This is a genomic window from Ferdinandcohnia salidurans, from assembly GCF_042680725.1.
Taxonomy (GTDB): Bacteria; Bacillota; Bacilli; order Bacillales; family Bacillaceae_L; genus Ferdinandcohnia; species Ferdinandcohnia salidurans.
The window spans coordinates 1-230,123 of the sequence record NZ_JBHUEK010000010.1 but is presented as its reverse complement, the minus strand read 5'-3'; the positions used below and the strand labels follow the sequence as shown (position 1 = coordinate 230,123).

259 protein-coding genes, 2 tRNA genes, 2 other RNA genes, 2 pseudogenes and 1 riboswitch (1 of these 266 running past the window's edge) are annotated in these 230,123 nt (G+C 38.5%); of the genes and pseudogenes, 43 read left to right on the top strand and 222 right to left on the bottom strand.

Going from position 1 to position 230,123, the window contains the following annotated elements:
- The 3 genes in view from ACFSFW_RS08430 to ACFSFW_RS08420 are tightly spaced (at most 34 nt apart) and all read right to left on the bottom strand, a layout consistent with a single transcriptional unit that may run on beyond the window.
- On the bottom strand, positions 1–574 hold the start of the coding sequence (locus ACFSFW_RS08430; protein ID WP_388037131.1) for a sensor histidine kinase. Its footprint begins 785 nt before the window's first position; only the first 574 of its 1,359 coding nucleotides appear in the window; the start codon lies at positions 572–574; its stop codon lies beyond the left edge, outside the window.
- Complete coding sequence (locus ACFSFW_RS08425; RefSeq protein WP_388037128.1) at positions 571–1,275, bottom strand: response regulator transcription factor; 705 nt, start codon at positions 1,273–1,275, stop codon at positions 571–573. The genes ACFSFW_RS08430 and ACFSFW_RS08425 overlap by 4 nt, the downstream gene beginning before the upstream one ends.
- A 34-nt stretch (positions 1,276–1,309) precedes the next feature.
- The gene (locus ACFSFW_RS08420) at positions 1,310–1,867 is read right to left on the bottom strand and encodes a TVP38/TMEM64 family protein (protein WP_304216092.1); all 558 of its coding nucleotides are present in this window, start codon (positions 1,865–1,867) and stop codon (positions 1,310–1,312) included.
- A gap of 388 nt (positions 1,868–2,255) precedes the next feature.
- Here ACFSFW_RS08420 and brfA point away from each other — a divergent pair, with 388 nt between their 5' ends.
- Positions 2,256–2,465, top strand: coding sequence for a ribosome rescue factor BrfA (gene brfA / locus ACFSFW_RS08415; protein WP_388037124.1), 210 nt, complete (start codon positions 2,256–2,258; stop codon positions 2,463–2,465).
- A gap of 87 nt (positions 2,466–2,552) precedes the next feature.
- On the opposite strand, the gene ACFSFW_RS08410 is transcribed toward brfA, so the two are convergent.
- The 10 genes from ACFSFW_RS08410 to ACFSFW_RS08365 all read right to left on the bottom strand — a co-directional run bounded on the left by ACFSFW_RS08410 (position 2,553) and on the right by ACFSFW_RS08365 (position 13,112).
- On the bottom strand, positions 2,553–3,776 hold the full coding sequence (locus tag ACFSFW_RS08410; protein WP_388037122.1) for a DUF438 domain-containing protein: 1,224 nt from the start codon (positions 3,774–3,776) through the stop codon (positions 2,553–2,555).
- 130 nt (positions 3,777–3,906) lie between these two features.
- Complete coding sequence (locus ACFSFW_RS08405) at positions 3,907–4,203, bottom strand: HesB/YadR/YfhF family protein (RefSeq protein ID WP_099352593.1); 297 nt, start codon at positions 4,201–4,203, stop codon at positions 3,907–3,909.
- Between the two features lie 167 nt (positions 4,204–4,370).
- Positions 4,371–4,523, bottom strand: coding sequence for a hypothetical protein (locus ACFSFW_RS08400; RefSeq protein ID WP_388037118.1), 153 nt, complete (start codon positions 4,521–4,523; stop codon positions 4,371–4,373).
- Positions 4,524–5,975, bottom strand: coding sequence for a carbon starvation CstA family protein (locus ACFSFW_RS08395; protein WP_388037115.1), 1,452 nt, complete (start codon positions 5,973–5,975; stop codon positions 4,524–4,526). It lies immediately after the preceding gene.
- A 158-nt stretch (positions 5,976–6,133) separates the two neighbouring features.
- Positions 6,134–6,865, bottom strand: a complete 732-nt coding sequence (locus tag ACFSFW_RS08390; RefSeq protein WP_388037112.1) for a LytR/AlgR family response regulator transcription factor — start codon at positions 6,863–6,865, stop codon at positions 6,134–6,136.
- A gap of 1 nt (position 6,866) precedes the next feature.
- Positions 6,867–8,603 carry a LytS/YhcK type 5TM receptor domain-containing protein gene (locus ACFSFW_RS08385; RefSeq protein WP_388037109.1) on the bottom strand — a complete coding sequence of 579 codons (1,737 nt, stop codon included), beginning with the start codon at positions 8,601–8,603 and terminating at the stop codon, positions 6,867–6,869.
- Positions 8,604–9,285: 682 nt separating this feature from the next.
- Positions 9,286–9,984, bottom strand: coding sequence for a LutC/YkgG family protein (locus ACFSFW_RS08380; RefSeq protein WP_388037106.1), 699 nt, complete (start codon positions 9,982–9,984; stop codon positions 9,286–9,288).
- Positions 9,984–11,411: a LutB/LldF family L-lactate oxidation iron-sulfur protein gene (locus ACFSFW_RS08375; protein WP_388037103.1), complete on the bottom strand. Its 1,428-nt coding sequence runs from the start codon at positions 11,409–11,411 to the stop codon at positions 9,984–9,986. The genes ACFSFW_RS08380 and ACFSFW_RS08375 overlap by 1 nt, the downstream gene beginning before the upstream one ends.
- A 14-nt stretch (positions 11,412–11,425) precedes the next feature.
- Entirely contained in the window at positions 11,426–12,145 is a 720-nt protein-coding gene (locus tag ACFSFW_RS08370; protein WP_388037100.1) for a lactate utilization iron-sulfur protein LutA, read from the bottom strand.
- Positions 12,146–12,392: 247 nt separating this feature from the next.
- The gene (locus ACFSFW_RS08365) at positions 12,393–13,112 is read right to left on the bottom strand and encodes a FadR/GntR family transcriptional regulator (protein ID WP_388037097.1); all 720 of its coding nucleotides are present in this window, start codon (positions 13,110–13,112) and stop codon (positions 12,393–12,395) included.
- Positions 13,113–13,340: 228 nt separating this feature from the next.
- Here ACFSFW_RS08365 and ACFSFW_RS08360 point away from each other — a divergent pair, with 228 nt between their 5' ends.
- Entirely contained in the window at positions 13,341–15,032 is a 1,692-nt protein-coding gene (locus tag ACFSFW_RS08360) for an L-lactate permease (RefSeq protein ID WP_388037094.1), read from the top strand.
- Positions 15,033–15,103: 71 nt separating this feature from the next.
- Here the strand turns inward: ACFSFW_RS08360 and ACFSFW_RS08355 are convergent, their stop codons facing one another.
- The 16 genes from ACFSFW_RS08355 to ACFSFW_RS08280 all read right to left on the bottom strand — a co-directional run bounded on the left by ACFSFW_RS08355 (position 15,104) and on the right by ACFSFW_RS08280 (position 31,611).
- Complete coding sequence (locus tag ACFSFW_RS08355; RefSeq protein ID WP_388037091.1) at positions 15,104–15,700, bottom strand: NADPH-dependent FMN reductase; 597 nt, start codon at positions 15,698–15,700, stop codon at positions 15,104–15,106.
- Between the two features lie 79 nt (positions 15,701–15,779).
- On the bottom strand, positions 15,780–16,529 hold the full coding sequence (locus ACFSFW_RS08350; RefSeq protein ID WP_388037089.1) for an amino acid ABC transporter ATP-binding protein: 750 nt from the start codon (positions 16,527–16,529) through the stop codon (positions 15,780–15,782).
- A 12-nt stretch (positions 16,530–16,541) separates the two neighbouring features.
- Positions 16,542–17,246 (bottom strand): amino acid ABC transporter permease, encoded by a 705-nt coding sequence (locus ACFSFW_RS08345; protein ID WP_388037431.1) that lies wholly within the window; start codon positions 17,244–17,246, stop codon positions 16,542–16,544.
- Entirely contained in the window at positions 17,230–18,066 is an 837-nt protein-coding gene (locus tag ACFSFW_RS08340; protein WP_388037086.1) for an amino acid ABC transporter substrate-binding protein, read from the bottom strand. Before ACFSFW_RS08340 ends, ACFSFW_RS08345 begins: the two co-directional genes overlap by 17 nt.
- 208 nt (positions 18,067–18,274) lie before the next feature.
- Positions 18,275–20,473, bottom strand: coding sequence for a helix-turn-helix domain-containing protein (locus ACFSFW_RS08335; RefSeq protein WP_388037084.1), 2,199 nt, complete (start codon positions 20,471–20,473; stop codon positions 18,275–18,277).
- A gap of 90 nt (positions 20,474–20,563) precedes the next feature.
- On the bottom strand, positions 20,564–21,688 hold the full coding sequence (locus ACFSFW_RS08330; RefSeq protein ID WP_388037081.1) for an acyl-CoA dehydrogenase family protein: 1,125 nt from the start codon (positions 21,686–21,688) through the stop codon (positions 20,564–20,566).
- 13 nt (positions 21,689–21,701) lie between these two features.
- Positions 21,702–22,433, bottom strand: coding sequence for an ABC transporter ATP-binding protein (locus ACFSFW_RS08325; protein ID WP_388037078.1), 732 nt, complete (start codon positions 22,431–22,433; stop codon positions 21,702–21,704).
- A complete protein-coding gene (locus ACFSFW_RS08320) occupies positions 22,430–23,200 on the bottom strand; it encodes an ABC transporter ATP-binding protein (RefSeq protein WP_388037075.1) in 771 nt (256 codons plus the stop codon). The genes ACFSFW_RS08325 and ACFSFW_RS08320 overlap by 4 nt, the downstream gene beginning before the upstream one ends.
- Complete coding sequence (locus ACFSFW_RS08315) at positions 23,175–24,209, bottom strand: branched-chain amino acid ABC transporter permease (RefSeq protein ID WP_388037073.1); 1,035 nt, start codon at positions 24,207–24,209, stop codon at positions 23,175–23,177. The genes ACFSFW_RS08320 and ACFSFW_RS08315 overlap by 26 nt, the downstream gene beginning before the upstream one ends.
- Before the next feature lie 12 nt (positions 24,210–24,221).
- Positions 24,222–25,094 (bottom strand): branched-chain amino acid ABC transporter permease, encoded by an 873-nt coding sequence (locus tag ACFSFW_RS08310; RefSeq protein WP_388037070.1) that lies wholly within the window; start codon positions 25,092–25,094, stop codon positions 24,222–24,224.
- 80 nt (positions 25,095–25,174) lie between these two features.
- Positions 25,175–26,362: an ABC transporter substrate-binding protein gene (locus ACFSFW_RS08305; protein WP_388037067.1), complete on the bottom strand. Its 1,188-nt coding sequence runs from the start codon at positions 26,360–26,362 to the stop codon at positions 25,175–25,177.
- Positions 26,359–27,942 carry an AMP-binding protein gene (locus tag ACFSFW_RS08300; protein WP_388037064.1) on the bottom strand — a complete coding sequence of 528 codons (1,584 nt, stop codon included), beginning with the start codon at positions 27,940–27,942 and terminating at the stop codon, positions 26,359–26,361. The genes ACFSFW_RS08305 and ACFSFW_RS08300 overlap by 4 nt, the downstream gene beginning before the upstream one ends.
- 64 nt (positions 27,943–28,006) lie before the next feature.
- Complete coding sequence (locus ACFSFW_RS08295; protein ID WP_388037062.1) at positions 28,007–29,185, bottom strand: acetyl-CoA C-acetyltransferase; 1,179 nt, start codon at positions 29,183–29,185, stop codon at positions 28,007–28,009.
- 11 nt (positions 29,186–29,196) lie between these two features.
- Positions 29,197–29,973 carry an enoyl-CoA hydratase/isomerase family protein gene (locus ACFSFW_RS08290; protein WP_388037060.1) on the bottom strand — a complete coding sequence of 259 codons (777 nt, stop codon included), beginning with the start codon at positions 29,971–29,973 and terminating at the stop codon, positions 29,197–29,199.
- A 25-nt stretch (positions 29,974–29,998) separates the two neighbouring features.
- Complete coding sequence (locus ACFSFW_RS08285) at positions 29,999–30,859, bottom strand: 3-hydroxyacyl-CoA dehydrogenase family protein (RefSeq protein WP_388037057.1); 861 nt, start codon at positions 30,857–30,859, stop codon at positions 29,999–30,001.
- A 221-nt stretch (positions 30,860–31,080) separates the two neighbouring features.
- On the bottom strand, positions 31,081–31,611 hold the full coding sequence (locus ACFSFW_RS08280; protein WP_388037055.1) for a Gmad2 immunoglobulin-like domain-containing protein: 531 nt from the start codon (positions 31,609–31,611) through the stop codon (positions 31,081–31,083).
- 220 nt (positions 31,612–31,831) lie between these two features.
- Here ACFSFW_RS08280 and ACFSFW_RS08275 point away from each other — a divergent pair, with 220 nt between their 5' ends.
- Both ACFSFW_RS08275 and ACFSFW_RS08270 read left to right on the top strand, forming a co-directional pair.
- Positions 31,832–32,431, top strand: coding sequence for a YitT family protein (locus tag ACFSFW_RS08275; RefSeq protein WP_388037053.1), 600 nt, complete (start codon positions 31,832–31,834; stop codon positions 32,429–32,431).
- A gap of 118 nt (positions 32,432–32,549) precedes the next feature.
- Positions 32,550–32,765, top strand: coding sequence for a hypothetical protein (locus tag ACFSFW_RS08270; protein ID WP_388037050.1), 216 nt, complete (start codon positions 32,550–32,552; stop codon positions 32,763–32,765).
- Positions 32,766–32,885: 120 nt separating this feature from the next.
- On the opposite strand, the gene ACFSFW_RS08265 is transcribed toward ACFSFW_RS08270, so the two are convergent.
- The 7 genes from ACFSFW_RS08265 to ACFSFW_RS08235 all read right to left on the bottom strand — a co-directional run bounded on the left by ACFSFW_RS08265 (position 32,886) and on the right by ACFSFW_RS08235 (position 41,447).
- The gene (locus tag ACFSFW_RS08265; protein WP_388037047.1) at positions 32,886–33,839 is read right to left on the bottom strand and encodes an N-acetylglucosamine kinase; all 954 of its coding nucleotides are present in this window, start codon (positions 33,837–33,839) and stop codon (positions 32,886–32,888) included.
- Positions 33,832–35,355, bottom strand: coding sequence for an argininosuccinate lyase (argH, locus tag ACFSFW_RS08260; RefSeq protein WP_388037044.1), 1,524 nt, complete (start codon positions 35,353–35,355; stop codon positions 33,832–33,834). The genes ACFSFW_RS08265 and argH overlap by 8 nt, the downstream gene beginning before the upstream one ends.
- A 1-nt stretch (position 35,356) precedes the next feature.
- The gene (locus tag ACFSFW_RS08255) at positions 35,357–36,109 is read right to left on the bottom strand and encodes a creatininase family protein (RefSeq protein ID WP_388037041.1); all 753 of its coding nucleotides are present in this window, start codon (positions 36,107–36,109) and stop codon (positions 35,357–35,359) included.
- Positions 36,110–36,128: 19 nt separating this feature from the next.
- Complete coding sequence (locus ACFSFW_RS08250) at positions 36,129–37,856, bottom strand: ABC transporter permease (protein ID WP_388037040.1); 1,728 nt, start codon at positions 37,854–37,856, stop codon at positions 36,129–36,131.
- Between the two features lie 11 nt (positions 37,857–37,867).
- On the bottom strand, positions 37,868–38,938 hold the full coding sequence (locus ACFSFW_RS08245; RefSeq protein ID WP_388037037.1) for an ABC transporter ATP-binding protein: 1,071 nt from the start codon (positions 38,936–38,938) through the stop codon (positions 37,868–37,870).
- 86 nt (positions 38,939–39,024) lie between these two features.
- Positions 39,025–40,116: an extracellular solute-binding protein gene (locus ACFSFW_RS08240; RefSeq protein ID WP_388037035.1), complete on the bottom strand. Its 1,092-nt coding sequence runs from the start codon at positions 40,114–40,116 to the stop codon at positions 39,025–39,027.
- Between the two features lie 125 nt (positions 40,117–40,241).
- On the bottom strand, positions 40,242–41,447 hold the full coding sequence (locus tag ACFSFW_RS08235) for an ROK family transcriptional regulator (RefSeq protein ID WP_388037032.1): 1,206 nt from the start codon (positions 41,445–41,447) through the stop codon (positions 40,242–40,244).
- A 352-nt stretch (positions 41,448–41,799) separates the two neighbouring features.
- On the opposite strand from ACFSFW_RS08235, the gene ACFSFW_RS08230 reads away from it, so the two are divergent.
- The gene (locus ACFSFW_RS08230) at positions 41,800–44,298 is read left to right on the top strand and encodes an NEW3 domain-containing protein (RefSeq protein ID WP_388037029.1); all 2,499 of its coding nucleotides are present in this window, start codon (positions 41,800–41,802) and stop codon (positions 44,296–44,298) included.
- A gap of 109 nt (positions 44,299–44,407) precedes the next feature.
- Here the strand turns inward: ACFSFW_RS08230 and ACFSFW_RS08225 are convergent, their stop codons facing one another.
- From ACFSFW_RS08225 to rpoN, 16 genes are all read right to left on the bottom strand, one after another.
- A complete protein-coding gene (locus ACFSFW_RS08225; RefSeq protein WP_388037027.1) occupies positions 44,408–45,925 on the bottom strand; it encodes a fatty acyl-CoA synthetase in 1,518 nt (505 codons plus the stop codon).
- 596 nt (positions 45,926–46,521) lie between these two features.
- Positions 46,522–46,860, bottom strand: a transfer-messenger RNA (tmRNA) gene (gene ssrA, locus ACFSFW_RS08220).
- Positions 46,861–47,208: 348 nt separating this feature from the next.
- On the bottom strand, positions 47,209–47,676 hold the full coding sequence (gene smpB / locus ACFSFW_RS08215) for an SsrA-binding protein SmpB (RefSeq protein ID WP_099361583.1): 468 nt from the start codon (positions 47,674–47,676) through the stop codon (positions 47,209–47,211).
- A gap of 114 nt (positions 47,677–47,790) precedes the next feature.
- Positions 47,791–48,567, bottom strand: a complete 777-nt coding sequence (locus ACFSFW_RS08210) for a formate/nitrite transporter family protein (RefSeq protein WP_388037024.1) — start codon at positions 48,565–48,567, stop codon at positions 47,791–47,793.
- A 21-nt stretch (positions 48,568–48,588) separates the two neighbouring features.
- Positions 48,589–49,563, bottom strand: coding sequence for an L-lactate dehydrogenase (locus ACFSFW_RS08205; protein ID WP_388037022.1), 975 nt, complete (start codon positions 49,561–49,563; stop codon positions 48,589–48,591).
- A 112-nt stretch (positions 49,564–49,675) separates the two neighbouring features.
- Entirely contained in the window at positions 49,676–52,018 is a 2,343-nt protein-coding gene (rnr, locus tag ACFSFW_RS08200; RefSeq protein WP_388037019.1) for a ribonuclease R, read from the bottom strand.
- Between the two features lie 17 nt (positions 52,019–52,035).
- Positions 52,036–52,776: an alpha/beta hydrolase gene (locus ACFSFW_RS08195; RefSeq protein ID WP_388037016.1), complete on the bottom strand. Its 741-nt coding sequence runs from the start codon at positions 52,774–52,776 to the stop codon at positions 52,036–52,038.
- Between the two features lie 139 nt (positions 52,777–52,915).
- Entirely contained in the window at positions 52,916–53,149 is a 234-nt protein-coding gene (secG, locus tag ACFSFW_RS08190) for a preprotein translocase subunit SecG (RefSeq protein WP_099361817.1), read from the bottom strand.
- A gap of 641 nt (positions 53,150–53,790) precedes the next feature.
- Entirely contained in the window at positions 53,791–55,083 is a 1,293-nt protein-coding gene (gene eno / locus ACFSFW_RS08185) for a phosphopyruvate hydratase (protein ID WP_304216189.1), read from the bottom strand.
- A gap of 69 nt (positions 55,084–55,152) precedes the next feature.
- Positions 55,153–56,688 carry a 2,3-bisphosphoglycerate-independent phosphoglycerate mutase gene (gpmI, locus tag ACFSFW_RS08180; RefSeq protein WP_388037012.1) on the bottom strand — a complete coding sequence of 512 codons (1,536 nt, stop codon included), beginning with the start codon at positions 56,686–56,688 and terminating at the stop codon, positions 55,153–55,155.
- Positions 56,681–57,448: a triose-phosphate isomerase gene (gene tpiA, locus ACFSFW_RS08175; protein ID WP_388037009.1), complete on the bottom strand. Its 768-nt coding sequence runs from the start codon at positions 57,446–57,448 to the stop codon at positions 56,681–56,683. Before tpiA ends, gpmI begins: the two co-directional genes overlap by 8 nt.
- A gap of 61 nt (positions 57,449–57,509) precedes the next feature.
- Positions 57,510–58,694, bottom strand: a complete 1,185-nt coding sequence (locus ACFSFW_RS08170) for a phosphoglycerate kinase (RefSeq protein ID WP_388037006.1) — start codon at positions 58,692–58,694, stop codon at positions 57,510–57,512.
- A gap of 168 nt (positions 58,695–58,862) precedes the next feature.
- Positions 58,863–59,870, bottom strand: a complete 1,008-nt coding sequence (gap, locus tag ACFSFW_RS08165; protein WP_099361574.1) for a type I glyceraldehyde-3-phosphate dehydrogenase — start codon at positions 59,868–59,870, stop codon at positions 58,863–58,865.
- Positions 59,871–59,918: 48 nt separating this feature from the next.
- On the bottom strand, positions 59,919–60,938 hold the full coding sequence (locus tag ACFSFW_RS08160; RefSeq protein WP_309100146.1) for a sugar-binding transcriptional regulator: 1,020 nt from the start codon (positions 60,936–60,938) through the stop codon (positions 59,919–59,921).
- Positions 60,939–61,234: 296 nt separating this feature from the next.
- Positions 61,235–61,477 (bottom strand): glutaredoxin family protein, encoded by a 243-nt coding sequence (locus ACFSFW_RS08155; RefSeq protein WP_388037427.1) that lies wholly within the window; start codon positions 61,475–61,477, stop codon positions 61,235–61,237.
- 25 nt (positions 61,478–61,502) lie between these two features.
- Positions 61,503–62,807, bottom strand: coding sequence for an RNA polymerase factor sigma-54 (gene rpoN / locus ACFSFW_RS08150; RefSeq protein ID WP_304216221.1), 1,305 nt, complete (start codon positions 62,805–62,807; stop codon positions 61,503–61,505).
- A gap of 201 nt (positions 62,808–63,008) precedes the next feature.
- Between rpoN and ACFSFW_RS08145 the strand changes: the two genes are divergently transcribed.
- A complete protein-coding gene (locus ACFSFW_RS08145) occupies positions 63,009–63,185 on the top strand; it encodes a hypothetical protein (protein WP_304216196.1) in 177 nt (58 codons plus the stop codon).
- A 348-nt stretch (positions 63,186–63,533) separates the two neighbouring features.
- Here ACFSFW_RS08145 and ACFSFW_RS08140 read toward each other — a convergent pair.
- Positions 63,534–63,605, bottom strand: a tRNA-Arg gene (locus ACFSFW_RS08140).
- 254 nt (positions 63,606–63,859) lie between these two features.
- Here ACFSFW_RS08140 and clpP point away from each other — a divergent pair.
- Positions 63,860–64,450, top strand: a complete 591-nt coding sequence (clpP, locus tag ACFSFW_RS08135) for an ATP-dependent Clp endopeptidase proteolytic subunit ClpP (RefSeq protein ID WP_099352513.1) — start codon at positions 63,860–63,862, stop codon at positions 64,448–64,450.
- Positions 64,451–64,492: 42 nt separating this feature from the next.
- Here clpP and ACFSFW_RS08130 read toward each other — a convergent pair whose 3' ends face one another.
- From ACFSFW_RS08130 to ACFSFW_RS08110, 5 genes are all read right to left on the bottom strand, one after another.
- On the bottom strand, positions 64,493–64,750 hold the full coding sequence (locus ACFSFW_RS08130; protein ID WP_099352512.1) for an HPr family phosphocarrier protein: 258 nt from the start codon (positions 64,748–64,750) through the stop codon (positions 64,493–64,495).
- A gap of 143 nt (positions 64,751–64,893) precedes the next feature.
- Positions 64,894–65,835 carry a DNA-binding protein WhiA gene (whiA, locus tag ACFSFW_RS08125; RefSeq protein WP_304216197.1) on the bottom strand — a complete coding sequence of 314 codons (942 nt, stop codon included), beginning with the start codon at positions 65,833–65,835 and terminating at the stop codon, positions 64,894–64,896.
- Between the two features lie 38 nt (positions 65,836–65,873).
- Positions 65,874–66,848, bottom strand: coding sequence for a gluconeogenesis morphogenetic factor MgfK (gene mgfK / locus ACFSFW_RS08120; RefSeq protein WP_388037000.1), 975 nt, complete (start codon positions 66,846–66,848; stop codon positions 65,874–65,876).
- The gene (rapZ, locus tag ACFSFW_RS08115; RefSeq protein WP_304216199.1) at positions 66,848–67,738 is read right to left on the bottom strand and encodes an RNase adapter RapZ; all 891 of its coding nucleotides are present in this window, start codon (positions 67,736–67,738) and stop codon (positions 66,848–66,850) included. Before rapZ ends, mgfK begins: the two co-directional genes overlap by 1 nt.
- A 19-nt stretch (positions 67,739–67,757) precedes the next feature.
- A complete protein-coding gene (locus ACFSFW_RS08110) occupies positions 67,758–68,216 on the bottom strand; it encodes an NUDIX hydrolase (RefSeq protein ID WP_099352509.1) in 459 nt (152 codons plus the stop codon).
- A 530-nt stretch (positions 68,217–68,746) separates the two neighbouring features.
- On the opposite strand from ACFSFW_RS08110, the gene ACFSFW_RS08105 reads away from it, so the two are divergent.
- Entirely contained in the window at positions 68,747–70,060 is a 1,314-nt protein-coding gene (locus ACFSFW_RS08105; protein ID WP_388036997.1) for an aminotransferase family protein, read from the top strand.
- A gap of 84 nt (positions 70,061–70,144) precedes the next feature.
- Here ACFSFW_RS08105 and ACFSFW_RS08100 read toward each other — a convergent pair whose 3' ends face one another.
- From ACFSFW_RS08100 to uvrB, 27 genes and pseudogenes are all read right to left on the bottom strand, one after another.
- Positions 70,145–71,713, bottom strand: coding sequence for a GNAT family N-acetyltransferase (locus ACFSFW_RS08100; RefSeq protein ID WP_388036994.1), 1,569 nt, complete (start codon positions 71,711–71,713; stop codon positions 70,145–70,147).
- A 138-nt stretch (positions 71,714–71,851) separates the two neighbouring features.
- Entirely contained in the window at positions 71,852–72,415 is a 564-nt protein-coding gene (locus ACFSFW_RS08095) for a GNAT family N-acetyltransferase (protein ID WP_388036991.1), read from the bottom strand.
- Positions 72,416–72,476: 61 nt separating this feature from the next.
- A complete protein-coding gene (gene trxB / locus ACFSFW_RS08090) occupies positions 72,477–73,421 on the bottom strand; it encodes a thioredoxin-disulfide reductase (protein WP_099361563.1) in 945 nt (314 codons plus the stop codon).
- A 101-nt stretch (positions 73,422–73,522) separates the two neighbouring features.
- Positions 73,523–75,013: a tetratricopeptide repeat protein gene (locus tag ACFSFW_RS08085; protein ID WP_388036988.1), complete on the bottom strand. Its 1,491-nt coding sequence runs from the start codon at positions 75,011–75,013 to the stop codon at positions 73,523–73,525.
- A 478-nt stretch (positions 75,014–75,491) separates the two neighbouring features.
- Positions 75,492–76,112: a bifunctional phosphoribosyl-AMP cyclohydrolase/phosphoribosyl-ATP diphosphatase HisIE gene (gene hisIE / locus ACFSFW_RS08080; RefSeq protein WP_388036985.1), complete on the bottom strand. Its 621-nt coding sequence runs from the start codon at positions 76,110–76,112 to the stop codon at positions 75,492–75,494.
- Entirely contained in the window at positions 76,109–76,867 is a 759-nt protein-coding gene (gene hisF / locus ACFSFW_RS08075; protein WP_388036982.1) for an imidazole glycerol phosphate synthase subunit HisF, read from the bottom strand. Before hisF ends, hisIE begins: the two co-directional genes overlap by 4 nt.
- Entirely contained in the window at positions 76,867–77,601 is a 735-nt protein-coding gene (hisA, locus tag ACFSFW_RS08070) for a 1-(5-phosphoribosyl)-5-[(5-phosphoribosylamino)methylideneamino]imidazole-4-carboxamide isomerase (RefSeq protein WP_388036979.1), read from the bottom strand. The genes hisF and hisA overlap by 1 nt, the downstream gene beginning before the upstream one ends.
- Positions 77,598–78,230 (bottom strand): imidazole glycerol phosphate synthase subunit HisH, encoded by a 633-nt coding sequence (hisH, locus tag ACFSFW_RS08065; RefSeq protein ID WP_388036976.1) that lies wholly within the window; start codon positions 78,228–78,230, stop codon positions 77,598–77,600. Before hisH ends, hisA begins: the two co-directional genes overlap by 4 nt.
- Positions 78,231–78,818 (bottom strand): imidazoleglycerol-phosphate dehydratase HisB, encoded by a 588-nt coding sequence (gene hisB / locus ACFSFW_RS08060; protein WP_388036973.1) that lies wholly within the window; start codon positions 78,816–78,818, stop codon positions 78,231–78,233.
- A gap of 118 nt (positions 78,819–78,936) precedes the next feature.
- Positions 78,937–80,202 (bottom strand): histidinol dehydrogenase, encoded by a 1,266-nt coding sequence (gene hisD / locus ACFSFW_RS08055; RefSeq protein WP_388036971.1) that lies wholly within the window; start codon positions 80,200–80,202, stop codon positions 78,937–78,939.
- A gap of 27 nt (positions 80,203–80,229) precedes the next feature.
- Positions 80,230–80,859 (bottom strand): ATP phosphoribosyltransferase, encoded by a 630-nt coding sequence (gene hisG, locus ACFSFW_RS08050; RefSeq protein WP_099361556.1) that lies wholly within the window; start codon positions 80,857–80,859, stop codon positions 80,230–80,232.
- Entirely contained in the window at positions 80,860–82,044 is a 1,185-nt protein-coding gene (locus ACFSFW_RS08045) for an ATP phosphoribosyltransferase regulatory subunit (RefSeq protein ID WP_304216636.1), read from the bottom strand.
- Between the two features lie 426 nt (positions 82,045–82,470).
- On the bottom strand, positions 82,471–82,995 hold the full coding sequence (locus tag ACFSFW_RS08040) for an acyltransferase (RefSeq protein WP_388036968.1): 525 nt from the start codon (positions 82,993–82,995) through the stop codon (positions 82,471–82,473).
- Positions 82,996–83,002: 7 nt separating this feature from the next.
- On the bottom strand, positions 83,003–83,650 hold the full coding sequence (ppaX, locus tag ACFSFW_RS08035) for a pyrophosphatase PpaX (RefSeq protein WP_304216596.1): 648 nt from the start codon (positions 83,648–83,650) through the stop codon (positions 83,003–83,005).
- Positions 83,640–84,584: a nucleoside recognition domain-containing protein gene (locus ACFSFW_RS08030; protein WP_388036964.1), complete on the bottom strand. Its 945-nt coding sequence runs from the start codon at positions 84,582–84,584 to the stop codon at positions 83,640–83,642. Before ACFSFW_RS08030 ends, ppaX begins: the two co-directional genes overlap by 11 nt.
- Positions 84,585–84,794: 210 nt before the next feature.
- Entirely contained in the window at positions 84,795–85,610 is an 816-nt protein-coding gene (lgt, locus tag ACFSFW_RS08025; protein ID WP_388036961.1) for a prolipoprotein diacylglyceryl transferase, read from the bottom strand.
- A 26-nt stretch (positions 85,611–85,636) separates the two neighbouring features.
- Positions 85,637–86,572 carry an HPr(Ser) kinase/phosphatase gene (gene hprK / locus ACFSFW_RS08020; protein WP_304216589.1) on the bottom strand — a complete coding sequence of 312 codons (936 nt, stop codon included), beginning with the start codon at positions 86,570–86,572 and terminating at the stop codon, positions 85,637–85,639.
- 456 nt (positions 86,573–87,028) lie between these two features.
- Positions 87,029–87,553 (bottom strand): GNAT family N-acetyltransferase, encoded by a 525-nt coding sequence (locus tag ACFSFW_RS08015; RefSeq protein ID WP_388036958.1) that lies wholly within the window; start codon positions 87,551–87,553, stop codon positions 87,029–87,031.
- An 82-nt stretch (positions 87,554–87,635) separates the two neighbouring features.
- Entirely contained in the window at positions 87,636–88,001 is a 366-nt protein-coding gene (locus ACFSFW_RS08010) for a phage holin family protein (RefSeq protein ID WP_388036955.1), read from the bottom strand.
- Entirely contained in the window at positions 88,001–88,201 is a 201-nt protein-coding gene (locus ACFSFW_RS08005) for a PspC domain-containing protein (protein WP_099352489.1), read from the bottom strand. Before ACFSFW_RS08005 ends, ACFSFW_RS08010 begins: the two co-directional genes overlap by 1 nt.
- Before the next feature lie 10 nt (positions 88,202–88,211).
- Positions 88,212–89,318 carry a DUF4097 family beta strand repeat-containing protein gene (locus tag ACFSFW_RS08000; RefSeq protein WP_388036951.1) on the bottom strand — a complete coding sequence of 369 codons (1,107 nt, stop codon included), beginning with the start codon at positions 89,316–89,318 and terminating at the stop codon, positions 88,212–88,214.
- Between the two features lie 14 nt (positions 89,319–89,332).
- Positions 89,333–89,647 (bottom strand): magnetosome magnetite crystal formation protein family, encoded by a 315-nt coding sequence (locus ACFSFW_RS07995; RefSeq protein WP_099352487.1) that lies wholly within the window; start codon positions 89,645–89,647, stop codon positions 89,333–89,335.
- Between the two features lie 228 nt (positions 89,648–89,875).
- Positions 89,876–90,259, bottom strand: a complete 384-nt coding sequence (locus tag ACFSFW_RS07990) for a hypothetical protein (protein WP_304216583.1) — start codon at positions 90,257–90,259, stop codon at positions 89,876–89,878.
- Between the two features lie 153 nt (positions 90,260–90,412).
- Positions 90,413–91,135, bottom strand: a pseudogene (locus ACFSFW_RS07985) (transposase); the annotation flags it as partial.
- Positions 91,136–91,492: 357 nt separating this feature from the next.
- Complete coding sequence (locus ACFSFW_RS07980; protein WP_388036946.1) at positions 91,493–92,431, bottom strand: aldolase catalytic domain-containing protein; 939 nt, start codon at positions 92,429–92,431, stop codon at positions 91,493–91,495.
- A gap of 396 nt (positions 92,432–92,827) precedes the next feature.
- The gene (gene uvrA, locus ACFSFW_RS07975) at positions 92,828–95,701 is read right to left on the bottom strand and encodes an excinuclease ABC subunit UvrA (protein WP_388036943.1); all 2,874 of its coding nucleotides are present in this window, start codon (positions 95,699–95,701) and stop codon (positions 92,828–92,830) included.
- A gap of 7 nt (positions 95,702–95,708) precedes the next feature.
- Positions 95,709–97,688 (bottom strand): excinuclease ABC subunit UvrB, encoded by a 1,980-nt coding sequence (gene uvrB, locus ACFSFW_RS07970; RefSeq protein WP_388036940.1) that lies wholly within the window; start codon positions 97,686–97,688, stop codon positions 95,709–95,711.
- Positions 97,689–97,899: 211 nt separating this feature from the next.
- Between uvrB and ACFSFW_RS07965 the strand changes: the two genes are divergently transcribed.
- A complete protein-coding gene (locus ACFSFW_RS07965; protein ID WP_388036937.1) occupies positions 97,900–98,694 on the top strand; it encodes a hypothetical protein in 795 nt (264 codons plus the stop codon).
- Positions 98,695–98,700: 6 nt separating this feature from the next.
- Here the strand turns inward: ACFSFW_RS07965 and ACFSFW_RS07960 are convergent, their stop codons facing one another.
- The 16 genes from ACFSFW_RS07960 to ACFSFW_RS07885 form a co-directional block, all read right to left on the bottom strand.
- Entirely contained in the window at positions 98,701–98,928 is a 228-nt protein-coding gene (locus ACFSFW_RS07960; RefSeq protein ID WP_388036934.1) for a DUF2198 family protein, read from the bottom strand.
- Between the two features lie 256 nt (positions 98,929–99,184).
- Entirely contained in the window at positions 99,185–100,135 is a 951-nt protein-coding gene (locus ACFSFW_RS07955) for an ABC transporter substrate-binding protein (protein ID WP_388036931.1), read from the bottom strand.
- Position 100,136: 1 nt separating this feature from the next.
- Positions 100,137–100,955 carry an ABC transporter ATP-binding protein gene (locus ACFSFW_RS07950; RefSeq protein WP_388036929.1) on the bottom strand — a complete coding sequence of 273 codons (819 nt, stop codon included), beginning with the start codon at positions 100,953–100,955 and terminating at the stop codon, positions 100,137–100,139.
- A complete protein-coding gene (locus ACFSFW_RS07945) occupies positions 100,931–101,986 on the bottom strand; it encodes a FecCD family ABC transporter permease (RefSeq protein WP_388036926.1) in 1,056 nt (351 codons plus the stop codon). Before ACFSFW_RS07945 ends, ACFSFW_RS07950 begins: the two co-directional genes overlap by 25 nt.
- A 65-nt stretch (positions 101,987–102,051) precedes the next feature.
- Positions 102,052–103,635, bottom strand: a complete 1,584-nt coding sequence (locus ACFSFW_RS07940) for a peptide chain release factor 3 (RefSeq protein WP_304216561.1) — start codon at positions 103,633–103,635, stop codon at positions 102,052–102,054.
- A gap of 677 nt (positions 103,636–104,312) precedes the next feature.
- A riboswitch (cyclic di-GMP riboswitch) is annotated at positions 104,313–104,398 on the bottom strand.
- A 23-nt stretch (positions 104,399–104,421) separates the two neighbouring features.
- The gene (locus ACFSFW_RS07935) at positions 104,422–104,991 is read right to left on the bottom strand and encodes a DNA-binding protein (RefSeq protein ID WP_388036922.1); all 570 of its coding nucleotides are present in this window, start codon (positions 104,989–104,991) and stop codon (positions 104,422–104,424) included.
- 183 nt (positions 104,992–105,174) lie between these two features.
- Entirely contained in the window at positions 105,175–105,630 is a 456-nt protein-coding gene (locus ACFSFW_RS07930; protein ID WP_388036919.1) for a DinB family protein, read from the bottom strand.
- A 322-nt stretch (positions 105,631–105,952) separates the two neighbouring features.
- Positions 105,953–107,404: a S1C family serine protease gene (locus tag ACFSFW_RS07925; RefSeq protein ID WP_388036917.1), complete on the bottom strand. Its 1,452-nt coding sequence runs from the start codon at positions 107,402–107,404 to the stop codon at positions 105,953–105,955.
- Between the two features lie 120 nt (positions 107,405–107,524).
- Positions 107,525–108,928, bottom strand: coding sequence for a sensor histidine kinase (locus ACFSFW_RS07920; protein ID WP_388036914.1), 1,404 nt, complete (start codon positions 108,926–108,928; stop codon positions 107,525–107,527).
- Positions 108,925–109,626: a winged helix-turn-helix domain-containing protein gene (locus ACFSFW_RS07915; protein WP_388036911.1), complete on the bottom strand. Its 702-nt coding sequence runs from the start codon at positions 109,624–109,626 to the stop codon at positions 108,925–108,927. The genes ACFSFW_RS07920 and ACFSFW_RS07915 overlap by 4 nt, the downstream gene beginning before the upstream one ends.
- A gap of 60 nt (positions 109,627–109,686) precedes the next feature.
- The gene (locus ACFSFW_RS07910; RefSeq protein WP_388036909.1) at positions 109,687–110,997 is read right to left on the bottom strand and encodes a serine hydrolase domain-containing protein; all 1,311 of its coding nucleotides are present in this window, start codon (positions 110,995–110,997) and stop codon (positions 109,687–109,689) included.
- 50 nt (positions 110,998–111,047) lie between these two features.
- Positions 111,048–111,995, bottom strand: a complete 948-nt coding sequence (locus tag ACFSFW_RS07905) for a cation diffusion facilitator family transporter (protein WP_388036906.1) — start codon at positions 111,993–111,995, stop codon at positions 111,048–111,050.
- A gap of 12 nt (positions 111,996–112,007) precedes the next feature.
- Positions 112,008–112,316, bottom strand: a complete 309-nt coding sequence (locus ACFSFW_RS07900; protein ID WP_304216544.1) for an ArsR/SmtB family transcription factor — start codon at positions 112,314–112,316, stop codon at positions 112,008–112,010.
- Between the two features lie 17 nt (positions 112,317–112,333).
- Complete coding sequence (locus ACFSFW_RS07895) at positions 112,334–113,380, bottom strand: flavin-containing monooxygenase (RefSeq protein ID WP_388036903.1); 1,047 nt, start codon at positions 113,378–113,380, stop codon at positions 112,334–112,336.
- A gap of 164 nt (positions 113,381–113,544) precedes the next feature.
- Positions 113,545–114,108, bottom strand: coding sequence for a GNAT family N-acetyltransferase (locus ACFSFW_RS07890; protein WP_388036900.1), 564 nt, complete (start codon positions 114,106–114,108; stop codon positions 113,545–113,547).
- A 184-nt stretch (positions 114,109–114,292) separates the two neighbouring features.
- A complete protein-coding gene (locus tag ACFSFW_RS07885; protein WP_388036898.1) occupies positions 114,293–115,390 on the bottom strand; it encodes an FAD-dependent monooxygenase in 1,098 nt (365 codons plus the stop codon).
- A 182-nt stretch (positions 115,391–115,572) separates the two neighbouring features.
- On the opposite strand from ACFSFW_RS07885, the gene ACFSFW_RS07880 reads away from it, so the two are divergent.
- Positions 115,573–116,367, top strand: coding sequence for a polysaccharide deacetylase family protein (locus ACFSFW_RS07880; RefSeq protein ID WP_388036895.1), 795 nt, complete (start codon positions 115,573–115,575; stop codon positions 116,365–116,367).
- Between the two features lie 73 nt (positions 116,368–116,440).
- Here the strand turns inward: ACFSFW_RS07880 and ACFSFW_RS07875 are convergent, their stop codons facing one another.
- The 8 genes from ACFSFW_RS07875 to ACFSFW_RS07840 form a co-directional block, all read right to left on the bottom strand.
- A complete protein-coding gene (locus ACFSFW_RS07875; RefSeq protein ID WP_388036893.1) occupies positions 116,441–117,901 on the bottom strand; it encodes a DHA2 family efflux MFS transporter permease subunit in 1,461 nt (486 codons plus the stop codon).
- A 148-nt stretch (positions 117,902–118,049) separates the two neighbouring features.
- Positions 118,050–118,607: a TetR/AcrR family transcriptional regulator gene (locus ACFSFW_RS07870; protein ID WP_388036891.1), complete on the bottom strand. Its 558-nt coding sequence runs from the start codon at positions 118,605–118,607 to the stop codon at positions 118,050–118,052.
- 217 nt (positions 118,608–118,824) lie between these two features.
- Positions 118,825–119,346 (bottom strand): GNAT family N-acetyltransferase, encoded by a 522-nt coding sequence (locus tag ACFSFW_RS07865; RefSeq protein ID WP_388036888.1) that lies wholly within the window; start codon positions 119,344–119,346, stop codon positions 118,825–118,827.
- Between the two features lie 52 nt (positions 119,347–119,398).
- Complete coding sequence (locus ACFSFW_RS07860; RefSeq protein ID WP_388036885.1) at positions 119,399–120,076, bottom strand: toxoflavin lyase-like VOC family protein; 678 nt, start codon at positions 120,074–120,076, stop codon at positions 119,399–119,401.
- A gap of 22 nt (positions 120,077–120,098) precedes the next feature.
- The gene (locus ACFSFW_RS07855) at positions 120,099–120,386 is read right to left on the bottom strand and encodes a hypothetical protein (RefSeq protein ID WP_388036882.1); all 288 of its coding nucleotides are present in this window, start codon (positions 120,384–120,386) and stop codon (positions 120,099–120,101) included.
- A 97-nt stretch (positions 120,387–120,483) separates the two neighbouring features.
- Positions 120,484–120,663 (bottom strand): hypothetical protein, encoded by a 180-nt coding sequence (locus ACFSFW_RS07850; RefSeq protein ID WP_133372279.1) that lies wholly within the window; start codon positions 120,661–120,663, stop codon positions 120,484–120,486.
- 732 nt (positions 120,664–121,395) lie between these two features.
- A complete protein-coding gene (locus tag ACFSFW_RS07845; protein WP_388036878.1) occupies positions 121,396–122,214 on the bottom strand; it encodes an SDR family oxidoreductase in 819 nt (272 codons plus the stop codon).
- 67 nt (positions 122,215–122,281) lie between these two features.
- Positions 122,282–122,443 (bottom strand): hypothetical protein, encoded by a 162-nt coding sequence (locus ACFSFW_RS07840; protein WP_388036875.1) that lies wholly within the window; start codon positions 122,441–122,443, stop codon positions 122,282–122,284.
- Positions 122,444–122,614: 171 nt separating this feature from the next.
- On the opposite strand from ACFSFW_RS07840, the gene ACFSFW_RS07835 reads away from it, so the two are divergent.
- Positions 122,615–123,580, top strand: a complete 966-nt coding sequence (locus ACFSFW_RS07835) for a hypothetical protein (RefSeq protein ID WP_388036872.1) — start codon at positions 122,615–122,617, stop codon at positions 123,578–123,580.
- Positions 123,581–123,605: 25 nt separating this feature from the next.
- On the opposite strand, the gene yiaA is transcribed toward ACFSFW_RS07835, so the two are convergent.
- Positions 123,606–124,070, bottom strand: a complete 465-nt coding sequence (yiaA, locus tag ACFSFW_RS07830; protein ID WP_388036869.1) for an inner membrane protein YiaA — start codon at positions 124,068–124,070, stop codon at positions 123,606–123,608.
- A gap of 134 nt (positions 124,071–124,204) precedes the next feature.
- The gene (locus ACFSFW_RS07825; protein ID WP_388036866.1) at positions 124,205–124,513 is read right to left on the bottom strand and encodes a hypothetical protein; all 309 of its coding nucleotides are present in this window, start codon (positions 124,511–124,513) and stop codon (positions 124,205–124,207) included.
- A gap of 263 nt (positions 124,514–124,776) precedes the next feature.
- Here ACFSFW_RS07825 and ACFSFW_RS07820 point away from each other — a divergent pair, with 263 nt between their 5' ends.
- Together ACFSFW_RS07820 and ACFSFW_RS07815 are read left to right on the top strand one after the other, a co-directional pair.
- Positions 124,777–124,986: a YjcZ family sporulation protein gene (locus tag ACFSFW_RS07820; RefSeq protein ID WP_281254472.1), complete on the top strand. Its 210-nt coding sequence runs from the start codon at positions 124,777–124,779 to the stop codon at positions 124,984–124,986.
- 344 nt (positions 124,987–125,330) lie between these two features.
- Positions 125,331–125,540 (top strand): hypothetical protein, encoded by a 210-nt coding sequence (locus ACFSFW_RS07815; RefSeq protein WP_388036863.1) that lies wholly within the window; start codon positions 125,331–125,333, stop codon positions 125,538–125,540.
- 14 nt (positions 125,541–125,554) lie between these two features.
- Here the strand turns inward: ACFSFW_RS07815 and ACFSFW_RS07810 are convergent, their stop codons facing one another.
- From ACFSFW_RS07810 to ACFSFW_RS07800, 3 genes are all read right to left on the bottom strand, one after another.
- Positions 125,555–125,890, bottom strand: coding sequence for a YnfA family protein (locus tag ACFSFW_RS07810; RefSeq protein ID WP_388036861.1), 336 nt, complete (start codon positions 125,888–125,890; stop codon positions 125,555–125,557).
- A gap of 92 nt (positions 125,891–125,982) precedes the next feature.
- Entirely contained in the window at positions 125,983–126,315 is a 333-nt protein-coding gene (locus tag ACFSFW_RS07805; protein WP_388037423.1) for a nuclear transport factor 2 family protein, read from the bottom strand.
- Positions 126,316–126,504: 189 nt separating this feature from the next.
- Positions 126,505–126,972: a GNAT family N-acetyltransferase gene (locus ACFSFW_RS07800; RefSeq protein WP_388036859.1), complete on the bottom strand. Its 468-nt coding sequence runs from the start codon at positions 126,970–126,972 to the stop codon at positions 126,505–126,507.
- Positions 126,973–127,163: 191 nt separating this feature from the next.
- On the opposite strand from ACFSFW_RS07800, the gene ACFSFW_RS07795 reads away from it, so the two are divergent.
- Together ACFSFW_RS07795 and ACFSFW_RS07790 are read left to right on the top strand one after the other, a co-directional pair.
- Positions 127,164–127,706: a sigma-70 family RNA polymerase sigma factor gene (locus ACFSFW_RS07795; protein ID WP_388036856.1), complete on the top strand. Its 543-nt coding sequence runs from the start codon at positions 127,164–127,166 to the stop codon at positions 127,704–127,706.
- A complete protein-coding gene (locus tag ACFSFW_RS07790) occupies positions 127,687–128,655 on the top strand; it encodes a DUF4179 domain-containing protein (protein WP_388036853.1) in 969 nt (322 codons plus the stop codon). The genes ACFSFW_RS07795 and ACFSFW_RS07790 overlap by 20 nt, the downstream gene beginning before the upstream one ends.
- Positions 128,656–128,758: 103 nt before the next feature.
- On the opposite strand, the gene ACFSFW_RS07785 is transcribed toward ACFSFW_RS07790, so the two are convergent.
- The 4 genes from ACFSFW_RS07785 to ACFSFW_RS07770 form a co-directional block, all read right to left on the bottom strand.
- Positions 128,759–130,288 (bottom strand): malate:quinone oxidoreductase, encoded by a 1,530-nt coding sequence (locus ACFSFW_RS07785; protein WP_388036851.1) that lies wholly within the window; start codon positions 130,286–130,288, stop codon positions 128,759–128,761.
- 543 nt (positions 130,289–130,831) lie between these two features.
- Positions 130,832–131,224 carry a YkvA family protein gene (locus ACFSFW_RS07780; protein ID WP_388036849.1) on the bottom strand — a complete coding sequence of 131 codons (393 nt, stop codon included), beginning with the start codon at positions 131,222–131,224 and terminating at the stop codon, positions 130,832–130,834.
- 92 nt (positions 131,225–131,316) lie between these two features.
- Complete coding sequence (locus tag ACFSFW_RS07775; protein ID WP_388036847.1) at positions 131,317–131,559, bottom strand: glutaredoxin family protein; 243 nt, start codon at positions 131,557–131,559, stop codon at positions 131,317–131,319.
- Positions 131,560–131,573: 14 nt separating this feature from the next.
- Positions 131,574–132,428: a pirin family protein gene (locus tag ACFSFW_RS07770; protein ID WP_388036845.1), complete on the bottom strand. Its 855-nt coding sequence runs from the start codon at positions 132,426–132,428 to the stop codon at positions 131,574–131,576.
- A gap of 159 nt (positions 132,429–132,587) precedes the next feature.
- Here ACFSFW_RS07770 and ACFSFW_RS07765 point away from each other — a divergent pair, with 159 nt between their 5' ends.
- Complete coding sequence (locus ACFSFW_RS07765; protein ID WP_388036842.1) at positions 132,588–133,301, top strand: DUF4181 domain-containing protein; 714 nt, start codon at positions 132,588–132,590, stop codon at positions 133,299–133,301.
- Between the two features lie 30 nt (positions 133,302–133,331).
- Here ACFSFW_RS07765 and ACFSFW_RS07760 read toward each other — a convergent pair whose 3' ends face one another.
- Positions 133,332–133,469, bottom strand: a complete 138-nt coding sequence (locus ACFSFW_RS07760) for a hypothetical protein (RefSeq protein ID WP_180271154.1) — start codon at positions 133,467–133,469, stop codon at positions 133,332–133,334.
- Between the two features lie 89 nt (positions 133,470–133,558).
- Between ACFSFW_RS07760 and ACFSFW_RS07755 the strand changes: the two genes are divergently transcribed.
- Positions 133,559–134,578 (top strand): DUF2332 domain-containing protein, encoded by a 1,020-nt coding sequence (locus ACFSFW_RS07755; protein ID WP_304216495.1) that lies wholly within the window; start codon positions 133,559–133,561, stop codon positions 134,576–134,578.
- Positions 134,579–134,634: 56 nt separating this feature from the next.
- Here the strand turns inward: ACFSFW_RS07755 and ACFSFW_RS07750 are convergent, their stop codons facing one another.
- Positions 134,635–134,823 carry a hypothetical protein gene (locus ACFSFW_RS07750; RefSeq protein WP_304216494.1) on the bottom strand — a complete coding sequence of 63 codons (189 nt, stop codon included), beginning with the start codon at positions 134,821–134,823 and terminating at the stop codon, positions 134,635–134,637.
- Positions 134,824–134,964: 141 nt separating this feature from the next.
- Between ACFSFW_RS07750 and ACFSFW_RS07745 the strand changes: the two genes are divergently transcribed.
- The gene (locus ACFSFW_RS07745; RefSeq protein ID WP_388036837.1) at positions 134,965–135,897 is read left to right on the top strand and encodes a hypothetical protein; all 933 of its coding nucleotides are present in this window, start codon (positions 134,965–134,967) and stop codon (positions 135,895–135,897) included.
- A complete protein-coding gene (locus ACFSFW_RS07740) occupies positions 135,894–136,520 on the top strand; it encodes a hypothetical protein (RefSeq protein ID WP_304216490.1) in 627 nt (208 codons plus the stop codon). The genes ACFSFW_RS07745 and ACFSFW_RS07740 overlap by 4 nt, the downstream gene beginning before the upstream one ends.
- 78 nt (positions 136,521–136,598) lie before the next feature.
- On the opposite strand, the gene ACFSFW_RS07735 is transcribed toward ACFSFW_RS07740, so the two are convergent.
- The 3 genes from ACFSFW_RS07735 to ACFSFW_RS07725 form a co-directional block, all read right to left on the bottom strand.
- A complete protein-coding gene (locus ACFSFW_RS07735; protein ID WP_304216489.1) occupies positions 136,599–136,943 on the bottom strand; it encodes a VOC family protein in 345 nt (114 codons plus the stop codon).
- Positions 136,944–136,956: 13 nt separating this feature from the next.
- Positions 136,957–137,760 (bottom strand): GNAT family N-acetyltransferase, encoded by an 804-nt coding sequence (locus ACFSFW_RS07730; RefSeq protein ID WP_388036834.1) that lies wholly within the window; start codon positions 137,758–137,760, stop codon positions 136,957–136,959.
- 73 nt (positions 137,761–137,833) lie between these two features.
- Complete coding sequence (locus tag ACFSFW_RS07725; protein WP_388036831.1) at positions 137,834–138,607, bottom strand: class I SAM-dependent methyltransferase; 774 nt, start codon at positions 138,605–138,607, stop codon at positions 137,834–137,836.
- 143 nt (positions 138,608–138,750) lie between these two features.
- Between ACFSFW_RS07725 and ACFSFW_RS07720 the strand changes: the two genes are divergently transcribed.
- From ACFSFW_RS07720 to spoIIP, 3 genes are all read left to right on the top strand, one after another.
- Entirely contained in the window at positions 138,751–139,617 is an 867-nt protein-coding gene (locus ACFSFW_RS07720; RefSeq protein ID WP_304216486.1) for a YitT family protein, read from the top strand.
- Between the two features lie 114 nt (positions 139,618–139,731).
- Positions 139,732–140,109, top strand: a complete 378-nt coding sequence (locus ACFSFW_RS07715) for a VOC family protein (protein ID WP_099361497.1) — start codon at positions 139,732–139,734, stop codon at positions 140,107–140,109.
- 132 nt (positions 140,110–140,241) lie between these two features.
- Positions 140,242–141,393: a stage II sporulation protein P gene (gene spoIIP, locus ACFSFW_RS07710; RefSeq protein WP_304216482.1), complete on the top strand. Its 1,152-nt coding sequence runs from the start codon at positions 140,242–140,244 to the stop codon at positions 141,391–141,393.
- Between the two features lie 280 nt (positions 141,394–141,673).
- Here the strand turns inward: spoIIP and ACFSFW_RS07705 are convergent, their stop codons facing one another.
- From ACFSFW_RS07705 to ACFSFW_RS07685, 5 genes are all read right to left on the bottom strand, one after another.
- Entirely contained in the window at positions 141,674–142,312 is a 639-nt protein-coding gene (locus ACFSFW_RS07705) for a pyridoxamine 5'-phosphate oxidase family protein (RefSeq protein WP_304216480.1), read from the bottom strand.
- Between the two features lie 51 nt (positions 142,313–142,363).
- Positions 142,364–143,626 (bottom strand): MFS transporter, encoded by a 1,263-nt coding sequence (locus ACFSFW_RS07700; RefSeq protein WP_304216478.1) that lies wholly within the window; start codon positions 143,624–143,626, stop codon positions 142,364–142,366.
- Between the two features lie 34 nt (positions 143,627–143,660).
- On the bottom strand, positions 143,661–144,044 hold the full coding sequence (locus ACFSFW_RS07695; protein WP_304216475.1) for a VOC family protein: 384 nt from the start codon (positions 144,042–144,044) through the stop codon (positions 143,661–143,663).
- A gap of 439 nt (positions 144,045–144,483) precedes the next feature.
- On the bottom strand, positions 144,484–145,338 hold the full coding sequence (locus ACFSFW_RS07690; protein WP_388036824.1) for an AraC family transcriptional regulator: 855 nt from the start codon (positions 145,336–145,338) through the stop codon (positions 144,484–144,486).
- 50 nt (positions 145,339–145,388) lie between these two features.
- Complete coding sequence (locus ACFSFW_RS07685) at positions 145,389–145,874, bottom strand: NUDIX domain-containing protein (protein WP_388036821.1); 486 nt, start codon at positions 145,872–145,874, stop codon at positions 145,389–145,391.
- Between the two features lie 134 nt (positions 145,875–146,008).
- Here ACFSFW_RS07685 and ACFSFW_RS07680 point away from each other — a divergent pair, with 134 nt between their 5' ends.
- Both ACFSFW_RS07680 and ACFSFW_RS07675 read left to right on the top strand, forming a co-directional pair.
- Positions 146,009–146,533, top strand: coding sequence for a sigma-70 family RNA polymerase sigma factor (locus ACFSFW_RS07680; protein ID WP_388036818.1), 525 nt, complete (start codon positions 146,009–146,011; stop codon positions 146,531–146,533).
- On the top strand, positions 146,526–147,836 hold the full coding sequence (locus tag ACFSFW_RS07675; RefSeq protein WP_388036816.1) for a DUF4179 domain-containing protein: 1,311 nt from the start codon (positions 146,526–146,528) through the stop codon (positions 147,834–147,836). The genes ACFSFW_RS07680 and ACFSFW_RS07675 overlap by 8 nt, the downstream gene beginning before the upstream one ends.
- 41 nt (positions 147,837–147,877) lie before the next feature.
- Here ACFSFW_RS07675 and ACFSFW_RS07670 read toward each other — a convergent pair whose 3' ends face one another.
- Entirely contained in the window at positions 147,878–148,885 is a 1,008-nt protein-coding gene (locus tag ACFSFW_RS07670; protein WP_388036815.1) for a DUF3231 family protein, read from the bottom strand.
- 237 nt (positions 148,886–149,122) lie between these two features.
- Between ACFSFW_RS07670 and ssrS the strand changes: the two genes are divergently transcribed.
- Positions 149,123–149,317, top strand: a non-coding RNA gene (ssrS, locus tag ACFSFW_RS07665) — 6S RNA.
- 120 nt (positions 149,318–149,437) lie between these two features.
- Positions 149,438–149,511, top strand: a tRNA-Arg gene (locus ACFSFW_RS07660).
- Positions 149,512–149,667: 156 nt separating this feature from the next.
- Here the strand turns inward: ACFSFW_RS07660 and ACFSFW_RS07655 are convergent.
- The 5 genes from ACFSFW_RS07655 to ACFSFW_RS07635 all read right to left on the bottom strand — a co-directional run bounded on the left by ACFSFW_RS07655 (position 149,668) and on the right by ACFSFW_RS07635 (position 152,857).
- On the bottom strand, positions 149,668–149,811 hold the full coding sequence (locus ACFSFW_RS07655) for a hypothetical protein (protein ID WP_304216463.1): 144 nt from the start codon (positions 149,809–149,811) through the stop codon (positions 149,668–149,670).
- Between the two features lie 171 nt (positions 149,812–149,982).
- A complete protein-coding gene (locus tag ACFSFW_RS07650; protein WP_304216461.1) occupies positions 149,983–150,357 on the bottom strand; it encodes a VOC family protein in 375 nt (124 codons plus the stop codon).
- Between the two features lie 94 nt (positions 150,358–150,451).
- A complete protein-coding gene (locus tag ACFSFW_RS07645; protein ID WP_304216459.1) occupies positions 150,452–150,874 on the bottom strand; it encodes a DUF1801 domain-containing protein in 423 nt (140 codons plus the stop codon).
- 188 nt (positions 150,875–151,062) lie between these two features.
- On the bottom strand, positions 151,063–152,061 hold the full coding sequence (locus ACFSFW_RS07640; RefSeq protein ID WP_388036811.1) for a nuclease-related domain-containing protein: 999 nt from the start codon (positions 152,059–152,061) through the stop codon (positions 151,063–151,065).
- 199 nt (positions 152,062–152,260) lie between these two features.
- Positions 152,261–152,857, bottom strand: a complete 597-nt coding sequence (locus ACFSFW_RS07635) for a hypothetical protein (protein ID WP_388036808.1) — start codon at positions 152,855–152,857, stop codon at positions 152,261–152,263.
- A 170-nt stretch (positions 152,858–153,027) separates the two neighbouring features.
- Between ACFSFW_RS07635 and ACFSFW_RS07630 the strand changes: the two genes are divergently transcribed.
- Positions 153,028–154,632, top strand: coding sequence for a ribonuclease J (locus tag ACFSFW_RS07630; RefSeq protein ID WP_388037421.1), 1,605 nt, complete (start codon positions 153,028–153,030; stop codon positions 154,630–154,632).
- A 22-nt stretch (positions 154,633–154,654) separates the two neighbouring features.
- On the opposite strand, the gene ACFSFW_RS07625 is transcribed toward ACFSFW_RS07630, so the two are convergent.
- From ACFSFW_RS07625 to ACFSFW_RS07600, 6 genes are all read right to left on the bottom strand, one after another.
- Complete coding sequence (locus ACFSFW_RS07625) at positions 154,655–155,128, bottom strand: tetratricopeptide repeat protein (RefSeq protein ID WP_388036806.1); 474 nt, start codon at positions 155,126–155,128, stop codon at positions 154,655–154,657.
- Positions 155,125–155,655, bottom strand: a complete 531-nt coding sequence (locus ACFSFW_RS07620) for a cysteine hydrolase family protein (RefSeq protein WP_388036803.1) — start codon at positions 155,653–155,655, stop codon at positions 155,125–155,127. Before ACFSFW_RS07620 ends, ACFSFW_RS07625 begins: the two co-directional genes overlap by 4 nt.
- Positions 155,656–155,664: 9 nt before the next feature.
- Positions 155,665–156,066 carry a VOC family protein gene (locus ACFSFW_RS07615; RefSeq protein WP_388036801.1) on the bottom strand — a complete coding sequence of 134 codons (402 nt, stop codon included), beginning with the start codon at positions 156,064–156,066 and terminating at the stop codon, positions 155,665–155,667.
- Between the two features lie 156 nt (positions 156,067–156,222).
- The gene (locus ACFSFW_RS07610; RefSeq protein ID WP_388036798.1) at positions 156,223–156,702 is read right to left on the bottom strand and encodes an SRPBCC family protein; all 480 of its coding nucleotides are present in this window, start codon (positions 156,700–156,702) and stop codon (positions 156,223–156,225) included.
- Between the two features lie 10 nt (positions 156,703–156,712).
- A complete protein-coding gene (locus ACFSFW_RS07605) occupies positions 156,713–157,237 on the bottom strand; it encodes a GNAT family N-acetyltransferase (RefSeq protein ID WP_388036797.1) in 525 nt (174 codons plus the stop codon).
- Positions 157,238–157,246: 9 nt separating this feature from the next.
- The gene (locus ACFSFW_RS07600) at positions 157,247–157,720 is read right to left on the bottom strand and encodes a hypothetical protein (RefSeq protein WP_388036794.1); all 474 of its coding nucleotides are present in this window, start codon (positions 157,718–157,720) and stop codon (positions 157,247–157,249) included.
- 149 nt (positions 157,721–157,869) lie between these two features.
- Between ACFSFW_RS07600 and ACFSFW_RS07595 the strand changes: the two genes are divergently transcribed.
- Positions 157,870–158,094, top strand: a complete 225-nt coding sequence (locus ACFSFW_RS07595) for a hypothetical protein (protein WP_099361472.1) — start codon at positions 157,870–157,872, stop codon at positions 158,092–158,094.
- A 470-nt stretch (positions 158,095–158,564) separates the two neighbouring features.
- Here ACFSFW_RS07595 and ACFSFW_RS07590 read toward each other — a convergent pair whose 3' ends face one another.
- The 3 genes from ACFSFW_RS07590 to hxlA all read right to left on the bottom strand — a co-directional run bounded on the left by ACFSFW_RS07590 (position 158,565) and on the right by hxlA (position 161,251).
- Positions 158,565–159,554: a Gfo/Idh/MocA family protein gene (locus tag ACFSFW_RS07590; RefSeq protein ID WP_388036791.1), complete on the bottom strand. Its 990-nt coding sequence runs from the start codon at positions 159,552–159,554 to the stop codon at positions 158,565–158,567.
- 499 nt (positions 159,555–160,053) lie between these two features.
- Positions 160,054–160,608 carry a 6-phospho-3-hexuloisomerase gene (hxlB, locus tag ACFSFW_RS07585; protein WP_388036788.1) on the bottom strand — a complete coding sequence of 185 codons (555 nt, stop codon included), beginning with the start codon at positions 160,606–160,608 and terminating at the stop codon, positions 160,054–160,056.
- Position 160,609: 1 nt separating this feature from the next.
- Positions 160,610–161,251 (bottom strand): 3-hexulose-6-phosphate synthase, encoded by a 642-nt coding sequence (gene hxlA, locus ACFSFW_RS07580; RefSeq protein WP_388036785.1) that lies wholly within the window; start codon positions 161,249–161,251, stop codon positions 160,610–160,612.
- A gap of 200 nt (positions 161,252–161,451) precedes the next feature.
- Between hxlA and ACFSFW_RS07575 the strand changes: the two genes are divergently transcribed.
- A complete protein-coding gene (locus ACFSFW_RS07575; protein WP_388036783.1) occupies positions 161,452–161,817 on the top strand; it encodes a winged helix-turn-helix transcriptional regulator in 366 nt (121 codons plus the stop codon).
- A 544-nt stretch (positions 161,818–162,361) separates the two neighbouring features.
- Here ACFSFW_RS07575 and ACFSFW_RS07570 read toward each other — a convergent pair.
- The gene (locus tag ACFSFW_RS07570; RefSeq protein ID WP_388036781.1) at positions 162,362–162,862 is read right to left on the bottom strand and encodes a P-loop NTPase family protein; all 501 of its coding nucleotides are present in this window, start codon (positions 162,860–162,862) and stop codon (positions 162,362–162,364) included.
- Between the two features lie 89 nt (positions 162,863–162,951).
- Here ACFSFW_RS07570 and ACFSFW_RS07565 point away from each other — a divergent pair, with 89 nt between their 5' ends.
- Positions 162,952–163,551, top strand: coding sequence for a lysophospholipid acyltransferase family protein (locus ACFSFW_RS07565; RefSeq protein ID WP_388036779.1), 600 nt, complete (start codon positions 162,952–162,954; stop codon positions 163,549–163,551).
- Positions 163,552–163,627: 76 nt separating this feature from the next.
- Here ACFSFW_RS07565 and ACFSFW_RS07560 read toward each other — a convergent pair whose 3' ends face one another.
- Positions 163,628–164,188 (bottom strand): ATP-binding protein, encoded by a 561-nt coding sequence (locus tag ACFSFW_RS07560; protein ID WP_388036776.1) that lies wholly within the window; start codon positions 164,186–164,188, stop codon positions 163,628–163,630.
- Positions 164,189–164,305: 117 nt separating this feature from the next.
- Between ACFSFW_RS07560 and ACFSFW_RS07555 the strand changes: the two genes are divergently transcribed.
- Complete coding sequence (locus ACFSFW_RS07555; protein ID WP_304216428.1) at positions 164,306–164,662, top strand: DUF3221 domain-containing protein; 357 nt, start codon at positions 164,306–164,308, stop codon at positions 164,660–164,662.
- 70 nt (positions 164,663–164,732) lie between these two features.
- Here the strand turns inward: ACFSFW_RS07555 and ACFSFW_RS07550 are convergent, their stop codons facing one another.
- A complete protein-coding gene (locus ACFSFW_RS07550; RefSeq protein ID WP_388036773.1) occupies positions 164,733–165,959 on the bottom strand; it encodes an MFS transporter in 1,227 nt (408 codons plus the stop codon).
- 134 nt (positions 165,960–166,093) lie between these two features.
- On the opposite strand from ACFSFW_RS07550, the gene ACFSFW_RS07545 reads away from it, so the two are divergent.
- Positions 166,094–166,570, top strand: coding sequence for a glutathione peroxidase (locus ACFSFW_RS07545; protein ID WP_099361466.1), 477 nt, complete (start codon positions 166,094–166,096; stop codon positions 166,568–166,570).
- On the opposite strand, the gene ACFSFW_RS07540 is transcribed toward ACFSFW_RS07545, so the two are convergent.
- A complete protein-coding gene (locus ACFSFW_RS07540) occupies positions 166,565–167,065 on the bottom strand; it encodes a DNA-deoxyinosine glycosylase (RefSeq protein ID WP_388036769.1) in 501 nt (166 codons plus the stop codon). The two genes, ACFSFW_RS07545 and ACFSFW_RS07540, sit on opposite strands and share 6 nt — an antisense overlap.
- Before the next feature lie 52 nt (positions 167,066–167,117).
- On the opposite strand from ACFSFW_RS07540, the gene ACFSFW_RS07535 reads away from it, so the two are divergent.
- The gene (locus ACFSFW_RS07535; protein WP_388036766.1) at positions 167,118–167,561 is read left to right on the top strand and encodes an SRPBCC family protein; all 444 of its coding nucleotides are present in this window, start codon (positions 167,118–167,120) and stop codon (positions 167,559–167,561) included.
- Positions 167,562–167,589: 28 nt separating this feature from the next.
- Here the strand turns inward: ACFSFW_RS07535 and ACFSFW_RS07530 are convergent, their stop codons facing one another.
- From ACFSFW_RS07530 to ACFSFW_RS07425, 22 genes are all read right to left on the bottom strand, one after another.
- Positions 167,590–168,195, bottom strand: coding sequence for a hypothetical protein (locus ACFSFW_RS07530; protein ID WP_388036763.1), 606 nt, complete (start codon positions 168,193–168,195; stop codon positions 167,590–167,592).
- A complete protein-coding gene (locus tag ACFSFW_RS07525; protein WP_388037418.1) occupies positions 168,192–168,467 on the bottom strand; it encodes an autorepressor SdpR family transcription factor in 276 nt (91 codons plus the stop codon). Before ACFSFW_RS07525 ends, ACFSFW_RS07530 begins: the two co-directional genes overlap by 4 nt.
- 148 nt (positions 168,468–168,615) lie before the next feature.
- The gene (locus ACFSFW_RS07520) at positions 168,616–169,419 is read right to left on the bottom strand and encodes an MBL fold metallo-hydrolase (protein WP_388036760.1); all 804 of its coding nucleotides are present in this window, start codon (positions 169,417–169,419) and stop codon (positions 168,616–168,618) included.
- Between the two features lie 43 nt (positions 169,420–169,462).
- Positions 169,463–169,651: a PspC domain-containing protein gene (locus tag ACFSFW_RS07515; RefSeq protein WP_388036757.1), complete on the bottom strand. Its 189-nt coding sequence runs from the start codon at positions 169,649–169,651 to the stop codon at positions 169,463–169,465.
- Between the two features lie 54 nt (positions 169,652–169,705).
- Positions 169,706–169,897, bottom strand: a complete 192-nt coding sequence (locus tag ACFSFW_RS07510) for a hypothetical protein (protein WP_388036755.1) — start codon at positions 169,895–169,897, stop codon at positions 169,706–169,708.
- A 29-nt stretch (positions 169,898–169,926) separates the two neighbouring features.
- Positions 169,927–170,430, bottom strand: a complete 504-nt coding sequence (locus ACFSFW_RS07505) for a hypothetical protein (protein WP_388036752.1) — start codon at positions 170,428–170,430, stop codon at positions 169,927–169,929.
- A 22-nt stretch (positions 170,431–170,452) separates the two neighbouring features.
- Complete coding sequence (locus ACFSFW_RS07500) at positions 170,453–170,893, bottom strand: hypothetical protein (RefSeq protein ID WP_388036749.1); 441 nt, start codon at positions 170,891–170,893, stop codon at positions 170,453–170,455.
- Between the two features lie 12 nt (positions 170,894–170,905).
- On the bottom strand, positions 170,906–171,226 hold the full coding sequence (locus ACFSFW_RS07495) for a hypothetical protein (protein WP_388036747.1): 321 nt from the start codon (positions 171,224–171,226) through the stop codon (positions 170,906–170,908).
- Between the two features lie 111 nt (positions 171,227–171,337).
- Positions 171,338–171,706 carry an S-Ena type endospore appendage gene (locus tag ACFSFW_RS07490; RefSeq protein ID WP_388036744.1) on the bottom strand — a complete coding sequence of 123 codons (369 nt, stop codon included), beginning with the start codon at positions 171,704–171,706 and terminating at the stop codon, positions 171,338–171,340.
- A 165-nt stretch (positions 171,707–171,871) separates the two neighbouring features.
- Complete coding sequence (locus ACFSFW_RS07485; protein ID WP_388036741.1) at positions 171,872–172,093, bottom strand: hypothetical protein; 222 nt, start codon at positions 172,091–172,093, stop codon at positions 171,872–171,874.
- A 57-nt stretch (positions 172,094–172,150) separates the two neighbouring features.
- Positions 172,151–172,690, bottom strand: coding sequence for a histidine phosphatase family protein (locus ACFSFW_RS07480; RefSeq protein WP_388036738.1), 540 nt, complete (start codon positions 172,688–172,690; stop codon positions 172,151–172,153).
- 13 nt (positions 172,691–172,703) lie between these two features.
- A complete protein-coding gene (locus ACFSFW_RS07475; protein ID WP_388036735.1) occupies positions 172,704–173,114 on the bottom strand; it encodes a DUF4440 domain-containing protein in 411 nt (136 codons plus the stop codon).
- 86 nt (positions 173,115–173,200) lie between these two features.
- On the bottom strand, positions 173,201–173,698 hold the full coding sequence (locus tag ACFSFW_RS07470) for a GNAT family N-acetyltransferase (RefSeq protein ID WP_388036732.1): 498 nt from the start codon (positions 173,696–173,698) through the stop codon (positions 173,201–173,203).
- Positions 173,699–173,716: 18 nt separating this feature from the next.
- The gene (locus ACFSFW_RS07465; protein WP_388036729.1) at positions 173,717–174,136 is read right to left on the bottom strand and encodes a GNAT family N-acetyltransferase; all 420 of its coding nucleotides are present in this window, start codon (positions 174,134–174,136) and stop codon (positions 173,717–173,719) included.
- A gap of 30 nt (positions 174,137–174,166) precedes the next feature.
- Entirely contained in the window at positions 174,167–174,592 is a 426-nt protein-coding gene (locus ACFSFW_RS07460; protein ID WP_388036726.1) for a hypothetical protein, read from the bottom strand.
- 15 nt (positions 174,593–174,607) lie between these two features.
- Positions 174,608–175,399 carry a DUF817 domain-containing protein gene (locus tag ACFSFW_RS07455; protein ID WP_388036723.1) on the bottom strand — a complete coding sequence of 264 codons (792 nt, stop codon included), beginning with the start codon at positions 175,397–175,399 and terminating at the stop codon, positions 174,608–174,610.
- Positions 175,400–175,758: 359 nt separating this feature from the next.
- Complete coding sequence (locus ACFSFW_RS07450; RefSeq protein WP_388036720.1) at positions 175,759–176,277, bottom strand: DUF4352 domain-containing protein; 519 nt, start codon at positions 176,275–176,277, stop codon at positions 175,759–175,761.
- Between the two features lie 367 nt (positions 176,278–176,644).
- Positions 176,645–177,139 (bottom strand): NUDIX hydrolase, encoded by a 495-nt coding sequence (locus tag ACFSFW_RS07445; RefSeq protein WP_388036718.1) that lies wholly within the window; start codon positions 177,137–177,139, stop codon positions 176,645–176,647.
- 209 nt (positions 177,140–177,348) lie between these two features.
- Positions 177,349–177,837 (bottom strand): hypothetical protein, encoded by a 489-nt coding sequence (locus ACFSFW_RS07440; RefSeq protein ID WP_388036715.1) that lies wholly within the window; start codon positions 177,835–177,837, stop codon positions 177,349–177,351.
- A 2-nt stretch (positions 177,838–177,839) separates the two neighbouring features.
- On the bottom strand, positions 177,840–178,199 hold the full coding sequence (locus tag ACFSFW_RS07435) for a hypothetical protein (RefSeq protein ID WP_388036712.1): 360 nt from the start codon (positions 178,197–178,199) through the stop codon (positions 177,840–177,842).
- Between the two features lie 166 nt (positions 178,200–178,365).
- On the bottom strand, positions 178,366–178,713 hold the full coding sequence (locus tag ACFSFW_RS07430) for a rhodanese-like domain-containing protein (protein ID WP_099355666.1): 348 nt from the start codon (positions 178,711–178,713) through the stop codon (positions 178,366–178,368).
- Between the two features lie 14 nt (positions 178,714–178,727).
- Positions 178,728–178,994 (bottom strand): adhesin, encoded by a 267-nt coding sequence (locus ACFSFW_RS07425; RefSeq protein ID WP_388036709.1) that lies wholly within the window; start codon positions 178,992–178,994, stop codon positions 178,728–178,730.
- A gap of 458 nt (positions 178,995–179,452) precedes the next feature.
- On the opposite strand from ACFSFW_RS07425, the gene ACFSFW_RS07420 reads away from it, so the two are divergent.
- The gene (locus tag ACFSFW_RS07420) at positions 179,453–179,893 is read left to right on the top strand and encodes a GNAT family N-acetyltransferase (RefSeq protein ID WP_388036706.1); all 441 of its coding nucleotides are present in this window, start codon (positions 179,453–179,455) and stop codon (positions 179,891–179,893) included.
- A 29-nt stretch (positions 179,894–179,922) separates the two neighbouring features.
- On the opposite strand, the gene ACFSFW_RS07415 is transcribed toward ACFSFW_RS07420, so the two are convergent.
- The 8 genes from ACFSFW_RS07415 to norA form a co-directional block, all read right to left on the bottom strand.
- Entirely contained in the window at positions 179,923–180,300 is a 378-nt protein-coding gene (locus tag ACFSFW_RS07415) for a VOC family protein (RefSeq protein WP_388036703.1), read from the bottom strand.
- Between the two features lie 25 nt (positions 180,301–180,325).
- Complete coding sequence (locus ACFSFW_RS07410) at positions 180,326–180,778, bottom strand: GNAT family N-acetyltransferase (protein ID WP_388036701.1); 453 nt, start codon at positions 180,776–180,778, stop codon at positions 180,326–180,328.
- Positions 180,779–180,814: 36 nt separating this feature from the next.
- On the bottom strand, positions 180,815–181,852 hold the full coding sequence (locus tag ACFSFW_RS07405) for a serine hydrolase domain-containing protein (protein WP_388036698.1): 1,038 nt from the start codon (positions 181,850–181,852) through the stop codon (positions 180,815–180,817).
- 235 nt (positions 181,853–182,087) lie between these two features.
- Positions 182,088–182,492: a TIR domain-containing protein gene (locus ACFSFW_RS07400; RefSeq protein ID WP_304216362.1), complete on the bottom strand. Its 405-nt coding sequence runs from the start codon at positions 182,490–182,492 to the stop codon at positions 182,088–182,090.
- A 111-nt stretch (positions 182,493–182,603) separates the two neighbouring features.
- On the bottom strand, positions 182,604–183,773 hold the full coding sequence (locus ACFSFW_RS07395) for an MFS transporter (protein WP_388036695.1): 1,170 nt from the start codon (positions 183,771–183,773) through the stop codon (positions 182,604–182,606).
- Between the two features lie 825 nt (positions 183,774–184,598).
- Positions 184,599–185,084, bottom strand: a complete 486-nt coding sequence (locus tag ACFSFW_RS07390) for a nitroreductase family protein (RefSeq protein ID WP_388036693.1) — start codon at positions 185,082–185,084, stop codon at positions 184,599–184,601.
- Between the two features lie 30 nt (positions 185,085–185,114).
- Positions 185,115–185,519 carry a hypothetical protein gene (locus tag ACFSFW_RS07385; protein WP_388036690.1) on the bottom strand — a complete coding sequence of 135 codons (405 nt, stop codon included), beginning with the start codon at positions 185,517–185,519 and terminating at the stop codon, positions 185,115–185,117.
- A gap of 268 nt (positions 185,520–185,787) precedes the next feature.
- Positions 185,788–186,978 carry a multidrug efflux MFS transporter NorA gene (gene norA / locus ACFSFW_RS07380; RefSeq protein WP_388036687.1) on the bottom strand — a complete coding sequence of 397 codons (1,191 nt, stop codon included), beginning with the start codon at positions 186,976–186,978 and terminating at the stop codon, positions 185,788–185,790.
- A gap of 107 nt (positions 186,979–187,085) precedes the next feature.
- On the opposite strand from norA, the gene ACFSFW_RS07375 reads away from it, so the two are divergent.
- Positions 187,086–187,919, top strand: a complete 834-nt coding sequence (locus tag ACFSFW_RS07375) for a MerR family transcriptional regulator (RefSeq protein WP_388036683.1) — start codon at positions 187,086–187,088, stop codon at positions 187,917–187,919.
- Between the two features lie 42 nt (positions 187,920–187,961).
- Complete coding sequence (locus tag ACFSFW_RS07370; RefSeq protein WP_388036680.1) at positions 187,962–188,564, top strand: LysE/ArgO family amino acid transporter; 603 nt, start codon at positions 187,962–187,964, stop codon at positions 188,562–188,564.
- Between the two features lie 122 nt (positions 188,565–188,686).
- Here ACFSFW_RS07370 and ACFSFW_RS07365 read toward each other — a convergent pair whose 3' ends face one another.
- The 4 genes from ACFSFW_RS07365 to ACFSFW_RS07350 form a co-directional block, all read right to left on the bottom strand.
- On the bottom strand, positions 188,687–189,484 hold the full coding sequence (locus ACFSFW_RS07365) for an HAD family hydrolase (RefSeq protein WP_388036677.1): 798 nt from the start codon (positions 189,482–189,484) through the stop codon (positions 188,687–188,689).
- 126 nt (positions 189,485–189,610) lie between these two features.
- On the bottom strand, positions 189,611–189,820 hold the full coding sequence (locus tag ACFSFW_RS07360; RefSeq protein ID WP_304216346.1) for a hypothetical protein: 210 nt from the start codon (positions 189,818–189,820) through the stop codon (positions 189,611–189,613).
- 228 nt (positions 189,821–190,048) lie between these two features.
- Entirely contained in the window at positions 190,049–190,591 is a 543-nt protein-coding gene (gene lepB / locus ACFSFW_RS07355; protein WP_388036674.1) for a signal peptidase I, read from the bottom strand.
- A 181-nt stretch (positions 190,592–190,772) separates the two neighbouring features.
- Positions 190,773–191,342 carry a hypothetical protein gene (locus tag ACFSFW_RS07350; RefSeq protein WP_388036671.1) on the bottom strand — a complete coding sequence of 190 codons (570 nt, stop codon included), beginning with the start codon at positions 191,340–191,342 and terminating at the stop codon, positions 190,773–190,775.
- A gap of 148 nt (positions 191,343–191,490) precedes the next feature.
- Between ACFSFW_RS07350 and ACFSFW_RS07345 the strand changes: the two genes are divergently transcribed.
- Together ACFSFW_RS07345 and ACFSFW_RS07340 are read left to right on the top strand one after the other, a co-directional pair.
- Positions 191,491–192,909 (top strand): PQQ-dependent sugar dehydrogenase, encoded by a 1,419-nt coding sequence (locus ACFSFW_RS07345; protein ID WP_388036668.1) that lies wholly within the window; start codon positions 191,491–191,493, stop codon positions 192,907–192,909.
- A gap of 76 nt (positions 192,910–192,985) precedes the next feature.
- Complete coding sequence (locus tag ACFSFW_RS07340; RefSeq protein WP_388036665.1) at positions 192,986–193,237, top strand: 4a-hydroxytetrahydrobiopterin dehydratase; 252 nt, start codon at positions 192,986–192,988, stop codon at positions 193,235–193,237.
- A gap of 36 nt (positions 193,238–193,273) precedes the next feature.
- On the opposite strand, the gene tnpB is transcribed toward ACFSFW_RS07340, so the two are convergent.
- From tnpB to ACFSFW_RS07275, 13 genes are all read right to left on the bottom strand, one after another.
- Positions 193,274–194,431 (bottom strand): IS200/IS605 family element RNA-guided endonuclease TnpB, encoded by a 1,158-nt coding sequence (gene tnpB / locus ACFSFW_RS07335; protein ID WP_388036662.1) that lies wholly within the window; start codon positions 194,429–194,431, stop codon positions 193,274–193,276.
- Between the two features lie 356 nt (positions 194,432–194,787).
- Positions 194,788–195,285, bottom strand: a complete 498-nt coding sequence (locus tag ACFSFW_RS07330) for a DinB family protein (protein ID WP_388036659.1) — start codon at positions 195,283–195,285, stop codon at positions 194,788–194,790.
- A 328-nt stretch (positions 195,286–195,613) separates the two neighbouring features.
- Positions 195,614–195,964 (bottom strand): DUF2200 domain-containing protein, encoded by a 351-nt coding sequence (locus tag ACFSFW_RS07325; protein WP_388036658.1) that lies wholly within the window; start codon positions 195,962–195,964, stop codon positions 195,614–195,616.
- Between the two features lie 105 nt (positions 195,965–196,069).
- Entirely contained in the window at positions 196,070–196,411 is a 342-nt protein-coding gene (locus ACFSFW_RS07320) for an avidin-fold protein (protein WP_388036656.1), read from the bottom strand.
- On the bottom strand, positions 196,411–196,860 hold the full coding sequence (locus ACFSFW_RS07315; RefSeq protein ID WP_388036653.1) for a GNAT family N-acetyltransferase: 450 nt from the start codon (positions 196,858–196,860) through the stop codon (positions 196,411–196,413). The genes ACFSFW_RS07320 and ACFSFW_RS07315 overlap by 1 nt, the downstream gene beginning before the upstream one ends.
- Before the next feature lie 161 nt (positions 196,861–197,021).
- Positions 197,022–197,738, bottom strand: a complete 717-nt coding sequence (locus ACFSFW_RS07310) for a DUF421 domain-containing protein (RefSeq protein WP_304216627.1) — start codon at positions 197,736–197,738, stop codon at positions 197,022–197,024.
- Between the two features lie 102 nt (positions 197,739–197,840).
- Positions 197,841–198,713: a PhzF family phenazine biosynthesis protein gene (locus ACFSFW_RS07305; protein WP_388037414.1), complete on the bottom strand. Its 873-nt coding sequence runs from the start codon at positions 198,711–198,713 to the stop codon at positions 197,841–197,843.
- Between the two features lie 91 nt (positions 198,714–198,804).
- Positions 198,805–199,191, bottom strand: a complete 387-nt coding sequence (locus ACFSFW_RS07300) for a hypothetical protein (RefSeq protein WP_388036651.1) — start codon at positions 199,189–199,191, stop codon at positions 198,805–198,807.
- A gap of 46 nt (positions 199,192–199,237) precedes the next feature.
- Positions 199,238–199,459, bottom strand: a complete 222-nt coding sequence (locus ACFSFW_RS07295) for a helix-turn-helix transcriptional regulator (RefSeq protein ID WP_388036648.1) — start codon at positions 199,457–199,459, stop codon at positions 199,238–199,240.
- Between the two features lie 126 nt (positions 199,460–199,585).
- Positions 199,586–200,206 (bottom strand): glycerol-3-phosphate acyltransferase, encoded by a 621-nt coding sequence (locus tag ACFSFW_RS07290; RefSeq protein WP_388036646.1) that lies wholly within the window; start codon positions 200,204–200,206, stop codon positions 199,586–199,588.
- Positions 200,207–200,229: 23 nt separating this feature from the next.
- Positions 200,230–202,083 carry an LTA synthase family protein gene (locus tag ACFSFW_RS07285; protein ID WP_388036643.1) on the bottom strand — a complete coding sequence of 618 codons (1,854 nt, stop codon included), beginning with the start codon at positions 202,081–202,083 and terminating at the stop codon, positions 200,230–200,232.
- Positions 202,084–202,277: 194 nt separating this feature from the next.
- Entirely contained in the window at positions 202,278–202,655 is a 378-nt protein-coding gene (locus tag ACFSFW_RS07280; RefSeq protein ID WP_304216323.1) for a VOC family protein, read from the bottom strand.
- A gap of 108 nt (positions 202,656–202,763) precedes the next feature.
- A complete protein-coding gene (locus ACFSFW_RS07275; protein WP_388036640.1) occupies positions 202,764–203,462 on the bottom strand; it encodes a Type 1 glutamine amidotransferase-like domain-containing protein in 699 nt (232 codons plus the stop codon).
- 264 nt (positions 203,463–203,726) lie between these two features.
- On the opposite strand from ACFSFW_RS07275, the gene ACFSFW_RS07270 reads away from it, so the two are divergent.
- Positions 203,727–204,338, top strand: a complete 612-nt coding sequence (locus ACFSFW_RS07270; RefSeq protein WP_417398461.1) for a hypothetical protein — start codon at positions 203,727–203,729, stop codon at positions 204,336–204,338.
- A gap of 50 nt (positions 204,339–204,388) precedes the next feature.
- Here the strand turns inward: ACFSFW_RS07270 and ACFSFW_RS07265 are convergent, their stop codons facing one another.
- Positions 204,389–204,655, bottom strand: a complete 267-nt coding sequence (locus tag ACFSFW_RS07265; RefSeq protein ID WP_388036634.1) for a DUF2277 domain-containing protein — start codon at positions 204,653–204,655, stop codon at positions 204,389–204,391.
- A 185-nt stretch (positions 204,656–204,840) separates the two neighbouring features.
- Between ACFSFW_RS07265 and ACFSFW_RS07260 the strand changes: the two genes are divergently transcribed.
- Complete coding sequence (locus tag ACFSFW_RS07260) at positions 204,841–205,035, top strand: hypothetical protein (RefSeq protein ID WP_304216315.1); 195 nt, start codon at positions 204,841–204,843, stop codon at positions 205,033–205,035.
- Positions 205,036–205,058: 23 nt separating this feature from the next.
- Here the strand turns inward: ACFSFW_RS07260 and ACFSFW_RS07255 are convergent, their stop codons facing one another.
- From ACFSFW_RS07255 to ACFSFW_RS07210, 10 genes are all read right to left on the bottom strand, one after another.
- Complete coding sequence (locus tag ACFSFW_RS07255) at positions 205,059–206,579, bottom strand: AMP-binding protein (RefSeq protein WP_388036631.1); 1,521 nt, start codon at positions 206,577–206,579, stop codon at positions 205,059–205,061.
- Positions 206,566–207,399, bottom strand: a complete 834-nt coding sequence (locus ACFSFW_RS07250; RefSeq protein WP_388036629.1) for an SDR family NAD(P)-dependent oxidoreductase — start codon at positions 207,397–207,399, stop codon at positions 206,566–206,568. The genes ACFSFW_RS07255 and ACFSFW_RS07250 overlap by 14 nt, the downstream gene beginning before the upstream one ends.
- Positions 207,400–207,823: 424 nt before the next feature.
- The gene (locus ACFSFW_RS07245; RefSeq protein ID WP_388037411.1) at positions 207,824–208,282 is read right to left on the bottom strand and encodes a hypothetical protein; all 459 of its coding nucleotides are present in this window, start codon (positions 208,280–208,282) and stop codon (positions 207,824–207,826) included.
- Positions 208,283–208,350: 68 nt separating this feature from the next.
- The gene (locus tag ACFSFW_RS07240; protein WP_304216309.1) at positions 208,351–208,668 is read right to left on the bottom strand and encodes a hypothetical protein; all 318 of its coding nucleotides are present in this window, start codon (positions 208,666–208,668) and stop codon (positions 208,351–208,353) included.
- A gap of 67 nt (positions 208,669–208,735) precedes the next feature.
- Positions 208,736–209,392 (bottom strand): MOSC domain-containing protein, encoded by a 657-nt coding sequence (locus ACFSFW_RS07235; RefSeq protein ID WP_304216307.1) that lies wholly within the window; start codon positions 209,390–209,392, stop codon positions 208,736–208,738.
- A gap of 19 nt (positions 209,393–209,411) precedes the next feature.
- Positions 209,412–209,918 carry an HXXEE domain-containing protein gene (locus ACFSFW_RS07230; RefSeq protein ID WP_388036624.1) on the bottom strand — a complete coding sequence of 169 codons (507 nt, stop codon included), beginning with the start codon at positions 209,916–209,918 and terminating at the stop codon, positions 209,412–209,414.
- A gap of 15 nt (positions 209,919–209,933) precedes the next feature.
- On the bottom strand, positions 209,934–210,512 hold the full coding sequence (locus ACFSFW_RS07225; protein WP_388036621.1) for a DJ-1/PfpI family protein: 579 nt from the start codon (positions 210,510–210,512) through the stop codon (positions 209,934–209,936).
- A gap of 94 nt (positions 210,513–210,606) precedes the next feature.
- A complete protein-coding gene (locus tag ACFSFW_RS07220; RefSeq protein WP_388036618.1) occupies positions 210,607–211,731 on the bottom strand; it encodes a M20 metallopeptidase family protein in 1,125 nt (374 codons plus the stop codon).
- A gap of 44 nt (positions 211,732–211,775) precedes the next feature.
- Positions 211,776–212,246, bottom strand: a complete 471-nt coding sequence (locus tag ACFSFW_RS07215; RefSeq protein ID WP_388036616.1) for a hypothetical protein — start codon at positions 212,244–212,246, stop codon at positions 211,776–211,778.
- 103 nt (positions 212,247–212,349) lie between these two features.
- Positions 212,350–213,483: a zinc-dependent alcohol dehydrogenase gene (locus ACFSFW_RS07210; RefSeq protein ID WP_388036613.1), complete on the bottom strand. Its 1,134-nt coding sequence runs from the start codon at positions 213,481–213,483 to the stop codon at positions 212,350–212,352.
- Between the two features lie 223 nt (positions 213,484–213,706).
- On the opposite strand from ACFSFW_RS07210, the gene treP reads away from it, so the two are divergent.
- Both treP and treR read left to right on the top strand, forming a co-directional pair.
- Positions 213,707–215,134, top strand: coding sequence for a PTS system trehalose-specific EIIBC component (gene treP, locus ACFSFW_RS07205; RefSeq protein ID WP_304216296.1), 1,428 nt, complete (start codon positions 213,707–213,709; stop codon positions 215,132–215,134).
- Positions 215,135–215,227: 93 nt separating this feature from the next.
- The gene (gene treR, locus ACFSFW_RS07200) at positions 215,228–215,944 is read left to right on the top strand and encodes a trehalose operon repressor (RefSeq protein ID WP_388036609.1); all 717 of its coding nucleotides are present in this window, start codon (positions 215,228–215,230) and stop codon (positions 215,942–215,944) included.
- Between the two features lie 568 nt (positions 215,945–216,512).
- On the opposite strand, the gene ACFSFW_RS07195 is transcribed toward treR, so the two are convergent.
- The 13 genes and pseudogenes from ACFSFW_RS07195 to ACFSFW_RS07135 all read right to left on the bottom strand — a co-directional run bounded on the left by ACFSFW_RS07195 (position 216,513) and on the right by ACFSFW_RS07135 (position 225,161).
- Positions 216,513–217,106, bottom strand: a complete 594-nt coding sequence (locus tag ACFSFW_RS07195) for an NADPH-dependent FMN reductase (RefSeq protein ID WP_099355375.1) — start codon at positions 217,104–217,106, stop codon at positions 216,513–216,515.
- Between the two features lie 205 nt (positions 217,107–217,311).
- Positions 217,312–217,743 (bottom strand): hypothetical protein, encoded by a 432-nt coding sequence (locus ACFSFW_RS07190; RefSeq protein WP_388036606.1) that lies wholly within the window; start codon positions 217,741–217,743, stop codon positions 217,312–217,314.
- Positions 217,740–217,949 (bottom strand): helix-turn-helix transcriptional regulator, encoded by a 210-nt coding sequence (locus ACFSFW_RS07185; protein WP_388036604.1) that lies wholly within the window; start codon positions 217,947–217,949, stop codon positions 217,740–217,742. Before ACFSFW_RS07185 ends, ACFSFW_RS07190 begins: the two co-directional genes overlap by 4 nt.
- 117 nt (positions 217,950–218,066) lie before the next feature.
- The gene (locus ACFSFW_RS07180) at positions 218,067–218,651 is read right to left on the bottom strand and encodes a putative ABC transporter permease (protein ID WP_388036601.1); all 585 of its coding nucleotides are present in this window, start codon (positions 218,649–218,651) and stop codon (positions 218,067–218,069) included.
- A 169-nt stretch (positions 218,652–218,820) separates the two neighbouring features.
- The gene (locus tag ACFSFW_RS07175) at positions 218,821–219,030 is read right to left on the bottom strand and encodes a hypothetical protein (RefSeq protein ID WP_099361398.1); all 210 of its coding nucleotides are present in this window, start codon (positions 219,028–219,030) and stop codon (positions 218,821–218,823) included.
- A gap of 166 nt (positions 219,031–219,196) precedes the next feature.
- Positions 219,197–220,384 carry a DUF2812 domain-containing protein gene (locus ACFSFW_RS07170; RefSeq protein WP_388036597.1) on the bottom strand — a complete coding sequence of 396 codons (1,188 nt, stop codon included), beginning with the start codon at positions 220,382–220,384 and terminating at the stop codon, positions 219,197–219,199.
- Positions 220,377–220,697, bottom strand: a complete 321-nt coding sequence (locus tag ACFSFW_RS07165; RefSeq protein WP_099361396.1) for a PadR family transcriptional regulator — start codon at positions 220,695–220,697, stop codon at positions 220,377–220,379. Before ACFSFW_RS07165 ends, ACFSFW_RS07170 begins: the two co-directional genes overlap by 8 nt.
- A 209-nt stretch (positions 220,698–220,906) precedes the next feature.
- Positions 220,907–221,740, bottom strand: coding sequence for a hypothetical protein (locus ACFSFW_RS07160; protein WP_388036594.1), 834 nt, complete (start codon positions 221,738–221,740; stop codon positions 220,907–220,909).
- Positions 221,741–221,876: 136 nt separating this feature from the next.
- Positions 221,877–222,638 (bottom strand): undecaprenyl pyrophosphate synthase, encoded by a 762-nt coding sequence (gene uppS / locus ACFSFW_RS07155; protein ID WP_304216284.1) that lies wholly within the window; start codon positions 222,636–222,638, stop codon positions 221,877–221,879.
- Between the two features lie 61 nt (positions 222,639–222,699).
- Positions 222,700–222,909, bottom strand: coding sequence for a helix-turn-helix domain-containing protein (locus ACFSFW_RS07150; RefSeq protein ID WP_099355368.1), 210 nt, complete (start codon positions 222,907–222,909; stop codon positions 222,700–222,702).
- A gap of 10 nt (positions 222,910–222,919) precedes the next feature.
- Positions 222,920–223,411, bottom strand: a complete 492-nt coding sequence (locus ACFSFW_RS07145; protein WP_304216282.1) for a DUF2975 domain-containing protein — start codon at positions 223,409–223,411, stop codon at positions 222,920–222,922.
- Positions 223,412–223,609: 198 nt separating this feature from the next.
- Positions 223,610–224,203 (bottom strand): YdeI/OmpD-associated family protein, encoded by a 594-nt coding sequence (locus ACFSFW_RS07140; protein WP_304216280.1) that lies wholly within the window; start codon positions 224,201–224,203, stop codon positions 223,610–223,612.
- Between the two features lie 87 nt (positions 224,204–224,290).
- A pseudogene (locus ACFSFW_RS07135) lies at positions 224,291–225,161 on the bottom strand (LysR family transcriptional regulator).
- A 115-nt stretch (positions 225,162–225,276) separates the two neighbouring features.
- Between ACFSFW_RS07135 and ACFSFW_RS07130 the strand changes: the two are divergent.
- Complete coding sequence (locus ACFSFW_RS07130; protein WP_388036589.1) at positions 225,277–225,978, top strand: YczE/YyaS/YitT family protein; 702 nt, start codon at positions 225,277–225,279, stop codon at positions 225,976–225,978.
- 185 nt (positions 225,979–226,163) lie between these two features.
- On the opposite strand, the gene ACFSFW_RS07125 is transcribed toward ACFSFW_RS07130, so the two are convergent.
- The 4 genes from ACFSFW_RS07125 to ACFSFW_RS07110 all read right to left on the bottom strand — a co-directional run bounded on the left by ACFSFW_RS07125 (position 226,164) and on the right by ACFSFW_RS07110 (position 229,960).
- Complete coding sequence (locus ACFSFW_RS07125) at positions 226,164–226,358, bottom strand: hypothetical protein (protein ID WP_099361389.1); 195 nt, start codon at positions 226,356–226,358, stop codon at positions 226,164–226,166.
- Positions 226,359–226,376: 18 nt separating this feature from the next.
- Positions 226,377–227,294: a DMT family transporter gene (locus ACFSFW_RS07120; protein WP_388036585.1), complete on the bottom strand. Its 918-nt coding sequence runs from the start codon at positions 227,292–227,294 to the stop codon at positions 226,377–226,379.
- 169 nt (positions 227,295–227,463) lie between these two features.
- The gene (locus ACFSFW_RS07115) at positions 227,464–228,177 is read right to left on the bottom strand and encodes a hypothetical protein (protein ID WP_388036582.1); all 714 of its coding nucleotides are present in this window, start codon (positions 228,175–228,177) and stop codon (positions 227,464–227,466) included.
- Positions 228,178–228,352: 175 nt separating this feature from the next.
- Positions 228,353–229,960, bottom strand: a complete 1,608-nt coding sequence (locus ACFSFW_RS07110) for a sensor domain-containing diguanylate cyclase (protein ID WP_388036578.1) — start codon at positions 229,958–229,960, stop codon at positions 228,353–228,355.
- Positions 229,961–230,123: the final 163 nt, after the last annotated feature.

Genomic DNA, 230,123 nt, shown 5'->3' with positions numbered 1-230,123 from the left:
CCCGCATCGTTTGAATCATCGCCGTAATAGGCTTTGTAATCACATTACTCAATACCCTAGTTGAAACGATAACAGGAATGGTTGCAATCATCGTTACAGCAAGTAATACGAGGCTTAATGTTTTCAAGTTGGCAGCTGTCTGTGATAAATCTTCCACCATCTGAAGCTCAGCTACTTCACCATTTTGCCAAATGATTGGCAATGAAGTAAAAGCGTAAGGTCTTCCATCATAATCAAGGATTTCTTTTCGTTCTGATTTTTGATAGGAAGTTGGAAAGTCTTTTAACACTTTCTGCTCTGGAACATACGCTTTTGGCCCTACCACTCCATCCGGGTACACGACCTGCAGCATTCCATTAATCGGCATGTATGTACGAAGCAAGGTCTGTGCAGGGATTGTATTAACAGATTCGGATATCCCATTTAGTGCTCGTACCGTTTCGGCATGTGTACGGTCTAATTCATTTTGAAACATCATATGCCTAAACGTAAAAAAAGACGCAATATTAATTAAGATTAACAAAATGATAAACAAAACAGCCGTGAATAAATTGATCTTAGTTCTTAGTTTCATTTCGATTCCTTCATCACATAGCCGATACCACGTACTGTGTGAATTAATGGCTCGTCGTATGGCTTATCCATTTTATTTCGTAAATATCGGATATACACATCCACGATATTTGTGTCCCCGTAATAGTCATAACCCCAAACAGCATTTAATAATTGCTCCCGATTCAACACCTGTCTTGGATGCTTCATTAAATAGGTAAGCAAATCAAATTCTCTTGGTGTTAGCTCAATTGCGTCGTCTCTACGAATGACCTCATGTGTTCCTTCATTAAGCTTGAGGTCCCCCACACTTAACCAGTCCTCAGTTTGTTCTTGACCGGAAATTGAATGAGTAGGTTTACTTCGAAGTGCTACTCGAATACGTGCAAGCAGTTCTTCTATTTGAAAGGGCTTTGTCACATAATCATTTGCTCCCAAATCAAGGCCAGACACCTTATCTTCTACGGAGTCTTTTGCAGTCAATAGAATGACCGGTGTACCTGAGTTTGCAGCTCGAATGCGTCTAAGCACCTCAATTCCGCTAATTCCCGGAAGCATGATATCTAACAGGACCAAATCCCATGATTCTTCTAGAAACAGTTGTAACCCCGTACTACCATCGAAGGCTTTTCCAGTTTCATAGCCTTCATATGTCAATTCCAGCTCCAATACCCTTGCTATCTTCTCTTCATCTTCCACAATTAAAATACGTTGTTTTTGCATCTCCAGTCCAACCCTCATTTCTATGTAACTATCTCTATGTATTTTTCTTTCTTACTAGTTTAGCCCAAATATACAGGATTCCAACAACTGAAACGACTGTTAAAATGATTTTCCCTTCCATTGTCCCAGCAGCAACATTGTGCACCGAATACGCCTCAATAAGTAAGGATGGAACTTTCCCTAGTGAGCTTGCGAAAAGAAAGTTGATAAAACTCACTTCACCCATTGCTGCTGTAAAGGTAACTACCCCCGAAGGAATAAAAGGGAACAAACGTAATAGTAGAATCATCATGAATGCTTCTTTCCCTTTGGCGGAAAGCAGTTTATCAATAAGCGAATGTTTGTGTTTCTTCTTATCAATGAACCTTTTAAATCCTTTGCGGTATAACCAAAATGCCACAATCGCACCCATTGCCTCTCCAATAAAAGAGATAAGGGTCCCTTTCCAAACACCAAAAACAAGAAGATTAGCCGCTGTCATAAATACGCTTGGAAGAACTCCAAAAATGCTAATCACTATATTTAGAAATAAGCTTATGATTACTGCATATGCCTCATAATTTAGTAAAATATCTACTATTTTTTCCTGCATGGATATCCTCCGAATTATACTTGCTCTTATTATGCCATACTTTTAGATTAAAAAAAGACCGCATAGATGAAACAATCCATGCGACCTATTTTTTAAATTGCATCGGGCATATTACTCTTCTTCAATTTCTTCCTCTTCGGACCTTGGTCTTCTTCCCCAAAAGAATTCCCATGGATCCATTCGTTGGAACTCCTGCTCCTCATGGGTTTCTTTTTCTTTCTCATCAGCCAATACCGACACCTCCCCAAATTCGTTGTCGTTTATATCCTATTCAGGGCATTTGCATCTGTATGGGAGTACGCCTATTTTTGTTGAAAATTTCTAATGGAAGCCATGTGAGAAAACATGTATAATGAAAATGTGAATATTTTGAAGAGGTGATTTGAAGATGGCGAAATCAAAAGCTAAGAAATTGCGCGAGAAGCTTGTACGCGAAGGAAAACGAAATCCAGAAAACGGAAGAAGCCCATTTGTAGAAATCGACATGCAAACAAGGATGACAAAAACGAAAAAAGATCACTTATACCGTAATAAACATAAGAACCAATCATTCAGAGATGGAAATGATGGTTCTTTTTTTGTTTGTGTTGGAGTGTGAGCAGAGAATCTTTTTGTTTGAGGTAACATTTTTTTGGGATGTTCCAAAAAAATGCTGACATTGAGCTGTCAGCATTTTTCATGGTGACTATGATAAAATCCGTTTTTCTCCTTCAATTTCTTGGATTGGAGCAATATTTTGAGAGAATTCCATCGTTCCGATATATTCTCCATCTTCATCACGGACCGCAAAATAACGGATATACACATATTTGCCTTTTGCTTTGATCCAAAAATCTTCAACATCTTTTCTTCCCGCTTTAAAGTCATCCAGCAGATCTTCGACGACATGAACACTTCTAGGCGGATGACAGTTTTGAACAGTTCTGCCAATCACAGCCTTCGTCCTAGCAAAGATACGCTCTTTTCCTTTTGAGAAGTAGCGAACGACATCATCTTTATCAATAAACGTAATATCTACCGGTAAATGGTTTAAAAGTAATTCAAGTTGTTTAAGGGACAGGATACCCGTTTCCATTTTAATAAATCCTTTTGACGTCACTTGCTCGTCATCTATCACACTTCGCTCAGGCTTCCAATCTTCCGGAGAAATTAAACAAAAACCGATTTCATCGCTTTCATGAGCAATTTTTAACCATTCGTCCTCTGTTAAATTATTTAACGACATTGGAAAGAGAATATTTTCTTCGCGATAAATCATTTCGTCTATTTGATCGGCAAAAAAGTTTATAACCTCCACAACTGACTGTTTATCCCCATCATATTCTGTAAGCATTCTTTTAGCATCTTTTATTGCATCTACAATAAAATCATCAATCTTCCACATCATATTTGTTGGGCCATATATGCCGTATTTTTCTAAATATGGGAAGAGAAGCTGTTCTTTTCGTTCATAATGCTTTCTGATATCCAATAAAAGATTACAATCACCGAGTAACTTCAATCTATTTTCATTATGATCAACTGCTTCAAATGCTTGCAAATTCTCCTTGATTATAGTTACTAGCTTTTCAAGTTCTCTATTTTCAAGATTAAACGTATACACAGGATGTCCAGGTTGTTCTTCTGGGTGACGATTGAGCGTATCTTCTATAAAACCCTTGAAAATTTCCCGGTGCTTTGAACAAATTTCTGTAGCCTCATGTGCTTGGATATTTTCTTCTTCCATTAACACATGTTGGAGCCTTGACACTTCCCCAATCGTAATATAGCCCACTTTATCCTTTAGTTGAGATTTAATCTCTTCAACAGATTTACCATTATGTAAATCTTTAAAGCTTTGTTTTATAAGAGCCTCACGCTCTTGGTCACTGATTTTATTTTGTTCACGGTTTTTAATAAGTTCACTCACACGAATTTCTCCTTTCAAACTATGCACTATTGAAAAATACCTGTTATGTTTGAAAATAGCATAGTTTTAAGAATTGGTTCGTGATTCGAATCACATCTTAAAAATAATTAAAGGCTCACTTATCGTGAGCCTATGGTTTTGGGTATTGATATTCCAATTCATCTTTATCTGGATTATAGTCGACAATAAGATTATGGCCGTTAAAGAACCAAATGTCATCCTCTTCTACATAAAATTCAATGTCATCAATCTTTTGACTTGTATGAATTTGGATGGGTTCATCATGCGTTGAAAAGGCTAATGAGTACTTTTCTTGTACAGGGCTCGTTCCGTAAAACATTGGATAAAATCGAACGCTATCGCCTTCTTTTACACTTATATCCTCTTTGAACCATTTTACAGTTGCTTCACTGATTGTCATTTCCATCTGTATGAACCTCCCTAGGTGTCCTTCTGATATTTTGTGCAGAAAGATATCCTTTATTACTTTTATAGTACTAAAGATTTCATATATAGGAAATCAACAAGTTTGTGAATTGTTTTTCAAACATTAAAAAGTGCATACATTCATGAAAGAATGCATGCACTTTTGATTCATTTATAAGGTACAAAGGTGATTATGGCTCCAATAATAATGGAGATGCTCACAATCTTTCCCCAAACAGGAACTTTGTCATTCGTTTGCTGATTGACCTTCTGCTCTTGAGCCTCAACTACCTTCCGATATTCAGGACTACAGCAACCCATTTAAGCCACCCGGTTATAGTCTGAGATATCTACTTCAAGCGGAAGATTTGCTGCTCTTAACTTCTTAGCTTGACGGAAGAATAATACAAGTAGTATTGCAGTTCCTGCAAAACCACCGTACCAAGCAATGTTCATTGGTAATCGGAAACCGATTTGTGCATTTAGGATATACGTGATTACCATGATAAGCATGAATGTTCCTGGAATTAGTGAGATCCAGTAGTTCTTTTTCGCAATGTATAGGTACATTGCACCTACGAATAAGGCAATTACTGCTGTAGCTTGGTTCGCCCAGCTAAAGTATCTCCAAAGGATATTGAAGTCAATTTGAGTTAGTACAACTGAGATTGCAAATAACGGAACAGCAATCCATAGACGGCTAGACATTTTCTTTTGTGCCATATTTATATATTCAGCGATAATCATACGAGCACTACGGAATGCAGTATCACCAGAAGTGATTGGTAATACGATAACACCTAGAACTGCAAGAGTTCCACCAACAGCACCAAGCATTAATGTTGAAACTTCACTTACAATTGCTCCTGGTCCACCAGCTGCAAGAAGTTCTTGTAAACCACCATAACCATCGAATAAGCTCATTGCTGCTGCTGCCCAAATCATGGCGATAATCCCTTCAGCAATCATCATACCGTAGAAAATTTTACGACCTTGGCTTTCCTTTTGTGTCGTACGTGAAATAATTGGTGTTTGTGTCGCATGGAATCCAGATAAAGCACCACAAGTGATTGTAAAGAATAGTAATGGGAAAATTGGTGCATTATCAGGATGGAAATTTGATAATGAAAGTTCTGGAATTGGTGCTCCTTTAACTACTAAACCAATACCAATACCTACAGCACTGATTAAAAGGATTGCTCCAAAGTATGGGTAAAGACGACCGATAATTTTATCTACTGGCAATAAAGTAGCCAAAATATAATAGATGAAAATGACAGCAATCAGAATTCCTAAAGCAACTTTTCCATCTAATAATAGATTTAATAAACTTGCTGGAGTTGATACGAAAACGGTACCAACTAATAGTAAAAGTAAAACAGCAAATGCATTTACAACGTGTTTCATTGCTTTTCCTAAAAACTTAGTCGCAAGCTCTGGTAAGTGAGCCCCTTTGTTACGAATAGAAATCATACCAGTTAAATAATCATGAACCGCACCTGCAAAGATACAGCCAACCACGATCCAAATGAATGCAACTGGTCCATAAAGCGCTCCCATAATAGGTCCAAATACTGGTCCAGTTCCCGCAATATTAAGTAACTGAATCAACGAGTTTTTCTTTGTGCTCATTGGAATATAGTCTACACCATCAGCGTTTACATATGCTGGTGTAGTACGTTCTTCCTTCACTCCGAATACTTTTTCAACATATTTACCATACGTAAAGTATCCTACAATTAACAAAGCTATACTAGCTAAAAAGGTAATCATTCTATTTCCCCCTATTCCCTTTATTATAATTTATGAATGCGTTTACAATAATTATAATGTTTTAAAAGTATTTTAGGAGGGTTTTAGATTAAAAGGTAGAAATTCGACAATAACGTGTCTAAATTGTGAACTAAAATGCAAAATTTCTACCTTTTTGTTTAGATTTCTAAGCTCGCTCTTAATGCCTTTACATAATTTCGGCTAACTGAGAGCTGTTCACTTCTACCTTCAATTTCCAATTGATACGCGCCGTTAAACCAAGGTGTGAGGCGAGTGACATATTTTAAATTGACAAGGAAGCTTTTATGAATGCGGAAGAACCCGTATGATTCAAGTCTGCTCTCCAAATCTTTCAGCTGTATTTTTGTCTCGTATTCACCTATCTTAGTTATCAGCTTGGTTATTTTTTCATCTCTTACAATGTATAAAATATCCTTTGGCTCAAGATAGATAATCTCACCGCTTGAATCAATCGCCAATTTCCCAGTTTGCCTTCCTTTTTCCTTTTCCTCAGACGTCTGGAAATGCTTTTCGATCCGTTTTACTGTTTCTTCTAGTTGTTCCTCATCAAACGGCTTTAATAAGTAGTCAATTGCATTAAAACGGAATGCTTCCACAGCAAATTCCGGAAAGGCGGTTGCAAACACAATAAGTGGCGACTTTTTTAATTCCAAAAGGGCTTTTGCTGCATCCATTCCGTTAACCTTTGGCATTTCTACATCTAAAAAGACAACATCTGGTTGAAGTTGGATCGCTTTTAAAATCGCTGCCTCCCCTGAATCTGCTTCCCCGACTATTTGAATGGATGGATGCGCCTCTAAGAGATGTGACAGTTCGTCACGACTATATAATTCATCATCGACAATGAGTGTTTTAATTTTTGTTTCCATTTTATATAGCCTCCGTAAGTGGAATTGAAAAAGCGATTTCCGTTCCCTTATTTACTTCGCTTTTAATTGCTAATGCAGACTTTTCACCAAAATGCATCGTGAGTCTTCTATTCACATTATATAAAGCGACACCACTACCTTTTTCTGACTTGATTGGGGTAACGCAAATTTCCCTAGCACGTTCTTTACTCATCCCCATTCCATTATCCTCAACCTTTACATAAACACAGTCATTCCCTTTTTGAATGGAGATACTGACCTGAAAGTCTCCATCACGATCCTTCATGCCATGCTTGATTGCATTTTCTACAATCGGCTGGAGGGTAAGTGGTGGAATATGCTGATACAAAGCAGCTTCTTCTACCTTATAGGATACCTTCAATTTGTCTACAAACCTTGTTTCCTCAATTTCTAAATAAGCTCGAACCTGCCGTAATTCCTGCTCTAAAGTTGTTACACTTTGTGTCGTCACCGATAGGTTTTGACGTAAGAAATGGGATAAAGAAACGAGTAGTTTTCTAGCTTTTGTTGGGTCTCTCCTTACTAATGAGAGAATCGTATTTAATGTATTAAACAGAAAATGCGGACTGATTTGAGCTTGAAGCACTTTGATTTCCGCTTCTTTTGCAAGCTGAAACGCCTTGTCCGCCTCCGCAATTTCAAGCTGATTACTTAGAAGGGAACTTAATCCAGAAATTAGTTCTGTGACAACAGGTGTAATTTCTTTTTCAGAACGGAAATAGAATTTTAATGTCCCAATCGTTTCCTCTCTACGTTTTAATGGCGCAATCACAGCAGCACCAAGTGGACAATCCTCATCTCTACATTGAATCATTTTTTTGTTTGCGATTACAATTTTTCCGTTATGAATAACTTCCTGTGTAATTTGTGTTTGAATAGGCATTTGTGAACGGTGGTGGTCATGGCCAAGACCCACATGCGCTAGGATTTCGTTCGTGTTTGTCATCGAGACAGCTGTAGCTTGAATTTCATCCTGAATAATATGGCAAACAGCCTGAGCTGTTTCACGATTCAAACCGTTCCGTAAATAAGCGAGCGTCTTGTCGGCAATCCGCAGTGTTTTTTGAGCTTGAACTGCCCCCACCCGTTCTCCCTCATTAATTACACTTTTAATAATCATAAGGAAAAGCGCACAGCCTAGACCATTTGCTAAAATCATCGGAATCCCAATAATCTCAACTAAAGCCCATGCCTTTTCAAACGGTCGTGAGAAGAGTAAAATAACCAGCATTTGAAGCGCTTCCGCAGAGGCTGCAATAATAAATGCTGTGCTCAGTTTCACATGTTTATTTTTCTTATAAAAGTATCCGGAGATAAAACCAGCAATAATCGATGCAAAGCCACAGGAAAACGCAGTAAATCCTCCCAGGGTAAAACGATGAATCCCTGCAATTAGGCCCGCACCTAAACCAACCTTGTAGCCTCCAAGAAGACCCGCAAGCACAACACCAATTACACGTGAATTCGCTAAAGCCTCATCAGTGGTTAAAGCAGATGCCCACCGGTCAAGTTGCAAACTTTCCGTGTTCAGGCTTAAGCCAGTATACGTACCGATGATTCCAAAAAAACCAAAGAAGACAATCGCCACAAGCTTTTGCCAGCGGTTCAGTTCCTCCTGATACATCATCCCTCTAAAAAATTTCAATCTCGTCAAAATAAAAGCGATTGCAACAATAATCCCTAACCGCTCCAACATAGTAATCAACAATACGAACATAAACATGCTCCTTTTTGGGTCGCGGGGACAGGTCCCTTGTCCCACTTCAGGTAATAATTTTGGGACATGGGACCTGTCCCTCTGTCCCTATTGTATCAAGATTTTCGGGGTTGTGGATAGTTTTTTGAGGGGAGGACTCAACTCTACTATGCTTCAAATTCCTTATATGATATTTTTTTTAAAAAAACACAGTCAACCTCATTTAAAGGTTAGGCTGTGCGTGCTTTTACCTGTAAGAAAAGGCCTTTAGTGTAAATGCTTCCCTAATACTCCCATCTTCAACCCCTGAGTCATTTTTTATAAGTGGGTGTTTTAATGCTTTCAATCTATTAATATTTGCTTTGTTAGAGTAATCAATTTGTTTCAAGTTGGCGGCAACTAATGTATACTCGTCATTCGTTTTACTGCTTCTTATAAATTAGGAGAATCAATCAATTCGGGGCATGCAAGCTTTAGAAAGGATCTGCAGATAAAAGGAGAATCGTACTTCCTTCCGATATTTTAATCCGGAAGTCAACCAAAAGCCTTCGATAAACATCATTATAATACACTATCTTAATTAATAAGTGTGTGGGTGCAGGAATACAATTTATAACAAATCAAATAGAAAAAAACCTGTAAGCTAAGAAACATAAACTTTGTTTCTAAAAACTTACAGGTTGCAAATATAAATAATTATTACTTACAAATCCTCTACCAGTATATATGTAGCCTTTACTGGTCCATGAACACCAACAACAAGATTTAATTCAATATCTGCAGAATTACTAGGTCCAGTGATGAAATTGATAGCTGAAGGTACTTGTTCTCCCATTTTAACCTTTTCTCGGATAATCTTTGCTGCTTGGGTCATCCTTGGAACAAGCGTACTTTTTGGAAGGATTACAATCGAATTAGTTGGCAGGAAACTGATTGTTCTTCCCCGATTCGGACCACTGTATAACACAACTGTACCTGATTCCGCTAATGTGATTTCACTTATCGTAATTCCTATGTTTGCTTGTTCTGCTTTTGCAATGTTCTCTTTTCCCAAGTCAGGATTCCATTCAAAAGCTTGTTCTTCTTTCAATAAGGTCTGAATCCCAAATTGTTCAAAGCGCTCATCTTTCCAGGTAATAATTGGTCCGTTTCCAAATTCTTTAATTTTCTGTTCTAGAGCTTCCGATAACTTGGATTTTGACGTCATAATGAGTTCCGTATGGATTTTGGTGCATTGAAGCTTTAAAACCTCGATCAACTCATCCACAGTTGCATCCTTTAACACTTCTTCCTGTGGATTATGTTTCCACACAAGTGGTGTTAATGTTGTTTTTCGTTCCCGACCAAGTTGTTTGGCAATCAGGTCGAGGAAGGCGTCGCGGTTATGGACAGTTCCTTTCATTACTCCTCGCCCCCTTTTTCACGGTTCTTAAACCAATCTCTAAATCTCTCTTTATTTGGAGCCGGGAAGTCCCGAACATCGGTCCATTCTTTTAACATGCCGATTCCCTTTGTAATTTTGTCACCATTAGTTATTGGCTTTGTTAAGGTTGGCGCGAGTTTTGACCCCATTTGGTAAAGAGATGGTGATGATGCTCCAAAACCAAATGCCTTCATTAATAGTTTTTCAGAGACTGGTGCACGCCCTTCCCTCTCCACAATGACCTCACGATGTTTATGAATCAATTGATGAAGTGGGATTTTCACCGGGCACGCATCGGTGCATGCGCCACAAAGGGTTGATGCATACGGTAATTCTTTGTGATCGTCATAGCCTCCGAGCAATGGTGTTAACACGACACCAATCGGACCTGGATAAATCGATCCATAAGAATGGCCACCAACATGGCGATAAACCGGACAAACATTAATACACGCCGCACAGCGGATACACTGTAATACAGATTGAAACTCTGTACCAAGAATATTTGAACGTCCATTATCGACAATCACAAGATGAAAGTCTTCTGGTCCATCAACATCCCCTTCTTCTCGTGGACCTGTTAATGTCGTAATATAGCTTGTTAATTTTTGACCGACCGCACTTCTAGTTAGCATTCCAACAAGTACTTCCATTTCTTCAAAGGTTGGAACAAGGCGTTCCATTCCCATTACGACAACCTGTGTTTTTGGAAGAGCAGCTACAAGGTCGGCATTTCCTTCATTTGTGACAAGTGTGATTGAGCCTGTTTCCGCAACCGCAAAGTTGCAACCGGTGATCCCCATATCTGCTTGTAAAAAATCTTGGCGTAATGATTCTCTCGCAAATAAAGCGAGTTCTTCGGGCTTTTCCGAATTCTTGTAATCCATTTTATTCGCAAATACGTCTCGAATTTGCTCTTTATTTTTATGCAAGGCTGGAACAACGATATGGGATGGTGGTTCATGATCATCCATCTGTAGGATGTATTCGCCAAGGTCGGTTTCTATGACACGGCAACCCGCTTCCTCTAGTTTTTGATTTAGACTGATTTCCTCTGTTACCATCGATTTCGCTTTGACAATACTTTTAGCTTCTTTCTTTTTTGCAAGTTCACTGATGTAGGTACTTGCTTCCTCTGCCGTTTGCGCAAAGAAAACATGTCCACCCCGATTTGAGACCTGCTCGCTTAATTGATAAAGGTAATAATCTAAGTTTTCAAGGACATGCTGGCGAATTTCTTCCCCGTGATTGCGCCATTCCTCCCAGTTACCTAATTCATCTGTAACCGCTTGCTTTCTGCCTTGAATTGTTTCCTGAGCTTTAGAAACTGCTCCCCTCATAAAGGTATTTTGAACTTCCGTTTCCACTCGAGTTTTAAATTTTTCGTTACTTGTTTTTAATGCCACTTTTTCTCCCCTCCTTAGTTTCGATAGTTTAATACTTCAGCAATATGCAAGACTTCAATTGGTTTCCCAAGTCGGTTGATTCTACCTCCGATATTCATTAGGCAGCCCGCATCAGCACCAATGAGATAGTCTGCTTCTGTTGTTTCAGCACATTTTACCTTCTCATCAACCATTCGCTCCGAAATTTGCCCCATTTTTACAGAGAACGTCCCACCGAAACCGCAGCAGTTTTCCTTGCCTGGAAGCTCGACATATTCCACGCCTTTAATATTTTTTAATAATTTAATTGGCGGTTCTTTTACACCTAGCAATCTCGTCATGTGACAGGATGTATGATAGGTTACCTTTCCTTTGAAGGTTGAACCAACATCATGAATTCCTAAAACCTCGACAATGAATTGTGTTAATTCATACGTTTTTTTAGCTAATTCAATTGCTTTTGGTTCCCACACGGGGTCCCCTTTAAAAATATCTTTGTACTCGTGAAACATGTTTGCACAGGAACCAGATGGACAAACAATGTATTCCGAAGTCTCAAAGGTTTCTATCATTTTTTTCATTGCTTTTTTTGTTTCTTCTACATATCCACTATTATAAGCAGGCTGTCCGCAGCAAACCTGACTTTCCGGAAACACCACTTCACAGCCGAGATGTTCTAGTAATTCAACCGTCGCTTTCCCCACATTTGTTTGAAACATGTCAACAAGGCAGGTGGCAAATAAGGTGACTTTCATTTTTGTATTTCCCCCTTTAGCAAAACATGTGAACAGGTCATCTGATGACCTTATCACAAGACTATGTTACTACTTTTTTTTATATTATGAAAGTTTATTTTTGAGATTCTTTAAAAAATCCCATATGTTTTCCTCAACAATGTTAAGTTATGTTGATTGCACTTCTTGCTGCAACTTAATCCCAATAATCACTTAAAACGATATTTAGAGGAAATGATGACATCATTTCCTCTTTTTATAACTGCTCTTAATCCGTCTCTAGAAAATATTTACTTAGGATATTTTCCACATTTTCAAGGTGCAAAAGCATGGCTAACCGCGATTTTTCCTCGTTTCTTTCTTCAATTGCTTGATAAATTTTAACATGCTCTCGGTATAATTTTTCAATCGTTGTTTGTTTGGAGAACAACCAAATTCGTCTTGTTTCTTTCATCGTTTCAATCATGAGCCCTGAAATTTGTTCTAGTAAAGTTGATAATAAGGGATTATGAGATGCTGAAGATAACGCTAGGTGGAACCTGAAGTCTGCTTTCTCACCCAATTCTCCATCACCGTGTATCCCCTTCATTTCCTCGAGAGCTTCAGCCATGGCTTTTAGATCTTCTTCATTTCGATTTTTTGCAGCAGATATAGCTGCGCCAGTTTCAATAATTTTCCTGACTTCTAGAAGGTGAACGACATCCTTTTTATTCATAAGGATGGCAGATGATAGAGGAAAAATAATTTTGCTTGCTTCAAACTCCTTAACGAAAGTCCCTTCTCCTTGTTTTATATCAACTAATCCCTTTGCCTTTAATGCGGACAATGCTTCTCTTATTGCCGATCTACCAACTTGAAAATTTTCGGCTAACTGCTGAACCGATTCTATCCTATCACCTGGCTTTAATTGTCCTGTTAAAATCATTGCATGTAAGGCTTCTTCCACTTCTTCATATATTTTTTTCGGTTTGATTTGTTTATATTCCAACCTATTCCACCTCATTGAATATTTGCACTAATATCATTAGTATACATCAATAATTTATATACTTATATTTTTACCCCAAAACAAAAATATTTAAAAATTTATTGATTTTTTTGGAACCGAAAAATATAATCATATCATATAGTCATCTGATGACCTTATCTATTAAATTCACCAGAACTTGAAAACGATTACTTTATGGGGTAATTAAAACAACAGGAGGAAGAGACTTTGACATTCACACAAAACTTTACGGTTGTTGGTGACAACCTTGCTTCAACGGCAATCGTTGCCCTTATTCCAATTCTTTATTTTTTCTGGGCTTTGGCCATTAAAAGAATGAAGGGCTATATAGCCGGATTAACCACTTTGATTATCGCATTAGTCCTAGCTGTATTCGCATTTAAGATGCCTGCTGTTACAGCTGTTATGTCCGCAACACAAGGAGCTGTGTATGGTGTATTACCAATTGGCTGGATCATCATTACATCTGTCTTTCTTTATAAGCTGACAGTTAAAACAGGACAATTTAATATTATTCGTAGTTCTGTCTTATCAATCACAGAGGATAGACGTATACAGGCTTTACTCGTTGCCTTTTCTTTTGGAGCATTTCTTGAGGGGGCCGCTGGTTTTGGTGCACCCGTTGCAATTTCGGCTGCATTATTAGTTGGTCTAGGATTTAGTCCTTTATATGCAGCTGGTCTTTGTTTAATTGCTAATACAGCTCCAGTTGCTTTCGGTGCAATCGGGATTCCAATTATTGCAATGGAAGGCCCCACAGGTATACCTGCTACTGAAATTTCAAAAATGGTAGGCCGTCAGTTACCGTTCCTATCCGTTTTTATTCCTTTTTATCTAGTTGTCATAATGACAGGCTTTAAAAAAGCATTTGAAGTTATGCCTGCAATTCTAGTTTCAGGTTTATCTTTTGCCATAACACAATATTTATCTTCTAACTTTTTAGGCCCTGAATTACCAGATATTCTTTCCGCTTTGGTATCTTTATTTGCTTTGGCTATTTTTATGAAATTTTGGAAGCCAAAAAACATTTATCGTTTTTCTGCAGAACAGGAAATGGCAGCAACAGTGACAGCAAATAAGTCGAAACCGGAACGTCACACATACTCTAGTGGTCAAATTTTCAAAGCATGGTCACCATTTTTAATTTTAACGGGGTTTATAACTGTTTGGGGAGTTCCGACTGTTAAACTTGCTTTAACTGGGAATTATGAAGGAGCTAATATCGTTTTAAAAACTATAAACTCACTTGGTTATGCTCTCACCTTTAAACCGGAAGTACCTTGGCTGCACAACAAAATCATTGATGCCTCTGGAGAACCAATCGCTGCAGTATACAAGCTTGAAATTATAGGAGCAGCTGGGACGGCTATTCTTTTAGCAGCTATTGTTACGAAGTTTATTGTGCAAATCTCTTGGCGCGACTGGGCAGTAACACTCGGCGAGACAATAAATGAATTAAAATACCCAATTATAACAATAGCTGCTGTTGTAGGATATGCTTATGTAACAAATGCCTCTGGAATGAGCACAACTCTTGGGATGGTCTTGGCAAAAACAGGGGAGCTCTTTGCTTTCTTCGCTCCTGTCCTTGGTTGGCTCGGCGTATTCATCACTGGTTCAGACACATCTGCAAACCTGCTTTTTGCCAAACTGCAACAGGTTACATCAACATCAATCGGTATGGACCCGGTACTAGCACTTGCCGCTAACTCGTCTGGTGGGGTAACCGGTAAAATGATTTCACCACAATCAATTGCCGTTGCTTGTGCAGCAGTTGGACTAGCTGGGAAAGAATCAGATTTGTTCCGTTTTACCATTAAGCATAGTCTTTTCTTATTATTACTGATCTGTATTATCACGTTCCTACAAAATAATGTACTAGCTTGGATGATACCTTAATAATAAAGAAGTATGTTAATCATATTGTAATGAAAAAACAACATCACAGTGGATGTTGTTTTTTCATTTTTTTATCGAACTGTCTTCAATGCCTTACCCCAAGTAACAACCTGGTCTAACAGCATGTTCATATTATCGTCATGAATATTTTGTGGTTTAAAATCAGTACCATTTTCAAAATCTAGAAATAGTGATAATGTTGGATGGGTACGTACATCCGCAATGTTCAACTCACCACAGATTCCACGTAGATGTTCGGCCGCACGAGCACCACCAGTTGAACCATAGCTAACGATTCCAGCTGATTTGTTGTACCATGCTTCACGAGCTAAATCCAACGCATTTTTTAATGCTCCAGTGATACTGTGATTGTATTCTGCCACAACAAAGATAAATCCATCAAGACTTGCTAGTTTCTCATTCCATTTTGCAATTCCAGGTGCATCAGCTGTTCCTAAGAACGGTAAATCATACTCTTTAATATCTACGATTTCGTAATTTGCATTCCCCTTTTTGTCACCATAACCCTTAACCCATTCTCCAACCTGCGGGCTAACTCGACCTTCTCGTGTACTACTTAAAATAATCCCAATGTTTAATTTTTCTTCAGTCATTTTTGGTTCCTCCGTTGCTGTATTTTTGCCAAATAATTTGTCTAAAAAGCCCATACTTAACACCACCTATGTAGTTAAGAAAGCATTATGATATTATTTTCCCAATATCGGTTAAACATTATTCACACATTATTTATGTAGGATTTAGGATTCGTTGTAAGAACTGTTTCGTCCGTTCTTCTTTTGGATTTTTTAATACCGCATCTGGTTTGCCTTGTTCGACGACATACCCTCCATCCATAAACAGGACCTTATCTGAGATTTCACCAGCAAATTGGATTTCATGGGTGACAATAATCATGGTCCAATTTTCGTGAGCTAAATCCTTCATCACCTTTAACACTTCTCCGATTAGTTCAGGATCTAATGCGGAGGTTGGTTCATCGAATAAGAGCAATTCCGGCTTCAGTGCTAATGCCCTTGCGATCCCTACCCGCTGTTGCTGTCCGCCAGATAATTGGTCAGGATATAAATCCATTTTCTCCTTTAATCCGACCTTTTCTAGTAAATCCACTGCCTCACGTCTTGCTTCCGCCTTATTTCTTTTTTGAACAATTAGTGGCCCTTCCATTACATTTTGAAGGGCTGTTTTATGTGGAAAAAGGTTATAGGATTGAAACACCATTCCCGATTTTCGACTTAAACGAATGACGTTCTGTTTACTCAATTTTTCTCCAAAATTTATGGATAATCCATCTTCAAACTGAAAAAGTCCTTTATCCGGTTGTTCAAGAGCATTAAAGCAACGGAGCATCGTTGTTTTTCCTGATCCGGATGGGCCAATAATGGAGACAACCTCCCCTTTTTTAATCTCGAGATCAATATTTTTTAATACTTCATTTGCACCAAAAGATTTTGCCAAACCCTTAACAGATAAAAACATACCCTCACCCCTTTACTTTAAGACATGTCGACTTAACCTTCGTTCGAGTACTTCTTGAAACAGTGATAAAATGAAACAAATTACCCAATAGATTAGAGCAGCTTCCAGATATAAAAGGAGGAAATCGTACGTCCTTGCAGCAATCTCCTGGGCCTTACGAAATAATTCAGCCACCAGCACCAATGAAGCTAAGGATGTATCTTTTACAAGGCTAATAAATGAATTAGACAATGGCGGGACGGAGACCCTTGCTGCTTGCGGGAGAATGATGCGCCTTAAGGCTGTCCATCTTGTCATTCCAATTGTAAACGCAGCCTCCCATTGTCCTTTTGGTATTGATAAAATAGATGCACGTATAATTTCTGATGCATAGGCGCCAACATTTAAAATAAACGCGATGGCTGCACTCGGGAAAGGGTCAATATTGACTCCAATATTGGGAAGTCCGTAAAAAATAATAAATAATTGGACAAGTAAAGGCGTTCCGCGAATCGCTGAAACATAGATAATAGCCGGAATCTGAATGAGTTTAGATTTGGACAATCTCATGATTGCTGTGAGCAAAGCAAGGATAAGTCCACCTATAAATGATATAAGTGTGAGTGGAATTGTATATTGAATCGCTCCAGAAAGCATGGAGGGAAGGGAGTTCATAAATAACTCCCATCCCTCCATATTGGCAGTAATCGTGAAAATTAGGCTATTTTGTAGAAACATCTTCACCAAACCATTCCTGCGAAATTTTTGCTAATGTCCCATCTTCCTTCATTGCAGCCAACTGTTCGTTAATTGCCTTTACCAAGTCTTCGTTCCCTTTATTAAAAGTAAAAGCCATTTCTGAAACATCATCTGACTCAGCAGCAATTTTAATACTCTCATCACCCTGTGATTTTATATAATCAAGGACTGCGAGCTTATCATTAACAGTAGCTTCCGCACGTCCTTGCTTAATCAATTCAATCGACTGAGCGAGCCCCTCTACACCTACGATTTCAGCGCCATTTTCTTGAGCGATTGCCCCGTAATTACTTGTCAAAGATTGGGCAGCTTTCCTACCTTTTAAGTCCTCAAACGAAGCTATATCTCTATTATCCTTTGGTACAACCAGAACAGCTGAGGAATAGGTATATGGTTCTGAGAATTCATAATTAGCGAGACGGTCTTCATTTATCCCCACTTGGTTTGCAATTAAATCAAATCGTTTTGAATTTAAACCAGCAAACATTGAATCCCATTGAGTTTCCATAAACTCAACTTCAAGATCCATACGCTTTGCTACCTCTCTAATCACTTCCACGTCATAGCCCGTTAATTTATCCTCTTCATTGTGGAAAGTATAAGGTGCATATGTACCTTCTGTTCCTACTGTTAGCACTCCCTTTTCTTTGATTTCATCAAATAAAGAGCCCGTTTGTTCGGTATCGTTGTTTTCTTCATTTCCCGCATTGTTGTTGTCTTGATCAGTGCCACCGCATCCTACCAGGAAAAAAGCAAATGTAAGGATGATGGAAATTAGAAAAAAAACTTGTTTTTTCATTAATAAAACCCCCTGTGAATTAAATGCGTGTTTCTGCTTACTAGTAGATTTTACAAGTTCAGCCATTCTCATTCACAAGGTTGACAGCAAAAAAAGAGCCGTCTAAATGGACAGCTCTTTTCCGCACTCTATTTTTATTGTTCAACATTTCTACCGAATATCTCAACTTCAGTTAATGCCGGAATGGTGAGGGAAAGCTAAAACTTCTTTACATCAATTCAGATGAATCAAAATCAAAAAGGCTATAAAGCTTATACGCCATTAACAGCTCAAACCTTACCTCCGCGTCATTTAAATCGACATCTAATAGTTCAGCAATACGGTCAATCCGATATTCTAGTGTACTTCGATGTATAAACAGTGCATTAGAGGCCTCTCTTACATTGCCATTATGAAGAAGATAAACCCTAAGCGTCCCGAAGAGATCAACGTTATTTTTTTCCGAATATTGCACCAAAGCCCCAAGGTTATTCTTAATAAAGATTTTGGCTGATGCTAAATCACTTGTATTACTTAAAATGGTGTAGGCACCGAGATCATCGTATAGTGCATAGCCTCCGTCTGGATTACGATTCATGATAACATTTTTCGCTTTGGACGCTTTTATGTAACTATCATAATAATCTTCTAGTTTTGTTGTGCTCCCACCGATTCCGAAATAGGTTGTTATCTTTTCTTTTTTTGTTGAATCTGAAAGAAGTTTATAAAGTCGTTCCCATACATTTTTCTCGCTTGGTGTTTGAGCAATGATAATAAAATCTTCACCTTTACGACTGAAGATCATGTTTGAAAAATGAAAAGATAAATCAGACTTCATTTGGTCCCATACCCTTGATTTCTTTGCTTCGATCGCCACGACATTCTCGCCTGCGTCATCGGCTACATAGAATGAGCCTACTACAACCGTATGGGGTTCAAGTATATTCCAATTGGTTAAAGTTGCATATTGAATAATTTTCTCGGGATTTTCAATCGTTTCTGCAAACAATTGATTGATGAAGCCTTCTTGAATTTGTTCTTTTGTATCAAGAACGAGTTTTTGTTTAATGAATTCGATTGCATATACATTTAATACATAGTCAATCGTAAGGCGAATCAAGCGGTGCATTTTCTTCTGATATAAGCTCACGATCAAATACCCTAAAGCTTTATTTCCCTGCAAAATGGGGAGTACATGTAAGCCAGTGCCATTTACTTTAATTGTCAGATCTTCGGTACGAAGCTTAATGATTTCGCTTTTCATCTTGATGATTTCATGTCCGTATTCGTTTTGAAGGTGCTTTTCCTCCTGTTTAACTTTTGAGGTAATTGGATTCATAAATCTGTCGTATAAAAATACGGTACTATCAATCATAGCGCTAATTGTATTTGTGATCTCAATTAAATCTGCACCTTTTACTGTTTTTTTTACTAATTCCTGTTGGTGCTCTAGTATGGTTTCAAGACTTTTTTTGCTTTCATATTCGAACCGATAAAGTCTTGCGTTTTCGATTTGCATAGAAACGAAGTCAGAAACAAATTTCAGAAATTCCAGATCCTCTTCCGTAAAATAGCCTTCCCCACCGGTAGTGACATAAATAACGCCAATTGTCTTTAAATTAACAAGTAAAGGAACTGTGAGTTCAGTTCCTCCTGATACCTCAACACATGGAAAATAGGAATCCAGTGATTTATTTGAATTTACTTTAATCTTAATTGGATGGCCAACAGGCCCATACCATGGGGGATGGAGATCAAAGCATGTGTTTTCTTCATCATATAAATAGACGCAGGCACCACTTGCTTGGGTTCCTTTACATGCACGTTCGACCACTTTTTCAATGATATGTTCAATTGAAGAGTTTGGAAGGATATTCTCCTTAATCCATTCAATTCCCTTCATTTTTCGTTTTTGACTTTCCTTCTCACGTGCGATGATTAATGAGGAAGCGACATCATGACCGAATTCTGTAAAAATTTGTTCTGCTTCAATGATTAATGGAATAAATTCACGAAAGCCAATTACGCAGAGTCCAAAGCTTTCGTTAAGATTATGTAGGGGGACTGTAAACCATGTTGATAGGTTTTCATTCTTGATTGCAGTATGAAAGGCACAGTTGGTTTCTTCACGTTTATCCTTCTGCCACCATATTGCGTTTTTAAGGAGTTTAGGAGAGCAGTCTTTTACATCTAAGTGAAGTGTTTGATCGATTGTAAACTGTTCTCCTTTCCAAACCTTGGGGACAAGTCTTCCTTTTTCATAAAGGACGACTCCCACTAAATCACATGCATATTCCTTATAAAATCCTTCTAACAAGTAATCTAGCGTTTCTTCAATCGTGTCAAATGTAACAAGGTGGCGCGCCATCGTTCGTAAATGATTATCAATTTTCTTCATTAACTTTTCTCGTTCACTCGTTAACTTCAAAAAAATCGCCACCTTATACTTTGTTTTCTATATACATTCCACTCGATGTTTCGAATTCCTTCTTAAAGCGTTTAATTTATATAGAAAGGCCTATTTAAGGATTTCTTTAGCGATGACAACTCGTTGAATTTGATTCGTGCCCTCGTATATTTGCATGATTTTTGCATCTCTAAAATACTTTTCTACCGGGTAATCACGAATAAATCCATAGCCACCAAAAATTTGGACGGCATCTGTCGCTACCTTCATTGCAGTATCAGAGGCAAAGCACTTTGCAAAGGAAGCATGCTTGATGGATGGTGTACCCGATTGTAAAAACTGGACAGCTTGATGAACAAGGAGTCTTGCTGCTTCAATATTCATCGCCATATCAGCCAACATGAATTGGATCGCCTGCAGATTGGAAATCGATTTTCCGAATTGAGTTCTTTCCTTTGAATAAGCAAGGGCATCTTCATAGGCCCCTTGAGCAATTCCTACTGCTTGAGCCCCCACCATAGGTCTTGCATTCATGAGCCCTTGTAAAAAGATTTTTAAACCAGCACCTTCCACACCAATGCGGTTCGATGTGGGAACTCGAACGTCTTCGAAAATAACAGATGCAGTATTAGAGGCACGTAAGCCAAGCTTTTTCTCCTTGACACCTACCTGTAATCCTTCTGAATCTCGATCTACAATGAAAGCAGTAAAACCAGTATCTTTTACAGTGGTTAACACAACAAAAAAGTCAGCGTAGCTTGCATTTGTAATAAAACATTTTTCTCCGTTAATAATGTAGTCGTCACCACTTCTGATCGCGGTCGTTTTCAGAGAATTAACATCACTACCTGCACCTGGTTCAGTCAGGGCAAACGAAGCAAACTTTCCTTCTCTTGTTAATTGGGTTAGATATTTTCTCTTAAGCTCTTCACTTCCCCCTACAAGGATAGGATAGGAAGAAAGAGAGTTCGCTTCGATACTTGTTGCAACACTCGCACATGCTCTTGCAATTTCTTCAACGATTAAAGCGTGTGAGAGCTTATCAATACCCGGCCCTCCATATTCCTCTGGTATTGCTAGGTTCGATAGACCTACCTCATGTAGTCTTCTTATGATTTCTAGCGGAAATTCTTCTTCCTCATCATACTGCCGTGCAAAAGGTGTAATTTCATTCTTTGCGATGTCACGTGCAAAACTTCTAATTGTTTGCTGTTCATCTGTTACGATAAAGCTCACTTATATCACCCTTCTATATGACTTTCTCTGTATAACCTAAATATGTGGATTGAACGAGTGGATTTTGGATTAATTCATCTGCTCTGCCTTCAAGGACAAATTTCCCTCTGTCCATAACATATGCTCGATCAGCAACACTTAGGGCTGCCTTTACATTTTGCTCAACTAAGATCACCATTGCTCCAAATTCATCCCTAATTTGCTTCATAATATCAAGGATCTCTTTTACGATTAAAGGCGCTAATCCCATTGAAGGCTCATCTAGAAGGATCACTTTTGGATCAGACATCAATGCCCTTGCAATGGCTAACATTTGCTGTTCTCCTCCACTTAATGTTCCTGCAACGCTATTCATATGCTTCTGCAATCCTGGAAACATCTCAATCATTCGGTCTATTTTGGGGGAAACAATCTGTTTTTCTTTTCGGTATTTGAAATACATTCCTAGAATCAGATTTTCCTTAACTGTTAGATTGGAAAAGATTTGACGTCCTTCAGGAACAAGAGAAATTCCTTGTTCAACGACTTTATGAGACTTTACTCTCGTTAACGATGTATCATTGTATAAGACTTCACCTTCCGTTGGCTTGTAAGTACCTGAAATCGTTCCGAGCAATGTGCTTTTTCCTGCTCCATTCGCTCCGATAATCGATATGATTTCTCCAGGATTCACTACTAGATTGATTCCATCGATTCCTTTAACTCTACCATGATAGGTTGTAAGATTGATTGTGCGGAGTGTCATAGTACTTCCTCCCCTAAATAGGCAGCAATCACCTTTGGATTCTTCTTGATCTCCTCTGGTGTCCCTTCAGCAATCTTGTTTCCAAAGTCGATTACAACAATTTTATCTGCTATTTTCATAACTGTATTCATGTCATGTTCCACAAATAGAAATGAATAACCTTCTTGCTTCATGTCGAGTAGGATATCGGCAACCTTTGCAGCTTCTCCATCATTAAGCCCAGCCATTGGCTCATCAAGTAAAACAAGCTTTGGTTTCGAAACGATTGCACGTGCAATTTCTAAAAGCTTTTGTAATCCATATGGTAAGTTTCCTGCAATTTGGTCTGCTTGTTCAAGGATTCCTACCTTTTCCAAAGCTTCTTCAGCTAGCTGTTTTACCATTTCATCATCCTTTTTTACCGCCTTAGTTCTTAATGCCGCAAGAAAAACATTCGTTTTCATTTGTGGATGAACACCGAGCATTACATTCTCAAGAACGGTCATATTATCAAAGATTTGAAGGTTTTGAAACGTACGAGTAATCCCTTTAGAAGCTAAACTATGAACCGGTGTCCCATTAAGCTTTTCCTCCATAAACCAAACCTCACCACTAGTACTTGGTAGAACGGAGGAGATCATATTAAATAACGTCGTTTTCCCAGCACCATTCGGACCAATAACAGCAAGTATTTCTCCTTGATTCATTGTGAAGGAGACGTCGTTTACAGCCACAATTCCTCCGAATCGTTTCGTTAAATGATTAATCTGCAGGATGGTTGTTTTCATTTACGACAACGTCCTCCTTTCTTGTAACCGGACGAATTTTATCTTTGACCCGTTCATAAAGGGTGGCACCTGTTGGGATAAGTCCTTTTGGCATAAACATAACGACAAGGATTAAGACGAGACCATACACAATGATTTCAACTTCTCCACTTACATCGAATAGCAATGGAAGGTAATCCTTTACCCATTCACCGAGCATCGTCATTAAAAAGGCACCTGCTATTGCTCCCCAAATGGATTGCGACCCACCTACTACGACCATTACTAAAAATTGAATCGAGACTAATATGTGAAAGGTAGAAGGTGTAATAAAGTTCATAAAATGAGCGTACATACTTCCTGCAACTGCGGCAAAAATGGCACTTAATACAAAAATATGAAGTTTAAACTTTGCAACATTGATACCTAAAGACCTTGTTGCGATCTCACTATCATGAATGCCTCTTAACACCCTTCCAACATGAGAATGTACAATATTAAGGGAAAGGATTACGATTAAAACAACAATCCCCCAAATAAAATAGTAGAAGCTCAACTCTTGTTGTAAAACGAATCCAAAAAGATTCAATTTTGGGATTCCCGATAAGCCAGCAGCACCTTTTGTAATATCGGTAAGTCCTAGTAATAAAATAAACACAATGACATTGACACCAATAGTTGCAAATGCTAAGAAATGTTCTTTCAATTTTAATATAGGAATTCCGATTATAAAGGCTAACAGGCCTGTTACTAGTACCCCAACAATGAGTGCAATCCATGAAGACATTTGATAACTTGTCGTTAAAACTCCTGTCATATAAGCACCTAATCCAAAGAATGCTGCATGCCCAAGTGATATTTGGCCTGCATACCCCATTAGGAGACTTAATCCAATTGTGACCATGCTATAAATTCCAATTAGGATAAATAGACTTAGCATATAAGAATTATTGAATACTAGTGGAAGCACGATTATCGTGATAAGCATGAGAATCAGTGGTTTCGTTCGACTAGGATACAACATGTTCATTCCCCCCTCTCCTCACACGCGATTCCCAATAACTTTTGACATAATTCCATTTGGTGCAACAAATAGAACAAGTAATAGAATTCCAAAACTTATCGCATCGCTGTATGAAGTGGAAATATATCCTGCTGAAAAAGATTCAATAATTCCAATTAAAAAGCCTGCAACTACTACAGCAGGAACTTTCGTCATTCCTCCGATAATCATGGCCATAAAGCCTTTTAATCCAAGCATTAACCCCATATCATAGGTTGCACCTGTTACAGGGGCGATTACAATCCCGGCAATAGCTCCTACGGCTGCACTTAAAACAAATGCCAATGTAGACATGGAGGAGGTATTGATTCCCATTAGCCTAGCAGCTACTGGATTTACAACACATGCTTTTAACGCCGATCCTGTAATTGTTTTTTCAAAGAAGAAATAAAGAAGTACTAGTAGGAAAAATAGAGTACATATGACCCAAATGCTCTGTGGCATTAATACAGCTCCCATAATTTGAATTGGGTTATTAGCTGAAAAAGCAGGAAGAGACTTCGGATACGTTCCCCAAGCAAATAATCCAATTGCTTTAAGAACCATTGATAATCCAACTGTAATGATAATTAAGTTGATAAAGCTTGCACTTTTCGTTGGTGCGATTGCAAGTTTCTCAACACCAAATCCGATCAATGCAGTACAAAGCACAGCTAATAAAATAGCAACATATATCGGTAATCCAAGACTTGAAAAAGTGATGCAAAACATCGCGCCAAGCATCGCGAATTCACCTTGTGCGAAGTTAATAATGCCTGTCACATTGTAAATCGTCACGAACCCTATCGCGATTAATGCATAGATGCTTCCGGTAGTTAAGCCTGTGATCAAATATTGAATAACGGCATCCATTGTAAGCCTCCTTTAACGAAAGAACTCAGAAAGCATGCATGACTCACATCATACATGCTTCAATTGATTGTCTAAAAATGCTATTCTAATTCCCAGCCACTCTCCCCAACCTTAAGGATGGCCATACCATCACCTTCAACACCATTACGATTATCTGGTGATAGATTATAGGTTCCTGTAACACCTTTATAAGAGATTGTTTCTAAATATTTCTTAATAGATTCGGAATCCGTATTACCTTCGGAAATAGCTTGTAGCACCATTTGAATCCCATCATACGCATAACCACCGAATGGACCTGGGTTATAATCGTATTCTTCTATAAATGGTTCCGCAAAGTCTTTAAAGAGCTGAGTTTGTTCGTTGTCTTCTAATGAATCTAGAACATTTAATTTACTTCCAAGAACCAACACTCCTACCCCATCTGCTCCAACTTGATCTAAGAATCCTTGATTACTTACAGCATGGCTTTGTATCATTGGAACATCAATGCCTAATTGTGAATAGTTTTTCGCAATTATTCCTGCTCCAGGAGGACGTGACCAAATAATGATGGCACCTGGATTTTTAGGCTTAATTTTTGTTAATTGGACAGTCATATCAGTAGCTTCAGCATCAAAGTCTTCTTTTGCTACAATTTCAATCCCATTTTCTTTTGCCATTCCTTCAAAAACAGGAAGTCCAGTCTGACCAAAACCATCCCTTGCATTGATCCAAGCAACACTATCAATATTGTTATCTTTTAAATAATCAATGACATTTTGAAGAACTGTTTCATTGCTTTGTGGAGCTTGAACTGTGTATTCATTAAATTGGTCATTATTCAGTACACCTAACGCAACGAGTGGAATTTTATTTTCAGCAGCCACACCCATAAGTGCCACACTCGTACTTGTTTGAGTTCCACCAACTACAGCCGTAACATTATGTTCTGAAATCATTTTTTTCATAAGCACGACTGCATTTGTGTCGTCTGTTTCATAATCCTCGATGATAAGCTCTACCTTTTTCCCATTAAAATCTTTGTCTTTAAGTTGTTTGTTAAGTAATCGCGCAACGTCTACTTCAGGTTTACCTAACGCAGATGCTGGACCAGTTTCTGCAACGATAACACCGATTTTAATTGTATCTGAGGATTCCCCGCTAGGCTTAGCATCGCCTCCACTGTTTTCTCCTTCTGTTTGTTGTGAACCTCCACTACAGCCTGCAATAACAAATACACTTAAACAAATGACCAGAAATGACCAGACCCAAGAATTTTTTCTCATCGTAATTCGGCCCCCAATTTTTCTTTTAATTGTTCCTGAAGTGATATTTTTCTAATTTTCCCGCTGGCTGTCATCGGAAATTCATCCATGATCAACAATTTATCCGGGACTTTATAGTCAGCAACTTTGGGTCTTACGAACTCCAAAAGCTCTTTTACACTTGGTGAAGTATTTGGCTTAATTTTTACGCAAGCACAAGAGATTTCACCTAAAACAGTATCAGGCAGTCCAACTATTGCCACTTCCATTACATCCGGATGGGTATATAAAACTTCTTCTATTTCTCTTGGGTAAATATTATAGCCGCCTCGAATGATCAATTCTTTTTTTCGGCCAACAATTCTTAAGTTTCCTTGCTCGTCTAATGTGCCAAGGTCACCGGAAAAAAACCAGCCATCCTCATCTAATGCTTCTCTCGTTTTCTCAGGCATATTGTAGTAACCCTTCATGATACCAAAACCACGACAAGCTATTTCTCCAACCTCATTAAGACCAACATCTTCCTTAAATTCGTTCACAATTTTCACTTCGGCACCTGGCAGTACCTTTCCAACTGTTTCGGCACGAATTTGGTCGTCATCATCAAAAGCAGTCATAGTAAGGGTAGGTGATGTCTCGCTTAAACCGTAGCAAACAACGATATCACAGCCCATGTCTATTCGGATTCGCTTCACAATTTCAACCGGACATGGAGCCGCTGCGATAATACCTGTTCTCAATGAAGACAGATCATAATTTCTGAACTCAGCATGATTAAGCTCTAAAATGAACATCGTTGGTACGCCATGTTTGACCGTGATTCTTTCATTTTGTGTGGTTTCCAATGCTTCTTTGGCATTGTATTTTTCTGCCAAGACCATCCGAGCCCCAACCGCAATCGTACTTAGTATGCTTGGTACCATACCAAATACATGGAAGAGTGGCACAGCTACATAAAAGACGTCTTCTTCAGTACACTTCATCTCTTCAGCAGTAATGATTGCGGTGTTCACGAAATTACTATGGGTAAGCATCGCTCCTTTTGGTGCACCTGTAGAACCTGAAGTATACAAGATACAGAAAATATCATTTTCCGAATCGATTTTGATAGGCGAGAAAGGCTGGTCGTCGACTCTTTCAAGCAATTGTTCGTAACTCATATGGCCATCTTTCACGTACCGAACTGTAATGAGTCTTTCAAGACTTGTAACACGCCCAATTGCCAACGTGAATTGCTCATAATGTTTGACTCCACCAAATTCTTCGGCAAAAAAGGCAATCTTAGCCTCAGAGTTACGTAAAATGTACTCCACTTCGTCTTGTCGGTAACGAGTATTGAATGGAACGATGATGCCTCCAAGATGAGAGACGGCCATATAAATCACGACAAATTCATTCCAGTTTGGTAAACAAACCGCAATTTTATCTCCCTTGGTTATACCGATTTCTTGTAGTGAAGCTGCAAGATTAAGAGATTTCTCCCATAATTCCTGATAGGACAGACGTGTGTAACCATCGTATGAAACTTCATGATGAGGATCCTTTTTGCAAACGCTTTCTAAAAGCTCCGTAACGCTAAGTTTGCTTAATTCTTTTTTCATGTAATTCACCCCAATAACTAAAATTTCCTTTAATCAGTCAAGCTGAAGCCCCGACTGATTAAGACTACAAGACTTCCCAAATCGCCGCGATTCCTTGGCCTCCACCAATACATAATGCAGATGCGCCGTACTTTTTATTTCGTCTCTTAAGCTCGTAAATGAGCGATAAACTGATTCTTGCACCACTTGCTCCAAGTGGATGTCCTAATGCTACCGCACCACCATTGACATTCCCAATGCTCGGGTCAAAGCCTAGTTCCTTTTGGCAAGCAAGATATTGAGCAGCAAAAGCTTCATTGATTTCAATTAAATCCAAATCCTCAACTCTCATATTGGCACGCTCTAATGCCTGTCGAATCGCTGGGGCAGGTCCGATTCCCATGTACTTTGGCTCAACGCCAACTATTCCCCATGAAACTAATCTTGCTAGTGGTTTTAAATCTCGTTTTTGAGCATATTCACTAGAAGTGACGACCATCGTCGCTGCGCCGTCGTTAATGCCACTTGCATTTCCAGCTGTAACTACACCGTTTTCTATAAATCTAGCTGGTAATCGATTTAAAACACCAGTTGGTGTATCACGTGGGTGTTCATCTTGATCGATTACCTTTTCACTTTTTCTTACTTTCACCGTTACTGGTACAATTTCCTTTGCAAAAGTACCATTTTCTTGCGCTGCTAAGGCACGATTGTGACTTTGTGAGGCAAACTCATCAATTTGTTCTCTTGAAATCTCATATTTTTCGGCAAGATTTTCCGCTGTAATAGCCATTGAGCATTTCCCGTAAGGATCATAGAGCGCTTCCCATAGGTAATCCTCCATTGGTGCTTTTCCGAGAGGTAAGCCCCACCTAGCACCTCGAACGACATGTGGAACCTGGCTCATATTTTCTGTACCACCCGCAATGCTAACATTGGATTCTCCTAGTTTAATAGATTGCGCAGCGTTAACGATGGCTTGTAAGCCTGAGCCACAGAGTCGATTGACGGTTAATCCAGGCACATGCTCAGGAATACCTGACTTTAACCCGACATGTCTTGCCATATAAATTGCATCAGTACTGGATTGAATAACATTTCCGATTACTACTTGATCCACTTCTTCCGGCTGGATTGATGATCTGCGCATTGCTTCCTTTGTTGTATGCACGGCAAGGTCGATCGCTGTTACATCACGAAATGATCCCCCGAATTCTGTAAAAGCAGTACGTGCACCATCGATGACAACAATTTCTTTACTCAATGTACTTCACCTTACCTTCCAACAAATTGTGGCTTTCTTTTTTCTACAAAAGACTTCATGCCTTCAACACGATCCTTACTTGCAAATGCATTTCCGAAACAAGCCGTTTCAAGATCCAAGGCCGCCTGTAAATCCACCTCTGTCCCTCGGTTAATAGAAGTCTTCAACATTTTCATAGCAATTCGTGGTTTTTGTGCTAATTTTTCAGCCCATTCAATCGCTTCTTCAAGTACACGATCTGACTCTACCACCTTATTGACTAAGCCCACTTCAAGTGCTATTTCAGCATCTATCATTTCACCAAAATAGAGCAATTCTTTCGCTTTCACTTGACCAATTAAACGTGGAAGACGTTGCGTGCCACCACCACCAGGGATAATGCCTAAATTAATTTCAGGTAATCCAAACTTTGTTGTTGGTGATCCGATTCGGAAATCACATGCAAGTGCTAATTCACAGCCACCACCTAAAGCAAGCCCGTTAACTGCGGCAATCACCGGCTTTGAGATGGATTCAATTTTGTCATAAGCTAGACGAGAGATTCTTGACATCTCCATCATGTCGGCACCATCTAAGTTGACCATTTCATTAATATCTGCACCTGCTGCAAACGCGCGGTCTCCTTTTCCAGTAAGAATGATGGCCCGAACTTCTGAATCCTTCTCTAGCTCCTCGAATAAAGTAAATAATTCTTTATATACTTGGCTACTTAACGGGTTATATGGAGGGCGATTTAAATAGACAATCCCAATATGTTGGTCATTTGTAAGGTATTGAATTGTATCCATTGTTTCGTAACACAACCTTTCTATATTATTTATCGTTATAGTCGTACCAGCCTGCTCCTGCTTTCTTTCCAACCCTGCCTGCGCGAACTAAATTACGCAATGTAAGGGGTGCGGCAAATCGTTGATCTTTGAATTCTTCGTAAAAATAATCCATAACATGAAGCCCAATATCGACTCCTGCATAGTCTTGTAGAGTAAACGGCCCCATCGGATAATTCAGTCCTAAAGTAACTGCCTTATCAATGTCTTCTGGAGTTGCAACTCCTTCTTCCACTAAACGGATTGCTTCGATAAATTGAGGAATCATAATTCGATTGACAATAAATCCTGGAACATCTTTCTTTACTTCAATCGGCTCTTTTTTCATCGCGATTGCCAATTCCTTGAATACGCTTACAGTTTCATCGCTCGTTTTGTAACCTCTAATAACTTCTACTAATTTCATTACCTGTGGTGGATTGAAAAAATGCATTCCCGCTACTTGTTCAGGTCTGTTAGTGCTACTGGCAAGTTCGGTAATTGACATGGAGGAAGTATTTGATGCAATCAATGCTTCCGGCTTTAATATTTCATCTAGCTGCTGAAAAATATCTTTTTTTGCATCTAAATCTTCAATAATAGCTTCAATGACGGCATCACAGTCTCTCACATCAGACATACTAGTCGTTAGTTTTATTCTTGAAAGAATGGCTGATTTATCATCTTCGGTTAATTTTCCTTTGCTTATGGAACGATCCATCAATTTTTCCATACGTGCTTGTGCACGATCTAGAAACCTTTGGTCGACATCTACTAGCACTACCTCAAATCCGCAAATTGCTGCTTGATGAGCAATTGCACCACCCATAGTTCCTGAACCAATTACACCAATTTGGTTAAATTCCATGGTAAACCCTCCGTTATGTATATTTTTCATATAGAAATCATAATTTTTACAATTTTCATATTAATTATAGTGTTTTTAGGAAAATGCTATCTACCGTAAATTAGAGGAATCGGAAGGTGTAGATTTCGGAAATTAGCGGAAAGGGTGAAGTAATGCCCGCGAGATTGAGCATTTAAATAAAAAAACAGCTGACTCTGTATCGAGTCAGCTTTTGGGTTAATCTATTTATTTGTCAGTGGAATAGTTAATACATTCTCTTTCGAACCATCTTTAGCGGAATAAACAAAGAGTTCGAATCTGGCTTCATTTTTTGCATTTGCTATTAATTTTTTCTCAATTGGGATTTCAAAGTCACCCCAAGATGGTGCACCTACTGTTTGATAGTGATTTTCAAGTAGCTTTTCCTCACCATCATAAACTGCATAGTCAAAAACACCTTCAAAAACTTGAGCTTTACCAGTAAATACGAATTCATTATCCGTCTCAGTCACTTTTACATCCTTGAAAATTTTGTTCTGGTAAACTTTATCTTCATTCGTCAGTGTTACATCATTTTCAGTACCTTGTTCATTTTCATCTACTTCATTATTTTCTTCTTCCTCAGATGCTTCATCATTATTGTCATCAATTTGTTCCTCTGTTTCATTCGATTCTTCGTTCTCGTTAGGTTGATTAGATTCATTGTTTTGATTACATGCGGCCAAGATCGTGGCAATACTTAGTATGGTAATAAGAAATAGAATTTTTTTCATTTAAAACCTCTCCTATATCAAATTATATCTATTTCTATTCTGCGTAAACTGAAGGTAAAAAATACCTAGGGACAATTAAAGCTTGAGTACTTTCCTATCAATTTCAGCTATATTAGGCATAATGATTAATTGGGTAATCGAGAAAAAAAGTTGTCCAAAATGGTGCATTTTTCGCATATACATAGGAACACGTCCATTTAGACAGGAGAAATCTTTATATATGTCATTTTTTACGAAAGCATTTGCTATCCTTGTTGGCAGCACAACAATCGCATTAGGGATAAATATTTTCTTAATACCCAATAAAGTTTTAGATGGTGGGATTATTGGTTTAGGTTTAATTATTAGTTATTTATTTCATACCAACGCTGGTTTCACCATCATGATCTTAAGTATTCCTATCTTTATTGTCTCATGGTTTAAGTATCGATCCTATTTTTTTAATAGTTTGCACGGTATGCTTCTGTCCTCATTTTTCATTGACCTGTTTCATAACTTAAATCAACTCCGTTTACATATTTCACCTATTCTTAGCTCGTTTACTGGTGGTATCTTGATTGGTTTTGGTATTGGAATTATGCTTCGCTTTGAAACAAGTACTGGCGGGACAGATTTATTAGCCCAGTTCTTCTCAGAGATCGTGAAAATGAATGTAGGGATCATCATTCTGATTATCGACGTTTTTGTCATTTGTCTTGGGGGTTTATTCGTTTCTAGTGATACATTCTTACTTTCTACTATTACCATATTAGCTGGTGGAATAACTACAAGTGTCTGCACTTGGAATTTGAAAAATAATGATTTTAAAACGAGATCTTAATTTCAATATGCCCACTATTATCTAATTTATTTTTACAATAAATACAATCATATAAAAAGCGGAATTAGGTAAAATATAATCGTTGTCTTAACAACAAGTAAAAGTAGGAGGCTGTAAAATGGCAAATCAACTTGACACAAATAAATTAAAACAAGCAGAAGCTCAAGCTTCAATTGCAAAGGACATGATTACTTCCGCAATCGAACAGTCAGCTGCAAACCAAATTTTAGCAAACGAAGCTTTAAAATCAGCTTCACAGGAGATTGCTCAGATTCAAACATTAATAAGTCAGGCCCAATCTACACTTCAAACACAAACAACAAACGAATCTTAAATTAATATGGACCCCTTTTATACAAAAAGGGGTCCATTACCGTGTAGGAAATCAGATTTTAACTCGTTTGGGAGGTTGCAGGCAGTTTTCTCTGATAGGTAAATAATACAACTCCTCCAACTACATTAACTTTAAACCACGCTTGATTATGCTTTGAATGGGTTCTTCTGTTGTGGTAATTATGTTTACTTTTGGAAAACTAAGCTGAATCCTGTTACGAACTTGATTTTTTATGTAGTGGTTGTGTTGAAAAACGCCACCTTGTAAAATCAAATCAAATTCGGTCTGATGGATGCCTGCATTTTTAACTGCAGTATTTACGAGAAGTAGCAGTTCCTCTACAGCACGCTCTAATATCCGTTTACTTACTGAATCACCCAACCGAAATGCCTCATCCACTGTGGTTGCAAGAGCCCCAACATCATCAACTGAATATGTATCACTATAAGCCCAATTATATAGTTCTTCAATTTTTGTAAAATCAAATTTCTCCAATACTAACTTGGCTAACAGTGTATCTTCTCCACGACCATCCTGCATTTTAAGAACAGATTCAATGGCTTGTTTGCCAATCCAATAACCGCTCCCTTCATCCCCAAATCGGTGTCCCCATCCACCGGAACGGACAATTCGATTGTTGCCATCATGAGCAAAAACGATTGAGCCTGTACCCGCAATTAAGAGGACGCCAGCTTTGTTTTGGGTCGAGCCTAAAAGGGCAGATAGACAATCATTTTCTACTTGTAATCTTTCAACCTTAATTGGCAAGCCGTTTACGGTATCCTTAACAACTCTGGAAACTTCTTTTTCATCATTGTCCGTATCAATACCAGCAAGCGCAAATACAGCTTTTTGCACGTTACCCACATTACTCGGATCAATCCCTGCATCCTTAAAGGCAGCAAGAATAGCTTTTTCTAAAGCTTCTTTGACTTTGATAGCCCCTGCTACATGATAATTTGTGGCACCAGCTCTTCCTTCACCAAGCATGGTTCCATTTGCATCCACCAGGACTGCATGTGTTTTTGTTCCACCCCCATCGACCGCAAGCAGTTCGATGGTATTCTTATTCATTGGCTCCAGTCCAATCTGTTATGAAGCTTGAAACTTTAGCCGCGGATTTGTTAAGATGTTCTCGTTTTTCATCTAACCAAGCTGAGAGTTCTTCTTGTTCAGTTAAGCGTGTTTTGATCGTTTTTTCCATTCTACTTGGACTTGGTCCACCCTCTAAATCACGGATTTTAACAAAATACTCTGGACTTAATACTTGCTTTAATTCTTCTACTGTTAAGGTGGATTCCTTGCCAACTATTTTTTTAGATTGCTCATTTAATAATTCTAGTGTTAATGATTCTAGCGATGTTTTACCTTGGTTTGTAAGCTCTTTAACTGTAGAACTTACAACATGATGTGCTTGGCGGAAGGATAGACCATCACTACGTACAATTGTATCCGCTAATTCTGTTACATTCGCAAAGCTTTCTCTAGCACGTTTTAAAAGGGTTTCTTTATTCACTTCCATTGTAAGTAAGACAGAAGTCAACAACTCATAAATGCCACCTAGTCTCTCGATGGCTTTCCAAATATATGGCTGCATGTCATCTTCAGTATCGACAATGTCTCCGAATGGAGTGTTGTGAACCATCAATAATACTGTTTGACAATCACCCGCTACACTTGATAAAAGTGCTCTCATGTGTTCAATTGAAACAGGGTTTCGTTTTTGCGGCATGATTGAACTGATTTGCACATATGGGGCAGAAAGAAGAAAAGCGCCATATTCCTGTGTTCCCCATAATAAGAAATCTTGCATGGACCTTCCGAGATTTAAGGCTGATAATTGAACAGCAGTTGCTGTTTCTGCGATATAGTCGGCACCTGCGACAGCGTCCCAGGCATTATCAATCATATCCTCAAAACCTAGTAAATCCTTCATTCGTTCTCTATTAATGGCAAAACCTGAAGTTGTGAGTGCTGCTGCCCCCATACTACTGCGGTTTACAGTTTTGTATGCAGATTGAAGTCGAATAATATCGCGAGTCAACATATCGGTCATTGCATTTAAATAATGGGCTAATGTTGTTGGTTGCGCCTGTTGCGTGTGTGTATATCCAATCATAATTGTTTCTTTATGCTCGGTCGTCATTTCGATTAGTGCCTCGCGGAGCTTTAATGCCTTTTCGATTAATGGAAGAAGCTTTTTCCTTAATGTCATGCGATAGATGGCAATCCCCATATCATTTCGGCTCCGAGCAATATGCAGGTTACCTGCGAGGTCACCTGCATCTTCAATCAATGCATGCTCGACTTCAAAAAATAAATCCTCAAATTCGCCAGTGTAACTTCTCTTTTGAATTTCATCTTGATCAAGGTGAGATACTGCCTTGGCAATTTTTTTTGCCTCATCTTTTCCAACGAGCCCTTGTTCGACTAGCATAATTAAATGGGCATTGTGGATTTCAATCATTGAATCAAGCAATTGATGCTTTGCCTCATTATAGGCAGGTTCAAGTACCAGTGACGTATACGTTTTAGAAGGAAAAACTGTACCTTCAGTTTCAATGATCTTATCTCTAAGTGAGTTTTTCATTCTAGTCAATCCCTTCTGTTTCTTTATCTGCGATCCAATTTTTGATTAATTCATTCATGTTTACCGCTGCCTTTTCTACAATTAACTTTCCTTTTTCATAGGAGGTTTGTTGAATTAGACCTGTATAGCCATCCCAGGCTCTCGGTGTTCCTTCTACTAGAACATATGGCATAGAAGAAAGTGGGGTCACCTCTTTAAATTCTGTGTCCCCTTCTTGTACATGCACCAAATCGGGACGAAATGCTTTTACCGCGGACATTTCATATGGGCCACCATGGCCTCTACCTTTTGTCCCCACAAAACCGATCTCTTCAGCAGCATCGATCGCAACCATCTGCCACCAGTTGATTAACAAGAAGCTAGCGTCCGTATGTTTCCCTGTCACATATTCAGCGACTGTTCGAGAAACTCCCATATTGGCATCATGAGCATTTAAAAGAACGATCCTTTTAATCCCTTGGTTGATAATTCCCATCGTTATATCAATTAAATATTCGGTGATAATACTTGGTCGAATCGGGATCGTCCCTTGATATTTAGAAGTTTTTCCAGGACATGCTGTATAGGGAACCGTTGGCAAAACGGCTCCACCTAGATCATCATCAATTAAATCTGCAAATCCATCAGCAAGGATAATATCAGTTCCTAAAGGAGAATGCGGCCCGTGGTACTCAAAGCTCCCTAATGGCACAACCGCAAATGTTGCCTGCTCCAACGTCTTCAAGTCTCTTCCGTGAACATCACTAGCCTTCATATTAAAAATATCCCCCTTCTTAGATTGCGGAGCCTGCTTTTCCATCCGTAATCTTTTGTGAAATAAATAGAACTGTAATTATTAAAATGATTTGAAGCACGCCGTATGCACACGCAGTTCCAAATTGGAAAGCGTACATTTTTTGGAATATCGCAACTGATAGTGGCATCGTTGACGTACTATAGATCAGGATTGAAGCAACGAATTCACCTAACCCTTGAACTAATGCTAGCAACGTACCAGCAAGAATACCTGAGAAGGCCATTGGAACAACGACTCTTCTAAATGTGTACCACCAATTGGCACCTAAGCTTCGCGCTGCTTCCTCTACTGATTCATCCATTTGCATTAAAGCTGCAGAAGTAGAACGGAAGATAAGTGGTAAATGTCGTACAAAATAAGCCAAAGGTAAAATCCAGAAGGTTCCGATTAACACTTGGTTAAAACTGAATACGTTAGGTTCACTAAATGCTGCAATTAAGTTAACCGCTACAACCGTACCAGGTAATGCCCAAGGAACCATGATTAGAATATCTAATAAGGCTTTCCCTTTAAATTTCGTCCGAACCATTGCATAGGCCGCTGCCACACCAAACAGGATATTACCTGCTGTTGCGACAAAACTCATCTGTAAACTGTTCCAAATTGGACGCCATGTTCGTTCATCTGTAAACAGGTCAATATAGTGTTGCAGGGTGTACGCAGTTGGGATAATCTGTACCGTCCATTCCCCGTCCACGGAAAACGAAATAAGCACGAGGACAAGAATTGGAAGCATTAAGATAATAACCCCAACAAATGAAAGGAACATCGATAAGTATTTTACAAATGGGGAACGTAATTCAGTTCTATGAACACTGATCCCTTTGCTTTGGTTTTGGAAGTTACGTCTTCCTTGATACCATCTCATTAAAATTAAGAACGAAATCGACACAATGGATAGAATTGTAGATTGCGTTGCCGCCATATCTAAATCTCCATTTGTACGAGATAGATAGATTTGCATCGTCATGGTTCTTTCTACACCGAACATTAAGGGAGCTGTATAAGAAGCCATTGAAATCATAAATACAAGTAATGAAGAAGCTACGAGTGCTGGAGTCAGCATTGGTAGGATTACCCTTCTCCAAATGCGAATTCTTCCTGATCCAAGGCTTGTTGCTGCCTCTTCCAATGAAGGATCTAACCCTTTGATTGCTGCAGCCGCCGTTAAGTAAAAATACGTATACATTGTAAAGGTGTGTACCACTATTACCCCAACGACACCTCTTAAGGCAAATGGAACCTCTTCCAGATTAAATAGCGCTTGGACAGCTCTTGGAATAATCCCACTTTCCCCATAAAGGAAGGTAAATGACAGTACCCCAACTAGTGGTGGTAACGCCATCGGTATTAGAATTAAGACAGAGAGAATTTTTCTTCCTGGGAATTCGTAACGTTCCATTAAAAATGCCATCGTGACACCAACAATGGCACACGTAATTACACTTATTACCGATATATATATACTTGTCCAAAGCGCCTCTAGGTTTGCTGTACTTGTTAAACCAAAGAAGCGTTGGTAATTTTCGAGATTTGCACCTTCTTCACCGACCACGGATTGAATAAACGTTTGATAAAACGGATAAATAACATAAGCTAATAACACTAAAAACAATGGAGAAATTAACACATACACAAAATATTTTGAACGGGTAAGTCGTGCCCACCAGTGCTCTTGCACGACTGTACTTTGATTCGCACTCATTCTTTCACCTCCTATTCGCCTATCAAGTAAATTCCATTTTCGGGTACGTGAAGGGTAATTGAATCACCGCGACTTAAAATTTTGTTGCCTTTGTTAATAATCATGACCTTTATAACATTGGATCCTACTTTCACAAGATAATTGATACTGACTCCTGTAAATTCAACAAGCTGAACCGTGCCTGTTAATTGGTTCACACCTGGTCCTTCATGCAATGCTTCCGGTCGAATCGAGCATTTGATTTTTTCACCTACAACAAGCTTTTTCCCATTTGCAGATTGAGTCATTGAACCTGTTACGAAAACATCCTCTTCCAATTTCACTTTGACTGCGTCACCATTAATTTCAACAACTTCGCCATTAACAATATTGGATTCTCCAATAAAGGAGGCTACAAAGTGGTTGGAAGGACGATTATAGATTTCTTGAGGAGTGCCAATTTGCTGAACGACTCCATCTTTCATAACCATTATGCGATCAGACATCGTCATGGCTTCCGTTTGGTCATGAGTAACATAGATCGTTGTGACACCTAATTCAACTTGCAATCTCTTAATCTCAATTCTCGTTTCCTCACGAAGCTTCGCATCTAAGTTTGATAGTGGTTCATCAAGCAGAAGAATATCCGGTTCAATAACGAGTGCACGCGCTAAAGCAACACGCTGCTGTTGTCCACCAGATAACTCATTGATTTTACGCGTACCATATTGATCAAGGTGAACAAGCTTTTGTGCTTTTTCTACCTTTTCTTTAATAACGGCTTTCGGTAATTTACGTACTTCAAGACCGAATGCAATATTTTCAAATACGGTCATATGTGGGAATAGTGCGTAGTTTTGGAATACCATACCAATGTTACGCTTGTTTGGTTGAAGCGTTGTTACATCTTTATTATCAAACAGAATTTTACCCTCTGTAGGAAAATAAAATCCCGCTATCATCCGCAATGTCGTTGTTTTCCCACATCCTGATGGACCTAAAAATGTGAAAAACTCACCAGGTTTTACATCGATATTTACGTTTTCTACCCCTTTTGCTTTACCAAACATTTTACTAACATGATCAAGTCTTACATTTTTCAAACCAAACACCTCGCTGTATAAAGTACTACTTCCTAACCTTTAAAAAGGGGGTGAAAACAAATCTTCACCCCTCTTACAAGAACTTATTAATTTTTACCTTTGATATTTTCATCCCAATGTTGCATCCACTCAGCTTCTTTTTCAGCCATTACTGACCAATCAAGATCTAATGACTTCAATTCAAGCTCTTGGTACCAATCTGGCATTGTAGACTTGTCGATGTCTGTACGAGTTGGAATTTGGTATAAATCTTCTGCTAATGTTGTACGTGTCTCTGGTTCAAACAAGAACTCATAGAATAATTTTGCATTCTCAAGGTTCTTTGCATTTTTCACAAGACCAACAGCATCAACTAAGATTGGTGCACCACTTTCTGGATACACGAAATCAAATGGTTGGTTGTGCTGATTTTTTTGGATTAAAATGTCTTGAAGGTTCCAAAGAGAAATAGATCCCTCTTGACGAGCAAGCTTTAAGTATAGATTAGTAGGATCTTGTGCATATTCTTTTGTATTCGCATCTAATTTTGCAAGCCATTCGTACCCAGCATCTGGATTATCAGCACCTTGCTCATGAATCATTGCAGAGTAGATGGTTCTCATCGTTCCAGATGCTAATACACCACGGATAATGATTTCATCCTTCCATTTTGGGTCTAGAAGATCATCCCAATCTTGTGGAGCTTCTTCTTTAGACAGCATGTCAGAGTTAATCATGATTACCTCTGGTAAAAGCATTTCACCATACCAACGTCCTTCAGCATCCTTGTGTTCTGGAAGAATACTAGCATCAAAGCTTGGCTTAAATGATTCAAGTAAATCTTCATCTGCTGCTGTCATGAACGCGGATTGCGTTCCTCCCCACCAGAAGTCAGCTTGTGGATTTGCTTTTTCTCCACGAACACGCTCAAGAACTTGTTGAGCACCCATTGTTAATACATCAACCTTAACATCTGGGTACTTTTCATTGAACATCCCAACAACTTGATCCACAATTGTTTGGTCACGAGCTGTATAAATTACGAGGTTACCACTTGCTTCAGCTGTTTCTTCCGTTTTGCCTTCGTCATTTCCCTTAGCTGGCTCCTCTTCCTCAGTAGAAGAACTACCAGAGCATGCTGATACAAAAAGCATCAATGCTGCAATCAAAAGAACTAAAAAATGCTTCTTTTTAAACATAAGAATCCCCCTTAAATCATTTTTATTTATTCAAAAGCAGGACCATTTGACCTACTAAAGAATCGAATAGAATAAGAGCTTGCTATAAAATATGCAGAAAAATGATGTGTATTCTGCTATTCCAGCTAGTTTAAAATACTTTCATGCTCTCTGAGGAATAGCGAGATAGCTCCAAGCACGCCTGCATGTTCACCTAATTGCGACAATTGTAATTCAACCGAACTCGGAAGATACCTTTGGACAATAAGCCGTAATTTAGGAAGAATGTAATCGGATGATTTCATGACACCGCCATCTAATAAGATAATTTCTGGATTTAATAGAGTGGCTGCATTAATGATTCCATATGCAAGATGTTCAATCGCTTCATCGACCACTGTTTGGGCAATCTCATCACCAGCTTTTGCCAGTGAAAATGCCTGCTCTCCTGTGATTTCAGAATTCAGTGCCTCTTTATACAAAGGGTGACCCTCGTGTTGCAAAATCAGTTTTGTTACCTTTTCTCCAATTGCTTTTCCTCCAGCAACACTTTCAAGATATCCATACCGGTGAAAAGTGGGTTTAAATTCATTTTTTATATCGTTCTTATCAGTGACGATATATCCGAATTCCCCAGCCGCATTTGAAGAGCCACGATATAACTGATTTTGAATAATAATGCCACTCCCAATACCAGTTCCGACGGCTATAAATAAAACATTTTCCTTATTCTTCGCGTTTCCTAACCATTGTTCTCCAAGAACGGCTACATTCACATCATTATCTACAAAGATTGGGAAAGAAAAATATTGTTCTGCCTCCATCAAAAGCGGATAACGAACCCAATTTAAACTTGGTGCTTCGACAACAACGCCTGATGCCGTTTCTGTAATACCTGGTACGCCTATTCCCATACCCAATATCTTTGCTGGGTCGAGTTGACTACTTTGAATCAACTCTTGAACCTCTTTATGTATTTGTTTGACTAAGCCACTTTCTAAGTACTTACTTGTGCTAAAGCTTGTTGAACAGAGCATCTTTCCATTCAGATCGGAAATAATAATTCTTACCTTTGTGCCTCCAATGTCTGTTCCAATTACATAAGCAGCGTTTTCATTAAAATAAAGATGAATAGGCCTTCTTCCTCCTTGTGAGGAGGATTCACCATTTCCCTTTTCATGAATCCAATTTTCTCGTACTAGTTCATCAACCAATAAGGAAACAGTCGGTTTACTAATATTTAGTTTTTCAGATATTTCTGCCCTTGAAATTGGTTGATAAATTCGAATACATTGTAGGACCATTTTTTTATTATTCGTTCTTACATGAAGATGGGATGGTAGTCTATTCATAGCATCACGGCCTTATTTCGTTTAGTTAGTTAGTAAGTTTAACTAATTCAACTACACTATATAACAATTTGATATCGTTTACAATACTAAATTTTCTAAATTTACTAAGTACACTGGTAAAGCTGATTATTACTATTATATCAACGGTTTGTCCTAAAACTATATGCCTCCTACGTTATACCTACAAAGAAATAGCAAATAGTTATTTGGTAATATTTACAATATTCAGAAAGGATATATAATTCGAATTGAAGGTATGATCATTAGTTAGTTAGTTATAATTACTAACTAAAAATCCTAAGAAAGGAGAGTTTTGTAGATTTTTTTACCTAAAATTGAAAGGGGTTACAAAATGAAGAAATGTCTCTATGTATTGATGTCCATTCTTTTACTTGCTTCATTATTCCCACCACTCAGTCTAGCACAAGAACAAAGTGAAGCCGATGTTGAACTTTGGAATGCAGTTAAGCCTCTAGATACCACCGTCACTTTCTTAAACACAGGTGCTCACCCAGATGATGAACGTAGTGATTTTCTAGCCTATTTATCCCGAGGGCTAGGTGTTAAAACAGCAAGTTTAATAGCTAACCGCGGTGAAGGCGGTCAAAACGCAATCGGAAACGAACTAGGAAATGCGCTTGGAATTATTCGTTCAAATGAAATGATAGAAGCCGCAAAGGTAAATGGTGTAAAAGCCTATCACTTAAGTGAAACAACCTCTGATGCGATTTATGATTTCGGTTTTTCCAAATCACCAGATGAAACACTTGAAAAATGGGGAGAGGACGTCACGTACGAACGTCTTATCAAATTTATTAGAACCTATCAACCTGATATTGTCATGCCTTCCTTCCTAAATGTTGATAGCCAACACGGACATCACAGATTGATCAATATCTTATCTGTTAAAGCTTTTGAAGATGCCGCAGATCCATCTGTTTTCCCAGAGCAATTAGAAAATGGGTTAGAGCCTTGGCAGATTAAAAAACTTTACTTACCAGTTTCAGAAGCCGAAGCTACAACATCTATTGAAATCGGCGATTATGATCCAATCTATGGAATGAGTTACCCACAACTTGGTGAAGCTTCAAGATACCTACATAAAAGCCAAGGAATGGGACGTGATATTCCAGTTGAACCAAAGCAACAACATCTGAAATTAGAAAAATCAGCAGTAGATACAGAAACATTTGATTTATTTGCAGGAGTACCTTATGATTTCCAGGCTTGGGCAGACATCGTTCCTGCTAAAAATATCAGCGAGCAATTAGACATATTGCAAAATAATCTAGAAAAAATTATTGAGCTTTACCCAAATCGCGAGGCAATTTTACCTGAGTCTCAAAAAGCTTTACGCTCTGTTCAAAAATTAATCTCAACGACAAAATCAGGTAAACTAGATGATGCACTTAAAAATGACCTGCTTCATAAGCTTGAACTAAAAGAAGAACAGCTTCAACAGGTAAGCTTAGTCTCTTCAAACTTAGCTGTTGATAGTGAAATTGGTTCTTACGTATTGACACAAGGTGAACAAACTCAAGTAGAGGTTACGGTAACAAATAACGGTAAGCAAAAAATTCATCATATTGAAGCGGCTTTACTGACTCCTGAAAACTGGAAGCATGAAGGTGCGAGTCAGTTAAAGCATTTAAAGCCAGGTGAATCAAAGACTGTGAGTTTTAATGTAACTGTTCCAGCTGATGCAGAGTATTTTCAACCTTATGATCATGCTTCGATTCAAGCACAGTTAACATTTAAGGAAAATGGTGTGGAAACGACATCTGTTATCGACTTAGATAATACGGTAAGTGTTCTTCCTGAGTTAAGCGTTACACCGGATCCAGTAAACATTACGGTAAATACAGCTAATGTTCAAGATGAAATCCCAGTTTCAGTTAAGGTGAAAAACTATGCCAATGGAGCTAAAACTGCAAAGGTTTCTTTGGACTTACCAAAAGGCTGGACGAGTGAACCTGCTGTAGGAGAAGTAAACTTCACAGAAAGATTCGAGGAAAAAGTAGTATCATTCACATTAGTACCACCTTCAACTGTCGCAGAGGGTAATTTTACAATTGCAGCAATCGCAGAAGCAGATGGAAAGTCTTACAACACGACTGTACAAGAAATTAAATATGAGCATATTAATGATTCTTACTTCATGTATCCTGCTGCCATTAACGGTGTTGCTTTTGAATTATTAAAACCAGATAATCTTAAAGTTGGTTACATCGACAGCGGCTTTGACACAATTGCTGATTCTTTCATTAATGCAGGGTTCGATATTACAAAGCTAACTCCAGAAGATTTAGCCACTGGAGATCTCTCACAATACGATACAATCGTTACGGGGATTCGTGCAACTCTTGGTAGAGAGGATCTACTAGCAAATAATGAAAGATTGCTTGAATATGTGGAAAATGGTGGACATTTGGTCATGCAATACGTGACTGCAGCAGATCCATGGGATGCTGAGTTAACACCACCTCACTATTTAAAAATTGGAACCCCATCCATTCGCTGGCGCGTAACGGATGAAAATGCAAAAGTTGATGTACTTCAACCAGAGCATGATCTCTTTAATTTTCCTAACAAGATTACTGACAATGACTGGGATAACTGGGTACAAGAAAGAGGCCTTTACTTCCCAATGGAATGGTCAGAAAACTATGAAACATTCGTTTCAATGGCAGACCCTAACGAGGACCCATTCACAAGTGGAATCCTAATGGCTGAATACGGGGAAGGTACTTATCTATACACCAACCTAGTGTTCTACCGCCAAATTGGTGCTCAAGTACCTGGAGGATATCGTATCTTTGCTAACTTGATTAGTTATGGGGCAAAAAATTAAAGATATAGGAACATTGGGAAAAGCTATAGACGTGGAGTCTATAGCTTTTTCGTATTTTAACATTTATTGGACAATTTATTTCTGAGAACAAGAGATTCAAAAAAATGTCTCAGGTAGCGCTCTTTGAGCTTCCAACATCGCGCAGCTGGCGTTTGAGAATTTTGCCGCTAGCGTTTCTCGGCAATTCGTCCACAAACTCGACCCTCTTTGGTACCTTATAGCTGGCTAGATTGTTCCTGACATGCTGGAGAATCTCCTCCTCAGATACTGGCGCTTTGATGACAACAAAGGCAGTGACTGCCTCGATCCACTTTTCATCCGGTACACCGACAACTGCGACTTCAGCGACCTGGGGCAACTCGTAGATACAGTCCTCTATCTGACGGGACGCCACCAGCACACCGCCAGTGTTGATGACATCCTTCACCCGATCGATTACCTCGATGTATCCTTTCTCATCCTGCTTCACGAGATCTCCAGAGTGGAACCAACCACCAGCGAACGCCTTGGCCGTCGCTTCACTTTTGTTCCAGTAGCCTAGACACAGCTGTGGTGAACGGTATACAATTTCGCCAAGTTCTCCCGGAGGTACACAATTACCTTCGGTGTCCACAACCCGCGCCTCGACGAAAAGCATTGGTCTTCCTGCGGAACCTGGGTGATCCGCATGCTCTTCAGGACGCAGAACTGTACAGGCAGGACCCATCTCGGACTGGCCATACACATTGTAGAAACCGAGCTTTGGCAGACACTTCTGAAGTCGTTCGAGTATTGGGCCAGGCATGATCGAAGCTCCATAGTAGGCCTTCCGAAGATTACTGAGATCTCGAGATGTCAAATCTGAGTGATTCGCGATAGAAACCCAAACAGTTGGAGCAGCGAAGAACGATGTAATGGCGTCCTGTTCGATGGCTTCAAGCACAGCACCAGCCTTGGGAGCAGGAAGCACTTTATTCCAGCCACCCACCAACAGTGCCGGCAGCATGAACACATGCATTTGCGCGGAGTGGTAAAGAGGCAGGCAGTGGAGCGCACGATCTGACTCCTTGATGTCCAAACCATGGATGCAACTTATGTAATGGTGCATTAGAGCACGATGCGTCATAATTGCACCCTTTGGGTCTGATGTGGTGCCTGAGGTGTAGAGTAACTGTGCAACATCCGTGTCTTCTACATCAAACTCATCATCTTCCACAGGACGGTTACTGTTACTGTAGGCCCACTCTAGGATTTCGTTCTCAAACCGTAATACCTGCCGATGGCTGTTCAACCTTGTCTGAGAAATCGCGTTGGCGAGGTCTCGGTCAGCAATTACGAACAATGGATCGGAATCACCCAGAATATAGTCGAGTTCCCCGGCTCGGAGTTGGAAGTTCACCGGAACGTGAATGGCTCCTATACGTGCTGTGGCCAGAAACAGTAGAACGTACAGATCGGAATTTTTACCGTAGGACGCGACTCGATCTCCCTTTTTCACCCCCTGTTCACGCAGTTTACGTGCGATACGCGTGACCGCCATGTCAAGTTCACGGTAAATCCATTCCCTGTCACCGAAGACAATGGCAGTACTATGTGGGATCCGTGCGGCCGTACGACGTACGGCCTCGGCTATGGTGTTTGTTCTCAAATCAATATCAGTCCTCTCTCGTCTATTTTTACACACCTATAAATTATGTAATATTCTAAAAATAAAGACTATTTATTTTGAATATTAGCCTACTCCTACTAGGCTGTCAATATATTTATAAAGCGTTTTCATGCTTTAACAACAAGAAGAGAGAGATTCCCTACAATGGTTTAAACGGAAAATATTGCTGGATTATTGGTAAAATAAATTTATGTTTGAAGAATTCTTTTTTGAAATGTAAAACGGACTCACCATCATCGGTGAGTCCGTGTCAATTTCGTATTTAACCACCAAGTATGTATTTGGTGGAGACGGTGGGACGTGCTTTTCCATGCTTTCGTCATGGCACTGACTATATCTTGAACCTGCAGTTATCAGGTCCTCCGGCGTATTATGCGAAATATAATTTGTACCTGGTCAGGTAGGATTTCACATCCTAGTACTACCATGATTCATGGCAGCCTATAAGTCGATACACGGCTGTTAGATTGCTCTACATACCGCTCGGCATTGCCTTATCGCATCAAGTACGACTTAGGTTTCACCGATAAAGCCGGATTATCACTTATGTGTTACCACATAAGGCGACTAATTACTAATCGAACCCACGTCCAAAGATATTGGCACTTAAGCTTCTACGAGTGTAGTCGATATATTAGCGTTTCGCTAACTTATCAGCCTATCGACAGGCTTCCAAGCAGCTAGTCTGGTTGTTCTCTTCCTTCGTCCTCAGACGGCGAACTCCGGCGTAGCCCACTTAAAGTGAGTCCCTGACCCTACCACATGGGCGATGGAGGGAGGAACCGCTATAGACTGTTATTAAGCAGCTAAAGCGAAGTTGTTGTTTTCTTTGCCAGTTATAGGCGTTGACGTTTTAACGAGGCCGATCCCCTCGACTCGCAACTTAAGCTCAAACTACCCCTGTCGAATCCGTAGCGTCCCCATTATAAAATGATAATGATGAACTTAATCACCAGTTATCTGGGTGTTTCGGATGAAGTGTTTTTGCTTTCGTTGACTATTCAATTGTCAACCTCATGTCTTATTATAGCACATGTACCTACAATTTCAATTGTAAGTTATTGTAAGTTACTTAAATCAAATGCACCTCGGTGTATTTGCGCCCAGATTTTTTCGAGCATGCTCGAAAAATTACATTTGAAAATCTGTGGCATCCGCCGGAGGCTAACTTTATTCAGTCATTCCGTAACTTTGATTAGTCGTTATACTTTTGATTTATCATCTATCCCAAATTAGAGTTTGGGATCTACTGCTGAATAAAGTTACATCTTCTGTCTTTCTCTGAAAGCACGTTCGATGTCACGTTTTGCTTCTTTTTTCTTTAGGTCTTCACGTTTGTCGTATTTTTTCTTACCTTTACCAAGACCTAATAAAAGCTTTGCATATCCATTTTTTAAATAAATTTTGATTGGAACAAGTGCATAACCTTCTTCTTTTGTTAGACCAATTAGTTTGTTGATTTCTTTTTTATGAAGAAGAAGCTTACGTGTACGAAGCGGTTCATGATTATATCGGTTACCTTGCTCATAAGGGCTAATATGCATGTTGTACAGGAATACTTCACCGTTATGAACACGGGCATATGAATCCTTCAAATTGGCTCGGCCATTTCGAAGAGACTTAATTTCTGTCCCTTGAAGAACAATTCCTGTTTCATAAGTTTCTTCAATAAAATAATCATGATTTGCTTTTTTGTTTTGTGCGATTACCTTGCCTGCACCTTTTGGCATATTGATTTCCCCCTTAACACGGTACCTTTTATTTTAGCAAAAATTGGACAACATCACAAGGTAAGGGTTTGACTCAATAATAAAATGATTCAGGAGCTCACACCCCTGAATCTGTTACTCAATATTTGCCTTATTCGCGTAGAAATACATCCATGCCATGAATCCACCTCCACCTATTAAGTTACCAATGGTCACTGGGATTAAATTGCGGATGACTCCATTAATAGTGACAGAGTCTGGATGATTCATCACATACGAAATAGCAAACGTACACATATTGGCAATGCTATGTTCGTATCCAGAGATAAAAAAGCAAAATACTAATAACATCATAATAAATATCTTAGGTCCGTCTCCTTGCATCCCCAAAGGTAAAAAGAAGGCAAGGCAAACAAGCCAGTTACAGAGAATCGCTCGAAAAAACAGGTGAGAAATGGGGAATTGTGTTTTGTTTTTAGCAATCGTTAAAAGAAACTCATTTGCAAATTCACCCTCAAATAAGCCGGTCATGTAAATTAAAAATGCAAAGAAAATGGCACCGATGATGTTACCAATATAGCTGTACAGCCACATTTGGCCAACCACATTCCACTTCATGATTTTACGCAGTGCTGCATATGTGTAATAAAAAGTATCTCCAGTAAATAGATCTCCTCCACCATAGGCAATGAGGATAATAGCTGCACCGAATGTGATGGCAGCAATAGGAAAGGCGACTGGTGATTGTTGCTCAAAAAAGAAATTACCTGTACGAAAAGCAACGATTACCCCAAACCCAATAAACATACTGGCTAATACGGCCCGTAAAAAATAGATGATCCTGCTTCTTTTAAATGTATCTCGGCGTGACAGTGCTAGCTTTTCAATACTTGATAGTAGCTTTACTTCCATATATCTTCACCCGCTAACGGATTAACTTGGTTTCACCTCATCAAAATATGGTGCAAGTATGTTTTTCAACACATTCGCACTATTTTCAAACTTTTGTTGTTCTTCTTCATTTAACTCCAGTTCCATGATTTCACGGATACCATTTCGGTTAATCACGCAAGGCACTCCAATATATACATTTTCTTGTCCATATTGTCCGTCCATATGAGCAGAAACGGTTAACACAGCATTTTCATTTGAAAATATAGCTTTCGTGATTCTAGCTAGTCCCATTGCAATTCCGTAGTAGGTTGCTCCTTTACTTTTGATAATTTCATAAGCTGCGTCACGTACTCGGATAAAGATTTCATCTAAATCTGCTTTTTTATACTTTTCATTTCGCTCCATATATTTTTTTATTGGGAGCGCACCTATATAAGCAGAGCTATACACAGGTAATTCACTATCACCATGTTCTCCGATAATATAGGCGTGAATATTTTTCGGAGCAACATTAAAATATTCCCCTAATAAGAATCGAAAACGTGCAGTATCCAGAATCGTTCCAGAACCTATTACACGTTCTTTGGGTAACCCGCTATATTTCCAGGTAGCATAGGTTAAAATATCAACCGGGTTCGTGGCGACAAGAAAGATTCCATCAAATCCACTTGCCATCACCTTATCGACGATTTCTTTAAATATTTTCAGGTTTTTTTCTACAAGGTCAAGTCTAGTTTCTCCAGGCTTTTGATTGGCTCCGGCACAGATGACAACTAGATCCACGTTTTTGCAATCATCGTAATTTCCGGATTTAATGAGTGTAGGATTTCCTGTAAAAGCTTTACCATGATTGAGATCTAGTACGTCCCCTTTGGCTTTCTCCTCATTTACGTCAATCATGATGAGTTCATTAACAATTCCTTGGTTCATTAAGGCAAAAGCGTAACTTGAGCCAACAAAACCAGTCCCAATTAGGGCCACACGACTGACACGATCCCCTATTTTCATATTCATGTTTTTCATCCTCCCGTCATTCAAATAACAACCTTTAGTATATGTTCCATAAAATTAACTATTCTGAAGTACAGCATAAAAAAAGCACTCCACACTTGTGGAGTACTCTCGGTTATCTTCTCTTCTTACGTTTCTTGCTTTTCTGCGGTGGTACATTGTCAAACTTCTTCTTTTTCTTACGAGGTTTGCGCGTTGACCATTCACCGTCTTTTTCGCTACTGCGCTTCTTGTCATCTTCACCTGGCTTACGACGGCTACTTCTTTTTTCGGACTTGATGATTTTCGGTTGTTCTTTTGAAAGCTTGCGACGACTTCCCTTCATGCCGACAACCTCAAAGTCAACAGAACGCTCATCCTTATTTACGTTGATAACACGAACCGTAATTTCATCACCAATGCGGAATACATTCCCGGTCCGTTCTCCAATCATCGCGTAACTTCTTTCGTCATAACGATAATAGTCATCTGTTAAATAACTTACGTGAACAAGTCCTTCAATTGTATTCGGAAGCTCAACAAACATTCCAAAGTTTGTAACAGAGCTAATGATGCCATCGTATTCCTCACCGATTTTATCCATCATATACTCTGCTTTTTTCATGCTATCTGTTTCACGTTCAGCTTCTACAGCGCGACGTTCCATATTGGAGGAATGCTCAGCGATTTCCGGAAGTTTTTCCTTCCATTTATCCTGAGTGGCATTGTCTATCTTACCTTGAATCAAATAAGTTCGGATTAATCGATGTACGATTAAGTCTGGATAACGTCGAATTGGTGACGTGAAATGGGTATAAAAATCAGTTGATAATCCAAAGTGACCCACGCTTTCTGGATCGTATTTTGCTTGTTTCATTGAACGCAACATGACGGTTGAAACAACCATTTCCTCAGGCTTACCCTGAACTGCCTCAATTACTTCCTGTAGCGCACGAGGATGAATCGAATTTCCAGCTCCTCTTACAAGGTAGCCAAAGTTCGTAATGAATTCTAAGAAACGTCTTAACTTCTCTTCATTTGGATCCTCGTGAATTCGGTAAATAAACGGCACATTCATCCAATGGAAATGCTCTGCAACCGTTTCGTTTGCCAGTAGCATGAACTCTTCGATTAATCGTTCACCAACGGAGCGCTCGCGTAAGACGACATTATATGGTGCGCCTTCTTCATTCACAAGAACTTTTGCCTCTTTAAAATCAAAATCAATTGCGCCACGTTTCATTCGTTTTTCACGAAGAATTGCAGCAAGTTGCTCCATATCTTCAAACATTGGCACTAGTGGCTCGTAACGTGTTCTTAGTTCTTCGTCTTTGTCGGCAAGAATGCTGTTCACATCGGAATACGTCATCCGTTCCGTTGTTTTAATAACACTTTGAAAAATGTCATGTTTAACAACAGCACCGTTTTGGTCAACTTCCATCTCACAGGATAGTGTTAGACGGTCAACCTTTGGATTTAATGAACAAATCCCATTGGATAAACGATGTGGAATCATCGGAATCACGCGATCGACAAGATAAATACTTGTTCCACGGTCACTCGCTTCCTTATCGATAGGTGAACCTTCTGTTACATAATGAGTAACGTCAGCGATATGCACACCTAGCTTGTAATTGCCATTTTCAAGCTTTGTAACTGTTACAGCGTCATCCAAGTCTTTTGCATCGGCACCATCGATAGTTACAATGACTTCATTTCGTAAATCGCGTCGATCTTCGAGATCTTTTGGATCGATTGTATCTGGTGTATTGTTGGCCTGATCTAATACATCCCTTGGAAATTCCTGTGGAAGGCCATGCTTATGGATAACAGATAGAATATCGATTCCAGGGTCATTTTTATGACCTAAGATTTCAATAACTTCTCCTTCAGCACTCATTCTTCCTTCAGGGTAGGTCACAAGCTTCACGACAACCTTATGTCCCTCTATCGCACCATTTGAAGCTTGCTTTGGAATGAAGATGTCATTTGCAATTTTTTTATCATCGGGAATAACGAATCCAAAGCTTTTACTTTCGGTATATGTACCTACAATTGTTTTCACGCCGCGTTCAATAATCCGAACAACGGTACCTTCTTTTCGTTGACCAGACGACTCAGTACTTATTCGAACAAGTACGGTATCTCCATGCATTGCATTTTTTAATTCATTTGGTGGAATGAATACATCATCCATTGTCTTATCTTCCGGCATCACGAATGCAAAACCTTTCGCATGCCCAGTGAGCGTTCCGCGGACAAGGTTCATTTTCTCCGGAAGACCGTAGCGATTACTACGAGTTCGAACGACTAACCCCTGTTCTTCCATCACCACAAGGGCTTTGACAAAATCCTTAAAATCCTCCGAACCTTTGATTCCGAAAGCTTCCTCAAGTTCCTGCACGGTTAAGGGCTTGTAGGCTTCTTCCTTCATAAAGTCCAATAATTGATTGATATGTTTTTGGATATCTTGTTCCATTTTTTCTTTCCCTCCCGTTACCAATCTAACTGCTCTAAAAATGCATACACATCTTCATGCAGCTGGTCACGTTCTTTGTCTAGGGTAATGACATGTCCTGATTCTTCGTACCATTTAATCTTTTTAAAATCATTTTCAACTGCTTCATATATAATATTCGCACTATCAGGATTTATCATTTTGTCATGACGAGCCTGTGCAACAAAAGTCGGAGAATAAATCATATCGACATTGTCCCGCACCTCTGCAATTAGGTTTTGCAATGCTTTTAATGTATTCATTGGGGTTTTCTTGAATGCTTCAATTTCCTGCTCGATTTGTTCAGATGATTTCCCTTCAAATCGCTTGTATTCCCGTGCATACTCTACAACACCCTCATACATGACCTCTTCGCTTTTTAGATACATTGGCGCACACATCGTCACTATCCCTTTTATAGGTACAGTGTAACCCAATTTAAGCGAAAATACCCCACCAAGTGACAATCCTGCAACTGCAATATTTTCGTAGCCTTTGTCTTTTAAAAGCTGGTAGCCATTCATGACGTCTTCCCACCAATCCTCGGGACCGGTATGGACCAATTCTTCCGGTGGGACACCATGTCCTTTGTAGATGGGTGCATGACAGGTATAGCCTCTATTCTCAAGGAAGCGGCCAAGCATCCGAACATCGGCAGAATTCCCGGTAAAACCATGTAGTAATAAAACAGCCTTTTCTCCACCTTCAAATAGGAAAGGTTGAGGTAATTTGATTTTCATTATGTATAACTCCTTTTGATGATATCCAGTATGTTTATTTTGCGCGTTTTTTCGGTATTCTACTATCGTACCTGAAAGACCTTTTTATGTGCAATAAAAAAGGCTAGACATCTCCTGTCTAACCTACTTTTGAATAGTTTTATAGTTCAAAGTATGATACTGCAATTGTAAGAACAAAGAATAATACCGCTAGGACAACTGTAACTCGGTGTAAAACTGCGTCAAGTCCACGAGCCTTTTGCTTTCCGAATAACTGCTCGGCACCACCAGAGATAGCTCCAGATAGACCAGCGCTTTTACCGGATTGTAATAAGACCACTACGATCAACGCGATACATACGATTACTAATAATGTAACAAGAACTCCATGCAACATATAAAACTACACCTCCTGAACGAGAACGCATATGACGTTAGTTTAAATGTACCATAAAAACACAAAGTGGACAATACTGCATTTTCTGACTTTACATTTTTTTCAAACCCAACATATGGCATTGTGATCTGTCGTAGTTTTTCCAAGGATTCACTTCATGATTTGGGCTGTTAACGTCCATATTAAGGTTGACTACTTTGAAAGGGATGAGATGAATGATCAACTGGGATTTTGATGAAATGGTAAAAGAACAGAAAAAACACAAAGCAAATTATTTAGGTGAAAATACACAGCAAGATAAGCAAAAGAAGCAGCAGCCGAAGAAAGAAAAGTAGTTAGATTTGGTTGCTCCACTCATCTTTACTTATTATAGGAGACTTCATACCTTTTTTCGCAATTAACGAGTGTGAATCTGGAAGCTTCTAGGAAAAACCGATCCTCTTTATGGTCTTTGCGGGTGCGAATCTGGAAGGTTCTAGGAAACACCGGTCCTCTTTACGCTCGTTGCGGGTGCGAATCTAGAAATTCCTAGGATAATCCATACCTCTTTACGCTCTCGGGGTTGCGTGTTTAACCGCAAAACCGCAATACACCAAAAAAAACGACAAGCTCGCGCTTGTCGTTTTCCTTTTATAAGATTAACCTCTTAAGTTATAGAAAGATGCTAATCCGTTGTATTGAGCTGTTTCACCAAGATTGTCTTCAATACGTAGTAATTGGTTGTATTTCGCAACACGGTCAGTACGTGATGGAGCACCAGTCTTGATTTGGCCAGCGTTTGTAGCAACTGCGATGTCAGCGATTGTGCTGTCTTCTGTTTCACCAGAACGGTGAGAGATAACTGCAGTGTAACCTGCGCGTTTTGCCATTTCGATTGCATCAAAAGTTTCAGTTAATGTACCGATTTGGTTAACTTTGATAAGGATTGAGTTACCTACGCCTCTTTCAATACCTTCAGAAAGTTTCTTTGTATTTGTAACGAATAGATCGTCACCAACTAACTGAACTTTTTTACCTAGACGCTCAGTTAAAAGTTTGTGGCCTTCCCAGTCGTTTTCGTCTAAACCATCTTCAATAGAGATGATTGGGTATTTTGAAACAAGATCTTCGTAGAATGCAACCATTTCTTCAGAAGATAGAACTTTACCTTCTCCTTTAAGATGGTATTTACCGTCTTCTTTGTTGTAGAACTCAGAAGATGCTGCATCCATTGCAAGACGTACTTGTTCACCTGGCTTGTAACCAGCTTTTTCGATTGCTTCTACGATTGTTTGTAGAGCTTCTTCGTTTGAACCAAGGTTTGGAGCGAATCCACCTTCATCACCTACAGCTGTGTTTAAGCCTTTTGCTTGTAATACTGCTTTAAGGTTGTGGAAAATTTCAGTACCCATGCGAAGTGCTTCTTTGAAGCTTTCTGCACCAACAGGCATAACCATGAATTCTTGGATGTCAACGTTGTTATCCGCATGCTCTCCACCATTGATGATGTTCATCATTGGTACTGGAAGAGTTTTTGAGTTGAATCCACCAAGGTATTGGTATAAAGGAATTTCAAGGAAGTCAGCTGCTGCACGAGCTGCTGCCATAGATACACCAAGAATTGCGTTTGCACCTAATTTACCTTTGTTTTCTGTTCCATCTAGCTCGATTAAAGCTCGGTCAATTGCAACTTGGTCAGTTACGTCGAATCCGATGATTTCTGCAGCAATGATTTCATTTACATTGTTTACAGCAGTTTGTACACCTTTTCCAAGGTAACGGCTCTTGTCGCCATCACGAAGCTCAACTGCTTCATATTCACCAGTTGAAGCACCACTTGGTACTAACGCACGGCCGAATGCGCCGGACTCCGTATATACTTCAACTTCAACTGTAGGATTTCCACGAGAATCTAATACTTCACGAGCGTATACATCTATGATAATTGACATAATAAAATCTCTCCTTTTCGATTAAAAATTAGTTTATTAGGTCGTCCTTGTAAAATTATTCAGTAACGTTTATTTCTTAAGTAAGCTGTTTCCAGTCATTTCAGCTGATTTTTGAATACCTAGTAGGTCAAGCATGGTTGGTGCTAAGTCTCCTAGGACTCCGTCTTCTCGTAATGCTAAACCTTCTTTTGTTACGATCACAGGTACTGGATTCGTAGTATGTGCAGTCATTGGATTGCCTTCAATGGTTACAACCTCATCAGAGTTACCATGGTCAGCTGTGATGATGGCTGCTCCACCTTTTGCAAGAATGGCGTCAACCACTTCTCCTAAGCACTCATCTACTACTTCAATAGCTTTAATTGTTGGCTCAAGTAAGCCTGAGTGACCAACCATATCTGGGTTTGCAAAGTTTAAGATAATTGCGTCATGCTTATCATCAGCAATTTCTTGTAAAAGTGCATCCCTTACCTCATAAGCACTCATTTCTGGCTTTAGGTCATAGGTTGCCACCTTTGGTGAATTAATTAAAATACGAGTTTCACCAGGGAATTCCTTTTCACGTCCACCACTCATAAAGAAGGTTACGTGAGGATATTTTTCAGTTTCCGCAATGCGAAGCTGTTTTAATCCATTTTGTGAAAGTACTTCACCTAAAGTGTTATCAAGATTTGTTGGCTTGAATGCCACGTATCCATCAACACTTTCACTGAAGTGAGTTAAGCACACAAAGAATAGCTTGTTTGGATGCTTTGGTCCACGATCAAATGAACGGAAGTCTTCATTTGTAAACGTATTTGAAATTTGGATGGCACGGTCTGGTCTAAAATTATAAAATATCACAGCATCATTGTCTTGAATCGTTGCAACAGGTGAACCATCTTCTTTTACAAGGACAGATGGTAGAACGAATTCATCGTAAATGCCATTTGCATAGGAATCATCGACAAGTTCAAATGCATTTTTATATGTAGGACCTTCCCCGTAAACCATTGAACGGTATGATTTTTCAACGCGCTCCCAACGTTTGTCACGGTCCATTGAATAATAACGGCCAGACAAGGTTGCGATTTCACCAACACCGTATTCTTTTATTTTTCCATCAAGCTGTTCCAGATAAGTTTTCGCGGTTTGAGGACCGACGTCTCTTCCATCTAAAAAGCCATGAATATATACTTTTTCAATACCTTCTGATGCCGCAAGTCGTAACAATGCAAATAGATGATCAATGTGACTATGTACACCACCATCTGATAATAAACCGAATAGGTGGAGTGCAGTTCCATTTTCCTTTACATGTTTCATCGCATCAAGGAATGTTTCGTTTTGCTCAAATTCATGATCGCGAATCGCAACATTTACACGAGTTAGGCTTTGGTAAACAACTCGGCCTGCACCAATATTTAAGTGCCCTACCTCTGAATTCCCCATTTGTCCTTCTGGTAAGCCAACAGCCTCGCCACTTGCCTGTAAAGTAGCGTGTGGGTATTGGTTCCAAAAGCGATCAAAATTGGGTTTGTTTGCTTGAGCAACTGCGTTTCCTTTTACTTCATCGCGAAAAGCAAAACCATCTAAAATAATTAGTGCAACTGGAGATTTACTCATTACTACCTGCCTCCAAAAGCTTAACGAAAGAGGAAGCATCAAGACTAGCTCCACCAACTAGAGCACCATCGATATCTGGTTGTGCCATGTATTCTTTAATGTTTTCTGGTTTAACACTTCCGCCGTATTGAATGCGAACAGCATCTGCTACGTCAGCAGAGAATTGTTCAGCTACTACTTTACGGATGTGAGCACAAACTTCGTTAGCATCTTCTGCTGAAGAAGATTTGCCTGTTCCGATTGCCCAAATTGGTTCATAGGCAATGACAACTTCTTTCGCTTGTTCTGCTGTAAGGCCTGCTAACGCCTTTTCAATTTGTGTTCCAACTAGGTCATTTGTTTGACCAGCTTCACGTTGCTCTAATGTTTCACCACAGCATACGATTGGAACTAATCCATGAGCAAATGCTGCAAGTGTTTTTTGGTTCACTGACTCATCTGTTTCAGCGAACATTTCACGGCGCTCAGAGTGACCAAGAATGACATAGTCAACACCTAGATCCTTTAATGCTACAGGGCTAATTTCTCCTGTAAATGCTCCGCTTTCTTCAAAATGCATATTTTGCGCACCAATTTTAAGGTCATAGTTTCCTTCTTTTACGTTTGCAACAAGGCGCTCTAAAAAGAGTGCTGGCGCACAAACAACAGAATCAACCTTTTCTGGTGATGGAATTAGACCATTAATTTCTTCTACAAAATGAACTGCTTCAGAAACAACCTTATTCATTTTCCAGTTTCCTGCAATGATTGGCTTTCTCATGTTCACCATCCCTTTCGTTGTTGACAATATGACAAGGTGCCTTGCCTGATGGCACCATTTTTTATTTATCGTTAAGTAATACGACTCCTGGAAGCTCTTTACCTTCCATGAATTCTAGTGATGCTCCACCACCAGTTGAAATGTGGCTCATTTTATCAGCTAGACCGAATTTCTCAACTGCTGCTGCAGAGTCACCGCCACCTATAATTGAGTAAGTATCAGTAGCATCAGCTAGTGCTTGACCCACGGCTTTTGTTCCGTTAGCGAATGCATCTAATTCGAATACACCCATTGGTCCGTTCCAAATTACAAGTTTAGAGTTTAAAATAACATCTCTATATAATTCAGCTGTTTTTGGCCCAATATCAAGTGCTTCCCAATCGCTAGGAATCTCTTCGATTGGAACAATCTTAGTGTTTGCATCATTTGAGAAATCATCTGCAACTTTTACATCAACAGGCATATAGAAGTTAACGCCTTTTTCTTTTGCTTTGTTCATGAATTGGGTAGCAAGATCAATCTTATCTTCCTCTAAAAGAGATTTACCGATCTCGTGACCTTGAGCTTTTACGAATGTATAAGCAAGTCCTCCACCAATGATTAAGTTATCTACTTTTTCTAAGAGGTTTTCGATGACACCGATTTTGTCCTTAACTTTCGCTCCACCAATAATCGCAGTGAAAGGACGCTCAGGGTTAGATAGTGCTTTACCTAATACTTCGATTTCTTTTTCCATTAAGAAACCAGCTACTGCTGGTAGGTTTTCAGCAATACCAGCTGTTGAGGCATGTGCACGGTGAGCTGCACCGAATGCATCGTTTACGTATACATCTGCAAGTGCTGCAAATTGTTTTGCTAGTTCTGGATCATTCTTTTCTTCTCCAGGGTAAAAACGAACGTTTTCAAGTAAAAGAACATCGCCTTCGTTCATCTCTGAGATGGTTTGTTCAACCTCTGGACCGTATGCTTCATTTGTTTTGCGAACTTCGATACCTAAGTGCTCGCCTAAACGCTTAGCAACTGGGTCTAAACGAAGCTCATCAACAGCTTTGCCTTTTGGACGACCAAGGTGACTCGCTAAAATGACCTTTGCCCCTTCTTTACGAAGGTGCTCGATTGTTGGTAATGCTGCACGAATACGAGTCTCATCCGTTACCTGACCATCTTGCATTGGAACGTTAAAATCAACTCGACAAAAAACTCGCTTGCCTTTCACATCAATATCTCTAACTGACTTCTTATTCACAGGGAAGGCCTCCGTTCTATGTATTGTTGGTAAAAACCTGTGCCCTAAGCACAAAGTATCCTAGCGGTACTTAGCATCTCATATAGACATCAAAAAGGGAAGGGAACATTCCCTTCCCTTCACAAGTTCTATTATAGTGCCAGTTGCTTTAGTATCAAACGGTAAAAATTATAGACCTTTTGATGCGATGTAATCTACAAGGTCAACTACACGGTGAGAGTATCCACTCTCGTTGTCATACCAAGAGATAACTTTAACCATGTTGCCTTCCATAACCATTGTAGAAAGAGCATCGATAGTTGAAGAATTTGCATTACCATTGTAATCAGAAGATACAAGTGGTTCTTCACTATAACCCATGATTCCTTTTAATTCTTCTTCAGAAGCTTTACGTAGTGCTGCGTTAATTTCTTCAACAGTTACTTCTTTATCTAACTCGGCAACTAAGTCAACTAGTGACACGTTAGGAGTTGGAACACGCATAGCGCCACCATTTAATTTACCTTTTAATTCAGGTAATACTAGAGAAACAGCTTTTGCTGCACCAGTAGTTGTTGGAATGATGTTTTCAGCTGCTGCACGAGCACGACGATAATCTTTATGTGGTAAATCAAGAATTTGTTGGTCATTTGTGTATGAGTGAATTGTTGTCATCATACCACGCTTAATTCCAAAGTTTTCATGTAGAACTTTTGCATATGGTGCTAAGCAGTTAGTTGTACAAGAAGCGTTAGAAATTACGTCATGGCTTGCTGCATCATATTTGTCATGGTTAACACCCATAACGATTGTGATGTCTTCGTCAGTTGCAGGAGCAGAAATGATTACTTTCTTTGCACCAGCTTCGATGTGTTTCGCAGCGTCAGCACGCTTAGTGAAACGACCAGTTGATTCAACAACAACTTCAACACCTAGGTCTCCCCAAGCAAGTTGAGCTGGGTCACGTTCAGCTTTAACAAGAATTTCTTTTCCATTAACAACAAGGCTATTTCCATTTACAGATACTTCTGCATCAAGAACACCGTGAACAGAGTCATACTTTAATAGATGTGCTAACATGTTTGCATCTGTTAAATCGTTTACTGCTACTACTTCAACATTTGGATTTTTTAGTGCCGCACGTAATACGTTACGACCAATACGTCCAAAACCATTAATACCAACTTTTACTGCCATTTTGATTTCCTCCTTTTGTATGTGAAACCTAGAAAAATATTATAAGGGTTACCCCTTTATTAACTCTTTCGCTGCACCTTCATCTGTTATTAACAGTGTCTCCGGCGCCTGCTTTAAGTATGCTTGAATGGCTGTTGCCTTCGAAGCTCCACCAGCTACGGCAATCACATCGTGAATTGCGTTCAGACCTTCTAGCTGGATGCCAATTGTTTGAACCCGATGGACCACTTTCCCATCTTCGTCAAAATAATACCCAAAAGCCTCTGCGACTGCATGAGATTCAATGATTTTTTTCATGTCCTCTTCATCGGTTTTACGCCGCTTAGCCATTGTAATAGCGTCTCCTATTCCGTGAACAACCATACTTGATGATTTAATCAAATTCAGGACATCCCGAATCGATGGTTCGGCCACAAAGGAATGGTACGCTTCATTGCTCACAACATCAGGTACATGGAGGAGTCGGTAATCACCAGAAGCTTTTTCGGCCATCTTTGCGCAAATGGTATTTGCTTGATTTTCTACTCGTTCTCCTAGTCCACCTCTTGCTGGAACAAATAAAATACTTCGCCCTTTCGAATCCGGGGTCATCATTTCTGCGACCTCAACGAGGGTTGTACCACCAGTAACTGCGACGATATTTTCTCCAGAAAGCCTTTGTTTTATTCTTGAAACGCAAGCTCTTCCCATTTCTTTTTTCACCCAAGGAGTTGTGTCACTATCGCCTGAAACGACAATCACACCTTTTATATTTAACTTTTCCTTAAGCTTCGATTCTAAAACCCGTAAACCTAAAACTTCCTTCATGACATCCTCAAGGTCTTTTAATAGTTCAGCACCCTCACTTGTTAGGCTCATACCAGCCGTACTAAAGTCAACAAGGTTTTGTTCTTTTAAAAATTGAACTTCACCGCGGAGGACACGTTCGCTATGACCAAGACTCGTAGAAAGATTCCTTCTTCCAATCGGCTGCATAAGTCGTATGTATTTGAGGATCTCATGGCGTTTCTGCATAACCTCTAATAGATCAGGTAATAATTTTTGTTGTACCTCAATAATCGAACTCATAATTTCATTTCCCCTTTTTTACCATAAGGGACTACTTTTGTCCCGATGTGACATATTATGTCCCGCTTACAGTAAAAAAAAACAACTCGTTAAATCAAATACACCTTAGCGTATTTGCGCCCAGATTTTTTCGTGCTTGCTCGAAAAATTTCCTTTGAAAATCTGTGGCATCCGCCGGAGGCATAACTTTATTCAGTATTGAATAAAGTTTGTATATCGCCGTGTTACATTTTCTATAGTACCAGTACTTTTAAAAGAAAGCAATAATTAAACTGCCTAATTATTAGGCAGTCAGATTATTTTAAATATCTATTTAGGTATTCTTGGATGGCCTCTTTATGGATAATCCCATACTCCACTTCGTTTCCGTCAATTTCAATAACAGGAATCATGATCTGATATTTTTCCAAAAGTTCATCATCTTTATAAATATCAACCTCATTGAGGTCTAAAGGAAATTCTTCACTTAATTCCTCGATAACCTGCTTCGCTTTTGTACAAAGGGAGCAATTTTCCTTTGAATACATGGTGACTTGAATGCGACTCAACTGTTACACTTCCAATCTACTTGCTATATCTTTTTCGCTTCGATGAAGATGGTATATTTAATTGGTCACGGTATTTTGCAATTGTTCTTCTGGACACGAGAATACCATGCTCTTCCTTAAGTATACTGACAATCTCCTGGTCTGACAAAGGCTTTTGTTTATTTTCCTCATCAACCAGCTGTTTTAAAACGTTCTTAACTTGCGTTGATGACGTATCGGTTAATCCCGTTGTTTGGATGTTGCGACTAAAGAAATATTTCATTTCGAAAATACCAAATGGAGTTTGCACAAATTTATCTTTTACTGCACGGCTTACAGTTGATTCATGAATGTCCAAACTTTGTGCAACTTCACTCATTATTAGTGGCTTTAGATGAGCTGGTCCTTTTAGAAAGAACTCCAATTGATGATTAATGATTTCATTCATGACATTTTGTAAGGTGAGTTTTCGCTGTTCCAAACTTCTCATAATCCATTGGCACTGGTCCACTTTTTCTTGGAGATAGGATTTCGTTTGTGAATCTTTTTCTTGTAAAAAGTGTTGGTAATACTGAAGATTTAACGAAACCTTTGGCAAATATGAATCGTGCATGTTCATTACCACAACACCATTTTCAACTTGAATATCAAAGTCCGGAACAATATAGTGTGCCTCTCCACCATGAAAAGCTGCACCCGGTCTTGGCTGTAGGGTTTGGATAAAGTCAAAAAGCTGTTGAATGTCAAAAAGCTTTACATCAAGTTGTTTCGCGATTTCCTTCCAAGACTTTTCTGCGAATTCTTCAAAATAGTCCTGAATAATAGTTTCAGCAAGACTATTCCGTTTTGGCAATTTCCTCAGTTGTAGAAGTAGGCATTCCTGTAAGGACCTTGCTCCTACCCCAGTCGGATCTAAACTTTGAATATAGTGAATCGCACTTTCGATGGTTTCTGTATCGGTATTGAGGTCCCTTGCAATCTCCTCCTCAGGAAAATACAGATAACCGTTGCTATCCAAGAGTTGAATGATATATTCCATCGTTCGCTTTTTTTCGTTGTTCACTTTCATATATGAAAGTTGTGAAAGCAAGTGTTCATAAAGGGTTGTTTCTTTTTTTTCAACATAGTCAATCGGATTTGTGTAGGATTCTTTTGAGACCTTTGATTTTGTTCGTCGACTAAAATCCGTTTGTTTCACTTCAATTAGGGGATTTTCTAATGTTTGCTCTTCAAGAAATTTAGTCAAATCCAAAGAAGAGTATTGTAAAAGAGTTATAGCTTGAGTTAACTCCTTTGTCATGACTAGCTTTAATGATTGTTGCTGAAAAAGTCCAGTCTGCATATTCACTCTTGTTTTCCCCCTTTCGCCAGAGTTGTGTTAAATGGAAGCGTTTACTTTTTTGATTTGCGTTGAACTCCATTATTTTATTGAATATGTTCTATCGTTAATTTCATCTTACTTCTATGGTATCGAAAAAGTTAAATTTTAGCACGCATTTTTATTCATTTTTTGAAAGAATCTACCTTAAAGAGGTGATTTGTGTTGAGAAAAAATGAGATTATGTACACCGGCCCGGTTACGGGAACTTTGGATGAAGCAAAAAAGGCGAAAAACAACGAAGAGTTCGCATCTGAATTTGATCCCATCCAAACAATGTGGGCTGTGAATCCAGTTGATGAGGATGTGTACGAAGGGACATTGGGGTATAAGGATAACTAGGTATTTGGAGAAGAGATTTTTGGCGTTGAGATAGTGTGGGGCTTTTCTTACCATCTTTGTTCGATTTCTGGATTGTGAGGGTAAGATTAGTGGGTTTGCGTTCCCTTTTGAGTTGATTTCTGGCGCATGAGGGTACGATTAACGCGTTTGCGTTCCCTTTTGAGTTGATTTCTTGCCTGTGAGGGTACGATTAGAGGATTTGCGTTCCCTCTTTGATCAATTTCCGACTCGTGAGGGTACGATTAGCTTGTTTGCGTTCCCTTTTCGTCTGATTTTAAGGAAAAAAGGCACGAATTACCGTAATATGCAAAAAAGGACCAGATCATACTCTGGTCCTTTCTTCATTAGCGCCCTCGGCAGGATTCGAACCCACGATAAGAGAACCGGAATCTCTTGTGCTATCCACTACACTACGAGGGCATGTCTGAATAGAAACTGCACTCATCATTATAGGCTAGAACGCTTTTGAATGCAAGATGTATGTTTAAAACACTCCAAATCGGGTATGATGGTATACGTATGAAATTTTGTTTTTTTCACATCTATAAAGGTATGTCATAAATGTTTGTAGAATATGATAAGTTAGTAAAGCGAATTGTTTGACCTTTACTGACCTTAATTGTATGATGGAAATACATAGTAATGTTTTAATATGTTTTAAAGGAGGAAGTAAAATGAATTTAATCCCTACAGTTATTGAGCAAACAAACCGTGGAGAGCGCGCCTATGATATTTACTCACGTTTATTAAAAGACCGTATTATCATGCTTGGAAGTGCGATTGATGACAATGTTGCTAACTCAATCGTCTCTCAGCTATTGTTCCTAGCAGCTGAGGATCCTGAAAAAGATATTTCTTTATACATTAACAGCCCTGGTGGTTCAATTACCGCTGGTATGGCGATTTATGACACAATGCAGTTCATTAAGCCAAAGGTTTCTACAATCTGTATTGGTATGGCTGCATCTATGGGTGCTTTCTTACTTGCTGCTGGTGAAAAAGGCAAGCGTTTTGCGCTTCCAAACAGTGAAGTTATGATTCACCAACCACTTGGTGGAGCACAAGGGCAAGCAACTGAAATCGAAATTGCTGCTAAACGTATCCTTTTCTTACGTGAAAAGCTTAACCAAATCTTAGCTGAACGTACTGGCCAACCAATTGAGGTACTTCAAAAAGATACAGATCGCGATAACTTTATGACTGCTGAAAGAGCAATGGAATATGGTCTAATCGACAAGGTTATGTATCCACAAGATAATAAATAGAAACAAAAAAATCCTCTCACATTTAGTCGTGAGAGGATTTTTTTATGCTTCTTTTTGAACAAATTCAGTTAATGCTTCAACTGCTGCTTCTTCATCATTTCCATCAGCAATTAATGTAACTGTTGTACCACTGCCAACCGCTAGACTCATTAGACCCATGATACTTTTTGCATTTACCTTTTTTCCGTCTTTTTCTAAAAAGATATCTGCAGAAAATTTATTTGCTTCCTGAACAAACATCGCTGCAGGGCGTGCTTGTAACCCCGTTCTTAAAGCAACCTCAACATGTCTTTCCACCATTCGTTTCTTCCTCCTCAAATTTTTCTGTACATTCTTAAGTTGTGTTTTTTTGTATTCCTATTATTACGTAGGTTGAGCTCTAAAGGTTTCATGTTTTTTCAAAAAATGATAACGCTTTATTTTTCTCCAAGTGAGCAAGGTGCTCACTTTATAGATTGGCCTGCTCGGAGCTTATCAGCAATTTCATCAATTTTTCGAAGTCGGTGGTTAATACCCGACTTACTGATCTGACCCGATGTTACCATTTCGCCTAGCTCTTTAAGTGTGACATCCTGGTAAGCCACACGAAGCTCAGCAATTTCTCTTAATTTATCAGGTAGGATACCTAGGCCAACTGTTTCATCAATGTATCTGATATTTTCCACCTGTCGAATCGATGCCCCAATTGTTTTATTTAGGTTAGCTGTTTCACAATTGACAAGGCGATTCACCGAATTTCTCATGTCACGGACAATGCGAACATCCTCGAAACGAAGCAATGCCTGATGGGCACCAATGACATTTAGGAACTCTGTGATTTTTTCAGCTTCCTTTAAGTAGGTGATAAAACCTTTTTTTCGTTCTAACGTTTTAGCGTTAAGATCAAAAACGTTCATTAATTCACAAAGTGAGTCATTATGTTCTTTATATAATGAAAAAATCTCAAGATGGTATGAGGATGTTTCTGGGTTATTGACAGAGCCACCTGCTAAAAAAGCTCCGCGTAAATAGGAGCGTTTGCAGCACTTCTTCGCTACTAATTCTGAAGAGATTTCTTGTCTTAATGAAAAGCTTTCGAAAATCTTCAAGTCTTCTAGTATTTCCTTTGCATCCTCAGAAAGGCGAACAATATAGACATTGTTCTTCTTGAGTCTCATTTTCTTTCGAACAAGGAGCTCTACCCCTACATTATAGCATTTTTTCAGAAGTGTATAAATTCTTCTCGCAATCGCGGCGTTTTCCGTTTGGATATCGACCACCATTTTTTGGTTAGAGAAGGAAAGTGCGCCATTCATTCGGATCAAAGCGGAAAGCTCGGCTGTTGCGCAGCAATCTTTGATGTCTAAATTTGTGAGTTCTTTTTTCGTCTCTGATGCAAATGACACAGTTCCACCTCCCTTTTTTAAAGGGGTAATTTTAAAACTCAATCACCCTTTTTATTTTTAATGAGCAAATCATATATCAGGCTTGCCACTTTTTTTGTGTCGTGTCTGATAACGCCATTATCGTATGAAATGATTTTATCATGGATGATGGCTAAACCTAAAGCAGAAAGCCTTTCAGTGTCGTAAACTACAGGTTTTGCTAGCTCTTTTGCATATTTTTCTTTAATATTCTCGGGAATCTCTCCATTATTGACAAGAACCGTATCAATGAACTTTATGCCCATATGATCGTATAAAGCCTGAACATGGTCGCTTGCTGTAAAATTCAAAGTTTCCCCAGCCTGCGTCATTACATTACAAATATAAACTTTTTTCGCGTCCGATTTTAAAATCTCTTCGCCAATTTTGGGTACAAGTAAATTCGGTAAAATACTAGTGTAGAGGCTACCAGGGCCAATGATAATCATATCTGCCTGTTGAATCTTTTCAATCGATTCTTGTAGAGGCTCTACATCACTAGGTGTTAAAAATACACGCTTTATTTTTTTACCCGAATATGGAATCTTGGACTCACCTGAAACAACAGTACCATCCTCCATTTCAGCATGTAAAATGACGCTTTTATTTGCTGCCGGAAGAACCTTCCCTCTTACATTGAGAACCTTGCTCATTTCACCAACTGCGTGAACAAAATCGCCTGTAATGGTAGTCATTGCCGCAAGAATCAAGTTTCCCAACGAATGACCGGATAATCCATTTCCACCAGCAAACCGATGCTGAAATAAATCCTCAATTAAAGGCTCCACATCTGACAACGCAGCTAATACGTTTCGAATATCACCGGGCGGTGGGATATCCATCTCATCTCGAAGACGACCAGAAGATCCCCCGTCATCTGCAACCGTCACAATTGCCGTGATATCAACAGGTAGATATTTTAACCCTCGTAAAAGTACAGAAAGTCCTGTTCCCCCACCAACGATGACAATCTTAGGCTGTTTTGGCTCGGTCATTACTTTTTGTCCTTTCTCTTCTCAATATCGCGATGAGAAACATGGGTTTGATATTCAGCCTTGAAATGATTTGCGATATATTCAGCTAGCGTAACAGAACGATGCTGTCCACCTGTGCAACCAATCCCAATAACAAGCTGGCTTTTACCTTCCCGTTTGTATTGAGGAAGCATAAACGCAAGCAAGTCAGTTACCTTTTCGATAAACTTCTGGGTTTCGGTCCATTTTAAAACATAGCCTGAAACATCATCATCAAGTCCAGTTTTCGGTCTCATCGCTTCGATATAGTGTGGATTTGGAAGAAAACGCACATCAAACACGAGGTCAGCATCAATCGGAATGCCATATTTAAAACCAAATGACATCACATTGACTGTAAAGGTAGGTCTTGATTCTGATGCAAATTGCTTTAAAATTTTCTCACGTAGTTCTCTTGGTTTTAACTCAGATGTGTCATAAATGTATTGTGCTCTTCCCTTAAGTTCATCAAGAATTTCTCGCTCTGCCTGAATTCCTTCCAATGGAGAACCAGTTGGAGCAAGCGGATGAGAACGTCTTGTTTCCTTATACCGAGTAACAAGGGTCGTATCCTTTGCATCAAGGAATAAGATTTGCGGAGAAATCCATGACACTTCTGAGAGATCGTCAAGTGATGCAAATAGGCTATCGAAAAACTCACGGCCCCGTAAGTCCATGACGAGTGCAACTTTATTCATTTTACCGCCAGATTCCTTCATCAACTCTAGAAACTTTGGAAGCAAAGTTGGGGGTAGGTTATCTACGCAAAAATACCCTAAATCTTCAAAACTTTGAATGGCAACCGTTTTTCCGGCACCTGACATTCCAGTTATAATCACTAATTGTATTTCACTTGTTGAACCAACACTCATTGTTTTGCCTCCCTAATTTCTAGCTTGGATCTAATCGATACGATAATAATTGAAAATCGGGTGTATATGTAAATGTCCCATATATGACCCCAGAACCTTTAAGTACATAATCTAAAATATGATAATCACCTGGTGCCATTGGCAGATTGGGTATGTCCCCGATGTCCTGCCATTTCAGGATTCCCTCTTCAGATTCATCAACATTTTCCCCTTCAAAGTCGTTAGCTAAGAAAGAAAACATCATCCATTCAGAGGTTACCTTGTCACCCTCTTTAATAATAAATGTAAAAATCCCTTTAATATCTGGGTTTTTAAGATAAAGTCCAGTTTCTTCACGATATTCACGGATACAGGAGTCACGAATTGATTCACCCGGTTCCATTTTTCCACCAGGAGCAACCCACCACCCGCGACGTGGCTTTTGTAAAAGCAGGACTTTATTATCCTTGCGTACTAAGCAATTTGTTACTCTTTGCACTCTCTTTCACCCCAAGTCGGTCCCTTTTTAGGTAGACCGTTTGTAAGCATTCATATTGATATTATTATACTATTTCTAACAGGTACTCACAACGAACAAGATTTTCATATTGTTTTTTAAGTTTAAGGTGTGTTTCCTAAAGGAGGTTGAAAAGGACCGAGGAGTTCAAGGCGGCGCAGCTTTGAGTACCGGAACGTATGCAGTTAATACGTGAGGAACGGAGAAGCAAGACAACGCAGAAATTCGAAGTGTCATTTTCGGCCGACTAAAAAAAAGGGGGCACGGGGGATGTACCCGTGCCCAAAAAAATCTATTTTATAAAAAGGGGGTCAATTACTACTATTATCATACTCAAAATATATTTCACCCGTGTTACAGGAGAGTTAAAACAAAATTACGTTTTAAAGGAAAAGTTTTACATAAAAGAAACATTAACCTGAAAGGACTAGTTCCTTCACTTATTCGTAGTTCAAAAGCTTGAACCCTTCGCATATATTTCAATAAAAGCTTATTTACGAAGGAGGAATTGAATGAACGAAAAATTAATGGTGCGACAGGAACTGATGGAACTTGATCAAAAACATTTCTTGCATCCAACCTCTCCGATTCAGCAACAACAGGATTTAGGACCTGCCTTTATTTTCACAAAAGGAGAAGGTGTGTTTCTTGAGGATGTGAATGGAAAACGCGTACTCGATGGCATGTCTTCTTTATGGAATGTCAATATTGGACACGGTCGGAAAGAATTAGGGCAAGCAGCGATGGAGCAAATGAATAAGCTTGCATTTAGCTCTTGTTTTGCAACGTTTAGCAATGAACCTGCAATCCGTTTGGCAGCTAAGCTTGCGGAAATTTCACCTGGCAGTTTATCAACGACCTTTTTTACTTCAGGTGGCTCGGAAGCAAATGATACAGCATATAAATTAGCACGGCATTACTGGATACTCCGTGGAATGCCTGAGAAAAAGAAAATCATCTCTCGAAATAGGTCCTACCATGGAGTTGCAATGGGGTCGACAAGTGCAACAGGTCTAAAGCCTTTTCGAGATTTTACTAATTCATTGGCACCTGATTTTTATCATACGGATAATTTCTCTGCTGAAGATTTGCGCCAAACGATTGAGGCTGAAGGTCCAGAAACAATTGCGGCATTTGTTGCAGAGCCAGTACAAGGGGCTGGTGGTGTCCATATCGCCCCAGAAGGATATTTTAAAAAAGTACGGGACATCTGTGATGAATACAATATTTTATGGATTACAGATGAAGTGATTACAGGATTTGGGCGGACAGGTGAATACTTCGGAGTTGACCACTATGGGGTTGCACCTGACATGATGTGCTTTGCCAAAGGGGTAACGAGTGGATATGCTCAGTTAGGTGGTGTCATGCTATCCGAAGCAATTTTTGATGACTTCAAAAAGCTTTCGAGTGGTACACTTTTACACGGATATACCTATAGTGGTCATCCAATGGCATGTGCTGTTGCATTGAAAAATATCGAAATCATTGAAAATGAGGGATTAATCGAGAATTCGGCAAAAATGGGAGCCAAGATGCTCAATGGCTTTTCATGGATTCAAAGTGAAAGCAGTCTTGTTAGTCACGTCCGTGCACTTGGACTCATGGGTGCTGTCGAAATCAATACACCTCAGCATGTAAAAGGCCCTCTTGCCCCTAAAATTGTGAATGAGGCTGCGAAAATCGGCTTAATCTGCCGATCTGTCGTATTTGATGGGTTGGACACACTCGTTTTCGCTCCTCCACTCTGTATCAACAAAGAAGAAGTCGACCTCATGATAGAAATGCTACATCATGCGATATTTAGGGTTGAACGGAGCGTGTAAGTTGGAAAAACGAATAACCGCCTATTCCTTTGTGGATTAGGCGGTTACTTTATGTTGAACAGTTATACAAATGTGTATAAGTACTTAATCGGATGGAATTTTCTTTTTGGCCTGTTTAGGTTTCTTGGTGATAATTTGATAATAATCCGTTCTGCGGTCTTTTAGTGGCGTTTCGGTTCCAATGTTTCGGTTACGACGAAGGCTTTCAAGGTCCACCTCTCCCACCACAATTGTTTCAATATTTGGGTTACACTCTCCAACAATCCCATTGCTTGAAAATGTAAAATCAGATGGTGAAAAAATACCGGATTGTGCGTACTGCACATCCATATGTGGAACATGTGTAAGGTTACCGACTGCACCTGCAATTACCGTATACACTTGATTTTCGACAGCACGAGCCTGTGAGCAATACCTCACCCTTAAATAGCCCTGCTGGTCTTCTGAGCTAAAAGGTGTAAAAATAATTTGTGCCCCTTTATCCACAGCAATACGAGCAAGCTCCGGAAACTGAATATCATAGCTGATCAGAATTGAGATTTTTCCACAGTCTGTGTCAAACACGTGGACACCGTTACCCGGTTGAACTCCCCACCATCTTCTCTCATCAGGTGTGATATGAAGCTTATATTGCTTATCGATTGTACCGTTTCGTCTAAAAAGGTATGCAACATTATAAAGGCAATGATCCTCTTCCACAAAATGCGAACCGCCCACAATATTAATATTGTACGTTACGGCAAGTTTCGAAAAGAGATTTATATAGTCCTCCGTATACTCTGACACTTTTTTGATTTGTTTACTCGGTACCTGCTCATTAATGAACGACAATAGCTGCATGGTAAACGTTTCAGGAAACACGGCAAAGTCTGAGCGGAAATTAGAACTCGCATCAATAAAATACTCACATTGAGTTGCAAAATCTTCAAAGGAATTGATTTTTTTCATCATATATTGAATCACTGAAATTCTTACAGGGAGGGACCGATTGTAAATCCTTCTCGTTTTCTTAGGTAAGTAATCAGGATTATTCCATTCCATTAGTGTTGCATAGCCTAAAGAATCCCGATCTGATAAGTAATTGGCATTGACGCGCTTTAGCACAAAGCCATTAATCATTTGAAAAGTAAGGGCTGGGTCATAGATATTTTGTTGGATGACCTGATCCACATATTCCCTAGCAGACATTTCATCCGCATATTTATGATAGTTTGAGATTCTCCCACCAATAATGATGCTTTCTAAGTTGAGTTCTTGAGTCAGTTTTTTTCTTGCCTCATAAAGCCGACGTCCAATTTTCATGCGACGATATTCCGGATGGACCATAACATCAATACCATATAGATTTTTCCCATGTGGATCATGGTTGCGAATATAGGAATTATCGCTAATCTCATCAAACGTATGCTTATCCTCATATTCATCAAAATCAACAATTAAACTCGAACAGGAGCCAATGATTTTACCATCATATTCAACACAAAATTGTCCTTCTGGAAAGATGTTTAGATGGCTTTCTAATTGGTCCCGCTCCCATGGGTCCATATTCGGAAAACAAACTTTTGAAAGATCAATAATCTCCTCGATATCCTCATGCCTAATATTTCGTAACACAATTCTCTTCTCAAATTTCGAAAGATCAATCCTCGACACAAATATCTCCCTTTCTGGGCATTCGATAAATACAGGCACTTTCCAAATTTATCGAACGTTTTAATTCATCCCTTTCTATCAATATATTATCGGTGGTACGTTAATATTTCTTTTTTGAACTTACGAACGCTGAAGAAGCTACTTTACCGACCGCTTCTTCTCCCAATCCGCTCTTGTGAGTTTCATGTTGATGGAATCGATCCATTCTCCTTCAAACTCTAGGTCATCTTTATCTACACTGTCGAAAGCAAACCCTACTTTTTCATACACTGTTTTGGCTCTCGGGTTAAAATCAAAAACACTGAGGGTTAGTTGATGAAGGTCAGTGTTTTGAAATACATAATCAACCATAAGCTGAGTTGCTTCAGTTCCAAGTCCTTTATCTCTGCCGTTTGGGCCAATCAGAATTCTAAAATTCATGCTATGTGTTTTTTCATCATAAAGATTGACCACCACTTCACCTACTAAGACTCGATTCCCCTTATCAACAACAGCAAGATCTAAACGATCCTCCTGTTCATTTCTCGTTCGGTACCACAGAAGAGTTTTATCTCGTTCATACCCCGCTGTGCTACCCGTATATTTAATTACGATAGGATCTTTTAGACATTCTTCTATGTACGGGAAATCCTCATCCATTATAAATGGTCTTAGTATTGTCTTTTCTCCAACAATTGTCGGTTTAACATGTAAATCGATCATAAGACGTTCCCCACCCTTAATTCGTCAAAAAACACCTCCACGTGGGAGGTGCTTCTCTCATTTATGCTTTAATTTTTTCCATCAATTCTTCGATATAGTGTTGAGCTGTTTGAGCCGCAATACTTCCATCGCCAGTTGCTGTTACGATTTGACGAAGTTGCTTTTCACGGATGTCACCTGCTGCAAAGATGCCAGGTACTTTTGTTTCCATTTGCTCGTTTGTTTCGATATAACCGTTTTCGTTTGTGATTCCTAGACCTTCAAATGGTTTTGAAAGTGGAAGCATACCGACATAGATGAATACGCCGTCTGCGCCAAATTCTGATTCTTCACCAGTTTGTGTATTCACAAGCGTTAATGAACCAACCTTACCATCTTTTTCGTGAATTTCTTTAACGGTGTGGTTCCAGATAAACTCCACTTTTTCGTTATCGAATGCACGTTGTTGTAGGATTTTTTGTGCACGTAGTTGGTCACGACGGTGAATGATTGTAACCTTAGAAGCAAAACGAGTTAAGTACACGCCTTCTTCGACTGCAGAGTCTCCTCCACCTACTACAACAAGCTCTCTGTTTTTAAAGAAAGCCCCATCACATACCGCACAGTAAGAAACGCCTCGGCCACCAAGTTCTTTTTCACCTGGCACCCCAATTTTCTTATATTCCGCACCAGTTGAGATAATTATAGCACGTGCTTTATATTCTTTACTGCCAGCAATGACAGTCTTGAATTCTTCACCATTAATAACTTCTTTTATATCACCATACGCATATTCAGCACCGAATTTCTTCGCATGCTCGAACATTTTTGTGGATAGTTCAGGTCCTAAAATATGATCAAATCCTGGGTAGTTTTCAACTTCTTCAGTGTTTGCCATTTGGCCACCAGGAATCCCGCGCTCAAGCATTAAAGTTGATAGGTTTGCACGAGATGTATAAACAGCTGCTGTCATACCTGCCGGGCCGGCACCGATTATAATGACATCATAAATTTTTTCTTCAGTCATTTTTACGTCTCTCCTTACTTCCTTATAAAAGTGGATTTTATTGTTTTAGTATCTCCTACCCCTATCCTATAAAAACCTGACAAAATCCGCTATTAATATGCTCATTGTAAGAGTTCTTTAACAAATTTTACATACTTCATCACGGTTGTTTTGGAAATATTATATTTCGCTGCAACCTGTTGTTGGGTTATCGTCCGCGATCCGTGGTTGCGCCAGATGTATTCCGTTGCTGCAGCCCATGCTTGCCAGTTAGACACATTGAATTGACGCTTAACCGCTTCATCGTAAATCATTAACCATGTTAAATAGAGTTCCTCATTTGCAGAATCATCATGTTTATTTTTTGTAAATAGAGTGTCTGCAATATTATATCCATCAATGATATAGGTCGGAATGTTTCCTGTCTTTTTCTTTTTACTTAGGACATAGTTTGCAAATTCTTGTTCAAGGGTCGCATGGAATTTTATATGTTTAATATCCTTGCGAGCAAGAGAAGAATTTGTCTTACTTGCTAAAAATAAACCGTATAAGCGTTCCTCGATAAAATCACCTGTTAACCAACGGTCCAATACATCACTAATGGATTTTGTACGGTTTGATTCCCATGGAGCAGAGCCTTTTTTACTTGGATTTTCTTCAAGCACTCGCTTCCATGCATTTTGGGCAACGTCATGGTGCTCTGTAAAATAAGCAGAATGAGAAAGCCAATAATAGAAAGTTTCGTCTCCTTCAAACCCACTTCGTTGTAGACTTCGCAACCATTTATAAGCGAGATCATGTCTACCGACCAACCCAAATGTCGCACCTAGCTTATAGCGGTGTTCCGAAAGAATCGGATGAATCAGTGCTAATCGTTTCGTTAGCTCTTTTACCTGTTGATTTTTTCGTTGATAATATAGAAATACCAATGAGTTGCAAAGTGCATGAAGATTACCAGGGTTTTTACTCAAAACCTCATCAAGAATCTCAGATGCATTCTCCACATCTCCAGAATAAAAATACGCAAGTGCTAAATTATTATAAGCAGACCAAAATTCCGGGTATTCGCGAATGATTTCCTTTAAAAGGGTCACCGCTTCGTCTAATCGTCCTGTTTCAAGGTAATCACGGGCTTGTTCCTGCATGACGATGAGTTCGTCCTGTTGGTTAGCCGAATCTTCAAAGTCCACTTCCTCAAGGAGCAGTAAATCAAGCAAATCCTCGGCATCCTCCGAAAAGTCTCCATCTGGCTCACGATCTAAATAGGCTTGTGCATGTTTGCCTGCTTCTTGGAACAAACCTAAATGTGCATAATTATTGGCCATGAAATAAAAGCACTCTGGCATATCGAAATTTGGATCTTCCATTATTTGTGTAAGATATTGATTAGATAGGATGTAATCGCCAATTTCCGTTAACGCTACGGATAATTGACATAAGAACATCGGCTCTTTTGGTTCAAGCTGAATCGCTCGTTTAAAATGTTTTATGGATTTATATATATCATGCTGGCGATACGCCTTTAGTCCTTTTTTAAAATAATATTCTCCCGTCTGGATAAACGGAATTACCTTTGAACTATGCTGACTTTCTTTTCTGTTTTGTTTTTCCATCGGGGTCCTCCACTAAAAGTACGTGTTCAAAAAGGAGGATAAAAAGGACCAAGAAGTTCTAGGCGGCGCAGCTTTGAGTAGCGGAACGTATGCTGTTAATACGTGAGCAACGGAAAAGCAAGCCAACAAAGAAATTCGATGTGTCATTTTTACCGGACTTTTTGAACATCACTATAAATACTGCTTTATAAACATATTTCCCAACGTAGTATAACATATATAATCCTTGACACATAGGGGTGCTTGGGTAAAAGGGAAAAACTTTTAGAGAAAGTATGAGTGGTAATTTGTGGGTAATGTGGACAAGTATTTCTAATTTTGTGAATAAAGTAGCTTGGCTACTGAATTGAGTGAACATATGCACATTATTTGAAGTGCATTTGTGGATAATGTGGATATCGTGGATAAATAATACACATTCCAGTATAGTCAGGCATTAAAAAAGGTGCTCATCTGTGGATAAGCACCCTTGACATTCTTATCTTCTTTTTTGAAGTACAGATAATACTTCATCAAGTGGAAGCTTTTGTTCACGAAGTAAGACAAGTAAGTGATAAATCAAATCTGCTGCTTCCCACTTAAGTTCTTCGTGATCGCGGTTTTTCGCTGCAATAATGACCTCTGAAGCTTCTTCACCGACTTTCTTCAGAATCTTATCTACCCCTTTATCAAATAGGTATGTAGTATAAGCGCCCTCTGGCATTTCGGCTTCACGTTTAGCAATTACCTCTTCAAGCTCATTAAGAATAGCAAAACGGTCGGAAGACACTTCTTTTGCTTCTCCTAGAACTGATTCGTTGAAACAAGAATAGCTTCCTGTGTGGCAAGCTGGGCCTGCTGGCTCAACTAAAACAAGAATGGCATCCTGGTCACAATCATATTTGATATCCACTATTTTTTGAGTATTTCCTGAGGTTTCCCCTTTATGCCAAAGTTCCTGGCGTGAGCGGCTATAAAACCAAGTTTCACGTGTTTCAATGGATTTGCGTAAAGATTCTTCATTCATATAAGCAAGTGTTAAAACCTCTTTGCTTACTGCATCCTGAACAATGGCTGGAGCAAGTCCTTTTTCGTCGAATATAATGTCTGGTGTGTTCATCGGACATTGACCCCTTTCTCTTTTAAATAAGTTTTAACTTCTTTTACGGAAGTTTCTTTGTAGTGAAAAATACTTGCTGCTAATGCAGCGTCTGCTTTACCTTCTTTAAATGCTTGTGCAAAATGTTCAGCATTTCCAGCACCACCTGATGCGATGACAGGCACAGTAACTGCCTCACTTACACGTCTTGTTAATTCAAGGTTGAAGCCATCCTTGCTTCCGTCATCGTCCATACTAGTTAATAATATCTCACCGGCTCCAAGCTTGATTGCTTCCTTCGCCCAAGAGACAACCTGCCACTCAGTTGCTTTACGTCCGCCATGAGTGTAAACTCTCCAGCTACTAAGTGCCTCATCGTATTTTGCGTCGATCGCAACGACAATACATTGAGAGCCAAAGAAGTCAGCACCTTCCTTGATTAAGTCAGGATTTGTCACAGCTGCCGTATTAAGTGAAACCTTGTCAGCACCGGCACGAAGGATTTTTTTCATATCCTCTAAAGAATTAATTCCTCCTCCTACTGTAAAAGGAATTGCAAGTTCTGCGGCCACTTTTTCGACAACCTCAACCATCGTTTTGCGACCTTCATGTGAGGCAGAAATATCAAGGAATACGAGTTCATCTGCACCTTCTGAATCATAGAATTTTGCAAGTTCAACTGGGTCCCCAGCATCACGTAGTCCAACAAATTGAATGCCTTTCACAACGCGACCATCTTTAACGTCCAAACATGGAATGATACGTTTTGTGATCATCAGCCATTCACCTCTTCTAACGCCTCTTGAACGGTAAATTGATTCGTATAGATGGCTTTTCCTACAATTGCACCAGAAACACCTTGATCGGCTAGCTTACTAAGTGCTTTTAAGTCTTCAATAGAGCTAACTCCACCTGAAGCGATGACTTGTTTTCCAGTTACAGAAGCAAGTGTAGCAACCGCGTCAATGTTAGGACCACTAAGCATGCCGTCTGTCGCAATATCTGTAAAAATAAATGTTTGTGCACCTGCTTTCGCAAGCTCAACACCTAAATCAGTCGCTTTTACAGAAGATGTATTTAACCAGCCCTCAGTGGCTACATAGCCGTCTTTCGCATCAATGCCAATCGCGATTTTTTCTTTGTATTTCTTAAGCATGTCCTTTACAAAGTCGGGATTTGAAATGGCTGCACTTCCTAAAATGACGCGGTCAACGCCATTTTCAATATAGTAAGCTACATCCTCTTCGGATCGAATTCCGCCACCGATTTGAACTTTTGCATCAAGTTTCTTGGCAACCTCAATCACGTATTGGTCATTCACACGTTTACCCGCTTTTGCTCCATCTAAATCTACCATGTGAATCCACTCAGCCCCCGCATCAGCGAAGGCTTTCGCCATATCAAACGGTGAGTCACCATAGACTGTTTCTTTATTATAATCCCCTTGAAGCAATCGAACACATTTGCCACCGCGCATATCGATTGCCGGGTAAATTGTAAAAGTACTCATATTGTCACCTTCTTTTCCACGATCGCAGCGTAGTTTTGGAGGATTTTTAATCCTAGTTCACTGCTTTTTTCAGGATGAAACTGGGTTCCAAACACATTCCCTTTTCCAACAACAGCTGGGACGTCGACATCATACATGCTACTTGCGATTACATTTTCATTGTCAGTCTCTGCGAAGTAGGAATGAACGAAATAGACGTGTCCACCCTCGATGTCCTTTAAAAGTGGTGATGGATTCTTGAGTTCAAGATCATTCCAGCCCATATGAGGGACTTTGTAGGTTTCGCCATTCGCTGTTATGCCAGGAATTTTTGTAATTCTACCTTTTAAGAAACCAAGACCTTGGGTAAGTCCATTTTCTTCACTTTCTTCAAATAATAGCTGCATTCCTAAACAGATGCCTAAGAGTGGTGTCCCTTTTGCAACAGATTCCTTAATGAAACTGACTAATCCTTTTTCATGTAAGATTCCCATTGCATCCTTAAAGGAGCCGACACCGGGTAAAATTAAACCGTCTGCTTTAGCAAGCTCATCTGGTGAACTTGATATGAAATAATCATAGTTCATCCGTTCAAGCGCCTTAGAAACGCTGTATAAATTCCCCATGCCATAATCAATTATGCCTATCATCTACAACATCCCTTTCGTTGACGGGACCCCCTTAACTCGTGGGTCAATCATTGTTGCTTCATCTAATGCACGACCAAATGCTTTAAAAATAGCTTCAATCATATGATGTGTATTGTGACCGTAGTGAACAATAACATGGAGATTGATTCTTGCCTCTAATGCAAGCTTCCATAAAAATTCATGGACAAGTTCTGTATCGAATGTACCAACTCGAGAACTTGGGAAATCCGCTTTTAATTCGAAATGTGGGCGATTTCCTAGATCGATGACAACCTGTGCGAGAGCTTCATCCATTGGAACAAATGCGTTTCCGTAGCGCTTGATGCCTTTTTTATCTCCAAGTGCTTCACGCAATGCCTGTCCTAAACAAATTCCAATATCCTCTGTTGTATGGTGGTCATCAATTTCTGTATCACCATTTGCATCAACTGTTAAGTTGAATTTTCCATGTTGTGTAAAGAGATCTAGCATGTGGGACATAAATGGAACGCCAGTATCGAGCTTCGAAACGCCTTCACCATCTACTGTAAAATCTAGTTTTATATCTGTTTCATTTGTCTTACGTTCAACCTTTGCTTGTCTTGTCATGATTACACCTACCGTTATCCACATTTTAATGATTATTCGAACGCCTGAAATTTCTTAATTTTGTGGATTATTATCCACATTATCCACATTATCCACAACAAGGTGTGAATTTTGTGAATTATTTTAATCGTTCTTCTACGGCTCTTGCGTGTGCTTCTAACCCCTCTAGTCTTGCGAAAGCAGCAATTTTCGGACCGTTTTCTTCAATAGCTTGTTTACTATACGAAATGATGCTTGATTTTTTTGTAAAATCATCCACACTTAATGGACTTGAAAAACGTGCTGTTCCGTTTGTCGGAAGGACGTGGTTTGGACCAGCAAAATAGTCACCTACAGGCTCGGAGCTATATCGACCGATAAAAATAGCACCTGCGTGCTTAATTTTTCCAACCTGTTCCATCGGTTCCTCCGTCATGATTTCGAGATGTTCTGGAGCAAGTTCGTTTACAACCTTGATTGCTTCATCAAGGTCACCTGTAACGTAAATGGCTCCAAAATCATTAATTGATGCTCTAGCAATCGCTTCACGTGGAAGAAGGCTCAACTGTCTTTCAACCTCTTCGGAAACGGCTTCTGCAAGCTCCATTGATGGTGTAACGAGAATGCTTGATGCTCGTTCATCATGCTCTGCTTGAGAGAGTAAGTCTGCAGCGATTTCGTTTGGTAGAGCTGTCTCATCTGCCAATACGACGATTTCACTAGGTCCTGCAATCATGTCGATATCCACGTTTCCGTATACCTCACGTTTTGCTAATGCAACAAAGATATTACCAGGACCGACGATTTTATCAACTGGCTTAATGGTCTCCGTTCCGTACGCCAACGCCCCAACTGCTTGAGCGCCGCCAACCTTATAGATTTCTTTCACACCAAGGATGTCCGCAGCCACTAATACACCGGCTGGAATAGTACCATCTTTTCCAGGTGGTGACACCATTACAATCCTCTCGACCCCAGCGACCTGTGCAGGAATGACATTCATTAGGACAGATGACGGGTAAGCAGCCTTCCCACCAGGAACATAGACACCAACTGCATCAAGTGGAGTGATTTTTTGTCCAAGAATCGTCCCATTATCCTTCATCGTCATCCATGATTGCTTTACTTGACGACTATGGTAATCACGGATATTTTTAGCTGCTTCTTTTATGATTGGAACAAGATTCGCGTCTAATTTTTGATACGCCTCGTTGAAATCTGACTCAGCGACTTTTAATGCCTCAAGTAAAACCCCGTCAAATTTTTCAGTATAGGAACGAAGGGCCTGATCCCCTTCTTTTTGTACGTTAGCGAGAATTTCTAAGACTGCTTTTCTTTGATCTTCTGTCCCACTATCAATGGTCCGTTTCAGTGAAACAGAATTGGTTACACGTTCAATTCTCATGGTGTGTCGGTCCTTTCCCTTTTGATACTATTGCGATACCACTGTTGATAGTCGCTCAACGATTTCATCAATTTGTTGATCCTTTAAGCGATAGCTTACTGGATTTACGATAAGTCGGGATGTGATATCCGCAATATGTTCAAGCTCAACTAATCCATTTTCCTTCAATGTACGTCCTGTTGAGACGATATCGACAATTCGATCTGCAAGACCAATTAATGGTGCAAGTTCGATCGAACCGTTTAGTTTAATAATTTCAACCTGCTCCCCATTTTCACGAAAATAGCTAGATGCGATGTTTGGATATTTTGTTGCGATTTTAGGTGCAACACCTTTGATTTTGACATCTGGGAGTCCAGCAACAGCTAGATAGCATTTGCTGATTTGTAAATCGAGCACCTCATATACATCGCGCTCTTCCTCTAGCATTACATCTTTTCCGGCTATACCAAGGTCTGCCACACCGTGCTCTACATATGTAGTCACATCCATTGGTTTTGCAAGCATGAAACGAAACGGCTCATCAGGAACGTCGATAATCAGCTTTCTGGAATCCTCGAATTCTGGAGGAAGATTGTAGCCTGCTTTTACTAAAAGTTGTGCCGCCTCTTCAAAAATTCGTCCCTTTGGCATCGCAATTGTTAATTTATCACTCATTTAAGCCTCCTCCTTCCTTGTCGTTCCTAAGAAAAAGGTGTTTTTGGCAAAAGCATTCGTACAAGCATCAACATCCTTGACCCCCGCTATATCTTGAAGAATAACCCGCTCACCCTGTTCTCTTTTACTCATCGCAAATCGGATTGCTTCTTCTCTCTGTTCAGCGCTAAAAATCACACAATGGATTTCTGTCTCTTCCTGAGGTAAATCAAGGGCTTCAAGTAGTCGATCAATTCGAATTCCAAAACCTGTCGCTGGTGCAGGACGATCAAATTTTTCAAATAAATGATCATAACGGCCACCATTTCCTACTAAAAAGCCTACATTCTCAGCATAAACTTCAAAAAGAATTCCTGTGTAGTAGCTCATATGGCTAACGAGATTGAAGTCTATTTTTATATGCTCAGTTACTCCGAATGCCTCTAGCTTTTTCCAGAGCATTTCAAGTTCGTCTGCTGCTTTTTTTCCTTCTTCACATTCAACTAGATCTTTCGCTTTTGTAATTTTTGATTCATTGCCTCTTAGTTGTAAAAGGGATAGCAATCGCTGTTTATCAATAGAAGAAAGTGGTAGTTTTTTCACATGCTCTCTATAGCCTACGTAATTTTTTTCATATAAATAGCGTTGTAAGGCATCCGCTCTTGCCTCATTTCCAACAATCTCCATAAACAAGGCTCTCACATAACCAATATGGCCGATTGGCACTGTAAAATTAGTTAATCCTGCCTGTTTAAGGGACGCAATCATTAGCGAGATAACCTCTGCATCAGCACTTGTTGTTGTATCGCCAATATACTCGACTCCAATTTGTTCAAACTCAGCTGGTCTTCCACCTTCATGCTGCTGCGCACGGAACACATTTGCGGAATAGGCGATGCGTTGTGGATATTCCCCTTGATATAAACGAGATGCTGCAACTCGAGCAATCGGAGCTGTCATATCAGGTCTCAGCACAAGTGTGTGACCCTGTGAATCCAATAGTTTAAATAATTGACGGTCGAGGATCGCTGACGCCTCGCCGATTGTTTCATAGTATTCAAGTGTTGGAGTTTCAATAAATTGATAACCCCAGCTTTCAATTTGAGATGACATTGCATTGCGAATTTTCTTTTTCGCTTCATATAAAGCAGGCAATGTATCTCTCATACCTAACGGTTTTTCAAACATAAACACGATTTTCGTCACCACCAAAGTTTGTATATGTTAACTTTCCCAATATTTTCTTAAAAAAACCATTTTACTTTAGTTCGCTAATATACTACCAAGATAAAGTATATGATACACCTATCCCTTACATGCGTCAACAAAAAAAGTCAGAATTTAGGTGAAATAAATTGGGGTGGATATGGATTTTGTGAGTTTTATTGAAAATATAGTTATTAACTGTGGATATTATAAATGAGATTTGAGTATGCTTGTGAGTTGTGTGAATATTGTGGATAAATGGACTGGATTTTGTAAGCAAGAGAGGAAGAAAGGAGACAGATGTTGGAAATAGAAATTTAAAATAGGTGGAAAAAGAGGAAGAAGATGATAGAGCAGAAAAAGAGAAAATTATAAGAGATAAGTAAAATGTGTAAGTTTGAGCAATAAAAAAGGAACCAAACCAACTCAATGGTTAGATTCCTCTTTTTCTCGTTGCTCTCTTTGTTCTTTTGTATAAATCACTCGCATCGGGTTCCCGCCAACAAAACTGCCTGCAGGGACGTCTCGGTGTACCAATGTGCCTGCAGACACAATTGCTCCATCGCCAATTTCAACACCTGGCAAAATCGTTGAATTAGCCCCTATCATTACCTCGTTGCCAATTTTAACTTCACCCAGTCTGTATTCTTTTATTAAGTATTCATGGGCTAGAATGGTGGTATTAAAGCCAATGACTGTGTTGCTTCCGACACTGATCATCTCGGGAAACATTGTATCCGGCACTACCATCAGTGCAAATGCTGTTTTTTCCCCTACCTTCATGTTTAAAAAAGTGCGATACAACCAATTTTTCACACCAAGAAATGGGGTATAGCGCGCTATCTGTATGACGATAAAGTTTTTAACAACTTTCCAAAAGGATACGGTCTTATAGATTTGCCAAAGTGAATTGGGACCTGAAACAAAATAACGTGTGGTTCGTCGTTTCACTATTTTTTCATCCTTTTACCGAAACTAAATCAAGTAGGTCACTCATGTTTTCAAGCATAAAATCAGGGTTGTATTCCAATAAGAAGTCTTTTCCTTTATGAGACCAGGCAACTCCTGCAGTCTTTGTGCCCGCCTTTTGACCAGCTACAATATCCTGATAATTGTCGCCAACCATTATAGCTTCTTCAGGTGTTGAGTCTAACATCTTCAATGCTAACAGTACTGGTTCCGGATCTGGTTTTGGATTTGTCACATCATCTAATGTCACCACGACATCAAAGAATTGGTCAAGCTTTGTTAGTTGTAATCCCATATTAACCGTTTTTCGAACTTTTGTTGTAACAACGCCAATTTTATAGCCTTTTTCTTTAAGTGTCTTAATGGTGTCAAATACACCTGGAAACTCGGTTACTAATTCATCATGCTTCTCATGATTAAATTTTCGATATTCAGCAATCATTTCTTCTGCACGGTCTGGGTCTACAGAAGAAAAAGATTCATGCAAAGTTGGACCATTGAAAGGCAAAATATCCTCACGATTATAGTTACGTTCTGGAAAGTATTTTCCAAAGGTGTGTAAAAAAGATTGGAGTATCAGTTCATTTGTATCAATTAACGTTCCATCTAAATCAAATAGTAGTGTTTTAATTGCCATAAATAACTTCCTTTCTATTATTTTGCTCGACGCGTTTCCAGATAAAAGCGATGACCATTGTTAATATGATTGCAGTAATGAGTCGGATTAACAATAGCGGTAAGACTGGAATGCCTAGAGGAATAAAGATAAGCGTATCCTCCACTACCGCGTGACAGGATACTAAGAAAATTAACGCTAAGGTTACATCTTTCTTACTTACATTATCCTCTTTTACCGCCTGAATCATTACACCTGCTCCTAACGCTAGACCGAACAAAATACCTGCTGCCAAGGTCGTTGATGTATTTTCCTTCATTCCAAGTGCCTTTGTGACTGGCATCATCCACTTTGAAAATACATCCAACCATTTTAAATCTTTTAATATTTGAATAACAACCATCAATGGAATGACAATAAGAGCCAATTGTAGAATCCCAAATGTAGCTTTTTCAATACCATTTAATACAATAGCACCCCAGCCGGAAATTTGTTCATCAGTCGTTGAGACTAGTCCATATTTTGCTAACTCACTTCCACCTTTCCAAACTAGATTGATAACAAAGGCAGAAATGAATGCGAGTCCCAGTCTTACTGTTACAATCACCCAAATCTTCATACCTACTTTCGCAGCAACAGTCGATTCGATAATCATATTATGCGAGAATGATAGCATGACTGCTAAAATAAACACTTCTTTTACGGTTAAATCTAGTGTTAAAATGGCCCCAATCCCTGCATAAAGGTTTAAAAAATTACCTAATACAAGTGGTATTGCAGCATCACCAGACAGACCAAACCAGCCCATGATTGGGGTAATCCACTTAATCACCCAATCTAGCACCGGTGTATATTGCAACATTGTGACAAGTAGGGTAACCGGGAAAATTACCTTCCCTAATGTCCAAGTAGTTTTTAATCCTACTATGAAGCCTCTCTTGATTGTCTCTAGCAAGTTTCCCCTCTCCCTTTTAAGGATGTTTAAAAAGTCCAATAAAAATGACACATCGAATTTCTGCGTTGGCTTGTTTCTCCGTTCCTCACGTATTTACTGCATACGCTCCGGTACTCGAAACTGCGCCGCCTTGAACTTTCGACGCACAGGACGTGGCGTTTTTGTCGACGCGGTCCTTTTCATCCTCCTTTTTAAACTCACATTTTAAGATTATTTCTCTAAATAACGGTCGTTTGAAAGACCTTTTATTCTTCGGTAAATGATAACGATAATTGCTCCTACAATTGATAAAACGGAAATCAATTGAGCCACTCGGATATCGCCAAGCATTAAGCTATCTGTCCGTAAGCCCTCTACGAATAAGCGGCCAATTGAATACCAGATGACATATGTAAGGAACATTTCCCCACGTCTTAAGTTGACCTTTCGAAGCATCAGCAATAAAACAAAACCTACCAAACTCCAAACTGATTCATATAAAAAGGTCGGATGATAGTACGTACCTTGGATATACATTTGGTCCATGATAAAGTCAGGTAGCACATTATAGAAGGTTTGGATCTGTTCCTCTGCAATGGGTCCTCCATGTGCTTCTTGGTTCATAAAATTTCCCCAACGGCCAATTGCTTGACCTAAGATAATGCTTGGTGCCGCGATATCTGCAATTTTCCAAAAGGACAAGCCTTTAACTCTCGCAAACACAATCGCAGTCACAACTGAACCAATTAACGCACCATGAATGGCAATTCCGCCCTCCCAAATTGCAATAATTTTGGAAGGATTTTGTGAGTAATAATCCCATTTAAAAATAACGTAATAAATTCTTGCACAGATGATCGCAATTGGTACTGCGAACAGCATAAGGTCCATGAAAGTATCCTTGTGCAAGCCTCTGCGTTCTGATTCCTTAATGGCAAGGTAAAGGGCTAGCATGGTTCCTAGCCCGATGATTAGTCCATACCACTGAATGCGTAACGCGCCAAGTTCTAAAAATGTTGGGTCTAATGGTTGAATGTTTCGGTCCACTATCTCATCTCCCTTTTAATGATCTTTTATATTTCGTCGTGCTCCCTAAATTCAATCGTATTTGAAAGACGATTTGAGAAATCTTGTGCAGCGTTTAAGCCCATACGTTTAAGACGATAATTCATCGCTGCCACTTCAATGATGACTGCTAGGTTTCGCCCAGGACGAACTGGAATTGTGTATTTTGTTAAATCCGTATCGATGATTTTCATTTTTTCTTCTTCAAGCCCAAGTCGGTCATATTGCTTTGTCTGATCCCAAAGTTCTAGATTGACCACAAGCGTAATCCGTTTATAATTTCGAATGGCACCTGCTCCGAATAAGGTCATGACATTGATGATCCCAAGACCGCGAATTTCAAGGAGATGCTCGATAAGCTCAGGTGCGCTTCCAATAAGTGTATCATCATCCTCTTGACGAATTTCTACACAATCATCTGCAACAAGACGGTGTCCGCGTTTGACAAGTTCAAGCGCCGTTTCACTTTTACCAACACCACTCTTACCAATGATTAGCACCCCAACCCCGTATATATCCACTAAAACCCCATGGACAGCTGTTGTTGGCGCGAGCTTACTTTCTAAAAAGTTTGTAATCCTACTTGATAGTCTCGTTGTCTTCATAGGTGCTTTAATCACCGGAACAGATTCACGCTCGGAAGCCTCAATCAGTTCTGTTGGAACCTCTAAATCACGCGAAATAATAATTGCAGGGGTGATATCTGTACAAAGCTTTTCCATACGATATCTTTTTTCCTCGGAAGACAATTTCTCAAAGAACGTTAGCTCCGTTTTTCCTAATAGCTGGACTCGCTCTGAAGGATAGTAATCAAAAAATCCCGCTAGTTCAATACCTGGTCTAGATATATCACTTGTTGTTATCGGGCGATTAATTCCTTCTTCCCCACTCACTAATTCTAATTTGAATTTCTCAATTAAATCTTTTGTGCTAACTTTTGGCACATCTGTTCCTCCTTGATTGAACTCATGTAGTTTTCGATTGTTGCTGCGTATTTTTAAAGCCCTCTCATTTCGTGCTTAAACAGACTGTAATTTTTAAAATTATATTTTTCAAACTCATTCTCCTATTTTAGCATTTTTCTGTGTAAGGCCAAAACTTTTCTGATTTAAATTGCGGAAGAATGTTGGGTAGATGTGTTTTTGTGAAGTGGAGGGGAGAACTATCCTCTGGTTGTGTGGGAGAGGAGAGACGATCTCAGAGACAATTCGTTTAATCAACTTTTTGAATTGTCCGCGAGATATGGTCTCAGAGACAGATTGAGTGGAGAACTCTTTTAATTTGTCTTCGAGAGACGGTCTCAGAGACAATTTTCCTGAATATCTCTTTGTTTTGTCTGCGAGAAGCCGCCTCAGAGACAAATTACATGAAGAACTCTTTTTATTTGTCTTTGAGTATTTTCATTTTACTAGTGAATAAACATTAGTATCATGCACAACACCGTTTTGGTACATATAGTTCCTTAAGATACCTTCCTTTTCGAATCCAAGCTTAATTAACAATTCATTTGATGACGCGTTTTCAAGAAACACAACGGCACCAATGCGAGTTAAGCCAAGATCGTCAAAACCGTAAGAGATTACTTTTTTAACAGCCTCTGTTGCGTAGCCTTTTCGCCAGTATTGGGGCTGTAGCTCATAACCGATTTCTGCTCGCTTATGCTTAGGAGACCAGGCATTAAATCCTATGGTTCCGATGGGTTCTTTGGTTTCTTTTAATTCGATCCCCCATCTTATTCCACGCTTTTCTTTATAGTTTTTTGCAAAAAATTCAACAAACTGCTCTGCCTGTTCAACTTCGGTTAGAGGCTCCTGCCCGTAATAACGCGTGACATCATTGTTTGAAAAACAGGTAAATATTGCTTGGGCATCGCTATGGACGATTTCTCTTAATCTTAGTCGTTCGGTTTCTAGTATTGGAAACATGCTTGTACTCCTTTCTCTACTTTGACTATATTTTCAATAAAAAACAGCGTAATCCTCCCTGGACTACGCTGCTAGTAAAGATTTATTTCTTCTTTTTCTCCTGAAGCGGTTCGACGATTACTTTTTGAATGAGTAAATTTAAAATCGAGATAATGACTGCTGCTAGTATTGCTGTGCCGAATCCTTCGATGACAAAGGAGTCACCCATTAGGGACTGTGTCAGCATTAAAGTAAGTGCATTGATCACAAATAAAAATAAACCTAATGAGAGAACCGTAACCGGTAAAGTTAAGACGATGAGAATGGGTTTTACGATTACATTTAAAATCGATAAGATTACGCTTGCTGTGATAGCAGCGCCTACCCCCTCGAGATGAAAAGTATCGACATATCCTGCCACAACCATTAGTACGATGCTATTAACAATTATGCTAGCAATCCATCTCATTATCTATAGACATCTCCTTCATTCGGTACAATAAACAACCAAACGAGATAAATAATCCCTAATGAACCGACGCCTAAGATGAATCCGACCACCGCAAGAATTCGTAAAAGCGATGCATCGATTCCTGTATAATCTGCTAGGCCTCCAAGCACTCCTCCTAGCATTCTATTTCGTGTGGAGCGGTATAATTTCTTTTTCATAGTGAACACCTCAAAGTGGTTTGATGTTAATAGAGCCTGTTTTCGTTTCAGCAAAGAGATGTAGCTTTTGCGCTTTTTCTTCATTTGCTTTGAAACGTAGAGATTTCTGAACAACTTCATTTTTCTCCTCAATGATTGACATCATTGGAAGCTCTGACTTGAAGCTACCGAGATTTGATTTTAATTCTCCGTCAACTTGATAGTCGTTTGCGACAAACATATCAATGCTACCGGTAGTTGTTTTTACATAAGCAGTGTGGCAGCTATCACCCTGAATATCGCAAGTAATGTTCCCGTTAAAGCTTTGAAGGTCAACTTTTTCAAATCGTCCAGTTGTTGTAACTGTACCATTTAATGTTTCCGCTTCAAAATCCTTACTTGTAATTTGATTTGCTTTAATATGACCATTTGCTGTTTCGATTTCAACTGATTCTGTATCAAAGTTCGAAATGGTGATTGCTCCATTGGCTGTTTTTGCACGGAAATCCTTTACTCGTAAATTTTCCCCAGTTATCGGTCCGTTAAACATACGTGTCTTAATGCTTTCATAATTTTCCTGAGGCACATATATTTTTGCATGAACCTTCATTTGCTTTTTCTGAATGGATAGGCGCAGTGCACCATTTTCAATCGAGAAAAGAACATCCTCTAAAAATGCTCTACGTGCACGTTCCTGGTTATCGATATTATATACTTTTGCTTCACATTCAACGCGGACATCCTTCTCTTCCCATGGAATAATCGTAATACTTCCATTTGAAACATCGAGGTCAAGCTTGGTAATATATACGTCCTTATGTTGGAATATATGTTTCACTTCTACTGCATTACCGAAATTAAAATCGAGATCGAGGTCTTTAATTTTTTTCAGAGCAGTGTCGATAAAGTCCATAAATTTGTGTTTCGCAGAACCCTTGCCTTCATATGAATTTTGGTGTTTCTGCTGGGATTGCTCATACTGGACTTGAGTCGAAAGCTCTGTCTTGATTTCCTGTGCTGGATCTTGGGGCTGACTCTCCTCCTCAGAATGGAGCTTTTCAATCAGAACGATTGCTTCCTCGGCTGTCAGTTTTCCTTCCTCAACTAGTTTTAGGATACGTTTTTGTTCTTCTTTCATGGTTCCTTCCTCCCTTAAAGTTCTTCTTGAGCTAATACTTGAATTCCTTTTACAATGTTCCAAATCACAATTCCGACGTTAATGATCGCTAATAGGATGAACACTAGCAGCATAGTTGCTACAAATGCCTCCACAGACCATATAAAGAAAAACGGAATGATAATAAAAACGATTGTCGCTACTGGAATAATATGTGAGATTAACGCATGCAAGGCATGCCTTTTTACTACCGGATTTTGAACTATGATATAAACAACGAGTGGTAAAATAAACCCTGCGAAGAAAACACTGAAATAACACAACGCTGCAATTAATTTATCTGTATTCACTCTTCATCTCCCCTTTATACCTCTATATACGATAACGAGATATAATTGGTTTCAAGATTTTATAAAAATAAGCCTCGAGTCTTAGAGGGAACCAGGGAACCATAGGGACGGTTCGAACCATGGGGACGGTTCTAGTGGTTCCTTTGATTATTTTCTTGATAAATAGATATATGAATCAGGTGGATTTCCTCTCTGACTCAAAAAAATCCAGAGGTCAACCCACTGGATTTAATGTTTTGGCTTATTTTCTAACAGACCTTTAAAGTTTTCACGGTAATGCCAGGCTAAAATTACCTCAAATACTGTGATGATAATAGCCAATGGAAGCAACTCTGAATCTACAAAGATATGAAATGCTAAGATATTAACTATTAAACCTGCTAAAACAACTAAGGCTAATGGTACATACCTGCGGATAATTAGAAGAATTCCTGCAATAATTTCTATACCTTTTTCCAATGCCAATAAATAGCCATCTCCCAAAAATTCCATCGCAGCTGGACTTGTTGGCACAAATGGCTCAAATCCGAACAAAACAACGTACCCATTTAAACCTGCTCCTAAAAAAATGGCTCCCAACAAAATTTCAATAACGCGAATGGTGATTTTCATCTTTATCCCCTTTGTACGAATATAGAATAGCCTCTTTCAAAGATATGACCTAAAAAACCCCTGCAGAACCATAGGGACGGTTCTGGTGGTTCCAGGCTGTTTTTTCCTAAGAATAATCTTTAGATTGGGACCAAGAGAACCGTCCCCTTGGTCTCATGCTTTTAATATTATTTTGCGGCTTATTCCGGTAAGTCTTGCTATTTGTCTAGTTGATAGTCCAATGGATTTTAAAGTTTTGATGTGTGTATCTCGTTCTTCAGGATTTACTTTTTGGAGGTCTAAACAGTGGTTTACTTTGCAGCTATTTTTGATGATTTCAATTGCTTGTTTGTCAGTAATTCTCCTTGTTTCTTGGATATCAAGGTATTCTTCATCGGTCTCTTCCATGTGAAACTTTTTGAAATGGGTCAAAGCTAATGTTTTATCTGTATTGAACAAGCCCAAAACAAAATCTTTTTCTATAATTTTAGATTTAGAATCTCCTACATATTCACTATAACTACTCCATTTGTAATTTGAAACATTCCCAACAACTCCGGCTTTTAATGGATTTTGGTGGATATATCTAAGTACATTTAACAAGTATGGAAGGTCCTCAACCACCTCACTTTTAAATCGGTCCTGAAACAAGTGCCCGTTACGTTCATATTTTAAATTGTACCAATAAACAAAACTTGCACCAATCCGCCTCATTATCCTTCCAATTTCTTCATCCCCTTCCTTTATTAGAAGATGAACATGATTCCCCATTAAGCAATACGCATAGATTTCATATCCACACTTATCTTTGAATCTATAAAGGGTCTCTAAAAAATTTAATGAGTCTTCTTGCTCTTCAAATATTATTTGACGATTAATTCCCCTTAAAATAACATGATAGACACTTGTACTACTTTTTCTTCTTGCAGCCCTAGGGCATAAACATCACCTCATATTCGTTTTTTTAAAAATATATGGAATTTGAAACTAAAAAGGGAGGTTTAATAAAACAGAGTAGAGGATGGTGGTATGGAGAGACTTATCAAATTTATAGTATCATAGATCAAAAGAAAAAACTTTAGCAATTTCATAGTAACCTGCTGTAGACTGATAAATTCTAATAATTAGATTAAAAAATCCTGATCTTTGTGTAAGCAAATCAGGATTCTTATTTTAAAACAAACTGGTCTCAGGTTTTTCCCGCGCTGGGACCAAGAGAACCGTCCCCTTGGTTCCCTTGGTTCCTAGTTCCAGTCAAGATTCAGGTGATGTTACTTTGTCATAAAAGTCGACATAGTTATCACGGTCTGCACTATTACGATAGGCCATAGCGACACGTGGATGTTCATTAAGCATACCGGAGATCATGTAAGGAATGATATAGCCCCACTCCCACTTTTGTCGCATTTCTATCATATGCTTTTCAATGATACCGAGAACTGGCTTAATCTCATAGCTACTTTTTTGTATGTAACTAACGAGAAGCTCTGTATGACAGTTACCAGCCGCACGACCCATACCATAAACAGACGAATCAAGGTAAGTAACCCCATTTTGCAACGCGGCTAATGTATTGGCGAATGCTAATTGCATGTTGTTATGCGTATGTATGCCAAGCTGTTTATTAGGGAGCATCTCTTGGAACTTCTTCACTTGATGCTCAATATCGGTAGGAGCTAAGCTACCAAATGAGTCAACGATATAGACAACGTCGACAGGACTTGCCTTCACCATTTCAAACGCTTCAATAAGCTGACGTTCAGGAACACTAGATAGAGCCATGATGTTAAGTGAAGTCTCGTAACCTAGGTCATGAAACATTTTTACAAGTTCCAAGCCTTTATCTACTTCACGTACATAACACGCAACTCGAATCATATCTAGAACACTTTGCTCACGTGGTAGTATGTCATCTGGATCAACACGCCCAATATCTACCAGAGCAGATAGTTTCGTACTTTTTTTCTCAGGAAGAATTTCTTTAAGGAAGTTATCATCAAGAAATCTCCACGGATTAGGCTCAGTCGCATTGAGTAGCTTAGGTGAATTTTTGTAGCCAATCTCCATGTATTCCACACCAGCTGCACTTAGGCTATCATACAAGTCTTGAACAAATTCAACACTAAAGTCCCAATTGTTAACTAAACCTCCATCTCGAATAGTACAGTCTATAATTTTATTACGATGTTCCATGTTAGAAACTCCCTTTCACATTCTTTTCTCATTATTATTCTAATTAGTGAATTTATGTAAAGAAAAATATACTTTAATTTAATATAATATAATGGAATATAACAATAATCAATAAATTTAAAAAAGTTTACTAGTAATACCTCCAGCCATGACTACGACAGCATCTAACTTCACCTCTGAAACTCCCTCATCAAGAACCACCACCCCCTAATAAAAATATCGTGACTCTACCACATATAGGATCTGCAACAAAATGTAAAAATCCCGATCTGCATCTTTTTCGCAAATCGGGATTTTCCTGTTTCGTCAAACCACAAGAACCATCCCCTTGGTTATCTGTGGTTACTGACTAACGGAACCATGAGAACCGTCCCCATGGTCCCTGGGATTCTACAATTATTTAGAAACTGTTTCTTTTTCTTTGATTAGTTCTTTCATCCGTTGACGGTCGCGTTCAAGGACTGGTTTTAGATAGCGTCCGGTGTGGGATGCTTTAATTTTTGTAATTTCTTCTGGTGTACCTGTTCCATTGATGGTACCGCCTTTGTCTCCACCTTCAGGGCCGAGGTCCACAATGTAGTCCGCGGCTTTGATTACATCGAGATTATGTTCGATAACGAGGACTGTGTCCCCATTTTCAACTAGTCGCTGTAAGACCTTAAGCAATCTCGCAATGTCATCTACATGTAAGCCTGTTGTTGGTTCGTCTAAAATATAAAACGACTTACCATTTGAGCGACGATGTAATTCAGATGCGAGCTTCACGCGTTGTGCTTCTCCACCAGATAGTGTTGTTGCGGGTTGTCCGAGTTTAACGTAGCCTAAACCAACATCATATAACGTTTCAACTTTACGCTTGATACGTGGGATGTTTTCGAAAAAGGATAATGCATCCTCAACTGTCATATTTAATATATCTGATACGTTTTTGTCCTTATATTTAACTTCTAATGTTTCACGGTTGTAGCGTTTCCCATGACATACCTCACATGGCACATAAACATCTGGTAAGAAGTGCATTTCGATTTTAATAATTCCATCACCACGGCAGGCTTCACAGCGTCCGCCTTTAACATTGAAACTAAAACGGCCCTTCTTATAACCTCTTACCTTGGCTTCATTTGTATTAGCGAACAGATCACGAATATCATCAAAAACGCCTGTGTATGTAGCTGGATTTGATCGAGGTGTACGTCCAATTGGCGACTGGTCAATGTCGATTACTTTTTCTAATTGTTCAATCCCTTTAACTTCCTTGTGTTCACCCGGTTTTGTTTTTGCTCGGTTCAGTTTCTGTGCCAATGATTTATGGAGAATTTCATTGACCAAAGTACTCTTACCTGATCCTGATACACCTGTAACAGCAATGAACAAACCAAGTGGAAACTTAGCTGATACATTTTTAAGGTTATTTTCCTTTGCACCAATAACTTCTACATAGCGTCCATCCGGCTGTCTTCTTTCGCTTGGAAGCGGGATGAACTTTTTACCTGAGAGGTATTGTCCTGTTAAAGAATTCGGGTCTTCCATTACTTCTTTAGGAGTTCCCGCAGCGATAATCTCTCCCCCATGAATTCCTGCTCCTGGTCCGATGTCGATTAAATAATCAGCAGCTAGCATCGTATCTTCATCGTGCTCAACAACAATTAATGTATTCCCAATATCTCTCATTGTCCTTAGTGTATCAATGAGTCGGTCATTATCTCGTTGATGTAACCCAATTGACGGCTCGTCCAAAATATAGAGAACACCTGTTAGGCGAGAACCGATTTGAGTAGCTAGTCGAATCCGTTGAGCCTCACCACCGGATAAAGTTCCTGCGGCACGACTTAAAGTTAGATAATCTAATCCAACATTCACGAGAAAACCGAGTCGTTCTTTGATTTCTCGGAAAATAAGGTTCGCGATTTTCATATCTTTTTCAGAAAGCTCAATTGTAGTGAAGAATTCAAAAGCCTCATTAATGGAAAAATCTGTAACATTAGATATATGTTTCCCTGAGATTAGAACAGCCAGACTTTCCTTTTTCAACCGATATCCTTTACATGAAGGGCAAGCCCGCTCAGCCATATATTTTTCCATTTGCTCACGAATATAATCGGAGCTTGTTTCTTTGTAACGTCTTTCTACATTTCGAAGAACACCCTCAAAAACGATATTATTTTCACGTTTCTGACCGAAGTCATTCTCATAATAGAAGTAGATTTCTTCCCCATCACTTCCATAAAGGATTTTATCCATCAAATGCTTCGGAATATCCTTAACCGGAATATCCATATCAATCCCGTAATGATTACAAACTGATTCAAGTAATTGTGGGTAATATTGAGAACTTGTTGGCTCCCAAGGTGCAATTGCATGCTTTCGAAGTGATAAATCCCAGTTCGGAATCACGAGATCTGGGTCTACTTCAAGCTTGTTGCCTAAACCATCACAATCGGGACATGCCCCGAAAGGACTATTAAAAGAGAACATTCTTGGTTCAAGCTCCCCAATGGAAAAACCACAAATCGGGCATGAATGAAGCTCACTAAACAAGAGTTCCTCTTCCCCAATCACATCAATAATCACTTTACCTCCGCCTAAACGTAGGGCAGCCTCAAGGGAATCAGATAGTCTTGCCGTTACACCCTCTTTTACTACAATTCGGTCAATGACAACCTCAATTGAATGTTTTTTATTCTTTTCTAGCTCGATGTCATCTGATAGCTCAAGCATTTCACCATCGACACGGACTCTGACATAACCTTGCTTTTTTATATCCTCTAAAATTTTCACATGGGCACCCTTACGTCCTGATACAACTGGCGCGAGTACCTGCAGCTTTGTCCGTTCTGGATATTCTAAAATGCGATCCACCATCTGTTCAACGGTTTGTGATGTAATTTCGATTCCGTGGTTAGGACAAACCGGTTTTCCTACTCGAGCATATAATAAACGCAAATAATCATAAATCTCTGTAACCGTACCAACAGTGGACCTTGGATTCCGGCTTGTTGTTTTTTGGTCAATCGAAATCGCAGGTGAAAGACCCTCAATTGAATCAACATCGGGTTTATCCATTTGTCCTAAAAATTGACGTGCGTATGCAGAGAGGGACTCGACATAGCGCCGTTGTCCTTCTGCATATATGGTGTCAAATGCAAGGGATGACTTTCCTGAACCAGATAGACCTGTCACGACAACTAGTTTATCTCTCGGAATCGTAACATCTATATTTTTTAAGTTATGGGCCCTTGCTCCTTTGACGACTATTTTATCCAATGCCATGTTTATGTCATCCTTCCGCTTTTAACTCCAAAATTAAATCACGTAATTCAGCTGCTCGTTCAAAATTAAGTGCTTTTGCTGCTTCCTTCATTTCATTTTCCATTTCAGCAATTACTTGATCGCGTTCCTTCTTCGATAATCCAGTTAACTTAGGTACTGTTTCATAGGTTTCTGTATCTTCGGCTGCCGTTGTAGCACGAATGACATCGCGAATATCCTTTTTAATGGTTTGTGGCGTAACACCATGCTTTTTGTTATATTCCTCTTGCATTTCACGACGACGCTTTGTTTCATTAATTGCAATTTCCATCGAGTTCGTCATCTTATCTGCATACATGATTACTCTGCCATTAGCATTTCGAGCGGCACGACCAATTGTTTGGATGAGTGAGCGTTCCGAACGCAGGAACCCTTCCTTGTCCGCATCAAGAATGGCAACAAGTGAGACTTCTGGAATATCCAGCCCTTCACGAAGCAGGTTGATACCTACTAAAACATCATGTTTACCCAAACGAAGGTCACGAATAATTTCAATCCGCTCTAGTGTTTTTATTTCTGAGTGCAAATAATTTACCTTGATCCCAACGTCCTTCAAGTAATCCGTTAGATCCTCAGACATTTTTTTCGTTAAGGTAGTAATCAGGACTCGTTCATTTTTATTAACACGGTCCTGGATTTCACCTAATAAGTCATCAATTTGACCTTGAATTGGCCGAACCTCAATAATTGGATCAAGTAATCCTGTAGGACGAATAATTTGTTCAACCATTTCGTCTGTATGCTCAATTTCGTACGGTCCAGGTGTTGCAGAAACGTTAATGATTTGATTAATATGCTTTTCGAATTCCTGAAATCGCAGTGGACGGTTATCCATTGCAGAAGGAAGACGGAATCCGTGATCAACCAGTACTTGTTTTCTTGCTTGGTCACCATTAAACATGCCGCGAATCTGTGGCAATGTCACATGCGACTCATCAACGACAATTAGCAAATCCTCAGGAAAATAGTCCAATAAAGTATAAGGTGTTGAACCTGATGGTCGTAAGGTTAGATGACGTGAATAGTTCTCAATACCTGAACAAAAGCCCATTTCACGCATCATTTCAAGATCATAGTTCGTCCGTTGTTCTAAACGCTGCGCTTGTAAAAGTTGACCATCTTCACGAAGTTCAGCTAAGCGTTCTTCTAGCTCTGCCTCAATATTTTTAATCGCGATTTGCATTTTTTCTTCACGGGTTACGAAGTGGGATGCTGGGAAGATTGCAACATGCTCACGTTCTCCCAGTATTTCGCCAGTTAAGGCATCAACCTCACGTATCCGGTCTATTTCATCGCCAAATAACTCCACGCGAATACAGTGCTCATCACGTGAGGCTGGAAAGATTTCAACGACGTCCCCTCTTACACGGAAGGTTCCGCGCCGGAAGTCAATATCGTTTCGTTCATATTGAACATCCACTAATTTGCGTAAAAGCTCATTTCGCTCAATTTCCATTCCTGTTCGTAGGGAAACTACGAGTTCCCTATATTCCTCAGGAGAACCCAAGCCATAAATACAAGATACACTTGCAATTATAATGACATCTCGTCGTTCAAAAAGGGAAGATGTTGCAGAGTGTCGCAATTTATCAATTTCATCATTTACACTTGAGTCCTTTTCGATATATGTATCAGATGATGGAACATACGCCTCTGGCTGGAAGTAGTCATAATAACTAACAAAATATTCAACAGCGTTATTTGGAAAGAACTCTTTAAACTCACTATAAAGCTGTCCTGCCAATGTTTTATTGTGGGCAATGATAAGGGTTGGTCGATTTACTTCCTTGATTACATTCGAAATCGTGAACGTTTTTCCTGTACCCGTAGCACCTAATAATGTTTGAATTTTTTTGCCCGCTTTAATTCCATCAACAAGCTGTTGAATTGCTCTTGGTTGGTCACCCTGTGGTGAATACTTGGAGACTAACTCAAATTGATCCTTCATTTACGTTCCTCCCATCCATTCTTATCGTTTTATGTGAACCGTTATGTAATTTTTCACTGACTTTTTCTCGATAGAAACATTGTACCACAAACCGACCTAAAACAAACAAAAATACGAACTGATATTCGATTTTATTTGTTGAAATGTAGTTTCTAAACAAATATAACATGTTATAATTTGGAAAAATAGATTGAAGTAAAGGAGATGTTTTATGATAAAAAGGGGAAGTTTCATATTAATTTTCGTTTCTTTTTTGTTAGTTTCATGTAACAAGCAATCTGCTACACCACCAAGTCCCAGCCAATCTATCGATCAAACGGAAGGGTGCCCCAATGGGGAAGTGATTGAATGGGTGGATGTATTAATGATCAACGATATAAAATATGAACACCATTTTCCGGATGCTTCAGATGAACAAAGTTCGATTGTCATTGAAAAAGGAGAAAAACTTGGAGATGTCACGTTCATGATGAGTGAGCATGCCTGCAGCGATCATGTAATGAAAAATGGAGATGCTGCTTATTTACCTGAAGGAACTTCAATTTACGAGGTAAAAGGCTATCCTTCCTCTTTCATTGTTACTGCGGGAGATAATGTGTTTGTTGTGGACGAAAATAAGAAAGCCAAAACGGCTGGCGAGCTTTATCCATTAGATGGACTTGTAAAAAACATACATTTCGAAAGCACCGAAGACGGTAGTCGCCTACATACGTTTTCAGATGAATCCAAGAAGCAATTTATTGAAGCTTGGTATCCGTTGGTTTTAGGTGATTTAGATACATTATATAAAACGGGCAAATTTGAAGGTGAGCGTGTTTTTATAGAAATGGAGCTTACTAATGGAGTATCCTTCCGACTACTCTATTGGTTGGATTCAAACACCTTTCATAGTGGGGCAATTGGAAATGATGAGATTCAAACAGTCATTGTTTCAGAATTGGAAAAGTTAGATAAAAAAAATACTGACCTAGATTCAATGAAAAAAAATCCTTCATCATCTCGATGAAGGACTTTATTTTTCCGCTCGTTTCCCCATATTTCTCGCATACATGAATCCTGCACCCAACGAAATGATATCCGCAACGATAATAATAGCGGAATCCGCATATCCTTTATAAATAGACGCAACGATAAGGGCAACCGCAAGTAAAAAACCCACATAATGATTATAGGTCACTCTTGTAAAGAAAATGACGAGTACACCCGGAAGGATGAGCGCCAGCAATATTTTTAATAGCATTAAATTCGTATCCTTTCAATTTCATATCATCAAATGCGCCTTGGCGTATTTGCGCCCGATTTTTTTCGAGCATGCTCGAAAATTTACCTTTGAAAAATCGTGGCATCCGCCGGAGGTTTTAACTTAATTCAGGCAGGTTTATTCACGCTAAATTAATTAGTTTATAACATTTATCCATTACCTATAATAGTAAAGGATTTACTGAATTAAGTTAAATATAGCAAATCGAATGAAGGAATTCACGTGATTACTCCTGCTATTTAAACAATTCCGGGTAGAATCCTCTAGCCAATGTTTCAACTGCATACGCCATACGGTTTCCTGGTAAAACACTCTCTAATGAAATAACAACAAACTTTTCATTTTTAACACTTTCAAGCTGCGAAAGAGCTGGGTCATTTTTGATGTCCTTTATTTTTTGCTCAATTGACGGAGCATCATAATCGTGAATCAGAATGACATCTGGCTGCCTTGCGAGTACTTCTTCGTAGCTAACTGTGGTCCATTGTTTGTCTGTGATATCATTAAAAACATTTTGGCCACCTGCTAACTCTATTAATAACGTTTCAAAGTTTGTACCACCCGCGGTGAAAACACCATTTCCGCCACTGTCATATACTAGTACATCAACCGGCTCATGATCAGCCATTTTTTCCTGCACACTAGCAATTCGTGCCTTTTGCTCTTCAACAAATGCCTCTGCTCGATCTTCAATATCAAAAATCTTACCGATATCACGTATTTCCTGATAAATTTCATCCATTGATGTGGCTTTATTCATATATACGTTGATTCCATAGCTTTCAAGCTCATCGACGTCTAGGCCTTCACTACCAAATTCCCAATCAATACCGTAAATAAAATCTGCTCCACTCGTTAATACAGCTTCCCTTGTTGCAGAACCGTATGTAAGCTCTGGAATCTTCTCATAATCGTCCTTATATTCAGGCAAAGCACCGCGGCTATGATTGTCCAAGCTATTTCCAATTACATAATCAGAGAGTCCTAATGCGATAAATAATTCGGTTGCATTTGGTCCTAAAGTTAAAACTTTTGAAGGTTTCTTAGTAAATTCTACTTCTCTCCCATAGTTATCAATAACTAGAGCTTTCTTAGATTTAGTAACGGATCCGTCCTCTGTATTCGAGCCACATCCCGCTAATACCAATACAAGAATCCCTGCCAATAGCAAAACTAGTTTTTTCATTTTAATTATCTCCTTCTAGCAAACTGACGGGTAAATAGGTAATCGTCACTTTTTTTGTAGTTGGATGAATCGTTACATCAGACCTGACCCCGTAGATTTCGTATATCGATTCAGACGTTAATACTTCTTCAGGAGTTCCTGCCATCATAATACGCCCATCCTTGACAACATAAAGTCGGTCGCAATAAAGTGCAGCAAGGTTTAAATCATGGATGGCCGATAAGACCGTTACACCTAGCCCTTTAATTAAATCAAAAATTTGCAACTGATGTTGGATATCCAAGTGGTTTGTTGGTTCATCTAGTAGTAATAAATCCGTTTGCTGCGCAAGCACTCTACCTAGTAAGACGCGTTGCTTTTCCCCACCTGATAGATTGATATAATTGCGTTTCTCCATATCAGTCATACCAATTTGCTCAATCGCATTTGCAACAATTTCTTTATCTTTTCTACTGTCACCATCAAAAAATCCTTTGTATGGACTTCTCCCCATTGCGACGATTTCTTCGACCTTAAAATCAAATGGGATGACATTTTCTTGTCCGACAACACCGATTTTTTGCGCTGCCGCCTTAGGGTTCATTTTATAAACATTTTCTCCATCTAAAAAAACAACACCAGAATCAGGCTTAAGCCCACGATACAGGTTTTTTAAGAGAGTCGATTTCCCACTTCCGTTTGGTCCGATGATTCCGACAAATTCACCTTCTGAAACATGCAAATTCATATCTTCAATAATATGTTTTTCATTCAATGAAAAATTCAAATTCTCAACCAGTAGTTTCAATTTTTCACCTACTTTTTTGTTTTTAATAACCAAATAAAGAATGGCCCTCCTACTAATGCGGTTAATATCCCAATTGGCAATTCCTCAGGTGCTATCACCATTCGGGCGGCAACATCTGTCCACACGACAAAAATTCCACCAAGTAAGGCACTTACAGGAAGAACCCGCTTATGATCTGAACCAACGAGTAGTCTTGTAATATGCGGAACCATTAACCCAATAAATCCAATTGAGCCACTCACCGCTATCGTGACACCAGCTAAAAGCGAGGCAACAAGGATCAATAATTTATGCAATCTCCCCACATTAAAGCCTAATGTTTCCGCTGTTTCGTCACCGAAAAGTAAGGCATTGAGAGCACGATATTGGCTCATTAAAACGATCATACAAATCACTGCCACTATAAGGGGTAGCGTTAAATAGCCCCATTTTGCTCCTGCCAAGCTTCCTGACATCCAAAAGGTGGCATTATGTAAGCCTAATGCATTCGGAGCACTTAGCGTAATCGTTCTTGTCAATGCATCCATCATCAGTGCGATTGCAACACCTGAAAGCAAGAGATGAGTCACATTGATTCTTCCGTTCACCCTTGAAAGGGTATAGACTAAAATGATTGTCAAAGCAGCACCAATAAACGCACTGATGGAAAGTGAATAAGTACCAAAAATCGAAAAGGCACCAAATAACATTCCTAAAGTTGCCGTTGCAGATGCACCTGATGAGACACCAAGAATGAATGGGTCTGCAAGATGGTTACGAACCAATGCTTGCATAACAACCCCTGTTATCGCTAATGAAGCACCAACAATCATTCCTAATAACACTCTTGGTAAGCGTAAACCCCAAACGATATTATCCTCAACCTGTGTCCAGTTATTTTCAATAGTGAGAAAGGGAAGTTTGGCGAAAAGGATTTTTATGACCGTGAGTGGATGAACAGAGACTGGCCCTATACCAATTGAGAAGAGGATAGAAAGAGTGCTTACTATCAACAGTAGTATTGTAATAACCTTCATATTCGGTTCATCTTGATTGAAGATCTTTTGAATATAATTCCTTTTCATACCAATTCCTTTCCACAAAACATGAACGCCCAGAGAAGTTTTCTGAGCGTTTTAGAGTCATGTTTTTACACACCTTTATAGTCATTGCTTTCAAAGAGGTCGATGAGTTCGATGTCCTTGTTTTTATCTTGGAAATAACGATACGTAAAGTCATTTTCAAATAACACGACATATCGGTCGCTACGGTCCCGAACAAGTAGACTTCTTGAATCAAATAGACGAGTATCTACATCTTTATTGCCAATCCATCTTGGGATTCTGTTTCCAAGTGAAGTGAACTCAACAGAGACATTATATTCTCCCTCTAATCTATATTCAAACACATCATATTGAAGTTGACCAACCGCACCAAGAATGAACTCATCACTTGATTCCTGTCTGAACAATTGAATTGCCCCTTCTTGAACGAGCTGTTCAATACCTTTTCTAAATTGCTTTGCCTTCATTACGTTCTTCACGCGAACTTTACGATACATTTCAGGTGGGAACACAGGTAGTTCCTGATAATGGATATCTTCTTTACCTGCTGTAAGGGTATCACCGATTTGGTAGACATTTGGATCATAAATACCAATAATATCACCAGGATAAGCCTCATCTACTGTTTCACGACTTGCGGCCATAAACTGCTGAGTTTGATTCAGCTTGATTGATTTTCCTGTACGAGTGATGTTGACACTCATTCCACGTTCAAACTTCCCTGAGCAGACGCGAAGGAATGCAATTCGGTCGCGGTGCTTCGTGTTCATGTTTGCTTGGATTTTGAAAATATAACCTGAAAACGTTTCGTCCTCTGGTGGAATTAAGCCAAGATTTGTTTTACGTGGCTTCGGTTCTGAAGCAAATTGTAAAAAGGTATTAAAAAACGTTTCTACACCAAAGTTTGCGAGCGCACTACCAAAGAATACAGGCGTAAGGTCACCTTTGGCTACACGTTCCACATCAAAGTCATTTCCTGCTTCATCTAATAAAAGTAACTCATCTTGTGTACTTTCATAAATCGGACTATCTGTAATTCCAGGATGCTTGCCGTCCTCTAGCTCCTGTAATGAAATGATTTTTTCATCTTCATTTCCAGTAAAATGTACAAATTGATTGTTGTAACGATCGACAATCCCTAAGAATCGTTTCCCCATTCCAACTGGCCAGTTCATCGGATACGATTCAATACCAAGAACTTCTTCAATTTCAGCTAAGAGTTCAAGTGGATCTTTTCCTTCACGGTCAAGCTTATTGATGAATGTAAAAATTGGAATGCCTCTCATGCGACAAACTTTAAAGAGTTTAATCGTTTGTGGCTCAACACCTTTTGTTGAATCGATGATCATCACAACACTGTCCACAGCTGTTAACGTACGATAGGTGTCCTCACTGAAGTCCTCGTGTCCTGGTGTATCAAGAATATTGACATAGAAGTTTTCGTATGGAAAACTCATCACACTTGATGTAACTGAAATCCCACGTTGTTTTTCAATCTCCATCCAGTCCGACGCAGCAAATTTTCCTGATTTTTTTCCTTTTACCGTACCTGTTTCACGAATTACATTCCCAAAATATAATAATTTCTCAGTCATCGTCGTTTTACCAGCATCCGGGTGAGAGATGATGGCAAACGTTCTTCGTTTTTGAACTTCATCTATATAGCTCATGCAAATTATCCTTCCGTTATCACAGATTGTATCTAAAAAAATATATCACAATTAAAAAGGAACTACAACGAGAATTGATTCCAGTTACTCATAGGAAAATTTTGAAAATAGAGCAATTCTGTGATTTAAATCACAGAAGCCTATATGGGTTCGCACTATACTAAAGTTAGAAATAGAAAAAAACTATAATGAGGTGAAGGTTACATGTTTGTAGCATATTTTCTTGTTGTTAGTATTATTCTAGTTTGTGTCGGTTTTGCAGTCCAAATTATGAACGGTGTTAAAGAATTAGATAAAAATTCATTAGATCAATAATGTAATATGCTTGTTCAAAAAGGAGGATGAAAAGGACCACGTCGACAAAAACGCCACGTCCTGTGGCATTGTCGACACTAGCACGTCCTGTGCGTCGAAAGTTCGAGGCGGCGTAGCTTTGAGTACCGGAGCGTATGTAGTTAATACGCGAGGAACGCAAAAGCAAGCCAACGAGCTTCCACAGGATGTGGTGACTTCGACGTTCGACACAGGAAGTGTCGGTAGTTAGTCGAAGTTCCTATATCGATATGTCAATTTCACCGGACTTTTTGAATATCTTCTAGAAAAAGAAAACGGGAGAACTAGTTATTCAACTAGTATCTCCCATTTTTTCGTCATCAATTAAAGGAACCCTTCCATTCTATAGCAACCCGGCCACCATAGAGGAATCCTCCTTAGGCCCGTGGCTTTGCGTCATTGTCTTTCAACAATTTTGCCTTTTGTATAGTTTGGTTTTTATCAATGATGTATTTATTTCACTGCTTTACTCATACGCTGGTATTTACGTTGGATGCTAATTGGGCTACGGTTAAGTCTTTTTCCAATGTCGGAAAACGGAGTACCTGTTGCCACAAGCTCAATCATGGAGTTAATTTCTACTGTTGTCCACGCTCGGTAATTGACCCTCTTTTGCTTTGAACGCTCTCCTTCCACCCAACATGGTTCAGGAACGATTGCATTTTTTTCAATTTTTGAGAAGTCAATTCGGCTTTTGTTATTCTTTGCCCAATCCCAAAAATCCTCGGGTTTAATAAAGTAAAATTTTCGTGTATTTCGCGTTGCCTTTTTTGTGTACCTTAGTCCATGGTTATCAATCCATAGCTTTACAGACTTTGGATCAATCTTTAATAGAGTTGCCAATTCATGCATTGTCAATTGACCGGTAAAGGATTTGGTGTTCGAAAGCCCTAATCTTTTAATCTTTAACTCAACTGCCGTTTCCGTCCTATGAAGGTGATTGGCGATGGTTGAGATTTTCATACGGCCTACATTGTCCTTTAAAAACTCTATTTCTTCATATGTCCATGTTCTCTTCTTCAAATCAAAAATCCCCTTTTCATTCTTAATAGCACTAAGAATGAAAGGCCTTTTGATGACATACTCTTATCATATCATACTATTGAACTAAAAATACACTAGCATTTTTATTTTCTCTAGAATTGTCAAGTGCTTTTTATACTTTTATAGTTTTATGTATGTGTATCCTCTGGATTAGTAACTTCCTTATTTTTGAAGCATAAGCTTCATCGCATGAATTTGGCCTAAATGGTAGGCGATATGGAAGAAAGCTAGGTTCGTTATTTCACCAAAGGTTTCAAGACCAAGAAAGGGTTGTTTCAACCTTTCGTCAAAACGTTCAACAGGGATTTGCTGTATTCTAGTTACCTGTTCGGTAAATTGATCTACTAGATCTGCTATTGAGGGGATTTCTCCATTCCAGTCTGCAGGACTAGTTCCTTTGGCAAAGAGGTTCAAATAATTTTCCGGTAGATAAGTAGACTTCTTCGGATAGCCAAACATAAATTGCTCATTGACGGTAACGAGATGACCTACATGCCAAAGGATTGTATTATTAAAACCGTCCGGTTGAATGGATACTATATCGTCCGTTACATCCTCCAAATCGCCAAGAAAACGACCCTTTAATAATTCAAATTGCATCAATAAATAGTGACTCATTGCAAACTCCTCCTGGTTTTTATGTGGTAGTAATCTATATGGCATTTGATGTTATTTGAGACCAGATTATTGCGTTTATAAATAATCTGGTCTCATATTCATTTGAAAGCATTATATATAAATGAGTGATTTTTAGGTAATAGTTAGTACCATGCATAATTCCTATGGTCTAGAGTGTTTTTATATCTATTTAAATTTGCTGTCACTAACCAATACACGCTGTCGTTTCCCGGGAAATGGTGTCGGCAATAGAAAAAAATGTCGGATAGATTTCCGACGCAAATAGACCCAAATCTGATTTGATTTGGGCCCTTTATGTCAATTATTCAATTCCAGTCGTATTACTTGTTAGGGTTAATGAAGCTGTTTCGAGATTTCCACCTCGGTAGTAGGTTAATTCAATTTGATCGCCTATTTTTACTTTTGAATATAAATATTTACGAAGGTCCATTGAGCTTTTAACTTCGGTATCATTGATTTTTACAATGACATCGGTCATTTTCAGGCCAGCTTTTTCTGCTGCAGAATTTTGCGCAACACTCGTTACAATGACTCCTTCCTTAACGTCATTCGGAAGGTCAGCGTAATACATTCTTGGAACTTCCGCTAGGTCCGCTAAACCGATGCCGATAAATGGACGCTCAATTTTACCATTTTCAATCAGACTGTTAATAATCGGAACAACATCATTACTTGGGATCGCGAAGCCTAATCCTTCTACCCCGCTGTTCGCAATCTTTAAGCTGTTAATTCCAATTACTTGTCCTTGTGTATTTAAAAGAGCACCACCACTGTTACCTGGGTTAATGGCTGCATCCGTCTGGATAACGTTTAATTCCCAGCCACCTGCAGAAGTATCGACGGAAATGCTACGGTCTTTTGCACTTACAATCCCAGATGTAACGGTTCTTGATAAATCAAGACCAAGAGGGTTCCCAATAGCAAACACCTGATCACCAGGTCTTAGTGTCCCTGAATCACCAAATGGAAGAACCGCCTCGACATGTTTAGAATCTATTTCTAAAACAGCTAAATCGGTTAATGGATCTGTACCAATCAACTTAGCCATTGTTTTTTCACCATTCTGAAGAGAGATTTCTACCTCATTTGCATTTTCAATTACGTGGTTATTCGTTACAATATAAGCTTTATCTCCATCTTTTTGAAAAATAACCCCGGAGCCAGTGCCGCTAGGAATATTTTGTGAGTTGCTTCGGTTAAAAGGATTTTGTTGAGATTGCATACTTGTGATTCCCACGATCCCTTTTGATGCTTCTTCCACCATATCAGCGATAGAAGACGCTGAGTCAGAAACTGCGGTTGATTGGATTTTCACCGGTCCAGATGCTTCAATAACCTCAGAGTTCTGCTCTGTTGCAGGAGAATCTGAATTGAAATAACCCTGGAGACCGTCAATATGTGGTGCAACTCCAAGCGTTAATGCCGAACCAAGGACACCTGCAGACACCATGGACAAAAAGCTTTTCATTTTTGAGTTTGACTTTTTCTCTTTTGGCCTTGATGCACGAAGTGTCGATTCTTCGGTAACCGCTGTTTGCTGAGATGTTGCCTCAATAACTTCTGAATTCTGAACGGTTTCAGTCTGAGCGTGTTCAACTTGTGTTGGTTCAATGTCGATATGTTCTACCTCAGGTTTCAAATCCATTTTTTCCTGCTCCGACTGAATCCCTGTAGAATCGCTTTCCTTATTATCTAGGTTGTTAGATTGATCATCTGTATGTTTAAATTCATCAAAACGTTTATCGTTTTCCATTATGAATTCCTCCTTGACTTACTCCATATTTATATCATAGTCAAAAATTATGAACAAAATATTAACAAACCTTGAAAAGAAGTGGAAAAATAAACGAAAATCCACCATTATTATGATGGATTACGTTAATGGTAATCGAATTTCAAACTTGGTTCCTTTTCCTTTTTCACTCGTTACCTTAATTTTACCATCATGAAGCTGGACCAACTGTTTTACGATCGAAAGCCCTAGGCCAAATTGACCAAATAGTGTACCCGTTCGAGATACATCCGCTTTGTAAAAACGATGCCATATATTTTCTATTTCCGCTGGGTCAATACCGACACCCGTATCTTCAATTTCGATAATTGTTTCAGACTCTCCTACTTTTCCACGAATCCAAATAGTTCCATTATCAGTAAACTGAATACTGTTTTTTGTGATATTAATTAGAATCTGTATTAACCGGTCGTAGTCTGCTGTAATCATTAAACCGTTAGGAACATCAATCATGATTTGATCATTTTTTTCTTCTGCTTGTGGTTCTAATGTGTCTTTAACAACCTCAAGCACTTCAATTAGTTCGATTGTTTCCTTTTGAAGCGTAACCTGATTGGAGCGTATTTTTTCATAATCCAGATTCTCATTCACAAGACGAATAAGACGCTTTGTTTCCTGACTGACCAATTGAACGCCTTTTGCCTTTTCCTCATCTGGAATCAAGTCATTACTTAACCCTTCAATTACCCCACTAATCGTTGTGAGCGGAGTCCGTAATTCATGGGAAACATCGGCCATAAATTTCCGCCTTCTGCTCTCAAGGCTTTCAATTTCCTCCATTGATTGCTGCAAGCGCTGCGCCATTTCGTTGAAGTCCTTCAATAACTCACCAATCTCATCAAAATCAGATGAGGGTAATTTAATCGAATAATCTCCAGCAGAAATCATTGAGGTTGCTTTCCTTAAGCGTCTGATGCGCTTCACATGAACCGTCGACAAAATCCAACTCATTAAAATAGCAACAGCCAATGCTAAAAACATCGTATAAAATAAATACTGGTTAATATCATGAATCATTTCCTGTGTTCCGCTGATTGGTGACGCAAGCAGGACCCCGCCGACAAATGTTTGCCCCACCATATAAGGCATGACAATAAATGTCACTTCTTGCTCAAATCGCTTATAATCCTGTTTGACTGACACGATATGCCCACTTCGGACCTTGTCCCATTCCTTTTTTCTTAACTCCACTTGTGGTACAAATCCACCAACATTACTCAGGCTTACTCCATCTTCATCAAATACAGTAAATAAAATATTTCGCTCCCCCAGCATGTTTGAGTATTGACGAATTAATGAATCTACATTAGATGTACGACTAATATCAGAAATGATGTTTTCACCATAAGTGGTCAGTTCTTCGACCTTTTCTTCGAATACGAGGTTCCCAACGTAATGCGCGAACACAATACTTAAGATAACAAACGCAACCACAATCACACTTATGTGACTAACAAGCTGCTGAAACATGTACCGAAATTTCATTTGTCTTCCTCAACGGTCTCATCAAATTTATAGCCAACACCCCATACTGTATGGAAAAATGGCTGATTCGTAGTACCTAACTTTTTTCGGAGCCGCTTTATATGTACGTCGACCGTGCGCTCGTCTCCATAAAATTGATAACCCCACACGCGATCTAATAACTGTTCTCTCGAAAACACCTGTTTCGGATGCTGCGCAAAATAATACAATAAATCAAATTCCTTAGGCGTTAAATTGGTGATTGCCTTCCCATTCAGAATAACTTCTCTTGTAATTTTATTTATTTTAAAATGTTCTGTTTGAAGTGTTCCCGTTTCTACTTCCTCTGAAGGCTTACTATTGTAGCGTCTCGTGACCGCCTTTATTCGTGCCATTAAGGCTAGTGGGCTAAATGGCTTTGTGACATAGTCGTCTGCGCCCATCTCAAGGCCCAATACCTGATCAGACTCACTATCCTTTGCGGTAAGCATAATAATCGGAACAGAGCTTTTTTCTTCGCGAATTTTTCGGCAAATGGTCACGCCATCCATACTAGGAAGCATCCAGTCCACTATGATTAAATCCCAATTTTCTTCTTTAAATCGGTTATAACCCTTTTGTCCATCATGGACGAACTCACCCTGAATACCTTCCTTTGAAAAAAACATTTCTATCATCGAACAAACACTCTCATTGTCTTCTATAACAAGAACTCTCATTTCTCCATCTCCTAATAAAAAACCGTAGATATTTTTATTTTACTATACAAAATCCAGATTTTAAAAATGGAGTGCCTTTTTTTTCACAAGCACTTGTTCACGCCCATAACTGTCTATATAGTGCAGTTTTATTTTATGTTTACCCAACTCAAATAGTAAAGTTTCATATAAAAGCTCTGCTTGATACGAAATTTGATTATTTTCCACTTTAACAAGATTAATAGGATATGTATAAGGAACACCATACTTTTTAGGTGCATGTAAAAATAAAGAATTTTCACGGTTTGTTTCAATGGTTAGCTTTGTATTCTCGTTTTCATAAACACCTAATAATTGTGTAGTGTCAAACTCTTTATTATTCACTTGCTGGGTCTCAATAAGATGAACATCCTTGCCGAAAACAATATTCTTAAGATCACTGCTTATTTTCTCGACGGGTGTAAGATTCAAATTTGATAATACAATGATCGTTACATCTTCATTTATATTCAAATAAAAATCACTTACAAAGCCGTTGATATCCCCAGAATGACAGGCGATCTTTTCTGGTACATCTACTAAAAACCAGCCATATCCATAGCCATCGAGGTACGGAGTAAACATTCGATCGATAAGTTCTTTTCCTAAAATGTTGCCTTTATGTAATGCCTGACTCCACTTAAATAAATCCTCAACCGTAGAGTATAAACCGTATGCTCCCATTGGAAATGACATATCGATAAATTCGGTATGTATAAGTGTTTTGTGAATGGTGTGACCCGTTGCTAAATACGGAATAATTGTTCTGCCATCATCAACACCTGTATCCTTCATTCCAATTGGCTGAAATATGGTTTTATCTAGAAATGTAGAGTAGGATTCCCCTGAGATTTTTTCAATAATTGCTGTTAAAACTAGATAACCAGTATTACAATATTCCATTCTCTCACCTGGTTTGAACTCGAGGGGCAAATCCTTAATGGATTCCATTACTTGTTCCAGGTTGGCCTGAAGCCTCATCGTTCTTGACCAATAGTCAGGTAAAGACGTAAAGTCAGGAATTCCAGATGTATGCGATAACAAGTGGTGGATTGTTATATTTCCCCAACTTTTATGACTCGGTAAAAATAAGTCAACATTATCCGTTAATGCAAGTTTTCCTTGCTCAACTAGCTTTAGAATAGCAAATGCAGTAAATGCCTTTGAAAGGGAGCCGATTCTAAATTTTGTTTTTGAAGTGGCTGGTACTTCGTATTGGAAACTAGCAAACCCATATCCTTCCGATAACAGTATTTTTCCTTTTTCAGCTACAAGTACAGCTCCATTAAAATAGCCATGATCTCCTAGTGAGTTCATATAGTTTTTAAGCTTTTGTTGTGTCTCGTGACTCATAAGTTCCTCCTATTTATGAAAGAGACTACGAAAACGTAGCCCCCAAATTGTTAAACTCTCATTTCTCCATGCTCAATCGAAGATTTTTCAATTTGTATGGTAGTATGTTCGATTTTGAATTTGTCACGTATTTTATCAATGGATTGCTGTAAAATTTCCTGGCTGTCATGGTCGTCTTTGATTAAAATATGACAAGTGAGCGAATCAATTCCTGATGTGATTGTCCAAATGTGAAGATCATGAACATCAATCACTCCTTCAATTTCTTCAAGGGTAGCTTTCACTTCTTTTTGATTAATCGTAATCGGCGTACCTTCCATTAAAATATGAATCGAATGTGTTAACACACCCCATGCACTTTTTAAAATTAGGATTGCGACAACTACAGAAATAATTGGGTCCGCTATATACCATTCAAACATCAGCATCAAGAGTCCCGCAATTATGGCACCTACTGATCCTAGTGCATCCCCAAGAACATGAAGGTATGCGCTCCTTAGATTAACGTTATTTTTTACATCGCCTTTACTAATCAGTGACCAAGCACTCAGTATATTCGCCAAAAGACCAATTCCAGCAATAATCATCATGGTTCCACTTGCTACAGTCGGAGGCTCGAAAAAACGCTGAAACGCCGCATAAACGATAAAACCTGCAATGACAAACAGTGTAACTGCATTAAAAAGGGCCGCTAAAATCTCAAATCGATAAAAGCCATAGGTCTTCTTCGGAGATGCAGGTCGTGTAGCAAACCAAAAGGCGACTAAGCTTAATGCTAATGAACTCGCATCACTTAGCATATGTCCTGAATCTGATAGTAAGGCTAAACTGTTTGTAATAAGACCACCGAAAAATTCTAGCAGCATGATTCCCGTCGTAATAATTAGAGCAATGAATAAACCTTTCTTATTGCCTTCTCTAACTTCATCAAAATGATGATGGTGATGGTGACCATGATGATCGTGACCGTGATGATGGTGGTGATGGTGATGTCCCATCATTTTCCCCTCCTATTCATGTTCAATATGATGAATGACTTGGTGAAGCAAAGTAATGACATGTTCATCATCATATGTATAAAGGAATGTATTCCCCTCGCGTCGGTATGTCACTAAGCGGAGATTTCGTAGTAGGCTGAGTTGATGGGATACCGCTGATTGGGACATTTCGAGGACTTCTGCAATATGGGTAACCGAACATTCCTCTTGAGATAATAAATAAAGAATTTTAATTCGCGTAGGATCCGCGAGTGCTTTAAAAATGCGTGACGCATCGTCAATTGTGGTTTGTGATAAAAAGGAATGATCTTTCTGTTCCACTATTTAACCCTTCTTTCTTAATTGTGCTTGGTTACCTGAATATGCTGAGCTATGCACTTTGCATCATCGGCAACTCCCTGGAGTAAGGCTGAGCCTCTTCTCGTTTGCCAGGGTAATCCTAAAAAATATAGACCCTTTATCTTTGTGATTCCTTTGATATGCTCTGGCTGACCGTTTTCTTGTAATGCGTTCGAGATTTGTAGCCAATGATAATTTGCTTTGAATCCTGTTGCCCAAACGACATTCGGAACGTTAAGGCTGCTTTTATCATCAAAAATAAATGTATCTTCTTTTATAGTAGTGGTTCTTGGTTTTATCGTAACTTTACCTGATTTGATGGCTGTCTTTAATTCAAATCCAAAAATTGGATCGGGACGTTTTTTTATAAAAGTACCGAGTTTGGATGTGGTACTAGCTTTGAGTATACCAAATTTATCAAACCACCAAAAAATGCTCTTACCACCGAGGTCCTGCGGGATAAAATTGAATTTTTGGCTAACCGAAAGATACACAGTCCGCTCTTTTGCTAACTCAACACCAATTTGTGCGCCAGAGTTTGCTCCTCCCACAACCAAGACAGGTCCATCCTTGAGTTGTGTTGGATTTTTGTATTGTGATGAATGGATTTGGAATACTTGATCCGATAAGTTCTTTGCAAAGTTTGGGATCGCTGGCTCTTGAAATGGGCCAGTTGCAATTACGATATTTTTAGCACGGATTATTTCTTTCGACGTTTCAATTTTAAAGCCATCTTCTATCTCTGTAACGCTTGTTACGATTGTATTTAGTTGGATTGGAAGCGAATGGTATGATGCGTAATTAGCTAAATAATCGGCAACCTCATTCTTTGTTGGGTAACCTTGCCTTGCACCTTTCATTTTGAAATCAGGAAGCTCACTATAACCTCTTGGTGTAAAAAGGGTTAGTGAATCATACCGATTTTTCCATGATTCCCCGATTTCCTTCGCTTTATCTATAAGTAGAAATGATTGATTGGCTTGTTTTAAATAAAAACCTAGGGCTAAACCCGCTTGACCGGCTCCGATTATCACAACATCATACATAAATATCCCTACTTCATTTAAAGTATATGAGCATATGCTCATATATAATATTAAGCTGATGTTTGAAAGGTGTCAATGAAAATTGGAAAAATTTTGTGGGACAATGAACCTGTCCCTGTGTCCCATTAAAAAACCTGCATTTCACAAGGAATGCAGGTTCGAGATTATTTTTCTTGTTCCCATTCTTCTCTGAGCAACCCCATCCGGATTGAGTCATAGTAGAAGCCGTTATAGTAGCGACATTTTCTCATGCGCGCCTCGAGTGTCATGCCGAGCTTTTGGCCAACCTTGATCATTCGTTGATTGCCTGACCATGTCGTGTATCCGACTCTTTCGATGTATGGGATCGTCTCAAATAAATAGTCAATCCAATGCTTCATCGCCTCGGTTCCGTATCCATCCCCCCAATATTCCGGAAGATAGATGACAATGCCCATCTCGAGCCACCTTGTGGCTTCACTTTCCCAGTAGAAAATAACTGAACCAATGATTTGACCATCGGCTTCAATGATCATGTGATCTAATGGGTGGTGTTGCATAGCGAGTTGATGTTCCACCTTTTTTAAATACGTTTCTTTATCTATGTACTTAAGTGTGAAATATGGCGCATCCCACTTTTTCCATTCTGGATTAGTGTTACCGTAGCGCAATTCCCAAAGTACAGGTAAATCTTCTGTTTCGACTGGACGTAACGTGACTTTTTCTCCTTTTATTTTGACTAGATTCATCTTGATCCCCCTGATATACTCCAAAACATTAATTTCCAACATATTACCTATATATATATGTTTTATTCGTTACCAAAAGAGAAAATCCTTTCTTTTATTTAATCCGTGACTGTGAAAAAGTACTTTACTGTTTTTGACCCTTTTTCGGACAACAAAAAACATGCAGCGCTCTAGCACTGCATGCTTAATTTCCAACGACCTCTAGGAAATTGTCTTTGAATGATTCTTCTTTTTCAAACTGCATTTCTTGTTGTTGTTCAATTTCTACGCGTCTTGCCATCTCGAATTCTTTTAATCTTGTATCACTAAGATCGCCTTCATTTAATGCTTGTTCAAGAATTGGTGCCAAAACATGTGCATCTTTAATCGCACAGTTAATCCCAATCGCAGCCGTTGGTGTCATTGTATGGGCTGCATCTCCAAGGATGATGAGGCCATTTTTTACCCAAGTGGCTGCATTCGAACTAAACACTTTTAAGCAGACGAAGTTTTTCCAGGATTGAATATGTTCCCTTACAGTTGTTTCTAATTCTGGAAAGCTGGTTAAAAGTGGCTCCAGAAATGGCTCTAGCGGTTGCTTTCGTAACGAATTGAATGTACCTTCTTCAATGTTCCAACCAATTTGAATCATCCCACCCGTTTGTGTAAACAATGCTAGTTGATTTCCATTGGCAAGAACCATTTTTGTGGAAGGCTCCCAATCAGCAGGTGCTGGAATTTTAGCCCAAAGCACATCATATCCATGTGATTCCTCAGAAGCCGCAATACCCGCAAGTTTTCGAACAGTTGAATAACGGCCATCCGTTCCCACAACAATTTTACTCGCAATGTTGATTTCTTGTCCATTTTGTTTCGCTTTTACACCTGTATAGTGTCCTTGATCATCCTGAACTAACCCCGTGACAGTTGTGTTTACAAGCAACTGAAAGTTTGGAAACTGTGCTGCTTCGTTAGAAACAGCTGTTAAAAAATGAGGCTGTGGTATATGGATACCAACGTGATCCTCAAGTGTTGGAGTGATTGTTTTTACTATATGACTACCATTAATATATTGAACCTTCTTCATCTTTAATAATCCAAGTGCTTCTATTTTATCGAAAAGTTGATGTTCTTTTAATATAGCTTCGGTTTCTGCGTTGATGTGTTCACCTCTAAATTCACGTTCATTTCCAGAAGTACGCTCAACGACGATAGTAGATATACCCTTCTTCGCCATTAAAAAGCCAAGTAGAGCACCTGCAGGACCTCCGCCCACAATACAAACATCTGTCTGTAAATTCATGATATCACCTTCTATTATAATCGTATGATGCAAAAAGGTTTCCTAATAAGAAACAAAGTTCACTAAACGATAATTAAATGATAACAACCAAGATTTATTTGGTCAACTGATATTCATTTCCATAAACGATTGTAATAAAGTAGAACGTAATGGTTTGGAATATTTTTCAAGGGGAGAGTTGAATGGATAAAATTCTTTTATTGGTAGTGTTTACTTGTGCCCTATTTTTAGCTGGCTGTAATAGTGAGCAGACAGGACCATCAAAACAGGTGGATGAAAATCATACACCACCAAAACAAGTAGAAGTCGATGAAGAAGAAGAAACGCCATCGAAGCAAGAAGGCGAAGAAAAAAATACAGAACCTTTTGAAATAGATACAGCGACTTATGAGGATGGGGAGCTTATAATTTATTATCCTCAGCTAAATAAAATGCATGATAAGGAACTAGAGCAGCAAATCAATACTCTTATTCAAGAAAACGCAACACTCTTTCTAAAGCAATATAAAGGTGGGGACTCTCCACTTGAAATGAATTATGAGGTTGTATTACCAGATTCTGATACCTTTAGTATTCGATATACCGGTGACTATAATGGTGGGATGTATCCTACGAGCCTTTTTTTCACCACCACTATTGACTGGAAAAATGGAGAAAAAGTTAGACTAGCGGATATGTTTGTTATAAATGAAGGCTTCATTGAAAAATTGCAAAATGCACCTTTTATTGATTGGGAAAATCCAAAGGAGCCAAACCAGGAAAAACAGGCTGCTATTGTTGAATACTTAAAGACTTTTGATTCACAAACTTTTATTGAGGCCATTACGAAAGCAGATCACCCAAATCCTGAAGAAAACCCTTATGGCGTTTTTTCATACTTTCTTGATGATGCTGTTATCATAAGTATTCAAGTTCCACATGCACTTGGAGACCATGCAGAGTTTGAGCTGAAAATGAATGACTTGGTGAAAAAATAAAAAACTTGAGAAAAGCGCTAAGTGGAATCTAGCGCCTTTTCTTTTGGTTGTTTTACCAATCATACAAAGTTCATTAATTTCTTACTGACACAGGTTCTGTTGCTTTTACTGTTGATATTGCTTGTTCCTTTACAGAGGATTCCCTTTTTACAAATAAGGATAAAATTAAGGTAACAACTGAAATTCCAGTAACAAAGTAGAATGCATATTTTACACCTGCAGCTAAAATTTCCGGATCTGATGCAGCAGGAACTTCTGCCACATAGCTTCCTTGACCAGCTGTAAATAACGTAATCGCTATCGCTGTACCTGCTGCTCCAGCTACTTGATTCAATGTGTTCATCGCAGCTGAACCATCCGCATATAATTCACGTGGCAATTGATTTAGGGCATTTGTTTGTGATGGCATCATAACCATGGTGATCCCAAAGAAGAAAAGCATAAATGCAACGATGATTTGCCAACCCGGAGTCGATGCTGATATAACGGATGCAAACATGAAATTCGCGATCAGAATTACAATTGAACCAAAAATAACGAAAACACGTGGTCCGAATTTGTCAAATAGAGTTCCAACAATTGGTGACATCACAACATTGACCGCATTACCAGGAAATAATAACAAACCTGCCACTGCGGCAGTATATAATAAAGCATCTTTTAGATACATTGGTAAGAGAATACCCGCTGCTAAAATCATTAAAATCCCGAGGAACATCGTCGCTGTTCCCAAAGTAAACATTGGGTACTTAAATACACGTAAATTTACCATAGGCTGAGCCATTTTCATTTGGCGAACGCCAAATAATAGAAGCGCGATGATTCCAACAAGTAAAGGTGCCCAAACGATAGGCGCTGAGATAGGAGCTTCGGCCATCGATGCTAATGCGTAAATTAATCCGCCAAAACCGATGGATGATAAAGCAACCGATGAATAATCAATTTTGGGTCTTGTAATTTCCGAAACATTTTCAATTTTAATTACCGCAAGAAGTGTTAATAATGCATATAAAATAGTGCTAATCCAGAAAATATATGGCCAACCTAATGTACTAATAATGACCCCTGAAAGTGTTGGTCCTAAGGCAGGTCCTAATGTAATAACAAGTCCCATAATCCCCATTACAACTCCACGTCTATGAACTGGGAAAATAATTAAAAGAACACTCGTCATCACTGGTATTAAAACACCAGTTCCAATTGCTTGCACGATACGGCCAGCTAATAGAATTGCAAAATTTGGAGATAGAGCAGCTAATACCGCTCCTATAAGTGAAATAACTAATCCCCCAATTACTAATTGTCTCGTAGAGAACCATTTCATCAACAGGGCAGAAATTGGTACTAATATCGCTAACACTAATAGATATCCTGTTGTCAGCCATTGAGCAATTGCAGGTTTAACTGAAAATTCTCCCATAATTTTTGTTAATGCCATGTTTAATGCTGTTTCACCAAACAATCCTATAAAGGTACCAAACATTAAAATAAATGCCATCATCTTAGGACTTTTGACTTGTAATAGTGTATTCATAAATATCTCCTTTTTCTTTGATTTGACCTGAGTTTGGTCTATTTTTGGCAAAACAAAAGCCAACCCCTCTTCTACCTGAGCTCTGCTCATGAAAAAGTGGAATTAGCTGTTTTTCAAAAACCATATTATTCTTTTTTGGGAATAACACTTACTCTTGTAATAAATTAGGAAGTACTTTGGATATGGTTGCTAGTGGATGGCTTGATTTTTGTGTTAAACAAAGCATCATTCCACCCTCAACAGTCGCTACCATCGCAAGTGCGATAGAATCTGCTGTTTCTCTTAAAAATCCATCTGCTACTAGCTTGTTTGAATAGATCTGTTGCATTTTCGTATATAAAAGGGAACAAGCATTGCGGACTGGTTCACTTAGCGAAGCCATTTCGCTGACGATGCTACTAAACGTGTATCCAGCAATCGTTCCTTCCGTTTCAAATTGAACAATTAATTGATCTATCATAGCATTGGCAGCATCTTTTGTGTTCGGGTACCGTTCAAATATCTCCTCAATGTCCTGAGTAATCGTTGCATTCAGTTCTTGGAGGCAAGCAATTAGTAATTCCTCTTTTCCATTTGGAAAGTGATGATAGAGTGAACCTTTTGAAATATTGCATGCTTTTAATATTTCATTTAGACCCACACCTATATAACCTTTTTGCTGGAAAAGCTTTGTCGCAATTTCAATGATTAGCGATTTTGTATCCATTCTCGTTGTACCTCCCCACCATACCAACCGGTCTGTTTGTAACTTTACCAAAAATTTTTCCTTATAGTCAAGTGTTTTTTTACTACGAATTTAGTGTTAACTATAACGTATCTAAAATACAACTGCCCCAAAAATAGTAAAAAAACAGCACTAATTCATAGGAGAATTAACGCTGTTGCAAAGAAAAACTATCTTGTTCAACCTTAAGCAAATGAATTTATATTTCTATCCAAAACCTTTTTATGACATTACCATCTTCCTCGATAAAGTCCGTATCAGGTACCCCACCGTTCTTTACTATTGTTTTTAATGAACCGATATTATCCTCATCACAAACAACTAAGGCTTTCTGAATCCCAAGTTCTTTCGCTTTTTCTAAAGATAATGCCAATAGTTTTGTTGCATATCCTTTACATCGTTCAGAGGGACGGATTCCATACCCAATATGACCGCCACTATTGAATAACGTTTCGGTTAATTGATGGCGGATATTTACTGCTCCGATTACATTTTTGTTTTCGCCGCCTAACCAAAAGGTTGAGTCAGGCACCCAATTTTCAGGGATATTTTCTCCTTTTTCAGAATCAAATAGAGATTGAAGCATTTCTTGAAAATTTGATGGGTCCTTACTAATCACCCAAGGTACCATATTTTCCTGACTTTCTTTCCATTCATTGTAGAAGGATAGATATTCAGATTGATAGTCTAGTGATGGCCGTATTAATGTAACCTGTTCCATATATAATCACCTTCCATAACGGTTATAACAACCGAAATAGTAACTTTTTTTCTCAAATCTTGCATACTTCAAACTGATTACTAGCATTCACCACAATTTTACTGCCATCTGTTGTTAAAATTTCAAGAGGATATATTGCAGAGAGTTTATCGGAAAAGATCCATCGTCTCCCTGGTTGATTTAAGATAATGAAGATTCCTTTTAATTTTTCTCCCATGAAATTTAGTGATGTTTGACTAAGTGGGTTGTTGTCCCGCTCTTTAATACCAATCTCTATTAACCTAGTGCCAGCACTAATCGCATCATTTACTGTCAGTCCTATTTCACTAATATTTATCACACTTTCTATCGAGAATGGCTTTGTTTCTACTTCAGAGTCCTGCCTTGAAATGAACTCTACAATATTCCCAGCCGGATCGTAAAAATAGAGCGCATGCGCGGAAAAGAAAGAAAAATAGGCTTCATCTTCCCCATCCTCGACACTTAATTCCACCCTCTCTTTGACCCATGACTTTGCTTCTCTAAACTTGTTAGACGGAATATTAAATGCAAAGTGATAATAAGGATTCCCTTTTACGTTTTCTGAGGTAAATTCCAACTCGCTTGAACCTACTCTAATTCGAAAACTACTGTTATTTTCTTTAATTAAAGGAAATCCGAAAAGGTCAACATAGAACTTCTTCATCTCATCTATTTTATCTGTTTGTAAAATGACTAATTTAATCTCCATGTTGAGACACTCCTTTAAATATTTACTGATTAATTACCGAAAATCCGATCCACCCAATAAGAATAAAATTTGGAGATACCAGCAAAATTGATAACCATTTTACTTTTTTGGCAAGGAACACGGCAGCCCCAATATAAAACAGCGGAAATATAAGTCCCCATATTTCAAAACGTGGTGTAGCTGCAAGATAGAGTGACAGTGGTACTAGAAGCACTGCAGATATGACGAGTAATAAAGGTTTATTTTTATAGATTGATAAAACAGAGAGTATAAGTGAAACAATCATAAACGGCCAAAATAGAAATGCCATAGAAACCTCCAATTATAAGTGATATTTAACTTATTACTTGAATAAGTTCAACAAAAAGAAGTGTTAATCCTGCTTTGATTAACACCTCTTTAAACGGTTACGTTTTTAATATGAGTAAAACAATGAGAAAAATGATAAGGCCAATCATAAAAATCGTACCAAGACTTGCACTGTAGACGACATACACATTTACATGAAGAATCACATGGACAATCAGGATAACGAGTATCAAAATCAGCAATAGAATCGCTACACTAATATTCTTATTCCTATTCAAAAAATCAGCACCTTAACGAAGAATTAGGAAGGCTTGTATACTAACGTTTATTCTTCAGTCCGTGACAATATTCCTAAAACTCCCTTAACTAAGGGTGCTTTGCAATTGAAATAGGTGTTTGGATTTTCTAGACTCTTTTTCGGTATAGCACTTATCGTTTTTCGGTCTGGAGCTATACCGATTACGCTGTTTCCGGTATAGCATTAATCGTTTCTCGATACTGGGTTATACCGATTACACTGTTTCCGGTATAGCATTTATCGTTTTTCGATCTGGTGCTATAGCGATTACGCTCTTTGCGGTATAGCATTTATCGTTTCTCGGTCTGGAGCTATACCGATTACGCTCTTTGCGGTATAGCATTTATCGTTTCTCGGTCTGGAGCTATACCGATTACGCTGTTTCCGGTATAGCATTTATCGTTTTTCGTTACTGGGATATACCGATTACGCTCTTTGCGGTATAGCAATTATCGTTTTTCGATCTGGTGCTATACCGATTACGCTCTTTGCGGTATAGCATTTATCGTTTTTCGATCTGGTGCTATACCGATTACACTCTTTGCGGTATAGCATTTATCGTTTCTCGATACTGGGATATACCAATTACGCTCTTTGCGGTATAGTACTTATCTTTTTTCGATACAGGGATATACCAATTGCTCCCTTTCCGATATAGCTTTTATCGTATTTCGGTCTGGTGAGTAAAGGATTTTTAAAAAAAACTCCTCCATCAGGAAGGATGACGCCAGCGGCCAAAGCCACCTTCTGTATTAATGATTTGTCCGGTAATCCACGAAGCCTCTTCCGTTAACAACCACGTAATAAGACGCGCTGGATCTTCTGGCTGCCCAATTCTTCCAAATGGGAACATGGGTTTAAGGTTTTTCCATAGTTCCTCGGTCATATATCCCGTATCAACTGGTCCTGGGTTCACGGTATTCACGGTGATGTTTTGATCAGCCAATTGATCTGATAGTGTTAGCGTTAGATCAGCAAGCGCTCCCTTCGAAGCAACGTACGCAACTTCACCTGACATGGGACCTAATCGTTGTCCCGACGTCATGAAAATAATTTTTCCCCTGCCAGATTCAGGATCATGTTGAGCTGCAAAATATTGTGCGAGTAGAATGGATGAACGTGCATTAACAGCCCAGTGTTTATCTAACATTTCGAGAGTCAGTTCACCAAGTGCACCATCGCTCCCACTCATTGCATGATTGCATACAAGAGAATCTACATGTCCACATTGATTACGGATTTCATCCATCACCCTTTTTGGTTCTTCAGGGTCTAAAAAATCCCCGCTTATGTCATACAGAAATGCATCCTCGATTAGCTCAGCTTTGATACCTTTAAGTAATTCACTTAAATCATCCGCACCCCATGATTGTTCTTGATCATGAGGCTGGAAATGATGAATCATAACAGAAGCTCCCCATGCAGCCACTTGACGGGCAATCGCATACCCAATCCCTTGGCGACGGCTAACTCCAGTAATAAGTATATTTTTTCCTTTGAGTGGATATTGGTCTCGCATTAATTGGCTCATCAACCGTGATCTCCCTTTTATTTATATTCAGATCTTAAATATGTCACTTTTAAAGCACCCTGCTTCATTACTTCTTCTCTTCCTTAACTGCTAGAATTTGAGTTTCGGTTCCTAATACTTTTCGGATGTTTTTTCGAGCTTCTGCTGGTGTTCTTGCGTTAACTGACTGAACTTGTGTTTTTCCGTCTACCTCAATTTCGACAAGAAAGCATTTTGCACCACATCTCATCAGAACCCCATCCTTCCATTAAACTTAACCCCATTTTAACACAATACTTTCAACTTCCATTACATAATGGATAAATCGATTTTCCTTAGTTCTATGGTACTTTCGTCTCGTTTTTATTTCTAAAATTGTTTCATATACTTATAGAATAATGATATGTAAGGATGTTTAGTTATGAAGGAATTAAGTTGGCCAAAAATAGTAGCATTTGCGGCATTTATTTTTATATGTTATACGATTTATGATAACGTTCAGGAGCACCAAGAGTTCCTTGAAAAAGCAGAGGCAAATCACGTCGAAGAGAGGGTTTGGCGGAAGTATGTGGTGAATGGGCTATTGGAAGGACCTAGGTTTTCCGTCCAAATCGGAGCTTTGCCTGAAAGTAGTATCCCTACAAAACATAATGATTCGATGATTACGATTTCTCAGGATTTATTTTACCAAATTGACGTAGGAGATACCATTCCCGGTTATGAAGTCGACGGAAAGTTTTATACGGAGACACTGTTAAAAGAGGAAATACAATGGTTTTATATTTTGTTAACCGTATTCAGTCTGTATCCAGTTGGCTATATTTTATATTGGCTAGCTAAAATTAAAACCCTATGGAGTTTGTTTTCGAATATATCGAGACGCTTGTTTCTTGATAAGATTGCGGGTTTTGTGATTCCTGTACTCATATTTGGTGGCTTAATAATAGCTCTCCTTCTCTTTCTTTCAACTGAAACAAAATCAGCATTTGAAAATGGGTATGAGAAATATTTTGGAAAGAATCATGCTGAAACCATGGCAATTGTAACAGACCGCGGTTTTGAAAGGAGAACGTCAAAGTACAACAGAAGTGAGTACTACATTTCTTTAATGTATAAACCGAAGGATCATGACCCCATTTTTGTCGTAAAAGGCGTCACGTGGCATACGTATAACAAATATAAAATGGAAATGCCAATCATCTATAATATCGATAATCCTTATCAGGTCTTTGCCAAGGATATGGATTTTAGAGATTACACTGCAATCCTAATGACGGATACCGTAATCTTAACTCTCGTATCTATCTTTCTGATCATTTTATTAAGTTGGATTCCGTTTTTGTTATGGAAACGAAACAAACAAAAAGAAAAGGACCATCCATTCTAGATATGGACGGTCCCTTTTTATATCATTAATCTCTTTCTCTTGCCTTTTGTGTATCACGGATGTTCTTTTGAACGGTAATAGCTGCAAAAATACTTAAAACAAATGCCATTCCGTAAAAACCTTTTTCGCTTAAAACGATACTTCCAGCGTTGTAAAGTCCTATCGCCATTAATGATACAGATACGATGAGTGCAACCCAACTAATTCCATAATAGATACTTGTTACCGGAATTCCCTCTTCCTTATCCCTTACAGCTTTTTGCAAAGAAACGGATGCATACAGACCAAAAATTAAGATTGCAAAATAATAGCCTTTTTCATTTAGTTCCATTGCGGCGTTAAACAAACCGATCAGATAAGCAGAAACACCAACTACTAACGCTGCCCACGAAGCTCCTCTAAAGGCTGCAGTTGGCTCCCCTTCTTTCCGCTCCACCTTCACTTTCGGTTTTTCTTGTTTGTCTTTATCCACCAAAATCTCATTCTCCATCGAATGTTCCCCTCCGTTTTTCTGATAAAAAAGGAGCACTGCAGATACCCTGTAGTGCCTAAATCCATTATACAAAAACCGTTTACAAAAAATGATAATTTTTTCGTTTTTTTACATCCGGAATTTTCGACATTTTAAGATTCCAAGTATTTTTGTAATAACCGATAGCCACCGATGATCACATAAGAAATGAATCCTAAAATGATGATAAGTCGAATTATGATTTGATCAATAAGAAAGAGTACGAATATCATTGTTAGAAGTAAAATACCTACGCGAGCCACAAATTTTGTATAACGAATGGCATCATCCGAAAACTCAGGTTCCTCCTTATACATCCACCTTTGCCCGAAAATCATACTTTCCTCGGGGTTGAAATAGGTCCATATTAACACTGCATATAAAGGAATCATTAAAATAAAATACAGAATGACTTCTGCCAAATCAGCCCCCCCTAGCGAAGATTTAATCCTTTTATAAAATATACGGTTTTACTTACCACTTAGTTTCAAATTATTCTGTCTTTATTACATTTAACTACCCATTCATTAGAAAAATACAAAATATGAAACTAGTAAAACAATCAAAATGAAAATATCGCCCTTTAAGGGCTCGTGACAATCACCCATTTTCTTTGGAAAACGTGGCATTTTGAGACTAGGTGAGTATACTGTAGGGAATCTACACAGAGAAAGGAAGTAAGAACATGGAGCTAAATGTATCTAACGTAAATGCGGCATCTTTTCAGACCCCTTACATGGCACCACAACCAACATATACAGCCCCAAGCTATGATTTCACCCCTAGTTATGGATATGCTTGTCCTGAACCTTGTAACGATAATACCTTTGTATTAGTCGTTGTGTTGTTTATCTTATTAATCATTATCGGTGCTTGCTATTTTCCAAAGTGCTAATTAAAAGCTAGCCTTCAAAAACATCACACAAAAAACAAGAACATATTTCAGTGATATGTTCTTGTTTTTTTAAAAGAGTTAAAATACCAATCCACATTAAGTGATATCTTGGCTTTTTCTAATAACCTTGGATATCGGACACAAATTTGAACTTATCGGACAAAGATGGCAGGATATCGGACAATAATTCGATTTTAACGGACAATGTCGCCAATATATCGGACACAAAACACTTTTTATCGGACATACCAAAATATTTCTGTTGTTAGGTCTTTGGCTCGAATACTTATTATATTCTTTCATATATTGAGTTTAGGACAACCACTCATTATGGAGGGATTTATTTGGATAACATTGAAAAAGAACCACAGGCGAAGACCGATAATAGAAACTATAACAAAATTAGAGTGAATAACCATATAAATTTCACGGTGAATTTCGGTGATTCTCTCAATTTACTGGCCCTAATTGCAGGTGTATTTTTCATAAAGACCATTTCTAAAAAGACTAAACAGAAACCCCCAAAAAGAAAAAAGGCGTTGATCCTTCCTTAGATCATCGCCTTTTCTTATTGTCGTGGTGCAAATAACATGACCGAAACACCTATGATACAGATTCCTGCACCTACCCAATCGTATAGATCGGGCGTTTTCTTATCAATTCCCCACCCCCAAAGGACAGAAAGAACGATAAAGACCCCGCCATAGGCTGCATAAACTCTACCGAAAGAAGGAAAGGTTTGAAAAGTGGCAATCACACCATATAGGGCCAATGCGATTCCGCCACCGATTCCCCAATAATATGGCTTCCCTTCTCTTAACCAAAGCCAAATCAAGTAACCTCCACCAATTTCAGCGATTCCTGCTATGATAAAAAAGAAAATTGCATGTAAAATGTAAATCACGTCCTATGTATGTAAATTGCAGTACTTATCTATTATACCAACTTGATATGTTATAATCTTTGCTAGGCAATTACTAATAAATTTCTTTACGTTTATCCATTAAGTACTTCACTCAACTGCAATGGTGAGATCGTTCCTTGGTGAAAGTACAATTGCCATCTTCCATCAATATGCTTCCATATGGAGCTTCGAAGTGTATTCCGTTTCCTTGTCTCATTGACAATGAAATAGGTTGCTAAAACGACATCTGGTGCCAAAGGATAAATCTCGTAGTTATGGAGAGACATTGCCGTAAGATCAATTCTGGATTCAAGACATTCCTTTTTATTAAACATATAACCGGAACTACCAATCTCAAAGAAGTCATCTGCTAGAAGCTTAGCTAGTTCCTCACGACTTTTTCGAACTTCTACGTTTATATGCATTTCCTCTAATTCTTTTAAATGTTGTTTTAACTGATTACCCACTATTTACAACACCCTTCTTTACTTTCTCCATTATATTTCATTCTCCTATAACTATCTTATACCTTTATACCTTTAACACTTTATCACTTTGCAATGACAAAAAGGGGTCCAAGGGTCGGATGTTTCGACCTTTGAACACCCCTTTTATTATTTTACTTTCAAACAATAAATCGGCTCAGGATGATGACCCTCTTCTACCTCTCCGGTTGGGATAAAACCTGCTTTTTCATAGGTTCTTATTGCGCGTTCATTATTATAGATAACAGATAGATAGATTTCCTCGCATTGATAGGTATTTACCATATCCTCAATAATTGCATTTAAAACGGATGTCCCATATCCTTTTCCTTGATATTGATGCCCTAACATCATACTGATCAATTCATAACGATTTGTTTCTTTTTGAAATCCATGGGAAGCAAAACCGATTAGTGTATCACCATCATAGATTGCTTTTGGAGTAAAACCAAATGTTTGGCATAGTGCTAGAAAATACGTATTTGATCCTACCCACCTTTCATAAATTTGGATATACTTTTCTTGGTTTTCATCAGACTTTAAATTGATTACATCATAGAAATTATCCTCTGTGACATCAACTAATTTAATGTTCATGGAAGTTCTCCCTTTTTAGTTAAAATAAAAAACCATCCTATTAATTCAACAAATGTAGAGTTCTTCCTTCACAGAATAGCCGACATGGGACGTTTTTCTTTCGACAAAATGATATATTACTATAAACAATATATTTTATTGAAACTTTTTATTACATATCTCACCTCTAATAGTTGAAAGGAGGTTAGCTAATGTCGTATTCAACGAAATTAGTTGAGTTGGCCATTGCTGGTGACAAACAAGCATTTGAACAACTTATTAAATCTGAAAGTGAGAAATTATATAAAATAGCCTATTTACATATGCGGAACAAAGAGGATGCACTTGATGTCATACAGGAGGCTACCTATAAGGCCTATATTTCCATCCATCAACTGAAAACACCCGCATTTTTTAGTACATGGCTTGTAAAAATCTTAATGCGAACCGCTTATAAAGAACTTGCACGTAATAAGAAGGTGATTCAGCTTCCGGAAGAGACACTAGAGTATTTAATCGAATCAAGCCAGGCCTCTGAATTGAACCTTTCAATCGATTTATCAGAGGCGCTTTCGTCGCTAAATATGAACTATCGAAATGCTATTTTACTTTTCTATTATTATGATTTGCCAATTCGAACGATTTCTACGGTTCTGGATAAGCCACAATCAACCATTAAAACCTATTTACGTAGAGCTAAAGCTGAATTAAGAAAAACGTTAGGGGCTGATTATTATGGAAAAAGACTTATTTAACGATATTGAGATACCGAAACAAGAACTACATTTTGCGATTGAAAAAGGAATCGAGCGTGGTGAAAGGTTCCGTCGAAAGAGAAAATACATGCAACCACTAAAACGCACAACTTTCTTTACTACTGGGGCTGCAGCTTTACTCCTAGCGTCCGGATTTATTTTTACACCTGTCAATCAGGTTCTTGCTCAAGTTCCGATCATTGGGGGGATTTACGATAGTTATCAAATGTCAATTGGTCAGAATTTGGCAACTGAGCAACTTATAACGGAAATGAATCAAACAGTTGAAAATAATGGAGTCAAAATGAGTGTTACCTCCATTTTTTATGATGGCTCCTATGTTGGCATAACTTTTAAAGCATCTGGAGAAAACTTATCTGATACATTCGGAGGAGAAACAGGACCCGAGCCAGGTTATAGCTTCGATATGTTTGATGGGAAAGATACATCTGCCTGGGGTGGTACCATTGGGACATTAACAAAACAAGGTAATAACTATGTTGGTGCGATGATTTTGGAAAATCGAAATGAGAAAAGTCCGGACGAGTTAACGCTCCCGATTACATTTACACATATGGCCGGGGTACAAGGGGAGTGGTCCTTTAATCTTTCTGTTGAGAAATTACCTTCGAGGGAAATTGAGTTGAATCAAACCGTGTCCTCTCCAAACAATGCATATAGCCTTCACTTCAAAGATATAAACATTGGGAAAACGAACGCAATTTTAACCTATGAAGTGGTAAGTACAGCTGGGGTTGAGGGTGAGAACCTACATTTTGAAGTCGTTTCTAATCAAGATGAAAATATATCCCTAAATACCGTTTCAAATTCTAAAATAATTTATGAAATTGATAGTAAAAATCCACCGAAGTTTATTGAAGTAAAACCTTCGTTTAAAATTGGCAACGAAGAAATTAACTTGGAAACCTTAAGGATTAATTTGAATTAAATTAAGAAAATCCGGACTACTTAGTGGTTCGGATTTTTATACATAAAAAAACCTCCAATCCCAATCGAGATTGAAGTTCTTTTTATCTATGAATCGTAGGTGGTTAACTTAGGACAAGTTCCTTTTGTTTTTTTTCTACCTTCTCTTGTTTTTCGATTAAGCCAAGTGCTTCTCCAGTTGAAGCATTGATTTTCTCTAGAAGATCTGGGTGTTCCATAAGGGATAGCCCATATGAAGGAATCATGTCTTTGATTTTTGGCTCCCATTCTAACATTTGTTGTGGGAAGCACTTTTTGATGATTTCAAGCATAACATGAACAGCAGTTGAAGCACCTGGTGATGCACCTAGTAACGCTGCAATTGAACCGTCAGCTGCGGTAATCACTTCAGTACCAAATTGAAGGGTTCCTTTGCCGCCTGCTTCAGTGTCTTTAATGACTTGAACGCGTTGGCCAGCTACGATTAGATCCCAATCTTCGCTTTTGGCATTTGGGATAAATTCACGGAGTTCTTCCATTCGTTGTTCTTTTGATAACATGACTTGTTGAATTAAGTATTTTGTTAGCGGAATTTCTTTTACCCCTGCAGCTAACATCGTTAATAAGTTATCATGTTTGATTGACGTAATTAAATCCATATTTGAACCTGTTTTTAGGAACTTTGGAGAGAATCCCGCAAATGGTCCAAATAGTAAAGACTTTTTGTTGTTAATATATCTTGTATCAAGATGTGGAACAGACATTGGTGGCGCACCAACCTTCGCCTTTCCGTATACTTTGGCATGATGGTTTTCAATCACTTCCGGATTATTACATACCATGAAAATTCCGCTTACTGGGAATCCACCAATATGTCTTCCTTCAGGAATACCGGATTTTTGGAGTAAATGTAGGCTTCCTCCACCGCCTCCAATGAAGACGAATTTTGCTTTATGATGTTCAACAGAACCACTGTTTAGATCTTTTACCTTCAAGTCCCATAGACCATCGCTTGTACGTTTCACATCTTTTACACTGTGGTTGTAATTAATTTGGACATTTTTATTCTTTAAATGTTCAAACAACATGCGTGTTAAATTACCGAAGTTCACATCTGTTCCAGTGTCTACTTTTGTAGCTGCAATTGGCTCATTTGACGGGCGATCCTTCATAATGAGCGGAATCCACTCCAATAGTTTTTCCGGATCTTCGGTATACTCCATTCCTTGGAACAACGGATTTTTTGACAGCGCTTCAAATCGTTTCTTTAAAAATTCGACGTCCTTTTCTCCCTGGACCATACTCATATGTGGTAATGGCATGATGAAATCTTGTGGGTTTTGAATTAAATTGTTCTCCACAAGATATGCCCAAAACTGCTTAGAAACTTGGAACTGTTCGTTGACATTAATTGCTTTCTTAATATCTAATGTTCCGTCTGGTTTTTCAACGGTATAGTTAAGTTCACAAAGTGCAGCATGACCTGTACCAGCGTTATTCAATTCGTGAGAGCTTTCCTCTCCTGGTTTATCGAGCTTTTCAAAAACGGTAATGTTCCATTCAGGCACTAGTTCCTTCAAGAGTGTCCCTAATGTCGCACTCATGATACCAGCACCGATTAAAATGACATCTGTTTTGGTTTCTATGTTGCTCATATTTATCAACCTTTTCTTTTAAAATTTGGACAAAAAAGATGAAGGCGGTCACAAAATCGGGCTCACCATTGTCAGACAATCTCTTTCTCGTCTCATCAAGGCCATTTTGGATGGCAATTTTTCATAGATTAATATTTCATTATTATATGATAATTATAGGCTATTTAAAAGCCAGTTAAAAGTAAGAAGTTTATTTAGATGTTTCATGGCTCCCACAATCCAGCCTTGCATCTTCAGATGAATGAGTGTATCACTAATAAACTCTTATTCTTCATTCCATCTTTTGTTATTATAACATGAAAAAAAGCATAAACATCAAATTTCATGCAAAATAAATCATAATAATTCGACAAGTGACAGCGCTTTTCTAACCAATTCGGTATGGTTACAACGAAAGAAATTCTGCTTTATCTCTCTTATTTTTCGCCTCATCTCGAATAATGCTTTTTCATCAGAATAAGAGTGTTCAGTACATGCGCATAAAATTTGTTTAAAGTTTACTCAACAATCAAAAAAACCTGTATTTCGCTTTGAAATACAGGTTTAAAGTATATATTGAGATGCTTTGACAATCATCCAGATAAAAATCAAAGCCCATAGTAACAGGATAAGTGTCCCTGCAACCCAGTTTTTTGGTTTGCCGTTTTTCATCATTTCTTCTGCTTTCACTTCGCAATCCGCAATGACTGCACTTGGGATCATTTTCAATGCAAACATGATTCCAATTGGGACAAGGATGACCTCATCAAGGTAACCCAGGATTGGTATAAAATCAGGAATTAAGTCGATAGGGCTGAATGTGTATGCTACCAATCCAGCAGTAAAAAGCTTAGCATACCATGGAACCCTCACATCCTTATATGCAAAATACAGGACGAATATTTGTTTTTTTAAGCGTTTTGCCCAACTTTTGATTTTCTCCATAAGTTCACCCATTGATTTTGTTTCCTTATTTTATTCCCATCTTCTTGAGGTGTGTATGGCTTTAGGATTTCCTACCTTTACCACTTTTAACCATTACAAAGAGATCAAGACTTTTTCAACGGCTCTAATAGCTCAATCAGTTCAGGGGTAAATCCTTTGACAGCGCGGTCTCCCACAACTGTTACAGGGACACCTAGAAAACCGAAGCGTTCCACTTCTTGTTGGTAGACCTCGTTTTCTGCAATATTTCGAAGGTCAAATGGAATGCCATTTTCAGTGAGAACCTTTTTGACAAAAGTACATTCGACACAGTCATTTGTTGTATAGACAATCACTTCTTTATTCATTGTAGCCATACTCCTTATTCTGCCGGTGGGCCAAATTTTCCTGCGTGAAAATCACGGTATGCTTGTTGGACTTCTTCCATTGAGTTCATTACAAATGGTCCATAAGCGACAATTTCTTCTCTAAGTGGGACCCCTGAGTAAACAAGTAATTTTGCTCGACTATTTGCTGTTATTTGAAATTCGCTTTCATCTTTACCATTTTCGTTAAAAGTAAGAGTTCCTGCCCCTGTTTTTTTCAGAGGGGTTTTATTTTCACCAAGCTCTACTTCACCAGAAAGTACGTATACAAACCCATTGTGATTTTCTGGAAGTATGTGCTTGTAAGTCATGCCCTTCGCAAGTGAAATCTCGGTCATTGTAATGGGAACCAAACTATTCATCGGCCCTTTCACTCCCGCTATTTCTCCGGAGTAGACCTTTAATTCCCCACCTTCAATTTTCACACGAGGTACATCCTCTATGTACACATTTTGGTAGGAGGTTTTTGTATTTTTTAGGGATCTCGGTAAGTTCAACCATAACTGAAGTGTATGGGCAATATCTTGTTCAACTGGCTCTTCAGCATGTCTTGCACCACTGCCAGCATTCATATACTGGATATCGCCTGCTTCTAAAATTGAGTTTCCACCGTGGTTATCAATATGCTCCAAACGTCCATCAATTACATAGGTAATCGTTTGAAATCCCCGGTGTGGATGGTCCGGAAATGCGCCACGCTGATACCAGTCCTCTGCCATAATTAAAAACGGGTCAAATTCCTCGAACCGGTTTGGTGGTAGTACAAAGCCTTGTTGAACATGCGGATACCCATTATTGTTATATTTAATATACCAATGCTTTTTTAAATCTCGTTTAAAAAGCGGACTCATTTCGTTTACTCCTTGCTTGTCCATACTTGTATTCTTTCCTATTTCCATCTTATTTTGACATGTTAGGTGAATTTGTACAAAAATTACGCTTTGTTCTTAGACTCCACCTAGTATATTTTTCCAATTATCAGTATAATTAGAATAGATTGGAGGGTTTTGATGGGTATCATACTTATATTATTGTTTTGGCTTTTGTCCACAATCGATAGTGTTATAGGAAAACGATTAGAACCAGGTTATAATGTGGCCGAATCAGACGGGCGTGTAAAATTCCGAGTAGGCGGCATCCTTATCGTGATCTTATTTTTGGGAAGTGCTTATGTGTTTTTTGATATTGATAATATGAACCAAGTAAAATGGCTCCTTATCTTTTTTATGATTTCTTTTTGGGGATTTCAGTCATTCATGGAATGGAAATATGTTGAGGGAAAAAAGTACAAATTGTCTCTTGTTTTAATGGCCGTTTCTGTTATTGCTACTTTTGGAATCTTTTTTACTTATGAGAAAATCACTAATACTACTTATGGTGAGGAAATAAGTAAATACATTGGGGAGACGGAGAAAATCGACAAAATTGAATTAACGCGGAGTACATTAGATGAAGCAAAGGGATACATTCTCAGTAATTCAACAATCACTGATCAATCAACGATACAAAGACTCATTTTTGAACCTGCAGATATGAACCTTATGAAAACGAGGTTTGGACCTGGATTGGGTTATTTCGTGACAGTCTATATTGGTGAAGATGTCTACAGTTTAGTTGTTACCGAAAGTGAGTTGCGAATCGAAGACAAAAGCTATGAAATCGAGGGTGAAAACAAGCTATTAAACCTAATTGAAAACGAGCAATTGGTGTGGGTAGAGGATTAATATAAAATAAATAACCCCCTAAGGGATGCCTTAAGAGGTTTTCAATAAAGATTCAATTTCTTCTTCAGTTACAAACTTCCATTTAATATCTTTCCATATATCCTTATCCATTGCTTCTATAAGTAAGTCGATTTCATTATACGTAAACTTTACTGTTTGTTCTTTCATGTAATCCACCAAACCTTTCAGTATATGATTCGCTTAGGCTTATCTTGGTTTGAGGGTCAAGTTTGAAAAAAATTTCAGGAGGAAAAAATATGAATAACACTCAGTCTATTAAGTTTCGAAACTTTGCCAACACCGAGTGTAAGGGCTCAAGTGGCTTGTATGAATTTCTTTCATTACAGATTGCCGACGATGATGAACTCCTTGAGTTGGCTTCTCATGCACGTAGTGGTCAACCTTCATCTAATTTGTTGTTTGGTGCTGTTCATTACCTTTTATTAAAAGGAAAGAACCACCGGCTTCGAGATTTTTACCCAAGTATGACGAAGAATCCTCGGAAAGTAGATGAATCCTTTTTGCCTTTTAAAGAGTTTTGCAGTCAATATTCTAACGAAATCATCCCGCTTTTACAGGAAAAATTGGTTCAGACAAATGAAGTAAGACGATGTTCTTATCTTTTTCCAGCCTTTCAATCTATTTATCATATCGTGAAAAAGCCGCTAGCATTGATTGAAATTGGGTCCAGTGCAGGCCTGCAGCTGCTATGGGATCAATATAGTTACTCGTATGGAACAGGTGAATTTTTCGGAAACAGAGAATCCACTTTGCATATAACAGCTGAGATAAAAGGAGACATTGCTCCTAATCTACAAGACTTTATACCGCCAGTGGCTGTGCGTATTGGAATCGACCTTCACCCTATTGATTTAAGGGATGATGAAAATGTTCTTTGGCTAAAAGCCCTCATTTGGCCAGAACATCATGAAAGACGGGAGTTATTTGAAAAGGCTGCGGAAATTGTTAAGGCAAACGAAATACGGTTGATTAAAGGGAATGGTGTTGAAATGCTTGAGCAACTTTCTAAAGAAGCTTCAAACGAATATGCTATTTGTGTGTTCCACACCCATGTAGCAAACCAAATGCCTTCGGAAGTAAGGAATAGATTGCTAGATAAGGTTCAACAGATCGGATCTGAACGTGAGATTTTTCATCTATATAATAATATACAAGACCGCGACCTTCATCTCGATTATTCTCTTGATGGGAAAGAGTATAAACATGTTGTTGGTCAAACAGAAGGGCATGGAAAATGGTTTACGTGGGAGTTGTAAAAGGCATTTGGATATTCTCCAATGCCTTTTAAACGAAAGGTGACGATTGTTTTATTCTATATAATGAGCATCATGATCAATGGAAATATAAACGTGACAACTACTGCTTGAATAAACGTTAAAATGATATCCTTCTTCCACGGATTACTCTTTGGATAACGGTTGTTAATACGTTGAAAAACTAGAAAGATCACCCACCAGAATAAGGCTACATAGATGAAATCAAAGACACTATCATAATACAATCGTAACTCCTCCCTCCGTTCCTATTAGATATCTGTTATCTCCATTATTGCATTATTTCAAGAAAATTGAAATAAATAAAAATATTACCATGACTTGATGATAAAATAGTTTTAGAGATTTATAGAATTGGGGGGGTTAGTTTGAAGGAGAAAATATTCTGGTTCAGTATATTGGTCATTATTCTAAGCTATATCGGCAATTATTTGTATTTCCAATCTAAACAGCTGGATGCCCCACTATTTTTGGAGCATTATTATGAACTCACTTTGAACGATGAAGATGAAACAATGCTCACATTTTATTACGTAACCAATAAGTCGGACTCTTCCTCAATTAACCATGTACAAATTGATGGAATTGAGGCTTATGCGAGCTCGAATATGGACTTTATGTGGGAGTCACAGGAACCTCAGTTTGAACAAGAGTATACACATCATTATTTAAAAGCATTTTATGTTACGTTTCCTGCGGATTTCGAAGGTGAAGGTCCTTTTTCGTTTTCAGAAATGGAGGTCCATCTCTCCAATGGAAAAAACCTTATGGCTGATATTGGAGAAGTCATTCTTCATAAAGATACGGAATACGCCAATGTGTTAGAGACACAAATAAGTTCAAGTAGTAATCAGCATCGAGAAGAGAAATCGATGGTTGCTTTAGAACCGGTCACCATAGAGGAAATTGAGATTCCTTTTAAAGAGGAATTGTCAGATGACATTTTTATTAAGGTTGACCTTGAACAGGATAAATTGCGCGAACTCGAAAAACTCAAGACTGTTGCGAATCCTCCAAAATGGTTCGATGAAGACCGTGAAAAGGAATGGAATGACTTACCTGGTGTCACCGTTAGTGATGATTTACTTCCATTTACTTTGGAGCAAAATGAATGGGTTCGCTTCTTAATGCAATTCAATCCGACAAGGTATAGTTACTTTCAATTCAGCATCAAACTCAACGGAAAAACAGAATCGGGTGATGGGTTTGTGAGGGAGTTACCCATCATAGATCACCCTGAGTTAGACCAAAAGGCGATCAATAAAATCATCGAGGAAAAAGAGGCTGGTGAGAGTGAATGAAAATTAATTTTAAGCAAATGTTCTGGGGCTTTGTTTTTATTCTTTTAGAGATCCATTTGATTTACATTGATATTTTGCCAGAGCCAATCGGGTATTATCTCATTTTTGCAAGCCTAGTAGGAGTTCCTTCAGAAAGCCGAACCGGCAATCTATTAAAAAAGTTTTTAATCGTGCTTATTCTTATTAGCATTCCAACTGTGTTTGTCCAACAAAATGTGACTGGGAATGAGTTAGGATCGTTTGTCGGCATACCAATCTGGGATACCTATACCTTTTTTCTAGAAATTTTAAAGTTGGTCATTGTATTCCTTGTTTTTCGGTTAATTATGAAAGTTGTCTATGATCTAGGGGATGAATTTTTAGTAAGTAGAAGTGCGCAAACTTTTAAAATTTATATGACAGTCATGCTTTTTATCACGCTCTTCAATACATTTGCGATGAACCTTTCCAGAGACATTATTACAGGTTACCTTTTCTTTACGATCCCTTTAGGTCTGATCATGGAAATCATGTTTCTTGTTCTCTTATGGAAGTTGCATAAGCGCACATGGACTCCAAAAAGAGACTACTACATGGACATGGATATCGTAGCCAGACCTAAAAGCGATAAAAATAAAGGATAAAGAGGTTAAAATAAGCCGCAATTTATAAGATCATAATCTATATATTGCGGCTAACAATCGTAAAATTACAATGCAAGATTACTTTCTTTCGATTAGACCAAAACCAACTCCAGTTGGATCGACTAGATATGCCAAGAAAAACTCCTCAAACTCCATTTTTTCACGAACAATCATTGCGCCATTGTCCACAGCTTTCACAATTGTATCGTCAATCGAATCAACTTCAATTTGGATTCTAGTTCCATGTGGATAATCATGCGGGCCTTTGCTAACCCCACCTTCAATGTCTACTTGACCTGTGCTTTTAACAGTCCAAAACCCCCAATTAGGTTCCCCGATTTCCCACTCGAAAACAGTTGAATAGAATTTTACTGCTTTTTCAGGTTCTTGGCTGCTGATTTCAAAACCTACTATACGTGCCATCGTAACCCCTCCTTTATTTCATCACCCAAATAGCCTTTGTATACCCTATTCTCATACCTGCTCGTTCCATGTTGTTTTGACTGACTGAGCCAAACTTTGCCTGACCCACAATTAACCTACATCCTTGTTCTAGTGCTTTTTGGATCCGCTTCTTAATTAATGCTGTTTGTATACCATGATTACGAAATTCCGGCAGGGTCGTTGCGGCAGCAAGAGTTCCAATACCATTCTGAGTATATAAAACTCCTATACCCACTGGTTCATTTTCAATAGTTGCAAGATAGAATGTCCAATTTTCATTGTCGTAAAGTATTTTGTTATTCTGTGCAACCCCATCTTTTAAAAATGACGGCATACCAAAGCCCTTAGTGTAAATTTCGGCGAACAAATCAAATTCATTATGATCTAACTCGCGAACAATGATACTAGAATTAGTTTCCGTATCTTGATGTGAAGGATGTTCTGCGTAAAGAGTTGCGTGAAAATCGGATTGATAAAAGCCTTTGTTGCTCAGGAACATGAGAAAATCCGAAGAAACATGTCCCGGTGTTAGTTCGAATCGAACAGGAATATCTTTCTGTTTGTAAAAGTGAATGATCTCTTCTATGTATTTCTCGTCGCTATCAGATAAACCTTTTACTGTGTTGAATGAGGGTCCTGGAATGTTCTTAACAGAAAAGGCTGTTGCACTTCCAAATTGTTTCACTTCTACACCCATCGGATTTCCTTCAATTGCTTGTATAGCAGCTAGTCTAGATTGCAATACCTCTACTTCAGCTGTTTCTATGGTTTGAGCAAATTGCTTCGTTACGACCACTTTCCCACTTCCTTTTTTGATGAACTTATAAAGTTGCTAATGTGATGAATGTAAGCCCTGTGATTATTTCTATTCATTCAGACACCTTTCTACATACATAAATCATTTGATGGCTGTCTTGTGTTAACAGCGATTCATTCCAATCCTTGTAAACTCCTAAGATCTCAAATCCATTTTGTTTAAGTAAACGGTTCATCTCTTGCGGGAATACATAGCGCAATTTAATATTGGATTTCTGTTCTCCAACTGTTTTCCCACTGTCATCCTTTTGTCGTCTAATGGTGATGTAGTGTTGTACCTGCTGAAGTGTGTCATAGTTACTTATCATGTAGACATCTACCGTTTTTCCGGTTTCATCCTTATAGCTTCGCCAATATTCCTCAGTAGGTGGTTGAAGTAATTCATCCAGACTTGGGAACCTCGTGCCGAAGATGAAAATCCCCTCTTTTTCAAGGTGGCTGTGAACGGAAGTTAAAAGCTGATCCTGCTCTTCATTCGTAAGAAAATGCTGTAAAGAGTTTCCTACGATAAAAATGAGTGGACTTTTTACACCTAATTGGAGATTCGTGCAATCTTGCTCAATCCACTCAATGTTTAGGTCAGTATGTTCTGTTTTCTTTTTTGCTTGAGTAAGCATTCCATTATTTATGTCTACTCCAATAAGGGAATGTCCCGCTTCTGCCAAGGGAATTGTTGCTCGACCTGTTCCACAAGCCAAATCAATGATTGGACCGTTAACTTTTTTAGCCCATTTTTTTATAAATTCCACATCATCTTGGAAAGGGTCATTTTCTCGGTCATAAAGGACCGGATCTTTGTATTCCTCAAAATTATCGAATGGGTTCATTTTTGCTCCTTTACTTATCATGATTACTTATAGTTATTTTCCACATAAAGGTATAATTTTCCTTCTAAAATTGTAAGCATGTCCGTCAGTTGTGGTAATATTAATAAGTAAATTCTATTTTGATAGTGAAAGGCATGGTTTTTGTGGGAAAAACAAAGAAAAAACGGGTATTAACAGAAATTAAACAACTTATTATGATTACCATTGGGGCTCTAATCGCGGGCTTTGGGTTGGAACTATTTTTAGTACCAAATGATATTTTAGATGGTGGGGTTATCGGTCTTTCCATCATTGCGTCCAAGATATTGGGAGTTCCAATGAGTATCTTCTTGATTGTTTTTAATATCCCCTTCCTTTTTCTTGGGTATCGAAAAATGGGAATGAAATTTACATTACATACGTTATATGGCGTTGTCGTTTTATCCGCCTTTACTGCTTATTTGCATCATTTCGAACCTGTAACAAATGATCTATTTCTAGCAACGATTATTGGGGCGGTTATTTTAGGAACGGGTGTTGGATTGGTCATTCGAACTGGTGGAGCTTTAGATGGCACGGAGATTTTAGCCATCATCGTAAGTAAGAAGCGACCAGTATCAGTTGGACAATTTGTAATGATCATGAACGTGTTTATTTTCATCCTTGCTGCCTTACTTGTATTCAGCTGGGAAACGGCCATGTATTCGATTATCACATATTACATTGCTTTTAAAATGATTGATATTGTGGTTGAAGGTTTGGAAGAACTAAAATCAGTAACCATAATTTCTGATATGCCTGATGAGCTTGCTAATGAATTGAACAAGGTTCTGGGTCGTGGAATTACCTTTATTCATGGTGAAGGGGCCTACACAAATGAGCCTAGGAAAATTATTTATACAATTGTAAGCCGGATTGAGCTTTCCACACTAAAGGAAATTTCACATGAAATGGACCCAAGTGCATTGATTGCGATTGAAAATATCGCCGATGTGACGGGTAGTAACTTTGGAGACGGCAGCGGACATTAAATAGTAAATGCAGAGGCTAGGGTGGCCTCTGTATTTTTTCGTTATACCAGAATTTCGTTTTCACTTGTAAATTTGTTAAAATTTATGATGACACTATAGAAATAGGTGATAATGATGATTAATAAAATTGGTAAGGTAACTGTTTATGTGGAAGATCAAGAACAAGCAAAGGATTTCTGGGTGAACAAACTTGGCTTTGTTTTAAAGTTTGAACAACCGATGGGACCTGAATTCTCTTGGATTGAGGTTGGTCCAAGTGAGAACGAATTTACAACGTTGGTACTCTATGCGAAGGCAGCTATGGAGCAGCATGACCCATCAAAGGTTTCTCATCCATCGATTCTTTTCAGCACAGTTGATATTGACTCTGCTTATGAAAAAATGAATTCAAATGGAGTAAAAGTTGGGGAATTACAAAAAATGCCGTATGGCTCAATGTTCACCTTCTACGATCAAGATGGAAATGAGTATTTATTACGAGAAGATAAATAAGAGGGTTTACATAGAAAGCATGGTCCGCCATGCTTTCTTCATTTGAACAAAATCTATCAAAGGAAAATAGACATTCTATTTTGGTACTACTTTTCATATATATATGTCCAAAAGCAATAAAGGACGGATATCATGGAAAATTCAGGATATGGGCAAATGTTGATTTCAAGAATCGCCCTTTTGTTTATCTTAACGGTACTGATTTGTTTTGCCGCTGCATCAAGCATATCCTCTATTAAAAAAGATTGGATTAATTTTCGCGAAATCGATGTGAACATTCGGACCTTTCCAACTGAGTTTTTTGTGAAATTACTTGAATCTGAAAATGTCTATTTTGGACAATCTTTATCCGTGGAACAGGAATCTTTCACAAAAATCTTAGTAGAATCAACATTTCAATTTAACTACGGTGATTTACGGAGCTTTTTCGGTCATGAACTACCCGGATTATCCTTGTATCATACCGAAATCCTGGTATCTGGGGAGGGGACAGATTTCACCAATCTCCCATACGAATCGGCCCCACCTTTAGATGTCTTATTACAAGAAAGAGAAATGGCTCAAAAGGAATTGGAGGAGTTTAGTAAGGAAGATCCCAAAACACCACCCGTAAATCTAGCCACCGATAAAAAGGTATTGATCTACCACTCTCACAGTTATGAATCTTACTTACCTCTCCTTGGACTTACAAATGACCCAGATATGAATAAAGCGGTTGATTCTAAAACAAACATCACAGTTGTTGGCGAGCTTCTGGGGAAGGAGTTAGATAAGTACGGAATTGGGGCGGTTGTTGATAAGACAAATATTGGGCAAGAATTGAAGAAAAAAGGGTGGAACACTACTAAATCTTATGCAGTCTCACGTGAGATCGTCCAATCGGCAATGGCGAGTGACTCCGACATTGACTTTTTAATCGATATTCATCGTGATAGTGTACGAAAAGATGTGACGACTGTTACCATCAACAATAAACCATATGCGAGAGTATTTTTTGTGGTCGGAAAAGCGAGTCGTCATTTTGAACGTAGCTTAGCTTTAGCCGAGTCTCTAGATAAGTCTATCGAAGCACAGTTCCCGGGAATCAGCAGGGGTGTGGTTGGAAAGGGACTGGACCAAGGAAACGGAGTGTATAATCAAGACTTAGCGGAAAACTCCATTCTCATCGAGGTCGGCGGGGTCGATAATGACATGAAAGAAATAAAAAATACCGTTGAGGCGCTCGCAAAAGTAATCAGTGAACAGATCATCGATGCCGAGAAAGTGAATGCAACGAATGAATAAAGAGTTACTCTTTTGGCTCATTTGGTTGTTTGTCTCAACATTGTTTTGCTTTTTTTACTTACCCTTTGGCTACACCATTGCGGCATTTTTCACTGGTATTGTGATGTGTTGCAAAGCATTGATTAAACAATCGATTGTGGAGAATGAAAAACAACGGGGCTAAAACACTAGTCTTATTCAATATTACTGCGGTGGAATGGAATTATTATTTTAACAAATAGGCGCGTTAACCCTTCGTAGATTAACGCGCCTACATACGTTCTCCGTAATCCGCCCTACCCTAATAAAGTCTTTTCGTATAGCTCTCTTCAAGGCTACCCTGAATCGATTCTTCAGTAGCATGTGGGAGTTTCGTGTGTTCAAGTAACATTTTTGCTGGAGATGGTAACTTTGTTTGATCCGGCCAAGAATCAGGCTTCCATAATCCTGATCGGATAAAGGCTTTGGCACAATGGATGAAGCACTCTTCTACCTCTACTCCTATGCCTATCAGCGGCTTCCTTCCATTAACGGCCATTTTCTCTAAGAGTTCCTCGTCCTTGACCAACATTGCTTTTCCATTCACTCTCAATGTTTCGCCTAATCCTGGAATCATAAAAAGTAGACCTATCCTAGGATTCGTTAAAATATTTCGAAGTGAGTCCATTCTCTTATTCCCAGGTCTCTCGGGTATGAGTAAATATTTCTTGCTTAACACCTGGACAAAACCTGCTTGATCCCCCCTTGGAGAGACGTCACAAAAGCCAGATTCATCGGAAGTAGATATGACAAGAAACGGTGAGTTAGAAATGAATTCTACACAATTTTGATCAAGATAAGAAATAGCTTTTCTTTTGACCAACTCACTTGGAGTACCCAGCATGGAGCGCAATTCTTCTTCCGTTTCAACTTTCTGTAGAAATGGATTACCTTTATTCATTTTAGTCACACCTTCTTTTTTAGTTGTAAAAACCAGATTTTCCCCTTCCGATTATTTACCAGCTGTGACACTAAGGTCCTGCGAGAGGTTCGCAGCTTGTTTTTTTATGATTAAAACAAACAAGGTTGCGACGATACAAAGGACTCCTGCGGATAGAAACGTGATGGTGTAGCTATGGAAGACCTCGTAAAAATATCCACCTAAATACGCAGCTACGCCAGATCCGATTTGGTGGGCTGCAAACACCCAACCATAAATAATTGGCCCATTTACTTTTCCGAAAAAGTCAGCTGCGAGTCGAACCGTTGGCGGAACCGTAGCAATCCAGTCTAATCCATAAAACACGGCAAAGGCGATAAGCATCACATATGACTGCATCTGCAGAGCGTACGGCAACACGAGTAACGACAGTCCTCGAAGACCATAAAACCAAAATAAGAGCCAGCGGTTGTCGAATCGATCAGATAACCAGCCCGCAATCATCGTTCCGATTATATTAAAAACTCCCATGAACGCGAAGATACTCGCTGCGTGAACCTCTGGAATGCCATGGTGGGTTGAGGCTGGGATAAAATGTGTACCTAAAAGCCCAGCAGTTGACAAGCCACAAATGAAGAAACTACCTGACAGTAACCAAAACGGTACGGATCGCATTCCAATCCATAGCACTTCGAAGGCAGAAGTGATTGGATTCTTTTTCGTTTCATTTTTCACTTCTTCCTTGGTCGCTCCGTAAGGAAGAAGCCCCTTATCACGTGGATGATCCTTCATCCAAATGAAGATGATTGGAGTTATTAGGAGGCCGAGTCCAATGAATACAGTCATCCCCATTCTCCAGGAGAATTCCTCTGTTAAGAATGACAATAACGGTAAAAAGATCATTTGACCCGCTGCAGTCGCTGCCATAAGTAGACCCAAGACCATTCCGCGCTTTTCTTCAAACCAGATCGTTGCGATATTTGCAGAAAGAACTGATAGAAAAACACCTGAACCTATTCCAATAATGACTCCCCAAATGAGGTGAAGTTGCCAAATATGTGTCATATAAAGACTTGTAATTAACCCAATGACCAACAGGACCATCGAGTAAGCCATGATTTTTCGAACACCTAATCTCTCAAGCCCCGCAGCAATGAACGGACCTGAAATTCCATAGAGTATGAGATTAATAGCAAATGCAAATGAAATAGACGAACGGCTCCACTCAAACTCTTGTTCAAGCGGAATTAAAATAACACCTGTAATGGAGCGGATTCCTGCTGCAATCAATACCGCAACGAATGTAATCCAAACCACAACCCAGCCATAATGCATGGTCAGCACTCCTTCTTGTTTTTACAATGAGGTTTTAAAGGTTCTCATAGATTTCTATTAAGTTTCCGGCTGGGTCTCGAAAATGAGCAACCTTCAGCATCCAATCCGCTTGTTCATGCGGCGTCGTGATGAACTCAAGTTTATCTTTCATTTTTTCGTATGTATCGTGGACACTGTCCACTTTAAAAATCAATGTCGATTTGTCCTGATTTTCAACAAGTGGTTCACATTCAGCATCGATCGCTGCCGCCATTTGTTTTCTTTCAAAAAGACCAAGTTTTGCTCCTCCGATCCCCGTAAAATCGGCATAATTGGAAGTTTCATCACCCCATGAAACCTCAAAACCTAGTACGTCTCGGTAAAATAAGAAGCATTCTTTATAGTTATCTACTAACAGACGGATATGTGTTAAGTTCATTTCGCCCCTCCTTTATTAAATGTTTACTCATAATATGTATTTAGATATTTCCATTATATGTTTTTCGAAAAGTTCTGTCTAATTATATTTGGTCGCGGGTTAAGGATTCAGTTTTGGCTCAATGATTGAGAGATTTTTAGTTATTAGCCATAAGTTCAACTTATTGACCATAAACCCTTTTTATTGGCCGTAAATTTTATTTATCAGCCATATTTTTGGATTATCAGCCATAAGTGGTTGCGATGACATGTTTTTTTCAGGAATCATTCTCACATTTCGGCCTATACCTTTTGGTTACTGTCACTATTTCAAAAATACTGTCACTAATCGCTAACTTACTGTCACTATTTCTGAAATACTGTCACTATCCGAAAAATACTGTCACTAGCGAACCCGCACCCACATCAAAGCCCCAAGGAATCTCCTTGGGGCTCTCTTTTTACTTCACGGGTATCCAAATTTCTGAGTAGTAATTGGGGTCTGATGCGTTTCCGTCTGGGTAAAGTTCGAACTCAGCAGTCCCTGCATACGCATACCCGCTTGATGGAAACCATTCTGAGTAGATTTTTTTCCATGCGTCCTGCATCGCGTGTGGCATTGCACCATGAACCTCGAATACGGCCCATTTTGAAGCTGGTATGTCTAAAATGTCATACTTTCCAGAAGCGCCATCCTTGTTTTCCACCGTCACCCAATAATCAATTGCTCTGGCATTTGGCTCACTCACGCAAACTCCTAATATCCCGTTCGTTTCGCCATTCATCAGTGGAATTAATGAATCGCAGGTGCCATCGGAATTCACTTCATCCCATAATTTCGGGATTTTACTAAGATGCTCATCATTCACACATGAAAACGTTCGTTTCACCCCAACTGCTTTAAATCCTTCCTTCTCAACAATTCGATACTTCACTGGATCTGCTCCTTTCAGACTCACCTGGATGACCAGGCGGCTATATGATTGCAGCTTTCCAATCCCCTTCCGGACATCGCTTGGCGTTACACCGTGTTGTTTCCGAAAGGCTTTTGTGAAAGCCTCGGGAGTGTCGTAGCCATATTTGTAGGCTAGATCAATAATCTTTGTGTCTGTTCTCGATAGCTCTTCAGCTGCTAGCGTTAACCTGCGTCGGCGGAGATAATCACCCACTGTGATGTCTGTTAAAATCGAAAATGTTCGTTGAAAATGAAACGGTGATGCATTTGCACGACTCGCTATCTCTTCAATTGAGACATCCACAAGCAGATGGTCCTCCATATAATCAATTGCGTTCTGTAATGATTCTAGCCAACTCATTTCCCTCACTCCTTACCTTCATTCTATCTGTCACACGTTTTTCCATCCTGTCATTTTGTGCTTTGTTGAGACAGTTTTTTTATAAAAAAGATTCTTGTATCTTCGTGAGTGAGTTTGTCGGCGACCTCATTTTCCGGAATAAATTGAAGGTCTGCGATTTCTTCATCTACTGGAGCTAAGTCACATTTGGAACCTGTGAATCCCACTAAAAACATCGTAGTTTCCTGGCGATCATATCCGATTTTCTTTTTCATTTTTTCAGGGAACTCGAAGTGAATTTTTTCATCAAACTCCTTCATGATCGAAAAATCGGTCGAGCCCGTTTCTTCTTGCAGTTCGCGGAGGATTGCATGTCTTGGAGATTCATCACTCTCTTCGATTCCTCCTTTAACAAAATCCCATTCGCCATCTATTTTTTCTGTACCTGTTTGAGTATTTATTTTTGTTTTATGTACGAGCAAATAGTGATCTTCTTTATAAACGATTGCTCCGACCGCTTGTCTAATCTTAAAAATGTTGCCATGTGTTTCTGACATTTTTTGCTTCCGCCCTTTTTAAAAATGATAAGATTTATATGTATTTCGATAATAACTACTAAAATCCTTTTAATATATTTGAAACGTTTTGGATGTCTAATTTCTCTAACTATTAGAAGAAAGGAGGAAGGGATTTGAATACTAGCAAACTGGTTGCGAAAGCAAAAAAGGGTAATAATCGTGCTTTACAGGAATTAATTGATACTGAAAAAACGAAACTTTATAAAATGGCCTATTTATATATGAAAAACGAAGTCGATGCACTTGAGGTGTTTCAGGAAACGGTTTATAAGGCTCTTACCTCTCTGAAAGATTTGCGAAATGATACATATTTTTCAACTTGGATTACTCGAATTTTGATTAATACCGCGATTGACCAGCTTCGTAAGAAAAAAAGAGTCATTCCAATGGAACGAGATATTCTTGAGAGTAAGGCTCCCTCATACATGAATCGCGAAAGTGAGTCTGATTTATTAGACGCCATTAAAAGTTTGGATGAAAAATATAAAACTGTTTTAATTTTAAGGTTTTACAAGGATTATACAATAAAGCAAATCGCTGAATTTCTTGAGTGTCCAGAAGGAACGGTAAAAACGAATATCCATCGTGGGATCGCCCTCTTGCGTGATCAATTAAAGGAGGTCATTGTGAATGAGTAAATATTTTCCTGAATTTAATAAAGAACTCGAAAACATTCATGTGCCCGTTGAAAAACTTGATACTATTATTCAGCAGACCATTAATGAAAATCGAAAACAAAAACCAAGACGCAAAAAAATGGTACTAACAACAATCGGTTCGGTTGCTGCAGCGTTTATCCTGTTTTTAGGATCGGCTACTTTATCTCCTACTTTAGCTAAGGTTGCTTCTGAAATTCCTTTAGTCGGAACTTTTTTCAATGAATCTGGTGATGAAGGACTGCAAATTGCCGGAAAAAGTGGGCTCACTCAAGTAATTAATCAAAAAACTAAAGACAATGGTGTGACACTAACCATGAATGAAATGTTTTATGATGGCACTCGTTTAACCTTTGGCCTTACACATGAATCGCTCCTTGCAATTGGCGATATCGAGCGCCCGACTATTTTGGTTAACGGAAAAGAGATTAATTTTAGCTCGGGTAGCTCTGGAAAATACATTACCCCGTCAAAATATGAAGCGATCATGAATATTACGCCTACTGAAGAATTACCGGAAGAATTTGATATGAAGATCATCATTGATGCCGTAGGGCTAATGCCGGGTAATTGGGAATTTGAATTTCCGGTGAAGCAATCAAATGAAGTAATCGTTATTCGACCTAACACAACAAACGTCATATATGATGCGAAAGTGACTATAGAGTCCGTTAAGCTTGGCCCAGCAGGAACAGACTTGGCCATTCAAATACAATCGGATCCGAATAATACCAAAATTGACCCTTATATGGATTTACATTTTGCTATGATTGATGATCAGGGTAGGATGTTACGAACGCTTACTGGTAGCGCGTATGGCGATACGATCGACGGAATTGAAGTGGCGAATCACCGCTATCTTTATACGCCAATGAAAGAAGAAGCAAAAAGCTTAACGATTCTTCCATATAAAATTCCAAATCAATCGGGAGCTGTCGAGGAGCTATCCGTTTCATTAAACAAAACACTTCCACTAGAAATTGATCAAGGCGAAGTAGGAAAAATTACAGTAACAGATGTGGAATTTCTTGAAGATAAAACGGTTGTTTACTTTGAGTTAGAAAGTGATTTTCCGTTTGACGATAACTTAACGATGAATCGTACTTGGTTAGAATCGAAGGATGGTAAGGATTTATCCATCCCAGAAAATCCTTTAGCTGTACGAATGAACGGAAACTCATTTAAACAGGAATTTAAAGCAACAAAAGATAGGGATGTAGAATTTAAGGCTTTAAAAATACCTTCCCCTATCGTATTTGAAGCATTTGAAATTACCTTACCTTAAATAAAAAAGTCAGGCCTTGGTTGCCTGACTTTTTTTCTTTTTTATCTTTCATCTAAAAGAGCTTTCCTGTCAATAGCATGTGGTGGTTTTTCAAACCAGTGTTCTTCGATCATGATGTTTGCGCCATCTTCTGCAAATTTCCCTACATCAATAATGAACTTACCATACATCAACCCAAGATCACGTCTACCGTTCGTGGACATAGCATTAGCATATGACCGAATCTTCATTGAAAACATATCAATCTTATGGAAGACCATCAACTTGTCTGAAAAAGGAGGAATGGATGAAGCTTCCACTAAGTCATCAAGTAATGGATGCCCAGGTAGATTATTTTCTTGCAATTTTGCCGTAGCATCTTTTATATGATCATGCGTAATTTCCACTCCGCGTTTCATATACTCTCTTACTTTTTTATGAACAGCTACTTGGCTAAATCCAATCAATAGCCCTTTACTTGCCACATTGTTTTCAAGATTATCTTGAAGGTGGGCAACTTCTAGACCATGTAGTGGCCTTACTTCACCAAAAAATCCAGCTAGATAGTTATGCTTTTCGACAAAACTTACTTCCTTAGGGATTGGGATGGCTGGTGGTTTTGTTAAAAAACCTTTTTTCTCTAGGGTTTCATTTAGATCAACTAAAAATTGAATAGTATCCTGATCAATAGCACGAACAAGTTCTCTGACGTCTTTCCGTATCATCATAGGAATTGCCGTGGAGTATAGACTAAGCCCCGCTTTCGCAGTATATTTTAAATAATGAAGGTAAAATTCATCTGCAAATAATCTGGGGGCGTCAATGTTTACATCTTTTTTTACATCAAATCCAATTGGAATAGGAAATTGATCTTTATTGAATATCTTGGTAATTTCCATAATTATTTTTTCACTGAGGCCTTTTGCTTTTTTAAGAATGGTCATAATATCAGGGTCCTGGCAATGTTTTTGAAAATAGGTTAACACGCAAATGGCCATTGAGTTCCCCATATAGACCGCCCACAGCTTACCCATTTCTGCCGAAGTAAGTTGCTCATTAGTTGGATTCATTGCATAACTCCTCATCACTTTTTTTATATAGTATTTTCAAGCTGAGCGAATGTATTCAAAATAACAGGCTCGAAAAATTTTTTTCGACAAAAAGTCTTTCTATTTACTAAAGATGTTGTTGGTTTCACTACTGTTTGACACAACATTTGATTTTAACTAAAAAAGTCTACGACAAAATTCAACACTTTGGATTTTTTTTACATTTGATTTCATCGTTTCAATCATGTAGTATACATATACAAGCTACATTGTACGTAATCATAATAAAGTTTAACCTTTGAACTGAAATAGGGAGTTTAACATTGAAGCTCGAATGGCAGGCCTTCGTCCATGGCGACTTGAAGGACATACAGGAACGTTTCTGCAAACACCCACTTTGAGGAGTGGTGGTTTTAAACTTTCTTAGCGTATTACGGCAATTGTGGCTTTTCCAATTTCATGCTAATCCATTTTCCAATAGGAGAGTGGATTTTTTATTTGTCGTTTCAATGTCTTGACCTTTTTCGGCAATTAATTTTATAATTAATTTCTGTAGTATTATTTTATAATTATGTCCCAGTAGCTCAGTAGGATAGAGCGACAGCCTCCTAAGCTGTAGGTCGTAGGTTCGATTCCTATCTGGGACGCTAAATCGATAAGGATGTCCAATGGACATCCTTTTTTTATTCCTCGTATGCTTCTTTTAATGTTGCGGATTAATTTCGTCTTTATGTGGGGTAGTGTTTTCATAAGTTCTTCTGGTTGAGGGAATTGGCAACAAACAAAAAAGAGGCTTCAAGCCCCTATACATCCTTTGTTTTCGTTTCTTTATTAACATACGCTGAAACCCCCTCGACAATTGTGCGATCGATATCGAGATATGGCTTCCCGCGAAGTGCATCATTTGAAAAAAGTTCAATGCTTTCATTTTTCGTATCCTTTGGCAAACTAACCACCTCCACTATGGAAAATTCTACATTAGCCATAGTGTGGGCAATCAGTTTGTGGTTCATTCATGTATTTGCAGTGGTTTCGGACAGCTGATTCATTCGATATTTCTCGTACCTCAAGGTCTACTTTACGCTGGATATTGGTTGGGCAAATGCATTTTCATGGGTTCAACTCAAGTTCCATTCTAAGAATTCTAGACGGTTTCCAAACGGGTCATGCGCATAAAATCGGTTTGCACCTGGGAGGTTGTTGTCATCAATTATCACCACATTGTTGGTTTGGAGGTGCTGCTTTAGGGCGTCAAGATTCTCGATTTCAAAAGCTGGATGTGCCTTCTTGGTGGGTCCAAAAGGATCCTCGATACCGATGTGAATTTGCACAGTTCCAAATGCAAACCAAACACCGCCGTTTTTACGAAGGGCCTCTGGCTTTTCGACTTCTTTGCAGCCTAAAATGGTTGAGTAAAAGTGGCGTGCCTGGTCTTCACTGCCTTTTGGCGCAGCAAGCTGAATGTGGTCAATTGCCTTAATGGTATAAGTCATTTTTATCCCCTCTTTTATATGTGTTACTTCTATCGTACTTCATATTGAGGGATAACAATATTTGATAAATTTTATGTATTTGTATAAGTTTATCTTATTTTTCAGGATACATATCTTGTAAAAATGTGATCGATTGGGTAATTAGCTCTTTGAGCACGTCAATATCAATATCCGCAATCTTGTTAATGTAGACACATGCTTTTCCAGTTGTGTGCTTGCCAAACTTTTCAAGCAACTCCTCACGTTTTGTATCGCCAGTGGCAAAATACAGACTAATTTTTGCTTTACGTGGCGAGAATCCAACAAGTGGCGCATCTCCCTCATGACCGGACGCATATTTGTAATGGTAGGAACCAAAGCCGATAATGCTCGTCCCCCACATTTTTGCCGGATATCCGGACGCTTCTGTGAAAATATCTAATAATTTGTATGCATCCTCTTTCTTCTTCGGACTCTCAACACTTTCAATAAATTCGATGACACTCGCGTCATTCTCTTTTGTTTTTAATTCGTACATGGTTTAGTTTGGCCTCCTTGATAGTATGTAGGATTGACATTTTGTATTCATTCGAGACGTTGGGCAAGGAATCCTGCTTTTTGGAGCTCTGAAAGTGCTAGTGACAGTATTTTTGAAATAGTGACAGTAAATTTCAGATAGTGACAGTATTTTCGGGTTAGTGACAGTATTAATCAGGACAAACCCTATTATTGTTCATTATGATTCATTAATTGTAAATCTTTCTCTGTAATTGTATAAGATCTATCTTTATAGCTACCACTATAGGGTAGGTTCAATGAGGTTAAGATGTGTTTTGCTGTAGAAATAGATTGTATATCAAGAAAATCACGTAATTGGCGATTCGTAATCGTGTTGCCGAAGAGCAGAATATACTCGTTTAACGAATTGTAATAAGGTTTGGACGAAGAATAGTGGCAAGAAGGACAAGACCATGATCTAACTTTTCGAGTCATTGGGAGATAATCACATTTAGGACATCGCACACCATTAATGAGTTCATGTTTTTTTATCCCAAATTGTGCGAGTATGTCATGATTATGTGGGGTATGACTCTTTAAAAGCAGTTTTGACACTTTTTGAAGTTGCTTTTTATCCAATACTTCTTGTCTGTTCCTCTTCTCAAACAATTCTATTTTTGTAAGAAAGCTAGGGCTTTTTATGACTTTATAAAAATGTTTAAAGTCTATGCTGGCATCAATAATTGCATTGGGATTTGTGAAGACAACTAAGGTTTCAATTGGGGGGCTGGTTAATTTGAAGGTTTCGAGGAGTCTTTTTAACTGAAGTTGTTGTCTGGTGATTTGGGCAACTGGGCAGTGGTATGGTTTCTTCGTATCTTTGTAGGTTTGTATCAGTTGGTCAAACTTACCGTCAAAATATAATTCCCCTCGATAATTTTTAGCATCGATGATTAGTTGGTAGTTGGGGCTAATTAGAAGTATATCTATTTCAAAATAGTGCTCACCGGAGATGTCAGGAAGACGTAGGTTGTGGAAGATGGAGTAGTTTTTTTCTTTTAAAAAGGACAAATAGTACTTTAAGGATTGTTCACCGCGGTAGCCGGACATCCTTCGGCCATATTCGTCGCTAATTTCTTGATATTTTGGGTGCGATTCCGGCAATCTTTTAAGTTCGGCTTCAAGTTTTCTAATGCGTAAAGGGATTTCTAATTCTTTTTTTCTCATTTAATCTAACTCCTTTAAAATTTGATAATACTTTTTTCGACAAAATCCCTACATATCCTTTTAAATTTTTCAGCGTAGGACAATTTATGGCTTTTAAACTTTTTATAGCCGTTAGCACAAAAATACGGCCAATAAAAATGTTTTATGGCCGTTATTTTCTTTTATGGCTATTAGCTAGAACTCATACTTTACATATATTTCATAATTCAATTTCAAACTCTACTCCAGTTGGAGCTTCACGATGTGGTGTTAGATATCCTTTGAACTGCAGGACTAGCTCATTTAGTTCGTCGGGTAGTGGTGGTGACACAACAAACTTATAAGAAACATGACCTCCAGAGCCGCTACCGCCCTCTGTTCTGCAGTCGTACTTGTCCCCCATTTCTAATTCCCAAAATGTGTGTACCCACGTTTCTTCGATTTCTTCTGATGCATCCCAATCAATATTTAAATTGATGACACTTGCGTTCGAGTATTGTCGTATAAAATTGACAGTATAAAGTACATTTTTTACTTCGACAGCTTTTAAAACCGGTAGGTGCTTTTTAAAACCTTTGGGCTCTACCCTAGGTTTGAAGTATTTTTCTGATCGAAATGATTCAAAAACAGCATTCAAATATTCTTCGTAGAATCCATATTTTTTCGCCCACCTGGAAATCATTTCTTCCTTTGGTATTCCTGGATTGTCATTTGAGATGTTCTTTCTCTTCTCTAAAAGAGCACAAATTTGCTCATCTATTTCAAAAAGTTTTTCATTATAGTGTACGTTTGGTCGTTCAAATGGTAATCGTTTCACGTTCAATACCCCCTCACAAACCAACATTAACATATTTTGGAACACCTTGTAAATAAATCCAATAAACTCTGGTCAAACTAAGAACACGATTTAAGATGTAGGAGGCGTGTGTATTGAGTAACGGATTATCGATTTTTGCACTTGGCGGGATTAATGAGATTGGGAAAAATATGTATGTGGTCCAGTATGATGATGATATTTTGGTGATTGACTGCGGGGGGAAGTTTCCGGATGAGAGCCTGCTTGGCATCGACTTAATTATCCCGGACCTTACTTACTTAGAAGAAAATCGGGAAAAAATTCGCGGACTCCTTGTTACGCATGGGCACGAGGATCACATTGGCGGGATTCCATACTTTCTAAAAAAGCTCAATGTACCAATTTATGCGACTCGTTTTACACTTGGGTTAATTGAATTAAAGCTAACAGAGCATCGACTTATTGCGGACTCTGAGCTAAAAACAATTGATGCTGATTCAAAGCTTGAGTTCGGTGAAGTTTCGGTTTCCTTTTTCAAAGTAAATCATAGTATACCGGATTGTCTCGGAATCGTGTTTGACACTCCTGAGGGTAGGGTCGTACATACTGGGGACTTCAAATTTGATTTGACACCTGTGAATGATCAACATTCAGACATTCATCGGATGGCTGAAATTGGTCGTGAAGGTGTGCTCGTTTTACTATCTGAAAGTACGAATGCGGAGCGCCCTGGTTCGACACCGACCGAGTTAAAGGTTGGAAACAGTATTGAAGAAGCCTTTTTTAAAGCGAAAAGAAAGGTGTTTGTTTCAACATTTGCTTCGAATATTAGTCGGGTGCAGCAAGTTGTCGATGCGGCAATGAAGACGAACCGAAAGCTTGCGCTACTTGGGAGAAGCATGGTGAATGTGGTGGATGTTGCGGTCGAGCGCGGGTATCTTAACCTACCGGATGGGATGCTGATTGATGCCAAAGAAGTGAACAATCTTGCACCGGAGAAGGTTTGTATTTTATGTACCGGAAGTCAGGGGGAACCGATGGCTGCGCTCGCCCGCCTTTCGAATGCAAGTTACCGAGATGTGCAAATCCTTCCTGAGGACACGGTAATCCTAGCGGCGGGGCCGATTCCTGGTAATGAAAAAAATGTATCACGCATTATTGATAATTTGTTCCAGCTTGGAGCTGTCGTTTTATACGGTGGGAGTGCTACTGGAATGCATGTTTCTGGTCACGGGTATCAGGAGGAATTGAAGCTCATGCTGACCTTAATGAAGCCGAGATACTTTATTCCGATTCACGGCGAATATCGAATGCTTCATCAGCACAAATTGCTTGCAGCATCCGTCGGAGTGGATCCAGAGAATACCTTTATTATTCAAAATGGTGATGTGGTTGATGTTCAAAATTCTGAGGCCCGTCAAACTCGGAAAATCCCTTCTGGAGACACGTATGTGGATGGCATTGGTGTCGGTGACGTTGGCGATATTATTTTACGCGACCGTAAGCAGCTGTCTGAGGATGGCATGGTCGTCATTGTTGTTACACTCAGTAAACGAGACCAAAAAATCATATCAGGTCCGGATACAATTACGCGCGGTTTTGTGTTCAATCGAGACTCTGAAGAGCTTCTACGGGAGACCAACCGACTGGTGAAAAAGGCGATTCTTGATCTTCAAAGTGAAAACAAGTACCAGTGGAATGCGATGAAAAGAGAAATTAAAAAGTCTGTGGGGCAATATTTATTTGCACAAACGAAACGAAAGCCGATGATTGTACCGTTCATAATAGAAGTCTAACCCTCCGATTTGGAGGGTTATTTTAATCCCAAACTTCATCAAGCTTATCTGCGTAAAATTCGATTGCACGTTTGTATCGGTGAATATTCTTGTCATTCGAGGTCACGGCTAAACCTTTTAATAGAAGTTCCATCGCCTCCTGATGCCGATTAAGATTATAGAGTGTCATCGCGTAAAAAGACTTGATCGCATGATTTTCAGGAAAGAGCTCGATGCCTTTTACTAAAGTCTCTGCCGACTTTTCATATTTTCCGAGGGTCCGATAAGTACTGCCCAAACCTAATAATGCCCCTTCTAAATCTTCACCTTTTAAACCTAGTGCGATTGATTTTTCATAAAAAGGGACTGCTTCCGATTCCAAGCCTAACACATCAAAACTCCAGGCAACCTGATAGTTGAGTTGAGGATCATCTGGGGACTCTTTTACCAAACTCAATAACCGTTCATTTGATTCCTTAAGGTGGCCGTCTTTTCTAAGTTGAAGAGCATGCTTCATTTTTGATAGGTCTCCTTATACTCATCATAATAAAGAACCTCAACAGCATTTGACCAGTTAAGGACAGTTCCCACAAAGTCCTTGATATCGAGTCCTTTCATCTCATATGTATCTTCAGTGTTCGTGGTTCCAGTTGCATCTTCAATAAAGGTTACTTTATAGCCTCGGTCATATCCCGAAATTGCGGTAAACATGCAACAGAACTCTGTTTCAAAGCCAGTAATAAATATGTGTTCTACCCCGAGCTCCTCTAAAATATTTGCTAGATTTGTTTTATAAAATGCACTCGGTGTCTCTTTTTCAACAATATAATCAGCAAAATCTCTTACAGATTCATGTAGTTCAGAGCCCTCAGCTTCCCGATATAACGGACTTTCCTCAACATTGTCGAAATGACGTACCATAATTACCGGTAGTTTTTTCGTTTTGAAATCTTGAATAATCTGTTGAATTTTGTGAAGTTCCTCGCTAAAATCTTTAAAATTCACTATTCCATTTTGGACATCAATCACTAGTAATGCTTGCATTTCTTTCCCTCACTTTTTAAATGTTGGACTGAGTTCGCTCCAAACGTCAAATTGGTTCCCGTCTGGATCTCTAAATACAAAGTTCTTACCTGCATGGCCACGGTCTTCGATTTCTCCGACTGTAATTTGAAGTTCGTTGAATTCTTTATGTAAGTTCTTTAATGCTTGTAAACCATCAACCTCAAAAGTTAGTGAAAAGCGTTCATGACCCTTTGCATCAATGAAGTTTGCGGATTGCCCTTCCCGTGCTGCAACAAGGAAAAAACTTTGATTCGCCAAATCGATGATGGCTTTGTCCTCATCCATATAGTTTAGCGTTGCTCCAAGTTTTTCAGTGTACCAGCTAGCTGAACGCTCTACGTTAGAAACAGGTAGATACGTGGTTCCGACCCGTATGAGTTTTTGTGACATTTTATTTACCCCTTTTCCTACAGGATTTGTAATGTACTTTATTCGATTTTTATCTTAATTTCCCTTTTAATTTTATGAATTATTTTCCAGTCAAGAACATGAAGAGTAACAAAAAAGAAGCCATATCCTTTTGTTGGACTGGCTTCTTGTCTAATCTTATTTAGTTAAGTTAGCGATGGCTTGGACGTATTGTTCATACAAGGGTTCCCAGAGCTTTTTACGGTCATCCACTTGGTTTCCATCTAGTAATACACCGATGACATCTAAACAAACATGCCAACCAGCTAAGTCTCTCGGTGTATGATCCGTTAGCTTTGTGATCGTTTCAATTAAAAGAAGTTTGCAACCATTTTGCTTAGGTGTAAGCTCGAAGCGGACTTTGTCGTCTCCCCATGTATATTCCAAAACAGAGTGATCGCTAAAGTCTGTGAAATTCATTTCCTCAAAGGTTCCATCTCCCATATCAAATAGGATACGGCCACCCTTATGAAGACCATCAACCTTTAATTCAGAAAACCATGTTTGGAGTTTATCGTTCTCTGTTAGCATCGCCCATATCTCCTCAACAGAGTGACGAAAATGACGTTCGAATGTTGCTATGTAATTTAATTCATTTTTTTCAAGTGTTGCTAGCATGTTGTGCCTCCTATTTTATTATCGTTGCAAAGCTTGTTTTTAGATCATCCCATCCGTAAACCGCTTCTTTCAGTTTCTTCCCGCCGATCTCAATTTCCACTGAATCAAGTTTAATGGCTCCAAGCGCCTCGTAAAATAGACAGGATTTGTTATCTCCCAATACTAATACTAGCATGGTGGTTATATTTTCACCTAAAAGTTGTCTTACAACAGGGGCTACTAACTTTTTACCCAAGCCTCGCCCTTGATATTCTTGTAAAATATAAATGGCGTAGAGCTCGCCATGAAAGTTTTCGTATTCCCCACTCCGTTCTTTCCCACCACATGAAAATCCTACGACTTCACCTTGCTCATTTTCTGCTATAAATATATGTCCGTTAGGAATTCCCTTTTTCCACATCAATTCCCTAGATTCATAAGATAATTGCTGTAGAAAATCATCAGGAACAATTCCTGAATAGGTCGATCTCCAACTGTCGACATGCACCTTGGCGATACCTGATGCATCAGTTATAACCGCTTTTCTTATTTTCATAATGTCCTCCTATCTTACTTCCAGTGCAAAGGCGTAAAATGCATCTCCGTTTGATACATTCTCTTCGTTTTCATCCATCCACCAAACGCCATAGGAATAGTAATATATCCCTTTTGCCTTGGGTGCTGTAAAACGATGATTTTCTACTTTTACTTCTGTTTCCTTGTCACCATTATAATAGGCTACGTGCACCTCGTTTGGCATTGGTTCATAATCCATCACGAATGTAATTTCTTCACCAGGCTGTACGACGACCGGATCATTTCCTTCTAAAAGTGCTTCTGGCCCTGCTGTGTCAACACACTCACTTTTAAATGTACTGCTCCAGCAATACGTACCTAGTTTCGTTGGATATGTTTCATTTCCTATTTTAATCTTCGTCTCAGGTGGTTTGCTTCCAGACAGTTTACTTACATTACTACCTCCGCAACCTGTAAGAGCAATTGAAATCCCTATTAAAAGTACTAGCATCCATTTTTTCATCATGTGTCCTCCAATTGTGCGCTTTTACTAAACTGACGAAACATTCTAAAAAAAGGTTACACATTTTGAAACCAAACGGCTTATCTTTCCGTATAATTGGTATAATGGAATATATATGAAGAAACGGATTTTTGTAAGGAGGTTATGTAATGACGGGTATTGTTGCGGTTGTAATGGTTTTTTCAATTCCACTTGTTGCGATTATTACGAGTCACTTTCAGACACAATCTAAATATAAACATAAAATGATCCAAGATGAATTAGAGTTAGAAAAGTTGAAGCATGATAATTACTTGCTTGAAACAGAGAAAATGCGTGTCGAGCTCGAAAAAATGAAACTTGAAGCCCCAAAGGATGAAACGAAGATTATTTGAATAAGAACACCCCCTTTTTAGTATGTAGTTCCGAAAAGTAACACCAAAAGAGCATGGGACGCCCCAAGCTCTTTGTTTAACTCTCTTTTTATTTAAGTTTGGCTGTTTTCGTAAACTTTGTTGCTCTTTGCTCCGATTGAAAAGGTTATTTTATTGTCCACCGAGTGATTTCAGCGGATGGTACGAGATCCTCGAAAATGCGGGCATTTTCTTCGTGCGGTGTAGTTTCAAGGAAGCAAAATCAACGTCCTGCGGGAATAGCGAGCCAAGCGAGACCCCGCAGTGAAGCGAGGAGGCTTACGGATCGCCCGCGGAAAGCGAGTACCAGGAGCTGAAATTTCCCTAAATGTAAAAGCAACATTCTTTTAGAAAAGAGCCTTAAGTTTTTATAAGAATTCTTCTGCCGCATGACCAGATTCACTTAATTCATAAGCTTTCTGTATACCGTCGCGGGTAATAAACTACCAACCTTATCCTTTTTTATCATTTGGATAAACAAGTCCAATTATTTCTCTCACTTGATCCATGACATGCATTGTTTTGTAGGAGTTATCATAAGAATTAATGTCAGATTCCGTTTTACCCGCTTCTATTAATTCAACAAATTCTTTGACTTCGTAATACATCGCAGGATATGGCTGTTCAACTGTTAATTTTTCAATTGATCCATCATTATAACGAATTTCAACATCTTCAGCCGTATGTAATTTATCGATGATCATGCTTCCATTTTCTCCTTGAATTTCAGTTGGTAGATGTGAGTTACTGATTTTGGAATACATGACAACAGCTTCTTTATCTTCGTATTGCAGTAACACGCTGCCTTCACCATCCACCCCTGATTCCAACATCACACTTGTCGCTTTTATATCCTTAGGTTCTCCGAATAATGTAACTAACGGATATAAACAATATGTGCCAAGATCCATTAATGCACCATTTGCAAAAATCGGATTAAAGGCGTTCAAAATAATTCCTTCTTTGTATTTATCGTAACGGGAAGAATATTGACAATAGCTTGAAAAAAATTTACGAACACGGCCAATTTTATGTAAATTATTTTGAATGGCCTTGAAGTTTGGAAGTAACGTAGATTTCATTGCTTCCATTAATAACACATTGTGTTCCTTTGCAGTCTCAATCATTTTCTTTACTTCGGTTGCATTCGCTGCTAAAGGTTTTTCACATAACACATGTTTGCCATTTTGTAAAAATAAAATCGATTGTTCAGCATGATAAGCATTCGGGGTAGCTATATAGACAGCATCTATGTTAGAACTAGCGGCCATCTCCTCAAGGTTAGTGAAAGTCGTTTCAATTTCATATTTATCTGCAAATTCTTCTGCTCGTTCCCTCGTTCTGGAGTAAACAGCTGATAGTTCAAAGTCTTCTACTGATTTTACTGCCTCAAGTAACCGTTCAGTAATCCAGTTTGTACCTATAATACCTACACGCACCATGTTACAGACCTCTATTCTTTTAATTGTACGGACTCTTTTTCTTTTCCTTACCTATTACTACTATGTATTTATTATTTTAATTTAGCTGTTGTCGCAAACTTTGTTGCTTTTTACACTGTTGAATTCCGCTTCAGGCGGACGCTTTCCGCGGGCGTGGCTTGAGCCTCCTCGTCGCTATGCTCCTGCGGGGTCTCAAGACTCACGCTTTTCCCGCAGGACTTTGAATAACTTCCTCGAAATTAACCACGCACGAAGAAAATGCGAATGCATTTTCGAGGAGTCGCCACCTTCCACTTCAATCAACTTGGTTAGTACTTTTTATAAAAACAACAATCTTTAGAAAAGAGCCTTTAATTTTTAACTGACCTCAATTTTTAAACCTCTCATTACGAAAAATCAGGAGTGTTCTCTGGCTTGTTAATAAAACAAATGCTGATAGACAAGAAAGACCGCAAATTCATCAAAAAGATAGATGCGGTCTTTCAATTATGGGTTTATTTCATTCAAGATTGGCATGTCTACCATACATTTTATTAGAATCTAATCCTTTTTGCTCCATAAAGCGTAAGATTACAGCATCATAAAATAACAGCATTGTTTGCTCAAATAGAGAACCCATTGGTTGAATGGATTTCCCACTCATTCCCTCTGCTTTTGCTTGGGCTGGAATTTCAATCGTGATATCAGCTAATTGAGCGATGGACGAAGTAGGGTTGGTAGTCACCAGCGCAATGGTTGCACCGATGCTTTTGGCTTTTTCCGCCATGGATAAAAGGCCTTTGGTTTCTCCCGATCCTGAGCCAATAATAAGCATATCATCAGTTTCCAGATTGGGAGTAATGGTTTCGCCGACGACATATGGGTCAAGTCCAACATGCATCATGCGCATAGCAAACGATTTCGCCATTAAACCGGAGCGACCACTTCCCGCAACAAAAATCTTATTTGTACGGAGCATTTCTTCCACCAGCTTTTCTGTTACCGTATCATCCATACCTTCGATTGTACGACTTAGCTCGACAAGTATTTCCTTTGTATAAGCAATTGTTTGCATATTATACGGTCACGGCTTCTTTAAAAAGTTGTTTCATTTGAGCAGCGACTTCTTTTTTGTTTTCTTGGTTTGCGATTCCACCACCAACGATGATGAGATCTGGTTGAGCTTTAATAACCTCAGGTAAGGTTTCAAGCTTAATTCCACCAGCAATTGCTGTTTTGGCATTCTTTACAACGCTTTTTATTGTACGTAAATCTTCGAATGAATCCTTACCTTCTGCTTGCAAATCATAGCCTGTATGAACGCAAATGTAGTCAGCGCCTAATTCATCAAGCTCTTTTGCACGCGTTTTGATATCTTTTACAGCGATCATATCTACGAGGATCTGTTTTCCTTGTTTTTTTGCTTCTTCAATAGCACCCTTGATGGAAGCATCTTCTGCTTGAGCAAGAATCGTGATAATATCAGCGCCAGCTTTGGAGGCATTTGCCACTTCATAAGCTGCAGCGTCCATGATCTTAATGTCCGCTAGAACCTCTAAATGAGGGAATGCTTCTTTAATTGCTTGTACTGCTTTATGACCTTCTATATTAATAACAGGTGTCCCTATTTCCACAATATCAATATGTTCTTCTACCTCTTTTACCAATTCGATAGCTTCTGGAATATTGACTAGATCTAATGCTAACTGTAATTTCATTTTTATTCGCTCCTTGTAGAATATTTTTGTGCTAAGCGGCTGTCTCTAGACATTTGTATAAGTTTTTCCTGGAATCTATTAGCTCTCATGCACTACACTAAGTTTAATTAATATATTACAAAATTGTAAGTACGCACTTTTATCATATATAGTGCTAAAAAGTATACTATGCGGTAAAATAGGGTGAGGAGGTGACATGAATGCCAAACTTAGGAGAGAAATCTTTTAACTGTGAAAAGGAATTGACACTTTCAGTAATTGGTGGCAAATGGAAATTGTTAATTTTGTGGCATCTAGCAAAGGAAGGAACTAAACGATTTGGTGAATTAAAGGCCCTTCTACCGGGTATTACTCAAAGAATGCTTGTTAATCAATTACGCGAACTTGAAGATCATTTAATTGTACATCGTGAAGTTTATCCTGTGGTTCCACCTAAAGTTGAATATTCATTAACTGAACAAGGAGAAAAACTTTTACCTGTTTTAGAGGCTATGTACGACTGGGGCAGAGATTACATTAAGAATGTATTGGAAAAGGAAGCCGAGGATAAATCTGCTGTTAAATAGATATGCGGCAACACAATAACACGGTAAACCATTTCGCCCCCTAAACCAACCGGTGTAAAAGAAAGCGAAATAAGTACAACAAATACAAATGCCAGGTAACTAGACCTGGCTTTTTATTTTGAACTCCCAAGCATTTTCATTACTAGTTTTTTAGGGAGTTCATAATGAGCGATTAATACAAGCAAATATAAATCAAATAACCAAATATTTGAGCTCATATCATAATCCTCTTTATTTATTTTCTTTTCGAATTCATTCATCAAACCTATTAATAAAGCACAAACAAGAAAATATAGATATTGTGTTAATGCATAAATCCAATCTTCTTGAGTTCCTCCTATTGCAGCAATCCCTGAAAATACAGATACTACGAAGAACCATATACTCAATAATATGGATATAACTAGAATAACAAACCGAACAAACCCAAAAATATATAAGGCGAGCGTTTTTATTTTTATCACCACCATCTGTAAATATATTTCGGAAAAAGCCTATACATTCCACATTTTTTTACCTTTATAGGATGTACTTTTATTACTCTCTACAATTTACTCATAAAATCATGAATCTCTTTTTTCCCTCGTAAAATGACCACAGTTTTATCCTTTGCTAATCGGTTAAGCCGTTCCTGCATTTTATGTATTCTTGGTTTATAGGTCGTCCAGATGAATTTGATAAACTCCCAATCTAATTTTTCAGTGCAGCCAAGGTCTGGACGCTTTTTTCCAATGTGTGTTAGATAGCGTTTGAGTACCTGGTAGAGGCACCTATATCTTGGTAGTTCCAGATAGATAATGGTATCGGCTTGCTCCGCACGAAGGTCGAAGGTTTTGCTATAATTGCCATCGATAATCCAACTGTCATTCTTGAGAATCTCCTCTTGGGCTTGTGTAAATTCTGCAAGTGAAGCCTCCACCCATCCTGGTTTCCAAAAGTAGCTGTCTAAATGGAACACTTCAATTCCCGTTTTATTTCCTAACTTTTGAGCAAATGTCGATTTTCCAACGCCAGCCGATATTCCGATGACCATGATTTTTTTCATGCAAACCCTCGCTTTTTTAGTATTTTCGACCCATTCTTTCATGCTATAATTTTACTAGTTAATTAGATTTATAATAAGGGGTAAGTTACGTGTATCATTTCATTGCAAATTTGCTAAAAGGCATCCTTACAACTACAGGTGGAATTAAGGTTTTTAACAAGGAACAGCTGCCAAAGGACGGCGCTTATGTTGTTGCTTGTACGCATACAGGTTATATCGATATTTTGTGGCTTGGTGTTTCACTACTCCCTCGACAAATACATTATATGGCAAAAAAGGAATTGTTCACAAACAAATTTATCGGTGGATTTTTAACAAAGTTAAACGCCTTCCCAGTGGATCGTGATAACCCTGGTCCGAGTGTGTTGAAAATTCCATCAAGATTGCTTTCAAAAGGGGAAATCGTAGGAATCTTTCCAAGTGGAACACGTACGAACGAGCAATCTGCGCTTAAACAAGGAGCGATTACAATTGCACAGCGCAGCAAGGTACCTGTCGTTCCCGCAGTATATATTGGGCCAAATACGATTGGTGAATTGATTAAGTTTAAAAAGGCAAAGCTCATTTTCGGTGAACCCATGTATATCGCCTCTCCAGATATGGATGCAAAGCAAGCACGTGAGCATTTCACCCATGAATTGGAGAGAAGATTGGGATTGCTTCGAGAAGATTTAAATAAGAAAAAGTGAGTTGGAAAACGTTTAGACAAATGTGAACTGCACCTCCTCCAATGGGGTGCAGTTCACACAGATGCCAAGCATTTTTTTATAGTTGAAATCTTTCTTTGATCATTTTGGCTACTTCTGCAGCGCTTAAATGTGTATTGTCAATTTTGATGTAGTTATCGAATGTGATTTCACCATCAAATGAATTCAAGCGATGTTTTTCCATTGTCTTTTTCATGTCATTTTCTGACCATTCGATATCGCGTTTTTTAGGTTTATGTTCGAGGCGGTTCGGTGTTTTATTCCTTTTGAATCTCTCCTCCAAGTCAGCTTCGAGTTCGACATAATAAACAGTTGCCCCTCTTGATTCAAAAAGCTCAGATAAATCTTTTACATACTCCCAATCTGATTCCATATCGAACATCCAGACAAACGTAAAAATCATGCCATCTAAATCGCTCTTTGATACTTCTTCAAAAATCTCCTGACGAAACAATTTTACTAATCGTTTCCCCTCTTTTGTACTATAATCGAAAAAATGACTGACTAAATCAATCGTCATGTGATTATGAAACAGCTTTAAATCTGTTATTTTCGCTAGTTCCTGTCCTACCGTCATTTTGCCAACCGCTTGAGGTCCAAAAAGATGAATAAATTTCATAGCGTTTCCCCTTTTCTTTTCAAATATTTTAACATAATTTTACAAAAATTCACTTACTATTTTTCTAGTTCGTAACCTTTTCACATGAATTTTCGCCAAATAAGATGAGGTGAGAATATGAGACGGATTGTTTTACTTTTTAGCTTTTTCACTTTATTGCTTGCAAGTTGTGGAACAGGTGGGCAAAATGGCAATCGTGCCGAAACAACTATTACTGGCTACATTCTTGAAGTCGGAGATCGAATCCTGGTCAATGAACAGATTACGGGAGATGAATTTGATACAAAAACGGATCAAGAAATTTATGACGAGTACTATTATTCAAGTATTTTTTTCAGCGTCAGTTCTGTCGACAAGTCAGTTATTTCTAAGCTCGAGGTTGGGCAAAAAGTAAAAATTGTAGTTGATGGCGAGATTGCAGAGTCTGCGCCAGCTCAGGCAAAAGCCAGTAAAATTGAGATTGTAGAGGTGTGAATGCTGCGACTTTTTGGGTCGCAGCATTTTTAATGATCTGTGCTTATGTATGAGTCATAAATCTTCCAATCTAAACTGCCTTTTCCTCTGAAAAGTACATTTTTTTCGTTGGCTGTGATACGAGGATGATCACAAAAACAGCAAGCACCACGCTAATAATAGATAATGTAACAATCGTGTATCGTAACGGCAGAAGGTCGCCCATTATCCCTATAAATAATAGGAAAACAACGGACACTGCACTTTGTAGGACACTTACGATACTTGTGACACGACCCATGATTTCAACAGGTACATTGTTTTGATAAAAGGTGGTAAAACCTGTATTTGAAAAGGCAAAAAAGAAGCCTAATATAATAAAACCAGTCGCCGCCATTGCAAAGGAAGTTGATAGGGAGTAGATGAAATAACCAGCTGCAAGCATAAAGAGTCCCGTTCCGATAAGGGCGCGGATCGATAAAAATCTTGAAATAAAAATGACCAATAACCCTCCGGCGGCATAGCCAACCCCAGTCACGCTCATTAGTAAGCTATACTCCACTTCAGTGAGACCAATCACCCTTTGTGTAAACACAACCTCCTGTGAATCCATAGCCATGGTAAAAATATCAAATATGATAAAGCTGGAATAGATGGTCATCACAAATACTGCCTCTTTACCAAATCGGATGACCACGCGCCAATCTTCTAGTAAATTCTTTAATTGAAGCTTTTCCGTTGTGTCATTTTGGCTACTATCAATATTCGGCAAAAATGCGATGAGAATGGCAGAAATAACAAAGGAAATGGCATTACTATAGATGGCAATTTCAAGACTACCAATTATCAGAAGCACACCCGCAATCGCTGGTCCTGTAATAAACGCCCCAGAGGAAACCAGGCTTCTAATCGAATTAAAGGTCTTCCGCTGTTCCTTTGGAATGAGGGCAGTTATATAGGTAGTTGATGTCGGATTAAAAAAGGATTTAGCAACACTGATTACAAATAACAATGCATAAATCATCCACACACTTGGAAGTAGTGGGATGATGGCGACTGCAATGGCACGAACAATATCCGTGATGATCATGATTTTCTTTTTATTTGAACGGTCAATGATGCTCCCAGACCACCCGTTTACAAGGATTGATGTAATAGGACCAACAACCCATAATGCAGCAACTGCCGCGGCCGAGCCCGTCATTTTTAAAACAAGTAGATTAATAGCAACAAGATAAATAAAATCCCCCAAAGAGGATAATCCCAACCCTGTTAATAGCAATGCAGGGGACTTCCACTCTTTCATTAACGGCTTCATTCGATACCCTCATTTTCAAAATATTTCCTCTCCTTTGAATATTACATGAAAAGCTGTATGAAAAGAAGTCCAAACTTGAATCCTACCACCATATAAATTACGATAAAGATATTCGTCCATAGGGAGTGAGTAAAATGGCTAGTGTGTATGATTTTGAAGTAACCATGCCAAATGGTGAAAGAAAAGCGTTAAAGGAATATGAAGGAAAACCTCTGATTATTGTCAATACAGCAAGTAAATGTGGGTTTACGCCCCAGTTTAAGGGGCTGCAGGAGCTTTATGATAAATATCAAGATAACGGTTTAGTTGTTCTTGGGTTCCCATCTGCACAGTTTGGAAATCAAGAGTTTGAAAATGTTGATGAAACAACTTCATTTTGCGAAATCAATTATGGTGTAAAATTTCCTATGTTTGCAAAAATTGATGTTAATGGTGAGAATGCCGATCCATTGTTTGAATATCTAAAAGAACAACAAAAAGGTGTTTTATCGAAAGCGATAAAATGGAATTTCACCAAGTTTTTAGTAGACCGTGATGGCCAAGTTGTGGGCCGCTATGCCCCACAAACTGAGCCTGAGAAAATTGAGGAAGACCTTAAAAAAATACTATAAATACTCTTTGATCTTTTTCCACTCTTGGAGCTTGCCTTCAAGAGTTTTGTTGTATTTGCCGGGAACTGGGCTTGTAGACGAAAGTTTAATAACCTCAAGTCCTGGAAAGCGATTAAGCCCCATGTATTTTTGATAGCTTTTATAGGCTTTTGTGCCATTACATACAATTAGGCGAAGGTTTGGGTGATTTTTTACAAAAGACTCAATCTCATTCGGTTCTTCACTTTTAATATTCGAATCCAAACTTCCCTCACGATAGCAGCTATATAGTACGTCCCAAAGAGCAATGTTTTTGTCTTTTATAAATGCAATCTTATCCTCGTACTCTGTTCGCTCGTGACTATCAAAAAGCTGAAACATGATTTTCCAAAAATGATTTCGTTTGTTGCCGTAGTATTCCTGTTTCCTTAGTGACTCCACACTTGGCATCGAACCGAGGATTAATACTTTCGGATCATCTCCAACTACAGGACCTAGACCAAAAATTCTCTCCACAAATATCACCTTTTCTGATATGTTTAATTTAATAATAGGACGAGGTATCGCTATGAAACAATCAATTGTAATCGAAGCACCCATTATAAAAGTATTTGACTGTATTGCGAAGGCCAATTTGCGGGAAAAATGGTTTCCGAACGTGACTTCTATCCATTATTCTAACCTCGAGCATGAATCTCATCCTGGTGCGAGCTTTCAACTTACAGCCGTGGAAGAAAAAGTACAGGTTACATTACAGGGTAGAAATAAGGAAATTACTCTCCCATCGTTCTTCGCGTTTGAACTTGAATCACAAACCTATAGGATGACTTTCTCTTATCGTTTGCAGCAGCAGGCCAATCATACAGTGATTGAGCAAGAGTTTGAAACAAGGTATTACCGACCTGTTATGAATGTGATTGATAAGTTATTTAAAAGTTCAGCCAAACAAACTGGTGAATTAGTTCTTAACAGTTTAAAAGAGTTCTGTGAAGCTAGGGTAAGACCTGAATAGGTCTACCTAGCTTTTTTTCTTATATAGATTAATATTTATTCAAATGTATTTTATAGGCTCTGAATGAGAGAAAGATGGAAATCAACAATGTACAAAAAAGGACCGTTAAGAACCCACTCAGAATGAGATGCTCAGGAAGTAACACACAAAATAACATAACTAATCCTCCAATAATCAAAGGAAAAGAAAAAGGGCGTATGACAATGTTCCAAACTTGGTGAGTGGATTTAGTTAGTTCTGAGGATGTTGGCAGTTCTAGTTGAAATCTCGGAAGTGTATTCGCTGTAGTGATAAGGACAATACCTATTATTAATGGGACTAATAGGATTAGATTAATTTCCAAACCTGTCACCGATAATACCAATCCTACATGAAGGATGGTCAATAGTAGTGATAATGCCAAGAATATATTTTCAAACCCTTTTTTAAATCGAAAATAGGATCCTTGGGATTTAATCAACTTAGGCAGTATGAGCAGGTTGCTATTAACAATGATCATGGTTATCGGAATGCTAAATAAAATGACTTCAGGTGGGCCGTATATTGTATTTTCTACAGGATTGGTAGAAAATATAAATATACTGATCCCAAATGAAAATAGAGTCAAAACAACAATAAAAATTTTATTTATCATATATTCTCCTCCTTTTTATTTGAATGGAACTGAATGATCCATTTCAGGACTTCTTGAAATACCGTTGAATTTAAAGAATAGTAAACATACTGCCCCCTTTTTATCGCAAATACTAATTCAGCATTTTTCAAGACAGATAAGTGCTGAGAAATACCCGCTTTACTCATTTCAAAATGTTGAGCAATTTCTCCGGCCGTCAAATCCCCATTTTTCAAAAGGTCTAAGATTTTTCTTCTATGCTCATCAGATAATGCTTTAAACAAATCATTGATGGCCACTTATACTACCTCCATCATCAATATTTAAGTAATTACTTAACTACTTAAATTATAACTAAATGGATTTAATTGTCAATAGGAATAAATATTCCCTGAACAAATAATTTATTTCATGTAGATAGATTGCAGGAATATCGACTGTTTAACTGCTTGGAAAGTGTTTATGGCCATTGATTATTGAAGTAATTATATGCAAAGAGTCCCACTCACCCTCTGATACAAATGTGATTGGGTATTTTCTTCGGAAAATCTTTTGGTCAATTTCTACAAGGTCTAGGCCATTTTCATATAGATATGTAACTTCGCCGCAAAGATTTTCAAGGTAGTCTACCTTTTGTTGCATCTTTCGTTTTCCATCTGGTATGTAGCCAGCATGACAGCAAAACATGGGACCGAAGTCATGGGTAAGAACCTTCCGAATTGAAGCCATGATTTGAGGAATTGATTCAGACCTCATGATTACTTTTGTTTTTGGAGCTACAAACAAATCACCTGTGAACAGGGTGCCTGTTTCTTTATTCAATAAAGCAATATGGTCCTCTGCATGGCCTGGTGTCTGTAACACTTTCCATTCTTTTTTCCTAGATTGTATGGTGTCTGAGATAGGTAGTGGTTTGAATGGCTCTCGTTTGCCCCAAATTTCGTGGCGATATTTCGGGTAAGGTGCGAATTGTGAACATATGTCGATACCAAGAGGCGAAATATAAATAGGTATGTTTAGGTTTTCTTGGATCCACGGTGCTGTACCAGTATGGTCTTCATGACTATGCGTTAATGCAACAACATCAAATGAAGCCTCTTTTATAAAAGGAATAATTTGAGTCTCATAGCTTTTAGCTCCTGTATCAACCAGCATTCCATCGGTTACAAATAAAAAGAGGTTGGGCATATTCGGAACCTCTAATTCAACACAAGTAACATTTTCCCGATCGTATACTTCCACCACTTGATTCACACTCCCTATTAAATCAAATCTAACGTATTCTTTATTAATAAAGAGAACGTGGACTTTCAGACATCGTATTTGCAAGAATGATATATACCAGTATGTTCGCAGGTGGTAATAGAATGAAGATTAGTCTAACAGCAAAAGAAGATATGCCGAAAAATTCAGCAATACCTCCACAAACACCCGTTATTGACCGGTCTTTTGCAGATTTTCTTAGTTTTTGGTTCAAGCAAACTCCCCCTCTCAGAAAAAATGGCACCTCATCTTACTTTACAAGCGCCAACTAGTGTAAATATTTGAAACTTAAACCTAAGTAGATCAATAACGAAAAGACCGCAAATCCTGAAAAAAATAACACTTTACTGAGTTTTGACCAATCTTTCATCCAACCCCATCGCTTCTTATCTACACCAAACCAAAAGTAGTCTACCAAGATGGCTAATACGAAAATAAAAATGGCAATAAAAGGATTCACTTAGATAGCCTCCAATTACTTATATCTTATTAATAAACAATATAATGCGCACCTTCACTAAAGAAATCCACAATCCAGATGATTCCCATGAATAGGATCCAGATTAGAAATGGAATGATTAGGCTTTTAAAAGCTTGGCTCCATTTGTATCTGCCCTTCTTTTTTCCTAAAATACGGTCTGTTACAAAAAACAGGATGGCTGCACCAAGACTAACCCATTGGAGCACGAAACCAAATAAAAGATGAAAGACGGCTGACAAATATGGTTCCATTCGTATACTTTTTTTCGTAATGAGTCCTGAGAGGAAGTCGCTAATGATGGATGTTACCGTTCCGTATACGAAGATGACTGGAAAGCTGTACATGAGGTAGAATGGCACGGTTTTTGTAAAACCCCAAATATATTCTTTTATAGAGTTGATTTCACTCCCAAATGAACCTGGAAAAAGTAAGCTAAGCAAGATGGCAAAAAGGGAGCCGGAGATTGATGCGGTTAGCAGCTTTCTAGGTAATACATGTTTGATAAATGTCAAAGTTATTACACCCCTAGTAAAATCAGCTTTGTTTTGATTTTAACACAGTAATCCCCACTAATAGAACAATACCTATTCCAAAGATGACCCAAAAATAGGAGCTTGTGAGGACATTCTTGATATGAGATGGAGCGTCGTGGACGTAAACCGCTTTTACGTACAGTGCCTCTTCTGTTTCTACAGCAATTGCCTCGATGATGGGGACACCTTGTATCTTATAATATCGTGTACCGATCTCATAATAGTTTGATGCATTTCCATAATAGTCCCCACTATACTCATCCGCGTTGGTTTCCACCTTACCTATCGCTTTTCCTAACTTCGTTTGATTGAGTAGCACTTCTTCCTTTACCTCGTATACTTTTCCATCATGAACGACAAAGAAATACGCCCAACTAAGAGCGTTAGCAGAGATTGAATGAATCAATAAAAATAAGATTGTCATACAAAGAGTTTTTTTCATCTATTTTCTCCCTCAAGTCAAAACCCCTAAATAATACAAAACAAAATACATTCCAAAACACAAGATTGAGCCCACTAGAAATGGACTAATTTTTAAAGTCATTTTCTCGTGCTGTGGTTTGTAGCTTCCCAAGAACATATCAAAAATGGCTTTTTGACTATTTTTCGAGAACACATCACCAGTCGAACTCATTAAAAATGCAAAAATCATGAAAATGCATGAACCAAGAAACATCGTGTTCACGAGGTTTGTATCAAAAAACAGCGATATACCGAAAAGCAAGCCTAATTCTAGTACCACCACTACTAACACAAAAATCATATATTTTTTCAAGGAACTCACTCCCTTCTTTATATATGTACGCATAACGTTTACAGAAGTTTCAGTTTATTTTCAGCATAAATAAACGCTGACCCATGGCAGGGGTCAACGCTTGCAAGATACTCACTTATCCTTAGAAGAATGAAACTTAACATCTAAACAAAATCTTCCTTCAATGGAGCCTTGGTTGATACGAGATACGTTTATTCGATCCGCATGATCAATCGTACCTGAACTTGTATTTCCAGGAGGAACATTGAAAAAGAGAAAAGAACCATCTTTTCTGTACGCACGGACTCTAATTGTGTCGGTACTTGTTGGGCTATTGTATAGTGACAGAGATACCGTTGCGTTTTTTTTATGGTATACTTCCCAAATATCTAAATTTGTAACTTGGTTGTTCAACTGTATGTTTCCACATATATTTCCATTTTCTTTTTCATTTTCTCTAACTTCGTTTTTCTTATTTTTACTTTTCTTTTTCTTAGACAATTTTCTACACACCTCTTCCAAACACGTTTTCTTTATCATATGTGTATAAAAGTCTAATGGCTTGGACGAATAACTTAAGGTATTAGACCAAATTGGGAGATTTATATAGTAGAAATGCCTTTATCTAGAAATGATTCACAGGTCCCTTGTCCCACTTTTTATTACCTACTCTTTCTCTTTTTTCATTTCTTCTACGATATACCTTGCTCCCAAAATCGTACAAAGAATAACGGTAAAAATCAGAGTTACTAATAGTGCGTGAGTTTGTAGATGGTAGGACGATTCAACGGATGAATAGCCAATATTGGACATGATTGGAGCTACAATGAATACACTAATAACAAATAGGGCGAACGTTGCAAAAAGTGAAACTCCAAGTGTTTTCATGGAAATTCTCCTTTCACCTCAAAGTGGTTTATCTATATATATGAATTTCGAACTTAATCAATAATTCCAAAGTCGCTCGAAGGTGATTTGATTTACTGAATTTAAGAGATATACATCCGGATTGCTAAGGGTTGCCCATTGCTCGAATCCGAAATTCTTATCGAAATGATTTAAAAGCAATGACAATAGACCTCCATGTGTCACTATGATTGTATTCTCAGCATCACTTTTCAGAACTTCATCGACTACCTCAATGATTCGGTTTACTGCTTCTCGACTGGATTCTCCACCTTCATATTTCAGATCATAGTTCATATATGTTTCTCTTAATTTATCATACCAATCTGGCATATTCCTTGTGCTTAAAACACGTTCTGATAGTTGATGGTTCATTTCGATAACAATTTCACGTTTACTTGCTAGTGGTTGAATTGTTTGGATGGCCCGTTTGAACGGACTTGAAATGATTCGATCTACTTTTCGTTTTTCAAAAAAGGCAGCTAAATCTATTGCTTGTTTTATGCCTTTATCTGTTAGAGGCGCTTCAGGTTCCTGCCCTTCAGCCTCACAATGCCTGATCATAAATATGTTTTTCATATAGTCCTCCTTATTACGAAATCGGTTCTTCTACTTCTCTAACGAGCATCCACTTACCATCTGTTAGTTGCCAAGTTTCAATCGTGAAAAAGCTTGCTATTACCTTTTCATCTTTTTCAATTAACAGTTCATAAAAAACGGCTGCATTCTCAGGATTCTTCAACCGAATGATACGGTTATTAAATTTCTTTTGAGCTCCAAGCAGTTGATTAACCGATTCCCGCATCCCCTTTATCGCTTCTTCCCTGCTAAATAGCATTGGTTTTTCATGAGAACCATTAAAAAACGTAACGTAATAGTCTTCATGCATTCGTTCAAGTGCAGAAGTATCCCCCGTTTTCATTGCTTTGTTCCAATCTACGATATATTCATCATGCATCTTGGTAAATTCGGCTAAGCGATTTTCTATTGTCAACTCATTCACTCCTCTTTTTAGGGATTTTCCTTTTTATGTTAAATTCCACAAAAAAGGTGTGAATCCTGCTTGGATAATCACACCTTAGCTTCCATTTATAAAATCTTGGACATATAATACTCATCCACAAACTCACCATCAATTAAGAGGGAATCTCTCTTCGTTCCTTCGATTTCAAAACCCATTTTTTGATACAAAGCTAACCCCGCCACGTTTCGAGTCACAACGGTTAATTCCAGACGATGGATTTTGTGCATTAACGCCCACTTCTCCAGTTCATCAAACAATTTTGTGCCTACACCTTTGCCTCTAGAATCCTTCAAGATACCGACAACAATATACACAGAATGCTTGTTTCTCCGGGCATTGCCACCGATCGCCATTAAGAATCCGATTAATTGGCTTTTTTCTTCGGCAACGAAAATCGCAGAGTTATCATCCGAACCGAATCTTTCTATCATTTTTCGTTGCTGGTCGGGATTTGACTTCCTTTCCCCTGCCTCCCAAAGCATGAATTCAGAAGTCATTTCAACTTGTTGTGTAAGATACCCAAAATTTTCCGCATCTGAAAGTGTGATTTCTCTAACTAGCAAACTACTTCCCTCCCATATCTACATTGATTCATAATGCTTTTCCATGATCACATAGACTTTTCCACCTTTTACAAAGCTAAAATTGGTTTCTTGCAAACCAAATTTTTTATAAAAATCCACCTTATTCTTTCTGGCATTACACCATATTCTTTTCAATCCGCGATTCTTTGCTTCCTTTAATACGTAGTCCAACAAAGAGCTCCCACACCCATTGCCTTGCTCTTCTTGGAGAGTCGCAAACTTTCGAAATTGGGCTTCTTCATTCTTAATAAAAAGAGAGACAACTGAAGTCAGCATGTTATCTTTAAAAAGTCCAAAATGAATTCCTACATCATCATCTTCTAATTTTATATAGTCAAAGTCTTTATCAGGCCACATAACTTTATGCCTTACTTCCCAAGCTTGTTCTTTATCGATTCTCGTAATTATGGTCGCCATAATCCTCACCCTCATTAATTAACCTTACACTTATTTTAACCTTTTAAATTCAGCTTTGCTTATTGTTTCTCCAGTAAGTTCAAATACTATTTCCTTATTGCTGCCTAAATCAAAGGTTTCTTTTTGATTTAACGGAATTCGATCACCATTATCTTCTATGTGGTTATCCGTTAAAATAAAAACCGTCATTACACCTTCCCCCTCTAAATGGAAGTTACCCTCGAGGAATTCAAACAAAAGTTCATCTCCTTTTTCTAATTTAGATCCGTCCGCATTTATCGTACCTTGTGTATGATTACTTATGTCTAATTCCAGACCATAAATTTCAAAATCTGCATTGTTTTTTACTCTAATGATCATATTATTTTCATTTGGCACAATCGGGGTTCCAGAATTTTCTGTACATGCTGATAAAAATAGAAGAAGAAATAGCAATAATGGTACTCGTTTTTTCATGTTACCATCTCCTTTTTATAAAGTATGACTAGTATTAATCCTAGTGGAGTTTCTCCCTTTAACCTGCTTCAATGTCGCCACGATAAGAAAGCTCACAATCACTAATAGAACCCATGAACTCACCTTACCTAAATGAACAAGACTCCAGGCTTTGGTTTGGTTGGGATATTCCCAAGCTCCAAAAAAGGTTGCGATATTTTCAGCTATCCAGATAAAAAATCCGATTAACATAAAAGAAAGGGCGATCGGCATCCGGTAAAGCGTTCCATTAATCTCGTATGTGACCCATGATTTCCAAAAAACAATTATGACAAGCCCCGCTAGATACCAACGAACGTCAATCCAAAAATGATGAGTGAAAAAGTTCAAATAAATCGCAGATGCAAGGGCGACAACTAGCCAAAATGGTGGCCACTTTACGAGGTCCACATTAAGCCTTCGCCACGCCTGGCAAAGATAACTCGCCACACTTGCATACATGAACCCGCTATATAATGGCACGCCGAAAATTTTGAAATACCCTTCCTCTGGATAGGACCATGAGCCCATATGTGTCTTGAAGAGTTCAAGAGCAAGCCCGATTAAGTGAAACAATGTGATCACCTTTAGTTCATCCCGTGTTTCAAGGCCCGACCGTACCATCCACCACTGCATCACAAGACAGATGATTAGAAGCCAATCATACCGTGGCAGAAATGGAAGAGGTATGATTTTCGTAAGAGCCAAAGAGGCAAAAATAACCACAGGAAACAAACAAGAAAGGGCCTGCTCCCAACCAAAACGAAAAAGCTGTTCCAACGCTCTCATGATCCTAACCTCCATTTTGGGACAAGGGACCTGTCCCTGTGTCCCACCCGACTTGAATTATTTTCTAGTTGATTATAAAATATAATTTATTGTTTTTCAATAAAAAGTTATTGTTTTAGTTATTTATTTTATTGTTTTATAAAATATCTATGTTTTTTTCTGCAAAAATATAAAAAACATTCCTCATAAGAAATGCTTTTATCCATAGGTTCATAAACTATTCTTCTTGTAAGATACTCTTCGTATAAAGGATGTAATCTGTAAAATAACCATTGACTTCTTAAAACAAGATAGAATAAGGTGGTACCGGAATCATATTCCAGTACCACCTCATGAAGAGAGACTAAATATAAATGTTCTTATTGGAAATCTTCTGAAGCCAGGCTCCATTCAAGTTTATTAGGTTCTGCTTTTCCACCCAGCAGAATTTTATATGTTTCTGATTCCCGAGCATCAAATATAAGTTCACCAGTTATGGAATCACCTCCAGCCAAATCCCCTGCAATTTGTTTTCCAAAACTGAACTCTTTGCCAGCTGTTACTGTGTTCCAGTTGACAATATCATCTACAAAGATTTTAAATGGCAATACTTTTTCTAGATTTGTGGTCTCTGATGCTCTACTCGTTATCGTCACATTTGCAACGACATATGTACCCCTTAAAGCCGTCTCTCCATCTCCACCTGCTTCTTTCTTCACACTATTTATCGTTACTTCAAAATCTCCACCTTTGGTTGTGTAAAGACCGGTTTCACCAATTGATAGAATACCATCTTCGCTGATTCCGTCACCTCCTGTTTCAGAACTTCCACCCCCACCACAAGCGCTGACGAACAATACCAATACCAGTAGTACCGACCAAAGACTAAATTTTTTCATTTTATAACCCCCTTTTTTATATTTTAAAATTGTCAATTTTCAGAATAATTATATCAAAAGTCACCCATAAATTAAAGACTTATTATAAAAATAACGGTTGTACTTGCACTAATGGAGGCGAATTAGTATGTTACTAAACTTATTATTTCATTTTGGATGCACTAAAATAATTTACTCGTAAATACGGCTATTAGTATGATGATTCCCGCTCCTTGTCCGAAGCTGGAACTGCTTCAGACACAAGACGGCTTTTTGAGCTCGGCCTTGTCTGAAGTTCGCAGTGCTTCAGACACTACCTTGCTTTTTCGACTTGGCCGTGTCCGAAGTCGAACAGATAAGATGAAAAAAAACAAGTCACCTTCTACTATTATTTTAGAACTGGTTCAACCAAGGGGATTCTGCTGAAATCCACGACATCGTCCCCGTCATAAATGAATCGATGTTCGTAGTTCGTCTCATCTTGTAAAACTTCTCGCAAATAATATTTTAAATTTGCTAAGCCTACGTTTTTCGGATGCATGATCCAGGATATGTCTTTCCAATCCAAAATGCCTTCATCGGTTTTAAGTGGTGTAGGATAGTGATAGGACTCAGACAGCTCTGCAACATATACGTACATTCCGTCAAAATAAGAATGAGTTGGATCCGTCCATGTGATGTTTCCTTTATGCTGAACGTTTCGAGGATCCATCTCAATTCCCGTTTCCTCTCGTATCTCTCGAATGATACATTCAAAGGGGTTCTCGCCTTCCTCTAATTTGCCGCCAACACCATTCCAAATTCCCATCCACTCAGGGGATTCGCGATTAAGAAGTAGGATTTTATTCCCTTGCTTAATAAAACAAATTGTATATGAAAACATTTCAATTCCTCCGTTAAACAATTCTTTTCTAATTAATTCTTAATTTCGGTGGTATATTGTGTGAGATTTCTCCTGCTAATTCTATCTATTATTTTTTTACCTCGAACAAGAACCCGTTATTACTTGGTTTCTATTTTCATATTAGAAGTGCGTCCAGAACTAGCTTTCTTGATTCAGCACTCATTCCAGATATGTCCTATCCATCTTCCCTATAGTTTTGTGTATGCAAATCCCTCATCTTTCACATATGCAAAACCTGTCTCGTCCAATGCGTTGAAAATAGAAACATAGTTTGCGCCTATTTGAAACCCAATGCCGTGCAATATGCCTGGCGATGCCTCAATGATCTCGACTTCTTCAATTTTCTTTCCAATCATTGAGGTCACATTTTCAACTATGTTTTTTTGCCACTCTAGCTGTAAATTCTGACTTCCGTACCAGTCTAAACGTTCGTTCATATCTATTTCATCCCAGGTAACAGAAACACAATCTTTAAAAGTACAAAACTCTAGTTGTATTCCTCCGATAACTAAAATAACCGGACAGTCAGACCAAAACTCACCATCATTTGCATTATGTACAGTTATAATTGCCTCAAGTGGCGAGCCTTTTAATCTCCGTAACCCTTCTCCATGCTCTTTTATAAACTCATTATAATTCGAATAGAAAATTGGTTCATAATTTTTTATCCCAAACATAATCAACCTTCATCCTTTTTAAGTGACGTACAAAAACTCCTTAATGTGTGAAGTCTGCCCGTTAACATAAATAACTCATTGTAGTTTCTCTCGATGTATTCCTCAATCACATCCAAGCCCTTTTGAACATCATCAACTAATAAGATTGTGTACTTTTCATTCCACGAAAATCGGTTGATTCTTCTAAGTTCGGATGCGTTTAGTTGAAACTTAAATTCTTCAATTAGTAGCTTCACTTGGTACCATTTATCCGGATTTTCGATGTAGGTTTTATGTTTATTTTCATAGTTTTCTTGAACGAAGTGAATAAAACCATCAATTTGTTCAGCCAGCATCGTCGCGATTCTCATCTCGTAACTCATTTTGCCATCTCCCCTCAGATACATGACTTAGAAACAGGAGGACTACATACCTCAATATATGTTTCTATTATACAATCATGAAGGGCGAACAATAAATGAAATCCAGACATTAAAATTTAGTTACAAAAATCGACCGCCTACCATTAGCGATCGATTTCGTTGTTCACTATTCTTCTTTGGCTTGTAAAAATTCCTTCCACGCCGTAATTCCACCCTCTAAAACAGCAACATTGTATTCTTGATTTGAAAGGATGTTTGCACATTTAGTAGCAGAATTTCCTGTTGTGCACGTTACGACTATCTCTTGATTCTTTGGTAAGGACTTAACCGCATCATTCTTGTTTTCTTCTGATTTAAAAATTTCCTCTTTATGAATGTTTTGACTCTCAATATTTGGGCCTTCAATATGAAAGTCATTGTACTTGTCCTCTGCTCTTACGTCTAAAAGGACAACCTTACCCTGAGTATTCATTTTCTGAAATAATTCCTCAGGTGTAATCTTTTTAAGGGGCATTTTCATTCCTCCTTTTACGAATAACTTCCTGGTCCAGTTAAAACCAATCCAACTCCATTTTCAGTTTCCTCTTTGTCTAACGTTAAGACTTCCGTTCCAGTTACACTTGGATCAAAGGCTACTTTGATTCCTTTAATCGTTTGAACACGGTCAAACTCATGTTGCTCATCTACCGCTAAAGCGATTTGCGGTCCATGTTCGTCGCTTGGAACTGTGTAAAGACGAATTCCCACAGCACCTGATTTTTCTAATAATTGCTTCGCCTCGTCTGTTATGTACATCTTTTCTCCTCCTATCCATCCATACATTCATTATAAACCTTATCTTTATTAGACCCAACCCTATTGGGACGTTTTTGCCTCCGAATCATCTTTTTCGAAACCGCAAGATAAGTACAGGTGGAATCTCAAGCCAATCAAATTTATCAGTCTCTTTTTGGAAGCTTGGTTCTTCCATACCATCCAACACAAAATTAGCTTCAAAAAATAGATTGTGATAATAAAACGATAAGTGTTACCCCATAATTTTACAATACATGTTAAAATAACCATTAGCAACGAGTAAATCCTAGTGAGAAAGGGGTTATGAGTGGATGGAACTTCGAGGAGCAAGTGCATACGACCATGAGGACTTTTTGTCAAATTATATAAAGCGGAGAGGCAGAAAGGATAGTCCCAATAATGCAATCGAAGGCCCGATTATTTATAAGTACATAAAGTTAAGGAAATGAGGAATGGTTATGATAATCGAACCGTTAGTAGCAGAAGATTTAGATTTAGTGGCAAAGTTATTCGATGATTATCGATCATTTTATAATCAACAAAGCAATATTCAGGCTGCAAAACAATTTTTAAAAGCACGTCTTTTAAAAGAAGAGTCGATTATATTTGTCGCAAAAATTGACGGCCAGTGTGTGGGTTTTACGCAATTGTATCCAACATTTTCGTCGGTTGCGATGAAACGAGCATTTATTTTAAATGATTTATACGTTACTGAAAACTATCGTAGACATGGAATAGCAGAAAAATTAATAGAACGAGCATTTGATTTTGCAAAACAACACGATGCTAGATTTATTGCATTAGAAACAGGCGTGTCAAATAAAAAAGCGCAAGCTCTATATGAAAAAGTTGGGATGGCAGTAGAAAATGATGTCAAACACTATATCTATTATTGGTGATGGGACACAGGGACAGGTACTGTCCCACTTTATTGGCAAACTCCTAATGGGTTGTTGTCTGGGTCGTAGAAGGTAAAGAATCTTGTTGTTCCTTCTCCTCCGATTGGGTTTACTTTCACATTCTTTTCAAGTAAGAATTTGTGAGTTTCTTCAATGTCTTCGGGGATGAAGTTATAATATTTTCCGACTCCGAAGTTATTTTCCGGAAACGCCATTGGTTGATGATTGAAGGTTCGAACTAGACATACGACAGTCTGCGCCTGTTCAGAAATCTTCATAACCGCAGCTTCTTCCTCAATGTATAACAATTTAAAGCCAAGTATTTCTTCATACCATTTTGCGGATACACCAGGGTCTTTGACTGGGATAAATACGCCTTCCATCCCTTTTATAATTGGTTTTGTCATATAGTACTTTACCTCCTTTTATCACTTACAAAGCTATTTCGTAAATACGCGAACTCGCTCCCCATGGATGATAGCCTGTACCAATATGGTTGAACCCGTATTTTTCATATAAACCAATGTGGTCTGTGCAAAGATATAAGTTTGAAAAGCCTCCAGCTTTCGCATCATGTTTAGCTCGTTCTAATAGAAGTGACCCATAATTATTACCTCTATACTCTTCTTCGATGTATACTGCACACACCCAAGGATAAAGGTCCATTCGGCTTATAAAATCATTTGTAATAAGGCCTGCACAGCCAATTATTTTTTCTCCATTCATCAAAAGATACCATTGTGGCAAGGGGTTAGGACTCGTAACACAGTGTTCAATACAATCTTCATATACCTTCATGCTTTGTTCACTAGCCCATTTGCTTTGAATATAGGTTATGGCACTTTTCATATGTTCTGGATTTTCTTTAATGGAGATTATTTTCATTTTCCGCATCCTCCAGTTATAGAATAACTAAATTTGTTATATTTCAAGGGATTTATATATTTCACCAATAATCCCCTCCATTTGGTGAACACCTAATTCAGCGTTTGTCATGATCACCGCACCTGACTCTCTTTGCGGAAATGCCACCATCATACATTGAAACCCTACTCCCCAACCAAGTGAGGAAATTTCAAGTTCTGTTTCTTGCCCGTTTAAAGACACTCCCAATCCGCACCACTTCTTATCTCTTTGAGGGATTATCATTTCCTTTGCTTTACTTTCGGAAATACCAATTTTACTATCACCTTTTAAAGCATTTATTAATTCAAGAAGTAAACGAGTTAAGTCTGTAGTGGTTGTCCATAATCCTGAAGCGGCAAAGTAGGGATATATCGGATATGTTTCATCCACAATTTCACCATTTTTGTTATGTCCACTAGAAATGTTTTCACTTACTAGATCTGTGACTTTCGAAACAAATAAGCTATTTTCCATATTTAATGGTTCAAATAAAAGTTCGTTCACAACCTCGTCAAATGGCATTTTAGTAACGTCTTCTATTAGCTGCTGAATAATACAAAAGCCTGCATCCGAATAATGAAATTCACTCTCAGGTTCATATTTTACTTCAATTGGTTCGTTGCAATAGGGTGTTCTTCCCTCTAACAGGTCAACCATTGAAGGTATACCTATGACCATTTTCAGTTCAGTAAAACTATGTTTAGGGTCGACAATTCCCGATTGATGGCTTAGTAAGTTTCGTAATGTAACCTTTTTATTTTTCGTATATTCATTTTCAGGTACTTTCCAAGATTCTAGCTTTCTGTTAACATCTTCATCTAAATCAAGGAGTCCCTGTTCGGTAAGATTTATAACTAGCATTCCTGTTAGAAACTTACTAATTGAACAAGAGTTAAAGATCGAATTTTCGGCTACATTTTTAGTGGTCCCTGCTTGTAAGACACCATGGTTCTCTATTGTACTGATTTGACCTTTTTCAATTAACGCAATGCTCAAACCCGGTACATGATAATGTTCCATAAGCTCTAGAATGTTACAATTTTTTAATTTCATAAATAGCTCCGTTTCTATTGCTAATTCTGCTTTTCACCACTATTTTGTTTGTATATTTTTTTAAGTGTGGAGTTAATATTATTTAAAGCTAGTAATATAAACCCTAACATGATAAAAGTTACTATTTCACCAGTAAAAAAGGATACCACTCCTAAAACTATAAAGTAAAAGCTATACCACAAATTATTCATTTTCATATTCACTCCTGTATAAAAAGCCTTCTTTAAAAATATAATCAATTGTTCGCATTCGGGTTCCTTTCAACAACTCTTTCTATTAAATCTTCAATAGTCCCAATACACTTTTCCACTTCTGGTAAATGATAAAACGTACTTGTTGTTTCAAAATGATTTATTTGATCATCCGGTGAATAAAGATAGATTTTCTTACCTTGTCCAAGTGCTATTCCAAGTTCAATGTGGCTGCCTTTTCCTGCTGGAAATAGGACGATAAGAAAATCCGATTCTATTACTGCATTTTTCTCTTGGATCCCAATAGCTTTTAAATCATCGAAGGTCGAAGCCCTTTCATTTTTAGTCCAATCATATGTATGTATAAACCCTCTTTTTACTAATTGTTGTGAAACATAACGAACTGTTTCTATGTTCTTAAAACTTGATGCAACATAAAACTTTTTCATAGTTCCCCCTGTTTTTTGCTTTTATTACCTATTCTCCGATTCGTTTAGAGAATCCTTCTGGTTCCTAGCATTTTTTTCCATAAAATAAAAAAGAGCACAACTTGAATAAAATCAAATTGCGCTCCTTGTTTTATACGTATCTTTTTCCTTGCTTCTAACAGAAATGACGACTGTAATGAGTGATAAGATAATGAAGATTCCGCCTGCAAACGGGTTTACTGTAACTGAAAGTGTATCAACAATTCCTGCTCCAATCACGGAACCGACAGCCACACCTAAGTGAAGGGCTGAGTTATTCAAGCTTTGCTGAATTTCCGATGATTCAGGGGCTATTTCGATCAGATAGGATTGCATGGCCGGTGATATCGCCCAACTGAGAATTCCCCAAACAATTAAGAGGATGAAAAACACGAGATAGAAGTCTGCTGAATATGGAAATACAAAGAATAAAGCACTAAAAATGACTAGTGAAATAACCATTGTTTTTCGTGAGCCCAATAAATCTGCCAAGACACCGCCAAGACCTCCACCACTTACTGCTGCAAAACCGAAAATGAAATAGATGACACTAATCCAAGTCGCGTTAAAATCAGTGGTTGCTTCTAAATAAGGTTTAAAATAGGCATACATGATCGTATGACCTGTCATGTACAGAAAAGTCGTTGTCAGTCCTAATGTAATTTTGTGATTTTTCAATGTTGCAAGCTGTTTTCTTAATGGTATTTGAGGTTTCGGTTGCACTCTGCTCATTAATAGATGAACGCCAATGATGGATAATCCCGTCAAAACCGTAATGAGAACGAAGGGTGCTCTCCAGCCAAAACTATTACCCATAATAAGGCCGATCGGTACCCCTAAAACTAAAGAAGCACTTACTCCCATGGAGACAATTCCAATGGCTCTGCCTTTATACTGTTCTCCTACTAAGCTAGGCGCCATAACCAAACACAAAATAATTAGTAAGGCTCCACTCAGCGCTAGAATAATTCTTCCTATAAACAGAATTGAAAAAGTCGGTGCAAGTACGGTAACGATACAACCGATGAAAAAGATATATAAGCATACTAAGGTAAGCCGTTTTCTTTCTACTTTAGCTGTCATGACAAGTAAAATAGGTGAGGCCACTGCAAAAATGACAGCAAACACTGTAATCAGCAAACCAACTTGGCCGATACTTACATCTAAATCCTCTGCAATTAAATCCAAAATGCCGCTGATGATTAGCTCAACTAACCCAATGATAAAGGATATGATCATTAAAAAATAAATACGTTTATCCATGTTGTCTTCCTTCCTATTGATGTCCCAAACTCTATAGTATCTGTTGATGAAGTCTTACTCAAGAAAATTTGCTCCAATTATAGTATTTGATTTCGCCCAATTAACAATTAGCTTAAAATTTTCCTAATGGTTTGAGGTTTTTACCTAGGTGGGATTTAATCAGTAGGCATATATGATTTCATGCGGGAACTTTCTTACTAAGAGGGGATTCCGACAAGCGGTGCGTGTCCGAATCTGTGCCGGATTCTGACATCTTTCGGAATTCCATAGGCGTTTGTGTCCGAATCTGTGCCGCATTCCGACAGCTTTAAGGATTCCTTGGTCAGACGTGTCCCAATCAGTGCTGGATTCTGACAACCCTCAGAATTCCATAGGGTTTGTGTCAGAATCTGTGCCGCATTCCGACAACTTTCAGGTTTCATGGGCTTTCGTGTCCAAATCAAAGCCGCATTCTGACAGTTTTCAGGATTCCATTGGGCTTTCGTGTCCAAATCAAAGCCGCATTCCGACAGCTTTCAGGTTTCCATGGGCTTTCGTGTCCAAATCATGGCCGTATTCCGACAACTTTCAGGTTTCCATGGGCTTTCGTGTCCAAATCAAAGCCGCATTCCGACAGCTTTCAGGATTTCAAGAGGCTTCCTGTCCGAATGGGTTTAGGATTCCGATTACTCTTGTGATTATAAACACATTTGAATCCAAATCACTGTTGGCCATCAGTGTTACTAAGTTTATTCCAAAAAGACAAACCTTCAAAAAGAAACAAAAAAGTGCGGTAACCCTGCTTAGGTCAACGCACCAGTAATTCAATGGGAACTGTGAGGGATCTTACGGAAGGTACCTTATCTTTTCTTGAATAGATGTTCTTTCTTTTGCATCTTTAATCTCATCAGGATATCCGACACCAAATGCTCCAATGACATCATACCCCTCTGGAACTCCTAAAATATCACGGTTTCTTTGAACATTTGCCATTGATGACCAGAATGTACCTACGCCTTCTGCCCAAGCGGCTAAAAGGAAATTCTGCACAAAACACGAAGTTGCAATCGCATTTTCGTACGTCTCAACTTCTGATGCACCATGTCTTGATAAAACAATGAGAACAACTGGTGCATTAAAGAAATTCGTCTTATGATTTAGCTTCTCCCTTGTCTCTGGACCAATCACATACACTTCCCAAGGCTCGGTCATTCGATGGTTCGGAGCCATTGAACCCGCTTGTAACCAATTATGGATTTTCTCCATTTCAATTTGATCCTGTTTAAAACTCTTTATATTACGACGTGTATTAATTACCTCTACTATACTCAAATTATTTCCTCCCGTGTTATGAGAATCTATTTACACTTCATTATAAATATTCATGTTTCGAATGATTTTCTCTCTCAATTTGTTCAAATCGCTGAGTTCGTTGGACAGGATGTGAAAAGCCTCTTCATTTTTTTCATCAAGAGATACATCAAGCTTATATTCTAGATAGTTTAATTTTAAATCAAGGTCTATAAACGAGCAGAAAATATTTTCAAAATAATATTTTTCAAAGTCATGAATGTTTATGTATACTTGGAATTTGTCATCAAAATCAATGAGTACGTACCAACCAAGGCTGTCAACAAATTTTCGATCTGGAGTAATGGTTAATATCGTTCCTTTTTTAACTTCTATTTTTTTCAATCCTTCACAATTTGTGCAAGGACATTCCACTTCGATAACACTGGTTTTTAATAATACAAAGCGATGCTTCAAGACATTCACCTTCCCTAAACCCATTTTCATTTAGGTGGAGGAACTAGCGCTTCATTATGGTTTAATTATGGGGAGATAATTAAAAAGGGGATTTCACGTCGTTCCTCCGAATTCAAATGAGAATGTATCTCAAATAACACTATAAATGAAAATGATTCTCATTGTCAAATGATATGTGGAGAAGATGAAAAGATGATACTTTATTCCTGCAAAAAAGCACAAAGAGGAAAACCCTTTGTGCCCGTATATCTACTTCCATATGTCTTACTTAATTAGCTACACTAGGTTTTACTTGGTTTACAGGTTTTGCTTGTTTCCTCCAGAATAAGGTTAAAATAATCCCGAAGGCAAGTATCACTGTTGCAAAGTAGTAAGGATAATTGATGTCGATATCGAATAGCATACCGCCTAGAATAGGCCCACTAACGTTTGCTAAACTTGTGAACATCGAGTTCATTCCACCAGCCCATCCCTGTTCATTCCCTGCGTTATTTGAAAGATAGGAAGTAACAGCTGGTCGGAATAAATCAAACCCAACAAACAGTATAAATGTAACGAGCAATATTGCGAAATAGGAATGAACGACGGTCATTAGGAAGACAAGTAAGCCTGACAAGATTAAACTATAACGAATGAGTTTAATTTCACCCCAAATCCGTGTTAACCGATCAAATAAAAGAACTTGAGACACTGCACCAAATATGGCACCACCGGTAATCACAATGGCGATATCAGCTGGTGTAAATTGAAATTTGTGGTCCACAAATAAACTAAAGAACGACTCAAAAGCTGCTAAACCAAACGAAGCAATAAAAATTAAAATAAACGCTATGAAATATTTTGGAGCAAACATCCGTTTAAACCCAACTTGTTCTTCCGATGGTTGTTCATGATTTTCTGTTTGACGTTCGGGTTCAGATAATAAAATGATCGAAAGAATCGCCGCTATCGTACCAAGTCCCCCTGCAAAAAAGAAAGGAATTCGCGTTCCCAATTCTGCAAGAAAACCACCTATACCTGGACCGATAATAAATCCTGTGCTTATGGCCGCAGACATATAACCGAGTGCTTTCGGCCGAGTCTCCAAAGTCGTAATATCCGCAATAAAGGCTGTAACGGCTGGCATGATGAATGCAGCACTAATTCCACCAAAAATACGCGAAATGAATAAAATCTCGATTTCTTTCCCAATCCCAAATAAGAATTCTGAGAAACCAAAAATAAATAAGCCAATGACAATCATGATTTTTCTTCCAAATTTATCAACAGCCTTACCTGCAAATGGTGAGGCAATCAATTGAGCAATCGCGAACACAGCGGTTAAATAGCCGACTGTTGTACCGGTTAAACCTAATTCATTCATTAACGTTGGTAATACAGGAATGACAAGGCCAATTCCCAAAAAGGCAATGAATAAATTCATTAATAACAACCATAAGGTAACTTTATATGTTTTCATCAATTTCACACTCCTTAACAAAACAAATACCATAAGACCTTCATTTGTTTACAGAATATATCGTAGTGTATATAGTTACTATATAGTCAAGGATGGTGATGTAAAAAATGAATGAAAAAAATGTAAAGTATTTAACGACTGGTGAATTCGCAAAGCTTTGCAAGGTTAACAAACAGACTCTTTTTTACTACGATCAGATTGGTTTATTGTCTCCAGTATATAAAAATGAAAAAGGATACCGATTTTATTCCATTAACCAAATGGAGTTATTTTATGTAATTGATTTATTAAAAGATCTAGATATGTCGCTACACGACATTCAACAATATACACAAAATAAATCCCCTGAAAGCTTTTTACGTTTAATGTATCAAAAAAAGGAAGAGATCGTGAAAAAGCGACAAGAGATTGAAATGAAGGAAAAACTGATTGAGGCAAAAATAGCCTTAATGGAAGATGCCACCCAAATTAACTTTGACCAAATTACGCTTGAACACTTACCCGAAGCCACACTTTATCTAAGTAGAAACATTGAAAATATATCGGATGAAGAATTTGTAGAAGTCATCTCTGAATTTATTGATGAATTAAATGAATCGCAACTTGACACAGGCTACCCTATAGGTGGAATAACCAAACGGGAGCAAGTATTAAAGGGAGAATTCTCTAAATATAGCTACTTATATATGGAACAACCTAATCCCAAGGAAGGATATCCATATTTTCAAGCTGTAAAAGGTGATTTCCTTATTGGGTATCATATCGGTGATGATAAAACAATACATAAAACATATAAGCGACTTCTTTCAGAAATGGAACGATTAAATCTAACCTTAGGAAATCATGTTTTTGAGGAGTATGTTTACGATACGGTTGTAACGAATCAAAAAGAAGAATATGTAACCAAGATTATGGTACAGGTGAATAAAAATAAAAAATAAGTTTGGACCAACCCTTTTTGTTCAAACAGTGGAGTTGAGTATATGGAAGCCATTTTACATGGGATCATCTTAGCATTCGGTCTAATTTTACCTTTAGGTGTACAAAATGTATTTGTTTTTTCACAAGGAGCAACACAGCCAAAACTACTGCGGGCGTTTCCTGCAACCATTACAGCTGGTTTGTGCGATACTCTGTTAATCCTATTAGCTGTGTTTGGTTTATCGGCTATCGTTCTACAATTCGAATGGTTGCGGATTAGTCTGATGAGTGCTGGGATTTTGTTTTTACTTTATATGGGATATGCGATTTGGCGGTCTGCACCGATAGCAAATGAAACGAATAAAGCATTGCCCATCCGGCAACAAATCATCTTTGCTTTATCCGTTTCATTGTTAAATCCGCATGCCATTTTAGATATCGTCGGGGTGATTGGGACAAGTGCATTAAAATATGTTGGAACTGAACAAATACTATTTACCGTTTCTTGTATTCTCGTATCTTGGATCTGGTTCTTTGGGTTAATGTTGGCAGGTGCGGTTATGAAAAAATTAGATGGAACTGGAGTATTAATGAAGATGTTTAACAAATGCTCTGCCATCTTTATTTGGGGGACAGCTATTTATCTTTTAATGGGTCTGGTGTGAGTACTAATTTGAGTTTAATAGAGATGAAAAAGCCATATAATGAATTCACTTATATGGTCGAATGTATCGTGTATTAAGTTTTCATTCATCTAAGAAAAAAATCACTTACCATTTAGTTTACGTTACAAGGCATACGGCTCATATGGTATACATAGATAGCGTTCAATGAACTGAGCTAATCCATCATTTTGGTGGTGCCCTGTAACAAAATCAGCTGCTGCTTTTACATCATAATCTGCATTCCCCATTGCCACACCAGTACCGACATGACGAAGCATTTCGATATCATTTGGTCCATCACCAATGGCTACGACTTCTTTTGGGTTAATTCGATATGCATGAATTAAGCTTTTTATAGCAGACCATTTCGAAACTTTAGGAGCAACTAACTCAAATCCATCATTCCAATCAATGACTTCTGCTTCCTTTTTAAAAATAGAAGATAACTCTGGACTTGCTGTACCTGTTCGAACACTATATTTAAGTACATCTTGATATTGAGCCTGTCTTAAATCTCCAATATATGTTGGCGGAGTTTGCCCAACTTTTGTCCAATAATCGATTTCATCATTTATTTCCTTACAATAAAGCCCATTTGCTGTATGAACGATAACATTACAAGGTCTATCAGCAGTCAGATGGTGAAATCGCTCTTCATTTATGCTGACGGTTCTCTTTTGTAACGCTCTTCCCGTCAATGCATCATGAATAGAAGCGCCATTCAAACAGATCATGGGTGTTCGTAATCCGATTTCTTTATGGTAGGGCGCCGTTACTTCATAGTGTCGACCAGTCGCTAGAAATACCTTTACTCCCTGATTAATCAACCTATAAATAGCTTCTAAATTTCGTTGGGAAATGGTGTTTGAAGCGGTTAGTAATGTACCATCCATATCAATAAATAATGCACGCACATTCATTTATAATGCCTCCTCATTCGTTGATAAACCAATCATATCATCTGAATATTAAAGCCAAGTAAACGTTGTGTACAGATAACATGAAGTTTACCGCGAAAAGTGAGGCTAGTCCAAATCCTTTCAGGCTTACTTCACCCGTGAATGCCTTTTATCGGCAGCACTTAATACAAATAAAGTAGCAATACCCCAGATAATACCTTGGATAATAATAGTTATCACATTACCTATAGGGGTTAAAAGTGATAATAGAAATAATAATAATGGACTGATTACGATAATAGACATTCCGATCATGAATGCTTTTTTCTCGGGTAGTGCTTTAATCTTAGCTATCATTTATTTCACCCCGTTTTCGTTAAATTACGCTCTTTCTTTACCTTTTTTCCTTTTATCCAATACATGAGCAATTGCACCAAATATATTCTCAAGAATTGTATAAATCGCTTCCATCAAGACTTCCCCTTTAATTCATTCTACATGTGTATACGGAATTAAAATGAGAAGGTTTCAAAATACTGGAACTCCATATAAAAAAGGTGCTAATGAGCGCACCTTTATAGAAACTTAATCAAGTATTTTGATTTCTTTGATTGGCCAGACTACAAGGTTTGTAGTTCCAACTACACTATCTATTGGAATCGCCCCAATGTGACGACTGTCCATACTATTTCGGCGGTTATCTCCCATAACAAACAAATGTCCTTCTGGAACTACATCACTCCCCACTGGAGTTTCCCGTAATGTGAACGAATTTGTTAATGGACCATCGATTAGCTCTTCTTTACTATTTTCTAAATAAGGCTCATCGTACGGTATTCCATTAATGTACAATGTATCATCTTTATACTCGATGCGATCTCCTGGCAAACCAATCACTCTTTTAATATAGTCTTTTTCCTCAGTTGCGTGAAATACGACAACATCAAATCTTTTCGGTTCACCTATTTTTGTAACAATCATTCGATTTTGGTCGTGCAAAGTAGGCTGCATCGAGGCGCCTTCAACAATCGCTGGGGTAAAGAAAAACACACGAATAATAAAAGCTATTAAGAGTGCAATAAAAAGGGCTTTAATCCATTCCCAAAACTCACTTCTAGTATCTATCACATTTTCACCTTCCTACATACTCTCCATCGTATTTCGCCTTTATTCCTGGTATTAAGAATACTTTGGAAATCTATTTAATTGATTATATTCCACAAAACAACTCAAAATCCTTCTTGGACCAACAAGCTAAAACCAAACTTCACAAAACATTTACATGGGACACAGGTCCCGTGTCCCACTATCATCGTGAAATCATTTTTTGGAGAACTTTAAAAGCAGAAATACTTACTTTCTTCCAAATCCAGCTATACAATAAGCAGAACGCAAATGTTCCCAATAGAACCACACTATTAAAATGAGATGATACGGATGGCCCTAGTATCGGAAATTTAAATACATATAATAAAAGACTTATACCGAACGCCAAACTTAATGCTGCAAAAACGATCGTTAATATGCTCCTCTTAAAATACTTAATGCCGATGCCTAAACTGAGCCCTAATAATCCTGTAGTAAAGAGAAAAACCAATAGTTCACTTGGCTGGAGCATTGCCAATAGGAATGCAGATACGAAATAAGTCATCACACCTATTTTAAGTGACATGAGGCTAGCAAGTACAAGTGGACCCGTACTCATCATGCTCAGGATAAAACCAATCCCCGTAAAAACCCCAGCAGACTGAAAAATGACGGCAGACGAACCTAATAAGGCTCCTACTATAAGCCGCGTTGTCTTTGAATACCTATCAATTGACAGGTTTGTTTCATCTCCCCAGAAACCAGATGTTACTTTTTTAATAAATGACCGCATGTGACACCCCCATATTAGGTAAATGCAGTAAGAATGAAGATTATGCTAGAAATTGTTGTTCTAGACCAGCAGTCTTTTTAAATAGGTACTATTAGAAATCTTCAATTCATATTCTTGTAAAAGAAAACAATGAGAAGGGGTGTAAAGTTTGTTAAGAAAAGTGAAGGTTCGGTTACGTCCCATTCTACAACGGATTAATTTACCTACTGTTTTAAAAACAGCTTTTCTTCCGGGTGACTCAATCGAACGATTATTTATTGCAACCCAAGTCGGAGAAATCTTTTACATAGGAAATGGTGATATTCGGACTTTTTTAGATATTCGACCACGAATCATCAAACTTGGGGCATCTGGTGGATATGATGAGAGAGGATTGCTAGGACTAGCGTTTCATCCCGGATTTTATTATAACGGCTTGTTTTATCTTCACTATTCAGTGGCCGGAAGCCAAGGCCCAGGGGCTCTTCCTGAATCTTATACTCCGAACCCGTGTGATCCCAATACATTAAACCTTAGATGGACAAATCGAGATGCGCTTTTTGACCATATTGATACAGTTGAAGAGTGGATGTTACAACCAAATGGCCAGCCCCAAAAAAGGCGGACTTTACTTAATTTAAGAAGGCCATTTTTAAATCATAATGGAGTCAACAGCTTAAACTTTTCACCAGAAACAGGGAAACTTGTTCTAACTACCGGCGATGGCGGATCAGGGTATGATCCGTTTAATTTAAGCCAGGATGATATGGAAATCGCGGGGAAAATCATTGAAATCGATGTTAGTAAAAATACAACAATCCATAATCCACCTGTCGTCACTCGTTTTAATGAACTACCAGTACCTATTCAGGAAACTCTTACGGTAATTGCTAAGGGGGTCCGCAATATACCGGGAATTTCCTATCAAAGGATTAATAATCAATTTATTAAATATGTGGGAAATGTCGGACAGGAATTAGTCGAGTCCATCTTTTCATTCGTTCATTACAAACCCATACCAGTTACTCAACTTGCGGGACACAAGGAGTCCCCTAGTCTCACTGACCAAGAAGGATTTATTAATTTTGGTTGGCGAGGGTGGGAAGGTAATTTGCCTACTTCGATTATAAATAACTGTACATCTAATCAGACCTTGAATGAGAAAATAATTGCATTTTACAACGATGCGATTGAAACTTCAGTGAGACGGATTCATCCCTTAACTAGTTATTACCACCAAGACTCTCGTCCTGATAAGTTTAGCGGAATTGCGCTCACAGGCGTGCAAGCCTATATGGGGAATGGAATTCCCGCATTAACAGGAAGTGTCGTATTTACTGATTTTGCACGAAATGGAGAAGAATCACAGCCTTCGGTCAAGGGGGCCTTAGCTTATACGAGGGTACAGATGGATGGTAAGCCTAACGAATATAGTATCATTGAAACCAATTATAACTTTGGCACTCAATCAGCTTATTACGTTAGCCTAGGGACGAACCTAAACCAAACCCAATTATACCTAGGCGCTCATGGCTCTACGAAAGTGACTGATTACAACCAAGGAACAGTCTTTGAAATTGTTCAATAAGTGGGACACAGGGACAGGTCCATTGTCCCAGCTGGGACAGGGGACCTGTCCCCATAAATGCAAAGGGGAAATGAACATGGAAAAACTTAGCGAGGCAGCCATCCAAGAAAAACTAACAGATCATCCAAACTGGAAGTTAGTCAATGGAAAATGGATTCAACGGAAATATCGCTTTAAGGAATATCTAAACGGTATAGAATTTGTTGAAAATGTCGCCCACCTGTCAGAAAAAATGAATCACCATCCCTTTATCTCCATTGACTTTGAACCTCCCACGACTAAAGTCGCAGGATTCCTACGCTATTCCTCCTATCGGAGAAAGGATTAGTAGGCTATCCCCGTATGTTCCTACGGTTTAGCGTTGTTATGCTGATAAGAGTCTTTTGCCTTCGGTAAGAAGATTGTAGCTCGCATTTAAGTCCCTTTGATGATGTGCGGAACACGATGGACATATCCATTCACGCAAGTTGAGGCTTTTGACCTCTTTATGTTGATATCCGCAACAAGAACATAGTTGGCTACTGGGGAAATTCTTCGCAACCGTAACTAGTTGCTTGCCGTACCATTTGCATTTGTACTCCAACATCGTGCGGAATTCTGCCCATGATACCTCACTGATCCCTTTTGCTAAATGATGATTTTTGAGCATATTGGAAACTTGCAAATCTTCTAAACAAATCAAGTCGTGGTTTTTGACTAATTCCGTTGAGACTTTTTGCAAGAAATCCTTTCTGGCATTGGCTATTCGCTCATGAATGCCAGCCACTTTGATGCGTTGCTTATTCCACTTGGCAGAACCCTCAATTCTTCTCGATAGGGTGCGTTGTTCCTTATGGAGTTTCCTTTCCATTTTTCGTAAGAAATGTGGATTCTCGTAAATTTTCCCATCGGAGCAAACCGCAAAGTCCTTTAATCCAAGATCCACACCCACTTCCTGATAGGTTTTAGGGAGGGACTGAATATCTACCTTTGCCACAATGGAGATGAAGTATTTTCCTGAAGGACTTCTTCTAATGGTGGCATTGATAATACGCCCCTCCACCTCACGACTTTTTGCGAATGAAACCCAACCCAACTTAGGTAATTTCAATTTATTTCCTTTGATTTCAATATTTCCATTGGTGTATTTCGTTGTATACGATTGGACAGGGTTCTTTTTACTTTTAAAGCGTGGAACCTTGTTTTGCTTTTTATAATAGCGGGTATAGGCATCGCTAAGATTTTCAACAGCTTTTTGTAAAGCAATACTGTCCACTTCTTTCAAGAAGGGGTAATATTGTTTTAGTTGCTTTACAGCTTTAATCGATTCTTTTTTATTAAAGAATTCACCTTTCCACTTATTATGAGGGAACTGTCCGTTTTGAACCATCTCCTCAACGATATACCAGTAGTTGTCTTTGTCCTTTTGCTTTCCTAAAAAATGGTTAAAGACAAAACGGGTACACCCAATCGTTTTATTAATTAACGTAGCTTGCTCTTTGGTTGGATAGATGCGAAATCGATAGGCTTTATGATGATTCAAGATAGTGCACCTCCCATGGAAAGATATACCTCTATTATAGAACATATGTACCGATTTGAAAACAAAAAAACAGTTCGATTCATCTCATGTCTAAAGACACAAGTGTACTCGAACTCCTCATAAACTTATATCGGTTAAGATTACATCGTGGAATGCGAGGGGACTAACGACTTTGGATTTTACATTAGCAGAAAAATATGATGAGTTGTATTTACAGATTAAAAAATAGGTGATCAATAAAATGATCTCCTTTTAATCTTGCTCTATCTATCTTTGATTGGAGTTTAATTCTTGACTCTAAACACCATTTGTAAAACCGTTTTAGCTATTTATGAATGTCACTGCATTATTGTGTTTTAGGACCAATCAACGCCACCCCAAGAGGATTGCAACTTCCGTAACAGAACAATTTGGCCAAGATGATACGTATCATGCATCATGATATTGCTCAGTAAACGCTCAATAGAGTGCCTGTTAGCTGCATAAGGAGCTTTTAACTTTTCCTCGTCAAGGTCCGCAATAACCGTTTTTAAATTATTGAAAACATCATTAAGGCGCTGCACTGTCTGAGCCCACCCATTTTCGTCTTCTGGATCCCCCGGGTTTCCAAAGGTTTCTTCATTGTCTTCTGCCTTGTGTGGATTCTCTGTGCCCTTAATTCGATGGATTACATCCTCATTCCAAAAGATCAAATGGTTAACAATTTGCCAAATTGAATTGCTTTTTCCTGAACTTGTCCAGGCTGCCTCGGCTGCGGTGACTCCATTCAGCGCCTGATCCATAGATGCAAACCATTCATTCTCATGGCAATGCATCTCGAGTTGTTCTAAGAACATTTTGGTTACAACTTTCATACAACCAATCTCCTTACTGTTTAGTGTATTCTTTCAAAGGTAAAGGCTCTTTTCTAAAAGATTGCTGCTTTTTTTATAATAAAATGCAAACCTAGTTTATTGGAGCCTAAGAGGCGACTCCTGATTTTGAAAATACAACAAAACCCTAAACACTATGATTTATTCGGCTCATTCAGCTTTTATTCCTTCATCATTACAAATTATGTACCCTATCGGACAGACTTTTTTAAGTATGTTCCCCCGCCGATGTTAAAAGCGTGGGTGAACAAAAAAAAGAAACACTATTCCTTTTACGATTATATGGAATCAGTGTTCTTCATTTTCACTTTTATTTCCTCAAAATCTTCTCCATCGCTTTTCCTTTTGCTAACTCATCGATTAGCTTATCCATATAGCGAATTTCCTTCATCAGTGGGTCTTCAATTTCTTCTATTCGGACTCCGCAGATGACACCTTTGATCAAAGCCCGCGAAGGATTCAGTTTGGGAGCCTCCGCAAAGAAGTCTTCAAAGTTTGTCTTTTTTTCTAGATGCACTTCTAACTCTTCCTGGCTATACCCTGTTAACCAGAGAATGATTTCATCGACTTCTTCTTTCGTTCGTCCTTTTTTCTCAGCCTTCGTAACATAATGAGGATAGACTCCTGCGAAACTCATTGTATAAATCCGATGTTTAGTCATGAAATAACCTTCCTTATTTGGTTTTCTTTATTATAGTTGGAAAAATAGTTGGGTTCAAACAAAGTAACCCCTGTAGCCGTCAATTGAATATTAACTATTAAAGGATTAGATTACTTCTTCGATTGTAGATTTTCCTTCTGTTTGTTCATTATCAAGCCATTTCCAACTCTCATGCAGTCTAATTCTACCGTCTGGAAGTAATTCGGGAGTTGAATAACATTGTCCTCCCCTTATCTCATTACTGGTATTTACATGGTTATATCTAAAATTCAAACATCCATTTTCCTCAACTATACCGATTAGAAAACCTTTTATAATTTCGCCACCACTATAAGAAGCTGAAAGGATATTCCCTTCTTGTGTGTAATCGAAAAATGTCTTTGAAGAAACCTCTCCATTTTCAGTGTTCGCAATTGAAACAAATCTTTTTCCATTGTAGTTAATCATCATGATCCCACCAGCTCTAATTCATAATGATAAAATTGTGTATCCCTTTTGTAGCCATTTTTCTCATATAATCTCTGAGCTGAATCATTGTCTGGGGCTGTACTGAGACTAATGCTTTTAGCACCCGTTTCAATTGCATATTCTTTGGCTTTATGTAAAAGCATTTCTTCAACGCCCTGTTTTCTAGCATTTGAATCCACATACAAGTCATTTAAGATCCAAGCTCTTTTCATAGATATGGATGAAAATGTAGGATAAAGTTGAGTAAAGCCGAGATAGTTTTCTTTGTCTTTCACGACAAAAATGACGGACTCCTTACCCTCCATACGTTCCTTTATGTAAGCTTTAGCACCTTCTAAATCAGATTCTTGTTGATAAAACTTCCGATATGAATTAAACAAATTTGATACTCCATCTAAGTCTTCAATTGTTGCCTGAACTATTTTCATAGTTTCCCACCTCTTCAACATTATTTCTTGAGATAACTTTATACTAATTTTGGTATTTTTGCTGTAATTTTGCCAGCTTTTTTAAAGAAAAGGAGCTGTCGTATAACGACAACTCCCTCAAGATAGACTACCAATCTTGGATATCCTACACACATATGCCTTTAGTGCTTAATATGATTGGGTGTATCAGTATTAACAGGTGAAAGGTGTAGCTTTAAATCCGAGGTTAGGGATGCAAAGAAAACCTCGTCAATGTTGTTGATACCTCTCCCTTGAAGTTGTTCCTTTAGCCAGGTTTCATTCGTACCAAGTTCATGTAAAGTATGATGGTCAACTTTCCCTTCGATAACAACTGGGTAAGGTAAATTATCTTGTTTACTTTGTACCCCTAGATCTTCACGTAACACTGATGCTTTATTTGATTTTTTATAGACCGATATCCTGCCATTCGCTTCTACAATCCCTATCTGAACATCCGATACATCAAAAACTTCTTTTTCTCGAAGCATCTGTAATACATTGTCTAAGGAATAATGAATTTTACGCAAATTCTCCACTTTGAAAATTCCATCCATAATGACAATGGTTGGTTCAAAGGTTAAGGCTTTACCAATCTTTCTGTTTCTAAGAATGAGATTGGTTATGAGTCTTTGTAAAAGTGCTACGCCAACTACAGCAAAAGCTGTATGTATATGTTCAACTTTCGGATCAGCAATATCTGCACCGACTACAGATCCTAGAGTGATGACGACCAAAAAATCAAAAACCGGCAATTCTCCAATCGATCTTTTGCCCATAAATAGCGTCACAAATAATAATAGTGGGAGTATGGTTATGATTCTTCCGTAAACTAACAGAATCTCCTTTACCGTCTGCATCACTTTAAACCCACTCCTTAAGTCTTTTAAAAACTTAAGTTAAGTATTCCCATTTGGCCAATTATATTATTCTTATACAATTATTAAAGTAGCTTCCGTTCATTATAAGAACCATTCACCCTGAGCTATTTTTATAACTTTCCCACCTACATGAACATTAATTTTCTCGTTGTGCTCATCTGCCTTTAGAAATAATAAAGAAGGTCTTCCAATTTCGTATCCTTGTTCTACACGAATGTTAATTTCATTTTTACGGAAGTACTTATATTTCACTAGGTATGCAGCTAAACAGCCATTAGAACTGCCCGTAGCCGCATCTTCAGGAATGCCATAGTAATCCGCAAAGTCTCGAACATTAAAATCATTTTCGGCGTTATAAGATTCTGGTGTAAAAACCAGAATTGCTTTAGCTTCCAAATGCTCAATTAGCTTATAATACTTTTCTCTATTTATATTTACTTTCTTTACTGCCTCTAACGACTTTAAAGGGACAATTATCGAAGGCAGCCCAGTCGAAACTTCTTGAATTGGAAACTGTTCGTCTATGTATTCACTATCTATGTTTAAAACATCCGATACTATTTTTCTATCTAAAACCTGACCAAAGGTAGGCTCATTTTGTTTCATCCATAGAACTTCTTCTTGGTTTTTAAATGAAACTGGAATCTGACCAGCCGTATAATTTAGAATCAGTGTTTCCAATGGTTTCTCTACTATTTCGTTTTGAATGATAAAAGCAGTACCTAAAGTAGGATGACCAGCAAAAGGAATCTCTTCATTTGGTGTAAAGATTCGAACATCATAGCCCCCGTCACTTTTTAAATCAGATGTAATAAAAGTAGTTTCAGAGTAATTAACTTCTTTTGCTATCTGCTGCATTTCTTGATCAGAAATAGCACTAGCGTTTTTAAAAACCGCAAGTGGATTCCCTGTGTATTTTCCTGTTGAAAATACATCAACAATCGAATAATTCATTTTCATATTCGTCCCCCCAATTCTTAACCGCGAATTCATTACTAAAAGTTAAGAAAAAAACGACTATATGACTAGTCGCCTTTCCTAAACGTTAACCTATCTGTCTTTTCACTAGAATATATTGGACGACTGGATTAATGATATATGCTAAGCACAAAGCAATAAAAAGCGGATAGTTATGTTCATTTCCAACGAATAAATAGTCTACGATCCAAATAATTAATAGTGATATAAATAGAATGTTATAACTTATGTTATTACTCTTCTTAATAATCTCTTTACCCATTTCATCTTTTTGTACTTCTCTGCGTGATCCCCAAGTGATAAATTCCCCCCAGGCAATAACGAGTCCGATGATGACTAAATATTCAGGAATCCCAAACGAATCCCCAATATAAAAATAGCTTAATAATGTGAGTCCAATATATAAAGTGATTCCTGTTAATACAATTAACCAAATGACGTCTTTCTTCTTCACCTTTATCTCCCCTCTCCTACATCTATCAGATGAAACAGTAGCGCAACTATTTTGTCTTATCCATTCCTTTTCCCCCATTCTCTGGCATAAATATTTCTTCCATGGTAACTCCTAAAGTCCGTGCGATATCAAATGCTAACTGCAAACTAGGATCATATTTATTGTTTTCAATCGCATTTATTGTTTGCCTACTGACATTACACATTTCTGCTAACTTCCCTTGAGAAAACCCACTTTTTTCTCTGTGTTCTTTAATTCTATTTTCCATTCACAATGCCACCCTTAGTTTTGTAAGGTGTAAAAACTTTTTTACACCTTTATTATAAAAAAGGCAAACGATGTGTCAAACATGTTTGACACATCATTTACCTGATTAAGTAATATATCACAAGCATCACTTCTTTTTAAGCATGCTCGAAACCCTTGTTTCTGTTTGATTCTGGATTCGTTTCCAGTTTTCGATATGTTTATAGATACATAGTAATGTTAAGCCGATTGTAATTAATATAGCATATAAAGGGTAACCAAATAAGTAAGTAAGAAATACCCACGTTACATACATGACAAGGACACCAATTGGAAGGTAATCGCTGATTAGTGTGATGATAATGAGAACAACAAAACCGATTAGACCGACCCTCCAATCAAGTGCGAACATAACTCCTATCATTGAAGCCGTCCCTTTTCCTCCATTAAAATTCATCGTTAGAGGAAAGATGTGACCTATAATGACAAAAGCTCCATTCAAAAATAGGAGTAGGTAAAAGGTGCTCTCATCCAGAGAATAATGACGTAACCAACTATTCATAACTAATATAGGAACTATACCTTTTCCTATGTCAATCAACGCTACGACAATTCCGTACTTCCACCCTAAAACAATTGTGGTGTTTGAAGCCCCTGCATTTTTTACGCCACTTTCCTTAATATTAACCTTTTTAAGCTTACCAATGATGTTTGAACCATGGATGCAACCAAATAGATATCCGATTATGATACTCGCTAGTCCTAACATACTTCACCTTTTTCATATTTTACTTATTCTTCACCTACAAATCGCAATACATCACCGAAGATGATACTGTCCGAAAGTGTTAGTTCCTCTCTTACCACGTCCAAATAAGGGTCACATTTCTGTAAGTCGACTTGGCCACCATCTTGATTGCTGTAACAAACGTTATCCTTATATAAGTAATGTTTTGATAAAAAACCACCATCTCGAAAAATAACAGGATGGTCACTATCCCTTGTGAAAAGGTTATGGCCAAATGAATAACGATTATCAATGTTTATACCAAGAAGATGGAGTAAAGTTGGACGTATATCTATTTCTCCACCTTGTGTGGTAATTGTTTCCCCCTCTTGGCCAGGTACATGAATAATCAGTGGTATTTGTTTATGTTTTACTTGATTGACAATCGAATCCTCTTCATCGAGTAACTCATTGAGGCCTCTCTCATATTTCTCAGAAATACCATAGTGGTCACCTACAAGCACAAACACTGTATCTTCGTACAGCCCCTCTGCTTTTAACTCTTCGAAAAATAGTTCAATTGCTTTATCCAAATAACGAACAGTTGTCACATAGCGATTCACTACTTCTTCCTCGGTATTCGCTGGGTCAATATACAGATCTTCCTCGTCTAATAAATAGGGAAAATGATTGGTCAAGGTAAGGAATTTTGCATAATACGGTTCAGGTAAGTTCTTCATATGCTCGACTGATTGTTTAAAAAACGGAATATCTTTTAATCCATAGTTAACCGAGTTTTCTTCAGTTACCGTATAATTTTCCATTGAAAAGTACCGATCGTAGCCTAGGGAATTGTACATAACATCCCGATTCCAGAACGTATTTACATTCCCGTGAAGAGCTGCAACATAATAATTACGTTTCTCTTTTAAAATATGAGGAAGACTATAATACGTGTTATTTGGTCTTCTTACAAAAACAGATCCGCTTGACAATGGATATAGACTTGTATCGATCATAAATTCCGCATCGGATGTTTTTCCCTGAGCTGTTTGATCATAGATTTGATTAAAATAAAAACTATCTTTAATCAACTCATTTAGGAATGGTGTCACTTCTTCTCCGTTTATCTTTTGGTTAATCACAAAGTCTTGGGTCGATTCCAACGTGATTATGACGACATTTTTTCCTTTTGCCATTCCGAATAAGTCCGTTCGCTCGGAATCTTTACGCTGCAAATGTTCCTCTAACGCCACGGCATCTGCCTCTGTTACAAGTAATCGCTCTAGAGGAGCTTTGAGTCCTAAAGCAATATCATACACATGATAATTTAATGGGCCTAATGATTTCACCATTTGCTCTCTGTCGTAAGCTTCCGAAAAAAGATGAACTGATTTTAGCAAACCAAAACAAATTGCTAAAACTGCCAACGCTGAACTAGCTGCTATATATTTCTTCTTTTGTTGTTTTGTAACGATAAGACTGGACTTTGTCTTAAAGAACAGCCACCCTATTAAAAATAAATCTGGAAACAAAAAGAGATCCCAGGGACTCATCAATTCAACCGTACTTGCACTCAATCCACCAACATTATTGAACTGAAACAGGATTGGCACCGTCACAAAATCATTATAAAAACGATAATAAAGAAGATCAGCATAAAGGATCGCAGTCCCCAAAACTAATAGTGCAAACAATACAAATCGATTTACCTTTTCACGAAAATAAAAACTTAAACCCATTATTAATAATAGGGAACCAATGGAACTTGTCAGTATTAATAAAATATCAAAATAGGATTGGATGCTAAGATTAAACCCGACAAAACAAACAATCACTGTCTTTAACCAGAGAATACACGTTACGAGCAAAGTAAGCTTTATACTTGTTGTATTTATTGATTCAACTTTGCGAAACATTTGATAAATCCCTCTCCACTCTACATTCATTCTTTTTCCTTTATCAAACATTTTACACTAAAATTTGGGAATGTCGTGCTTAAACCGGATTATTTTTACAAGTTTTTTACATTTTGAAGAATGTCAGCTCCATAACAAAAACGACTATCCAATGAAAGATAGTCGTTTGAAAGGACAGAGAATGGATGAAGGAGTTATTTTTTCTCCATTACGGCAAAGTAGTTTTCTTCGTTATCAGCAAAATTAAATACCTTACCAGAAGGCATCGTGACAATTTCGCCGACGGTTATATTTTTGTTTGATAAGTCGGTATGTAATTGATCGAGATTCTCCGTGAAAAACATTAAAGATGGTGTGCCAAGATTTAAACCCGGTGACATTTTTGCAACGAATTCCTTATCATGCAGTATAATGCTTGTTTGTGCACCTTTTTTAGGAGCGATTTCAATCCATCTCATTTGACCATTATTTTCTTCAGCAACAATGGTAAAGCCTAGTTTTTCTGTCCAAAAACTCACTGCCTCATCCTGATTATTGACATATAACATAACCTGACCCAATTGACTAAACATTTGGTTTTCACTCCTTTGTATTAACCTCTACAAACTAAATCTACCCTAGTTTAAATAGATCTAAACTCTCGTTACATGGTGGCCGGTGTCTACACTCTACATTTATTATCAAGTACCTAAGTATAGAGTCTTTATTTCTTCTTCTACAATTTGATTATGTGTCCTTCTAACAAAATATGACTTTGCATTTGGTCGGGAACTAACCGATTTAGAGAGTGTTTCATTTACGAAGTGTAGGGCCACACCATCATCGACACCATAACCTTCTTTTAATTTTCCTTCTAGGATTAATTGGTGATAAGATGGCCTTCTTTTACTTTCACCATCATAATGAGGGCAATTACTTCCTTTTAATAGGCCTAGACAACCCAGTTTATATAAAGGTGCATTTAAGGGATCGGTTAATCCTTCTTCGAACCAACAGATCCCACCCGCACTTAGGCCAGCAAGAAGAATTCCATTCTCATATGCTTGTTTCAGGATAGCATCTAATCCCCAATCCTTCCATAATAGAAGCATATTTCTGGTATTTCCCCCGCCCACATATAGAACATCCTGCTCCAGAATATATTTTTCTAGATCCTTAAAATTTGGTTCAAATAAAGATAAATGGGTTGGTTGGCAGGGAAGCGTATTAAACGCCTTATAATACCGCTCGATATAGCTCGTTTGGTCTCCACTCGCAGTCGGAACAAAACACACCTTGGGGAAATCTTTGTTTACTTGAGCCAAAATATATTGATCTAACAAAAGATTATCCGGCTCCATCGAAAAGCCCCCGCCGCCCATGGCAATAATCTGCCTCATATCAGCTTTTCCTCCTAGAATGTCTTTTTATATTAATTCTCCAAATTTACCCATTCCCCTTTTTACTATTAAAATCTATCTATTTAAATTGGACATTCACCCAGCAAATTCAGCATGAATATCCTAGTAAACATCTACATTTAAAAGGAGTGTTAACATTTGAATCGTTTTTACACACATTCCGTTCAACCTGGGGATAATCTTTGGCAGTTGGCGAGAGCATACAAGTCTACTGTAGAAGAGATTTTCTCAGTAAATCCTGGGATTAATCCAAATTATTTGCGGGTTGGGGAACATATTAAGGTCCCCTATAACCCACTGAAAAAAGATCGTTGCATTAGCCAGGCTGAGCTTGATTACCGTAACGATATGCGCAGTTTGTGGGAGGAGCATGTTGCATGGACAAGGATGGCGATTATTAGCCTAACCTTCAATTTACCCGATTTACAATTTGTCCTTACTCGACTCTTACAAAATGCAACAGATATGGGGAATATGATTCGCCGATTATATGGTGACGCGGCTGCAACCACTTATGGAAATTTAATTAAGGAACATCTTCTGATTGCAGCTGACCTAGTGAAAGCAGCCATTGCCGGTGACCAACAAGCTGCCAGTACAGCAGAAAAAAAGTGGTATCAAAACGCAGATGACATTGCAAAGTTCTTAAGTAGTGGGAATCCATATTTAACTGAAGAAGCAGTACGTAAGATGTTTTATGAACACCTAGACTTAACGAAACAAGAAGCCGTCTTTATGATTAATAAGGAATATCAAAAAGATATTGAAGTATATGATAAGATTGAAAAGCAAGCCCGCAAAATGGCAGACATGATTTCTGACGCTATGGTGCTGCTGTATCCGGATATGTTTTGACGTTTTTCCCTCCTTAAAAGTAGGAGGGTTTATTTGTTTAGATTTTAATTTTATCCAAATCTTTTGGCTGATCGAATGCGCGCACGCTCAGCTTCTACTTCACGGTTACGAGGCTCCGCACTGGTCTCTAATGAGTTCAACAAATTACTAGTAATTAAAGCTATTTCATTGATGGCTTGATGAAATGCCTCTTCGTTAATCTTTGATGGCTTGTTAAACCCTGTTATCTTTTTAACGTACTGCACAGATGCCGCATGAATCTCTTCATCTGTAGCTGGTGGTTCGAAATTAAATAAAGTTTTAATGTTTCTACACATAAGTTACCCCTCTTTTCTTTTACTTTTTTATCAGATTATAAACCTACTATACAAGATAGGTCCATGTTAATTAAACTCAGTGTCATTCATTTTATCAAAAACATTCAGTTTAAAAGCAGAATATCATCATAATCGTATATAATGAAATTTATCTAATTGAAATAGAGATCAGGTAGGGTAATTCAATGAAAGTATATCAATTAAAAAAGAAGTTTAAAGGATACAAAAAAGGAACACAGTTTTACCTCGTTGCCGAATCAGAATTTATCGGAGTTAAAGAGTTTGTTTTGAGAACGAAGGATTTAACGAATCATATATCACTAAGTGAAAATGAATTTCTTACGTATTTTACTTTTATAAAAGATTCCTCACCCTATTAGCATAATTCATGGGGATTCCGCTCTCACTCCAGCTGTTTTTTATCGAGTTTACCAAGAGGTGTGTAGGGCAATTGTTTAACAATGGTAACCTCTTTTGGAAGTTGGAATCTAGCTACTCTTTGGCGGAGCCACTCCAATAATTCTTCCTCTGTCAGAACTTCGTTTTTTTCTGGTACCACAAATGCTTTTAAACGCTGGCCAAATTGGACGTCAAATATTCCGATTACAGCCACATCGTGAATTTGCGGGTGCTTGATTAGTACCTGCTCAATTTCAATTGGATAGACATTTTCCCCACCGGAAACGACCATATCGTCTATCCTTCCACATAAAAAATAATATCCGTTTTCGTCTCGATAACCAGCATCACCTGTTTCAATCCAGGTATGCTTTCGAATCGACCAGTCACTCTTCATACAAAGCTGACCGATCGTGCCCGTTGAGACATCCTTTTCGTTTCCATCTAAAATACTTATTTTTAGTCCACTTATCTTCTTGCCAATGGTTGTTGCCGAATACATTAAGTCCTGTGGGGTGGCGATGAAGTTCAAGCCAGTTTCTGAGGTTCCGTATAAATTGTATAGAACAGGACCTAGTCTTTGGAACTTTTCACCTACGAGCTTTGTTGGAAGCTTTGCTCCACCTGATGCGATACACTTGAGAGATTTTAATTGTGCTGGGTTTGTTAGTAGCATTTTTTGAAGCATTAATGGGACAACCGTGACGACCTCGATTTGATGTTGTTGAATGAGTTCACAGGCTTGTTTCGCGTTAAACCCGCTTGTAATCACTACATTTTTCCCTAATGGGATAAATAATAACAACACGGCAATACCATATCCGTGATAAATCGGGGTTGCAATGTACGCATTACGATAGTCTAAAATCCGTAGTCGCTTGATAAAAGCAAAAAACGGATTTAAATAATGAAAAAGGGATGGTTTGTGTGCTGCATCCTTTGACAATCCAGTGGTGCCACTCGTTTGTAGGACAAGTTTGCTCTTTGAGGTTCTTGGTAAGTTAGCTTGGCTTGCTTTCGTTTTCAGGAAATTACTGATTGCTGGTAAGTCGGAATGATAGCTTAGAATCTTTAGGTTAGAATAGTTTTGAATGATTGTGCTCAATTCATGATCATAGATGACTAGATTAAAATTGTGTCGCTCGGCGAAAGCATCAAACTGCTGCTTGCTGATTTCCGTATTTAATAAGTAGATATCCGCCCCAACGCGTGATACAGCAAAAATTGTTTTTACGAGTGAAGCATGGTTTCTACATAAAATCCCTACTTTCATTCCGGGTTGAAGTTGAGCGATTTCAACTATAGTATGGGCAAGTTTCGTTGATTGTTCTAGAAGCTGTTTGTAGGTTAGTTTTTCCCTATCGTCGACAAGCGCAAATTGGTTGGCAAATTTCTTTTCCGCAAAATGTAAAAGTGTCATCAAATTGATTCCGCAAGTAAAGATAGAACCGATTAAATAATACAGCCCTGTTGGGGAAAGCAGCTTTATTTTATATAAAACATAAAAAAGTCTAATCAGTTTCATTTTGCTTCCCCTTCTTTGAAAAATCTCCTAGATTCGTTAGAAAAACAGAGGCTAGTTGTCCAAAAACTAACCACCATGGTTGGTATTTTTTCCGACGCGTATACATCGACTTACAGATTATTTTTGCTGCATGCTGCTGCGACATTGCCGGTACGTTTCGATAACCTGGTGTGGGCTCAATCATCGGTGTTCGAACAAGCGGTAAATAGATGGTAGTAGTTGCGATTTGGTTTGCATGCAACTCTGGCAAAACAGATCGAAGCCATACATCAAATGCTGATTTGGATGCCTGATAGGCTGCGAAAAACGGAACGGGTGCTAACTTGGCGTTGATGGTTGATACATTAATAATCTGCCCCTTACTTTTTTGGAGCATTGGAATTGTTGATAACACTATTTTAACTGGCGCAAAATAGTTAATCGCCATTGTTCGTGTAAAATCATGAAACCGATCAAGAGATTCATAAATGGAACGTCTGATGGAAAGACCTGCGTTGTTGACGATGATATCTAAGGTTTGCTGATTGTGTAAAAAGGTTAGAAAGTTGGCGAGCTCGTCCTCATTTCTAAGGTCAGCCTGAAAAATGCTCACTTTGGCTTTTTGCGTTTCGATATCATTTTTGATATTTTCGAGCAGGGCGCCTCTTCTAGCGACTAGGATGAGATGGCATTGGATGTACGCTAATTGGCAAGCTACCTCTTTGCCGATACCTGAACTCGCACCGGTGATGACGATTGTTTTTCCAGTTAGGTGGGCTTGGAGCTTCTCCTTATTTAGGTTTGAAGGGAAAAACAAAAGTGATTTTAGCATTTTTCGCATTTGGGCACCTTTTTCGTTTAGTGTTGTTGGGATGAAGGACTATTATTGGGATTGAACAGCTCATTTTGGTCTTCATTGGGTTTATGAAGGGGATTTCCACACAAGATTCCCCTCCGTTTCCTCTTCATCACGGTTATGAAGGGGATTCACCCTCCTAGGACTTACCGTTTTCCTCTTCATCGCGGTATTGAAGAGGATTCACTCTCCTGGGACTCACTGTTTTCCTCTTATTCACGGTCATGAAGGGGATTCACTCTCCTGGGACTCACCGTTTTCCTCTTCATCACAGTCATGAAGGGGATTCACTCTCCTAGGACTCACCGTTTTCCTCTTCATCACGGTCATGAAGGGGATTCACTCTCCTGGGACTCACCGTTTTCCTCTTCATAACAAGCACTTAGTTTTGAACTACACTTGTAAACTCTTATTCTTTTATTAAATAAACAACTTCCTCTTCTCGCTCCACTTTGAATGTTAGATCATCTTCTGCTTGTAAGACTGTTGCATACTCGGAGAGGGTTTCTCCTGAAAAAGAAATTCCATAACCGACATTAGACGGATATCCATATACATAGCACACTACTTTTCCGTCCTTCAGAAACACGATTTGGTTCATACCTTCGTTTACGGTTTCCTGGATGCGGTCCCATTTGTAGCCTACTGTTTCATAGATTGTATCCTTCGGTGTGTATGGGCTGAAGGAATAGACCTTGTCCCATTCGAATGGTGTAATCTCTTCTAAATTTATTGTTTCAACCGATTGTTGGATGGATTCGACTTCTTGTTGAAGTAAATCTTCATTCCTCTCCCACAAGTCCTTTTTAAATAAAACTAAGAGAATTACTATGATTCCTAGAAGGACGATTGTCTTTTTGTACTTCATCAAACTTTCACCTCCACACATACTTCCACAAAAAAGGGCATTAATCCTGCAAGGATTAACACCCGAAACTACTCTAAATGTCGTTCAATTGTGAACCAGGCATACAAGCGAACTATGGGAACCAAAAGGGCAACTATTCCGACAAACAGAAATGCTCCACCATCTAAAAATAGAATCATAGCTAAGACAAAGGCTAGAATCGCTTTAAGATTACCAGAGAACCCATTGATCGGTTCATTTCCAACAAAAAGTGTTTTCCTGCCTTTTAATGTTCTTGAATAACACTGTTCATGGAAAGTCGTGATATAGAAGAAATACGTTGCAATTACAAGATTGTTTTTATCTGTGATTTCTGCCGCACATTTTTCACAATAAATGTTTTTCACCGTATCATCTCCCCGATAAATAGGTTACCTTGTTTACGACTATTTCCATAAAAAGGTTTCATTATATTTAAAGTGGGTGGCCTAGTCTAGTTAATCGCTCATCTAGCATCTCTTTCCACTCATCCGCCAGTTCTTCGACCGCCAAAATCTTGTTGATACCTTCTATATCTCTTGGCCTCTTATAATAAATCTCATTTGCTTCAAGGATAGAGACTTGATTTGGATTACGTTCTTCTAACGAAATCTTAGAATCCTTTCGTACGGTACCTTCTTTTAATACTCTCGCCAAGTAACCAGTAAAGCCCGTTTGGACCATCATCTTTAAAAGATAAGGATTGTTCGTCCTTTTTGTAATGGTGCTACACGGTATTCTTCCTTGGGTGATTTGAATAACTGCGTCACCAATTTGATAAATGTCCCCGATACAGACATCTTTTTCTTCCATATTGGTAAGGGTTAAATTCTCCCCAAAAGTTGGAAGTGGAAACTGAACTAAAAATTCACTTCCCCATAGTGCGTAATGTTCATACGGGTAAAAACATACAGCACGGTCAGGACCTCCATGATGCTTTAAATCGGCTACTCCATCTCCACTGAATCCGTCTTTGGTTAAGAAAGCTTCTTCCACTTTCTTTTTTCGGATTGCCGTTATAACTTCTTCGTTTTCTCCGTATTTCATTTTTTCGGGCAGCCCAATTGAAAAATTCTTAATTTCGATTGTCACGGCTACTCCCCCTTTCTAATTACCATTTTACTATAGTTGAAGATACTATATGAGCAAGTAATGCTAGAGGACCTTGGGCCAGAAAACCGATTACAAAATAGGTTACTAGTTTTTTTACCGTTATTTCTCCCCTAATAATTAAAAACCGTGCTGTGAAAAATGAATATGGGATTAAAATTATGATTGACGTGATAAGCCCTGGTATATAATCTTTTAAATAAATGAATTGTAGAACATGGCCAATCGCATTTGCCAGTATGATTCCTGGGACTAGAAATGCAAGGTAGGTAGCTGGTTTCATACCAAGAAATCTTTTATTTCGATAGGTCTGAAAACACCCGACTAAAGCCAAAATCCAAAGTAATGAAAAAGCAACTGCAAACTCTAGCGCCGTAATACGAAACGGGAATAGATCTGAATGCTTTAGTAGAAATTTCTCTACCGTTAAAATTTCTTCGATGTCGTGAATAAGATAAAGTAATGGGAACAAAAAAAGGAACAAGTGTATTTTTGATCGTTTTATCATATTCTCAGTGAATGGTCACTTTACCCCTTCCTCCATCAGCCGATTCCGTTGCCCCTTGTAAAATTCTTTTGTAAACTCAGAGTGATGTAATGCCCCCAGTTTTTCTGAAATAGCAAGTGCAAAGTCAACATAGGCATGGCCCTGTGCGGTAATGACATTACCTGATTTTACAACCGGCTCGTATCGGAAATTCTCCTCTTCAAAGCAACCCAGAAAATTACGTTGCTCTTGATGGAGAGTGACTGTATATGGCTTCCCTTCAAGTACTCCTGCTCTTGCTAACACATACGTACCACTGCAAATGGCTGCAGTTAATTTATTCTGTTCATGTAGTGTTTTTGTTATATCATATAGTTCCATCGTGTCTTTGACATTGATCAAGTCTCCGCCAGGGATAATTATCCCGTCATAGTCCGTCGGGTCCACCTGCTGGTACATTAAGTGCGGCACAAATTGCAAACCTGATTCCCCGGTTATCGTTTTAAGAGAGTCCGCAACGGTTATAATCTGGTGCGTCCCTCTTAGCATTGCCGTTGCCACGGTTATCTCAAATTCAGAAAACGAATCATATATGGCGAGTAATATTTTTCTCATAAAAAAGCACCCCTTTACACTAGAAGTTCTACAAGTTTGACACATTTCCCTTCTAGGATTCTATTATTAAAAGAGGTGCTTGTAGAACGTAAAATTACTCCTCGATTCCCACAAGTCCTTTAAACATTTCTACCCCGGTTTCAATAATTTCATCGCGGAAATCATATTCGTAGGTGTGGATGGATGGATGATTCTCACCATTTCCTATATAAAAATAAGCACCTTTTACAAGTTTTAGATAATGGCCATAGTCTTCTGATGCACGGTATGGTGAGGTTAGCTCACGTAAGGGATATCCTTTTACTGCTGCAACTTGGCGCACTTTATTTACCGATTCCTCATGATTAACGGTTTCCGGAAATTCATCCCGATACTCAAAGCTAACGTTAATGCCATGCTCTTTTCCAAGTTGAGTCGTAAGATTCTCGATATTTTGCTGAAGCGCATTTAGTTCCGCCTCTTTTTCCGCACGAATGGTTAACCGTAGAACACCCCTATGGGCTGCAATCCCGTAATTCTCCGAGCCAATATCTACTTGAATGATCGTGCATAGAACGAGACCGTCATATTTTTCAGGTGCCGTTAACTCGGGTAGAGTCTCAATGATTTTAGCGATTGCAAAAGAAGGATTGACTCCATCTTCAGGTTGGCTAGCGTGGGCAGGTGAACCAACCATTTCAATGGACATTCCTTTAGAAGCACAGTGGGCTGTCCCATCGATCACATGCACGGCCTTGAATTCGATGCCCGACATATTGTGGTAGCCGTAAATTTCATCGACTTTTTCTTCAATCATGATTTCAGCGCATTCAATGCCACCTTGCCCTGTTTCTTCTGCATGCTGAAAAAGGAAAATGATATTTTGATCCGCCCCTTTTTGATCTACCTCAAGAGCAAATCCAGCAAGAGTGGCGGAATGACCGTCATGTCCACATTTATGGGAAACACCTGGATTGTTTGATTTCCATGGAAGGTCAATTGTTTCGGGAATAGGGAGAGCATCAAAATCCGCTCTAAATGCAATCGTGGGTCGATCCTCACCAAATGTATATTTCGCATAGAAGTATTTCCCCTTGTCGATAATTTCGATGTTTGTTGTATGTTTTTGAAGAAAGTCGATCAAATGCTGTTTCGTCCAAACCTCCTGATAGGACAATTCGGGATTCATATGTAATTCACGACGTAACTGAATCGCCAACTCTAGATTTTTCTTATCCACTGGAAATTCCCCCTATTATTCCCCTTAATCACAGCCCAGCTTGATTACTCCTTAAATTTATATGAAACAATCAATTTTGTATGTGGTAAATACTCAAAGGTCATATAACGTCCAACATGTTTGTTTTTAATTTTTGTTGATTCAAACCATTCGCCGTTAACCTCGACCTCATTGTCCCAGTCTTTTCCTACATCATCGACATACTCAATATATCCTTCTTCTGAAGAATAATCTCTTTGCATGACATGTGGGAAATCTTTTATATACGGAACGCTTACATATCCTAAAAATACGGCAACGATTGCAAACGCCAATAGCGCCCCCGTTAACTTCATAAAACTCTTAACATCCTCAGACGGTTTACTCTTTTTATTTTTCTTAGGTTTTGTCTTTCGTTCGCGAACTGCCTCAATTCCTAATGCCGTAATGATCCAAGGTATGATAATAATAGCCATCAGAACAACAGCCAAACAAAAAATAAGCGTGAACCAATAATACCACATTCGTTCTTCCACTCCCCTGACTCTCCATGCTGATTACCGTTAATTCCATTCTACTGGAAATCATCTATTGTATAAATAAAAAATCGACAAGTAAGACACTTGTCGATCACATTCTTTATGGTTTTAAGACAACCTTGATACAATTATCTTCCCTATCGTTGAAAATTTTATAGGCATGGCTTGCTTCATCTAGAGATACCTTGTGCGTGATGATATCCGTAGGATCGAATTCCTTGTTGACGATTTTTTTATAGAGCTCTGGCATGAAATGAACGACCGGAGCTTGTCCCATTTTTAAAGTGATGTTGCGAGAGAAAAAAGCACCTAATGGGAACATATTATAATTCGCACCGTATACTCCAGTCAGTTGGACTGTACCGCCTTTTCGAACAGCCTTTGTTGAAATTTGTATGGGGCCAAGAGTTCCACCTTGTAGCTTTAGCTTTTGCTCGATAAATTCAAGAGGTGACTTTTTCCCGTCCATTCCAACACAATCAATCACGACATCAGCCCCACCACTCGTGATTTCCTTTAAATGTTCTCCCATATCGTCATGCTTTGTAAAATCAAATATCTCAACTTTATTCGTGGCTTTGGCATGTTCCATTCGGTAACCGAGATAATCAACCGCGATAACACGTTTTGCACCCTTCATCCAGGCAAACTTTTGTGCCATTAAGCCAATCGGCCCACAGCCCAGAATGATGACCGTATCCCCCTTCTTTACTCCTGCATTCACCACACTCCAATAGGCGGTTGGTAGAACATCACTTAAAAAGAGTAAAGCCTCATCTTCTAATTCACAGTCTTCTGGAATTTTAAAAGGAGTAAAATTGCCAAATGGAACTCTTAAGTATTCCGCCTGGCCACCTGGGTGGTCGCCAAATTTTTCGGAGTAGCCAAAATAGCCACCTGAATCGTAATGAGGATTCGCATTATCACATTGACTTTCTAATTCGTGTTCACAGTAATAACACTTTCCACATGCAACTGTAAAAGGAATAACAACGCGGTCGCCTTTCTTTACATGAGTGACGTCAGGACCTACCTCTTCGACAATTCCCATTGGCTCATGTCCAATCACATAGCCATCTGGCAAAGGGAAATTACCTTGATAAAGATGGAGGTCGGATCCGCAAATGGCGGTTGAGGTGATGCGGACTATCACGTCATCGCTTTTTATAATTTTTGGAGCCTCTACTTCCTTGACCTTTACTTTATATGGATTTTGATACGTAACAGCCTTCATGTTCACACTCCATTCTTAATCGTTTACAGGTTATTTTTTACGTCATGAGGGAAGTTATGCTATAAGCGTTTTGGCATAAAAATCCTGCGTTCGTAAAAGCTAAAAAATGGCGAGATAAAATAATTGACATACTTGTATATACAGGTTAAACTGAAAACGTAATCACAGCTTGTATATACAGGTTGGTTAAAGAAAATATCCTTTAGTTTAAGGGGGAAAAAACATGAGTAAGTACACAGATCCTGCGAAGGAACTGCTTGACCATATTGGTGGGAAAGAGAACGTTGCCGCTGTCACACATTGTGCAACAAGAATGCGCTTCGTTTTAAACGATCCGAAAAATGCAGATATAGAAAAAATTGAAGGTATCGGGCTAGTAAAGGGTACTTTTACACAAGCAGGACAATTCCAGGTCATTATTGGAAATGAGGTTTCTACGTTTTATAATGAGTTCGTCAAACACGCTGGTGTTGAAGGAACGAGTAAGGAAGAAGCAAAAGTTGCCGCTAAGCAAAACATGAACTGGCTTCAACGCATGATGGGACATTTAGCGGACATTTTTACACCGCTTATTCCAGCCCTTGTCGTTGGGGGTCTGATTTTAGGTTTCCGAAATGTCATTGGTGAAATTGATCTAGTTGATAACGGTACAAAAACAATCGTGGAAACATCTCAATTTTGGGCTGGTGTTCACGCATTCCTTTGGTTAATAGGCGAAGCTATCTTCCACTTCTTACCAGTAGGAATCACTTGGTCGATTACGCGTAAAATGGGAACCTCACAAATCCTTGGAATTGTGCTAGGAATTACGCTTGTATCTCCTCAATTACTGAATGCATACGCAGTTCCAAATGCAGAAGAAATTCCAGTTTGGGATTTTGGATTCACAACCATTGAAATGATCGGATATCAAGCACAGGTTATTCCAGCTATTTTAGCAGCATTTGTACTTGTTTTCTTAGAGCGTTGGTTACGTAAGATTTCACCAAATGCAATCTCAATGATTATTGTTCCGTTTTTTGCACTCGTCCCGACTGTCTTAATCGCTCATACTGTTCTTGGACCAATCGGTTGGACAATTGGATCTTGGATTTCTGATGTTGTCTACACAAGCTTAACTTCAGCCTTTGGTTGGTTATTCGCAGCAATCTTTGGATTTGCCTATGCACCACTTGTTATCACTGGTTTACACCATATGACAAATGCGATTGACCTTCAATTGATGAGTGAGTTTAATGGAACAAACCTATGGCCAATGATTGCCTTATCTAATATTGCTCAAGGTTCTGCCGTTCTTGCAATGATTTATATTAATCGTAAAAATGAAGAAGAAAAACAAGTTTCCATCCCAGCATGTATCTCTTGTTATCTCGGTGTAACAGAGCCTGCGATGTTTGGTATTAACTTAAAATACGGCTTCCCGTTCCTTGCCGCGATGCTCGGCTCAATGATTGCAGCCATCATCTCAGTAGGTAGTGGGGTTATGGCGAACTCAATCGGAGTTGGTGGAATCCCTGGAATTTTATCCATCCAGGCTGGTGACTGGCTAATGTTTGCGATTGCGATGCTTGTAGCGATTGTCGTACCATTTATTTTAACTGTCATCTTCGCAAAAGCTAACGTTGGTAAAATTTCATTCGGTAAAAAATAATAATGGTGGGAGGGGAAAATTCCCCTCCCTTTTTTCGCATTAACGCGGTAAAATGAGAATAATTAAATATTTACATCGATTGGGGATTCTTTCATGAATAATAAGTATCTAACAATCTATAGCGATTTAGTAGAAGAAATTAAAAATGGAAACATCAAAGCGAATAGTCTTCTACCTTCTGAAAATGAATTAAAGGAAGAATACAATACCTCTCGCGAAACGATTCGAAAGGCATTGAACCTGCTTTCACAAAATGGCTATATTCAAAAAATGAAGGGCAAAGGCTCTATCGTGATTGACGTGAATAAGTTTGATTTTCCAGTCTCAGGGCTTGTGAGCTTCAGAGAGCTATCGGAAAAGATGGGAGAAAAGCCGATAACGAATGTGCATGAGTTGACGGTTGGTAAGCCAGATACATTCATTAAACAACAGCTCCAGCTCTCTAGTAAGGATCAAGTGTGGAAGGTCATCCGTACAAGGGAAATGGGCGGCGAAAAAATTATCTTGGACAAGGATTTTATTTCGCGAAAGTATGTCCCGGAGCTTACGAAGGAGATTTGTGAGGAATCGATCTATGCCTATTTGGAAAATGAACTGAAGATTACCATCAGTTTTGCAAAAAAGGAAATTACGGTCGTGGAGCCAACAGATGAAGACCGCGAGCGACTCGATCTAGATGGTTTTCATAATGTCGTAGTTATCAAAAACTATGTGTATTTAGATAATGCGAGCTTATTCCAATACACAGAATCCCGCCATCGCCCAGACAAATTCCGGTTTGTCGATTTTGCACGGCGAACACATTTGTAGGTTGTAGGTGGGGTTTTTACCTGGGGCTAAGTAGTGTGAATCAAGGCGGTTGTGAAGTTCTCAATGTGGTTTGCTGGTTCGCATATGGATAATACTAGGAGATTGCGAACCTGTTAAGGCAATTATCTGGTTCGTATTTGGATAATCTTAGGAGTTTGCGCGTTAGTTAATCCAGTTACCTGGTTTGCAGTTGGATATTACTAGGAGATTGCGAACCTGTTAAGGCAGTTATCTGGTTCGTATATGGATAACTTTAGGAGATTGCATACTATTTAATCCAGTTACCTAGTTCAGAAATGGATATTACTAGGAGATTACGAGCCTGTTAAGGCAGTTATCTGGTTCGTATATGGATAACTTTAGGAGATCGCGTGCTAGTTAATCCAGTTACCCGGTTCGCCATTTGGATATTCCTAGGAGATAGAGAACCTGTAAAAACAGTTGGCCGATTTACAATTGGATAATTATAGGATATCACTTTCCGAAAGGGGTCCAACTGGCCCCCTTTTTCAGTTTGTCCCACAAAAAACAGGATGGCCCACTAAAGGCTCATCCTGTTTTTTCGTTATTAGCGAACTGTTTTTAAAGCTCCGCTCCAAGATACAACTTGGTCTAACATTAGGTTTACGTTGTCTAGGTGTAGATCTTGTGGTTTGAACTCTGAACCATTTTCGAAATCTGTGAATAATGAAAGTGTTGGATGTGTACGAACGTCCGCGATCATTAATTCACCCATGATTCCACGTAGGTGTTCAGCAGCACGTGCACCACCAGTTGAACCGTAGCTTACGATACCAGCAGCTTTGTTGTTCCAAGCTTCACGAGCTAGGTCTAACGCATTTTTCAATGCACCAGTGATAGAGTGGTTATATTCTTGAACGATGAATACGAATCCATCAAGATTAGCTAATTTTTCATTCCAAGCAGCGATTCCAGGTGCATCAGCTTCACCTAGGAATGGTAATTTGAAGTCTGCGATATCTACGATTTCGTAGTTTGCATCTCCACGCTTATCAGCGATTTCTTTTACCCATGCTCCTACTTGAGGACTAACGCGTCCTTGACGAGTACTACCTAAAATAATACCAATGTTTAATTTTTCGTTTGACATTACTTGTTCCTCCTTTTGTTGATTACCAAAAAGTTTATCTAATAAACCCATGATGTACTCTCCTTTTTATATATTAAAGGATATTTTTGTAAAATACCTTTAATTTATTTATCTCCGAAGTAAATATCTTAACTTCAAGATAAATCTTATAACAAAACAATTTTCTTGTCAACCAAAAGACTTTTAAATAATTTGTACTTTTTCATAATAAAAAATAAAAGCGCCTATTACATGATAAGCGACTTTTACTTATTTCTTATTCATCTAGGTTTTCTTCTTGTCGTTTTGTTCTCAAATGGTGGATATATAGGATTGGGATGAGGCCGCAAACAAAAATAATTCCCCCCATAATCAATCCGTCCAGTATCCCAAACCCATCCGTAAAGTTAACAGCAATACCTATAATGACCGAAATGGTTGTTAATATTAGTAGAGAGAGAACGGTACCTTTTTTAGGAGATTTTTCACTACTTTCATGGTCTACACTTATGTTCATTGAAAGATATAAAGAAACAATAGTCGTGATCATGAATACAATCCATAAAGGATTTTGTCTCATCCCATCCATCCCTTTTGTGATTAAATCATATCCCAATATCGCGATAATCCCAATGGTTTGAATGATATACGCGGTTCGGACATTTTGTAAGTTTTTTAAAACTAAACGCTCATCTTTAATCTTTTTCATTTCGTGCCACTCCCTTTTTCGACCCAAAATAATTCATCCAATGTTTTATGAACGGCATAACATATATCTAGACACAACTTTAAGGTTGGGTTGTATTTTCCTTTTTCTATTAAACTAATCGTTTGGCGGGTAACTCCAATTTTTTCAGCTAATTGCTGCTGGGTTAAATCTGCTTGTATTCGAGCGATCTTCACGTTATTTTCCAAATGCTGTAATCCCTCCTTTTATTTATTGTAACATATACATTACATTATGCAATATATATATTACATACAAAAGAATAAAAAAGATCAAATCGAATTTGATTTGATCCCAAATGCTATTTATCGAATCGGGTTGCCTGCACGTATTTTTTCTGGAATATGTCTTCTAATCGCAAATATCAGTTCACCAAGAAAGTACAAGGCAACTGTTGGCCAGATTAAAGCCCAGAAACTTCCTACAGCGCCATACAAAGTGACAAGCCTTGGATGAACATAAGCTAGGCACAAGAGAGAGAGCGCAATCCAGCAAATGGAATAGGAGAAGCAAATATGGCCTTGCAGTTGGAACTTATGGCCAGAGTAGTCCCACCATTTCTTTCCGAAAAACCACTCAAGTAGGAATCCGCTGCAATATTCCACTAATGTTGGGATTAGAAAACAGAGAGCCAACACGAATGTCCAATGCATATCTTTTCCGATTAAAAAAACAAGCAACAATGGTGCGAACCCGTACATGGGCTTAAATGGCCCAAAGAAAAAGTTATCCTTAAAGAACACTCGCTTCCTTGCATAGCTATAGCTATTTTCCAAAAGCCAACCGAAAAATGAATAAATGGTAAAGAAAAAGACAATCGCCATCACTCCATCCCAGGAAAACAGGATCGGCATCTCAAAATCAAAACCACTTACTAAACCCTGAAACATTCACAAATCACCTCAAGGAAAATATTCCTAATTAGGATTAACACACTCAAATGAAAATATACAAGAGTAGTGTGGATATCAGATCCTAATAAAACATAGTCACCCATAACCCAAAAAATAGCGCCTGGTTCAATTTAATAAATACCAGGCACTACTTTTATCGGGTACGTTAGCGTGACGCTTTTGGAGGTTGGCACACGTCACATTTACGTTGATGATTATTTTTAAATTTGGTAAATGTCTTTTCAAAATTGTTCCCACATGCACATTTAAATAATAATTTTTGAGAAAAACCGTGATATTCTGTCGAGAGCAACTTGCTCTCCGAATTTTTCTCAACAAATTCGTTAATTTTGCCGATTGTCCATCGTTTATTCATTCTTATACACCTCAAATATTTGATCGCTAGGCGAAATCTTTTCTAAGCATCCGTTCGACTTAGCCTCTAATTATAGCATGTACTGAAAAGGAATTAAATATGGGCCACAGGGACAGGTCCCTTGACCCACCCACTTGGGACGAGGGACCTGTCCCCGCGACCCACCTCAGTTAATCTTCTTTATAATGTTTTCTATTACGGAATTAATATCTGCATAGCCATGATAACGAACATATATGACATTTTTATCTTTTGACGCGAATACTTCTTTCATTTCTTCATCTTCGTGAACAATCAAAAGGTCAAAATCGGGATGCTGCTTTTCAACATACTCTTCAACGGCATTTTCATGTCTATACCAATCTATCAAATCATATACTAGATTATCCGCTATCGCTGGAATACTGAGTTGATAAAAGTTTGTAGAAATACTTGGTGAATATTCACCGCTCCCGTCCTTCCAATTCTCCCCTGGAATTACTCCGTTTTCGTCTGTTTCATATTGAACGGGTGCAAAAGGACTCCAGTTATATGAAATCCGATTCGACCAATCCACATTATCGCTCATATATTCAGATTCTCCACGAGCTAAAGCAGGGTTCTGCTCGACATCTGCTAATCTCACAATCGGTAAGTTCGGACTCTCTACCGGCAATGTTTTCACATCCGATTTAACCAGTTGTGTGAAAGGAACGATAGCAGTGAGGCATGAAACGATCATAAAAAGAAAAGCGATCACCGTATTTATTCGATGGTGCTTCTTCCATGGGGCATGATGGTCAATCGGTTTTCCTTCTATCAATTTTTTTCGTAAAGCACGAATGGAGATAGCTGCTAGTAGGGAGTTATAGGCCTGATATCCAATTATGATGGATAAAATGGTTTGTACAAGAACCGTTCCCTCAACCAAATGGTAGATTGGTGCACCACCAAGAAACCAAATTGAAGATGCCATTCCAATGATTAAAAGCACTGCAATAACAACAAAACGAGCAGTTACGGCTAATTTTTTATCAAGTGTCTTTAATGTATACGATTGCTCGGCAGGGTCTGTATGTAGCTCTGGTGCCTCACGCTCCACTGGTGATGAGAACACATGGAAGCCTTGATAGCCCGTCACATAATCCCATCCGCTTTCCGCATACATCTCAATTTGTTCAGGTTTTATTTTTCTTTTCATTGGAACATCGATTCTATATCTCATTTGTTTAGGTTCACCTTTAACAAAATGAGCAAGATGAATTCCCATCTTTTTAAAATGGTATCCCTTCGCCGCCATGTCAGCAAACCAACTTTCATGCTCACCAATTCGCCAATAATCACTAGGACGAAGTTTACGGACGATCTTATTCATGTTCGTCACCCCCCTCTAAAATCTTTCCATCCTGAATCTGGGATTTTAATCGACTGTACTCCATTCGTAATGCTTGCTCCCCTTCTGGCGTTATTTCATAGGTTTTTCGTCGCCCATCATCTTCTGCTAATGAAATCAGGCCATCCTTCTGCATTCGTGAGAGCACTCCGTATAGAGTTCCTGGGCCCATTTTTACCCTGCCATTCGAAACATCCGTAATGGCTTGCATCAACTGATACCCATGATTAGGATGCATTAACGCAAGTAACACATAGTACATCGCTTCCGTCATCGGTCCCCCATTATATGCCATTCCTTCCACCTCTTCTTTCGTGGGACACAGGGACAGGTCCCTTGTCCCAAATTGGGATGAGGAATCTGTACCCACGTCCCACACCAGTATTATGCGTCTCGATATTATGTATCACGATATATCGTATGACATAATAGTACTTTAAAAAGTATCTCATGTAAACTATAAAAAAAGCGATTGCATTCATTTTGTTGCAATCGCAAAAGTAATTAAGTCTTTTTAGGTTTAGGTAAACAATCTTCCTCAGGCTTTATGTGAACCTGTTTCCAAGGCTCGATTCCTGCTTTTCGAAACTGGGCAATTTCAACATCAGTTCCATTCGTTAATGTGAAAAATAAAATACAATAATCCGCTCCATCCTTACCATAGAAGCAAATCGTTTTCATGTATCCGTTTTTCTTCGTTGGGTACAGGTGTTGAATCATTTTACACCATTCGCCATATTTTATTCCTACTACGGATTCTGCATCGTGGTCCCAGCCATGATATGGGGCACATAAAAAATCTTCTCCAGTCTTACTCATATCCGAAATACGAAAGCCTTCTTTTTCGTGTTCCAACTGGATAAATCCATACGAATAGCCAAAATACTCAACCATCAGGTCTTCTCGCAACTCAATCGTTTCAATTTCATAAAAGAATCTGATTTTCTGTTTTCCATCTGGCACTCGGCAAAGCTTTAGCAAACTCGTATGCCCGATCCCAGCAAACGAATCTACATATTTTTCATAGCTTAGTTTATTTTGATAGGCTTCGGACAAAAAATTATAGGCAATTGGAAATGGTATCTGACCATTACCGATGGAACCGCAACTCCTTTTTCCTAAACTTGCTGCCTCTCGTAAAATACTAAAATAGTTGATAAGTGTATCTTCAGGGGTTCTCGTTAATTCTTGTGGTAACTGGATTTGATCATGTGTTTTATCATAGTATGGATCGAAGAACTTCCAACTGTTAAATCTTAGATTTAAAGCTTTTAAGCAAGATGGCCGAAAATACTTTTGATGATAAGTGTTTATGTCCATTTGATTCCGATTTCGCATATTCATCACCCTGGTTTTAGTTTATGGGCGAGTGTAGGAAAGGGTGTTTTCATCAAACTTCAACAACAAAAAAGGTACATAAAGGACAGGTCCCATGCCCCAACTGGGACGAGGGACCTGTCCTTCGTGTACCACTTTATACTCCGCCATATCTTCTTTTGCGTTGTCGGTATTCTTGTAATGCCTTCATGAATTCTTCCTCATCGAAATCGGGCCACAATACATCGGTAAACCAGAATTCAGTATATGCCAATTGCCAAAGGAGGAAGTTGCTCAGGCGTTTTTCACCACCGGTGCGAATCAGTAAGTCCGGCTCTGGCAGATCTGCTGTATATAGGTATTGATTAAACTGCTGTTCATCAAGATCATCAAGACTCAATTTATCATTGTTAATGTCTTTAAGCATTGTTTTCATGGCATCGAGAAGCTCATGCCTGCTTCCATAGTTGAGGGCAAAATTCAGCAGAAGTCCGTCATTGTCTTTCGTCCGTTCGATTGCATACTGAATCGCTTCGCGAGTATGGGACGGAAGATTCTCCATGTCCCCAATCGCCTCAATCCGTACATTGTTGGAAATAAGTTCTGGTAGATAAAGATGAAGAAATTCCTTAGGCAGCCTCAAAATAAATTCTACCTCAGGCTTTGGACGCTTCCAGTTTTCCGTGGAAAACGTATATAATGTCAAAACCTTCACATCAAATTTGACTGCAGCCTTTACGGTTTTTAGGACGGCAGAAATCCCTTCCTTATGGCCAGCAACTCTAGGCAGGCCACGCTTCTGAGCCCAACGGCCATTCCCATCCATAATAATCGCGATATGTTCCGGAGTTTGATCTTCACGATAATCGAATGATTCTTTCGCTTGTTTCTGATTAAAAAAAGGAATTCTCATTGCCATATTTATAACTCCTTAAAAATTAGATTTTCGAGTGGGACAAGGGACCTGTCCCCCTGTCCCATTATTCGTCACTTCGGTACTCTAATAGATCCCCTGGTTGACAATCCAAGGCTTTACAAATCGCTTCTAATGTTGAAAACCGAACCGCTTTTGCCTTTCCATTTTTCAATATGGAGAGGTTAGCCATTGTGATTCCAACTCTTTCCGATAGTTCTGTTACACTCATTTTTCTTTTAGCCAGCATTACGTCAATGTTTATTATAATCGCCATTGTTATCACCTCAGACCGTTAAATCATTTTCTGTTTTAATCTTGATCGCTTCTTGTAAAAGTTTTTTGAGTAGAGCCGCAAAGACTGCAACCACCATCGAAGCACCAACAATGACCAATCCGATTAATACGAGACCTGGTGCATCATCCCACTGCGCTACGATAAACACGAATGGTAAGGCTAATACATATAAACCACAAATCGTGATGGCACAGGTTCTAATTTTCTTTAGAGCTATTACTGAAAGATCCGAGAAAGCAATGTTTTTGTCGATATAATTTAAAAGCCTGAACGCTTGGTATAAGGCAACGTAAAACGGAATCGCTGAAACATACATGAGAGTTAATATACCAAGTACCATATACCCCAACGTTGCTCCATTTGCGGCTTCTTCAAATGCGATACTCGCGACCCTTGGTAGCCCCAAAATACAGAGAGCTAAAACGGGAATTCCTACTATAATAACGGCCAACCTTAAAAAACGCGTTGAACTTAGTTTCATAACCTACACCTCATTTAATTAATGTCAATTTAATTTACCATATATTTTATCGTTTTACAATAAAATATTATTGAATTTTATTTTGTTTTTGTTGTTTATAGGATTATCCTTTTCATATTTATTAGACACAATAAAAAGCATTTCTGATGAGTGAAATGCTTTAAATCTTCGGCTCTATGTAGTAAGGATGATCAGGAGTTAATCATTCAATCCCTTTCCATTAAGAATTTGCTCGATATATTTCTCAACCCTTGACTCTCGAGTTTTTGATTGCTTAGCTCCAGAAAAATGAAGGATATATGCCCTTTGGCGTCCCGGAGTTAATGCTTCAAAAGCCGTTTTCAAGCCGGACACTTCATCAAATTTCGTTTGAAGTTCCTCAGGGATTGTAAAATCTGTTGTCTTTTTAAGTTTGACTTCCAAACCTTCTTTTTCCACCTTTATGGCTTCCTGAATATAGTCCTTCAAAATACTTTCCATTTCAACGATTTCCCCAACCTTGGTAAACCGTATTTGGCGCTGTGCCTGTGAATTCTCACCAGGTTTAACTAAAACACTATTGGGATCCTTTAACAGTGCACCCTTAAAAAACATCAGTGCACAGTATTCCTTAAAATTTTGTATGATCGCGATGTTCCTTCCTTGAGACGTATAACAAGGCAATCTCCACTTTAATTCTTCAGTCAAACCGCAGTCAAGATTGATCATTCTCAATTTCTCAAACTCTTCCTGCCACTTCTTTTCCTTTTGTAAAAATTCATCAACCTTAGGATTCATTCTACTATTTGTCATCAGAGAACACCCTTCATTTCTTAAATTTGGTTTGGTCATCGGTTCCTTGTCCCATTTGGGACGAGGAACCTGTCCCTGTGTCCCGGTCTATTTTATCATTTCCCAAAAATGCGTTGCTGCTTTTGAGGTTGGCACATCTTTTAATTTCATCATTACGGGTTCTAGACGAATATCAAAATTCCCGAACTCGTAAATCTGTAAATGCTGGTAAAATAATGATTTATAATTCATTCTTGGAATGATGGAGATTCCTAACCCACGATTGACAAGTGCGACAACCATGGGAATATCTTTGCATTCAACAACAATATTGGGTTGTACTTCATGGTCTTGAAACGCTTTTAATATATTTTCATGAAAGGTGACCTTCCATCGCACCTAGCATGATAAAAGGAAGGAGAGCAATTTCATTAAAAGTAGGCTGTGCTGAGAGCTCACTTGTTAAGCTTTTAGGAACAATGAGGATGGCAGGTTCTTTCTTCAGCGGCTTCATATCAAATTGCTCCGTATGACTCGGTCTAAAAAGTAACGCAAGATCAATCTCCTTTTGTTTTAACTTCGCTAATAAACTTTCCGAGTCCCCAGAAAAAATGTTAATTTTGATTTGAGAAAACTGTTCTCTAAAGTCCTCAATGTAATCAATCAACATATTCGAACATGCTGATGAGACCCCTATACGTACTGTTCCCGCGGTACCCTCTTCTATTTCATGAATCCGTCGTTTGACTTCTTCCATTTGACTTACTAATTGTTCAGCATATTGATATAACAGTTGGCCAGATTCGGTTAATTCCCATTTTTGTCGATACCGGTTAATTAATGTAGTACCCAATTCTGTTTCTAATTTTTTTAATAGCTGACTTAACGGCGGTTGTGCGATGTTCAGTACTTCAGCTGCCTTCGAAATATTCCCTTGTAGAACAATTTCCCTATAATACTGTAACTGACGTATATCCATTATTAAAAGCTCCATTATATGTTTTTATATATGATTTGTGTACTAAATATATATTATTAATATACCATTTCCCATGATAATATTGAAATTGGACTATTTTTTAGAGGAGGATTATATGAATCATAGTAACGTGACTATAAAACGGCTTAGTTTGTACATTATTGGCTTGTTTTTCCTTTCACTTGGTGTCAGCTTTTCCATACAGGCAGACCTTGGTGTTTCACCAGTCTCGTCTTTAGCTTATGCATTTGCGCTTGCTTCAGGGTTTTCGGTCGGAATGATGACCATAGTTGCAAATGTTTTATTTATTATTATCCAAGTGATACTAAGTAAACAATTCAATTTCAAAGAATCGATCGTTCAATTAGTAATTGCATTTTTATTTGGCTTCTTTATGGATTTAACCTTGTTCCTTGTGCAGCTCGCGCCAATGCCAGAGTCAATATTCATGCGATGGGCTTTTTTAATCATTAGTTTATTCGTAGTTGCAGTAGGTTTACTTGGTTATTTCACTGCGAAATTCCCCTTAATGCCTTTCGATCAATTAACTTTTGTGATAAGCGAAAAGTATAAATTAAAAGTAGGTAAAGCTAAAATTTCAAGTGACTTACTTAATGTTTGTGTAGCAGGAGTTGTCTGTGTTGTCACGATTCAATCATTAGGTGCAGTCGGGATTGGTACAGTAGTTGCTGCATACTTCATCGGTAAAATTTTAGGCTGGTTCATGAAGCATTTCCAAATACCGCTGTCTCAATGGATGAATAGAAACAATGTCAATGAGGCGATTGAAAAGAAAAACACGAGTCTTTCGTCTTGATAGATTCGTGTTTTTTCTTGTTGTTGTAATATGATGTAACTTACCTTCAACTAAGCATATTTCTAGTGCTGAGGGTACGATTAAGTCTTTTCTTACCCTCACAAAAAAAGCGCGCTACAATCGGTACGATTACAAAATAATATCTCCCAAACTAAAAAAGCGCCCGCAAGGACACTTTAATAGATTTATACATATCTCCAAATATACACGCCAACCGCAATCAATGAGAGCAGTATCACGATTGTATAGATGAGGGTCAGGGTGATACTGTTTCTCTTCGTTTTTTCGCGGTAGTTTGCGTCCCCTTTTCCTGCTATTAACATGGTTCCAATTAATGCAGCGATTCCAAGGATAATGACGATAGTAAACGCCGTATTCACTTTACTGTTTCACCTCGATTATAAAGATGTCTCATTTTCGATCATAGCCTTTTTCGGGAGCTTTTCGCTTGTTTCTTGAACGATGATCACAGCTGCAATCACCATGATAATCCCAACATATTGCCACATTTGCAAGGTTTCTTGAAAGATAAAAAAGCCAATGATTGCTGCAACAACCGGTTCTATCGTTGCAATAATTGAAGCCCGGCTTGACTCAATATACTGTAAGCCTTTTGTATATAGGATAAATGCCATCATCGTTGATAGAAATCCTAATCCTATGATGTAAATCCAAGCTTTAATATCCGTAAACAGATTCGCTACGTTCCATATTCCACTGAACGGTGTTACTGCAACCGCTGCAAAAATAAACGTATACACCGTGACAGTAAGTGAATCATATTTTTTAAGCGCAAACTTGCCAAAGATACTATAAAGCGCATAAAAGAACCCGGATCCGATTCCCACCACTAGACCGAAGAGAGAAATTGTACCTGAAAAGCTTGGAAAGACTCCTACAACAAAGGCACAGCCCACAATGGTTACCACAAGAGCCAGGACTTTTCGGGTGGTGAGTTTCTCTTTAAATAATATTCTAGCAAATATCGTGACAAAGGCTGGTGCGGTATAAAGGAGAATCGCAGCAACAGAAATCGAAGTTTCCTCAATCGCTACAAACATGCACCAGTTAAAAAAGACAATACTTATAATTCCTGTACCAATAAAATATTTGCTGTCAGTTAGCTTCATTTTAAAGGCACTCGGATTTCTCAATAAAGCATATGTAATGAGAAAAATAGAGGCTGCGATTGCTCTCACAGCTACAACCTGTAGTGGTGTAAAGCCAATTGCGTACAGATTGCTTACAAATAAACCGATAATGCCCCATAACGCTGCACCTGCTGCAATAGAAAGCCCCGCCGTCTTTTTGTTCATTAGCGTTTCCCCCGATGGACGTATTGCCAATATGTTACCAGAATTCAAAAAATTTTAAAAGTAAATATACCATTTTCGGATTACCCAATTACACAAAGTCACCTAAAGCTTCAATTTTACATACAAAAAGCCGAGCAAACACCGTCGCTCAGCTTCTCCTTTATTTTACTTATCTTATAGGCACTTCAATTGTCTCATCATCAAAAAGAACTTTAAGGACCAATGGTTTATCTGTTTCTGAAACAGGTGTTGGAACTTGGAAATAGATATGAACATTTCCTTTTGTTAGGGGATTTACACTAGCCCCACCGAATTTTGTACCTTCCTCTTCCTCTGTTGCTGCTAAACTTTCAAACTCATGCTTGCCATCGTATAGTAAAAAGAATTTAACAGGCGCAAGTTTGTGTCCATAGTTAAAAATATCCGTTGTATCGTTATTAATGGTACCTGTTATATGAAGATAGATTTGAGAATCTGCATTCGTACTGCGTGTTGCCCAAATATCATCGGGCTTCGGATTAGAAACAGAAAACTCTTTTACAAACGACGCATTCGTAAGCTTAATCTCTACAGAGTCATTATCATAATAAAATACCTTGTCGGAATCAAATAAGTTTTCAGCAGGTTTTACTTCTTCTTTCTCATCGCCACCGGAGGCTCTAAAAACTTCTGCTTCCTTGCTATTTGTTTCTTCACTATCTTCTTCTGTTTCTTTCGTTTCAGTGTCTTCTTCCTGGGCATTTGTCTCTGTTTCTGTTATATCCGACTTAGACGTATTTGACTGGTCGTCACTTTTCTTCGATGCTTCATTCGAACTACCACAAGCTGTTAATAGTACTGCTAATACCAATGTAAAAAGTATACTTCCCCATTTTTTCTCCATCATATTCCTCCTATAAACCCACTCAAAAACTAATTATAGTATCCAAATTTTGGGCATACAACAGAATTGGTTAAAAATAGGAAATAAATCCCTCTTCTTAAATTCAAAAGACTAGACCTTTTAACTATATCCAACTAAAAACACATACTTACTGCCTATTTTTAAATAAATTCCCTTACCTTGAATAGAAATGATACTGATTTTTCCCTTTCCGTTTTGCTTCGAACATGGCCATATCGGCATGTTTCATAAGGACCTGCGCTGTATGGCCATCCTCTGGATAAAAGGCGATTCCTATACTCGAGGTCACGCTAACAGAAATGTCTTCGATAATGACTGCTTCCTGAATGGATTGGATGATTGTTTCAGCAAATTGCTTTGTCTCCTCTACATTTGTATTCGTTAGAAACAGATTAAACTCATCCCCCGCCATCCTTGACAACATTCCCTTCTCCGGCAAAAGCTCTTTTAAGCGCATTGATATTCGTTGAATGAAGATGTCACCCACATCATGACCATATGTATCATTAATCGCTTTAAACCCATCGAGATCTAAAAATAATAATGAAAGAGGTTGCCCAATTTCAATTGCCTCAGTCAATTTTTGAGCAAAGTATCTCCGATTTGGCAGGCCTGATAAGGGGTCATGGAAGGCGAGCTGGTGCATCATCTCCTCCACTTCTTTTCTTGCAGTAATGTCTGTAAAAAACACTTGGACAAATGTCTCTCCATGCATTTCATATGGGAAACCAGAGACTTCGGCATAAATGGACTGCTTATCTAGCCGAATCATTTTTTCTTCGATCGCTCCAACCGCCTTATCATTTCGGATTGCCTTCCATCTATTTTTAATAATTTGATGATAATCGGGGTGAATGAAGTCGAGAAAATGCTTTCCTACGATTTGCTTTACAGATGTGCCACCCAAAATTCTGATACCAGTAGGATTGATATAATGAATAATGCCAAACTTATGGATGGTGATCCCAACTGGTGCCAATTCTACTAAACGCTTGTAATGTTCTTCGCTCACTAATAATTGATTTCGCAGTCTGTCGTCCCTGCTTGCTTGAAAAAGGAGCAATACAAGCAGAATGAGAATGAAAATCGTAATAGCCGCTGCGATTGTGTATCCAGATAAAACATATCCTGAATGGCCACCTTGATGATAAAAATCAACTTTTTCGAAGGTCGTTGCACTCATTCCGGTGTAATGCATGCCTGCGATTCCTGTCCCTAGAAAGATGGATCCAGCAAATTCAAACCAAGCTTCATTTCGATATTTCGAAAATAGCCAGAATGTCACCGATGATCCGATAAACGCTGCTAAGAGAGAAAGCAGTAACAGTAGAGTTGCATAGGATAAATTGGCCGCCATTTGCATCGAACGCATGCTTAAAAAATGCATCCCAAAAATACCGAGACTCAGCAATAAACTACTAATCACCACTGTTCTCGTTTGTTGCCCTTTCGAGATAAGTGAAAAGGCAAGCAGCGATAACATCACAATTAGAAATAAAGACGCTAGGACGATCCAAGTATTGTAGGTAACGGTTACGTTAATATGGACTGCAAGCATCCCGATAAAATGCACCGCCCACACACCTCCGCCCATTACCAACGAGGCTGCAACCAACCAAAACATATCGCTTTTTTTGCTTTTCATATTTCGATTTATTAAATGAAGGGCAACATATGAAGTAAAAATACCAATCAGAATCGAAAGAATAACCATCCATAAATGATACTCTGTCTCGTAGCTACCATGGTTTGAAAATATCATTCAAAAACACCTTTTCAAAAATTTTGTGGCGATGCCGTTACCACCTTATCATTAGGATGGTTTAATGGGGAAAATACATTCAGAATACGATCGGATTACAAAGTAAGTATCCGCCCGTAGAACGGGCGGTTTTGATTTCGCCCTATAAGGGCACTTTACCAAC

What these genes read in the sequence shown, in the direction of transcription:
- ACFSFW_RS07605 (WP_388036797.1), bottom strand. Translation starts at nt 157,237, where the DNA reads ATGAAAATAAGAAAAGCGGTTATAACTGATGCATCAGGTATCGCCAAG.
- ACFSFW_RS08210 (WP_388037024.1), bottom strand. Translation starts at nt 48,567, where the DNA reads ATGGAAGTAAAGCTACTATCAAGTATTGAAAAGCTAGCACTGTCACGC.
- ACFSFW_RS07395 (WP_388036695.1), bottom strand. Translation starts at nt 183,773, where the DNA reads ATGGATAAACGTATTTATTTTTTAATGATCATATCCTTTATCATTGGG.
- ACFSFW_RS07455 (WP_388036723.1), bottom strand. Translation starts at nt 175,399, where the DNA reads ATGAGAGCGTTGGAACAGCTTTTTCGTTTTGGTTGGGAGCAGGCCCTT.
- ACFSFW_RS07790 (WP_388036853.1), top strand. Translation starts at nt 127,687, where the DNA reads ATGGAAAAAGACTTATTTAACGATATTGAGATACCGAAACAAGAACTA.
- ACFSFW_RS07290 (WP_388036646.1), bottom strand. Translation starts at nt 200,206, where the DNA reads ATGTTAGGACTAGCGAGTATCATAATCGGATATCTATTTGGTTGCATC.
- ACFSFW_RS07225 (WP_388036621.1), bottom strand. Translation starts at nt 210,512, where the DNA reads ATGAGAAAAATATTACTCGCCATATATGATTCGTTTTCTGAATTTGAG.
- ACFSFW_RS07760 (WP_180271154.1), bottom strand. Translation starts at nt 133,469, where the DNA reads ATGAAAGAACAAACAGTAAAGTTTACGTATAATGAAATCGACTTACTT.
- ACFSFW_RS07895 (WP_388036903.1), bottom strand. Translation starts at nt 113,380, where the DNA reads ATGTATGATGTTGTGATAATCGGAGCCGGTCAAGCGGGTTTAGCCCTA.
- yiaA (WP_388036869.1), bottom strand. Translation starts at nt 124,070, where the DNA reads ATGGAGAATGAGATTTTGGTGGATAAAGACAAACAAGAAAAACCGAAA.
- hisIE (WP_388036985.1), bottom strand. Translation starts at nt 76,112, where the DNA reads ATGAACACACCAGACATTATATTCGACGAAAAAGGACTTGCTCCAGCC.
- ACFSFW_RS07795 (WP_388036856.1), top strand. Translation starts at nt 127,164, where the DNA reads ATGTCGTATTCAACGAAATTAGTTGAGTTGGCCATTGCTGGTGACAAA.
- hisD (WP_388036971.1), bottom strand. Translation starts at nt 80,202, where the DNA reads ATGAGAATTGAACGTGTAACCAATTCTGTTTCACTGAAACGGACCATT.
- ACFSFW_RS08130 (WP_099352512.1), bottom strand. Translation starts at nt 64,750, where the DNA reads ATGGTGGAAAGACATGTTGAGGTTGCTTTAAGAACGGGGTTACAAGCA.
- ACFSFW_RS08285 (WP_388037057.1), bottom strand. Translation starts at nt 30,859, where the DNA reads ATGGAATTTAACCAAATTGGTGTAATTGGTTCAGGAACTATGGGTGGT.
- ACFSFW_RS08315 (WP_388037073.1), bottom strand. Translation starts at nt 24,209, where the DNA reads ATGAACATGTTGTATCCTAGTCGAACGAAACCACTGATTCTCATGCTT.
- ACFSFW_RS07670 (WP_388036815.1), bottom strand. Translation starts at nt 148,885, where the DNA reads ATGAATCCAACTAATGAGCAACTTACTTCGGCAGAAATGGGTAAGCTG.
- ACFSFW_RS07255 (WP_388036631.1), bottom strand. Translation starts at nt 206,579, where the DNA reads ATGAAACTGATTAGACTTTTTTATGTTTTATATAAAATAAAGCTGCTT.
- ACFSFW_RS07930 (WP_388036919.1), bottom strand. Translation starts at nt 105,630, where the DNA reads ATGAGTCACTATTTATTGATGCAATTTGAATTATTAAAGGGTCGTTTT.
- ACFSFW_RS07440 (WP_388036715.1), bottom strand. Translation starts at nt 177,837, where the DNA reads ATGTTTGGGATAAAAAATTATGAACCAATTTTCTATTCGAATTATAAT.
- ACFSFW_RS07910 (WP_388036909.1), bottom strand. Translation starts at nt 110,997, where the DNA reads ATGAGTCACGAGACACAACAAAAGCTTAAAAACTATATGAACTCACTA.
- ACFSFW_RS07620 (WP_388036803.1), bottom strand. Translation starts at nt 155,655, where the DNA reads ATGCAAGCATTACTAGTGATTGATGTCCAAAATGGAATAGTGAATTTT.
- ACFSFW_RS08405 (WP_099352593.1), bottom strand. Translation starts at nt 4,203, where the DNA reads ATGGAAATGACAATCAGTGAAGCAACTGTAAAATGGTTCAAAGAGGAT.
- ACFSFW_RS07350 (WP_388036671.1), bottom strand. Translation starts at nt 191,342, where the DNA reads ATGCGGTCATTTATTAAAAAAGTAACATCTGGTTTCTGGGGAGATGAA.
- rnr (WP_388037019.1), bottom strand. Translation starts at nt 52,018, where the DNA reads ATGGAACAAGATATCCAAAAACATATCAATCAATTATTGGACTTTATG.
- gpmI (WP_388037012.1), bottom strand. Translation starts at nt 56,688, where the DNA reads ATGAGTAAATCTCCAGTTGCACTAATTATTTTAGATGGTTTTGCTTTT.
- ACFSFW_RS08000 (WP_388036951.1), bottom strand. Translation starts at nt 89,318, where the DNA reads ATGAAAGAAGAACAAAAACGTATCCTAAAACTAGTTGAGGAAGGAAAA.
- ACFSFW_RS07570 (WP_388036781.1), bottom strand. Translation starts at nt 162,862, where the DNA reads ATGAAAAAAATCATGGTCATCGGAATATCGGCTGGCGTTGGAAAATCG.
- ACFSFW_RS07705 (WP_304216480.1), bottom strand. Translation starts at nt 142,312, where the DNA reads ATGAATAAAGGTAATCCATTTCTACAGAAAGTTGAAACGGAAGAAGAA.
- ACFSFW_RS08340 (WP_388037086.1), bottom strand. Translation starts at nt 18,066, where the DNA reads ATGAAAAAACAAGTTTTTTTTCTAATTTCCATCATCCTTACATTTGCT.
- ACFSFW_RS08380 (WP_388037106.1), bottom strand. Translation starts at nt 9,984, where the DNA reads ATGAAAGGAACTGTCCATAACCGCGACGCCTTCCTCGACCTGATTGCC.
- ACFSFW_RS07330 (WP_388036659.1), bottom strand. Translation starts at nt 195,285, where the DNA reads ATGAAAGTTGTAACCAAAATGTTCTTAGAACAACTCGAGATGCATTGC.
- ACFSFW_RS07180 (WP_388036601.1), bottom strand. Translation starts at nt 218,651, where the DNA reads ATGTTTCAGGGTTTAGTAAGTGGTTTTGATTTTGAGATGCCGATCCTG.
- ACFSFW_RS07735 (WP_304216489.1), bottom strand. Translation starts at nt 136,943, where the DNA reads ATGGCACGTATAGTAGGTTTTGAAATCAGCAGCCAAGAACCTGAAAAA.
- ACFSFW_RS07415 (WP_388036703.1), bottom strand. Translation starts at nt 180,300, where the DNA reads ATGACAAAACCAATTATAAAAGGGATGGAAGGCGTATTTATCCCAGTC.
- ACFSFW_RS08105 (WP_388036997.1), top strand. Translation starts at nt 68,747, where the DNA reads ATGAACGAAAAATTAATGGTGCGACAGGAACTGATGGAACTTGATCAA.
- trxB (WP_099361563.1), bottom strand. Translation starts at nt 73,421, where the DNA reads ATGACTGAAGAAAAAATTTATGATGTCATTATAATCGGTGCCGGCCCG.
- ACFSFW_RS08345 (WP_388037431.1), bottom strand. Translation starts at nt 17,246, where the DNA reads ATGTTTCTACAAAATAGCCTAATTTTCACGATTACTGCCAATATGGAG.
- ACFSFW_RS07400 (WP_304216362.1), bottom strand. Translation starts at nt 182,492, where the DNA reads ATGAAAAAGTTTTATGTTGCATCAAGTTTTAAGAACATAGAAACAGTT.
- hisA (WP_388036979.1), bottom strand. Translation starts at nt 77,601, where the DNA reads ATGAGTACTTTTACAATTTACCCGGCAATCGATATGCGCGGTGGCAAA.
- ACFSFW_RS08015 (WP_388036958.1), bottom strand. Translation starts at nt 87,553, where the DNA reads ATGTTTCCAATACTAGAAACCGAACGACTAAGATTAAGAGAAATCGTC.
- ACFSFW_RS08235 (WP_388037032.1), bottom strand. Translation starts at nt 41,447, where the DNA reads ATGAATAGACTACCATCCCATCTTCATGTAAGAACGAATAATAAAAAA.
- ACFSFW_RS08280 (WP_388037055.1), bottom strand. Translation starts at nt 31,611, where the DNA reads ATGAAAAAAATTCTATTTCTTATTACCATACTAAGTATTGCCACGATC.
- ACFSFW_RS08395 (WP_388037115.1), bottom strand. Translation starts at nt 5,975, where the DNA reads ATGATTACCTTTTTAGCTAGTATAGCTTTGTTAATTGTAGGATACTTT.
- ACFSFW_RS07445 (WP_388036718.1), bottom strand. Translation starts at nt 177,139, where the DNA reads ATGTTTTCATATACAATTTGTTTTATTAAGCAAGGGAATAAAATCCTA.
- ACFSFW_RS07650 (WP_304216461.1), bottom strand. Translation starts at nt 150,357, where the DNA reads ATGACTTATACCATTAAGGCAATTGACCACATTCAGCTTGCTGCGCCA.
- ACFSFW_RS07485 (WP_388036741.1), bottom strand. Translation starts at nt 172,093, where the DNA reads ATGAAAACACTTGGAGTTTCACTTTTTGCAACGTTCGCCCTATTTGTT.
- ACFSFW_RS08350 (WP_388037089.1), bottom strand. Translation starts at nt 16,529, where the DNA reads ATGTTTTTATCTGTTAAGGGTTTGGCAAAATCTTTTGGTGCAAATGAA.
- ACFSFW_RS07500 (WP_388036749.1), bottom strand. Translation starts at nt 170,893, where the DNA reads ATGAAAAAAACTCTTTGTATGACAATCTTATTTTTATTGATTCATTCA.
- ACFSFW_RS07870 (WP_388036891.1), bottom strand. Translation starts at nt 118,607, where the DNA reads ATGGATACAAAATCGCTAATCATTGAAATTGCGACAAAGCTTTTCCAG.
- argH (WP_388037044.1), bottom strand. Translation starts at nt 35,355, where the DNA reads ATGAAAAACTCACTTAGAGATAAGATCATTGAAACTGAAGGTACAGTT.
- ACFSFW_RS07880 (WP_388036895.1), top strand. Translation starts at nt 115,573, where the DNA reads ATGGATAAAATTCTTTTATTGGTAGTGTTTACTTGTGCCCTATTTTTA.
- ACFSFW_RS08160 (WP_309100146.1), bottom strand. Translation starts at nt 60,938, where the DNA reads ATGAGTTCGATTATTGAGGTACAACAAAAATTATTACCTGATCTATTA.
- ACFSFW_RS07875 (WP_388036893.1), bottom strand. Translation starts at nt 117,901, where the DNA reads ATGAATACACTATTACAAGTCAAAAGTCCTAAGATGATGGCATTTATT.
- ACFSFW_RS07835 (WP_388036872.1), top strand. Translation starts at nt 122,615, where the DNA reads ATGAAGGAATTAAGTTGGCCAAAAATAGTAGCATTTGCGGCATTTATT.
- gap (WP_099361574.1), bottom strand. Translation starts at nt 59,870, where the DNA reads ATGGCAGTAAAAGTTGGTATTAATGGTTTTGGACGTATTGGTCGTAAC.
- ACFSFW_RS08250 (WP_388037040.1), bottom strand. Translation starts at nt 37,856, where the DNA reads ATGAGTGCGAATCAAAGTACAGTCGTGCAAGAGCACTGGTGGGCACGA.
- ACFSFW_RS07640 (WP_388036811.1), bottom strand. Translation starts at nt 152,061, where the DNA reads ATGAGAAAAAAAGAATTAGAAATCCCTTTACGCATTAGAAAACTTGAA.
- hxlA (WP_388036785.1), bottom strand. Translation starts at nt 161,251, where the DNA reads ATGAAATTACAGTTAGCATTAGATCTAGTCAATATTCCAGAAGCTATC.
- ACFSFW_RS07770 (WP_388036845.1), bottom strand. Translation starts at nt 132,428, where the DNA reads ATGAGTCCGCTTTTTAAACGAGATTTAAAAAAGCATTGGTATATTAAA.
- ACFSFW_RS07120 (WP_388036585.1), bottom strand. Translation starts at nt 227,294, where the DNA reads ATGAACAAAAAGACGGCGGGGCTTTCTATTGCAGCAGGTGCAGCGTTA.
- ACFSFW_RS07920 (WP_388036914.1), bottom strand. Translation starts at nt 108,928, where the DNA reads ATGAAATTTCGGTACATGTTTCAGCAGCTTGTTAGTCACATAAGTGTG.
- ACFSFW_RS07785 (WP_388036851.1), bottom strand. Translation starts at nt 130,288, where the DNA reads ATGAGCAACATAGAAACCAAAACAGATGTCATTTTAATCGGTGCTGGT.
- ACFSFW_RS08400 (WP_388037118.1), bottom strand. Translation starts at nt 4,523, where the DNA reads ATGGGTTGCTGTAGTCCTGAATATCGGAAGGTAGTTGAGGCTCAAGAG.
- ACFSFW_RS07175 (WP_099361398.1), bottom strand. Translation starts at nt 219,030, where the DNA reads ATGAATAAACGATGGACAATCGGCAAAATTAACGAATTTGTTGAGAAA.
- ACFSFW_RS07645 (WP_304216459.1), bottom strand. Translation starts at nt 150,874, where the DNA reads ATGTACGAATTAAAAACAAAAGAGAATGACGCGAGTGTCATCGAATTT.
- ACFSFW_RS08305 (WP_388037067.1), bottom strand. Translation starts at nt 26,362, where the DNA reads ATGAGAAAAAATTCTTGGGTCTGGTCATTTCTGGTCATTTGTTTAAGT.
- ACFSFW_RS07845 (WP_388036878.1), bottom strand. Translation starts at nt 122,214, where the DNA reads ATGAGCCAATTAATGCGAGACCAATATCCACTCAAAGGAAAAAATATA.
- ACFSFW_RS07195 (WP_099355375.1), bottom strand. Translation starts at nt 217,106, where the DNA reads ATGGGTTTATTAGATAAACTTTTTGGTAATCAACAAAAGGAGGAACAA.
- uvrA (WP_388036943.1), bottom strand. Translation starts at nt 95,701, where the DNA reads ATGGCATTGGATAAAATAGTCGTCAAAGGAGCAAGGGCCCATAACTTA.
- ACFSFW_RS07145 (WP_304216282.1), bottom strand. Translation starts at nt 223,411, where the DNA reads ATGAAACTAAGTTCAACGCGTTTTTTAAGGTTGGCCGTTATTATAGTA.
- treR (WP_388036609.1), top strand. Translation starts at nt 215,228, where the DNA reads ATGAATAATAAGTATCTAACAATCTATAGCGATTTAGTAGAAGAAATT.
- ACFSFW_RS07860 (WP_388036885.1), bottom strand. Translation starts at nt 120,076, where the DNA reads ATGGAGATTAAATTAGTCATTTTACAAACAGATAAAATAGATGAGATG.
- ACFSFW_RS07615 (WP_388036801.1), bottom strand. Translation starts at nt 156,066, where the DNA reads ATGTCACAAAAACTCATACGGGTCGGAACCACGTATCTACCTGTTTCT.
- ACFSFW_RS07595 (WP_099361472.1), top strand. Translation starts at nt 157,870, where the DNA reads ATGACGGGTATTGTTGCGGTTGTAATGGTTTTTTCAATTCCACTTGTT.
- ACFSFW_RS08290 (WP_388037060.1), bottom strand. Translation starts at nt 29,973, where the DNA reads ATGGATACAATTCAATACCTTACAAATGACCAACATATTGGGATTGTC.
- smpB (WP_099361583.1), bottom strand. Translation starts at nt 47,676, where the DNA reads ATGCCAAAAGGTGCAGGCAAGGTAATCGCACAAAACAAAAAAGCAAAT.
- treP (WP_304216296.1), top strand. Translation starts at nt 213,707, where the DNA reads ATGAGTAAGTACACAGATCCTGCGAAGGAACTGCTTGACCATATTGGT.
- ACFSFW_RS07940 (WP_304216561.1), bottom strand. Translation starts at nt 103,635, where the DNA reads ATGAGCTATATAGATGAAGTTCAAAAACGAAGAACGTTTGCCATCATC.
- ACFSFW_RS07805 (WP_388037423.1), bottom strand. Translation starts at nt 126,315, where the DNA reads ATGCATATAAACGTAGAAGTTCGAAAAAGTCGTGAGGAACTAGCTAAG.
- ACFSFW_RS07990 (WP_304216583.1), bottom strand. Translation starts at nt 90,259, where the DNA reads ATGAAAATCACCATTCGCGTTATTGAAATTTTGTTGGGAGCCATTTTT.
- ACFSFW_RS07725 (WP_388036831.1), bottom strand. Translation starts at nt 138,607, where the DNA reads ATGAACCCATTCGATAATTTTGAGGAATACAAAGATCCGGTCCTTTAT.
- ACFSFW_RS07960 (WP_388036934.1), bottom strand. Translation starts at nt 98,928, where the DNA reads ATGCTATTAAAAATATTGCTGGCGCTCATCCTTCCGGGTGTACTCGTC.
- ACFSFW_RS08310 (WP_388037070.1), bottom strand. Translation starts at nt 25,094, where the DNA reads ATGGATGCCGTTATTCAATATTTGATCACAGGCTTAACTACCGGAAGC.
- ACFSFW_RS08320 (WP_388037075.1), bottom strand. Translation starts at nt 23,200, where the DNA reads ATGAAAACAACCATCCTGCAGATTAATCATTTAACGAAACGATTCGGA.
- ACFSFW_RS07700 (WP_304216478.1), bottom strand. Translation starts at nt 143,626, where the DNA reads ATGCATTATGGCTGGGTTGTGGTTTGGATTACATTCGTTGCGGTATTG.
- ACFSFW_RS07460 (WP_388036726.1), bottom strand. Translation starts at nt 174,592, where the DNA reads ATGAAAAAACGAGTACCATTATTGCTATTTCTTCTTCTATTTTTATCA.
- ACFSFW_RS07980 (WP_388036946.1), bottom strand. Translation starts at nt 92,431, where the DNA reads ATGGAACATCGTAATAAAATTATAGACTGTACTATTCGAGATGGAGGT.
- ACFSFW_RS07450 (WP_388036720.1), bottom strand. Translation starts at nt 176,277, where the DNA reads ATGAAAAAATTTAGTCTTTGGTCGGTACTACTGGTATTGGTATTGTTC.
- rpoN (WP_304216221.1), bottom strand. Translation starts at nt 62,807, where the DNA reads ATGCAGACTGGACTTTTTCAGCAACAATCATTAAAGCTAGTCATGACA.
- ACFSFW_RS07590 (WP_388036791.1), bottom strand. Translation starts at nt 159,554, where the DNA reads ATGGTGCGTGTAGGTATTATAGGTACAAACTGGATTACTGAACGGTTA.
- ACFSFW_RS07560 (WP_388036776.1), bottom strand. Translation starts at nt 164,188, where the DNA reads ATGAAATTTATTCATCTTTTTGGACCTCAAGCGGTTGGCAAAATGACG.
- ACFSFW_RS07340 (WP_388036665.1), top strand. Translation starts at nt 192,986, where the DNA reads ATGGAAAAACTTAGCGAGGCAGCCATCCAAGAAAAACTAACAGATCAT.
- ACFSFW_RS07755 (WP_304216495.1), top strand. Translation starts at nt 133,559, where the DNA reads ATGAATAACACTCAGTCTATTAAGTTTCGAAACTTTGCCAACACCGAG.
- ACFSFW_RS07800 (WP_388036859.1), bottom strand. Translation starts at nt 126,972, where the DNA reads ATGAACATTAAATTAGTTGATGTCACAGAGGATAATTTCTATGATGTA.
- ACFSFW_RS07250 (WP_388036629.1), bottom strand. Translation starts at nt 207,399, where the DNA reads ATGCGAAAAATGCTAAAATCACTTTTGTTTTTCCCTTCAAACCTAAAT.
- ACFSFW_RS07820 (WP_281254472.1), top strand. Translation starts at nt 124,777, where the DNA reads ATGGAGCTAAATGTATCTAACGTAAATGCGGCATCTTTTCAGACCCCT.
- ACFSFW_RS08095 (WP_388036991.1), bottom strand. Translation starts at nt 72,415, where the DNA reads ATGATCGATTTACATGTTAAACCGACAATTGTTGGAGAAAAGACAATA.
- ACFSFW_RS08005 (WP_099352489.1), bottom strand. Translation starts at nt 88,201, where the DNA reads ATGAAAAAGAAATTATACCGCTCCACACGAAATAGAATGCTAGGAGGA.
- clpP (WP_099352513.1), top strand. Translation starts at nt 63,860, where the DNA reads ATGAATTTAATCCCTACAGTTATTGAGCAAACAAACCGTGGAGAGCGC.
- hisB (WP_388036973.1), bottom strand. Translation starts at nt 78,818, where the DNA reads ATGACAAGACAAGCAAAGGTTGAACGTAAGACAAATGAAACAGATATA.
- ACFSFW_RS07430 (WP_099355666.1), bottom strand. Translation starts at nt 178,713, where the DNA reads ATGCCCCTTAAAAAGATTACACCTGAGGAATTATTTCAGAAAATGAAT.
- ACFSFW_RS08420 (WP_304216092.1), bottom strand. Translation starts at nt 1,867, where the DNA reads ATGCAGGAAAAAATAGTAGATATTTTACTAAATTATGAGGCATATGCA.
- brfA (WP_388037124.1), top strand. Translation starts at nt 2,256, where the DNA reads ATGGCGAAATCAAAAGCTAAGAAATTGCGCGAGAAGCTTGTACGCGAA.
- ACFSFW_RS08255 (WP_388037041.1), bottom strand. Translation starts at nt 36,109, where the DNA reads ATGAAGGCTAGTGATGTTCACGGAAGAGACTTGAAGACGTTGGAGCAG.
- ACFSFW_RS07365 (WP_388036677.1), bottom strand. Translation starts at nt 189,484, where the DNA reads ATGAATGTGCGTGCATTATTTATTGATATGGATGGTACATTACTAACC.
- hisG (WP_099361556.1), bottom strand. Translation starts at nt 80,859, where the DNA reads ATGAGTGATAAATTAACAATTGCGATGCCAAAGGGACGAATTTTTGAA.
- ACFSFW_RS07480 (WP_388036738.1), bottom strand. Translation starts at nt 172,690, where the DNA reads ATGAAAAACATATTTATGATCAGGCATTGTGAGGCTGAAGGGCAGGAA.
- ACFSFW_RS07150 (WP_099355368.1), bottom strand. Translation starts at nt 222,909, where the DNA reads ATGGCGATTATAATAAACATTGACGTAATGCTGGCTAAAAGAAAAATG.
- ACFSFW_RS07965 (WP_388036937.1), top strand. Translation starts at nt 97,900, where the DNA reads ATGATAAAAAGGGGAAGTTTCATATTAATTTTCGTTTCTTTTTTGTTA.
- ACFSFW_RS07890 (WP_388036900.1), bottom strand. Translation starts at nt 114,108, where the DNA reads ATGAATCTAGTCAAAATAAAAGGAGAAAAAGTCACGTTACGTCCAGTC.
- ACFSFW_RS07405 (WP_388036698.1), bottom strand. Translation starts at nt 181,852, where the DNA reads ATGAAATTAAAAAATTGTAACATTCTAGAGCTTATGGAACATTATCAT.
- ACFSFW_RS07295 (WP_388036648.1), bottom strand. Translation starts at nt 199,459, where the DNA reads ATGGAAAATAGAATTAAAGAACACAGAGAAAAAAGTGGGTTTTCTCAA.
- ACFSFW_RS07170 (WP_388036597.1), bottom strand. Translation starts at nt 220,384, where the DNA reads ATGAATAAGATCGTCCGTAAACTTCGTCCTAGTGATTATTGGCGAATT.
- eno (WP_304216189.1), bottom strand. Translation starts at nt 55,083, where the DNA reads ATGTCAATTATCATAGATGTATACGCTCGTGAAGTATTAGATTCTCGT.
- ACFSFW_RS08370 (WP_388037100.1), bottom strand. Translation starts at nt 12,145, where the DNA reads ATGAAAGTCACCTTATTTGCCACCTGCCTTGTTGACATGTTTCAAACA.
- ACFSFW_RS08265 (WP_388037047.1), bottom strand. Translation starts at nt 33,839, where the DNA reads ATGAATAAGAATACCATCGAACTGCTTGCGGTCGATGGGGGTGGAACA.
- ACFSFW_RS08195 (WP_388037016.1), bottom strand. Translation starts at nt 52,776, where the DNA reads ATGAAAATCAAATTACCTCAACCTTTCCTATTTGAAGGTGGAGAAAAG.
- ACFSFW_RS08390 (WP_388037112.1), bottom strand. Translation starts at nt 6,865, where the DNA reads ATGGAAACAAAAATTAAAACACTCATTGTCGATGATGAATTATATAGT.
- ACFSFW_RS08010 (WP_388036955.1), bottom strand. Translation starts at nt 88,001, where the DNA reads ATGAGATGGATTGCTAGCATAATTGTTAATAGCATCGTACTAATGGTT.
- ACFSFW_RS07865 (WP_388036888.1), bottom strand. Translation starts at nt 119,346, where the DNA reads ATGGAACAGGTTACATTAATACGGCCATCACTAGACTATCAATCTGAA.
- ACFSFW_RS07550 (WP_388036773.1), bottom strand. Translation starts at nt 165,959, where the DNA reads ATGAAGCCGTTAATGAAAGAGTGGAAGTCCCCTGCATTGCTATTAACA.
- ACFSFW_RS07315 (WP_388036653.1), bottom strand. Translation starts at nt 196,860, where the DNA reads ATGAAAATAGTTCAGGCAACAATTGAAGACTTAGATGGAGTATCAAAT.
- mgfK (WP_388037000.1), bottom strand. Translation starts at nt 66,848, where the DNA reads ATGACCGAGCCAAAACAGCCTAAGATTGTCATCGTTGGTGGGGGAACA.
- ACFSFW_RS07885 (WP_388036898.1), bottom strand. Translation starts at nt 115,390, where the DNA reads ATGAATTTACAGACAGATGTTTGTATTGTGGGCGGAGGTCCTGCAGGT.
- ACFSFW_RS07465 (WP_388036729.1), bottom strand. Translation starts at nt 174,136, where the DNA reads ATGGCGACCATAATTACGAGAATCGATAAAGAACAAGCTTGGGAAGTA.
- ACFSFW_RS07230 (WP_388036624.1), bottom strand. Translation starts at nt 209,918, where the DNA reads ATGATAAAACGATCAAAAATACACTTGTTCCTTTTTTTGTTCCCATTA.
- ACFSFW_RS07625 (WP_388036806.1), bottom strand. Translation starts at nt 155,128, where the DNA reads ATGAAGCATGCTCTTCAACTTAGAAAAGACGGCCACCTTAAGGAATCA.
- ACFSFW_RS07435 (WP_388036712.1), bottom strand. Translation starts at nt 178,199, where the DNA reads ATGAGTTACGAGATGAGAATCGCGACGATGCTGGCTGAACAAATTGAT.
- tpiA (WP_388037009.1), bottom strand. Translation starts at nt 57,448, where the DNA reads ATGAGAAAGCCAATCATTGCAGGAAACTGGAAAATGAATAAGGTTGTT.
- ACFSFW_RS08270 (WP_388037050.1), top strand. Translation starts at nt 32,550, where the DNA reads ATGGCAAATCAACTTGACACAAATAAATTAAAACAAGCAGAAGCTCAA.
- ACFSFW_RS07140 (WP_304216280.1), bottom strand. Translation starts at nt 224,203, where the DNA reads ATGACAAATAGTAGAATGAATCCTAAGGTTGATGAATTTTTACAAAAG.
- ACFSFW_RS07325 (WP_388036658.1), bottom strand. Translation starts at nt 195,964, where the DNA reads ATGACTAAACATCGGATTTATACAATGAGTTTCGCAGGAGTCTATCCT.
- ACFSFW_RS07285 (WP_388036643.1), bottom strand. Translation starts at nt 202,083, where the DNA reads ATGTTTCGCAAAGTTGAATCAATAAATACAACAAGTATAAAGCTTACT.
- ACFSFW_RS07855 (WP_388036882.1), bottom strand. Translation starts at nt 120,386, where the DNA reads ATGGCATTTCTATTTTGGCCGTTTATGATTGTTTCACTTATACTCTCT.
- ACFSFW_RS07575 (WP_388036783.1), top strand. Translation starts at nt 161,452, where the DNA reads ATGCCAAACTTAGGAGAGAAATCTTTTAACTGTGAAAAGGAATTGACA.
- ACFSFW_RS07715 (WP_099361497.1), top strand. Translation starts at nt 139,732, where the DNA reads ATGATTAATAAAATTGGTAAGGTAACTGTTTATGTGGAAGATCAAGAA.
- ACFSFW_RS07375 (WP_388036683.1), top strand. Translation starts at nt 187,086, where the DNA reads ATGAATGAAAAAAATGTAAAGTATTTAACGACTGGTGAATTCGCAAAG.
- uppS (WP_304216284.1), bottom strand. Translation starts at nt 222,638, where the DNA reads ATGGCAATGAGAATTCCTTTTTTTAATCAGAAACAAGCGAAAGAATCA.
- ACFSFW_RS07360 (WP_304216346.1), bottom strand. Translation starts at nt 189,820, where the DNA reads ATGATAGCTAAGATTAAAGCACTACCCGAGAAAAAAGCATTCATGATC.
- ACFSFW_RS07765 (WP_388036842.1), top strand. Translation starts at nt 132,588, where the DNA reads ATGGGTATCATACTTATATTATTGTTTTGGCTTTTGTCCACAATCGAT.
- ACFSFW_RS07610 (WP_388036798.1), bottom strand. Translation starts at nt 156,702, where the DNA reads ATGCTAGCAACACTTGAAAAAAATGAATTAAATTACATAGCAACATTC.
- ACFSFW_RS07690 (WP_388036824.1), bottom strand. Translation starts at nt 145,338, where the DNA reads ATGAGTTGGCTAGAATCATTACAGAACGCAATTGATTATATGGAGGAC.
- ACFSFW_RS07915 (WP_388036911.1), bottom strand. Translation starts at nt 109,626, where the DNA reads ATGAGAGTTCTTGTTATAGAAGACAATGAGAGTGTTTGTTCGATGATA.
- hisF (WP_388036982.1), bottom strand. Translation starts at nt 76,867, where the DNA reads ATGATCACAAAACGTATCATTCCATGTTTGGACGTTAAAGATGGTCGC.
- ACFSFW_RS07305 (WP_388037414.1), bottom strand. Translation starts at nt 198,713, where the DNA reads ATGAATTATTCGATTGTTGATGTATTTTCAACAGGAAAATACACAGGG.
- ACFSFW_RS07190 (WP_388036606.1), bottom strand. Translation starts at nt 217,743, where the DNA reads ATGAAAAAGATTAAAGATGAGCGTTTAGTTTTAAAAAACTTACAAAAT.
- rapZ (WP_304216199.1), bottom strand. Translation starts at nt 67,738, where the DNA reads ATGAGTGTTGGTTCAACAAGTGAAATACAATTAGTGATTATAACTGGA.
- ACFSFW_RS08300 (WP_388037064.1), bottom strand. Translation starts at nt 27,942, where the DNA reads ATGAAAAAAGAATTAAGCAAACTTAGCGTTACGGAGCTTTTAGAAAGC.
- ACFSFW_RS07265 (WP_388036634.1), bottom strand. Translation starts at nt 204,655, where the DNA reads ATGTGTAGAAACATTAAAACTTTATTTAATTTCGAACCACCAGCTACA.
- ACFSFW_RS07695 (WP_304216475.1), bottom strand. Translation starts at nt 144,044, where the DNA reads ATGAACTTAACACATATCCGTCTGTTAGTAGATAACTATAAAGAATGC.
- ACFSFW_RS07840 (WP_388036875.1), bottom strand. Translation starts at nt 122,443, where the DNA reads ATGAGATGTGGTGCAAAATGCTTTCTTGTCGAAATTGAGGTAGACGGA.
- ACFSFW_RS08355 (WP_388037091.1), bottom strand. Translation starts at nt 15,700, where the DNA reads ATGGGCTTTTTAGACAAATTATTTGGCAAAAATACAGCAACGGAGGAA.
- ACFSFW_RS07685 (WP_388036821.1), bottom strand. Translation starts at nt 145,874, where the DNA reads ATGTCAGAAACACATGGCAACATTTTTAAGATTAGACAAGCGGTCGGA.
- ACFSFW_RS07780 (WP_388036849.1), bottom strand. Translation starts at nt 131,224, where the DNA reads ATGGGTGAACTTATGGAGAAAATCAAAAGTTGGGCAAAACGCTTAAAA.
- ACFSFW_RS07320 (WP_388036656.1), bottom strand. Translation starts at nt 196,411, where the DNA reads ATGATTAACTACAATGGAAAAAGATTTGTTTCAATTGCGAACACTGAA.
- ACFSFW_RS07555 (WP_304216428.1), top strand. Translation starts at nt 164,306, where the DNA reads ATGAGACGGATTGTTTTACTTTTTAGCTTTTTCACTTTATTGCTTGCA.
- ACFSFW_RS07545 (WP_099361466.1), top strand. Translation starts at nt 166,094, where the DNA reads ATGGCTAGTGTGTATGATTTTGAAGTAACCATGCCAAATGGTGAAAGA.
- ACFSFW_RS07925 (WP_388036917.1), bottom strand. Translation starts at nt 107,404, where the DNA reads ATGGAAAACGATAAACGTTTTGATGAATTTAAACATACAGATGATCAA.
- ACFSFW_RS08325 (WP_388037078.1), bottom strand. Translation starts at nt 22,433, where the DNA reads ATGACACTCCGCACAATCAATCTTACAACCTATCATGGTAGAGTTAAA.
- ACFSFW_RS07110 (WP_388036578.1), bottom strand. Translation starts at nt 229,960, where the DNA reads ATGATATTTTCAAACCATGGTAGCTACGAGACAGAGTATCATTTATGG.
- ACFSFW_RS08085 (WP_388036988.1), bottom strand. Translation starts at nt 75,013, where the DNA reads ATGGAAAAACAAAACAGAAAAGAAAGTCAGCATAGTTCAAAGGTAATT.
- ACFSFW_RS08275 (WP_388037053.1), top strand. Translation starts at nt 31,832, where the DNA reads ATGTCATTTTTTACGAAAGCATTTGCTATCCTTGTTGGCAGCACAACA.
- hisH (WP_388036976.1), bottom strand. Translation starts at nt 78,230, where the DNA reads ATGATAGGCATAATTGATTATGGCATGGGGAATTTATACAGCGTTTCT.
- norA (WP_388036687.1), bottom strand. Translation starts at nt 186,978, where the DNA reads ATGAAAACATATAAAGTTACCTTATGGTTGTTATTAATGAATTTATTC.
- ACFSFW_RS07280 (WP_304216323.1), bottom strand. Translation starts at nt 202,655, where the DNA reads ATGTTTAGTCAATTGGGTCAGGTTATGTTATATGTCAATAATCAGGAT.
- ppaX (WP_304216596.1), bottom strand. Translation starts at nt 83,650, where the DNA reads ATGGCAATTAAAACACTACTATTTGATTTAGATGGAACGTTAATTGAT.
- ACFSFW_RS08240 (WP_388037035.1), bottom strand. Translation starts at nt 40,116, where the DNA reads ATGTTTAAAAAGAAGCATTTTTTAGTTCTTTTGATTGCAGCATTGATG.
- ACFSFW_RS07165 (WP_099361396.1), bottom strand. Translation starts at nt 220,697, where the DNA reads ATGGCATATAATGGGGGACCGATGACGGAAGCGATGTACTATGTGTTA.
- ACFSFW_RS07245 (WP_388037411.1), bottom strand. Translation starts at nt 208,282, where the DNA reads ATGAAGTACAAAAAGACAATCGTCCTTCTAGGAATCATAGTAATTCTC.
- ACFSFW_RS08230 (WP_388037029.1), top strand. Translation starts at nt 41,800, where the DNA reads ATGAAGAAATGTCTCTATGTATTGATGTCCATTCTTTTACTTGCTTCA.
- ACFSFW_RS07425 (WP_388036709.1), bottom strand. Translation starts at nt 178,994, where the DNA reads ATGTACATAACAGACGAGGCGAAGCAATTATTAGAAAAATCAGGTGCT.
- ACFSFW_RS08205 (WP_388037022.1), bottom strand. Translation starts at nt 49,563, where the DNA reads ATGAATATGAAAATAGGGGATCGTGTCAGTCGTGTGGCCCTAATTGGG.
- ACFSFW_RS07905 (WP_388036906.1), bottom strand. Translation starts at nt 111,995, where the DNA reads ATGGGACATCACCATCACCACCATCATCACGGTCACGATCATCATGGT.
- ACFSFW_RS07115 (WP_388036582.1), bottom strand. Translation starts at nt 228,177, where the DNA reads ATGGAGAAAAAATGGGGAAGTATACTTTTTACATTGGTATTAGCAGTA.
- ACFSFW_RS07410 (WP_388036701.1), bottom strand. Translation starts at nt 180,778, where the DNA reads ATGAAAATAATCTCCATTAAAGAAAATCCAGAACATATGAAAAGTGCC.
- ACFSFW_RS07370 (WP_388036680.1), top strand. Translation starts at nt 187,962, where the DNA reads ATGGAAGCCATTTTACATGGGATCATCTTAGCATTCGGTCTAATTTTA.
- ACFSFW_RS07955 (WP_388036931.1), bottom strand. Translation starts at nt 100,135, where the DNA reads ATGAAAAAACTAGTTTTGCTATTGGCAGGGATTCTTGTATTGGTATTA.
- ACFSFW_RS07675 (WP_388036816.1), top strand. Translation starts at nt 146,526, where the DNA reads ATGAGTAAATATTTTCCTGAATTTAATAAAGAACTCGAAAACATTCAT.
- ACFSFW_RS07130 (WP_388036589.1), top strand. Translation starts at nt 225,277, where the DNA reads ATGAATCATAGTAACGTGACTATAAAACGGCTTAGTTTGTACATTATT.
- ACFSFW_RS07275 (WP_388036640.1), bottom strand. Translation starts at nt 203,462, where the DNA reads ATGAGGCAGATTATTGCCATGGGCGGCGGGGGCTTTTCGATGGAGCCG.
- hxlB (WP_388036788.1), bottom strand. Translation starts at nt 160,608, where the DNA reads ATGCAAACAATTGCTTATACAAAGGAAATACTTGTCGAGCTAAGTCGT.
- spoIIP (WP_304216482.1), top strand. Translation starts at nt 140,242, where the DNA reads ATGGAAAATTCAGGATATGGGCAAATGTTGATTTCAAGAATCGCCCTT.
- ACFSFW_RS07535 (WP_388036766.1), top strand. Translation starts at nt 167,118, where the DNA reads ATGAAACAATCAATTGTAATCGAAGCACCCATTATAAAAGTATTTGAC.
- uvrB (WP_388036940.1), bottom strand. Translation starts at nt 97,688, where the DNA reads ATGAAGGATCAATTTGAGTTAGTCTCCAAGTATTCACCACAGGGTGAC.
- ACFSFW_RS07160 (WP_388036594.1), bottom strand. Translation starts at nt 221,740, where the DNA reads ATGCGAAATCGGAATCAAATGGACATAAACACTTATCATCAAAAGTAT.
- ACFSFW_RS07600 (WP_388036794.1), bottom strand. Translation starts at nt 157,720, where the DNA reads ATGAAAAAATGGATGCTAGTACTTTTAATAGGGATTTCAATTGCTCTT.
- ACFSFW_RS07740 (WP_304216490.1), top strand. Translation starts at nt 135,894, where the DNA reads ATGAAAATTAATTTTAAGCAAATGTTCTGGGGCTTTGTTTTTATTCTT.
- ACFSFW_RS07630 (WP_388037421.1), top strand. Translation starts at nt 153,028, where the DNA reads ATGTATGTGGTCCAGTATGATGATGATATTTTGGTGATTGACTGCGGG.
- ACFSFW_RS07260 (WP_304216315.1), top strand. Translation starts at nt 204,841, where the DNA reads ATGAAAGTATATCAATTAAAAAAGAAGTTTAAAGGATACAAAAAAGGA.
- ACFSFW_RS08385 (WP_388037109.1), bottom strand. Translation starts at nt 8,603, where the DNA reads ATGTTCGTATTGTTGATTACTATGTTGGAGCGGTTAGGGATTATTGTT.
- ACFSFW_RS08425 (WP_388037128.1), bottom strand. Translation starts at nt 1,275, where the DNA reads ATGCAAAAACAACGTATTTTAATTGTGGAAGATGAAGAGAAGATAGCA.
- ACFSFW_RS07530 (WP_388036763.1), bottom strand. Translation starts at nt 168,195, where the DNA reads ATGATAAATAAAATTTTTATTGTTGTTTTGACTCTATTTTCATTTGGG.
- ACFSFW_RS07775 (WP_388036847.1), bottom strand. Translation starts at nt 131,559, where the DNA reads ATGAATAAAGAAGTGATTGTCTATACAACAAATGACTGTGTCGAATGT.
- ACFSFW_RS07310 (WP_304216627.1), bottom strand. Translation starts at nt 197,738, where the DNA reads ATGCAGACGGTAAAGGAGATTCTGTTAGTTTACGGAAGAATCATAACC.
- ACFSFW_RS07420 (WP_388036706.1), top strand. Translation starts at nt 179,453, where the DNA reads ATGATAATCGAACCGTTAGTAGCAGAAGATTTAGATTTAGTGGCAAAG.
- ACFSFW_RS07210 (WP_388036613.1), bottom strand. Translation starts at nt 213,483, where the DNA reads ATGAAGGCTGTTACGTATCAAAATCCATATAAAGTAAAGGTCAAGGAA.
- ACFSFW_RS07945 (WP_388036926.1), bottom strand. Translation starts at nt 101,986, where the DNA reads ATGAAAAGGAATTATATTCAAAAGATCTTCAATCAAGATGAACCGAAT.